The following is a 225,802-nucleotide window of genomic DNA, read 5'->3' as shown; positions in this document are numbered from 1 at the left end:
CGCCCTGCCCTTCGCCGTCGTCGCGGAGGGCGACGAGAAGGACACCGACCTCGCCGTCGCCGCGGCCCGTCAGGCCTTCGACGAGGGCGAGTGGCCGCGCACGCCCGCCGCCGAGCGGGCCGCGCTGCTGCGCCGCGTGGCCGACCTGCTCGTGCGGGACCGGGAGAAGCTCGGGCGCCTGGAGGCCCGGGACGCCGGCAAGACCGTCGAGGAGGGCCGCGTCGACATCGACTGCGTCGCCGACGCCTTCCGCTACTTCGCCGACCTGGTCGCAGCCGAGGCACCCGGCCGGGTCGTGGACGCGGGCTCGCCCGACATCCACAGCGTCGTCGTGCACGAGCCCGTCGGCGTCTGCGCGATGATCACGCCTTGGAACTACCCGCTGCTGCAGGCCAGCTGGAAGATCGCCCCCGCCCTCGCCGCCGGCAACACCTTCGTGGTCAAGCCCAGCGAGATCACGCCGATGACGACCGTCGCGCTGATCGACCTGCTGGTCGAGGCCGGACTGCCCGCCGGGGTCGCCAACATCGTCACCGGGCCCGGCCACACGGTCGGCGCGCGCCTGTCCGAGCACCCCGACGTCGACCTGATCTCCTTCACCGGCGGTCTGGTCAGCGGCACCAAGGTGGCCCAGGCCGCCGCCCCCACCGTCAAGAAGGTCGCCCTCGAACTCGGCGGCAAGAACCCCAACGTCGTCTTCGCCGACGCCTGCGCCACCGAGGAGGGCTTCGACACCGCCGTCGACCAGGCCCTCAACGCGGCCTTCATCCACAGCGGCCAGGTCTGCTCGGCCGGGGCCCGCCTCATCGTCGAGGAGTCGGTGCGGGATCGTTTCGTCGCCGAACTCGCCCGCCGGGCCGGGAGGATCCGCCTCGGCCGCGGCACCGAGGACGGCGTCGAGTGCGGCCCGCTCGTCTCCGAACAGCAGCGCGCCAAGGTCGAGATGTACGTCGAGTCGGCCCTGAAGGAGGGCGCGGTGCTGCGCTGCGGCGGCAAGCGCCCCGAGCCGTCCCCGCAGCGCCCGGAGAACGGCTACTTCTACGAGCCGACCGTCCTCGACCACTGCCACCGCGAGATGCGCGTCGTGCGCGAGGAGGTCTTCGGGCCGGTCCTCACGGTCGAGACCTTCCGCACCGAGGACGAGGCCGTCGCCCTGGCCAACGACACCGAGTACGGCCTCGCGGGCGGAGTCTGGACCGCCGACCCGGGCCGCGCCCGCCGCGTCGCCGGCCGGCTGCGCCACGGCACGATCTGGATCAACGACTTCCACCCCTACCTGCCGCAGGCGGAGTGGGGTGGCTTCGGCAAGAGCGGAGTGGGCCGCGAGCTCGGCCCGGCCGGACTCGCCGAGTACCGGGAGACCAAGCACGTCTACCAGAACCTCGCACCCAAGCCGGTGCGCTGGTTCGCGGGCTGACCACCCGCCCGGATCGCCCCCGGCCCGGATCCCCGGGACCCGGCCCGGGCCGGATCCTCGGCCCGGATCCCCCCGTCCGGGCCGGTCCCCCGGCTCGGACCACCCCCGGGTCGGTGCCGGTCCCCAGGCCCGGACACCCCCGGTCCGGGTCGTCCGCCCCCGGGTCCGGACCCCGATCCGGGCCACCCCTCGGTCCGGATCACCTCCGGGTCCGGGCCACCCCCCTCGCCCGGAGCCCCGTCCGGGCCGACCCGGTCGGTCCGGGGCGGCTCCCCCCTCGCCCCGGACCGGCCTCCTCCCTCCACCTCCGAGCCCGTCCCCTTCATCCCCCTCTGGAGCAAGCACGCCATGTCCCACACCCGTCATGAGTACGACTATGTCGTGATAGGCGGCGGAACAGCCGGTTCCGTCATCGCCTCCCGCCTCACCGAGAACCCGGATGTCACCGTCGCCGTCATCGAGGGCGGCCCCAGCGACGTCGGCCGCGACGACGTGCTGACCCTGCGCCGCTGGATGGGCCTGCTCGGCGGCGAGCTCGACTACGACTACCCCACCACCGAACAGCCCCGCGGGAACTCGCACATCCGGCACAGCCGGGCCCGGGTCCTCGGCGGCTGCTCCTCGCACAACACCCTGATCGCCTTCAAGCCGCTGCCCGCCGACTGGGACGAGTGGGAGGCCGCCGGCGCCGAGGGCTGGGGCGCGGTGCAGATGGAGGCGTACTACGCCCGGCTGCTCAACAACATCGTCCCGGTAGACGAGAAGGACCGGAACGCCATCGCCCGCGACTTCGTCGACGCGGCCCAGGAGGCGCTCGGCGTGCCGCGCGTCGAGGGCTTCAACAAGAAGCCGTTCACCGAGGGCGTCGGCTTCTTCGACCTCGCCTACCACCCCGAGAACAACAAGCGGTCCTCGGCGTCGGTGGCCTACCTGCACCCGGTGATGGACGAGCGGCCCAACCTGACGATCCTGCTGGAGACCTGGGCGTACAAGCTGCAGCTCGACGGCAACCGCGCCGAGGGCGTGCACGTACGCACCAAGGACGGCGAGGAGATCCTCGTCAAGGCACGCAACGAGGTCCTGCTGTGCGCCGGTGCCGTCGACTCGCCGCGGCTGCTGATGCACTCCGGCATCGGCCCGAAGGCCGACCTGGAGAAGCTCGGCATCCCCGTCACGCACGATCTGCCGGGCGTCGGCGAGAACCTGCTCGACCACCCCGAGTCGGTCATCGTCTGGGAGACGAACGGCCCCATCCCGGAGAACTCAGCGATGGACTCCGACGCGGGCCTGTTCGTGCGCCGCGACCCCGAACTGGCGCACCCCGACCTGATGTTCCACTTCTACCAGATCCCGTTCACGGACAACCCGGAGCGACTGGGCTACCGGCGGCCGGAGTTCGGCGTCTCCATGACCCCGAACATCCCCAAGCCGAAGAGCCGCGGCCGGCTCTATCTGACCAGCGCCGACCCCGAGGTCAAGCCCGCCCTGGACTTCCGCTACTTCACCGACGAGGACGACTACGACGGCCGCACCCTCGTCGACGGCATCCGCATCGCCCGCGAGATCGCGAAGACCGAGCCGCTGGCCGGCTGGCTCAAGCGTGAGGTCTGCCCCGGCCCGGACGTCACCGGCGACGAGGAACTGAGCGAGTACGCCCGCAAGGTCGCGCACACCGTCTACCACCCGGCCGGCACCTGCAAGATGGGCGCCGACGACGACCGGCTGGCCGTCGTCGACCCCGAGCTGCGCATCCGCGGCCTGGAGGGCGTCCGCGTCGCCGACGCCTCCGTGTTCCCCACCATGACCACCGTGAACCCGATGATCGGCGTGCTCATGGTCGGGGAGAAGGCCGCCGAGCTGATCGGTGGTGGTGCCAAGTGACCGCGACCCTCGAACCCCCGACGGAGCAGACCATGGACACCACCGCCCCCGTCTTCTCGGTCCAGGGCCTGTGGAAGGTGTTCGGCCCCAAGGCCGACCGCGTCCCGGGCGATCCCGAGCTCACCGCCCTCGACCCCGCCGAGCTGCGCGCACGCACCGGCTGCACCGCCGCCGTCCGGGACGTCACCTTCGACGTGCGCAAGGGCGAGGTCTTCGTCGTCATGGGGCTGTCCGGCTCCGGCAAGTCCACGCTGGTGCGCTGTCTGACCCGGCTGATCGAGCCCACGGCCGGCACCATCGCCATCGACGGCGAGGACGTGCGCGCCATGGACCGCTCCCGGCTGCGCGAACTGCGCCGCCACCGGGCCGCGATGGTCTTCCAGCACTTCGGCCTGCTGCCGCACCGCACGGTCCTCGACAACGTCGCCTACGGCCTGGAGATCCAGGGCGTCGGCAAGGCCGAGCGCCGCGAGCGGGCCGCCGAGGTCGTCGCCAAGGTCGGCCTGGCAGGCATGGAGCACCGCCGCCCCGGCCAGCTCTCCGGCGGCCAGCGGCAGCGCGTGGGCCTCGCCCGCGCCCTCGCCGTCGACCCCGAGGTCCTGCTGTTCGACGAGCCGTTCAGCGCGCTCGACCCGCTGATCCGGCGTGAGATGCAGGAGGAGGTCGTCCGGCTGCACCACGAGGAGGGCCGCACCATGGTCTTCATCACCCACGACCTCCAGGAGGCCCTCAAGCTCGGCGACCGCATCGCCCTGATGCGCGACGGCAGGGTCGTGCAGCTCGGCACGCCCGAGGAGATCGTGGGCGCGCCCGCCGACGACTACGTCCGTGAGTTCGTCCGGGACGTGCCGCGCGAGCAGGTCATGACGGTCCGCACGGCCATGCGCCTGCCCTCGGCGGGCCTGGACGGCAGCGGCCCGGCGGTCCGGCCCGACGCCACGGTCTCCGAGGCGATCGAGGCGGTCGCCCGCGCCGGCGCCCCGGCCCGGGTCATGGACCGGGGCCGGTGCGTGGGCATGGTCGACTCCGACACCCTCCTCGGGGTCGTCGCCGGCACGGAGCAGCCCGCCCCGCCGGGGACGGAGCAGCCCAAGGAGGCGGTGTGATGGCGACCGTCACCGCGAACCCGCCCCGCCTCGGCCTGCCCGGGCTGCTGAAGAACCCGACCGTGCGCAAGCTGCTGCTGCTGGCCGTCGCCGCCGCGGTGCTCGTGCCGCTGGCCGACGCCCGCTGGGCGAGCGGCAGCTGGCTGGCCGCGCTGACCGTCGACCTGTCCGGCCCGCTGGCCAGGACCAGCGACTGGATCATCGACAACCGCGACAGCCACCCGCTGTTCCTGTACTTCTTCGGCCACGTCAGCAACGTCGTCGTCATCGCCGTACGGGCCGTCTACCTCACCCTGCTGGCCGTCGGCTGGGCGGGCGTCACCGCCCTGGGCGCGCTGGTCGCCTGGCGCGTCGCGGGCGTGAAGCCGGCCCTCGGCACGGCCGTGGCGTTCCTCGCCTGCGGCCTGCTCGGCATGTGGGTGCCGACCATGCAGACCCTCGCCCTGATGGTCGTCGCGGTCCTCGCGTCGATCGTGGTGGGCGCGCTGCTCGGGCTCGCCGCCGGGCTGTCCGACCGGATGGACCGCGCCCTGCGCCCGGTGCTGGACACCATGCAGGTGCTGCCCGCCTTCGCCTACCTGCTGCCGGTCGTCCTCGTCTTCGGCATCGGCGTCCCCGCGGCCGTCCTGGCCACCGTCGTCTACGCCGCCCCGCCCATGGCCCGGCTGACCTCGCTCGGCCTGCGCGGCGCCGACAAGGAGGTGCTGGAGGCCGTCGAGTCGCTCGGCGCCACCGCCCGCCAGCGTCTGCTGACCGCACGCATCCCGCTGGCCCGCAAGGAACTCCTCCTCGGCGTCAACCAGACGATCATGATGGCGCTCTCCATGGCCGTCATCGCCGCCGTCATCGGCGCGGGCGGTCTCGGTGACCGCGTCTACCAGGCCCTGGCCTCCGTCGACGTCGGTGCCGCGCTCGCCGCCGGCATCCCGATCGTGCTGCTGGCCGTCGTCCTGGACCGCGTCACCGGCGCGGCGGGGGAGAAGCTGGGCGCCGAACCCGAGCCCCACAGCGGGCGCGGCTGGCTCTACGCCCTCGCCGGTGTCGTCGCCGTGGCCGTCGCCGGGCGGCTCGCGGGCCGCCTCGACTGGCCCGACGCCTGGGTCGTCGGCATCGCCGAGCCCGTCAACCGCGCGGTCGACTGGATGACCGCGCACCTGTACTCGGGCGTGCCCGTCGTCGGCGGCACCGCCGACTGGGCGGGCCACTTCACCACCTGGGTCCTCGACCCGATGCGCGACGGCCTCCAGGCGCTGCCCTGGTGGGCTGTCCTGCTGATCGTCGCCGCCCTGGCCTGGGTGATCGGCACCTGGCGCACCGCGCTCACCGCCGTGCTCGCCATGGCCGCGATCGGCGTCCTCGGCGTCTGGAAGCCGTCCCTGGACACCCTCTCCCAGGTCCTCGCGGCCGTCGCCGTCACCCTCGTCGCCGGCTTCGCCGTCGGCATCGCCGCGGCCCGCAGCGACCGGCTTGAGCGGGCACTGCGCCCGGTCCTCGACGTCTTCCAGACGATGCCGCAGTTCGTGTACCTCATCCCGGTCGTCGCCCTGTTCGGCGTCGGCCGCGCCCCGGCCGTCGCCGCCGCGATCGTGTACGCCCTGCCGGCCGTCGTCCGCATCACCACCCAGGGCCTGCGCCAGGTCGACCCGGCCGCGCTGGAGGCGTCCGGCTCCCTCGGCGCGACCAGCTGGCAGCAACTGCGGCAGGTCCAACTGCCGCTGGCCCGCCCCGCGCTGCTGCTCGCCGTCAACCAGGGCCTCGTCCTGGTCCTCGCCGTCGTCGTCATCGGCGGCCTGGTCGGCGGCGGCGCGCTCGGCTACGACGTGGTCTTCGGCCTCGCCCAGGGCGACCTGGCGACCGGTCTGGTGGCCGGAGCGGCGATCGTCTGCCTCGGCCTGATGCTCGACCGGGTGACGCAGCCCACCGAACGCCGCGCGGGGAAGGGAGCCTGACATGCGCGTCCGTACCACTGCCGCGATCGCCGCGGTGAGCTCCCTGGCGCTGCTCACCGGCTGCGGCGCCGCCGACATGACCGAGCAGGCCTCGCCCTTCGCCAACGCGCAGGGCGCCAGGACCGTGACCCTGTCCGTGCAGTCCTGGGTGGGCGCCCAGGCCAACGTGGCCGTCGCCCAGTACCTCCTGGAGCACGAACTGGGCTACCGCGTCGACACCGTCCAGGTCGACGAGGTGCCCGCCTGGGACGCCCTCAGCCAGGGCCGCGTCGACGCGCTCCTGGAGGACTGGGGCCACCCCGAGCAGGAGAAGCGGTACGTCGACGACAAGAAGACGATCGCGCGGGGCGGCGGACTCGGCGTCACCGGCCACATCGGCTGGTACGTCCCGACGTACCTCGCCAAGAAGCACCCCGACATCACGAACTGGAAGAACCTGAACAAGTACGCCGACCTCTTCCGCACCCCGGAGAGCGGCGACAAGGGCCAGCTGATGGACGGTTCGCCGTCCTACGTCACCAACGACAAGGCGCTGGTGAAGAACCTGAAGCTGGACTACCAGGTGGTGTTCGCGGGCTCCGAGGCGGCGCAGATCACCCAGATCAGGCAGTTCGCCAAGGAGAAGAAGCCCTTCCTGACCTACTGGTACTCCCCGCAGTGGCTCTTCGAGAAGGTCCCCATGACCGAGGTGAAGCTGCCGCCGTACAAGGAGGGCTGCGACGCCGACCCGGAGAAGGTCGCCTGCGCCTATCCGCACACGCCGCTGCAGAAATACCTCAACGCGGACTTCGCGAAGAAGGGCGGCAAGGCGGCGGCCTTCCTGAAGAAGTTCAAGTGGACGACCGAGGACCAGAACGAGGTCTCCCTGATGATCGCCGAGCAGAAGATGTCCCCCGAGGACGCGGCGAAGAAGTGGGTGGACAGCCACGAGTCCACGTGGCGGAAGTGGCTGTCCTGACGCTCACCGCACCAGCCGGTCGGCGATCTCCCGCAGGGCCCGGGCGGCCCGCCGCTGGAGTCCCGGCCCGAACGTGACCCGGGTGGCCCCTCGCGCGCCGAGTTCGGCGGGTGAGGGGCCGTCCTCGGTGAAGACCCCCGCGTTGACCGGCCCCTCGATCCCGGCCCGCAGCAGGGGCAGCACCTCCAGGGGCGCCTTGATCGGATAGACGCAGTCGGCGCCCGCCGCCACGTACAACGCGGCCCGCTCGACGGCCCGTCCGGGATCGGCGACCCCGCAGGCGAAGGTGTCCACCCGGGCGTTGACGAAGAGCCGGTCACCGGCCGCCGCCCGCACCTCGGCGAGCCACTCGGCGTGCCGGTGCGGGTCCTTCAGCACCCCGTGCGCGGAGTCCTCCAGGTTGCAGCCCACCGCCCCGGTCTCCAGCAGCCGCTCCACCAGCTCCTTCGGGGCGAGCCCGTAGCCTGCCTCCACGTCCGCCGACACCGGCACCTCGACGGCCCGGACGATCCGGGTGACCGCCGCGAACATCTCGTCGGCCGGGACCTGCCCGTCCGCGTACCCCAGGGAGGCGGCGATACCGGCGCTGGGCGTGGCGAGCGCCGGGAAACCGGCGTCGGCGAACACCCGGGCGCTCGCCGCGTCCCACGGGCCGGGCAGCACCAGGGGATCGCCCGGGGGCCGGTGGCGGTGCAGGGCGCGGAACACCTCGGTCTTGCTCACGGCGTGTGACCCCCCGGCGGAATCCGGCGGGCGACCATCATCCGGTTCCAGTTGTTGATGGCGACGACCAGACCGAGCAGATGGGCCAGCCGTGCGTCGTCGAAGTGCTCGGCGGCCCGCGCGTACACCTCGTCCGGCACGAAGCCCTCGGTCAGCACGGTCACCGCCTCGGTCAGCGCCAGCGCCGCCCGCTCCCGCTCGTCGAAGACGTCCCCCGCCTCCTCCCACGCGGCCAGCAGGTCGAGCTGACGCTCGCTCACCCCGTACTGCCGGGCGATGGCGAGGTGCATGTCGAGACAGAACCCGCACCGGTTGAGCTGCGAGGCGCGGATCACGACGAGCTCGGCCAGGGCCGGGTCGCCGAGACCCTCCTTCGCCGCGGCGCTCAGGGCCGACAGGGCCCGGGCCACCGCGGGGTCCAACGCCCGCGTGCGGACCGTCACTTGTACTGGCCCGGCCGGTAGTGCCCGGGTGCCATCCGGCAGGTCACCCCGAAGCGGTTCCAGGCGTTGATCGTCGTGATCGCCGCGATCAGCTGCGCCAGCTCGGCCTCCTCGAAGTGCCGGGCGGCCCGCTGGTACACCTCGTCCGGCACGAAACCGTCCGTCAGGACCGTCACGGCCTCCGTCAGCTCCAGCGCCGCGATCTCCTGCTCGGTGTAGAAGTGCCGCGACTCGTCCCAGGCGCTCAGCTGGACGATCCGCTCGACGCTCTCGCCCGACGCGAGGGCGTCCTTGGTGTGCATGTCGATGCAGAAGGCGCAGTGGTTGATCTGGGAGGCGCGGATCTTCACCAGCTCGTACAGCGTGTGGTCGAGGCCCTGCCGGGCGGCGATCTCCAGCCGGACCATCGCCTTGTAGACCTCGGGAGCGTGCTTGGCCCAGTCCAGGCGGGCCGGCCGCTCGGCGGCGCGGGTGCCGGCCGTCTCGTTCAGGTGCGTCGTCATGCCCTCGACCCTAGGGAGGAAGCAGCCCAGGAGTATGGTCCATTTCCATGGCGGATCAGTGGGCCACTTTGGGCGTCGACCTGCACCTGGAACCGGCCGGCCCGGGCCTGCGCAGGGGGCTGACCGACGCCCTGCGCGAGGCGGTGCGCTCCGGCCGGCTCGCCCCGGGCACCCGGCTGCCCTCCTCCCGCTCGCTCGCCGCCGACCTGGGAATCGCCCGCAACACGGTCGCCGACGCCTACGCCGACCTGGTCGCCGAGGGCTGGCTCACGGCCCGGCAGGGCTCCGGCACCCGGGTCGCACAGCGCACGGTCGTCCCGCCGGCCGGATCGGCGCCCCACCCGCGCGCAGCGGCCCGCCCCGCCTACGACCTGCGCCCCGGCAGTCCCGACCTCGCGTCCTTCCCGCGCGCCGAGTGGCTCAAGGCCGCACGCCGCGCCCTCGACGCCGCCCCGTACCACGCCCTCGACTACGGCGACCCGCGCGGCAGGCCCGAGCTGCGGGCCGCGCTCGCCGGGTACCTCGCCCGGGCCCGGGGCGTGCGCGCCGACCCCGAACGGATCGTGGTGTGCGGTGGGTTCGCCCACGGCCTGAGATTGCTCGGCACGGCCCTGGGGGCGCGCGGCGCACGGACGGTCGCGGTGGAGTCGTACGGCCTGGACGTGCACTGGAGCGTCCTGGCCGGCTGCGGTCTGCGCACCGTCCCGCTGCCCTTCGACCGCCGGGGCACGGACCCCGGCGCGCTGTCCGGCACCGACGCGGTCCTGCTCACCCCCGCCCACCAGTTCCCCATGGGCGTCCCCCTGCACCGCGACCGCCGGACCGCCGTCGTCGACTGGGCGCGCCGCACCGGCGGGCTGGTGCTGGAGGACGACTACGACGGCGAGTTCCGCTACGACCGGCAGCCCGTCGGCGCGCTCCAGGGCCTCGACCCCGACCGGGTGGTCTACCTGGGCACCGCGAGCAAGTCCCTCGCGCCCGGCCTGCGGCTGGCCTGGATGGTGCTGCCGCCGGACCTCGCCGAGGAGGCCGCCGCGGCCAAGGGCGGCGTCGACACCTGCGGGGTGCTCGACCAGCTGACCCTGGCCGAGTTCCTCACCTCCGGCGCCTACGACCGGCACGTCCGGGCGACCCGCCTGCGCTACCGGCGCCGCCGGGACGCCCTGGTCGCCGCCGTGGCGGCCCGGGCCCCCGAGGCCCGGGTCACCGGCATCGCGGCTGGCCTGCACGTCCTGCTGCGGCTGCCGCCCGGCACCGAGCGGTCCGTCGTCCAGGCCGCCCACTGGCGGGGCCTGGCCGTCCACGGGCTGGCCCGCTACCGGCACGCCGACGCGGTCGCCGAGCCGGCCGACGCCCTGGTGGTCGGCTACGGGACTCCGCCGGACCACGCCTGGTCGGGAGCACTGGACGCGCTGTGCGCGGTGCTGCCCGGGTGAGGAACGGCCCTTCCCCGGCCGGCACGGACGCCCTGAGCGCGGGTCGCCGAGCAGCACCACGGCGGTGCCCAGCCGCGTTCCGCCCGGGCGAGGAACGGTCCTTCCTGGACCGGCACGTCGGTTCACGTCGGCCCCTCGGCCCGTCGGTGGCTTGTCGGCTCACGGTGGCTTGTCGGCCCACGACGATCCGTCCGCTCACGGCAACCCGTCCGCTCACGGCGGCCCGGCCGTCCCGGCCCGCTCCTCCACCGGCGCCTCCCCGAACCGCGACAACGCCAGCGCCCCCGCCACCGCCACCGCGAAACCGGCGATCGCCAGCCAGCCGAGCCCCGGCCGTGTGCGGTCCCCGAGCCACACCACGCCGATCAGCGCGGGCGCGACCGTCTCCCCGAGGACGAGCCCGGCGGTGGCCGTCGTCACCGACCCGCGCTGCAGGGCCGAGGTCAGCAGCAGGAACGCGGCCCCACCGCCGAGCAGCAGCGCGTACACCGCCGGGTCGGTGAGCAGCGCCACGGGCGTCAGGCCGTCGATCAGCCGGACCGCCACCTCCACCACCCCGAACCCCAGCCCGGACCCCAGACCCAGCGCGAGCGCCCGCCCCCGCTCCGGAAGCCGCCCGGCGGCCGCCCCGAGCAGCAGCACCCCGGCCACCGCCCCGAGCAGCGCCCACCGGAGCCAGCCCGGCCCGGACTCGTCGCCCTCGGCGCCGGAGGCCAGCCCCAGCAACGCGAGCCCGGCGCACACCACCCCCACCGCGGCCCACTCCACACGGCTCAGCCGCACCTTCAGCAGCCGGGCCGCGACGACGGCCGTGACGGCGAGGCTCGCCGCCAGTGCCGCCCCCACGGCGTAGATCGGCACCGACCGCAGCGCGAGGACCTGGAAGACGAAACCGAGCCCGTCCAGCGCGAGCCCGGCCAGATACCGCCACTGCCGCAGCGCCCGCCACAGCAGCACCACGTCCCCGCCCGGCCCGGTCGCCGCGGCGGCCCGCGCGGCGATCGCCTGCAACACCGTCGCCGTACCGAAGCAGACCGCCGCGGCCAGGGCGCACACCATGCCAAAGATCACAAATCGACCCTAGGGCAGGAGCAGGCGCAGGGGGGCCGTGCACGGCCGCTCACACCGCTCTCTAGGCTGACCGTCCGGCAGTACATGACAGAAGGCAGACGGGGGAGAAGCACCGGTATGGCGGAGACACGGCGGCGGCTGCGTTCCAGCACAGTGGTCCTCGGCGGCATGGGCGTCCTCGCGGCGGCCCTGTCCGCCTGCGGCTCCGACCCGGACCGCCGCTGCGTGGACCGGGACAGCTACGACTACATCAACGGCTACAAGATCGTCGCCGACAAGAACTGCGGCTCCTCCACCGGCAAGAGCCGCAAGAAGACCGGCAAGGCCACGAACGCCGACTGGTACTACGACGCCGACGTCAGCGGCGGCTACGCGGACGACGGCACCTTCAGCCGCAGCGAGGCCGTCGACCGGGGCGGCTTCGGCTGCTCGGGCGGCAGCGGCGGCGGCTGAGCGGAACGCCACGCATGGAACGCCGTACCACCACACCCCGCCCCGGCTGGCAGCAGACCGTCGAGGAACAGGGCCTGATCTACCCCCTGACCCGCTACCCCGACGGCTCCCTGCGCCCCTACTGGGACGAGAGCGCCTACTACGTCTTCGGCCTGCCCGAGATCGAGGCCCTGGAGGAGGTGGTCGAGGAGCTCCACCGCATGTGCCTGGCGGCGGCCGAGCACATCGTCACCGAGGACCGCTTCGCCGACCTGGGCATCACCGACCCCCGCGTGGCCCGGGCGGTCGCCGAGGCCTGGCACCGGCGTGCCGAACTCCCCTCCCTCTACGGCCGCTTCGACCTCCACTACGACGGCACCGGCCCGGCCAGGCTCCTGGAGTACAACGCCGACACCCCCACGTCCCTGGTGGAGGCCGCGTCCCCGCAGTGGTTCTGGATGGAGGAGCGCTTCCCCGGCGCCGACCAGTGGAACTCCCTGCACGAGCGGCTCATCGACGCGTGGAAGAACCAGGCGGCCCTCCTCCCGCCCGGCAGCCCCCTGTACTTCGCCTACTCCTCGGCGGACGAACTGGGCGAGGACCTCATGACGGTCGCCTACCTCAAGGAGACCGCCGAACAGGCCGGCCTGGCCACCGACTGGATCTCCATGGAGGAGATCGGCTGGGACCGCCTCTCCGGCCGCTTCGTCGACCAGCGCCTGCGCTTCATCCGCAGCATCTTCAAGCTGTACCCGTGGGAGTGGCTCACCACCGACCGCTTCTCCGGGCACGTCCTGGACACCCTCGACAACGGCGGCGGCACGGGCTCCACCCTGTGGATCGAACCGGCCTGGAAGATGCTCCTCAGCAACAAGGCCCTGCTCGCGATCCTCTGGGACCTCTACCCGGACCACCCCAACCTGCTGCCCGCGTACCTGGACGGCCCTCGGGAACTGGCCGCCGCCGGCTGGGTCGCCAAGCCGCTGCTGGGCCGGGAGGGAGCGGGCGTCACGATCCACGAGCCCGGCACGGACCCCGTCCCCCGCGACGAGCCCTGCTGCTACCAGCAACTGGCCCCCCTGCCCGACTTCGACGGCAACCGCGTGGTCCTGGGCGCCTGGGTGGTGGAGAACGAGTCGGCGGGCCTGGGCATCCGCGAGTCCTCGGGCCTGATCACGGACGAGTACGCGAGATTCCTGCCCCACGTGATCCTTTAGCCGGGGCCGCGGGGACCGCCCCGGAAGGGGCGCGGGGCTGTATCGATGTGCGGCTGCCGCCGCGTGGGCGCGATCGACCACGGCGCACCCGTACCCGGCACCGAAGAGCGACCCGGCGGACGCTCCCCGCTCACCCCACCCGGTAGGCTGGCCACGGGCCGTGACTGGCGCGCTGGGATGGACGAACCATCGGGGAGCGGCCCGAGCAGACAGAGCCGTGCGCCTGGGCCGTACCGTGAACGCTGAACGCAACGTCCGGAGGTCCTCATGTCCGCAGAGCTCAGCCCCGCTTCCACCGCCTACCGCGCCGCCCTCGACGTCATCCGCGCCGTGGAGCCGCGCGTGGCGGACGCCATCGGCCAGGAGGTCGCCGACCAGCGCGAGATGCTCAAGCTGATCGCCTCCGAGAACTACGCCTCCCCGGCGACGCTGCTGGCGATGGGCAACTGGTTCAGCGACAAGTACGCCGAGGGCACCATCGGCCGCCGCTTCTACGCCGGCTGCCGCAACGTCGACACCGTCGAGTCCCTCGCCGCCGAGCACGCCAAGGAGCTCTTCGGCGCCCGCCACGCCTACGTCCAGCCGCACTCCGGTATCGACGCCAACCTCGTCGCCTTCTGGTCGGTCCTCGCCCAGCGCGTCGAGGTCCCGGCCCTGGAGAAGGCCGGCGCCCGCCAGGTCAACGAGCTCTCCGAACAGGACTGGGCGGAGCTGCGCCGCGCCTTCGGCAACCAGCGCATGCTCGGCATGTCCCTGGACGCCGGCGGCCACCTCACCCACGGCTTCCGCCCGAACATCTCCGGCAAGATGTTCGACCAGCGCTCCTACGGCACCGACCCGGCCACCGGCCTGCTGGACTACGAGGCCCTGCGCGCCACGGCCCGCGAGTTCAAGCCGCTGATCATCGTCGCGGGCTACTCGGCCTACCCCCGTCTGGTGAACTTCCGGATCATGCGCGAGATCGCCGACGAGGTCGGCGCCACGCTCATGGTCGACATGGCGCACTTCGCCGGCCTGGTCGCGGGCAAGGTCCTCACCGGCGACTTCGACCCGGTCCCGCACGCCCAGATCGTGACGACGACCACCCACAAGTCGCTGCGCGGCCCGCGCGGCGGCATGGTCCTGTGCGACGACTCCCTGAAGGACCAGGTCGACCGCGGCTGCCCGATGGTCCTCGGCGGCCCGCTCCCGCACGTCATGGCCGCCAAGGCCGTGGCCCTCGCCGAGGCCCGCCAGGAGTCCTTCCGCGACTACGCCCAGCGCATCGTCGACAACTCCCGGGCCCTCGCCGAGGGGCTGATGCGCCGCGGCGCGACCCTGGTCACCGGCGGCACGGACAACCACCTGAACCTGATCGACGTCGCCTCCTCCTACGGCCTCACCGGCCGCCAGGCCGAGGCCGCCCTGCTGGAGTCGGGCATCGTCACCAACCGCAACGCGATCCCCGCCGACCCGAACGGCGCCTGGTACACCTCCGGCATCCGCATCGGCACCCCCGCCCTGACCACCCGTGGTCTCGGCACGGCCGAGATGGACGAGGTCGCCGGCCTGATCGACCGCGTCCTCACCACCACCGAGCCGGGCACCACCAAGTCGGGCGCCCCTTCCAAGGCCGCCCACGTCCTCGACGCGAAGGTCGCGGACGAGATCTCCCGGCGCGCCACGGACCTGGTCGCGGGCTTCCCGCTGTACCCGGAGATCGACCTCGGCTGAATCGCCCCGCAAGGGGCGCGGGGAACTGCGCGACCGGCCTCCACGGTCCGCAGTTCCCCACGCACGAACCCTCCGAGCCCTCTGCGACAATAAGCAGCATGGCCTCTGATCGTCCCCGCGTGCTCTCCGGCATCCAGCCCACCGCCGGCTCGTTCCACCTCGGCAACTACCTCGGCGCCGTCCGCCAGTGGGTGGCCCTGCAGGAGACACACGACGCGTTCTACATGGTCGTCGACCTGCACGCGATCACGGTCCCGCAGGACCCGAAGGACCTGCGCGCGAACACGCGCCTGGCCGCCGCCCAGCTCCTCGCGGCCGGTCTCGACCCGGACCGCTGCACGCTCTTCGTGCAGAGCCACGTCCCGGAGCACGCCCAGCTCGCCTGGGTCATGAACTGCCTCACCGGCTTCGGCGAGGCGTCCCGGATGACGCAGTTCAAGGACAAGGCCGCCAAGCAGGGCACCGACCGCGCCTCCGTCGGCCTGTTCACGTACCCGATCCTCCAGGTCGCGGACATCCTGCTCTACCAGGCGAACGAGGTCCCCGTCGGCGAGGACCAGCGCCAGCACGTCGAGCTCACCCGCGACCTCGCGGAGCGCTTCAACGGCCGCTTCGGCCCCACCTTCACCGTCCCGAAGCCGTACATCCTCAAGGAGACGGCGAAGATCTACGACCTCCAGGACCCGTCGATCAAGATGAGCAAGTCGGCGTCCACGCCGAAGGGCCTCATCAACCTCCTCGACGAGCCGAAGGCCACGGCCAAGAAGGTCAAGAGCGCCGTCACGGACACGGACACGGTGATCCGCTACGACGCCGAGAACAAGCCGGGCGTCAGCAACCTCCTCACGATCTACTCGACCCTCACCGGCGAGACCGTCGGCGAGCTGGAGGAGAAGTACACCGGCAAGATGTACGGCGCGCTGAAGACGGACCTCGCCGAGATCATGGTCGAGTTCGTCACGCCGTTCCGGGAGCGCACCCAGCAGTACCTGGACGACCCCGAGACGCTCGACGCGGTCCTGGCCAAGGGCGCCGAGAAGGCCCGTGCCGTCGCCGCCGAGACCCTCGCGCAGGCGTACGACAAGGTCGGCTTCCTGCCCGCCAAGCACTGAACGCCACCTCCGCGCACAGCCGTACCACCGAACAGCGCTGTACATCACTCCGGTTGCGCCTGCCCGTAACCCGGTCGTGGCCGTACAGTCGATAACCGGGTGGTCGTATCAGCGGCCCGCCAACTGAAACGACAGGAGACGACGTGGGGACCGTAACGATCGGTGTCTCGATCGCGGTCCCGGAGCCTCACGGCAGCGAGCTCCAGCAGCTGCGCGCGGGCTTCGGCGACGCCGCGGCTCACGGCATCCCCACGCACGTCACCCTGCTGCCGCCGACGGAGATCGACGAGGCCGCCCTGCCGGCCGTCGAGGCGCATCTGACCGAGGTCGCCGCGGCCGGCCGGCCGTTCCCGATGCGGCTGTCCGGCACCGGCACCTTCCGGCCGCTGTCGCCGGTGGTGTTCGTGCGGGTCGTCGCCGGAGCGGAGGCCTGCACGCGGCTCCAGCAGCAGGTCCGCGACCCCGCCGGGCCGATCGCACGCGAACTGCAGTTCCCGTACCACCCGCACGTCACCGTGGCGCACGGCATCGACGAGGCCGCCATGGACCGTGCCTTCGGGGAGCTCGCCGGCTACGAGGCCGAGTGGCCCTGCACCGGCTTCGCCCTCTACGAACAGGGCGCCGACGGCGTCTGGCGCAAGCTCCGCGAGTTCCCCTTCGGCGGCCCGGTGGTCCCCTCGCAGTCCGGCCACGTGGACCACGGCTCGGTCCCCACGCGCTGACCCCCCGCGGGTCAGATCGGCAGGCGGCGGAACACCCCGCGCGGCAGGTGCCGCAGGGCCGCCATCACCACGCGGAGCGCGCCCGGTACCCACACCGTCTCCGAGCGGCGGCGCAGCCCCAGTTCGACCGCCGTGGCGACCGCCTCGGGCGTGGTCGCCAGCGGCGACTCGGGCAGCCCCGCGGTCATCCGCGTGCGCACGAAGCCGGGGCGGACGACCATGACGTGCACGCCCGTGCCGTGCAGCGCGTCCCCCAGGCCCTGCGCGAAGGCGTCGAGGCCGGCCTTGCTGGAGCCGTAGATGAAGTTGGCGCGGCGGGCCCGCTCGCCCGCGACGGAGGACATCACGACCAGCGAGCCGTGCCCCTGCGACTGCAGCGAGCGGGCGCACACCAGGCCCGCCGAGACCGCGCCGGTGTAGTTGGTCTGCGCGACCCGCACCGCCGCCTCCGGCTCCCGCTCGTCACGGGCCTGGTCGCCGAGCAGCCCGAAGGCGAGCAGCACCAGGTCGATGTCGCCCTCGGCGAAGACCTTGCCGAGCACGGCCTCGTGGGAGGCGGGGTCGAGCGCGTCGAAGGCGACGGTGTGCACGTCGGCACCGAGCCCGCGCAGCTGCCCTGCGGCCTCTTCCAGCGCGGGTGAGGGACGGCCCGCCAGCCAGACGGTGCGGGTGCGGCGGGCGATCAGTCGGCGGGCGGTGGCCAGCGCGATCTCGGACGTACCGCCGAGGACGAGCAGGGACTGGGGGAGGCCGAAGGCGTCCTTCATGACAGCTCCTAGGGATCGCTCAGAGATGGAGGCGGCGGGCCAGGTCGGACACGAACACCCCGTGCGGGTCCAGCTCGGCGCGCAGGGCGCGGAAGTCGTCCAGGCGCGGGTACATCGCCGGGAGCAGCTCCGGGCGCAGCCGGGCGTCCTTGGCGAGGTAGACGCGGCCGCCCGCGGCGGCGACCTCCTCGTCGAGTTCGTCGAGGAACGCGCCGAGACCGGGCAGGCCGGCCGGGATGTCCAGCGCCAGCGTCCAGCCGGGCACGGGGAAGGACAGCCAGCCCGGGTCGGACTCGCCGAAGCGCTTGAGGACGGCCAGGAAGGACGGGCAGCGGCGTTCGGAGATCCGGCGCACGATGCGGCGCAGGGCGTCCTCCTGGCCGTAGCCGACCACGAACTGGTACTGCACGAAGCCGCCCCGGCCGTAGACGCGGTTCCAGTGGGGGACGCCGTCCAGGGGATGGAAGAAGGCGGAGATCCGCTGGAGTCGGCCCGTCCGCGACCGGGGGGCCTTGCGGTACCAGAGCTCGTTGAACAGGCCCACGGTGGTCCGGCTGAGCAGGCCCTCGGGGAGGACGGCGGGAGCGGACGGCAGCCGCGAGGTGCGGAAGGAGAGCGCGTCGCGGCGCAGGCGGGCGGGGAGCGCGTCCAGGGGCGCGTGGTCGCCGCGGGTCAGGACCGCGCGGCCGGTGGCGGCGCCGCGGGCCAGCAGGTCGATCCAGGCGACGGAGTAGCGGTAGCGGTGGTCGGTGGCGGCGAGCCGGGCCATCAGGTCGTCGAGGTCGGTGGCCCGTTCGGTGTCGACGGACATCAGTGAGGTCTCGACGGGCTGGAGCCGGATCGTGGCGGTGAGGATCACCCCGGTCAGGCCCATGCCGCCGGCCGTCGCGTCGAAGAGCGGCGTGCCGGGGATCACCGTGTGGATCTCGCCGTCCGCGGTGAGCAGTTCGAGGGCGAGCACATGGCGGGCGAAGGAGCCCGAGACATGGTGGTTCTTGCCGTGGATGTCGGCGCCGATCGCCCCGCCGACGGTGACGTAGCGGGTGCCGGGCGTGACCGGCACGAACCAGCCGAGGGGCAGCAGCACTTCCATCAGGCGGTGCAGCGACACGCCCGCGTCGCACAGCACGGTGCCGCCGTCGGCGTCGATCGCGTGCACCCGGTCCAGGCCCGTCATGTCGAGCACGGCCCCGCCCGCGTTCTGCGCCGCGTCCCCGTACGCCCGGCCCAGGCCCCGGGGGATCCCGCCGCGTTCCCCGCAGTCGCGGACGGCCGCCGCCGCCTCCTCGTACGACCGTGGGCGGATCAGCCGGGCGGCGGTGGGGGCGGTGCGGCCCCAGCCGGTGACGGTGGTGTGGTCCAGGCCCATGACGTCCGGGGCGTACTCGGGGGCGGAGTCGGTGTCGGCAGACATGTCCGTGACCGTATCGCCCCAGTCTGGGCGATGAGTTCGGGAACATGGCATCCCTCCCCGAAATGGGTGATTAATGGGATGTCGCTCAATAGTGACGGAGTTCAGGCGAGTCGGGCGTGAACAGTGAGTCCACATGGACGACCTCGACGACCTGTACGACATGGATCACCGGATCGTTGCGGCGCTCAGGGCCTGCGGCACCGACCCGCGCGTGGCCGGCGCCGCACGCGCCCTGTCCTGGGCGGGGGAGCACGCGGCGCTCTGGCTCGCGGCGGGGCTCGCCGGAGCCGCCGTCGACCGCGGCAGACGCGGCGCCTGGCTGCGCGGCACGGCCCTCACCGCCGGGGCGCACCTGGTCAGCATGGGGGTGAAGCGGGTCGTGCGCCGCCCGCGCCCCGCGCACGTCGACCCGCTGGTGCGCACCGCCGGCCGGCACTCCTTCCCCAGCTCGCACGCCACCTCCTCCGCGGCCGCCGCCGTCGCCTTCGGCGCCCTGGGCGTCCGCGCGGTCCCGCCGCTCGCCGCCGCCGTGTGCGTCTCCCGCCTGGTCGTCGGCGTCCACTACCCCTCGGACGTCGCCGCCGGCGCAGCCCTCGGCGCCCTCACGGCCCGGCTCGGCGCCCGCTGGATGACGGGAGGCACCCCCCGTGACTGAGACGGCCGTCCTCCGCCGGCGCGCCCCCGAGCAGCCGCCCGCACCACCCCGCAGAGGCGGTGTCCCGGCCGGTCTGCTCCGGACCGCACGCCCCCGGCAGTGGGTCAAGAACGTCCTCGTGGTCGCCGCCCCGGCCGCCGCCGGAGAGCTCTTCTCCCGGCACGCCCTGACGCAACTCGCCCTGGTCTTCGTCCTGTTCACGGCGTGTGCCGCCGCCGTCTACCTGGTCAACGACGCCCGCGACGCCGACGCCGACCGCGCCCACCCCGTCAAACGGCACCGGCCGGTCGCCGCCGGACAGGTCCCGGTCCCCGTCGCCTACGCCGTGGGCGGTCTGCTCGGCGTCCTCGCGCCCACCGCCGCGGCCTGGCTGTGCGGCCCGGCCGTCGCCGCCCTGCTGACCGCCTACCTCGCGATGCAACTGGCGTACTGCATCAGCCTCAAGCACGTCCTGGTCGTCGACCTCGCCGTCGTCACCACCGGCTTCCTGATGCGGGCCATGGTCGGCGGACTCGCCCTCGGCATCCCGCTGTCGCGCTGGTTCCTGATCACGACCGGGTTCGGCGCGCTGTTCATGGTGTCGGCCAAGCGCTACTCGGAGGCCGTGCAGATGGCCGGGAAGGCGGGCGCCACACGCGCGTTGCTCACCGAGTACACCACCGGCTACCTCCGCTTCGTCTGGCAGCTCGCGGCCGGTGTCGCCGTCCTCGGCTACTGCCTGTGGGCCATGGAGGAGGGCGGTGTCCCGCACACCAGCGTGCTGCCCTGGCGGCAGCTGTCCATGGTCGCCTTCATCCTCGCGATTCTGCGCTACGCCGTCTTCGCCGACCGCGGCACGGCCGGCGAACCCGAGGACGTCGTGCTGCGCGACCGGGCGCTCGCCCTGATCGGCGTGGCGTGGGTGGCGATGTACGGCCTGGCGGTGGCCAATTGGTGACCACACGTGCCTGGTCCGGCCCCGCGCCCCCGCTGCGCCGGGAGCTGCTGGGCTTCGCCGGCGTCGGCCTGCTCGCCTACGCCGTCGACCTCGCCCTGTTCACCTGCCTGCGCGGCCCCGCCGGGCTCGGCCCGCTCCCCGCCAAGGCGCTGTCCTTCCTGGCCGCCTGCGCGGTCGCCTACGCGGGCAACGCCCTCGGCACCTACCGGGCCGCGCGGCCCCGGGGCCTGCGCCCCTGCGCGGTGTTCTTCGCGGTGAACCTCGCCGGGGCCGCCGTCCAGCTGCTCTGCCTCACCGTCAGCCACTACGGCCTCGGTCTCACCTCGCAGCGCGCCGACACCGTCTCCGGCGCGGTCGTCGGCATGGCCCTGGCCACGGTCCTGCGCTTCTGGGGTACCCGTACATGGGTGTTCCGGGCGGAGGGCAGAGTCGGATCATGGACTGGCTGAAAAAGCTCCCTGTGGTGGGGCCGTGGGCGGAACGGCTGATGATCACCCACGCGTGGCGGTCGTACGAGCGGCTGGATCGCGTGAAGTGGACGCGGCTGGCCGCCGCGATGACCTTCACGAGCTTCGTCGCGCTGTTCCCGCTGCTCACGGTGTCGGCCACCATCGCCGCCGCCACCCTCAGCACCGAGCAGCAGGACCAGCTGCAGGACAAGATCGCCGAGCAGGTGCCCGGCATCTCCGACCAGCTGGACATCGCCGGACTGGTGGAGAACGCCGGCACCATCGGCCTCATCGCCGGCGCGCTGCTGTTCTTCACCGGCGTCAGCTGGGCCGGCTCGATGCGCGAGTGCCTGCGGGCGGTGTGGGAGCTGCCCGAGGAGGAGGAGAACCCCCTCGTGCGCTACGGCAAGGACGCCGGTGTCCTGATGGGCCTGGGCGGCGCGCTCCTGGTCACCATCGCCGCCTCCGCCGTCGCCTCCGCGATGATCGGCTGGATCATCAGGGAACTCGGCATCGACGAGGGCGGCTGGGGCGGGGCCCTGCTGCACGTCGTCGCGTTCCTGATCGCCGTCCTCGCGAACTTCCTGCTGCTGCTCTACGTCCTGACGCTGCTGCCCGGCGTCGAGCCGACGCGCCACCGCCTGGTCGTGGCGGCACTGACCGGCGCGGTCGGCTTCGAACTGCTGAAGCTGCTGCTCAGCGGCTACCTCCAGGGCGTGGCCGCGAAGAGCATGTACGGCGCGTTCGGCGTGCCCGTCGCGCTGTTGCTGTGGATCAACTTCACCTCGAAGCTGGTGCTGTTCTGCGCCTCCTGGACGGCGACGCAGAGCAAGCAGGACGAGGTCCCGGGCTTCACGGGCGCGACCGGCGGCGCACCAGATCCGGCAGCGGCCACCGGCGGTTGACCAGGAACGCACCGCCCGCGAGCAGCACCAGCGCGCCTCCGGTGACACCGAGCGCGACGCCGATGCCGCTGGAGCCCTCCGCCGCCGGGGCGCCGGCCACCGGCTTGGAGCCCGTCGCCGCCGGGCCCTTCCCGCCGTCCCCGGAGCCGCCCGCCTCCCCGGAGGGGTTCGCGTCCGGCGAGGCACCGGCCCGCGCGGCGCTCCTCGGCGGCACCAGCTCGCCGACCGGCTGCACCTTCCCGGCGGCCTTGAAGCCCCAGTCGAACAGCCGGGCGGTCTCCTTGTAGACCTCGTTGTGCTCGTCCTTCTCCGGATTCATCACCGTCACCAGCAGCACCTTGCCGCCCCGCTCGGCGACCCCGGTGAAGGTGGCGCCGGCGTTGGTGGTGTTGCCGTTCTTGACACCGGCGATGCCCTCGTAGACGGGCACGTCCGCGTCGCCGGCCAGCAGCCGGTTGGTGTTCTGGATCTCGAAGGACTTGCGGACCTTCTTGCCCTTCTTGTTCTTCTTCGTCTCGCCGGGGAACTTCGCCGTCACCGTCGAGGCGTACTCGCGGAAGTCCTGCTTCTGCATCCCGGAGCGGGCGATCAGCGTCAGGTCGTAGGCCGAGGAGACCTGCCCCTCGGCGTCGTAGCCGTCCGGGCTGACGACGTGCGTGTCGAGGGCCTGCAACTCCTCGGCGTGCTGGTTCATCTCCGCGACGGTGTTCTCGACGCCCTTGTTCATCGCGGACAGCACGTGCACGGCGTCGTTGCCGGAGCGCAGGAAGACGCCGAGCCACAGGTCGTGGACCGTGTACGTCTCCTCCTCCTTTATCCCGACCATGCTGGAGCCGGGGCCGATGCCGGCCAGGTCGGAGGGCACGACCTTGTGCTTGGTGTCCCTCGGGAACTTCGGCAGCAGCGTGTCCGCGAACAGCATCTTCAGCGTGCTCGCCGGGGCCAGGCGCCAGTGCGCGTTGTGCGCGGCCAGCACGTCACCGGTCTCGGCGTCGGCGACGATCCAGGAGCGGGCGCTGACGTCCTTCGGCAGCACCGGCACGCCGCTCGCCAGGTTCACCTGCGTGCCCGGCCTCCCGAGCCGGGCACCGCCGACGGTCGACATCGACGCCGGGGGAGTCGCCGAGGGGCTCGCCGACGGGCTGCCCGAGGGCTTGGGGGCCGCGACGGCGACGGGCGCGGCCAGGGCGAGGGACGACAGGACGGCGGAGGTGACCAGCAGGGATCGCCTGGCGGTCTTCTTCGGTGCGGGCACGGTCGGAAACGTACATGCCGTGCGTGGGGAAGTCCCGCTTCCGGCCCCACCCCGGAGAAGGAACCGGACAGGCCCTGGCGATACTGGTCTCATGAAGCTCAGCCGCCCCGTGTCCTGGTTCCTGCTCGCCTTCGGGGTGTGGAGCTGGGTCATCTGGATCACTTTCGTCAAGAACCTTGTCGCGGACGGCAGCGGACTCGCGTTCGACGACGGTCGGCCCACGGCCTACTTCTGGGTGCACCTGGTGCTCGCCGTCGTGTCCTTCGTATTGGGGACGGTTGTCGGGGCCATCGGGTTGCGTGGTCTGCGCGCACTGCGCCGGACGTCATAACGGCAATCGGGAGACACGACACCGTGGCCATCGTCTTCGTACTCGTCGCCCTGCTGGTCCTGGCCGTCATCGTGACGGCCAACTGGTACGTGTGGCGCCGCCTGTTCCGCGACACGACCCGCGGCCCGGGCCCGGCCCGCCGCGCGGGCGCGGTGCTGATCGCCGGCGGCTGGGTCCTCGCGATCACGGCTCTGGTGGCGGAGCGCTCCGGCGCGCCCTTCTGGCTCCAGCAGGTCCTCGCCTGGCCGGGCTTCCTGTGGCTGGCGCTGTCGATGTACCTGCTGCTGGCGGTGCTCGCGGGCGAGGTCGTACGCCCGTTCCTGCGGCGCTTCCTGGAGCGGCGGGACCGGGCCGGTGAGCGGGCTGCCGAGGCCGGAGCGGCGACGCCGGCCGCCTCACCGACGGAGAAGGTCACCGTGCCCGGGGGAGCGCCCTCCGCCGTGCCGGCCGAGCCGGAGCCAGCCCTCGCGTCCGGCCCGCCCGGCGACGCCGCCCGCCCTCCGGCCCCTTCCCGCCGTCTGTTCGTCTCCCGGGTCGTCGGCGGTGCGGCCGCCGCCGCTGCCGTCGGCACCGTCGGGTACGGGACGTACGGCGTGCTGCGCGGCCCGCGGGTGAAGCGGGTCACCGTGCCGCTGGCCAAGCTGCCGCGCGGCGCGCACGGCTACCGGATCGCCGTGGTCAGCGACGTCCACCTCGGCCCGGTCCTGGGCCGCGGCTTCGCGCAGAAGGTCGTCGACACGATCAACGCGACCCAGCCCGACCTGATCGCGGTCGTCGGCGACCTGGTCGACGGCAGCGTGAAGGACCTGGGCCCCGCCGCGGCCCCGCTGGCGCAGCTCAGAGCCCGGCACGGCTCGTACTTCGTCACCGGCAACCACGAGTACTTCTCCGGCGCCGAACAGTGGGTCGAGGAGGTCCGGCGGCTCGGCCTGAACCCGCTGGAGAACGCCCGCCGGGAGCTGCCGTTCTTCGACCTGGCCGGGGTCAACGACCTCGCCGGCGAGGAGGAGGGCCAGGGCCCCGACTTCGCGCGGGCGCTCGGCGACCGGGACCGGGCCCGCGCGTGCGTGCTCCTCGCCCACCAGCCGGTGCAGATCCACGACGCCGTCGAACACGGCGTCGACCTTCAGCTCTCCGGCCACACCCACGGCGGCCAGCTCTGGCCCGGCAACCTCCTCGCCTCGACCGCCAACCCCACCCTCGCGGGCCTGGAGCGCTACGGCGACACCCAGCTCTACGTGTCCCGGGGCGCCGGCGCCTGGGGCCCGCCCACCCGGGTCGGGGCACCGTCCGACATCACCGTGATCGAGCTGGCGTCGCGGCAGGCCTGACCCGCGCCGGCCGGAACGCATCGGACCCGGACACGACCTACGACCCGGACACGGCCTAGGACCCGGCGGGGCGCCTGGCCGGGTCCGGGATCGCGCGGGTCATGCCCGGCAGGAAGTCCGTGAACAGCTCGTGCACCTCGCGTACGAGCGGGCGCAGGACCCGGAAGCGGGCCAGGGCGACCCCGCGCGCGGTGAGCCGGGCGCCCCGCTCCGCCAGCCGGTAGCTGCGCTCCCGCCCCTCGGTGCGGTCGAAGATCCAGTACAGGACGAGTCCCATCTGGGACAGCCACATCAACTCGGGCAGGATGTCCCGCAGTTCCTCGGGCACTTTCGTCTTCGTCCCGGCCAGCACCTGCCGGTGGACGCTGATGGCCTCCACGCGCGCGTGCTCCGACTCGGGAGAGAAGGGGCTCAGGGGGCTGTCCGGGTCGGCGGCGTTCTTGAAGAACTGCACCGCGAACTCGTGGTACGGCGTCGCGATGTCCAGCCAGGCCCGCAGCACCCCCGCGAGCCGGGCCTCCAGGTCGGTCTCCCGCTCCAGGATCTCCCGGACGGCCAGTTGGTGCTCGGCGGCGATCCGGTCGTAGAAGCCCTGGATCAGGTGCTCCTTGCCCTCGAAGTAGTAGTACGCGTTCCCGACGGAGACCCCGGCCTCCTTGGCGATGGCCCGCATCGTCGTCTTGTCGTAGCCGCGTTCCTGGAACAGCCGCATGGCGGTCTCCAGGATCAGCGCGCGGGTCTGCTCGGACTTGCTCGGGGTGGCGCCGTCGTCGGGGCCGTCGTTCTTCTCGGGCACGGGAACAGAGCCTAATGCCAGGGCCGGTGCCGCTACCGAGGGGCGCAGGAGCCGTCGGCGCAGGAGGGCGCGTCATAGGTCCAGCCGGTGCCGGGGTCGTACGCCCACCCGTCGGCCCGCCGGTACACCCGGCCGCCCCACGGGCCCGTGCCGCCCCCTCCCCGGTGCCACTGCGCCCCGCGCCATTTGGCGGCGGCGAGCACGGCGCCCTTGGCGAGCCGGGCACCGGCGGGGGTGCTCAGCCGGTGGGCGAGCCGCCGGTACTCGCGCAGCGCCCAGAGGGTGACGACCCAGGCGGCCGGGCCACGGTAGACCTGCCCGGCGTCCCCGACGACGGTGATCTCGTCGAGGGTGGCGCCGTGGTCGAGGCCGGGAAAGCGCCGGCGGGCCTCTGCGGAGCCGGCCGGGACCGGCTCCAGCGGCACCAGCTGCGGCTGCCGCAGGAGCCAGTCGCGCAGGAACGCGCACAGGGAGCACTCGGTGTCGTAGAGGACGGTGAGCCGGCGGACCGGGGCGGGTGCGGTGGCGTTCATGTGCCGGGCTCCGTTCAGGCCTGGGCCTGCGGGGCGACCCAGCCCTGCGGCGGCATCGGCGGCACCTGCTCCCGCTCCATGGCGCCCCGGCGCCGGATCCGGTTGAGCACGTAGACGTTGGCCAGGTGCATCACGCCCAGCACCAGCAGCACCACACCGAGCTTGGCCGACAGGGCCTCGAAGATCCCGCGTGTGTCGGTGATGGTCTCGTCGTCGCTCAGGTACAGCGCGACGAACCCGAGGTTGACGAGGTAGAAGCCCACCACCAGGAGGTGGTTGACGGCGTCGGCGAGCTTCTCGTTGCCGTGCAGCACGTCGGCGAGGAAGATCCTGCCGTTCCGGCTGAGCGTGCGGGCCACCCAGATGGTCAGACCGATGCTGACCAGCAGGTAGATGACGTAGGCGACGACCGTGCGGTCCATTGCCCCCACCCTTCTTGAACACGTTCAAAACGCTGTCGTGGATGATTGTAGACCTCTTTTTGAACATGTTCAACACACGGGGTGGGGTGATTGTCAGTGGCGGCTCGTACTGTCGTCGGCATGGCAATCGTGACGTTCGTCGACGAGACGACAACGGGGGAGCGGCGGGCGGCCTGGGGGCTGGAGATCGCCGAGGAGAAGCTGAGCGTGCGGGAGTTGATCCGCCGCCGGGTCTTCCAGGAGGTGGCCGAGTTCAACGCCCGGACGCCGCAGGTCTTCCAGGGGCTCGTGCAGCCCGAGGACACCGAGCGCGTGCTCAACGGGTACGCGCTGCGCACGCCCCGCCGCATCGACCCGGAGACCCAGACGGCCCTGGCCCTGCGGGCGTTCGCGGGGAACGGCTTCCTGGTGCTGGTCGGAGACCGGCAGGTCACCGACGCCGACGAGGAGATCGACCTCCCGCTCGGCACGGAGGTCACGTTCCTGAAGCTCGTCCCCCTGGTCGGTGGCTGATGAGCACCTTCCGTACCCCCCGGTCGCACATGGACCGGCTGCGCGACAGGATCGCCGACGGCGACATGGGCCGGGTCGCCGACGAGGCGCTGAGCGTGCTGGACTCCAGCCACGGCAGCTGGGGCCGCAATTGGGACGAGGTGCTGGACCGGCTCCGCGAGCTGCCGACCGGCCGCCGCCGCGAGCTGCTGCACGCCCTGGCCGACCGCTTCGCCCGGGCGGGCGACGACACCGAGGACCGCTGCCGCCATCTCGCCCTGTGCGCCCTGGTCTCCGAGGGCCTCGCCGACGATCCGCTCGCCGCCGAGCGCCGGCGCGCCCTGGACGACCTGGCCCGGCGGCAGACCTTCTGGTACGCGGCCCGCTTCGACACCCTGGTGCGGGCCGAACTGGCCGCGGGCCGCCCCCTCCCCGCTTCCGTCGTGGCCGTGGTCCGCCGCGCCGCCCTTGACGCCTACCGTGCGGACGACCTCATGACCCTGTCCCGGCAGCTCACCGACCCCGTCCTCAACGTCGGCGAGGCCTGGTCCGACCAGGCCCTGAGCGAGGCCACCACACCCGACTGGCAGGCCCTCCTGCGGCACGCGCTGACGGCCACCGCCTCCAAGCCCACAGCCAAGTGGGACAAGGGCGCGCGGGCCCTGCTGGACACCCTGGGCCCGGACGCCGTCCGCGAGCGGGTCCTGCCCTGGCTCGCCCTGGTCGGCCGCCCCCGCACCCTCCCGCTGGAGCGCCGCGAGTGGGAGCCGGACGTCAACAACGCCTACGACCCCTACAACGCCACCGCCCTGCGTGGCCTGGCCTGGCTCCTGTCCCTGCTGCCCCCGGACCCCGGCACGGCCCGGGCCCTCGGCGCCCTGGTCGAGACCTCGCTGAAGAAGGTCGCGGGCCTCGGCCCCCGCAACCCGAAGGTCGCCAACGCGGGCGTGATCGCCCTCGCCCGCGTCGACTCCGAGGCGGCCCTCGCCGAACTGGCCCGGCTGGCCACACGGGTGACGTACAAGAACACCGCCAAGCTCCTCGACACGGCCCTGGAGGCCCGCGCCACCGCGCTGGGCCTGAGCCGCGAGGAGATCGAGGAACTGGCCGTCCCGGCCTACGGGCTGACGGAGGTCGGCCGGACCACCCACCGCCTCGGCGAGGCGACGGCCCTGCTGGAGATCGAGGGCACCCGGGCCGTCCTCACCTGGCGCAACGCCGCGGGCAAGCCCGTCAAGAGCGTGCCGGCGGCGGTGAAGCGCGACCACGCCGACGAACTGAAGGACCTCAAGGCCGCGGTCAAGGACATCGACAAGATGCTCTCGGCGCAGAGCGAGCGCCTGGACCGCCAGTTCCTGGCCCGCCGCAGCTGGCCCTACGCCGTCTGGCGCGAACGCTACCTGGACCACCCGCTCGTGGGCACGCTCGCCCGCCGCCTGCTGTGGACGATCGACGGCACGACCGCCGGCTACGCGGACGGCGAGCTGCGGACCCTCTCCGACGAACCCGTGCGGGAGGGCACGCGAGTGGAGCTGTGGCACCCGGTGGGGCACGAGCCGGCCGAGATCGTGGCCTGGCGGGACTGGCTGGAGCGGCACGGCATCACCCAGCCGTTCAAGCAGGCCCACCGCGAGGTCTACCTGCTCACCGACGCCGAGCGCGCCACCGGCACCTACTCCAACCGCTTCGCGGCACACGTCCTGCGCCAGCACCAGTTCCACTCCCTGGCGGCCGTCCGAGGCTGGCGCAACAAACTCCGCCTGTGCGTCGACGACTCGGCCCCACCCGCCACGCGGGAGCTGCCCCAGTGGGGCCTGCGCGCCGAGTACTGGATCGAGGGCGACGGCGAGGAGTACGGCGTCGACACCACCGACTCCGGCAGCTACCTGCGCCTGCGCACCGACCAGGTCCGCTTCTACCCGATCGACGCCCCGGAGAACTGGGCCTCCACCTACGGCGGCGAGTACACCATGTGGCTCGAACCGGGCCGGCGAAGCGTCGACCCCCTCCCGCTGGAGGACATCCCGCCCCTGGTCCTCTCCGAAGTCCTGCGCGACGTCGACCTGTTCGTCGGGGTCGCCAGCATCGGCAACGACCCGACCTGGCAGGACGGCGGCCCCGGCGGCCGCTTCCGGGAGTACTGGACGTCGTACGGCTTCGGTGAGCTCAACCAGAGCGCCGAGACCCGCAGGCTCCTGCTGGAACGCCTCGTCCCGCGCCTGGCGATAGCCGACCGCTGCACGCTGGAGGGCCGCTTCCTGCACGTCAAGGGCGACCGCCACACGTACAAGATCCACCTCGGCTCGGGCAACATCCTCAGAACCCCGAACGACCAGTACCTCTGCATCGTCCCGAAGTCCGACCCGAAGGCCCAGGGGACGGGCTACCTGCCCTTCGAGGGCGACCGGATGCTGTCGGTGATCCTGAGCAAGGCGATGCTGCTGGCGGACGACACGAGGATCACGGACCCGACGATCCTGAGCCAGCTGTGAGCCTCAGTCGCTCGTCCTCGCCTGGCCGGCCTTGAGGATCTCGCCCACGTCGAGGGTCACCTTCGCGCCGATGGAGTCGGGGAGGGTGACGAGCTCGCCGGGGGCGTGCGGGCGGTGGTTCTCGTAGCCGCTTCCCACCGGGTCGGTCAGGACGCGGAGGCGTTGGTGCTTGCGGTCGACCACCACGTAGACGGGCACCTTCGCCTCGGCATAGGCGGCGGCCTTGGTCCTGAGGTCGTCCTTCCAGTTCCCGGAGGTGACGACGAGATGGTCGTCGATGTCGGCGTTCACCACCACGAGGTCCGGGATGGCATAGTCCTCACTCCCCGTGGGGAGCCACAGCCCGACGTCCAGCGACATCAGGTGCCTCCTGGGGGCTGGTGTCGAGAGCATCATCGTGGGCCGGATGACGTCCCCGCAGCCTGCTCCGGCGCCTTCACCCGATGGTGTGGCATATGCCAGAAGGCCCCGTCACCAGCGGTGACGGGGCCTTCTCGGTCAAGCGGCCGGGCTCAGTAGCGGCGCGTGATCAGCGCCCGCTTCACCTCGGCGATCGCCTTCGTGACCTCGATGCCGCGCGGGCAGGCGTCCGTGCAGTTGAAGGTCGTGCGGCAGCGCCACACGCCGTCCTTGTCGTTGAGGATCTCCAGGCGCTGCTCGCCCGCCTCGTCACGCGAGTCGAAGATGAAGCGGTGCGCGTTGACGATGGCGGCCGGGCCGAAGTACTGGCCGTCGTTCCAGAAGACCGGGCACGACGTGGTGCAGGCCGCGCACAGGATGCACTTCGTGGTGTCGTCGAAGCGCTCGCGGTCCTCGGCGGACTGCAGCCGCTCACGCGTGGGCTCGTTCGTGTCCTTCGTGATGAGGAAGGGCATGACGTCCCGGTACGCCTGGAAGAACGGCTCCATGTCGACCACGAGGTCCTTCAGGACCGTCAGGCCCTTGATGGGCTCGACCGTGATCGGCTTCTCGGGGTTGATGTCCTTGATCAGCGTCTTGCAGGCCAGACGGTTCTTGCCGTTGATCCGCATGGCGTCCGAGCCGCAGATGCCGTGCGCGCAGGAGCGGCGGAACGTCAGCGATCCGTCCAGGTCCCACTTGATCTTGTGGAGGGCGTCCAGGACGCGCTCCTTCGGGTCGATCTCGACCTGGAAGTCCTCCCAGGTCGCGTCCGCCGCGACCTCCGGGTTGAAGCGGCGGACCCGGAAGGTGACCGTGATGTAGGGGGAGTCGGCGAAACCGGGCTCGGGCTTGCCGGCCGCGTCTTCCTTGTCCAGAACAGGGGTAGCCATCAGTACTTACGCTCCATCGGCTGGTAGCGGGTCTGGACGACCGGCTTGTAGTCGAGACGGACGGTTTCGGAGCCGTCGGCGCCGACCTCGCGGTACGCCATGGTGTGCCGCATGAAGTTGACGTCGTCGCGGTTCGGGTAGTCCTCGCGGTAGTGACCGCCGCGGGACTCCTTGCGGGCCAGCGCGGAGACCGCCATGACCTCGGCGAGGTCGAGCAGGTTGCCCAGCTCGATGGCCTCCAGCAGGTCCGTGTTGAACCGCTTGCCCTTGTCCTGGATCGAGACGTTCTTGTAGCGCTCGCGCAGCTCCGCGATCTTCTCGACCGCCGTCTTGATGGTCTGCTCGGTGCGGAACACCATGACGTTGGCGTCCATGGTCTCCTGCAGCTCGCGCCGCAGCTCCGCCACGCGCTCGGCGCCGGTGGAGTTGCGCAGCCGCTCCACCTGCTCCAGCACGAGCTCGGCCGGGTTCTCGGGCAGCTCGACGAAGTCCGCCTTCTGCGAGTACTCCGCCGCCGCGATGCCGGCCCGCTTGCCGAAGACGTTGATGTCCAGCAGCGAGTTGGTGCCCAGGCGGTTGGCGCCGTGCACGGACACGCAGGCGACCTCGCCGGCCGCGTACAGGCCCGGGACGACCGTGGTGTTGTCCGCCAGGACCTCACCCTCGACGTTGGTCGGGATGCCGCCCATGGCGTAGTGCGCGGTGGGCTGGATCGGGATCGGGTCCGTGTAGGGCTCGATGCCGAGGTACGTCCGGGCGAACTCGGTGATGTCCGGGAGCTTGGCGTCCAGCTGCTCCGGCGGCAGGTGCGTGAGGTCGAGGTAGACGTGGTCGCCCTCGGGACCGCAGCCGCGGCCCTCACGGATCTCCGTGTAGATGGAGCGGGAGACGACGTCACGGGACGCGAGGTCCTTCATGACCGGCGCGTACTTCTCCATGAAGCGCTCGCCGTCCTTGTTGCGGAGGATGCCGCCCTCACCGCGGGCGCCCTCCGTCAGCAGGATGCCCATGCGCCAGATGCCGGTCGGGTGGAACTGGAAGAACTCCATGTCCTCCAGCGGGATGCCCCGCCGGTACACGGCCGCCTGGCCGTCACCGGTCAGCGTGTGCGCGTTGGACGTCACCTTGAAGAACTTGCCGCAGCCGCCGGAGGCGTAGATCACGGCCTTGGCGTGGAAGACGTGGATCTCGCCGGTGGCCAGCTCGTAGGCGACCACACCGGCCGACTTCTTGACGCCGTCGACCTCGGTGATCAGCTGGTCCAGGACGTAGAACTCGTTGTAGAACTCCACGCCCTCCTTGACGCAGTTCTGGTACAGCGTCTGGAGGATCATGTGGCCGGTGCGGTCGGCCGCGTAGCAGGACCGGCGGACCGGGGCCTCGCCGTGGTTGCGGCTGTGACCGCCGAAGCGGCGCTGGTCGATGGTGCCGTTCGGGGTGCGGTTGAACGGCAGGCCCATCTTCTCCAGGTCGAGGACGGAGTCGATGGCCTCCTTCGCGAGGATCTCGGCGGCGTCCTGGTCGACCAGGTAGTCACCGCCCTTGACCGTGTCGAAGGTGTGCCACTCCCAGTTGTCCTCCTCCACGTTGGCCAGCGCGGCGGCCATGCCGCCCTGCGCGGCGCCCGTGTGGGAGCGGGTGGGGTAGAGCTTCGTCAGGACGGCCGTGCGGCTGCGCTTGGTGGACTCGATGGCCGCGCGCATGCCCGCGCCGCCGGCGCCGACGATGACGGTGTCGTACTTGTGGATCTTCATGATTCTCGCAGCCCCGTGCCTAGCGGATGTTCGGGTCGAAGGTGAAGATCACCAGCGTGCCCAGCAGGATGGTGAACACCGTGGCGGTGTAGAGCAGAGCCTTCAGCCACAGCCGGGTCTGCGCGCGCTCGGCGTAGTCGTTGATGACCACGCGCAGGCCGTTCGCGCCGTGCAGCATCGCCAGCCACAGCATCAGCAGGTCCCAGACCTGCCAGAACGGGGACGCCCAGCGGCCCGCCACGAAGGCGAAGCCGATCTTGGAGACGCCGCCGTCCAGCACGAGCTGGATCAGCAGGTGGCCGAGGACCAGAACGACCAGCACGATGCCCGACAGGCGCATGAAGAGCCATGCGGCGAGCTCGAAGTTGCCCCGGGTGGACTTGGGGGACTTCTTGGTGCGCTTGCGCGGGGCCTCGATGAGGGGCGCCGGGTTGTCGACGGTGTAGACGGCGCCGCCCTCGACGGGGCCGACGCCGGCTGCGGTCTTATCGGTCGTGGACATTGGCGTCAGCTCCCGAACAGTTCACGAGCGGCGTGGCCGAGGACGGGGTAGATCGCCCCGAGCATCAGCACGACCCACAGGGCGACGACCGTCCAGAGCATCTGCTTCTGGTAGCGGGCGCCCTTGATCCAGAAGTCGACGGCGATGACACGCAGGCCGTTGAGCGCGTGGAAGAGGATGGCGGCGACGAGGCCGTACTCCAGCAGCGCGACGATCGGCGTCTTGTACGTGGCCACGACCTTGTCGTAGGCCTCGGGGGACACCCGCACGAGGGCGGTGTCCAGCACGTGGACGAACAGGAAGAAGAAAATGAGGACGCCGGTGACTCGGTGAGCCACCCAGGACCACATTCCTTCCCGGCCGCGGTACAGCGTTCCAGCCGGCACGGAAGTTTCCTCCGGGAGCGGTGATTGGGGCCGCGCCGGCTTTCCTTGTCGGTCGGGCCCGGCCGGGTACGGTCCACCGGCCCCCAGCATCGTAGCGAGGCGTTGCCGCTGGGCTGAGCGGGGGTCTGGCTGTGTGATCAAACTGGCATGCGTACGGCCTAGCCTCGCGGCTTCTGGGGTGGGGTGTCCGGTTATCGGCCGGGCGCGGCGCCGCCGCGGCTCGTCGCGCAGTTCCCCGCGCCCCTGAGGGCGTGGACCAGCCGTTCTCTCGCCAGGCGGCGGAGTTCTTCCGCCGCCACGACCCGCTCCTCCTCCGGATCGTTCGTCAATCGTGACCGGATGGCCTCCAGCAGGTGGTCCAGCACCTCGGAGGGGGACAGGCCGTCCAGGCAGATGACGAACACGTGTCCGAAGCGGGCCTCGTAGGCGGCGTGGGCCGCGTTGAGGGCCGTGTGGGCCGCGGAGTAGGTGTCCGGGGGGAGCGTGGGCAGGGGCTCGGCGGCCAGGGCCTCGGTGAGGTCGGCCCAGGTCAGGTCGTAGGCCGCCTCGTCCGCGGCGGCCAGCAGGGAGTCCAGGTCGGGGTAGGGGCGGTGGTCCGCGACGCGGCGGGCCCAGCGGGGGCTGCGCAGGCAGGCGAGGAGGGTGCGCTCCAAATCCTCCGCCGAGGCTGCGTTGAAGTGCTCCACCGGTATGGCCAGGCGGCCGGGGAGGTCTGGGAGACGGTGCGCGGGCAGCGTGGGTCCTCGTGGGCGTCACGTGTGTCGGCAGGGCAATGTTGTGAGAGTTGTGACGTCACGCTATCGAGTACGACCGTGGCGTGTCCGACGGATGCCCGAATTTCACCCGGGGGAGAGAGTTTCGGAACGCGTGGTGGACGCGCGCCCGGGCGCGCCGCGTCTTAGGTTGGCCGTGTGAGTCAGCACAGGCGCCGGGCTCCGGCGAAGCAGGGAAAGCAGCGGCAGGTGCTGGTCGTGGCCATGGCGGTAGCCCTGGTCGTGGTCGCGGCCGGGGTGAGTCTCGGGCTCTGGGCGGCCTCGGGCGGCGAGGGCGGGTCCACCGGGCCGGAGGCGAGATCGTCCCGGGGCGGGGCCGCGGCGGCTCCCACCACCACCGAACCGGCGACCAGCCCCAGTCCCAGCCCCAGCCGCTCGTACCCCCTGTCCACCACGCCCCGCACCATCCCGGCCGTGCGCGACCACACCCCCGCCCGCGGCCCGGGCTGGAAGCCCGAGGACGGCGACCGCGTCGTCGTGAACGACCCGGCGCTCGCCGACGAGGGGCGGCTGATCGCCGGCGAGCTGGGGCTGACGTACGCCGGGGAGAAGGACGACGACCGGGACGGGGACCTGCGGCTGTCGCTGGCGGCGAAGAAGGGCGCGAACCCGGAGTCGTACGTGATGACCGTGCGCGACGGGCGCGTGGAGATCAGCGGGCCCGCCGAGGCCGGTGTCTTCTACGGCACCCGCACGCTCAAGCAGGAGACCCACGACGGCGGCACGGCCCCCGAGGGCGTGGTGCGCGACGAGCCGGCCAAGGAGCGGCGCGGGTTCATGCTGGACATCGCGCGCAAGAACTTCACGGCCGGCTGGATCGAGGACCGCGTCCGTGAGCTGGGCGATCTGAAGTTCAACGAGCTGGGGCTGCACTTCTCCGACGACCAGGGATTCCGGATCGAGTCCGACACGCAACCGGAGATCGTGTCCCAGCCGCATCTGACCAAGGCGCAGGTGCGGAAGATCATCGACCTCGCGGAGAGCCGGCACATCACCGTCGTGCCCGAGATCGACTCGCCCGGGCACCTGGGCGCGGTCCTGCGCGCCCATCCCGACCTGCAACTGCGCACCGCGCAGGGCTCGGCGGTGCAGGGCGCCATCGACATCTCCAAGCCCGAGAGCGCCGAGATCGTCGACGAGCTGCTGAACGAGTACGCGGAGCTCTTCCCCGGCAGGCCCTGGCACCTGGGGGCCGACGAGTACCAGGCGCTGGTCCGCTCCGACCCGGAGGCGTCCTTCCCGCAGCTGGCCGCGGCCGCGCAGGAGAAGTACGGCTCCGGCGCGACGGTCGCCGACCTCACCACCGGCTGGCTGAACGACCGGGCCGCCACCGTCCGGGGGCACCAGCGCGTCCCGCGCGCCTGGAACGACGGCTTCTTCCGCGGCGGATCCGTCCAGGCCGACAAGGACATCCAGGTCGCCTACTGGACCGGCAAGGAGATCGGCGCCCGGCCGCCGCTGGAGTACCTGGAGGCCGGCCGCAAGGTGCTCAACTACAACGACGAGTTCCTGTACTACGTGCTCGGCGAGCCGCAGACCTTCGTCTACCCGACCGGGCAGCGGATCTACGAGCAGTGGACACCCCGCGTGCTGCGCGGCACCGCGGCCGTCCCGGAGCGCTACGACGGGCAGATCCTCGGCGGCTCCTTCGCGGTCTGGTGCGACCTGGCGAACTCCCAGACGCAGGACCAGGTCGCGGCCGGCATCCGGATGCCGTTGCGGGCGACCGTGCAGAAGCTGTGGGACCCGGACAGGCCCGAACTGTCCTGGGCCGAGTTCCGGGCGCTCGCGGACAGGCTCGGCTGACTCCGCTCGAATTGGCCCATACGGCTGCGAACGCCCGTACGGCTGTGGTGGTCTTCTGAGGCGAGTCGAATCGAATATGCCGGGGGGAACCGGGACATGGGCTACTGGGGATACTTCGTCGTCGGCCGGGGGGAGCGGCCGCTCGCCGAACTGGACGCGCTCGCGGGCGCGGCGGACGGGATGACGCGGCACACCTCCGCACCGGACGGATGGCAGGTCTGGGAGTACCCGGGTGGCGAGGGCGACGTGGGGAACATGAACGACCTCGCGGGCGAGACCGGCGCGCCCGCGCTGTTCGGGTACGTCATGAACAGCGAGTGCGTGGTGCTGGAGGCGGCCGCGCCGGAGAGCGGGGCGTGGACGACCTGCCTCGCCCGCGGGGCCATGGCCGGGTACCTCGGCGGCGGGCAGGAGGGCCTCACGCTGGAGGACTACTTCCTCGAACCCGGCGACGCCGCCGAGCGCGCGGTGCGCTGGGCCGCCGAGGCCGGGCACGAGGTGAACGCCGCGACCCTGCTGGACGTACTCACGTCAGACCCCGATCCCCTGGCCGAAAACCTGTTGTTCCGCTTCCTCGACAGGCTGGGCGTGGTGCCCCTGTGACACTCCGGGGCCGTCGCACGCAGTAAGGGGAAGTGCGGGTTCCGTGAGGGGTGAGGCTGGAAGCGGCCTGGCAGGGCCCCGTGAGAAGGCCCGCGGAGGGAGGCGTGGATGAGCCTGGTGGAGTTGATCGCACAGGCCGACGAGCGCGGGCTGGCCGCGAGCGGGCTGGCTTGTTTGGATCGGTGCGTGCCCCTGCTGGGCGGCGACGACGAGAGCCTGCGGCCGCTGTGGGCGAGCCTCACCGACGGCGCCGGTGCCGCCGAGTGGGGCGAACGGCTGGAGCAGGTCCGGGCGAAGCTGGACGCCGCCGGCGACGGGGACGAGGCGGTCTCGCTCGCCCGGCGGATGCTCCAGGCCGCTCCCGCCGAGCGGTCCGCCGCCGCGGTGCGCGTGTGGGCCGACGCCTGCTCCGTCGCCTCCCTGCAGATCCACCGGCTCCTCGACCCCTCCGAGGACGACGCCTCCTCGGTCTCGGTCCGCCGCGAGGGCCGTACGGAGGGCATGTCGCCCCTCGTCGCCGCCGAACTGCGCCGGCAGGTCGTCGTCCTGGAGGTCCTCGCCGGACACGGGCAGAACGGGCTGCGCCGGGCGCTGGAGGTGTCGACGGAGGGGCGTCGGGTGCTGCGGGCGGTGGTGTCGCGCCGCAGCCGGCACCAGGGCTGAGCCGCGGGCCGGGCCTCAAACCCCCTGCCGTGAAAGAGTCCTGTGACTGTCCCCCGGACGAGGTGGGGCGGTCCTGCGCCGCTTCGGGGCAGCCGCCGGATTCCGGGTGACGAAACGCTTCTCCTGAGCGCTCTTGGGGATGTGACGACTCAAGCGGAGACCAGGCCGTCGGCGGCGACGAAGCCCATGCGGTGGGCGGCGGACACAGTGGCGACGATGCGCGAGGGAGCACGGCTGCGCCTCGACTACTCGGCGCAGAGTCTGTGGAGCGTCGACCGGATGATCGAGGAGATACGGCGCGAGGGAGCGCCCTGGGCCGCCGTCGAGACGGTGCTGCGCGGCTTCGGCGCGTACGCGGGCGAGGTGATGGCGCGTCAGGCGGGCGCCGAGTGGTGGGCGAGCGGGGGCGACCACTGGGTCCGCACCCCCGACGGGCGCCTGTGGGACCCGATCGACGAGGCCCGCCGCGCCTACGCCGGGCACGGCTCGCTGCGGCTGCTGTGCCGGGACGCGGCCGGCGGCACGCCCCGGTCGTAGGCTGCCTGCCGCGGCGGCTCGCCCGCCCGGGCCGTGCTCCCGCCCGCCTCAGCGGCCGGAGACGCCGGGCGGGAACAGGTGGGGTGCGAACGGGTCCGTCTCGTCGGGGGCGGGCTCGGTGGGCTTGCCGGCGTTCCCGGCGAGGGTGCGGATCTGCGGCAGGTCGTCGTAGAGGTGCTGCCCGGGGCACTCGGTCGGGTAGCCGTCGCGGTGGCCGGAGATGCGGTGCATGGTGACCTTCTCGCCCAGCTTGTACTTGCCGTTGTTCGCCCCGGCGGTCAGCACCACCGTGCCCGTCGGGTCGATGCCGTACAGGCCGAGTTTCCAGGCCGCGACCTTGGCGACCGACTCCCGGACCGCGGCGTTCGCGGTCGTCGCGGAGTAGTCACCGAGCACCGAGACGCTGCTGGTGTCGGTGTTGAAGCCGTAGGCGTGCGCGCCGAGCACGGGCTTGTCGATGCCGCCGGCGCGGCCCTCGAAGACCGTGCCGCACTTGTCGACGAGGAAGTGGTAGCCGATGTCGTTCCAGCCGTTGCTCTTCACGTGGTACAGGAACACGCCGCGCACGATCGACGCCGACTCGGAGCAGGCGTAGTCGTTGGTGCCCGCCGTGTGGTGGACGAACATCGCCTTGGTGTCGCCGGTGTAGGTGGGCGGGTCCTTCACCAGGGACTCGTCGGCGCCCCAGGCGGAACGCGACGTGACGGCGGGACGGTCCGGGGCGAGCGGTCCGGCGGCCGGCGGCACGACACCGGGCTCCGGCGCGCCCGGTTCGGCCACGTCCGGCTCCACCACGTGCACCGCGTTCTCCGCTCCGCCGTCGGGGTCGACCAGTTCGACGCGCAGCCCCTCCGGCAGCCGCTCGCCCGAGACGCGCACCTGGACACCGTCCGACGGCCCGCTCCACAGCGGCTGGGTGCCGCCGCGCACCCCGGCCCGGGCGCGGTCGGGGCCCGTCTCGGGCATCCGCACATCGGTCTCCAGGGGCCGCCACGCGCTCCACGCGCCGCTGTCCCGCGCACGGGTGCGCACGTAGGCGGTGCCGTCCAGGACCTCGCGGGGGTCGTCCCAGGTGATGCCGAGCAGGCTGAACGGCTCCGTGGTGCGCGGGGCGAGGGAGCGCTCGCGCGGATCGCCGTCCGGCACGCGCACGGTGTGCACGCCGTCGGAGGAGGCGGCGAGGGCGGGGCGGGCCGGGCCGAGGGCGCCCAGGGCCAGGGCCGTGGCGACGGCGGTGCGCAGCAGAAGGCGTGTCATGGGGGCTCGTCTCCGGTCCACTTGCGGGGCGGCGGGATGTCCTGGACGTCATTCCCCCCTGCCGGGCCGTCCGTTCGCTCGCCGGGAGAAATCCGGCGAACGGAGGACGACCGGGGGCCACGTGCGCGGGCCCCTGTCCTCAGCCGGGTGTGCGGGGTGTCACGGCGTCAGGTCCCGCTCCGGCCGGGCGTCCGTCGGCGGGCCCGGCGTCGTCCTGCCGAAGACGACGGAAGCGGCGTACCCGGACCGGTGTCGGTGTCGGTGCTCGGTGCAGGTGCAGCCGGAGGTGCCGAGGGCGTCCCCGGAAGGCATCTGCCGTCGCCGGGGCGCCACTCACCCAGCGGCCGGTCATGGCCGGACATCACCCTCGGTCGTCGGGTCGTCGGGTCGTCGGGTCGTCGGGTCGTCGGGTGGTCGGTGGCGCGTGCGGCCCGTTCCGCTGTGACACTTCTCGGCGGCCCGGCGCTGATCAGCGTGGAGGACGTGGCACGGACGCGCCGCGCTCGGTACGGACGAGGACGGTTCTTGGGCCAGGGAGGGGAACCCCGGCGCGGGCAGGCGCACGACGGGGAACTGGGCGCGGCCGTCGCGCGGGCCCAGGAGGGGGACGAGGCGGCCTTCGCGGTCGCCTACCGGATCGTGCAGCCGGGCCTGCTCGGCTATCTGCGCGGTCTGGTCGGGGAGGACGCGGAGGACGTGGCGTCCGACGCCTGGCTGGAGATCGCCCGGGACCTCGGGCGGTTCAAGGGCGACGGGGCCGGTTTCCGGGGCTGGACGGCGACCATCGCCCGGCACCGGGCGCTGGACCACCTGCGCCGCCAGCGCGTACGGCCCCGGCCCTCCACGCTGGAACAGGACGTACTCGACCTGCCCGGGCCGCACAGCACCCACGACCAGGCGCTGGAGTCGCTGTCCACCGCGCACGCCCTGCGGCTGGTCGGCGGTCTGCCGCAGGACCAGGCCGAGGCCGTGCTGCTGCGGGTCGTGGTGGGCCTCGACGGTCCCGCCGCCGCCCGGGTCCTCGGCAAGCGGCCGGGGGCGGTGCGCACCGCGGCGTACCGGGGGCTGAAACGTCTCGCCGCCCAGCTGGGCGGCGAGGGTGTGACGGATGAGGCGCGCCGGACGCTGGGGGAGTCGACATGAACGACGTCGGCGGGCCGGGCGCAGCGGCCGGGGCGTCCGCCCTGAACAGGGCGGACGGACGAGACGTATGGAGGAGGCCCGGGACACCGGGCCGGTCGGCCGGGTCACGCGCACCCGGCGGACCGTGCGGTACGCGTGGATCGAGCAGGGACGGAACCGGACATGGGTGAACATCGAAGCGACGGCGGGCTGCCCGGCCGTCGACAGGTGCACCCCGCGCACCCCCACCCGGCCGTACCGAACGGCGGCGACCGACCCACCGGCCACGACGGGCTCACCGGCCACGACCGGGTGACCGGCCAAGACCGGTCCACCGGCCAAGACCGGGCGACCGGCTCCGACCGGTCCGTCGGCCATGACCGGCCGACCGGGCCCGACTGCCCCGCCGGCCACGACCGGTCCACCGGCCAAGGCGGGGCGACTGGTTCCGACCGGTCCGTCGGCCAAGGCGGGGCGACTGGCTCCGACCGGTCCGTCGGCCATGACCGGCCGACCGGGCCCGACTGCCCCGCCGGCCACGACCGGTCCACCGGCCAAGACCGGGCGACCGGCTCCGACCGGTCCGTCGGCCAAGGCTGGGCGACCGGCTCCGACCGGCCTGTCGGCTCCGACCGGTCCGTCGGCCATGACCGGTCCACCGGCCGAGGCCGGTTCGCCGGTGTCGATCGGACCGTCGGACTCGGGGGCCCCGGTCGGTCCGGTTCCGCAGTGCTGCGGGAGGCCGAGCTGGAGGTTCTGCTTGCCGCCGTCCTCATCCATGACGGCATCGACGCCGAGGCCGAGCAGCGGGCCGTCGCCGCGTTCCGGGCCGCCCGCCGGGCCGGCGCCCGGGCACGCACCCGCCGCCGGGACGACTGGCGGCTCCGGGAGCGCCGGCTTCCGGGCCGTTCGCTGAAGGCCACGCTCTCCGTGCTGCTCGCCAGTCTCACGCTGGGCGGTGTCGCCGTGGCGGCGATCGGCTCGGTGGCGTCCACGGACGAACCCGGGGAACGGGGCCGGCCGCCGGTCTCCACCCGCGCCCCCGGGCCCTCCGCCGGAGGCGTCACCGAGGACCCGGCCGGGTCCGGCTCCGCGCGCCCGGACCACCCCGGCACCGCCGGGGACGTCGAGGCGCACTGCCGTGCCTACGAGCAGGTCGGCGGCCGGGGCAAGGCCCTGGGTGCGACGGCCTGGCAGCGTCTCGTCGAGGCCGCGGGCGGTGAGAGGAAGGTCACGGCCTACTGCGCCGAGCAGGAGGCCCGGGCCGAGAAGCAGACCGACGGCACCACCGCACCCGGCAAGGACGAAGGCACCCCCGGCGCAGGCAACGCCGGTGCCGGCCGCGGCGGCTCCGCGAACGCGGGCGACGGCCCGGGCGGCGACGGCCGTGGCACGGGCTCCCAGGAGGGTGACCCGGGCGCCGCGAACAGCGGCTCGGATGGGAACGGCTCGGGCGCCCGCGACGGCGCGGAGGACACCACGGGCCACGGTTCCTCCGGAGGCCAGGGCAAGCCCGCCCAGCCCAACGACCGTCGCCCGTAGGTGAGTTCATCCGCGCGATCCACAGCGTCCTGTCCAAGGGCCTGGTCACGCCGCGTGGGTGGCCGTCCGTACGCCGGGGTGCCCGTACGTGGCCCTGGAGTGTCCGTCCGCCGCTTCGCGGAGACCTGTCGCGCACGCTCGGCCCGCCGGTCCGGCCCCGCCATGGCAACGGCCGGGGCCGCCACCCCCCACAGGAGAGGCCCCGGCCGTCGCGCGGCACGGGCCGCGCGGCGGCCCGTACTTCCTACAGCGCCCGGTGTGCGTTTTCTGTCACACCCCTGCGTGTCACGGCTTAGTTGCATCTCGGGGGGACATGGACGGGGAGTGGTTTCAGGTCGTAACGTGCCTTTCGCGCCACACCGGAGGCAGCAAGACCACCGCAACCACCTGCGGGCTTGTGAACCGCAATGATCAACGAGGAACGACGACGGCGAGAACCCGGGCCGCGAGAGCGGCGCCGGATCAGGCGCAGAAGGGCACGCGGTGCTGGGGGACGACGCGGAGCTGACCGCCGCGGTGCGTGCGGCACAGGACGGGGATGAAACCGCGTTCCGTACTGTGTACCGCGCCGTGCACCCGCGGTTGCTCGGATACGTACGGACGCTCGTCGGCGACCCCGACGCCGAGGACGTGACGTCCGAGGCGTGGCTGCAGATAGCCCGGGACCTGGAGCGGTTCACCGGCGACGCGGACCGGTTCCGCGGCTGGGCCGCCCGGATCGCCCGCAACCGCGCCCTGGACCACATACGCATGCGCGGGCGGCGGCCCGCCATCGGCGGCGACGAGACGGAGCTGACCGGCCGCGCCGCCGAGTGCGACACCGCCGGCGAGGCCATCGAGGCGCTCGCCACCGACGGCACGTTCTCCCTGATCTCCCGGCTGCCGCAGGACCAGGCCGAAGCGGTCGTGCTGCGCGTGGTCGTGGGGCTCGACGCCAAGACCGCCGCCGAGACGCTCGGCAAGCGCCCGGGCGCGGTCCGCACGGCGGCGCACCGGGGCCTGAAGCGGCTCGCCGAGCTGCTGGGCGACAATCCTCAGGCCGATCCGGAATCGGCCGGGGTGCTCGACGCCCTGCCGCCCCAGCGAGAACCGCGTGGCGGTGCGGTGACGTCCGCAGGTGTGACGCACAGCGTTGCGCGGACGCAGAAGGATGTGTGATGGCCGACGAGCAGTACAGGTGGCTGGACCGCGAAACGGCGGAGCGTTTGCTGAGCGGAGAGCCACCGGAGGCTGTCGACGGCGCCCACCGCGGCGAGGCCGAACGGCTCGCCAGGACACTCGGCGCGCTGTCCGCGCCACCCCCTCCGACCAGCGAGGAACTCCCCGGTGAGGCCGCCGCGGTGGCCGCTTTCCGCAAGGCCCGCGAGGAACGCGCCGACGCCGCGGACACCTTCACCACCCCCCACGGACCTGCCGCCGGGCAGACCGCCGACGCCGGGCTGGTCCGGATCGGCACCGCGCGCGGCAGCGGCCGGAGTGTGCTCCGGCGCTCCCGCCGGCTCCGTCCCGCCGGTCTGGCGCTGGCCGCCTCGCTGACCGTCGGCATGGTCGGCGGAGTGGCCGCCGTGGCCGGAACCGGAGTCCTCGGGACGCCGTTCGGCGGCGACGGGTCCGGCCCCGGCGCCTCCGTGTCGGCCTCCGTCACCCCGCCCGAGCGCCCCCTCGTCTCGCCCTCGCCGACCGACGCCGGGCCGGGCGGGGCGGCTCCCGGCGACGACGCCCCGAACAGCGCCGCGACGGGCGGTACCGGTGACGCCGGAGGGGAGGGGACCCACGAGGACACCGCCGGGAAGCCCGGCACCGGCGCGGACCGCCCCGAGGGCCACGAGGAGATCACCGAGGCCTGCCGCGACCTGCGCGCCGGCAAGCGGCTGGACGACGACCGCAGGCGCGCCCTGCGGGACGCGGCGGACGGCATGCGCGTGTGGAAGTACTGCAAGGGCGTCCTGGCCCTGGGCGGCTCCGGCGGGCGGGACGACGAGGGCAAGGGCAAGGACAAGAACGAGGGCAAGTCCAAGGGCCACGGCCAGGGCGGGCACAAGTACCGGGACCGCGACACTGACCCCGACCCCGACCGGGGTCACGGGTCCGGCCGCGAGCAGGACGCGGCGGAGCGCAAGGCGGAGCGGAAGGCCGAGCGCGAGGCGGAACGGAAGGCCGGGCGGAAGGCCGGGAAGCGCGCCGGGGCGAAGCAGGCCGACACCGAGGTCCACGCGGACAGCGACCGCGCCGGGCCCTCCGCACCTCTGCGACCTGCGGTTTCGTACTCCGTCAAAATCGTCTGGCCGAGGGTGTGACGTTTTCGGCCGCCCCGGCGCAGTAATGAGTGAGCCGACTGGTCATCGGCCGTCGCACGGAGCCGGGGTTCCCCCCGTACCTACGGCTCGTGCACCTGAGCGCGGGCGGGACACGTTCCCCCGGTCCCGCCCGCGCCCCACTCCTCTCCTCGCGTCTCACCAGGACACGACGACCTTGTCGCCGTTGCGCACCTGCGCGTACAGGTTCGCGATCGCCGCCTCGTCCCGGACGTTGACGCAGCCGTGCGAGGCGCCCGCGTAGCCCCGGGCCGCGAAGTCCGCCGAGAAGTGCACGGCCTGGCCGCCGCTGAAGAACATGGCGTACGGCATGGGGGAGTCGTAGAGCGTCGAGACGTGGTCGCGGGACTTCCAGTAGACGGAGAAGACGCCCTCCCGTGTCGGCGTGTACTCCGAGCCGAAGCGGACGGCCATCGTCGACAGGGTGCGTCCGTCGACCATCCAGCGCAGCGTCCTGCTGGTCTTGTCGATGCACAGCACCCGGCCGCCGAGACAGCGCGGGTCCGGCGGATCGGCCGGCTGGCCACCCATCAGGTACAGCTCCCAGCGGCCCGGCTCGCGGGTCATCCCCACCAGCCGCTCCCAGGTGACGGTGTCGGTCCGCCCGGTGCGCGGCAGCCCGCGCTTGCCCTGGAAGCCGCTCACCGCCCGCTCCGTCGCCCCGTCGTAGGTCCCCGTCGGCCCGTCGAACAGCCAGGCGACCTGCCGCAGCCGCGCCTGGAGCTCGCGGACGTCCCGGCCCGTGGAGCCACGCGACCACAGCACGCGCGGCGCGGCCCGGGGCGTGTCACCGGAGGGCGGGGCGGTGCCCGGCCGGTCCTGGCCGTCGCCGGCGGGACTGCGCGCGGGTGACGGCGTGCCGTCGGGCAGCTCGATGCGCACCGGTGAGCGGCCCTTCCCGTCGCCGTCGGGGGTCTGCACGGTGCAGCCGGTCAGCGCGACCAGCACGGCGACCGCCGCCGCTGTCGCTCTCCCCATGCCCGTAGTACGCACACGGCCCCCCGTCGTCTCACCGGCCCGCCCGGATGTCACCTGAGATGTTCCCCGGGCGTGACCCGCCGCGAACCAGAGGGCATGGTGGTGAGCGAGGTCACTGCTTCCGGGAGGCATCGCACCATGGCGCGTGAGTCGGAGTCGGGACTGCCGATCGAGCCGGTGTACGGGCCGCGGGCCCTGGACGGCTGGGATCCGGCGGAGAAGCTGGGGGAGCCCGGGGCGTACCCGTACACGCGGGGGGTGTACCCGACGATGTACACGGGCCGCCCGTGGACGATGCGTCAGTACGCCGGTTTCGGCACGGCGAGCGAGTCCAACGCCCGGTACCGGCAGCTGATCGCGCACGGCACGACGGGGCTGTCGGTCGCTTTCGACCTGCCCACGCAGATGGGCCACGACTCCGACGCCCCGCTCGCGCACGGCGAGGTCGGCAAGGTGGGGGTGGCGATCGACTCGGTCGAGGACATGCGGGTGCTGTTCGACCGGATCCCGCTGGAGCAGGTGTCCACGTCGATGACGATCAACGCCCCGGCGGCGGTGCTGCTCCTGCTGTACCAGCTGGTCGCGGAGGAACAGGGCGCCAGGCCCGAGCAGCTGACGGGCACCATCCAGAACGACGTGCTGAAGGAGTACATCGCCCGCGGCACCTACATCTTCCCGCCCAAGCCGTCCCTGCGGCTGACCGCGGACATCTTCCAGTACTGCAAGGCGCGGCTGCCGCGGTGGAACACGATCTCCATCTCGGGCTACCACATGGCCGAAGCGGGTGCCTCGCCCGCGCAGGAGATCGCCTTCACGCTGGCCAACGGCATCGAGTACGTGCGCACGGCGGTGGCGGCGGGGATGGACGTGGACGACTTCGCGCCGCGTCTGTCGTTCTTCTTCGTCGCGCGCACCACGCTGCTGGAGGAGGTCGCCAAGTTCCGCGCCGCGCGCCGGATCTGGGCGCGGGTGATGCGCGAGGAGTTCGGCGCACGCGACCCCAAGTCGCTGATGCTGCGCTTCCACACCCAGACCGCCGGGGTGCAGCTGACGGCCCAGCAGCCGGAGGTGAACCTGGTCCGGGTCTCCGTCCAGGCGCTGGCGGCGGTGCTGGGCGGCACGCAGTCGCTGCACACCAACTCCTTCGACGAGGCCATCGCCCTGCCCACCGACACCTCCGCCCGGCTGGCCCTGCGCACGCAGCAGGTCCTGGCGCACGAAACGGACGTCACGGCCACCGTCGATCCCTTCGCGGGTTCGTACGCGGTGGAACGGATGACCGACGACGTGGAGGAGGCGGCCGTCGGTCTCATGGCCCGGGTGGAGGACCTGGGCGGGGCGGTCGAGGCCATCGAACGCGGTTTCCAGAAGGGCGAGATCGAGCGCAACGCCTATCGCATCGCCCAGGAGACCGATTCCGGTGAGCGGGTCGTGGTCGGGGTCAACCGCTTCCGGCTCGACGAGGAGGAGCCCTACGAGCCGCTGCGGGTCGACCCGGCCATCGAGGCCCGGCAGGTCGAACGCCTGGCCGCCCTGCGCGCCCGGCGCGACCAGACGGCCGTCGGCACCGCCCTCACCGCCCTGAAGAAGGCCGCCGAGGGAGACGACAACGTCCTGTACCCGATGCGGGAGGCGCTGAGGGCCCGGGCGACGGTGGGCGAGGTCTGCAACGCCCTGCGCGAGGTGTGGGGGGTGTACGTCCCGTCGGACGCCTTCTGACGGATGGGCAGCGGAGGAGAGCCCGGTCCGGACTCCGGGCCTCCGTGCGACACTCCCTTCCATGTTCGGTGTCATCGATCTGCCCACCTACCTGGCGGGCCTCGTGCTGATCATCCTGCTGCCCGGTCCCAACTCGCTGTACGTGCTGTCCGTGGCCGCCCGTCGTGGCGTACGCGCCGGGTACACCGCCGCCGCGGGCGTGTGGTGCGGGGACACGGTGCTCATGACGCTGTCCGCGGCCGGGGTCGCCTCGCTGCTGCAGGCGAACGCCGTGCTGTTCGCCCTCGTCAAGTACGCGGGGGCCGGCTATCTCACCTGGCTGGCGATCGGCATGCTGCGGGCCGCCTGGGGCATGTGGCGCACGCGCGGGGAGCGCGGCGCCTCCCATGAGCCCGCCGCGCCCGCCGAGGAGCGGCCCTTCCGGCGTGCCTTCGTCGTCAGCCTGTTCAACCCGAAGGCGATCCTGTTCTTCGTCGCCTTCTTCGTGCAGTTCGTGGACCCGGCGTACGCCTACCCGGCCCTGTCCTTCGTCGTCCTGGGCGTCCTCGCCCAGCTCGCCAGCGTGCTGTACCTCAGCGCGCTGATCTTCGGCGGCACCCGGCTGGCCGCGGCCTTCCGCCGCCGCCGGCGCCTGTCGGCCGGGGCGACGTCGGCGGCCGGCGCGCTGTTCCTGGGCTTCGCGGTGAAGCTGTCGCTGGCGAGTTCCTGAACCCGAGCCGGCCTCGTCAGCCGAGGCCGGGGAGGCCGGCGAGGCCGAAGCGGGCCAGGTGGCCGGGGAGCCCGGCCGCCGTGTCGCCCGCCCAGGCGAGGTAGCCGTCGGGGCGGACGAGGTACACGCCCGGCGCGTACGGGCCGGGCGCGGGCCCCCGCACGACACGGATCCGCGCGCCGGGGTCCGGGACGGCCGGTGCCGTGTCGCCCAGGGCCAGCAGCGTCCAGTGCGGGCCGCGGAAGGCGTCGAAGAGCCGGACGCCCGCCACCCGCCCGTCGGGTGCGCGGTCGCCCGCGCGCAGCGGGCCCGGGTCGGTCCGGGTCTCGCGGGTCAGCGAGGACTCCCGGTAGCCGAGGCCGAGCTGACGGGTCGCGTCGCCGCGCCGGACCTCGCCGCGGTGCACGCGCGTGGACAGCCCGAGCATCTCCGCGGCGACGGGCCGCCGCTCCTCCTCGTAGGAGTCGAGCAGGTCCGCCGCCGCGCCGTCCCGCAGGACCGCGCCCAGTTTCCAGCCCAGGTTGTAGGCGTCCTGGACGCTGGTGTTGAGGCCCTGGCCGCCGGCCGGGGAGTGCACGTGGGCCGCGTCGCCGGTGAGGAAGACCCGGCCGGAGCGGAAGCGGTCCGCGAGGGCCGCCCGGGGGCGGAAGTCCGAGGCCCAGCACAGTTCCGTCACGGCCTCCGGCGCGAGATGGGTGCGGGCGGCGACGACCTTGCGGATCCCCTCCAGGGAGAGGTCCGGGACCGTCCCGTCCGTGAACTGCGCCGTGAGCTGGAAGTCCTGCGTGCCGGCCAGCGGGCAGAGCGCGAGGAAGCCGTCCCGGCCGGGCGGGAAGAGGTGCCAGTGCTCGCGGTCCAGGCCGCTGACGCGGACGTCCGCCACCAGCGTCGGGTTCGGGTCGACGGTCTCGCCCGTCATGCCGATGCCCAGCAGCCGGCGCACGGTCGAGCGGCCGCCGTCCGCGGCGACGACGTACCGGGCGGTGACGGCCCCGCCGGAGGCGAACTCCGCACGGACCCCCTCCTCGTCCTGCGCCAGCCCGACGACCTCCCGGCCGAAGGCGACCCGCCCGCCCAGCTCCTCCAGCCGGTCCCGCAGGATCTCCTGCGTGCGCCACTGCGGCACCATCCACGGCTCGTCGTACGGGGCGCCCTCGCTCGGCTCGGCCGGGTCGAACATCCGGTGCTCGCCCGCGCGCCTGCCGTCCTGCCAGATCATCCCCACCGGGTAGGTGCCGCCCGCGGCGCGGACGGCGCCGAGCACGCCCAGATCGTCGAAGACCTCCATGGTGCGCGGCTGCAGCCCCTTGCCCCGGGAGCCGGGGAACAGCGCCTCGGCCCGCTCCACGACCAGCGCGGCCACGCCCCGCCGGGCGAGATCGATGCCGAGCGCCAGCCCGGCCGGGCCCGCGCCCACCACCAGTACGTCCGTGTCCATACGCCCACCACTCCTTAACGCTGTTAAGTGCCGCCGTGTCCACGAGCGTGGCCTTAACGGTGTTAAGTTGTCAAGCGTGACGACGGAACGACGCGCGCCCCTGGACCGCCGCCGGGTCGCGGACACCGCGCTGCGGCTGCTGAACGAGGTGGGCCTGGACGGACTGACCCTGCGCGCCATCGCCCGGGAACTGGACGTGAAGGCGCCCGCCCTCTACTGGCACTTCAAGGACAAGCAGGCGCTGCTCGACGAGATGGCGACGGAGATGTACCGCCGGATGGTCGCCGGGACCGCGCTCGACCCCGCCGACGGCTGGCGGGAGCGGCTGCTGAAGGCGAACCGCGGACTGCGCACGGCGCTGCTCGGCTACCGCGACGGCGCGAAGGTCTTCAGCGGCTCACGCTTCACCGGCGTCGAGCACGCCGCGCAGATGGAGGACAACCTGCGCCTGCTCACGGCCGCCGGTCTCACGCTCCCGCAGGCCGCCCGGGCGCTCAACACGACCTACCTGTACACGCTCGGCTTCGTCACCGAGGAGCAGGGCGTCCACCCCCTGCCGGGGGAGCGCCGCGAGGGCTACGACATGGACGAACGCGCCCGCCTCATGGCCGACTTCCCGCTGTCGGCCCGGGCGGGCGCGGAGATCTTCGAGGACTACGGCCGGCACTACGAGGAAGGGCTGGCCCTCGTGATCGACGGGATCGCGGCGCGCTACGGCGTCTCATGACACCACGGCGCCCCGGGACACCCCGGTGCCTCAGGCCCTGCTCGCGCGCACCCGCCGTACGGCCCGGGTGAGGACGGGCGGCAGCAGGTCCTTGGCGAGCCGGCGGGCCCGGGACGGGGCGGGCCGGGCCGGGCGCGCGGCACGGGGCTCGGCGGTCTCGGCGCGGGCCGGCGCCGGGACCGGGGCCACATAGTGCCGGGAGGTCGGGAAGGGCGGCGGCTTCATGCCCCGGGAGCGGGTGCGGATCAGCCGGTGCCCGGCCGCCTCCTGCACGCTCAGCCCCACGTCCGTGCGCTGCCGCAGCATCTCCAGCAGGTCCTCCTGGACCGGCTCGGGGTCGCCCCAGGTGCCGTACAGCTTCTGCGTGCTGAGGCAGACCGGCCGCAGCCCGCGGTTGAGGACGGCCTCCCAGGCGGCGACCGAGACGCCCGGCGTGTGCTCGGAGCGGAAGTCGTCGAGGACCACGATGCCGTCGGGGAGCAGGATGTCGTGGGCCGCGCCGATGTCGCCGTGCACGTGCTCGTACAGGTGCGAGGCGTCGATGTGGACGAAGCGGCAGGTGTCCGGGGCCACCTTCTCGGAGACCACCGAGCTGGGGGCGGCGATCACCGTCGGCAGGGTGTCGTGGAAGGAGAGGTAGTTCCGCTCGAAGGCCTGGCGGGTCAGCGAGGAGTACGACTTCGCCGCCTCCGCCTGGTTGGCGCCGTCCGGCGCCTCGCCCTCGAACAGGTCGCAGACCGTGAACGTCTCGCCGGGCCGCAGGTGATGGCCGAGCAGGATCGCGCTCTTGCCCAGGTAGACGCCCAGTTCCAGCAGGTCGCCGTGGGTCCCCTGCTTCTGCTGCCGCTCCAGGAACCAGGTGAAGAGCATCTGGTCCAGTGGCGGGAACCAGCCCGGGACGTCCGCAAGTTCGCCGGGGTGTTTGTCGGTCACTTGTGCGTTGGTCATGAGACGCGCCTTCTCTGTGAGCGTTGCCCGAACCGACGGGGGGTCGAACGGCCCGTGAACAGCTCAGCCGGCCCTGGCCAGCAGCTCCCGCAGCCGTGGTGTCAGCGGCTTCTCCACATACTTGTGCAGCAACCACGCCAGCAGCAGCATTGACGCCACCGTCAGCGGGAAAGTCACCGCCGACGTCAGCCCCAGACCGCGGTGCAGGGCGTGGATCACCACCCAGCCCAGATGCTCGTGGACCAGGTAGAACGGATACGTCAGCGCGCCCGCCACCGTCAGCCAGCGCCAGTTCGCCCGGTGCAGCCGGCCCAGCGCGATCGCCGCGACCGCCACGAAGCCGAAGGTGACGACGAGCACGATGCCGAGCGAGGAGCGGTACGAGAAGCCGCCCGCGTCGGGCGCGTGCCACAGGTCCTGCACCGCGTAGTGCTGCCCGAGCAGCCAGCTGACGGCGACGATGCCCCAGCCGTGGACGTCCCGCCGGTCGAGGTGGACGAGGTAGAGGCCGACACCGCCGATGAAGAAGGGGGCGTACTCCGGCATCAGGACGATGTCGAGCAGCGGCATGTGCGCGTTGTCGGCGATGACCGCGGCCAGCGTCCAGCCCGCGCAGAACAGGACGACCCGGCGCCGGGTGGCCCCGGGCAGCACGACACACAGCGCGAACAACGCGTAGAAGCGGACCTCCGCCCACAGCGTCCAGCACACCCCGAGCACCCGGTCCGCGCCGAGCGGCATCTGCAGCATCGTGAGGTTGACCAGCGCGTCGCTCGGCGAGACCGCCCGGTAGGCGACGACCGGCAGCGCGAAGACGGCCGTGACGAGCAGGACCGCCACCCAGTAGGCGGGCAGCAGCCGGGAGGCCCGGGAGGCGAAGAACGACTTCAGCGGCCGGCCCCAGCCGCTCATGCAGATCACGAATCCGCTGATCACGAAGAACACCTGGACGCCGAGGCAGCCGTAGGCGAACCACTCGTGCAGCGTGGGGAACTGCAGCTTCGGTGAGGAGCCCCACGCCTCGGCGACCTCACCGTCGCGCCCGCCGTAGTGGTACGCCGCGACCATCAGCGCGGCCAGCAGCCGCAGGCCGTCGAGGGCGCGCAGCCGCCCCGCGGACTTCTTCTCCCGGCGCCGTGGGACGGTCGTGGCGCCCGGGGATTCGACCGGCACGACGAGGCCGGGCCGGGGCTTACGGGTGCTGACGACCGTCTCGGTCACGCTCACAACCTCTGTGTGGCTCGTATGTCCTTTACCTGAGCCGCCTGTGGGCGGGCAGGGCGCCTGTCACCCTAGGACGAGAGTTGACGGAATTACGTTCGATGGCGACAGGCTTCGCCTGCCGGTTTCCATGGGTTCATCTGGATGTCGCCGTAACCGGCCTGCGGACACACCTTCTTCAGCGGCGCACCGCCTTGTTGCGCAGCGCCCGCGCCCGCCGCACCACGCGGCGCGCCGTGGAATTGCGGGGCAGGAACGCGAGCCGCTGGGGAATTCCCCCGGGCAGTCCGAGCGAGGTGAGGCGGCGCTTCTTGAAGTAGCGGCGGGTGCGCGGACCGAGATGCCGGGCGAGGAACTGCTCGGCCTGTTCGCGCAGCTCCGGATAGATCTGCGGCTGCATGGTGAACCCGACGGCGGTGAGCAGGCCGGGCAGGCGCTCGGCCGGCAGGACGTCGCCCTCCGTGCCGCTGTCCAGGCCGGGCAGCAGCGCGTCCGCCAGCGTGGTCGGGACGCGGTTGCTGTTCTGGTAGGGCGTCAGCCGCTCCAGCAGCAGTTCGGTGCCGATCCGGGCGACGGGCAGGTCGTAGAAGGCCGACGCCGTGAACAGGGCGGTGGAGAAGCAGCCGACGACCAGGGCCGGCCGGGCGCGGTCGAAGAGGACCTCGGCGAGGACGGGCGTGTCCAGCACGGTGAGGTCGACGCCGAGCTTCTCGGCCTCGGTCTCCAGGGCGCGGCTGTAGCGGGCCGGGGCGGTCGGGTGGGGCTTGAAGACGACCGTGCGGTGGCCGCGGGCGACGGCGCCCCGCATCATCCGCACGTGCAGGTCCTCCTCCTCCTCGGGGGAGAGGATGTTCAGCGCCGACAGGTACTGGCCGAGCAGCAGCGCCGAGTCACCGGGCAGGGCGGGCAGTTCGGGCACGGTCTCGGTGACCTCGCCCAGCACCTTCAGGAACGCGGGCGTCGGCACCAGGTGGGCCGGCACGCCGAACTCGGTCAGCAGCATGGGCGTGAGCCCCGGCACCAGGTCCAGGTGGAGCAGCCGGCGCACGCGGGTGCCGACCAGCGGGTCGAGCTTGTTGCGCGTGGGGCCGTAGCTCATCAGGCCGTCGGCGTAGACGTCGACGGGGGCGTCGGTGAACAGCTGGGCCACCGTGAGCGCGGGCGCCACCTGGATCGACTCCAGGACCAGGCTGACGTGGTCGTCGCCGAGGTTCCACAGCATCCGCAGATAGCGCTCGAAGAGCGGGATGTCGTCGGCGCGCGGCGTCCAGGCTCCCGGGTGGAAGGGGCGGATGGCCTCGTTCCAGGACAGCACGTCGTCGAAGTGCTCGCGCAGTGGGGCGAAGCCCGGCATCTCGTCGAGCGCCGGGGTGGTCTCCGGCGTCGCGGAGTTGTTGAACACCAGCAGCACCCGGCGGTCCGGCTCCTCGAAGAGGTCGGAGTCGATCGCGGCGGCCAGGGTGGCGACGCCGTACAGCGTCGAGGCGCAGAAGATCTGAGTGGTTCCGGGCATCAGGCTGCCGCTCCCGTCGTGGTCACCCGGCGGCGCAGCCGCCGCAGCTTGGACGCGCGGTCCATGTCCATGGCCTCCAGGGCGTCGGCGAGCGCGTCCTGCGGCATCCGCTTGATGGCCGCCGCGCTCATCGACCGCAGTTGCCTGGCCACGGCCGGTTCGAACCTGTCCTCGTTGGAGAGGTGGTGGGCGATGATCGCGCAGTAGGTGCGCACCGCCTTGGGCAGCAGCCGGTCCGCCTCCCGGTCCGCGGCCGTCTCCTCGATCACCTGGTCGAAGGCGCGGATGAAGTCGAGCTGGCGGACGTCGCCGATCTGGGTCAGGGACGAGGCCACCCCGCGCCGGTAGAACACGCCCAGCAGGCTGACCACCGCGAACGACTCCGCCTCCCGGTGCAGCTTCCAGATCCACGGCCGGTCCTCGGCCGTGCGCAGCCCGTCCGTGAAGTGGAGCACGCCCTTGTCGACCAGGCGGCGGTGGTAGGCGCCGGCCCAGGCGTAGGCGTAGTCCACCGACGTGGAGCGGTGCGCCGGGAGGATCGCCTCGCGCGGGTCGAACGCCTCCCAGCGGCGGCCGACCGGGACCCGGTGCACCGAGCGGGCCCGGGCGGTGGCCTGCACATGGTCGGTGCGCACGAAGTCGCACCCCAACCGGTCCATGGCGGACACCAGTTCGGTGAGATAGCCGGGGGCCAGCCAGTCGTCACCGTCCAGGAACGTCAGGTACTCGCCCTGCGCCGCGTCCAGGCCGGTGTTGCGGGCGGTGGCGAGGCCGCCGTTCTTCTCGTGTCGGATGCAACGCACCTGCGCGACATCCGAGAGCTCCTCGGCCGCCCGTTCGAGAATGGCCGGGGTTTCATCCTTCGAATGGTCGTCGACCAGGATGAACTCGAAATCGCGGTCGGCGTTCAGCCGAAGGCTTCTGAGGGTGTCCGGGGCATATTGCTGCACGTTGTAGAACGGCACGATCACGGAAAGCTTAGGCACCCGCAGAACGTTAGGAGCCCGGCCGGCAGCTGAACTTTCCGGTGAACGTACACCGGGTGAACTCCATGTGTCAGAACGGTGCACCGCGTGTACTTCCCGCTTTCCGGCGGGCCAGTTCGGCTCGCGGTGGGGTGTTGTTAACTTTTCGTTGAGTCGCGGTTCCGCCATACCTAGGATTCGCTTCCTAGCGTCATCGACGTGCCAGCAAGTACACCGAAGCGCCCGCGCATCGCGGTCCTCGCGGACTCCGACACCCGATGGAAATGGGGTGCGCTGACCGCGCACCGCATCGCCCCGGGACCGTCCATGGAAGCCGGAGCGCGCGAGGGCGCGCAAGTCGGCCCCGCCCTCGACGGATTCCTGCTGCGCGGCCGGGCCACGCCCACCCCGCGCCAGCTCCAGGAAGTGGGCGTGCGCGCCGACTCGCTCCGCGAGGTCACCGCGGTCGAGTTCCTGCGCGTCATGACCGAGGAGTCCTACGACGTCCTCGTGCTGTCCCTGGTGGGCGGCGGTGTACAGGCCATGCTGCACGGCCTCAAGCGGGCCTGGGAAGGCCGCACTTCACGCCCCGTCGTCGTCACCGGCTACGTCGGCGTCGTCTACGAGAAGCTCGCCGACGGCCTGCTCCTGCGGCACGGCGCCGACCTCGTCCTCGCCAACTCCCGCCAGGACGCGGACCGTTTCCGGGCCGTGTACGAAGGGGTCGGCGCCGACGCCTCCGCGGTGACGGAGGTGGCCCTGCCGTTTCTCGGAGGCGCCTCGTACGACGGTGAACACGACCCGTACACGGTCGTCTTCGCCGCCCAGCCCTCGGTCCCCGAGAGCCGCAAGGACCGCACGTACCTGCTGAACCGGCTGGTGCAGCACGCCCGCCGGCACCCCGAGCGCGAGGTGCTGCTGAAGCTGCGCTCCAAGCCGGGCGAGCACACCACCCACATCGAGGAACTGCCGTACCAGAAGCTGGTGCAGCGCCTCGACCCGCCGGCCAACTTCCGCCTGGTCTACGGCAACATGGGCGAGGTCCTCGACCGGACCGACCTGCTGGTCACGGTCAGTTCCACGGCCGCCCTGGAGTCGCTGCACCGCCGCATCCCCACGGTCGTCCTCACCGACCTGGGCGTGCGCGAGTCGCTCGGCAACCACCACTTCGTGGGCTCCGGCTGCCTCGCCTCCTGGGACCAGCTCGACGCCGGGCACCGGCCGGCACCCGACGAGGAGTGGGTCTCCCGGCAGGGCGTCGCCGCCGACGGCACCTACGACTCGGCCTTCGACGCGGCCCGCGAACGGATCGCCGAACTGCTCGACCGGCCCGGCGGCCTGCCCCCGCTGACCCCGTACTACACCCCCGCCACCGCGCCCGGCTATCTGCCCGGGATCCTCGCCCGCCACCACCTCGGCCCCGACGGCACGCCGCTGCCCGGCGCGCCCGCCGCCGACAAGGAGCCCGGACCGGTCCGGCAGATCGTGCGCCGGGCGGCGCGCGGCGCCTACCGGCACGGCGTGCAGCGCGTGGCGCCCGTCATCCGGCGGATGGGGGAGCTGTGAGCCGCCCCGAGACCCCTGCCCAAGGAGTAGAGCCCATGTCCCGACCGGAAGCCGGCCGAGGCGCCTCCGTGCGCCGCGTGCTGGCGGTGATCCCCGCACGCGGCGGCTCCAAGGGCGTGCCCGCGAAGAACCTCCTGCCCGTCGGCGGCGTGCCGCTGGTGGCGCGCGCGGTCCGCGAGTGCCGCGCCGCCCGGCTCGTGACCGACGTCGTGGTCTCCACCGACGACCAGGCCATCGCGGCCGCCGCCCGCCAGGCCGGCGCCGAGGTCGTGCTGCGCCCGGCCGCCATCGCCGGCGACACCGCCACCTCCGAGGCCGCCGTCCTGCACGCCATGGACGCCCACGAGGCCCTGCACGGGGCGCCGGTGGACGTGGTCCTGCTCGTGCAGTGCACCAGCCCGTTCCTCGTCCGCGAGGACATCGACGGGGTCGTCGCCGCGATCGCCGAGAACGGCGCCGACACCGCCGTCACCGTCGCGCCCTTCCACGGGTTCATCTGGCGCGACGCCGATGCCGTCGAGGACATCGCCGTCGCCGGTTCCGTCGCGGAGTCCGCCGCCGCGGTGGGCGGCGGCTACGGCGTCAACCACGACAAGTCCTTCCGGCCCCGCCGCCAGGACCGCCCCCAGGACCTGCTGGAGACCGGCGCCGCCTACGCCATGGAGGCGACCGGCTTCCGCGAGCACCGGCACCGCTTCTTCGGCCGCACCGAACTGGTCCGCACGGACCCGGCGCGCGTGCTGGAGATCGACGACCCGCACGACCTCGCCCGCGCCCGGGCCCTCGCGCCGCTGTTCGACGCGGACCGGCCCGGCGCCCTCCCGACCGCCGACGACATCGACGCGGTCGTCCTCGACTTCGACGGCACCCAGACCGACGACCGGGTGCTCGTCGACTCCGACGGACGGGAGTTCGTCTCCGTGCACCGCGGGGACGGACTCGGCATCGCGGCCCTCCGCAGGAGCGGCCTGAGGATGCTGATCCTGTCCACGGAACAGAACCCTGTGGTCGCCGCCCGGGCTCGGAAGCTCAAGCTTCCGGTGCTGCACGGCATCGACCGCAAGGACCTCGCGCTGAAGCAGTGGTGCGAGGAGCAGGGCATCGCGCCGGAGCGCGTGCTCTACGTCGGCAACGACGTCAATGACCTCCCGTGCTTCGCCCTCGTCGGCTGGCCCGTGGCGGTCGCGAGCGCCCACGACGTCGTGCGCGGCGCCGCACGCGCGGTCACCACCGTCCCCGGTGGCGACGGCGCGATCCGAGAGATCGCCAGCTGGATCCTCGGCCCCTCTCTCGATTCCCTCACCAAGTAAGGACATCTCCTGCCATGAGCACCAACTCCCGTATCCGCCAGTTCGGTTCGCGCGAGGTCGGCCCGGGCCGTCCGGTCTACGTCTGCGGTGAGATCGGCATCAACCACAACGGCGAGCTGGAGAACGCCTTCAAGCTGATCGACGCCGCCGCCGAGGCCGGCTGCGACGCCGTCAAGTTCCAGAAGCGCACGCCGGAGATCTGCACCCCGCGCGACCAGTGGGACATCGAGCGCGACACCCCGTGGGGCCGGATGACCTACATCGACTACCGCCACCGCGTGGAGTTCGGTGAGGACGAGTACCGCGCCATCGACGACTACTGCAAGTCGAAGAACATCGACTGGTTCGCCTCCCCGTGGGACACCGAGGCCGTCGCCTTCCTGGAGAAGTTCGACGTCCCCGCCCACAAGGTCGCCTCCGCCTCCCTCACCGACGACGAGCTGCTGCGCGCCCTGCGCGCCACCGGCCGCGCGGTGATCCTGTCCACCGGCATGTCGACGCCGAAGCAGATCCGCCACGCGGTGGAGGTCCTCGGCTCGGACAACATCCTGATGTGCCACGCCACGTCGACCTACCCGGCCAAGGCCGAGGAGCTCAACCTGCGCGTGATCAACACCCTGCAGCAGGAGTACCCGAACGTCCCGATCGGCTACTCCGGCCACGAGACCGGCCTGCAGACCACCCTCGCCGCGGTCGCCCTCGGCGCCACCTTCGTCGAGCGTCACATCACCCTCGACCGCGCCATGTGGGGCTCGGACCAGGCCGCCTCCGTCGAGCCGCAGGGCCTGACCCGCCTCGTCCGCGACATCCGCACCATCGAGGCCTCCCTCGGCGACGGCGTCAAGAAGGTCTACGAGTCCGAGCTGGGCCCGATGAAGAAGCTGCGCCGCGTCGCCGGCGTGGTCGCCGAGGCGGAGATCGCCGACGCTGCGGGCGAGCCGGTCGGCGTCTGAGCGCACCACCCCCACCACCCCCCTGACGACGGGACGGTCGTACGTCGATGAGCCCCCGCGCCGGGAACGCCGGCACCCACACTCTCGCCTTCGTCGAGAGCCCGGTACAGCTGCTGAACGTGCTGGAGTGGGCGCACGCGCACGCCCCCGGCGTGGGGCTCACCCTCGTGGTGCTGTCACCCGTCGACCCCATGACGCGCGGCCAGCTGCGGCGGATGTCCGACCTGGCCCGCGACGAGGGGCACGAGGTCCGCTGGGAGGAGGCGCGCGGCGGACCGCTGGCGCCCTTCCAGACCATCGGCGGCCTCGCGGGCGTGCTCCGCAGGGCACGCCGCGTGGTGCTGGGGGACCCCTTCTCCCGCTACGTCCAGCTGCTGCTGACCATCACCCGCGCCCGTGACCTGGTCGTCGTCGACGACGGAACGGCCACGATGGAGTTCGTCGGGCAGCTGGCCCGGGGGGAGCGCCTGGTGCGCTGGCACCGCAAGGGCGGCCGGCCCGGCCCGCGGGACGTGCTCTTCGCGCCGGTTTCGGCCTCGGCCCGCCGCCGCCTGACCCCCGGCGACAGCCGGCGCATCGAGATCTTCTCCTCCATGCCGATGGAGCAGACCCCGCCGGGCGTGACGGTCCGCGCCAACGCCTTCGCCTGGACCCGGGCCCGCTTCGGCCCGCCACGCCTGACCAAGGGCGCGGACCTGGTGGGCACGTCCCTGGTGGAGACGGGCGTGGTGGACGACGGCCGCTACCTGGAGGCCGTCCGCGCACTGGCCAAGGCCCACGGCGCCACGCGCTACTTCGCCCACCGCCGCGAGAGCACCGACAAGCTGCACCGCCTGGCGGTCGAGACGGGCCTGGAGATCGTCCGCCCCGAGCTGCCGCTGGAACTGATCGCCCGCCGCGGCCCCATCGGCCGCACGATCCTCAGCTTCCCGTCCACGGTCGTCCACACCCTCCCGCTCGCCCTGTCCGGCACGGAGGTCCGCGTCGCCGTCTGCGACATCGACCCGGCCTGGCTGACCGCGCACGCCTCGCCCCGCGCCCAGGGCTTCCTCTCCGGCGTCACGGGCACGGCCCGTGAGGCCCACGGCCTGGCGACGGCGGCCCCGACGGGCCCCGAGCCCTCCACGGCCCCGGCCCCTCCGGCCGACCCGCCGGGCACGGCGCCCTTCGCGGCCGTGCCGAACCTCACGACGGGAACGACGCCCGCACCGGGCGCGGCGGCCGCGGGGTAGAACGCCGACGCCCTGCCCCGCCCCGGTGTTGCGGGCCCGCCGACCGGCCACGTGCCGGCGGCACGGGCGGCCGCCGGGCGTCCCGGCCAAACCCGCCGGAACTCCGGCCCGGCCGGGCCGGGTGGCCGCCGGCCGTCAGTCCCCGGCGGTTCAGGCTCCTGGGCGTGCGGCCCGGGCGGTTCAGGGCGCTGGGAGTGCGGCCCCGTCGGCCGCTGCCGGCCTTCTTGCCAGCAGGAAGGCGCGCGGCAGCGTCTCGCCGTCCTCCGGCTCCCGTACGACCCGGGCGTAAAGGTCCAGACCCGCCTGCCGGAGCACGGCGGTCACCGACTCCGGGGTGCGCCAGTAGTAGTCCAGTGAGATCCGCTGCCCGTAGCGCTCCGTCAGGCGCCGGTGCCCGTCCGTCGCGCCGGACTGGAAGGCGAGCAGCACGGGCGCGCCGGGCACGAGCACCCGGCGGAACTCCGCGAAGACCGACGCCAGGTGATCGTCCGGCACGTGGATGACCGAGTAGAGCGCGACGACGCCCCCGAGCGACTCGTCCGGCAGGTCGAGCGCGGTCATCGAGCCCACGTGGAACCGCAGGTCCGGGTGGGCCCGGCGGGCCAGGGCCACCATGCGGGGCGAGAGGTCCACCCCGAACACCGGCAGCCCGAGGTCACGCAGCCGGGCCGTCACGTACCCGGGGCCGCTGCCGAGGTCGGCCACCGGGGGCCGCGCGGACCCCCCGACCGCACCGGCCAGCGCCGCGAACGCCGTGAGCAGTGCGCTCTCCAGCGGTCTGCCGGCCAGGCTGTCGGGATGCTCGGCGGCATAGGCCTCGGCGACGGCGTCGTAGGACGCCCGCGTCGGGTCGAGGAACTCGGGGCTGTCGGCGCGCACGGGGCGCACCCTATCGGCGTATGCGTCCGCCAGATGAACGCGCCCGTGTTCGGCGCGCAGGGCGTGGTATCCGTGAAGGAGGATGGAGGGATACCGGAACGCCGAGCCGGATGTGGCCGAAGTCACAGACGAGGGCCGCGAGCGCCGACTCGGCCTGAAAGGCGGGCGAGTTTACCCATCTCAGTTGATAGCCATGCGTCCGGCAGTCATATTTTCTTCCCCTAACGGGTTGAAGTTTTGTTGATCCAGGGTCGGGTGCCCACCCCGGCGCCCTACCCTTCAGAGGGTGAAGCCACTGATGTCACTGGAGTCCGAGGTCGACCTTCCCGCGGGAGCCGTGCTTCCCGGCGCGCTTCCCGACGCCCTGCGCGCCGAGCTGATCGCGTTCCGGCGCGACCTGCACATGCACCCGGAGCTCGGCAACCAGGAGTTCCGCACGACCGCGGCGATCAAGGAGCGGCTGGAGAAGGCCGGTCTCAAGCCGCGCGTCCTCCCGGTCGGGACCGGGCTCGTCTGTGACATCGGCGTGGTGGGCGAACAGTGGGACGGGGGCCCCAGCATGCTCGCCCTGCGGGCGGACATCGACGGCCTGCCCATCCCGGACACCAAGACGGACTGCGCGTACCGCTCGACCGTGCCCGACCGCGCGCACGCCTGTGGCCACGACGTGCACACGACCGTCGCCCTCGGCGCCGGCCTCGTCCTCGCCGAACTGCACAAGCGCGGCCAACTGCCCCGGCCCGTCCGGCTGGTCTTCCAGCCGGCCGAGGAGGTGCTGCCCGGCGGCGCCGCTGACGCGATCAAGGGCGGGGCGCTGGAGGGCGTCGGCGCGATCATCGCCGTGCACTGCGACCCCCGGGTCGACGCGGGGAAGATCGGGCTGAGGGAGGGCCCCATCACCTCCGCCTGCGACCGGCTGGAGATCGGCCTGGACGGCCCGGGCGGCCACACCGCGCGCCCGCACCTGACGACCGACCTGGTCACCGCGGCGGCCCGGGTGGTCACCGACGTGCCCGCCCTGGTCGGCCGGCGCTTCGACAGCCGCAGCGGGCTCGCCATCACCTGGGGCCGCATCGAGTCGGGGCACGCGCCGAACGTCATCCCGCAGCACGCCGAGCTCTCCGGCACCGTGCGCTGCCTCGACATCGAGGCGTGGCGGCAGGCGCCCGACGTGGTGGTCGCGGCGATCGACGAGATCGCCAATCTGTACCGCGCCAAGTCGGAGATCAACTACGTGCGCGGCGTCCCGCCCGTCGTCAACGAGCCCGGTGTGACCGAGCTGCTGCGCGACGCCATGATCGCCCGGCGCGGGGTCGACTCCGTCGTGGGCACCGAACAGAGCCTCGGCGGCGAGGACTTCTCCTGGTACCTGGAGCACGTGCCCGGCGCGATGGCCCGCCTGGGCGTCCGCACCCCCGGCGAACGCCAGATCCGCGACCTGCACCAGGGCGACTTCGACGTCGACGAGTCGGCCATCACGGTAGGCGTCGAACTCTTCACGGCAGCGGCCCTGGTCAACGGCCTGCGCTAGCACCCCACCCAGGGGCGCGGGGCACGGCGCGACAAGCCACGACGGCGCCGCAGGGACGACGCCCGCGAACCCTCACGGCCGCCCCCGGTTGCGCCCCGCGCACCCCGGGGGCAGCCTGGTGCGCGTGACGAGCAGGCACGCGCCGTGTCCCCGAGTACACCTTTCGACCCCGTTCGATCCCGTGGTTCACAAGGGCGTAACCGGCCATCGGCACGAATGGATAACGGCCCCGCGGCGACCCGTTCCCAGGAGTGTCTACGCGCGTTAATGTGCGCCGAACTGAGCACCCGCTGCGGAGCTTCGGAGAATGGGGAACTTCAGATGCGTCGGATTTCGAAACTGACCCGCGTCGCGGTGGGGGTCGCGTCGCTGGGGCTCGTCGCCACGGCCTGTGGCGGCACCAGCAGTGACAGCGGCGACAGCGACAGCAGCGACCGCGGCGTCGCCATCGCCTACGACGTCGGCGGCAAGGGTGACCAGTCCTTCAACGACGCCGCCTACGCCGGCCTGACGAAGGCCAAGGACGAGTTCGGCTACAAGACGGCCGACATCGAGCCCACCGAGGGCGAGACGGACGCCGACAAGGAGCAGCGCCTCGCCTCCCTGGCCAAGCAGGGCTACAACCCGGTCATCGGCGTCGGCTTCGCCTACGGCCCGGCCATGAAGGCGGTGGCCTCCAAGTACCCGAAGACCACCTTCGGCATCGTGGACTCGGTCGTCGAGGGCAAGAACGTCGCCTCCCTCGTCTTCGCCGAGGAGCAGGCCTCCTACCTCGCCGGAGTCGCCGCCGCCAAGGCCACCAAGAGCGACGTCGTCGGCTTCGTGGGCGGTGTGGACATCCCGCTGATCCACAAGTTCGAGGCCGGCTACAAGCAGGGCGTCGAAGACACCAAGCCCGGGGTGCAGGTGCTGTCGCAGTACCTGACCCAGACGGCGGAGGAGGGCGGCTTCTCCAGCCCCGACAAGGGCAAGGCCGCCGCCGAGGGCCAGATCGAGAAGAAGGCCGACGTGCTCTACGCGGCCGCCGGCCTGTCCGGCCAGGGCGTCATCGAGGCCGCCGCCAAGGCGAAGGTCTGGGCGATCGGCGTCGACTCCGACCAGTACAAGCAGGCCGCTCTCGCGCCGTACAAGAACTACATCCTCACGTCCGCGCTCAAGGACGTCGGCGGAGCGGTGTACGCGCTGGCCAAGTCGGTCCAGGACGACAAGCCGCTGACCGGCACGCAGACCTTCGACCTGAAGGTCGACGGCGTCGGCCTGTCCGAGTCGAACCCCGAGTTCGCCAAGGTCGCCGGCCTCAAGGAGGCCGTGGACAAGGCGAAGCAGGGCATCGATGACGGCTCCATCAAGGTGAAGACCGAGTAGCACACCCCGCACGGGGCATCGGGACGGGCGGGCACCTCACGGGGTGTCCGCCCGTTTCGTGCTTCCCGGGCCGGCCGGCCCGGAGCGGGCCGAGGCGGATCACCCAGTGCCACCCCCCGTTTGCGGTCGGCAACACCCGGGCCAAGGCCCGGTGAGGGCTTGGCCACGGGCGGATAACAAGGTGGACAGAAGGGGTTTTCAGGCAGGTCTACGCGCGTTAATCTGCGGCGAAGCCAGCGCTGAAGCTGAACCGTCCCGGCGCTGTGCGACCTCGGTTGTACGACAGGAGCACCCACACATGCGCCGGATTTCCCGGATCACGGTCGCAGGCGCAGCGACCGCCTCCCTGGCCCTCGCGCTCTCCGCCTGCGGCGGCACCTCGACCTCCGCCGGGTCGTCGGACTCGAAGGGCGACAAGGGCCTCGCCATCGCGTACGACGTCGGCGGCAAGGGCGACCAGTCCTTCAACGACGCGGCCTACGCGGGCCTGGAGCAGGCGAAGAAGGAGTTCGGGTACCAGACGGCCGACGTGGAGCCCACCGAGGGCGAGACGGACGCCGACAAGGAGCAGCGCCTCGCCTCGCTGGCGAAGCAGGGCTACAACCCGGTCATCGGCGTCGGCTACGCGTACGCCGCGGCCATCAAGGGTGCCTCCGAGAAGTTCCCGGACACCACCTTCGGCATCGTCGACGACGCCACGATCAACTCCAAGAACGTGGCCGACCTGGTCTTCAGCGAGGAGCAGGCCTCCTACCTGGCCGGCGTCGCGGCGGCCAAGAGCACCAAGTCGAACGTCGTCGGCTTCGTGGGCGGTGTGGACATCCCGCTGATCCACAAGTTCCAGGCGGGCTTCGAGCAGGGCGTCAAGGACACGAACCCGAAGGTCAAGGTCCTCTCCCAGTACCTCACCCAGACGGCGGAGGAGGGCGGCTTCTCCAGCCCGGACAAGGGCAAGACGGCCGCCGAGGGCCAGATCGAGAAGAAGGCCGACGTGGTCTACGCGGCCGCCGGCCTGTCCGGCCAGGGCGTCATCGAGGCCGCCGCCGCCAACAAGGTGTGGGCCATCGGTGTCGACTCGGACCAGTACCAGCAGGAAGCGCTCGCCAAGTACAAGGACTCGATCCTGACCTCGGCGATGAAGGACGTCGCCAAGGCGGTGTACAACCTGGCGAAGTCGGTCGAGGACGGCAAGCCCGAGACCGGTATCGTTCGTGGCGATCTGAAGACCGGCGAGGTGAGCCTGTCGAACTCCAACCCGAAGTTCGCGGACGACGCCGAGCTCCAGGCAGCCATCAAGACGGCCAAGGAGAAGATCATCAGCGGCGAGATCAAGGTCAAGAGCAGCTGACGAGCGACTGCCTCGAAGCAGGCGGTAACCCCCGGGGTTGCGTCCGCTCGACGGGGTACGGGGAGCCGCTCCTCGTGCCCCGTCGCCGCGGGGTGTCGGCCCCTTTGTATGCCGTAGGGGCGCTACGCGCGTAGACGGCCCCCGTCCCCAGGAGAGTGCGCCATCAACGCGTCCAGCAGCCCTCCGGCCGGAGCGGCGGTCAACGAATCGGTGACCGCCGTCGAGCTCGCCGGGATCACCAAGCGTTTCCCCGGTGTCGTGGCCAACCACGACATCCACCTCAGCGTCCGCAAGGGCACCGTGCACGCCCTCGTCGGCGAGAACGGCGCCGGCAAGTCGACCCTGATGAAGATCCTCTACGGCATGCAGAAGCCGGACGAGGGCACCATCGCCGTCGACGGGCAGCAGGTGGCCTTCTCGTCCCCGGCCGACGCCATCGCCCGCGGCATCGGCATGGTCCACCAGCACTTCATGCTCGCCGACAACCTCACGGTCCTGGAGAACGTGGTCCTCGGCAGCGAGAAGCTCTACGGCATCGGCGCCAAGGCCCGCCGCAAGATCAAGGAGCTCTCCGAGCGCTACGGCCTCGACGTCCAGCCCGACCTCCTGGTCGAGGAGCTCGGCGTCGCCGCCCGCCAGCGCGTGGAGATCCTCAAGGTCCTCTACCGCGGCGCCACCACCCTCATCCTGGACGAGCCGACCGCCGTGCTCGTGCCGCAGGAGGTCGACGCGCTCTTCGCCAACCTGCGCGAACTGAAGTCCGAGGGCCTGTCGGTCATCTTCATCTCGCACAAGCTCGGCGAGGTGCTCTCCGTCGCCGACGAGATCACCGTCATCCGCCGCGGCACCACCGTCGGCACGGCCGTCCCCGCCGAGACCACCCCGCGCCAGCTCGCCGAGATGATGGTCGGCAGCGAGCTGCCCACGCCCGAGACGGCCGAGTCCACGGTCACCGACCGCCCGGTCATCAGCGTCGACCGGCTGCACCTGACGGCCCCCGGCGGCAAGGCGCTCCTGGACGACATCACCTTCACCATCCACGCGGGCGAGGTCCTGGGCATCGCCGGTGTCGAGGGCAACGGCCAGACCGAGCTCGTCGACGCGCTGATCGGCCTGCGGTCCGCCGACTCCGGCACCATCCGGCTCGCCGACGAGGAGATCACCTCCTGGCCGACGCGCAAGCGCCGTGAGCAGGGCATCGGCTACATCCCCGAGGACCGGCACCGCCACGGCCTGCTTCTGGAGGCGCCCCTCTGGGAGAACCGCATCCTCGGCCACGTCACCGAGAAGCCCCTCGCCAAGGGCGTCTGGCTGGACCCGAAGGCGGCCCAGGAGGACACCCGCCGCATCGTCGAGGCGTACGACGTGCGCACCCCCGGCATCGACGTCACGGCGGCCTCCCTGTCCGGCGGCAACCAGCAGAAGCTGATCGTCGGCCGCGAGATGAGCCACCAGCCCCGCTTCCTCATCGCCGCCCACCCCACCCGCGGCGTGGACGTCGGCGCCCAGGCGGCCATCTGGGACCACATCCGCGAGGCCCGCCGCGAGGGCCTGGCCGTGCTGCTGATCTCCGCCGACCTGGACGAGCTGATCGGCCTGTCCGACACGCTGCGCGTGATCTACAACGGCAAGCTGGTCGCGGACGCCGACCCGGCCACCATCACCCCCGAGGAGCTCGGCTCGGCCATGACCGGTGCCGCCACCGGGCACCTCGAGCACGACGAGACCCCCGAGATCTCGAAGGCAGACGCCCCCGAGTCTCCGGAAGACGAGGCCCGCTGATGAAGAAGTTCGACAAGGAGCGGCTGCTCCTCGCGGTGGCCGGACCGGTCATCGCGCTCGCCGTGGCCTTCGTCCTGAGCGCGATCGTGCTGATCGCGTCGGGCAAGAACCCGGTCGAGCCATTCGCCCTGATGTTCGAGCAGATCGGCTTCTCGGACATCCAGGTGCTGGTCATCAACCAGGCGTCGATGTACTACATCGCGGCCCTGGCGGTGGCCATCGGCTTCCGGATGAACCTGTTCAACATCGGCGTCGACGGCCAGTACCAGCTCGGCGCCATGATGGCCGCCATCGTCGGCGCCCACATGAACCTGCCCGCCGCCCTGCAGATCCCGCTGCTGCTCCTGACGGCCGTCCTCACCGGCGCCTTCTGGTCCGGCATCGCCGGCGTCCTCAAGGTCACCCGCGGCGTCAGCGAGGTCGTCGCCACGATCATGCTCAACGCGATCGCCACCTCCGTGATCGCCTACCTGTGGCTGCCGGACGTCTTCGGCGTGAAGGTCGGCAACAACAACACCACCGGCGAGATGCACGAGTCCGGCTGGATCCCCGGCATCCCGATGGGCGACGCCGGCGAGATCTACGGCCTGGTCCTGCTCGCCGTGCTGCTCGGCATCGGCTACTGGGTCGTCCTCAACCGCACCCGCTTCGGCTTCGACCTGCGCGCCTCCGGCGCCTCGCAGACCGCCGCCGCGGCCAGCGGTGTGGACCCCAGGCGCATGGTCCTCAGCGCCATGCTGATTTCCGGCGGCATCGCGGGCCTGGCCGGCCTGCCGATCCTGCTCGGCGACACCCACACCTACAGCCTCAACTTCCCCACCGGCATCGGCTTCCTCGGCATCGGCATCGCCCTGCTCGGCCGCAACAGCCCCGTCGGCATCGCCTTCGCGGCCCTGCTGTGGGCCTGGCTCGACAAGGCCTCGCCCGAGCTGGACTTCCACGGCTACGACAAGGAGATCGCGGTCATCATGCAGGGCCTGATCGTGCTCTCCGTCGTCGTCTCCTACGAGGCCGTCCGCGAATGGGGCCTGCGCCGCCAGCAGCGCCGCGTCGGCGCCGAACTCGCCGCGGGCCACGTCCTCGGCGCCCAGAACACGAAGGAGGTGGCTGGCCGATGACCGCTCCTACCTCGGCGACCGACGTCAACCAGCCCACGCTGCAGCCCCCGGCGCCGACCGGCCGCCGCCTGTCGTGGCCCGTCCTGCTGCTGATCATCGCCGGTGGACTGGCGCTCACCTCGATCGTCCGCCTCATCACCGGCGCCGACGGCATCACCAACGTCAGCCAGATGTCCACCGCGCTCCAGCTCGCCGTGCCGATCGGCCTCGCCGGTCTGGGCGGCCTGTGGGCCGAGCGCGCGGGCGTGGTCAACATCGGCCTCGAAGGCATGATGATCCTCGGCACCTGGTTCGGTGCCTGGGCCGGCTTCCAGTGGGGCCCGTGGACCGGTGTCCTGGTCGGCATCCTCGGCGGCGCGATCGGCGGCCTGCTGCACGCCTTCGTCACCGTCACCTTCAACGTCAACCACATCGTCTCCGGTGTGGCGATCAACATCCTCGCCCTCGGCGCCACCCGCTACCTCGCGCCCCTCGCCTTCGAGGGCCACACCGGCGGCTCCGCCAAGCAGTCCCCGGCGGTGGACTCCCTCGGCCACTTCACGGTGCCCGGCCTGTCCGACGCCCTGCGCGACCTCAACAACCAGGGCTGGTTCTTCGTCTCGGACATCGCCGGCCTGCTCGGCGGCCTGGTCACCAACGTGTCCTGGCTGACCCTGCTCGCCGTCGCGCTGATCCCCGCCACCTGGTGGATCCTGTGGCGCACGGCGTTCGGCCTGCGGCTGCGCTCCTGCGGCGAGAACCCGGTGGCCGCCGAGTCTCTCGGCGTCAACGTCTACAAGTACAAGTACATCGCCGTCGTCATCTCCGGCGGCCTGGCCGGCCTCGGCGGTGTCTTCCTGTCCATCGTGGCCAACCCCTTCTACCTGGAGGGCCAGGTCAGCGGCCGCGGCTTCATCGGCCTCGCGGCGATGATCTTCGGCAACTGGATGCCGGGCGGCCTCGCCCTGGGCGCCGGCCTGTTCGGCTACACCGACAGCCTCAACCTGCGCGGCGGCTCCGCCAACGTGCACGCCCTGCTGCTGCTCGGCGCGCTGCTGCTGATCATCGGCGCGATCTGGCTGGTGATCCGCAAGAAGTACGCCCCGTCGATCATCACCGCGGTGGTCGCCGCCCTGGTGTTCGCCTGGTACGCCTCCACCGACGAGGTCCCGAACCAGGTCGTCTCCGCCACGCCGTACGTCATCACCCTGGTCGTCCTCGCGCTCTCCGCCCAGCGGCTGCGCATGCCGAAGGCCAACGGGCTGCCGTACCGGAAGGGGCAGGGCAAGTGACCGACGCCGGCCCGGCCGTCGACTGGGAGCGGCTGCGCGTGGTGGCCCGGGACGCCATGTCCCGGGCGTACGCCCCGTACTCCGGCTACCCGGTCGGCGTGGCGGCCCGGGTCGACGACGGCCGGATCATCTCCGGCTGCAACGTCGAGAACGCCTCGTACGGGCTGGGCCTGTGCGCCGAGTGCGGCCTGGTCTCCGAGCTGCACAACACCGGCGGCGGGCGGCTGACGCACTTCACCTGCGTCGACCGCGACGGGGAGGTGCTCGTCCCGTGCGGCCGCTGCCGCCAGCTGCTGTACGAGTTCGGCGGCCCGGACCTCCTGCTGGAGACCCCGGCGGGCATCCTGCCGCTGTCGGAGATGCTGCCGCAGGCCTTCGGGCCCGGCCACCTCAGCAAGTAACTCCCGTGCGGCCCTCCTGAGTCGATCAGGGGGGCCGTACGGCTTGTGGAACCCTCGGAAGGAAGCCAAGCCATGGCCATGGACGCCATCTCCGTCATCCGCGCCAAGCGGGACCGCGGCGAACTCGGCGACGAGCAGATCGACTGGGTCATCGACGCGTACACCCGCGGGGAGGTCGCCGACGAGCAGATGTCCGCGCTCGCCATGGCGATCCTGCTCAACGGCATGAACCGCCGCGAGATCGCCCGCTGGACGGCCGCGATGATCGCCTCCGGCGAGCGCATGGACTTCTCGTCCCTGTCCCGCCCGACGGCCGACAAGCACTCCACCGGCGGAGTCGGCGACAAGATCACCCTCCCGCTGGCCCCGCTGGTCGCCGCCTGCGGCGCGGCCGTCCCGCAGCTGTCGGGCCGCGGCCTCGGCCACACCGGCGGCACGCTCGACAAGCTGGAGTCGATCCCCGGCTGGCGGGCGCTGCTGTCCAACGAGGAGATGCTGCACGTCCTCGACACCACGGGCGCGGTGATCTGCGCGGCGGGCGACGGCCTGGCCCCCGCCGACAAGAAGCTGTACGCGCTGCGCGACGTCACCGGCACGGTCGAGGCGATCCCGCTGATCGCCTCCTCGATCATGTCGAAGAAGATCGCCGAGGGCACGGGCTCGCTGGTGCTGGACGTGAAGGTCGGCACGGGCGCCTTCATGAAGACCATCGAGGACGCCCGTGAGCTGGCCTCCACCATGGTCGGCCTCGGCACCGACCACGGCGTGCGGACGGTCGCGCTGCTCACCGACATGGCGACGCCGCTCGGCCTCACGGCCGGCAACGCCCTGGAGGTCCGCGAGTCGGTCGAGGTGCTGGCCGGCGGCGGCCCCGCCGACGTGGTCGAGCTGACGATCGCCCTGGCCCGCGAGATGCTCGACGCGGCCGGGATCAAGGACGCCGACCCGGCGAAGGCGCTGGCCGACGGCTCGGCCATGGACGTCTGGCGGCGGATGATCCGGGCCCAGGGCGGCGACCCGGACGCGGAGCTGCCGGTGGCCCGGGAACAGCACGTGATCAAGGCTCCCTCCTCCGGCGTCCTCACCCGGCTCGACGCCTACGACATCGGCGTCGCCGCCTGGCGGCTCGGCGCGGGCCGGGCCCGCAAGGAGGACCCGGTGCAGGCGGGCGCCGGCGTCGAGATGCACGCCAAGCCGGGCGACACGGTGACCGAGGGCCGGCCGCTGCTCACCCTGCACACCGACACCCCGGACCGCTTCGCGTACGCCCTGCAGGCCATCGAGGGCTCCTTCGACATCGCCGCCGCCGGTACGGACTTCACGCCGTCGCCGGTGGTGCTGGAGCGCATCGCCTGACCCGCCTCCGTCCGCGGGAACACGAAAGGGGCGGCGCACTCCGACGGTTGTCGGGTGCGCCGCCCCTGGGCGTGGGCCGCGGTGCGCCAGGCGGCCCGCGTCGCCCCGGCGGTTACTTCGGGTCGGCGTCGAACCGGGCCGTCGACCAGAAGTAGCCGAGGACCGCGAGGCCCAGGCACCAGGCCACCGCGAGCCAGCCGTGATGGCCGATGCCGGTGCCCAGCAGCAGTCCGCGCAGGGTCTCGATGGCGGGGGTGAACGGCTGGTACTCGGCGATCGGCCGGAACCAGCCCGGCATCGCGTCCAGCGGGACGAAGGCGCTGGACAGCAGCGGCAGCAGGATCAGCGGCATCGCGTTGTTGCTCGCCGCCTCGGCGTTCGGGCTGACCAGGCCCATGCCGACCGCGATCCAGGTGAGCGCCGTGGCGAAGAGCACCAGCAGTCCGAACGCCGCGAGCCATTCCAGGACGGTGGCGTCGGTGGAGCGGAAGCCGATGGCCACCGCGACGGCGCCGACGAGGACCACGCTGACGATCGACTGGAGCACACTGCCGACGACGTGCCCGATGATCACCGAGCCGCGGTGGATCGCCATGGTGCGGAAGCGGGCGATGATCCCTTCGGTCATGTCGTTGGAGACGGAGACCGCGGTGCCGATCGTGGTGCTGCCGATGGTCATCAGGAGCAGACCCGGGACGATGTACGCGATGTACACGGACCGGTCCGGGGGGCCGCCGCCGATGCCCGCGCTCATGGTGTCGCCGAAGATGTAGACGAAGAGCAGCAGCAGCATGATCGGCGTGAGCAGCAGGTTCAGCGTCAGCGACGGGTAGCGCCGGGCGTGCAGGAGGTTGCGGCGCAGCATCGTGGACGAGTCGCGCAGGGCCAGGGAGAGCCGGGCCGGGCGGGCGGGGGCCAGGGGGGAGCTCATCGGGCAGCCTCCTCGGGCTGAACGGGCTGAACGGACCGGCGGGTGCCGCCGGTGAGGGCGAAGAAGACGTCGTCGAGGTCGGGGGTGTGCACGGTCAGCTCGTCGGCCTCGATGCCGGAGGCGTCCAGCCGGTCGAGCAGCAGGCGCAGTTCGCGCTGGCTGCCGTCGCTGGGGACGTGCAGGACGAGGGCGGTGTCGTCCCGGGTGACCTCGTGGTGCAGGGCGGAGGCGGCGCGGCGGTAGGCGGCCGGGTCGGTGAAGCGGAGCCGGACGTGTCCGCCGGGCACGAGCCGCTTGAGCTGCTCGGCGGTGCCCTCGGCGGCGATCCTCCCGTCGTCGAGGACGGCTATCCGGTCGGCGAGTTCGTCGGCCTCCTCCAGGTACTGGGTGGTGAGGAAGACGGTGACGCCCCCGGTGACCAGTTCGCGGATGATCTGCCACATGGTGTGGCGGGAGCGCGGGTCGAGGCCGGTGGTGGGCTCGTCGAGGAAGATGATGCGGGGGTCGCCGACCAGGGTCATGGCGATGTCGAGGCGGCGCTTCATGCCGCCCGAGTAGGTGGAGGCGGGCTTCTTCGCCGCGTCGGCGAGGTCGAAGCGTTCCAGCAGCTCGGCGGCGACGCGGCGCCCCTCGGCCTTCGGCAGGTGGTGCAGGTCGGCCATGAGGAGCATGTTCTCCTCGCCGGTGATCAGCCCGTCGACCGCGGAGAACTGTCCCGTGACGCCGATCCCGGCCCGCACGGCCTGCGGATGGGCGGCGAGGTCGTGCCCGCCGACGCGGATCTCGCCCGCGTCGGCGCCGATCAGGGTGGACAGGATCTTGACGACGGTGGTCTTGCCGGCGCCGTTCGGGCCGAGGAGGGAGAAGATCGTCCCCTCCGGGACGGCCAGGTCGACGCCGTCGAGGACGGTCTTGTCGCCGTAGGACTTGCGCAGCCCGGTCGCCGCGATGGCCAGGTCCGTCATGGGGAGGTGCTCCTTCAGGGGTCTCGGGTGGCTACAGGCTGCGGGCGGTGATGTCGCCGTGGGCGGTGGTGGCGTGGATGGTCAGGGCGGCGGCGCCGTCGGTGTTGCGGAGCGCGTTGTGGATCCGGCCGTAGGAGGTGCCGGCGTCCAGGGAGGCCGAGACGCCGCGGGCGGCGCCGACCGTGATCCCGCCGTGTTCGGTGCGCAGCGTGAGCGCGCCGGACACGGCCTCGGTGACGGTGATGTCGCCCTTCCGGGTGCTGACCTCGGCGGGGCCGTTCAGGCGCCCGACGCAGACGTCGCCGGCCGACAGGTCCAGCCGGGCGGATCCGGCCTCGTCGAGCTTGACCGTGGCCTGCGCGCCCTCGAAGACGACGTCCCCGAGCCGGCCGACGCCGCGGAGTTCGCCGGCGGCGGCCTTCGCCTCCACGCGGGAGCCGGCCGGCAGCTGGACGGTGATCTCGACGGCACCGGAGTGCCCGAGCACGCGGTTCTTCGCCTCGGGGGCGACGATCCGCAGGACCCCGTCGGCGCAGGCGACCTCGATCCGCTCCGCGGCCTGCACGTCGCGGCTCCTGGAGCCGTCGGCGGGCCGGACCTCGACCGTGGTGTCGGGCCGGTCGGCGGCGATCAACCGGATGGCTCCGGCGGGGATGTCGAGAACGGCGGAAACCGGGGCGGTGGTGGGGAACGTCTGCATCGTGCACTCCTTCAGATCCGTGTTTCTGACATCGCAAACGCTACGTTGCGTTCGCGGATTCGGCAACAAGCTTGTTGCGTAAGAGCGCCATCAGTGCAGGTGACTGTAGATATTTCATTGCAATGGATCGAGATTCAATGCAACAAGCCCCAAGGGTAGGCGTTGCAACCATGCCAGGTGAACGCTACTGTGGGGCGTCCACGCACGACGGAGGAGATCGCGATGCCGGGAGGCAGGCTCACCCAGCAGGAACGCCAGCAGATCGCGCTGGGACTGGCCGACGGACTCGCCTACGCGGAGATCGCCCGGCGCCTGGACCGCCCGACCTCGACCGTCACGCGCGAGGTGATGCGCAACGGCGGCCCCACCGCCTACCGCGCCGACCTGGCCCACCGGGCCACCGAGCAGCGCGCCCACCGCCGCAGGCGGGCCGTGCCCCGGGACGCCGGCGCGCCCCCGCTGCCCCACGGCCGGGACCCCGAGGCCGTGCGCGCGTACGAGGAGGTGTTCACCACCCTCTTCATGCAGCAGGGCCTGCCCAAGATGATGTCCCGGGTGCTGACCTGCCTCTACACCACCGACGAGGGCAGCCTCACCGCCGCCGAGCTCGTCCGCCGCCTCCAGGTCAGCCCGGCGTCCGTCTCCAAGGCCGTGGCGTTCCTCGAGAGCCAGGGCCTCATCCGCCGCGAGCGCGACGAACGCCGCCGCGAGCACTACATCGTCGACGACGACGTCTGGTACCAGTCGATGATCGCCGCCGCCCGGGGCAGTGCCCGGATCGCGGAGGCCGCACGGCAGGGCGTGGGCGTTCTCGGCCCCGGGACTCCGGCCGCCGTCCGCCTGGAGGGCATCGCCCGCTTCGTCGACTTCGTCACCGAGAGCATGGCCCGCGCGGCGGAACAGGCCCGCGACGTCCTCTACACGAAGTCCCCCACGACGGCGGACGACGCCCCCGAGCCGGCCGGGAACGCCACCGGGCGAAGCACAGCCGCCGGCTGAGGGCCCGTCACCCCAGCAGGGTCGCCACCACCACCAGGACCGGCACCGCCAGGACCGTCGACAGCAGGATCGCCTCCCGGGCCAGCACCTCGCCCACCCGGTAACTGCCGGCGTACGTGAACAGGTTCTGCGCCGCCGGCAGGGCGGACGTGACCACCACGTCGAGCAGGGGCGCCCCGCGCAGACCGAACACGCCCGCCGCCAGGGCCCAGGCGACCAGGGGCTGGACGACCGACTTGAGGGTCACGGCGAGGAGCACGGGGGCCCGCTCCGCCCCGCGCAGGGGAAGAGTGCTGCCGCGCAGGGAGATGCCGAAGGCCAGCAGCACCGCCGGGACGGACATGTTGCCGATCAGGGTGAGCGGATCCAGCAGCGGCCCCGGCACGGTCAGGCCCGACGCCGACGCCGCCACCCCGGCCAGCGAGCCGAGCGCTATCGGGTTGCGCAGCGGGGTGAGCAGGCGCTGCCACAGGGGCCGTTTCGCCCCGCCGCTCGCCAGGTCCAGGACGGTCAGCGCCACCGGTGTGACACCGACCAGCTGGAACAGCAGCACCGGCGCGACCAGGGACGCGTCGCCCAGCACGTACACCGCGATCGGGATGCCCAGGTTCCCGGAGTTGACGTAGCTGGAGCACAGGGCGCCGATCGTCGTCCGGCCCACCCCCCAGCCGCGGACGGCGCCCACCGCCACGAAGACACCCGCCGCCGCTGCCGTGCTCAGCGCCGTCACCAGCAGCCGGTCGGAGAAGATCACCGACAGGTCGGCCCCGGCGAGCGTCGTGAAGAGCAGGGCGGGGGAGGCCACGTGGAAGGCGAGTTTCGTGAGCACCTCCCGCCCGCCGTCGCCCAGATACCCCCGGCGACCGATCAGATAGCCGACCGCGATGACGACGGCGATGACGGCGAAACCGCTCAGCACCCCCCGCACGGCACCCCCCGACCGGTGCGGAAGGAGTCACACGGCGCGGGAGGGGCAGATGTATGGGGCATACAGCCAACCCTCGGGGGGACGCGGCAGCCGGGTCAATGTGATCCTCGCGGCGCCTCCCGGACGGACCGCCCGATGAGTTACCGCCGCCCGCCCGGTCTACCGATCGTGGACGCCATGACACCGCCCGTGCTCGTACTGCCCGGACCCGTCACCCGGGACGAGGTGAGCGGGCTGAGCGACGACGTGCGGGCACTGCTGCAGGCCGGCGGTGCCCGGGTGGTCGTCTGTGACGTCGCAGGGCTGGGCCCGCCGGGGCTGGCCGCCGTGGACCTGCTGGCGCGGCTCCAGCTGGCCGCCCGCCGGGCCGGGGGCCGGATCAGGCTGCGCGACCCCGACCCGGCCCTATGCGCCCTGCTCGACCTGGTCGGTCTCCGCTTCGAGATGGAGGGGCAGGTCGAAGAGCGGGAACCAGCGCTGGGTGTCGAGGAAGCAGTGGAACCCGGTGATCCGGCCGTCTGAGATCTCCAGCACCTGGACCGCCCACGGCGTGAAGCCGCCCTTCTCCGGGTCCGGCTTGTACTGCGCGAAGCCCGGCAGGCCGTTGACCTGCACCGGCACCAGCCGGGAGCCCGCGCAGGGCGCGCCGAGCGTGGTCATGAAGCCGGTGATGTCCCGCACGCCGGTCAGCCACAGGTCGAACGGCGGCATCGTCATGACGGCGTCCTCGTGCAGCAGGGCCGTCAGCGCCGTCATGTCGTAGCCCTCGAAAGCCGCCACATAGCGGTCCAGCAGCTTCTGCTGGTCCTCGTCGAGCGGGTCGGAGACGGCCGCCTCCGCGCCCGGCTCCTGCCGCTCGGCGAGGGTGGCCCGGGCCCGCTGGAGCGCGCTGTTGACCGACGCCACCGACGTGTCGAGCAGCTCGGCGACCTCGCTCGCCTTCCAGGCCAGCACCTCGCGCAGGATCAGCACGGCCCGCTGCTTCGCCGGGAGTTGCTGCAGGGCGGCCATGAACGCGAGCCGCACGGACTCCTTGGCGACGGCCGCTTCCGCCGGGTCGTGGGTCGTGGGCAGCACGCGGGCGTCCGGCATGGGCTCCAGCCAGGTGTTGTCCGGTCGGGGGGAGAGGGCCGCCTGGGCGAGCGGGGTGGAGTCCGTCAGGTCCATGGGCCGGGCGCGCTTGTTGCCCGCGGTCAGCATGTCCAGGCACACGTTCGTCGCGATGCGGTAGAGCCAGGAGCGGAGGCTGGAGCGGCCCTCGAACTTGTCGTAGCTGCGCCAGGCGCGGACCATCGTGTCCTGCACCGCGTCCTCCGCCTCGAAGGAGGAGCCGAGCATCCGGTAGCAGTAGCCCGTCAGCTCCGTGCGGTGTGCCTCCAGCCTGCTGTCCAGATCCGTCGGTGTCGCCGTGCTGTTCGCCATCTCCACCCACCCCTGTGGACGTTCTGTTCACGCGCCATTGCGCCCCAGCACTTCGGAAGCTACCGCAGCCCACTGACAACGGCCCCCCGAGCGCATGAAGGCGCAGGTCAACGGCGGTGATCCACAACGGTTGCCGACGGTCCCGGCCCCCGGGCCCGACCGGGGGAGCGGCCCGCTCGGGGGCTCAGGCGGCAGGGGTGAGGCGTCGTTGCAGGCGGGCCGCCCGAGTGCCGAACACCGTGATCGTCACGACGCCCGCCACCGCCAGCAGCCCGACCCCGACCGTCCCGGCCCAGCCGCCCGCGTGGAAGGCGAGGGCGCCGGCCGTACTGCCCGCGCTGGAGCCGATGTAGTACGCGGACTGGTACAGCGCAGAGGCCTGGGCGCGGCCGTGCGCGGCGGTCTTGCTGACCGCCGAGGAGGCCACCGCGTGGCCCGCGAAGAAGCCCGCCGTGATGAGGACCAGGCCCAGCAGGACCAGCGGCAGCGAGCCCGCCAGGGACAGCAGCAGGCCCGCCGCCGTCGTGCCGCCGCCCGCGTACAGCGCGCCCCGGCGGCCCAGCCGGCCCACCAGGCGTCCGGCCGTCGACGCCGACACCGTGCCGACCAGGTACACCAGGAAGATCGAGCCGATGACGCCCTGCGGCAGCGAGAACGGCGCCTCGGTCAGCCGGTAGCCGATGACCGTGTACACCCCGCCGAACACCGTCATGAACAGCGCGCCGATGGCGTAGAGCCGGCACAGCAGCGGGTCGGACAGGTGGTCGCGGACCGTGCGGGCGAGGACGCGGGGGCGCAGTGAGCCGGCCGCGAAGTGCCGCGGGGCGGGCAGCAGCGCCCGGAAGGCCACCGCGCAGGCCACGGCGAGCACGCCGATGACCCCGACGGCGACCCGCCAGCCCCACTCCTGCGCGACCCAGCCGGTGATGACCCGGCCGCTCATCCCGCCGACGCTGTTGCCCGCGACGAACAGCCCGATCGCGGTGACCAGCGCCTTGGGGCTGACCTCCTCCGCGAGATACGCCGTCGCCGACGCCGGCAGACCGGCCAGCGCGGCGCCCTGGAGCGCCCGCAGCACCACCAGGACGCCCAGCGAGGGGGCGAAGGGCACCAGCAGTCCGACGGTCACCGCCACGGCCAGCGAGGCCGTCATGACCGTACGCCGTCCGAAGCGCTCGGACAGCGCGCTCATCGGCAGCACGAACAGCGCCAGTCCGCCCGTCGCGGCGGCCACGGTCCAGCTCGCGTCGCTCGCCGCCACCCCGAACTCGCCGGAGATCAGCGGGAGCAGCGCCTGGGTGGAGTACAGCAGCGCGAAGGTCGCGACACCCGCGAGGAAGAGGGCGAGGCTCATCCGGCGGTAGCCGGGCCCGCCCGGGGTCATGCGTGAGTCGGGAGCAGGGGCGGAGGCAGCGGCGCCCACGACGGTGGACGCCCCGGTACTGGCGGGAGACATGCCTCGAACGTACGGACGCGCCCACTGATCCGTCCAATGCATGGAACGGCCATAATCGTTCCCATGGTGCATCAACGCAGTTCAGCGGAGTGGTTGTCACCGTCCAGTGACACAGAAGACATGGTGCTGTCGCTGGCGCCGCGCCTGGCGTACTTCGCCGGCGTGGCCCGCACCGAGCACGTCACCCGCGCGGCGCAGGAGATGAACGTCCCGCAGTCGACGCTGTCGCGGTCCATGGCCCGGCTGGAGCAGGACCTGGGCGTCGACCTGTTCGCCCGGCACGGCCGCACGGTCTCTCTCACCCCGGCCGGCCGCACGTTCCTGACCTCGGTCGAGCGTGCCCTGGCGGAGGTCGGGCGCGCGGTCGAGGAGGTCCGGGCCGACGCCGACCCCACCACCGGCAAGGTCGCCTTCGGCTTCCTGCACACCATGGGCGCCGAGACCGTACCCGGCCTCCTCCAGGCCTTCCGCGCCGACCACCCCCGCGTCCGCTTCAGCCTCGTCCAGAACTACGGCGAGGCCATGCTCGAACGCCTGCGCGCCGGCGACCTCGACCTGTGTCTGACCTCCCCGGTCCCGGACGCCCCGGACCTGGTCGCCCGCCGCCTGGACGAACAGAAGCTGCGCCTGGTCGTCCCCGACGGCCATCGCCTGGCCGGCCGTCGCCGCATCCGCCTGGCCGAGGCGGCGGACGAAACCTTCGTCACCCTGGAGCCGGGCTACGGCCTGCGCCGCATCACCGACGACCTGTGCAAGGAGGCCGGCTTCAAACCCCGCATCGCCTTCGAGGGCGAGGAGGCCGAGACCCTGCGGGGTCTGGTGGCGGCGGGCCTGGGCGTCGCCCTCCTGCCCCCGCCGGCGGTCCCGCGCCCGGGAGTGGCCGAACTGACGGTGACCGCACCCAGGGCGGTCCGGGAAATCGGCGTGGCCTGGCTGGAAGGCCATCCGGACACGCCGCCGGTAGCCGCCTTCAAGAAGTTCCTTCTCTCCAGAAGGGGCAGCCTGTTGCCCTGATCCCGGGGTGCGGGGACCTGCGCGAGCAACCACACGCGACCCGCGGGCCGAAGAACACAGCAACCCGGACGGCGCTACCGCCGCGCAGGACTGAACCCCGCGGCCAGCGGCATCCGCAACCCCAGCGGCGGCGGCGCGGCCAGCGCATCCCGCACCGGCCGCGACACGGCCCGCCCGAACACCGCCCCCATCACGAAGTCCTCGGCCAGCGCCAGCACTTCGTCCCGGTACTGATGCAACCCGTGTCCGTCCGCGTGCACTTCGAACCGGCACACGTCACGGTTGGCCTTCTTCGCCCGCGCCGCCAGCCGGAACGACAGCTCCGGATCCGTCCGCTCGTCGTTCGTGCCGTGCACGATCAGCACCTGCCGGCCCACCAGTTGCCTCACCGGTTCGGGTGGCGCCGCCACGTCCTCCTCCGGCAGCCAGGGAGCCAGCGCCACCACGGAGTTGACGGCCTCGTGCCCGGCCGCGTGCAGCGCCGCCCGGCCGCCCATCCCCACCCCGGCGAGACAGACCGGGACGTCCCCGTACCGCCGCACGGCCTCGTCCGCCGCCCAGGCCGCGTCGCGGGAGAGATTCGCCTCGCTGCCGTTCCAGCCGCGGCAGCGGTAGTGCACCACGTGCGCGGCGAGACCCTCCTCCCGGCCCGCGCGGGCCAGCCGGCGCCCCAGGCCCCGGACGGAGGCGGTCGCCAGCAACGGCGACGGTCTGCGGCCGGAGACCTCGTCACCACCGGGGAGCAGCAGCACCACGCCGCTCACCGCCGTCGGCTCCGGTCCGAGTGCCCTTCCCAGCCGGGCCCTGCGAGCCGGCGTCGCTTGGTGTGCCATGACAGAACAGTGTCAGAAGGGTGGGTGTACTCGACCCGTCCTCGGGGTCACCGTTACGTATCGACGGAAACGTAAAGCAGCCGAGGACGCGCCGTCTACGCGCGTAGGAGTTAGAGTGCGGAAATGACGAGCCAGACCATCGCGAACACCCCGACTCCGGATCAGATCCGCCGGGCGCCCAAGGTTCTGCTGCACGATCATCTCGACGGCGGCCTGCGCCCCGCCACGATCGTCGAACTCGCCCGCGACAACGGCTACACCCAGCTCCCCGAGACCGACCCGGAGAAGCTCGGCGTCTGGTTCCGCGAGGCCGCCGACTCCGGCTCCCTGGAGCGGTACCTGGAGACGTTCTCCCACACCGTCGCCGTCATGCAGACCCGTGACGCCCTGGCCCGGGTCGCCGCCGAGTGCGCCGAGGACCTCGCCGCGGACGGTGTCGTCTACGCCGAGGTGCGCTACGCGCCCGAGCAGCACCTCCAGGGCGGCCTGAGCCTCGAAGAGGTCGTCGAGGCCGTCAACGAGGGCTTCCGGGAAGGGGAGCGGCGTGCCCGGGAGAACGGACAGCGCATCCGGGTCGGCGCCCTGCTCACCGCCATGCGGCACGCCGCCCGGGCCCTGGAGATCGCCGAACTCGCCAACCGCTACCGGGACCTGGGCGTCGTCGGCTTCGACATCGCGGGCGCCGAGGCCGGCTACCCGCCCACCCGGCACCTCGACGCCTTCGAGTACCTCAAGCGCGAGAACAACCACTTCACCATCCACGCCGGCGAGGCCTTCGGACTGCCCTCCATCTGGCAGGCCCTGCAGTGGTGCGGCGCCGACCGGCTCGGGCACGGGGTGCGGATCATCGACGACATCCAGGTGCACGAGGACGGCCGCGTCGAACTCGGGCGGCTCGCCTCGTACGTCCGGGACAAGCGCATCCCGCTGGAGCTGTGCCCGAGCTCCAACCTCCAGACCGGGGCCGCGTCCTCCTACGCCGAGCACCCCATCGGGCTGCTGCGCCGGCTGCACTTCCGGGCCACGGTCAACACGGACAACCGCCTGATGTCCCACACCAGCATGAGCCGGGAATTCGAGCACCTTGTCGAGGCATTCGGTTACACGCTCGACGACATGCAGTGGTTCTCCGTCAATGCGATGAAATCAGCGTTCATTCCTTTCGATGAACGACTGGCCATGATCAATGACGTGATCAAGCCGGGATATGCCGAGCTGAAATCCGAATGGCTGTTCCGCCAGACCGCCTCCACCAGCGGTTCTTCACCTTCCGACGGCTGACCGGGCAGAAATCCACGCACGGCGGATGCGGACGGTGTTCACAATCCGTCCGCATTTCGATGTTTGCGGCGGGCGGTGCGGGGTGTCTACGGTCGCTGGACCGCTCACACACCCCGTCATCCCATTACGAGGACGCCTTTCATGAAGCAGTCTGCTGCCAAGTCCCTCGGTGTCGCCGCTCTCGGTGCCGCCTTCGCCGCCGCCGGCGCCGGTGCCGCCAACGCCGCCGCCCCGGCCCTCCCGGACACCGCCCAGACGCTCGAGACCGTCACCACGGCGCTCCCGGCGGAGCAGCTCTCCCAGACGCTGCCGGGCTCGGGCGAGGCGCTGGGCCAGGGGCAGACGGCGGCCGGTGCCGGTCTCGCCGCCGCCCAGCCCGTCGCCGAGCAGCTGCTGGCCGAGGGCCCGACCGGTCCCGCCGCCAAGCTGCTGGGCGGCCTCCCGGTGCAGGGCCTGCCCACGCACGGCCTGCCGGTGAACGGCGTTCCGGTCGGCTGACCGTACGCCCAGGCGGACACACACCGCTGGGGCGCACCCCGGACACGGGGTGCGCCCCAGCGGCGTTTTCGCGCGCGTGCGTCACCAGGCGGTCTGCGCCTTGCTCTGCGTGCCGCTCTCCGAGGGCAGCAGGATCCACAGGGCGATGTACAGCAGGAACTGCGGGCCGGGCAGCAGGCACGAGACCAGGAAGATCACCCGCATCGTCGTCGCGGAGGTGCCGAAGCGCCGTGCCAGTGCGGCGCACACTCCGCCGATCATGCGGCCGTGGGTGGGGCGGGCGAGGCGGGACATGTGCGACTCCTTCAACGTCGGTGTGCGTGAGGCCTCTTCTCCGAGTACCCCATCTGCGCTCCACGCTACGGAGACGAAGGCGGCAAAACGTCGCTCCACGGGGCGATCCCGACCCTGGGAATCGTCGGGGTCCGACCCTGAGCCGGCTCCTCCACGAGCAGGGGCGCACGGGGCGGGCAGGCGGTGGTGCGACGGCGCAGCCAGGAGCGGCCGGCGGGCACCAGCGCGAGATGCGCGAGGGCGACGCCCGCGGTGTTCAGGAACAGCGAGTCCACGTCCACGACCTGGCCGGGAACGCCGGTCTGCAGCAGTTCGATGCCGAGCGAGAGCAGGGCGCCGGCCGCGGCGGTGCGCAGCAGCGACACCAGGGGTGAGACGGTCAGCCGGCCGCCCACCATCGGCAGCAGCACGCCGAGCGGGGCGAGCAGGGCCAGCTTCTCCCCGATGGGGCGGACCGCCTCGGGCCAGCCCAGGGCCAGGTCGGCCCGGATGCCGGCGAAGGGCCGCAGATTGGCGGGCATCACCCAGGGCACGTCCAGCGGCCGCAGCGTCAACCAGGCGACGAACGCGAGATGCGCGACGAGGAGGACACCTCCTGCCACCCGGACACGGAACGCGGCGCTGCCGCCGATGGAGCCTTGACGCTGCACGCCCCCCTAGACGCCGTCCGCGGCAGGAACGGTTCCGGGAGGGGCCCCGGGACGCCGGTGAGGCATGCGCCACAGCCGGGCCGCGTCACTCCGCGGCGACCTCCTTGGAGGGCGGTTCCGTACTCCCCGGGCGGGACCGCACCTCGTCGGTGCACTCGTAGCGGCGCGGCGGTTCGGCGCCCGGGCCCGCCAGGACCACGGAGCCGTCGCCCTCGGCGGCCGCCGAGTCGGAGAACGTGCAGACGATCTGCGCGAGGGCGTAGGAGGTGAGGCTGTCCGGCGCCGTGCCGAGCCGCAGCGTGTCGTCCGGGTCGCCGGGCCGGGGCCCGCCCACGGCGATGCCGCCGCGGACGTCCGTGCTGTACCCGGCCTCCTTCTCGGCGGGCGACGGCGGCTGGGCGAGCTGGTCCAGCAGGCCCTGCGCGATCAGCACGCGCCGCTCGGAGTCGGCCGCGCCGTCCGGGACCCGTACGGTCCGGTCGACGGTGACGAGCTGGGAGCCGCACAGCAGGAACACCTGCACCGGCAGCCCGCGGGCGGCCTGTGTCGAGCCGTCCGGCTCGGTGAGCGAGCACTGCACCCGCGAGGGCGCGGGCCCGAAGTTCGTCGGCACCTCGGTGGCCCGGATCCCGCACCCGGCCAGCAGCACGGCGAGCACCGGGAGGCCGGCCAGCCGGGACACGCGCGCCGGGCGCCGCCACCCCCCGTCCCGGGTCCTCCTCGCCACCGGGGCCGTGAGGGCCCGCCCGGGCGCCACCGGGCCCGCACCGCGGGCCGCCGCCGCCGCCCGTGGACGTCGTACGGTCATCGGGCGTCCCCCTTCGCGTCCTGACCTGTGCCGTGGTCCGCTTCGTCCCCCGGCTCGTCGCCGTCCCCGGAGGGCCGCTCCCCGGGCTCGGCGGAGTCCCGGGGCAGGCGCAGGGTGAACACCGCGCCCGAGTCGGGGGAGTTGGCCGCGGTGATCTCGCCGCCGTGGATGTGGGCGTTCTCCAGGGCGATGGACAGGCCGAGCCCGCTGCCCTCGGAGCGCGGCCGGGAGGCGCTGGCCTTGTAGAAGCGGTCGAAGACGTGCGGCAGGACATCCTCGGGGATGCCGGGCCCGTGGTCCTGCACCTCGATGACGAGCGAGTCGTCCTCCTCACGCACGGACACCCGCACCGGGGAGCCGCCGTGCTTGAGCGCGTTGCCGATGAGGTTGGCCAGGATGACGTCCAGCCGGCGGGGGTCAAGCCGGGCGTGGATGCCGCGCTCGGCGTCCAGCTCGACCGCGTCCAGCCAGGCGCGGGCGTCGATGCAGGCGGTGATCTGGTCGGCGATGTCGACGTCGTCCAGGACGAGCCGCGCGGTGCCCGCGTCGAAGCGGGTGACCTCCATCAGGTTCTCGACCAGGTCGTTCAGCCGCCGGGTCTCGCTGACGACGAGCCGTACGGCCGGCTCGATCATCGGGTCCATGCTCCCGGTCTCCGCCTCCAGCTCCTCCTCCAGCACCTCCGTGACGGCGGTGATGGCGGTGAGCGGCGTGCGCAGCTCGTGGCTCATGTCCGCCACGAAGCGCCGGGACGCCTCGTCCCGCGCGGCCATGTCGGCGACCCGTTTCTCCAGCGCCTCGGCCGCGTTGTTGAACGTCCGCGACAGATCGGCCAGTTCGTCGGTCCCGGACACCCGCAGCCGGGTGTCCAGCTTGCCCTCGCCGAGCCGTCGGGCGGCCGCCCCGAGCCGCTGGACCGGCTTCAGCACGGTCGTCGCCGCGGCCTGCGCGAGCAGCGCCGAGCCGATCAGGGCCAGGCCCGTGGCGATCCCCAGCGACCAGGCCAGCGAGTTGAGGTCCTTGGCCTCCGGCTCCAGCGACTTGAGCATGTAGCCGGTCGGGCCGCCGCCGATCACCCGCGTGCCCGCCACGAGGTAGGGGGTGTCGTGGTCGACTATCCGCTGCCAGTACAGGTGGTGCGGGTGCTTGTTGGTCCCGTCGACCTTCTGCGTCTTGTTCACCGCGGTGCGCAGCGACACCGGCACGTCCCGCAGCGAGAAGCCGCTCAGCCCGCCGGAGCTGCCGTAGACGGTCTTCCCGTCGGCGTTGCGGGCCACCAGCAGCACGCTGAAGCGCTGGTCGCTGCCGGCCATCTGGCCCGCGGTGTGCTGCAATTCGTCCTGGGTCGGCTGCTCGGGCAGCGCGCTCGCCCGGTTCTGCATCTCCTGCTCGAAGTCCCGCAGGACCGCGTCCTGGGTGCGGGTGAGCACGGCCTCGCGGTTGAGCCAGTACGCGATGCCGGACGCCGACACGGCCGCCGTCAGGGCCACCAGGCCGAAGACGAGGACCAGCCTCAGCCGCAGGCTGGTGAAGCGCAGCCGCGACAGAACTCCCTTGCGTGCCGCGGTCCAGCCGCGGTTACCCCCCGGGTCCTGCTGGGTCACTGAGGCGGATCCAGCCGGTAGCCGACACCCCGCACGGTACGGATCAGCGTCGGGGACGACGGCACGTCCTCGACCTTGGCGCGCAGCCGCTGGACGCAGGCGTCCACCAGTCGCGAGTCGCCCAGGTAGTCGTGCTCCCACACCAGCCGCAGCAGCTGCTGCCGGGACAGCGCCTGCCCCGGCCGCCGGCTCAGCTCCAGCAGCAGCCGCAGCTCGGTCGGCGTGAGCTGGAGGTCCTCGCCGTTCTTCGTCACGGTCATCGCCGAGCGGTCGATGACCAGGCTGCCGAACGTCGCCGCGTCGTTGGACTCCCGCTCGCCGCGCCGCAGCACGGCCCGGATCCGGGCGTCCAGCACCCGCCCCTGCACCGGTTTCACCACGTAGTCGTCGGCGCCGGACTCCAGCCCGACCACCACGTCGATGTCGTCGCTGCGCGCGGTCAGCAGAATGATCGGCAACTGGTCCGTGCGCCGGATGCGCCGGCACACCTCGAACCCGTCGATGCCGGGCAGCATCACGTCCAGCACGATCAGATCCGGCCGCTGCTCGCGCAGCAGCTTCAGACCGTCCTCACCACTGGCAGCGGTCGCCACGCGGTGGCCCTGGCGCGTCAGAGAGAGCTCCAGGGCCGTCCGGATGGCGTCGTCGTCCTCGATCAGCAACAGGGAAGGCACGGGCTCATTCTGGCCCATGGAGGGCTCGGGGTTCGACCGGTGGGCCCGACAGGATGCCGCGGGCACCGGCGAACCCTGTGGACGAGGTGTGTTCGTCCTGTGGCCGACCCCTGTGACAGGTCTGTGACAGTCGGCGGACACGGCGATGAAAGTGCCGCGGCAAGCTTTTCGGCACAGGCAAGGAAGCCCGCCCGACCGGCGGGCCGCACACCGGAAGTCCACGACGGGGGGCGCGAGATGAACACGCTGCACGGCACCAGCACCAGCGCAGTGATCACGCGTCTGCACGACGTGCACCGGGGTCCGGAGAAGTCCGGTGCCGTGAGCGGGCGGGGGTGCGCTCGCGGCGCCGGGCGTCAGCACACCGCGTTCATGACGGTGGTCGACGCACGCACGGGGGAGAGCAAGGGGACGGGGGCGGTTCACGGGGGAGCCGCGTACGGGGAGGACTCGGGGGAGCGTCGTTCGCTGACCGAGGCGGAGTTCACCGCCTACGTCCAGGAGCGCCGCGCCTCCCTGTACGCCACCGCCTACCACCTCACCGGCGACCGCTTCGAGGCCGAGGACCTGCTGCAGAGCGCGCTGTTCTCGACCTACCGGGCGTGGGACCGGATCAGCGACAAGGCCGCGGTCGGCGGATACCTCCGCCGCACCATGACCAACCTGCACATCAGCGCCTGGCGGCGCCGCAAGCTCAACGAGTACCCGACCGAGGAACTGCCGGAGACGCCCGGTGACACGGACGCGATGCGCGGCACCGAGCTGCGCGCGGTCCTGTGGCAGGCGCTGGCCCGGCTGCCCGAGCTCCAGCGCACCATGCTGGTCCTGCGCTACTACGAGGGCCGTACGGACCCGGAGATCGCGGAGATCCTCGACATCAGTGTCGGCACGGTGAAGTCCAGCATCTGGCGGTCGCTCCGCCGGCTGCGCGAGGACGAGGTCCTCAGCTTCGGCCGTGACGAGGAGGACGCCTTCGGCGAGCTCGTCGCCTGAAGGCTGGGGGGGAGCACCACAAGAGGGGGCCCACGGGGGATCTGTGGAGACGCTGGGGGGCGTCTCCCCAGGAGAGTGGGGACACGGGGGGACACGGGGGAAACGGGGAGCGGGACTGGAGGGCCGGGGGGTCCGTCCAGTCCCGCTTTTTCGTGTGCCCGCCGTCCGCTCAGGCCGCCGTGCGCAGCCCCGCGCAGCGGCCCGCCGCAGCGTCCGCCAGCCGGCCCATCGCCTCGTCGCGGTCACAGGCGTACGCGCCCAGCGCGGTCTGGCGGGCGACGATCGAGCGCTCCTGCCGCATCAGGCGCCAGCCGCGGCGCAGCAGGAACGGCACCGACTTGCGGCCCTCGCGCAGATCCCGCAGGAAGCGGCGGCGGAAGGTCTTCACCGGGCCGCGACTCAGACACAGCGCGTCGGCGAGGACGCCCAGCTCCCGGCAGCGCGTGACGATCTCGGCGGCGAAGATGCCCTCGGCGATGAACAGCGGGGTCCGGCCGATGTCGACCGTCTCGGCGCCGGTCCGGGCGCTCAACGAGAGGTCGTAGAGGGGAACGTCCGTACGGCCCGTGCCGCACAGCTCGACGATGGCGGCCACGGCCGCCTCCGCGTCCCAGGACTTCGGGTGGTCCCAGTCGATGTCGGAGCTCCCCGCCACCAGGGGCAGTGTCGGGTCGTCGCCCTCCTTGTAGAAGTCGTCGAGCCGCAGCACCGGGAGGCCGGAGCGGGCCGCGAGGAGGGACTTGCCGGAGCCGGAGGGGCCGCAGAGCAGCACGACTCGCGTGGGTATGGGCAGAGGGGAACTCACGGGACACCAGTGTGAGGCATCCATCGGGGGCCGTACGACCCCGCGGGTCGGCTTTGATGCGCGCGTCACACCTCAACTACCCTTCGCGTTGATTCGGTTACCGAGTGCATCAGAAGGTGGCAGCGATGGCCCGACACGACTCCCCCAAGAAGCCGACCGCCCGGCGCGCTCTGGCCCTCCTCGCCACCGCGGGGGCGGCGCTGGGCGCGGGCACGACGACGGCCGCGGCGGACACCACGTCCCTCCTCGGCGTGGTCAACACGCGGCCCACCGACCTCGGCAGGATCGACCCCCAGTCCGGCCTCCAGGCCGCGACAGGCACGCTCGGCTACGTCACCGGCCCGGTCGCCGGTCTCAAGCCCAACCCGCTCGCCGGCACGGGAGTCGACCCGCTCGACAACGGCGTCGGCACCCAGCTCGCCGACTTCAAGCCGATGACCTCGCAGGCGCTGACGGGACCGGTGGCGCAGGCGCAGTCGATCGCGGGCATCCCGGTGGTGGGGCAGGTCGCGGGGCTGCTGTCCCGGCAGCAGTAGGCGCGCCCATGGAAGAAGCCCCGGCCCTCCCGGACGGAGGAGGGCCGGGGCTCCGGCTGCGGGGACTCCTAGTAGGAGGAACCCGAGGCGCCCAGCGAACCCGTCGGATGCCAGACCGTCTTGGTCTCCAGGAACGCCGTCATGCGGTCGGTGCCGGGTGTCCGCGCGTAATCCACAGGCTGTGGACGCAGCACGCGCTTGAGGTTGTCGGCCGCGGCGATCTCCAGCTCCTTCGCCAGCACCTCGTCGGCGCCCGCGAGGTCGATCGCGTTGACGTCCTGGTGGGCGGCGAGCGGGGTGGCGATCTCCGCCGTGCGGCCCGAGAGGACGTTGACCACGCCGCCGGGCACGTCCGAGGTGGCCAGCACCTCGGCCAGGGACAGCGCAGGCAGCGGGGCCTTCTCGCTGGCCACCACGACCGCCGTGTTGCCGGTGGCGATCACCGGGGCGAGCACCGACACCAGGCCCAGGAACGACGACTCCTGCGGCGCCAGCACGGCGACGACGCCCGTCGGCTCGGGGGAGGAGAGGTTGAAGAACGGGCCCGCGACCGGGTTGCCGCCGCCGACCACCTGGGCGATCTTGTCGGTCCAGCCCGCGTACCAGACCCAGCGGTCGATCGTCGCGTCGACGATCACCGCGGCCTTGGACTTGCCCAGGCCCTCCGCGTCGGCCACCTCACGCACGAACTGGTCCCGGCGGCCCTCCAGCATCTCGGCGACGCGGTAGAGCACCTGGCCCCGGTTGTACGCCGTCGCCGCGGACCAGCCGCCGAACGCCTTGCGGGCCGCGACGACCGCGTCCCGGGCGTCCTTGCGGGACGACAGCGGAGCGTTGGCCAGCCAGTTGCCCTTCGAATCCGTCACCTCGTACACCCGGCCGCTCTCGGAACGCGGGAACTTCCCGCCGACGTACAGCTTGTAGGTCTTGAAGACACTCAGCCGCTGCTGCTCGGACTTCTCAGACATCGAGGTACGCCTCCAGGCCGTGACGGCCGCCCTCGCGGCCGAAGCCCGACTCCTTGTAACCGCCGAACGGCGACGTCGGGTCGAACTTGTTGAACGTGTTGGACCAGACGACGCCCGCGCGGAGCTTGTTCGCGACCGCCAGGATGCGCGAGCCCTTCTCCGTCCAGATGCCGGCGGACAGGCCGTACGGCGTGTTGTTGGCCTTGGCGACCGCCTCGTCCGGCGTGCGGAACGTCAGCACCGACAGCACCGGGCCGAAGATCTCGTCCCGGGCGACCGTGTGCGCCTGGGTGACGTTCGTGAACAGCGTCGGGGCGAACCAGTAACCGCTCTCGGGCAGTTCGCAGGCCGGGGACCAGCGCTCGGCGCCCTCCGCCTCGCCCTGCTCGACGAGCGAGGTGATGCGGGTGAGCTGCTCCTCGGAGTTGATCGCGCCGATGTCGGTGTTCTTGTCCAGCGGGTCGCCGAGGCGCAGCGTGGACAGGCGGCGCTTGAGGGAGTCGAGCAGCTCCTCCTGGATCGACTCCTGGACCAGCAGACGGCTGCCCGCGCAGCAGACCTGGCCCTGGTTGAAGAAGATGCCGTTGACGATGCCCTCGACGGCCTGGTCGATCGGGGCGTCGTCGAAGACGATGTTGGCGCCCTTGCCGCCGAGCTCCAGCGTGACCTTCTTGCGGGTGCCGGCGACCGTGCGGGCGATCTCCTTGCCGACGGCCGTGGAACCGGTGAAGGCCACCTTGTCCACGTCCGGGTGGGCGACCAGCGCCGCGCCCGCGTCGCCGTAGCCCGGGAGGATGTTGACGACGCCCCTGGGCAGGCCCGCCTGGCGGCAGATGTCCGCGAAGAACAGGGCGGACAGCGGGGTCGTCTCGGCGGGCTTCAGCACCACCGTGTTGCCCGTCGCCAGTGCCGGGGCGATCTTCCACGCCAGCATCAGCAGCGGGAAGTTCCAGGGGATGACCTGGCCCGCGACACCGAGCGGCCGGGGGTTCGCGCCGAAGCCGGCGTGGTCGAGCTTGTCGGCCCAGCCCGCGTAGTAGAAGAAGTGCGCGGCGACCAGCGGGAGGTCCGCGTCGCGGGTCTCCTTGATCGGCTTGCCGTTGTCCAGGGTCTCCAGGACGGCGAGCTCACGTGACCGCTCCTGGATGATCCGCGCGATGCGGAACAGGTACTTGGCGCGCTCCGAGCCGGGCAGCGCCGACCACGTCGCGAACGCCCGGCGCGCGGCCTTCACCGCCCGGTCGACGTCCTCGGAACCGGCCTGCGCGATCTCGGACAGGACCTCCTCGGAGGACGGCGAGACGGTCTTGAAGACCTTGCCGTCGGCCGCCTCGACGAACTCGCCGTCGATGAACAGGCCGTAGGAGGGCGCGATGTCGACGATCGAGCGCGACTCGGGGGCCGGGGCGTATGCGAATACCGATGACACGTTGTCCATGCTCATGGGGCTCAGTCCACCGTCACGTAGTCGGGACCGGAGTAGCGGCCGGTGGCCAGCTTCTGGCGCTGCATCAGCAGGTCGTTGAGCAGCGAGGAGGCGCCGAAGCGGAACCAGTGGTTGTCCAGCCAGTCCTCGCCCGCCGTCTCGTTGACCAGCACGAGGAACTTGATGGCGTCCTTGGACGTGCGGATGCCGCCGGCCGGCTTCACGCCGACCTGGATGCCGGTCTGGGCGCGGAAGTCGCGCACCGCCTCCAGCATCAGCAGCGTGTTCGCCGGGGTCGCGTTGACCGCGACCTTTCCGGTGGAGGTCTTGATGAAGTCCGCCCCCGCCAGCATGCCGAGCCAGCTCGCGCGCCGGATGTTGTCGTACGTCGAGAGCTCGCCCGTCTCGAAGATGACCTTCAGGCGCGCGGACGTGCCGCAGGCCTCCTTCACGGCGGTGATCTCGTCGTACACCTTCAAGTATCGCCCCGCGAGGAACGCCCCGCGGTCGATGACCATGTCGATCTCGTCGGCGCCGGCGGCGACGGCCTCGCGCACGTCGGTCAGCTTCACGTCGAGCGAGGCACGGCCGGCCGGGAACGCCGTGGCCACCGAGGCGACCTTCACGCCGGAACCGGCGACGGCCTCCTTGGCCACGGCCGCCATGTCGGGGTAGACGCAGACGGCGGCCGTCGCGGGCGTCGTACGGTCGGTCGGGTCGGGCCTGACCGCCTTCGCGCCGAGCGCCCGGACCTTGCCCGGGGTGTCCGCGCCTTCCAGCGTCGTCAGGTCGACCATCGAGATGGCCAGGTCGATCGCGTACGCCTTGGCGGTCGTCTTGATCGAACGCGTGCCGAGGGAGGCCGCACGCCCCTCGAGTCCGACCGCGTCGACGCCCGGGAGCCCGTGGAGGAAGCGGCGCAGCGCGCTGTCGGACGAGGCGACGTCCTTGAGGGGGTGAGCTGCGGTGAGTGCAGAACTGGGCATGGTCACCAGACGAGCATATCTACGCGCGTAGCGGCTGTACAGCCCTCCGGTTCTTCCCGGGACCCTCCTCGGGAGAGCCTCGGGCGGATGACGGAGCGCCGGACGGGTCCGGCAGAATCGAGACATGACGAGCCCCGAACCCCAGTCACCAGCGCCGCAGCCGTCGGAGCCCGAGTCCCGGGACCGGGTGTTCCGGTCGGTTCCGGCCATCGCCGGTGGCGTGATGCTGCTCGGCATCGCCGCGTGGATCGGCATCGACGCGGTGATCAACGGCGGGGGCCGCACGCCCTGGCTGGCGCTCGCCGTGCTGCTCCTCGTGGTGCCGCTGGTCGTCGCCTTCACGCTGCGGCCCGCCGTGTACGCAGGGAACGACCGGCTGCGGATCCGCAACCCCTGGCGCGTCATCGTGGTGCCCTGGGGGCAGGTCGCCTCCCTGCGGTCCGCCTACTCGAACGAGGTCCTCACCGCGTCCGGCGCGAAGTACCAGCTGTGGGCCGTCCCCGTCTCGCTGCGCGCCCGCAAGCGGGCCGCGCGACGCGAGATGCGGGCGACGGCGCAGGCACGGCGGCAGATGGGGCAGGACGGGGGCCGAGGCGGTGCGTCCGGAACGCGGTCCGGGCTCGGCGGCGGCTTCGAGGCGGGGCCCGTGTCCGACGGGCCGGTACGGGCCGAGACCGACCGGATCATGGACGATCTCCGTGCGCTGCACGAGGACCGGCGCGAGGCGGCGTCGGCGCAGGGCGAGGTGACCGTGCGGTGGGCCTACGAGGTCATGGGCCCCGCTCTCGCCGGCGCGGTGCTGGTACTGATCCTGGTGGCGGTGGGCTGACGGCCCGGACGGTCCGTGGGACCGGGCGGCCGCACGAGCGGTGGAGCGGGCGGCAGCAAAACCGGTGGAGCGGCGCGGGGCGGCGAGCCTAGGTTCCAGGGATGAGCACTCGTACCTTCCGCGTCACCGTGCGCGGTGTCTTCGACGGACTGAGCGAAGAACAGCGGGCCGCGCTGCTGGAGCGTGCCGCCGAGCACGACATGCTGCGCGCGGCCTTCACACCCGAGGGGCACCTGTCCTACGACGTGGCCGCCCGCCCCGCCTTCACGTTCCGGTTCCTGGACTCCGGGGAGGCCGAGGAGGACATCCTGGAGGCGACGGAGCGGGCCGAGAACGCCGCGCGGGCGTGGCTGGAGCAGCGCGGATACGGCTACAAGAACCTCAGGTCGTCGGCCGAGGACCTCTCTCTGGCGCCCCTGGGCAAGCGGCAGCGGCGGGAGGCCGCGAAGAAGGGTTTCTGAAGGGGACCGGGGCGGGCCCGGCCCCCCGGGGCCCGTGCCGCCCGCCTGCACGGCCTCCCCCGGGGCGGCGTCCGGTGGTGGCGCGTCCGGTGGCCGACGGGGGAGCTCCGGCGGCCGGGCGCTCGGTGGCCGGCCGGGCGCCCGGCGGTGGTGGGCGCTCGGTGAGCCGGACGCCCTTCGGGTCAGATGCCCGCGGCCATGGACAGGTCGCGCTTGATCGACTCCAGGACGTCCGTCGCCTTCGCGCGGGCCGCGGGGAGGCCGGCGTGCGAGGCGACCGGGACGACGACCTCCAGGTAGCACTTCAGCTTCGGCTCCGTGCCGCTCGGGCGGACGATGACCCGGGCGCCGTCCAGCGTGTAGCGCAGGCCGTCCGTGGGCGGGAGGGTGTCCGTGCCCCGGGTGAGGTCGTCGGTGCGCGTGACGGGCAGGCCCGCGAGCTCGGTCGGGGGCTGCTCGCGCAGGCGGGTCATCGCCGCCGCGATGAGGGAGAGGTCCTCCACGCGGACCGACAGCTGGTCCGTCGCGTGCAGGCCGTGCTCCACCGCCAGGTCGTCCAGCAGGTCCAGGAGGGTGCGGCCCTCCTCCTTGAGCTGCGAGGCCAGTTCCGTGACCAGGAGCGCCGCCGTGATGCCGTCCTTGTCGCGGACGCCGTCGGGGTCCACGCAGTAGCCGAGGGCCTCCTCGTAGCCGTAGCGCAGGCCCTCCGCGCGGGCGATCCACTTGAAGCCGGTCAGCGTCTCGACGTGGCGCAGGCCCGCCTTCTCGGCGATCCGGCCGAGCAGGGACGACGAGACGATCGACTCCGCGAAGGTGCCGGTCGCGCCGCGGCGGACCAGGTGGGCGGCGAGGAGCGCGCCGACCTCGTCGCCGCGGAGCATGCGCCAGTCGGTGCCGTCCTGGACGGCGACGGCGCAGCGGTCCGCGTCCGGGTCGTTGGCGATGATCAGGTCAGGGGCGGTCTTCCGGGCCTCGGCGAACGCCAGGTCCATCGCGCCGGGCTCCTCCGGGTTGGGGAACGCGACGGTCGGGAAGTCCGGGTCGGGGTCGGCCTGCTCGGCGACGAGGACCGGTTCCGGGAAGCCGGCGCGGGCGAAGGCGGCCAGGAGGACGTCCTTGCCGACGCCGTGCATCGCCGTGTACACCGTGCGGGCGGTGCGCGGCGAGCCCTCGGCGAGGACGGCGTCCGTGCGGGCGAGGTAGGCGTCGAGGACGCTGTCGTCGAGGGTGTCCCAGCCCTCGGTGGGGCGGCGGACCGTGGTGAGGGAGGGGACGGCGGCGATCTCGGCGGCGATCTCGGCGTCCGCCGGGGGGACGATCTGGGAGCCGTCGCCGAGGTAGACCTTGTAGCCGTTGTCGCGCGGCGGGTTGTGGCTGGCGGTGACCTCCACGCCCGCGACCGCGCCGAGGTGCCTTATCGCGAAGGCGAGCACGGGGGTGGGCAGGGGGCGGGGGAGGACGGCCGCGCGCAGACCGGCACCGGTCATGACGGCGGCGGTGTCCAGGGCGAAGTCGCGCGACTTGTACCGGGCGTCGTAGCCGATGACGACGAGGCCGCTGTCGTTTCCCTGCTTCCTGAGGTACGCGGCGAGGCCCGCGGCGGCGCGGATGACGACCGTGCGGTTCATGCGCATCGGGCCGGCGCCGAGTTCGCCGCGGAGGCCGGCGGTACCGAACTGGAGCGTGCCGCTGAAGCGGGCGGCGAGTTCGGCGTGGTCCCGGGCCTCGATGAGGCCGGCCAGCTCGGCGCGGGTGTCCGGGTCGGGGTCCTCGGTGAGCCACGCCTGGGCCTGGGCGATGAGTTCCTCGTGCACGGTGTGGTGTCAGCCTTTCCGGTGTGGTGGCGTGCGGTGTGGTCTGCCTGCGGCGTGGTGGGGGTGCGCGTCTTCGCCTGCCGCCGGGTGGTGGGTCGGGGCCGCGCCGGGGGGTGTCCGTCCTCGGAACGGCGCGATGGGGTTGCGTACCGACCAACCGTCCGTCGACGCGCCAACCGCTGCGGGCGGACACCCCCCGACACGTCCCCTTCTCGCCGTACGCGGGTGCGGGAGCGCACCACGGCGGCTGCGGCCCCCCAGGGGGCGCGGGGAACTGCGCGACCAGCCACTACGGGCCCGCAGCCGCCGGACGACCTGCAGAAGCGTCCCTTAGAGGCGGCCCAGGACCTGGGCCAGCAGGGAGCCCATCCGGGTGGCGCTGTCGCGGCCCGCCTGGAGGACCTCCTCGTGGTTCAGGGGCTCGCCCGTCATGCCCGCCGCCAGGTTGGTGACGAGGGAGATGCCCAGGACCTCCGCGCCCGCCTCGCGTGCGGCGATCGCCTCCAGGACCGTCGACATGCCCACCAGGTCCGCGCCGATGACACGGGCCATGCGGATCTCGGCCGGCGTCTCGTAGTGCGGGCCGGGGAACTGGGCGTAGACGCCCTCCTCCAGGGTGGGGTCGACCTCCTTGCACAGGGCCCGCAGGCGCGGGGAGTACAGGTCGGTGAGGTCGACGAAGTTGGCGCCGACGATGGGGGAGGTGGCGGTGAGGTTGATGTGGTCGCTGATCAGGACCGGCTGGCCGGGGCGCATGCCCTCGCGCAGGCCGCCGCAGCCGTTGGTGAGGACGATCGTCTTGCAGCCGGCCGACACGGCGGTGCGCACGCCGTGGGCGACGGCGGCGACCCCGCGGCCCTCGTAGTAGTGCGTGCGGCCCAGGAAGACCAGGGCGCGCTTGTTGCCGATCCGGTAGGAGCGGATCTTGCCGCCGTGCCCCTCGACCGCCGGGGGCGGGAAGCCGGGCAGTTCGGTGACCTGGAGCTCGGCCTCGGGGGCGCCCAGGGCGTCCACGGCCGGGGCCCAGCCGGAGCCCATCACGAGAGCGACGTCGTGGGTCTCGGCGCCCGTGAGTTCGCGCAGGCGGGCCGCGGCGGCGTCGGCGGCCGCGTGCGGGTCGCCCTGGATGTCGTCCGGAAGAAGAGATGCGTTCACGCCGACGAGGGTAGCCGGTGAATGCCTACGCGCGTAGATGGTGGAGCTGACGGGGTGGCGATCGTTGTCTTGTCGTTTCCGACGAGGCGGTCGCTCAGCAGGGGCGCTTGCGCAGTTCCATGACGTAGTCGTGCGGGGCGCCGGCCGACTCCGCCGCGTCGGCGATCTCGCCGAGGTAGCGGGCGGAGGGCAGGCCCCCCTCGTACGCGTTGAGGGTGAAGGCCCAGGCGGGCTCCTCACCGTCCAGGGTGTGCACCCGCACGCGCGTGCGGCGGTAGATGTCGAGGCCCACGCCCTCCCAGCGGTCCAGCGACTCCTCGTCCATGGGGGCGATGTCGTAGAGGGAGACGAAGACCTGGCAGAGGGGGTCCTCCACGATCGTCGGCAGGGCGCCCTCCCAGCCCATGTGCTCGCCGCCGAAGGTCAGCCGCCATCCGTTCAGCCAGCCGGTGGCGCGCAGCGGCGAGTGCGGGGCGCGGCGGGACATCAGCCGCGCGTCGAGGTTGCCGGCGTACGCGGCGTAGAGCGACATGGGGAGAGGGTACGGCAGGCCGTACGGCGTCACTCGCGTAACAGAGCCGCCCCGGGGCGGTGCCGTGCCGGGGGGTGCGGGACAATGGAGTACGTGACTCGGATCGTGATCATCGGTGGCGGACCCGGCGGATACGAAGCGGCGCTGGTGGCCGCTCAACTCGGCGCGGAGGTGACCGTCGTCGACCGCGACGGTCTGGGCGGGGCGTCGGTGCTGACCGACTGCGTGCCGTCGAAGACTCTGATCGCCACGGCCGAGGTGATGACCACCTTCGACTCCTCCTACGAGGAGCTGGGCATCATCGTCGCGGACGACACGCCGCACATCGAGCAGGCAGCCCGGGTCGTGGGCGTCGACCTGGGCAAGGTCAACCGGCGTGTGAAGCGGCTCGCGCTCGCCCAGTCGCACGACATCACCGCCTCCGTGACGCGGGCCGGGGCGCGTGTCCTGCGCGGGCGCGGGCGGCTGGAGGGCATGCAGGCGCTCGACGGGTCGCGCAAGGTCGTGGTGAGCGCCGCCGACGGGACCGAGGAGACCCTGACGGCCGACGCGGTGCTCATCGCCACCGGCGGGCACCCGCGGGAGCTGCCCGACGCCCGGCCGGACGGCGAGCGGATCCTGAACTGGACCCAGGTGTACGACCTCGACGAGCTCCCCGAGGAGCTGATCGTGGTCGGGTCGGGTGTGACCGGTGCCGAGTTCGCCGGTGCCTACCAGGCGCTGGGTTCCAGGGTGACGCTCGTGTCGTCGCGTGACCGGGTGCTGCCCGGCGAGGACCCGGACGCGGCCGCGGTGCTGGAGGACGTCTTCCGGCGGCGCGGCATGAACGTCATGGGCCGTTCCCGCGCCCAGTCCGCCAAGCGGGTCGGCGACCGGGTCGAGGTCACGCTGGCCGACGGGCGGGTCATCACCGGCTCGCACTGCCTCATGGCGGTCGGCGCCGTGCCCAACAGCGAGGGCATGGGCCTGGAGGAGGCCGGTGTCCGGCTGCGCGAGTCCGGCCACATCTGGACCGACAAGGTCTCGCGCACGACCGCTCCCGGCGTGTACGCGGCCGGTGACGTGACCGGGGTCTTCGCCCTCGCGTCCGTGGCCGCCATGCAGGGGCGTATCGCCATGTACCACTTCCTGGGCGACGCCGTGACCCCGCTGAACCTGAAGACCGTCTCGTCGAACGTCTTCACCGACCCGGAGATCGCCACCGTCGGCTACACGCAGGCCGACGTCGACGCCGGGAAGATCGACGCCCGGGTGGTGAAGCTGCCGCTGCTGCGCAACCCGCGCGCCAAGATGCAGGGCATCCGCGACGGCTTCGTCAAGATCTTCTGCCGGCCGGGCACGGGCATCGTGGTGGGCGGCGTGGTCGTGGCGCCCCGCGCCTCGGAACTGATCCACCCCATCTCGATCGCGGTCGACAACAATCTGACGGTCGAGCAGATCGCGAACGCGTTCACCGTCTACCCCTCGCTGTCGGGCTCGATCGCCGAGGTGGCACGCCAGTTGCACACACGGAAGATGAACGGCGACGGCTGAGGCCGAAACCGGCTCCTCGCTGGTCACGGGGAGTGTTCGACCATGCGTACGGCATAAGCGGGGCGACTAGGCCCTATACCACTTCGCGCTGCCGCGTGCGAACATCTTCTGCTATTCAGCGCAAACTGCTGAAAGCAGACGGTCGCTGGCGTTACTGTCAGTTTCGTGTTCGCTGCAGAACGTCGCCAATTGATCCTCGAAATGGTGCGAGCGAACGGGGCCGTGTCGCTCCGTGAGCTCGCCCGCGTCGTCCAGACCTCCGAAGTGACCGTACGGCGGGACGTGCGCGCGCTGGAGGCAGAAGGACTCCTCGACCGCCGGCACGGCGGTGCGGTACTGCCGGGCGGTTTCACGCGGGAGTCCGGCTTTCCGCAGAAGTCCCATCTCGCGACCGCCGAGAAGACCGCCATCGCCGACCTCGCCGCGAATCTCGTGGAAGAGGGGGAGGCGATCGTGGTCGGGGCGGGTACGACGACCCAGGAGCTGGCCCGCCGGCTCGCCCGGGTGCCCGGTCTGACCGTCGTCACCAACTCGCTGCTCGTGGCGCAGGCACTGGCCCACGCCAACCGGGTCGAGGTCGTGATGACCGGCGGTACGCTCCGCGGTTCGAACTACGCCCTGGTGGGCAGCGGGGCCGAGCAGTCCCTGCACGGGCTGCGCGTGTCCCGGGCCTTCCTGTCCGGGAGCGGGCTGACCGCCGAGCGAGGGCTGTCCACGTCCAACATGCTGTCGGCGTCCGTCGACCGGGCGCTGGTGCAGGCGGCCGCGGAGGTCGTGGTCCTAGCGGACCACACCAAGCTCGGGACGGACACGATGTTCCAGACCGTGCCGACGGACCTCATCACCCGCCTCGTGACGGACGAGCCGCCCGCCCACGACGACCGTGCGGCCACGGAGCTCCAGGCACTGGCCGACCAGGGCGTGCAGATCGCCGTGGCCGGCGGGCAGGGGGGTTCCACGGGGTCGGCAGGCCCCGGGGGTGATGCCGTCCCGGCGCGTCAGCAGCGCCGGGACGTGCCGTTGCCCGGGCCTCGGCGGCAGGTGCCGGGGGGTGGGGGCGGTGGATTGCGGTCCACCTCGATGCTCGGGGAGCAGGGGCCGGGGGCCGAGCGGGCCCGGGTGGCGGATCTGCGGCGGCGTTGAGCGGCGCGGTGGGTTGAGTCGCTGCGGGTTGCGAGGTGCTCGGCGCTGCCGCTGAGGTCGGGGTGCTGCGCAGCCCGGCGGTGCGGGGTGCTGCTGCGCCCACCCGTGCCGCCCCAGCGGCACGACTGCCCGCAGCTAGGCGGATCGCCTGAGCGGTACGCGGGCCCGCGGGCGCGGGCAGCAGAGCGGCGCGGCCCCCCGAGGGGCCGCGCCGTATGCGTTGGGCTGGGGTGCGTCAGTCCTTGATCTCGCAGATCGCCGCGCCCGACGTGACCGACGCGCCGATCTCCGCCGACAGGCCCTTGATCGTGCCGGAGCGGTGCGCGTTGAGGGGCTGTTCCATCTTCATGGCCTCCAGGACGACGATCAGGTCGCCCTCCTTGACCTCCTGGCCCTCCTCGACCGCGACCTTGACGATCGTGCCCTGCATCGGGGAGGCGAGCGTGTCGCCCGAGGCGACCGGGCCCGACTTCTTCGCCGCGCGGCGCTTCGGCTTGGCGCCCGCCGCGAGACCCGTGCGGGCCAGGGACATGCCCAGCGAGGACGGGAGGGAGACCTCCAGGCGCTTGCCGCCGACCTCGACGACCACCGTCTCGCGGCCCGGCTCCTCGTCCGCCTCGGCGTCGGCCGGTGCGGTGAAGGGCTTGATCTCGTTGACGAACTCCGTCTCGATCCAGCGGGTGTGGACCGTGAACGGGTCCGACGAGCCGGTGAGCTCGGGTGCGAACGCCGGGTCCTTCACCACCGCGCGGTGGAACGGGATGGCCGTGGCCATGCCCTCGACCTGGAACTCCTCCAGCGCACGCGCGGCCCGCTCCAGGGCCTCCTTGCGGGTGCGGCCCGTGACGATCAGCTTCGCCAGCAGGGAGTCCCACGCCGGGCCGATGACCGAGCCGGACTCCACGCCCGCGTCCAGGCGCACGCCCGGGCCGGACGGCGGGGCGAACGTGGTGACGGTGCCCGGCGCGGGCAGGAAGTTGCGGCCCGGGTCCTCGCCGTTGATACGGAACTCGAACGAGTGACCCCGCAGCTCCGGGTCGCCGTACCCGAGCTCCTCGCCGTCGGCGATGCGGAACATCTCGCGCACCAGGTCGATGCCGGCGACCTCCTCGGTGACCGGGTGCTCCACCTGGAGGCGGGTGTTGACCTCCAGGAAGGAGATCGTGCCGTCCATGCCGACGAGGAACTCGACCGTGCCGGCGCCGACGTAGCCGGCCTCCTTCAGGATCGCCTTCGACGCGCGGTACAGCTCCGCGAGCTGCTCCTCGGAGAGGAACGGCGCGGGGGCCTCCTCGACCAGCTTCTGGTGGCGGCGCTGCAGGGAGCAGTCACGGGTGGAGACGACCACCACGTTGCCGTGCTGGTCGGCCAGGCACTGGGTCTCCACGTGCCGGGGCTTGTCGAGGTAGCGCTCGACGAAGCACTCGCCGCGGCCGAAGGCCGCCACGGCCTCGCGGACCGCCGAGTCGTACAGCTCCGGGACCTCTTCCAGCGTGCGCGCGACCTTCAGGCCGCGGCCGCCGCCGCCGAACGCCGCCTTGATGGCGATGGGCAGGCCGTGCTCCTCGGCGAAGGCGACGACCTCGTCGGCACCGGACACCGGGTCGGGCGTGCCCGCCACCAGCGGGGCGCCCGCGCGCTGCGCGATGTGCCGGGCGGCGACCTTGTCGCCGAGGTCGCGGATGGCCTGCGGCGGCGGGCCGATCCAGATCAGGCCCGCGTCCAGGACCGCCTGGGCGAACTCGGCGTTCTCGGAGAGGAAGCCGTAGCCGGGGTGGATCGCGTCCGCGCCGGACTCCCGGGCGGCCTTCAGCACCTTCTCGATGTCGAGGTAGCTGGTTCCCGGGGTGTCACCGCCCAGGGCGAACGCCTCATCCGCGGCGCGGACATGCAGAGCGTCCCGGTCCGGGTCGGCGTAGACGGCCACGCTCGCGATCCCGGCGTCCCGGCAGGCCCGGGCCACGCGGACAGCGATTTCGCCACGGTTGGCGATGAGCACCTTGCGCACGATTGAGGCTCCCTCCTTGAAACAAGCCGAGTTTAGGGACTGCCGACACGGCACTTCGACCCGTCCCCAGTGGTGAGCTTGCCCACACGGAGCGTGATGCGAGGCTCGCTCGACCCGCGAAATCCCTTGTCGCACCGCAGAACGCAGTGCTCCTCCGGGAAACCCTAGCCGTCCCCTGTGGTCAAGGTCTCTGTCATCACGTGCTGCGGGCCACTCCGTTTCTTTGTGGAGTCCCTACGAATGGCCCAATGATTCTTTGCCCGCCGCCGGACCCTTGTCCCCCGGTTTACCGGTGAGTAGCGTTCGCGCTGTCCCGAACGGAAGAAGGTGGGCGCGGTGGTGCGCAGGCCGGTGGCGTGGGTCGTGGCGGTGGTGCTGTTCGCCGAGGCGTTCGGCATCGCGGCGCTCAACTGGTTCCTGGGGGTCGTCGTCGACCGCCAGGACATGTCGCTGGCCGGGCTCGACCCGCACATGATGTCGGTGTCGTCGAAGATCGGCGGGATCGCCTTCGGCCTCTACTTCGCCCTGTGCGGCCTGGTCGCGCTGCTCGTGGCGGTGCGCGACCGGCCCCCGGCGGGCTTCGGGCGGGTGCTGCTGATCAGCGCGGCGGTCGTGCACGCGCTGCTGGGCGCCTTCACCTGGGGACTCGTCGGCTGGCCGGCGTTCCTGTTCATGGTGCTGGTGCTCGCCCTGATCGTGCTGCTGCTGATGACCTACGACCGTCCGGCCGAGCCCGCCGGCGCGGCACCCCGGGACGGGGCGGGCGACGGCGGCTCCCCGGTCACTTCTCCGCAGGCGCCCACAACTCCGTGATGCCGACGCCCAGTTCGGCCAGGAGTCGCCGGACCAGGGGCAGGCTGATGCCGATGACGTTGCCGTGGTCGCCGTCGATGCCGTCGATGAACGGGGCCGAACGGCCGTCCAGGGTGAACGCCCCGGCGACGTAGAGGGGTTCGCCGGAGGCCACGTAGGCGGCGATCTCCTCGTCTGTCGGCTCGCCGAAGTGGACGACGGTGGACGCGGTCGCGGAGACGTACTGGCCGGTGAGCGTGTCGTAGACGCAGTGGCCGGTCTGCAGGGTGCCGGCGCGGCCGCGCATCGCCTTCCAGCGGGCGGTGGCCTCCTCGGCGTCGGCGGGTTTGCCGAGGGCCTGGCCGTCCAGGTCGAGCACGGAGTCGCAGCCGATCACCAGGGCGCCCTTGACGTCCGGCCGGGCCGCGACCACGGAGGCCTTCGCCTCGGCGAGGGCGAGCGCCAGCTCGGCGGGGGTGGGGGCGGTGACGGCGTCCTCGTCGACCCCGCTCACGATCACCTCGGGGGCGAGACCGGCCTGGCGCAGCAGGCCGAGCCGGGCGGGGGACTGGGAGGCGAGGACGAGTCGGCGGCGCGGCTGATCTGTCATGCGTTCAGCGTATCGGCGGTGCCGGGCTCCCTCACCTCACACCGATCACGAGCATCACCAGCACCATGGCCAGGGCCAGGAGAACGCTCAGCCGCCGCAGCATGCCCTGCATGTCCCGCAGTTCTTCGGGCGGTTCGTTCTCGGGGTCGGACCACAGCATGAGTCCAGCGTGCGGCCTGGCGGGGCGGGGCGCCTGAGTAGGGGTACTCAAATCGGCGCCCCGCGTTGTCTCCGCCGTGCGCGGTTCCCCGCGCTCCTGGGGGCGAGCGCTCTAGCCCGGCCAGTACGTACGGCCCCACGACGACGGCCCCGGCTGGGGCAGGCGCCGGGCGGCGATGCGGGACGGGTCGGACCAGGAGTCGCGGGGCGCCGGCGCGCCGGGCGGCGTGGCGGCCGCCGCCGCGGCGCGGGCCCTGACCACCGCCAGGGCGGCGGCCAGCTCCTCCGGGGTCGGGTTGCCCCGTACGACCTTGATCGTCATATGGGCTCCTGGTGGCTAGAGGGGGATGTTGCCGTGCTTCTTCGGAGGCAGGGATTCCCGCTTCGTGCGCAGTTGACGCAGGCCCCGTACGACGTGCCGGCGGGTCTCGGACGGCAGGATCACCGCGTCGACGTAGCCGCGCTCGGCCGCGACGTAGGGGTTGAGCAGCGTGTCCTCGTACTCCTGGATCAGCCGGGCGCGCACGGCCTCCAGGTCCTCGCCGTTCGCCTCGGCCTCCGCGAGGGTGCGGCGGTGCAGGATGTTGACCGCGCCCTGGGCGCCCATGACGGCGATCTGGGCGGTGGGCCAGGCCAGGTTGAGGTCCGCGCCGAGGTGCTTGGAGCCCATGACGTCGTAGGCGCCGCCGAAGGCCTTGCGGGTGATGACCGTGATGAGCGGGACGGTCGCCTCGGCGTAGGCGTAGATCAGCTTGGCGCCGCGGCGGATGATGCCGTCGTGCTCCTGGTCGACGCCGGGCAGGAAGCCGGGGACGTCGACGAAGGTGAGCACCGGGACGTTGAAGGCGTCGCAGGTCCGCACGAAGCGGGCCGCCTTCTCGCTGGCCTTGATGTCCAGGCAGCCGGCGAACTGCATCGGCTGGTTGGCGACGATGCCGACCGGCCGGCCCTCGACCCGGCCGAAGCCGGTGAGGATGTTCGGCGCGTACAGCGGCTGCGTCTCGAAGAACTCGGCGTCGTCCAGGACGTGCTCGATCACCGCGTGCATGTCGTACGGCTGGTTCGCGCTGTCCGGGACGATCGTGTCCAGCTCGCGGTCCTCGTCCGTGACCTCCAGGTCGGCCTCCTCGGGGAAGGCCGGCGGCTCGGAGAGGTTGTTGGACGGCAGGTACGACAGCAGTTGCTTGATGTACTCGATCGCGTCCTTCTCGTCGCCCGCCATGTGGTGGGCCACGCCGGAGGTCGCGTTGTGGGTGCGGGCGCCGCCCAGCTCCTCGAAGCCGACGTCCTCACCGGTGACCGTCTTGATGACGTCGGGGCCGGTGATGAACATGTGCGAGGTCTGGTCGACCATGACCGTGAAGTCGGTGATGGCCGGGGAGTAGACCGCGCCGCCCGCGCACGGCCCGACGACCAGGCTGATCTGCGGGATGACGCCGGAGGCGTGGGTGTTGCGGCGGAAGATCTCGCCGTAGGCGCCGAGGGAGGCCACGCCCTCCTGGATGCGGGCGCCGCCGGAGTCGTTGATGCCGATGACCGGGCAGCCGGTCTTCAGCGCGAAGTCCATGACCTTGACGATCTTCTGCCCGTAGACCTCGCCCAGCGCGCCGCCGAAGACGGTGAAGTCCTGCGAGAACACGGCGACCGGGCGGCCGTCGACGGTGCCGTACCCGGTGACGACGCCGTCGCCGTAGGGGCGGTTCTTGTCGAGGCCGAAGTTTGTGGAGCGGTGCCGGGCGAACTCGTCGAGCTCGACGAACGAGCCCTCGTCGAGCAGGAGCTCGATCCGCTCACGGGCCGTCAGCTTGCCCTTGGCGTGCTGCTTCTCGACGGCGCGTGCGGAGCCGGCGTGCGTCGCCTCATCGATGCGGCGCTTCAGATCCGCGAGTTTGCCCGCGGTCGTGTGAATGTCAGGCTGCTGCTGCTCTTCCGGCTCGGACATCGGGATGCGGCTCCCTGCCTGCTCAAAAGGGGGGACGGTTACTCATCCGTAGAGTAGTGGGGGCCCTCCACATCGGCAGTGCGGCGTTTACCACACCTAGGGTGGCTTGCATGACGCCGCGAGATGCATCAGAGCCCGACGGAAGCCGCTGGTCCGACCTGGACCGGCCGCCCCTCAACATCACCGCCCTGCGCCGGGGGCTGGTGCGGGAGGGAGGGCTGTGGTCGGGGGTGGAGGTCGTCCAGCGCACCGGCTCGACCAACTCCGACCTGGTCGCCCGGGCGGCCGGGGGCGAGGCCGTGGAGGGCGCCGTACTGGTCGCCGAGGAGCAGACCGCCGGGCGGGGGCGCCTGGACCGGCAGTGGACCGCACCGCCGCGCTCCGGCCTCTTCTTCTCCGTCCTGCTCACGCCGGGCGAGGTGCCGGTGGCGCGCTGGGGGTGGCTGCCGCTGCTCACGGGGGTGGCCGTGGCGGCGGGGCTGGCGCGGGCGGCGGGCGTCGACACGGCGCTGAAATGGCCGAACGACCTGCTGGTCACCGTGGGGGGAGAGGAACGCAAGGCCGGCGGGATCCTCGCCGAGCGGGCCGGTGACGACGGGATCGTGATCGGGGTCGGTATCAACGTCACCCTGAAGGCGGACGAGCTGCCGGTGCCGACGGCGGGGTCGCTGGCGCTGGCCGGGGCCGTGAGCACGGACCGGGACCCGTTGCTGCGCGGGGTGCTTCGTTCTCTGGAGGAGTGGTACGGGAAGTGGCGCGCGGCCGGTGGCGACCCGAGCGTGAGCGGGTTGCACGAGGCATATGCCGCCGGGTGCGCGACGCTCGGGCGGGTGGTGCGTGCGGAGTTGCCGGGGGATCGGGCCGTGGTGGGGGAGGCGGTGGCCGTGGACGGGGACGGACGGCTGGTGCTGGCGACGGAGGAAGGGGTGCAGGAGCCGGTGGGCGCCGGGGACATCGTGCACCTCAGGCCCGCCTGAGCCGGGACCGGGCGGGAGCGCAGCCGGGCGGAGCCGGGTGCCTCCCCCGAGTCGCCGCGAGCAGGGAGTGCTCCCGGCGCCCCCACGTGCCGCCCCCGGCGGCACGGCTGCCCGCAGCTCGGCGCCCGGTCGGACCTTACGGAGTGAGCTGGCGCACACCTGCCGTAGAGTTGAGGCCGGTCGATACATGACCGTGACAGATCGGAAGGGCAGCACGCGTGACCGTCGACGACTCGGGCTCCGGCACGGACGCGCAGGGCGCCGACCCCGGCGAGGATCCGCTCGCCCTGCGGCTGGAACAGCTCATCCTGGGCGCCGAGCGCCGCTACACCCCGTTCCAGGCGGCCCGCAGCGCCGGTGTCTCCATGGAACTGGCCTCCCGCTTCTGGCGGGCCATGGGCTTCGCCGACATCGGCCAGGCCAAGGCCCTGACGGAGGCGGACGTCCTCGCCCTGCGGCGCCTGGCCGGTCTCGTCGAGGCCGGGCTGCTGAGCGAGGCGATGGCCGTCCAGGTGGCCCGCTCCACCGGGCAGACCACCGCCCGGCTCGCCGAGTGGCAGATCGACTCCTTCCTGGAGGGTCTGACCGAGCCGCCCGAGCCGGGCATGACGCGCACCGAGGTGACGTACCCGATCGTCGAGCTGCTCCTGCCCGAACTGGAGGAGTTCCTGGTCTACGTCTGGCGCCGCCAGCTCGCGGCCTCGGCCGGACGGGTCGTGCAGGCCGCCGACGACGAGGAGATGGTCGACCGGCGGCTGGCCGTCGGCTTCGCCGACCTGGTCGGCTTCACGCGGCTGACCCGCCGGATGGAGGAGGAGGAGCTCGGCGAGCTGGTCGAGGCCTTCGAGACCACGGCCGCCGACCTGGTGGCCGCCAACGGCGGACGGCTGATCAAGACCCTCGGCGACGAGGTGCTGTACGCCGCGGACGACGCCGGCACGGCCGCCGAGATCGCGCTGCGGCTGATCGAGACCATGGCGCACGACGAGACCATGCCGGAGCTGCGCGTCGGCATGGCGTTCGGCACCGTGACCACCCGAATGGGTGATGTCTTCGGAACAACCGTGAACCTGGCCTCCCGGCTCACCTCGATAGCTCCCAAGGACGCCGTGCTCGTCGACACCGCGTTCGCCGAGGAGCTGATCCGCACGCAGGACGCCCCGGCCTCCGAGGCGGAGGCGGCGGAGGAGGCCGCGGCCGCGGAGAAGGAGGGTGAGGAGCCGCCGGTGTACCGGTTCGCGCTGCAGCCGATGTGGCAGCGGCCGGTGCGCGGTCTGGGCGTCGTGGAGCCGTGGCTGCTCACCCGGCGGGACGGGGCGCCGTAACCGCTCCCCGGTGTGCCGTCGGCGCGGTGTCAGCGGTGGCCGGCGGGTGAGTCCACGCAGAGGCCGATGATCGGCACGCACAATCCGGGGTCCTGCGGCTTCCTCGGTTCGTCCGGCGTGCCGGGCTGCTCGGGTGCCGGGGCGGGTGCCGTCCGGCTCGGGGGCGTGCTCGGGGCCGGGCGGGGTGTGTCGCCCCGGGGCGGCGCGGCCGGGGGGTTCGGCGTGTCGGGAACGGTCGTGGTGCCGGGCCCGGGCGCCTGGGGCGTGTCCGGGGTCCGGCCGGGTCCGGTGGCTCGGCCGGAGGTCCCCGGGGCCTGGGCGGACGAGGCCGTCGGTGCGCCACCGGTGGCCGGTGACGGGGTGAGGCCGCCGAGGGCGGTGGGCGAGGAGGGGCTCGCCTCGGGCGTGGCCGGGAGGGCCGCCGCCGCGCTCCGGGTCTCGTCCGTGCCGGAGAGGACCGGGTCCGGGCGGGGCTCGGCCCCGGCGGTGCCGACGCCGTCCGCGCCGGTTCCCGAGGTCAGGCGGACGAGGCTCAGCGCGCCCGCGGCCAGGGCGAGGCCGCCGGCCGCGAGCAGGACCTTGCGGGGGCGGGGCTTGCGGTGCCGGCCCCGCGGCCTAGGGGGAAAGGGTGCCGTCTCCGCCGCCGACGGCTCGTGGGGCGCGGCGGGCACCGGTCGGCGCGGGCGGGCGGCCCCGGTGTCCTGCTGCGGCTTCGCCGGCGTGTTCGTCGTCCTCATGGTTCCTCCCCGATGCGCCACGCGCCCCCGTTACGCGTGGCGGACGCACGTTATGCGCTCCCTTGGGCGTTCGGGGCGGTGTTGCGGGGATGTCACTCGAACGGGTGGGCGGGCAGGGGCGGGGAACCGGTCGCGTCCGCTCTTTCGTGGGCCGGGTGCGGCTGCGATGATCTGAGGCGTCGGTTCTTGTTAACCCGCGTTAACCGGAGGGTGTCATGAGTGAGGAACGGTTCGGGGAGTTTGTGCTGGTGCGGCGGCACGAGCAGGGGCATGTCGCGGAGCTCGTCCTCGACCGCCCCAAGGCCATGAACGCGGTGTCGACCGACATGGCGCGATCGATCTCCGGGGCGTGCGCGGCGCTGGGGGAGGACCGGGACGTGCGGGCGGTCGTCCTGACCTCGACGCACGAGCGGGCGTTCTGCGTGGGCGCCGACCTGAAGGAGCGGAACTCGTTCAGCGACGCGGATCTGCTGCGGCAGCGGCCCGTGACCCGCGGGGCGTACACCGGGGTGCTGGAGCTGCCGGTGCCGACGGTGGCGGCGGTGCACGGGTTCGCGCTGGGCGGCGGGTTCGAGCTGGCGCTGGCGTGCGATGTGATCGTGGCGGACCGGACAGCCGTGGTGGGACTGCCCGAGGTGTCGGTCGGCGTGATCCCCGGCGGCGGCGGGACGCAGTTGCTGCCGCGCCGGGTCGGGGCGGCCCGGGCCGCCGAGCTGATCTTCTCCGCGCGGCGGGTGGAGGCCGTCGAGGCCGGGGAGTTGGGGCTCGTGGACCAGGTGGTGGAGGAGGGCCGGGACCGGGAGGAGGCGCTGGCGCTGGCCGCCCGGATCGCCGGGAACTCGCCGGTGGGGCTGCGGGCCGCGAAGCGCGCGCTGCGGCTGGGCCAGGGACTGGATCTGCGGGCCGGGCTGGAGGTCGAGGACGCGGCATGGCGGGCCACGGCGTTCTCGGGCGACCGGGCGGAGGGCGTCGCCGCGTTCAACGAACGCCGCAAGCCCGAGTGGCCCGGGGAGTAGCGGGGCGGGAGCCGACGGGGCGTGACGGGGACGGCCTGCGGAGTCGTGGCCGGGATGGGCCATGGGGTGTGATGGGGATGGCTGCGGAGTCGTACCGGGATCGGCCGACGGGGCGTGATGGGAAGCGCGGCCGTGTCCGAGGTGGGCCGGGGGCCGTCGCCGGGCGGGCCGACGGGTGACCGCGGGCGGCGTGGCCTGCGGAGTCGTGGTGGGGTGGGCCGAGGGCAAGCGCAATGCGCCCTGCCCTCGCGCTCCCGCTGCATCGTTCGCCTTCCGCGTGCCCTGCGGGGCCGCCACGCGCCGCTGCTCGTGGTGGTGGCCGGGGTGGCTTGCGGAGTCGCGAGCGGGGCGTGCCGCAGGCGCGTGGCCGAGGGTGGGCCGACGGGCGTGGCCGGGGCGGGGCGGTGGTTGTGAACGGTGCTCGTTCCTTGTGAACCGCTCGGCCTCCCCGTTCGCCCCGTCAACAGAACGGAATGGCTGAAAACTCCCTAGCCTGGGGTGATGGGTGAGGACAGACGGCTGGCGGCCGTCGTCGCGTTGGCTCAGGGGATGGCGGCCGCGCACGGGCTGCGTGAGGCGTGGCGTGCGGCGGCCTCGGGGGCGTGCCGGGCGCTGGGCGGCAGCTTCGCCGCACTGTCGGTGTGGGAGCGGGAGCTCGGGCGGCTGAAGGTCCTCGTGAACGTCGGGGAGCTGGCCGAGGGCGAGGAGGAGTTCCCGGAGGACGAGGCCTACCCGGTGCACCAGTTCGCCGAGATCACGGAGTTCCTGCACGAGCAGTGGGCCGGCGGCGGTGAGCCCGACGCGTGGGTGGAGACGGCCGAGGGACCCGCCGCCGGGCAGCCCGGGTACTGCCACCAGCGGGTCGCAGCCCTGCGGCGGCGCGGCCGCGGCTGCTGCGTCGTCGCGCCCATCGTGCTGCACGGCAGGGCCTGGGGCGAGCTCTACGTCGCCCGGCCGGTCGGCGTGCCCGTCTTCGGGCGGGCCGACGCCGACTTCGCCACCGTCCTGGCCTCCGTCGTGGCCGCCGGCATCGCCCAGACCGAGCGTCTGGAGGAGGCCCGGCGGCTCGCCTTCACCGACTCCCTCACCGGGCTCGCCAACCGCCGGGCCGTCGACGTACGCCTGGAACAGGCCATCGAGCGGCACCGCAGGGACGGGGCCGTCGTCAGCCTGGTCGTCTGCGACCTGAACGGACTCAAGGGGGTCAACGACACCCACGGGCACGCGGCCGGCGACCGGCTTCTGGAGCGGTTCGGCTCGGTGCTGTCTCTGTGCGGGGCCATGCTGCCGGGGGCGCTCGCGGCGCGGCTCGGCGGGGACGAGTTCTGCCTGCTGGCGGTCGGCCCGCCGGCGGACCAGGTCGTGAAGGCGGCCGGTGAACTGTGCCGCAGGGCGGCGGAGTTGGAACTCGGGGACGGTGTGGCCTGCGGCGTCGCCTCCACCGAGGACCCGATCGGGACCGTACGGTCCGCGCGCCGGCTCTTCCGGCTCGCCGACGCCGCGCAGTACCGGGCCAAGGCCGAGCGGGCCGGCCGCCCGGTCGTCGCCGGACGGGCCGGGCCCGACGACCCCGTCGTGCGGCTCGCGGACGAGCCGTCCCGGGAGGCGGGCGGCGAACGGCGCCGCTTCCGCGGCCGGCACGCACCCTGACGCCCACCCGGCAGGCCCGGCGGCCCCGGACGGTGTGACGTATTCGGTAAGGGGCGAACCCCGTCCCCAGTGGTGACAGCATTGAATTCACTGCGTACGCTCCTGAATATGGATATGCACACTGTGGTGGTGGGGACGTCCGGGGTGACCGCGTCCGACGTGCTCGCCGTGGCGCGCGGCGGCGCCCGCGTCGAGCTCTCCGAGGAGGCCGTGGCCGCCCTCGCCGCGGCCCGCGAGATCGTGGACGCGCTGGCGGCCAAGCCGGACCCCGTGTACGGCGTGAGTACCGGCTTCGGCGCCCTGGCGACCCGGCACATCAGCCCCGAGCTGCGCGCACAGCTCCAGCGCAACATCGTCCGCTCGCACGCCGCCGGCATGGGCCCCCGGGTCGAGCGCGAGGTCGTGCGCGCCCTGATGTTCCTGCGGCTGAAGACCGTCTGCTCCGGGCACACCGGCGTGCGCCCCGAGGTCGCGCAGATCATGGCCGACCTGCTCAACGCCGGGATCACCCCGGTCGTGCACGAGTACGGCTCCCTCGGCTGCTCCGGCGACCTCGCCCCGCTGTCCCACTGCGCGCTCGCGCTCATGGGCGAAGGCGACGCCGAGGGCCCCGACGGCACCGTGCGCCCGGCCGCCGAACTGCTCGCCGCGCACGGCATCCAGCCGGTCGAACTGCGCGAGAAGGAGGGGCTCGCCCTCCTCAACGGCACCGACGGCATGCTCGGCATGCTGGTCATGGCCCTGGCCGACCTGGACACCCTCTACCGGTCCGCCGACGTCACGGCCGCCCTGTCCCTGGAGGCCCTGCTCGGCACCGACAAGGTCCTCGCTCCCGAGCTGCACGCCATCCGGCCGCACCCGGGGCAGGCCGCCAGCGCCGCCAACATGCTGGCCGTGCTGAAGGGCTCGGGTCTGACCGGCCATCACCAGGACGACGCCCCGCGCGTCCAGGACGCCTACTCGGTGCGCTGCGCCCCGCAGGTCGCCGGTGCCGGGCGGGACACCGTGGCGCACGCCCGGCTGGTCGCCGACCGCGAGCTGGCCGCCGCCGTGGACAACCCCGTGGTCCTGCCTGGGGGCACCTCCCAGGCTTTCGGCACTGGGGGAGGCCGCGTGGAGTCCAACGGCAACTTCCACGGGGCGCCCGTCGCCTACGTCCTGGACTTCCTGGCCATCGCCGCCGCCGACCTCGGCTCCATCGCCGAGCGGCGCACCGACCGGCTGCTCGACAAGAACCGCAGCCACGGCCTGCCGCCGTTCCTCGCCGACGACGCCGGTGTGGACTCGGGCCTGATGATCGCTCAGTACACGCAGGCCGCGCTGGTCAGCGAGCTGAAGCGGCTCGCCGTTCCGGCTTCGGCCGACTCGATCCCGTCCTCCGCCATGCAGGAGGACCACGTCTCCATGGGCTGGTCGGCGGCGCGCAAGCTGCGCACCGCCGTCGACAACCTCACCCGGGTCCTCGCCATCGAGCTGTACGCCGCCACGCGCGCGATCCAGCTGCGCGAAGGGCTCACCCCGGCGCCCGCGACGCGGGCCGTCATCGACGCCGCCCGGGCGGCCGGTGTCCAGGGCCCCGGCCCGGACCGCTACCTCGCGCCCGATCTGGCCGCGGCGGACGCGTTCGTGCGCGACGGACGGCTGCTCGCGGCGGTGGAGGCGGTCACCGGGCCGCTGCAGTAGGGCGGTTCGCGGAACGGGAGGGGCCCTGCCGCCCGGCGGGGCCCCTCAGCCGTCCCCGCGGGCCCTCAAGTGCGGTCAGAGACCGAGGCGTTCCCGGCGGACCGAGTACACGACGAAGCCGGCGCCCAGCGTGAGGCAGAAGGTCCCGCCGATCACGTACGGCGTGCTGTCGAAGCTTCCGGTGTCCGCGAGCCGGGGCCCCGCGGCGGAGGCGTCCGCGCCCGTGGCCGCGACCCGGGCCTGCTCCGTGACCTGCGGAGACGGGCTCGTCGAGACGGCGTCTCTCACCGGGGAGTCCGACGTCGCGTTGGCGGACGGGACGAACCACAGGGCGCCCAGCAGGGTCGCCGCTGCGGTGGCGGTCAGCAACGGACGGCGAGCGGATGACACGGAATATCGATCCCCTTGTGACGTCGGCGAATTGGCCGTGTGGGGCGATGTTAGTGAAAGGCGCGGGTCACGGGAAAGTCACAGGAGGCCTTGGCCGTACGCTCCCGCCATGAGCACTCCAGAGACATCACGATTTGTACGGCTTCGGGTGGAACTCGTTCTCGAGGTGGAGGACCCCGACGCGGTCACCAAGTCCGCGCTCGGCAGGATCGCCGGTGACGCCGGGATGCCGGAGGCGGAGCGGGCCCACGCCGAGGACGCTGTGACGGAAGACACCGCGGAGGCCCTCGCCTACCTCGTCGACCCGTTCGACCTGGTCAGCGAGGTGCCGGGGGTCGAGCTCCAGCAGGCCTCCTGGAGCAGCGAGCGGATCGACTACGACCCCGATTCGCCGGACTGGGACCTCGACGAGGATGATGGCGGCGACGACAGCGACGGCTGACCGCCCGGAACCTCCTGGCCCCGGGCGGCAACCGCCGCCCGGGGTCCTCGCGTCTCCAGCGGCGCACGACCACACCCGCACCGCCCGGCACCGTCCGTCACGGACGTGGTGATCCCCACACCTGCGCCACCTGGGGAACCGGACGAACCGGTCGTAGCGTTGAACGTCTCGACGGGGACTCACGAGTCCCGACGGGGGCACTTGGTGGGTGACGGGGACCCGGGGTTTGGGGAAATCGGCAACGATGGAGAAGCGTGTGATGACGGTCAGTAAGCGGCGCAAGGGCCTGACGGTCGCGTCCGCACTGCTCGGCGGAGTGCTGGTGCTCTCGGCCTGTTCCGGCGGCGACGACAGCGCCTCCGGCGGCGACGGCGGCGACAGCTCCCAGTCGAAGGTCGACGAGGCCGCGGCCCAGAAGACCTCCGAGGCCCAGATCAAGATCACGCCCAAGGACGGCTCGAACAACGCCTCGATCAACAACTCCGCGGCCGTCACGGTGAGCAAGGGCACGCTCACGACCGTGAAGATGACGACGGCCGACGGCACCGAGGTCAGCGGCCAGATATCCGCCGACAAGAAGAGCTGGAAGCCCAGCACGCAGCTGGAGCGGTCCACCACCTACAGGCTGGCGGCGGAGGCGAAGGACTCCGACGGGCGCGTCGCCCACGAGAACGCCTCCTTCACCACGGTCTCCCCGGCCAACAGCTTCATCGGCAACTTCACTCCGGACGACGGCACCACCGTCGGCGTCGGCATGCCGGTCTCGATCAACTTCGACAAGGCGATCACCAACAAGGCCGCGGTCCAGAAGGGCATCACGGTCAGCACGACCAGCGGCCAGGAGGTCGCCTGCCACTGGTTCAACGCCAACCGCATGGACTGCCGGCCCGAGGACTACTGGAAGGAAGGCTCCACCGTCACGCTGAAGCTCGCGCTCGACGGTGTCGAGGGCGCCGAGGGCGTCTACGGCGTCCAGCAGAAGACGGTCACCTTCAAGATCGGCCGCAACCAGATCTCCTACGTCGACGCGAAGACCAAGCAGATGAAGGTCACGCAGGACGGCAAGGTCGTCCGGACGATCCCGATCTCCGCGGGCTCGCCGGAGAACAAGACCTACGAGGGCGTCATGGTGATGTCCGAGAAGTTCAAGGAGACGCGCATGAACGGCGCGACCGTGGGCTTCACGGACGACGACGGCAAGGGCGAGTACGACATCAAGGACGTGCCGCACGCCATCCGCCTCTCCAGCTCCGGCACGTTCATCCACGGCAACTACTGGGGCGCGAAGTCCATCTTCGGCAACGCGAACACGAGCCACGGCTGCGTCGGTCTCCAGGACGCCAAGGGCGCGGACGACCCGAACACGCCGGGCGCCTGGTTCTTCGACAACTCCATCCTCGGTGACGTGGTCGTCGTCGAGAACACCGGCGACAAGACCATCGCGCCGGACAACGGCCTCAACGGCTGGAACATGAACTGGGCCGACTGGAAGGCCGGCTCGGCCGTCTGACGGTCCCTCGGCAGCACACGCACGGAAGCCGCCGCCCGCCCCCGCCCGGGGCGGACGGCGGCTTCCGGCATTTACCGGCCGCTTCCGGCTTCTGCGGCGGCTTCCGGTTTCCCGGCCCCTTCTCATCCGGCTCTTATACGCGGCTCAAGCGCTCATCACGGACCGTCCCTAGCTTGCCGCCATGTTCTTCACCTATCTGAGGCGCGAGTTGCGCCGCCGCAGAAAGGCGGCCCTCGTCGTCGCCTCCGGACTCGCGCTGGGCATCGCGCTGGTCATCGTCGTCACGTCCGTCTCCGCCGGCATGGGCGCGGCGCAGGACAAGGTCCTCCAGTCGCTCTACGGGCTGGGCACGGACATGACCGTCACCAAGGCCGCGGCGCCCCCGGGCAGCGACGCCGAGCGGCCGCGCTTCCGCTTCGACGCGCAGAACGACGGCTCCGGCGGCGAGCAGAGCAGCGACCGCGTCATGGTGCAGGGCTTCCAGACGCTGGCGAGTTCGACCGTGAGCGAGGTGGGCGCGCAGAGCGGGGTCGCGGACGCCGTGGGCGGACTGAGCCTCCAGGTCGTCAAGGTCAGCGGCGAGTTCACCCGTGGCCGCTTCCAGCAGGACGGCGGCGGCGCCCCGGGCGGCGGCCAGGGTGGCGCACAGCCTTCTCCGCAGGGCCGCGTCGAGGGCGGCGGCGCCGACTTCGACGTCAACAGCTACTCCGTCTACGGCACCGACGTCACCGAACCCGCACTCGGCCCGCTCACCTCCTCCCGTATCACCAGCGGGCGCACCTTCGCGGCGAACGAGGCGAACGCCGCGGTCGCCGTGGCCGACGCGTCCTACGCCAAGGAGAAGAAGCTCAAGACCGGGTCCACGGTCACCGTCAAGGACACGAAGTTCGAGGTGGTCGGCATCGCCACGGCCGACAGCGGGGACGCCGCCGCCGACCTCTACATCCCGCTGAAGCGGGCGCAGACGCTGGCCGACGCGAAGGACAAGGTCACCACGATCTACGTCAGGGCGACCGACTCGCAGCGCATCGACAGCGTCAAGTCGGAGATCCGGAAGAACGTCGGCGGCACGACCGTCACCACCTCCGCCGACCTCGCCGACACCGTCTCCGGCTCCCTGTCCACGGCCTCCTCCCTCGCCACGAGCGTGGGCAAGTGGCTGTCGGTCGTGGTGCTCGTGGCCGCCTTCCTGGTGGCGGGCCTTCTGACGTCCTCGGCGGTCTCCCGCCGGGTCCGCGAGTTCGGCACGCTCAAGGCGCTGGGCTGGAGGTCCGGCCGGGTGACCGGGCAGGTGGTCGGCGAGGCGGTCGTCAACGGCCTGGTCGGCGGGGCGCTGGGCATCGCGCTGGGGCTGGTGGGCGCCTACGCCGTGACCGCCGCCAGCCCGACCCTGCAGGCCCAGCTCGGCGGGGGCGGGGGTGCCGGGGGCGGCTTCGGCGGCCCCGGGCGGCAGGCGCAGCGGACCCTCGACGTCGCCCTGACCGCACCCGTCAGCCCGGCGACCATCGCCCTCGCGGTGGCCCTGGCGGTCACGGGCGGCCTGGTCGCCGGCGCGTTCGGCGGCTGGCGGGCCTCACGGCTCCGCCCGGCGGACGCACTGCGCCGCGTCGAGTAGCGCCCGCCCGCCCGCACCCGAAGACGACATCAGGAGCCCTCCATGTACGAACTGACCGCGGTCACCAAGCACTACACGCGTTCCAGAGAAACCGTCCAGGCCCTCGACGGCATCGACCTCACCATTCCCGACGGCGACCGTCTGGTCATCCAGGGCCCCACCGGTGGTGGCAAATCCACCCTGCTGCACATGCTCGGCGGACTGGACCGCCCCACATCCGGCCGGATCGTCCTCGACGGCACCGACCTCGCCGCCCTGCCGGAGGCCAGGCTCACCCGCGTGCGAAGCGAAAGCATCGGTTTCGTCTTCCAGTCCTTCAACCTGATCCCGACGCTCACCGCACAGGAAAACGTCGAAACCGCGCTCGTCCCGCTCGGCGTCAAGCCGAAACAGCGCCGCGAACAGGCCGCCGAGGCACTGAAGTCGGTCGGTCTCGGAGAACGCCTCGCGCATCTGCCCGGCGAGATGTCCGGCGGTCAGCAGCAGCGTGTGGCCATCGCCCGGGCCCTGGTGAAACAGCCGAAGGTGCTGCTCGCCGACGAACCCACCGGCAACCTCGACGAGTCGATGCGCGACGAGATCATGGACGTGCTCGAACGCATGTGGAAGGAGCTCGGGCTCACCTTCATCATGGTGACCCACGACACTTCTCTCGCGAAGAAGGCCCCGCGCCTGGCGACGATCCGCAAGGGCCGCATCACCGTCAAGGAGAACACGCGTGCGTAAGTTCGCGGCCCTGTAACGGAGTTCCGGCAGTCGTGTAACAGTCGGCCGACGGATTTCTTACTGTCTTCTCATCTATTGAGTGCCTGATCACCCCTCGGCATACTGCGTGATCCGGGGGGTGCGCGCGCATGCGTACGAGACCACCCCCGGCCGGGTGAACGGGGAATTCGCCCGGTACTTCTGCAAGGGGGAAACTTGCGCAGACAAGTGAAAAGGGCGTGCGCGGCCACGGTCGCCACAGCGGCAGCCGTGGCCCTCGCGGCGGGCATGACCAGCCCCGCGTCGGCCGACGGCGAGCGCACGGCCGCCGCCGAGCGGGCCTCGCTCACCGCCAAGCACCACATCACGCTGATCACCGGCGACCGGGTCGCCCTGGACGCCAAGGGCCGCGTCGTCGGCCTGCAGCGGGCCGAGGGCCGAGAGGACGTACCCGTCCAGGTCCGCAAGATCGACGGCCACACCCTCGTGATCCCGGCCGACGCCGCCCGTCTCGTCGCCACGGGCAAGCTCGACCAGCGTCTCTTCGACGTCACCGAGCTCAACAAGTCCGCGACCCGCAAGGCCCAGAAGAAGGGCCTGAAGGTCATCGTCGGCTACCAGGGCGGCGCCGCGGCCACGAAGGCCGACGTGCGGGACGCGGGCACCCTGAGCCACACCCTGAAGACCCTCAACGCCGACGCGGTCCAGACGCCGCAGGAGGACGCGCCCGAGCTGTGGGACGCCGTCACCAACGGCGACAAGACCGCCGCCGGCATCGCGCACGTCTGGCTCGACGGCGTCCGCAAGGCCAGCCTCGACAAGTCCGTCGCGCAGATCGGCGCGCCCAAGGCGTGGTCGGCCGGCTACGACGGCAAGGGCGTCAAGATCGCCGTCCTGGACACCGGTGTCGACGGCACGCACGCCGACCTCAAGGGCCAGGTCGTCGACGCCAAGAACTTCTCCGCCGCGCCCGACACCAGCGACAAGGTCGGCCACGGCACGCACGTCGCCGCCATCGCGGCCGGCACCGGCGCGAAGTCCGGCGGCAAGTACAAGGGCGTCGCGCCCGGCGCGAAGATCCTCAACGGCAAGGTGCTCGACGACAGCGGATTCGGCAGTGACTCCGAGATCGTCGCCGGCATGGAGTGGGCCGCCGCGCAGGGTGCCGACGTCATCAACATGAGCCTGGGCGGCCTGGACACGCCGGCGATCGACCCGATGGAAGCGGTGGTGAACAAGCTCTCCGAGGAGAAGGGTGTCCTGTTCGCCATCGCCGCCGGCAACGAGGGCGACTTCGGCGAGCAGACCGTCGGCTCCCCGGGCAGCGCCGCCGCGGCCCTGACCGTCGGCGCGGTCGACGACAAGGACGTGCTGGCGGACTTCTCCAGCCGCGGCCCCGGCATGGACGGCGCCCTCAAGCCCGACGTGACCGCGCCCGGCGTGGACATCACCGCGGCCTCCGCCCCCGGCAACCTGATAGCCCAGGACGTCGGCGAGAAGCCGGCCGGATACATGACCATCTCCGGTACGTCGATGGCGACCCCGCACGTGGCGGGCGCGGCGGCGATCCTGAAGCAGCAGCACCCCGAGTGGAAGTACACCGAGCTCAAGGGCGCTCTCACCGGCTCCACCAAGGGCGGCAAGTACACGCCGTTCCAGCAGGGTTCGGGCCGGATCCAGGTCGACAAGGCCATCAAGCAGACCGTCGTCGCCGAGCCGGCGTCGGTGAGCTTCGGCATCCAGCAGTGGCCGCACACCGACGACAAGCCGGTCACCAAGCAGCTGACGTACCGCAACCTCGGCACCAAGGACGTCACGCTGAAGCTGGCGGCGACCGCCACCAACCCCAAGGGCAAGGCCGCCCCGGCCGGCTTCTTCAAGCTCGGCGCCACCACGGTGACGGTCCCGGCCGGCGGCAAGGCCTCCGTCCCCTTCACCGTCAACACCAAGCTGGGCGGCACGCTCGACGGCGCGTACTCCTCGTACGTGACGGCGACGGGTGGCGGCCAGACGGTCCGCACGGCGGCGGCGGTCCAGCGCGAGGTCGAGTCGTACGACGTCACGCTCAAGGTCCTGAACCGCGACGGGCAGCCGGCGAAGAACTACAGCGCCGACCTGACCGGCATCGCGGGCCTGGGCAAGGGCAAGGGGGCCATGCCGTACGACGCGGACGGCACGGTCACCGCGCGGCTTCCCAAGGGCACCTACGCCCTCAACGGCAACATCTACGTGGGCGACGACCCGGAGAAGTTCGCCGGTGTCGACTGGCTCGCCCAGCCCAAGCTGAACCTCACCAAGAACACCACGGTCACGCTGGACGCCCGCAAGGCCAAGAAGGTGGACATCACCGTCCCGGCCACGGGCACCAAGTCGGAGTTCGCCTCGGCGGACTACACGGTGTCTGCCGGTGACTCCAGCTACGGCTTCGGCTGGTGGCTGGACTCCTTCGCCGACATCCGCAGCGCCCACGTCGGCCCGCAGATCACCGACGGTTCGGTGACCCAGCAGTGGGACGGCCACTGGAGCAAGGGCGCCACGGAGGAGTACAACACCGTCGCCGGCGGCCCGGTCAAGCAGCTCGCCACCGGTTTCACCAAGCACTACAAGGCCGGTGAGCTGGCCACGGTGAAGGCCGGCCTCGGTGCTTCGACGCCCGGCAAGAAGGGCGCGATCAACGCGGTGGGCTGGATGCCGTGGAGCTCCAGCGCCTCCTCGATCGGCATCCAGCAGTCCCTGCCCGGCACGCGCACGCTGCACCTGTCCGCGCAGGGCGGCGTGGAGTGGCAGCTCGAGTTCTCCCAGTACGGCGGGGTGGACCCGGACGGCTTCCCGATCGACGAGGCCGCCTACACGCTGGGCCAGCAGAAGTACGCGGCCGGCAAGAGCTACTCCGAGACCGTCAACGCGGCCGTCTTCGGACCGCGGATCGACGCCGACTTCGGCATCTTCCGCGAGGGCAACGAGATCTTCGGCTCGCTGCCGCTGTTCGCCGACGGCAAGGGCAACGTGGGCTACTCGCAGTTCTCGTCGGCGGCCACGACCCTCTACCGCAACGGCAAGAAGGTCGGCTCCAACGACGACCCGCTGTTCGGCGAGAAGACGTTCAAGGTCCCGGCCGGTGACGCCGAGTACAAGCTGTCGACGTCGGTCAAGCGCAGCGTCAAGGTCGCGGCGGCCTCCACCCGCATCGACGCCAGCTGGACGTTCCGCTCGAAGAAGGTCACCGACCTCAAGCAGCTGCCCGCCTCCACCGCGCGCTTCCACGCGGCCACCGGCCTGGACAGCAAGGCCCCGGCCGGCAAGCAGGTCACCGTTCCGGTCACCGTCGAGGGCGCGGCCAAGGGCGGCAACCTGAAGTCGCTGTCGGTGTACGTGTCGTACGACTACGGCAAGACCTGGAAGAAGCTCGCCGTCAAGAAGGGCAAGGTCTCCTTCAAGAACCCGGCGAAGGGGAAGGCCGTCTCCTTCCACACCAAGATCGCCGACAAGAAGGGCAACAAGTCGACGATCTCGATCTACAACGCGTACTACGGCAAGTAGGCCGCAGGACCCGTCAGCGGACGGCCCGTCGGAAGCCCCGGCTTCCGGCGGGCCGCTCGCGCGTCTACGGGGCCGGGCTCTCGGCGCCCGCCCGGGTCGCGTCCGCACCCCAGCTCGCCAGCAGGCGCAGGGCCTCCGCCGAGGCGCTGCCCGGCTCCGCGTGGTACGTGATCAGGGACTGCTCGGCGTCGTCGACCAGGCGGAACGTCTCGAAGGACAGTGTCAGGTCACCGACCAGGGGATGGCGCATCCGCTTGACGCCGTAGCTCTTCTCCTTGACGTCATGGGCGGCCCACAGGCGGCGGAACTCCTCGCTCTTCACCGACAGCTCTCCCACCAGGGCGGACAGCTGCGGGTCGTCCGGGTGGCAGCCCGCGTCCATGCGCAGGTAGCCGACGATGTCGGCCGCCTTCTGCTCCCACTCGACGAACAGCTCGCGGTACTCGGGCCGCAGGAACACCATCCGCGCCCAGTTCCGCTCCTGGGCCGGCAGCTCCGCCCAGTCGCCGAACAGCGCCGCGGCCATCCGGTTCCAGGCCAGGACGTGCGAGCGGCGTCCGACGACGTACGCCGGGACGCTGTCGATCGAGTCCAGCAGGTGCCGCAGCGCCGGCCGAACCTGCTGGCTGCGCGCCACCGGCTTCTTCTTGTGCTGCTTCGGCTTGGCCAGGTGCGTCAGGTGGGCGTGCTCGGCGTCGCTGAGCCGCAGGGCGCGCGCGATCGCGTCCAGCACCTCCGCCGAGACGTTGTGGCCGTTGCCCTGCTCCAGCCGCGTGTAGTACGCCACGGACACCCCGGCCAGCTGGGCCAGCTCCTCCCGGCGCAGCCCGGGCACCCGCCGCCGCCCGAAGTCGGGCAGCCCGACGTCCTCCGGCTTCAGCCGGGCTCGCCGGGTGCGCAGGAACTCGCTGAGCTCGGCACGCCGGTCCAGGCCGCCTGCGGCCGTCTGTGCGGGTTCGGGCTGTTCGTCCACCATGCTGTCCAGTATCACCGGTCGTACGCACACGAGCCTGACCCCGCCAGTGGTACGCACGCCGTGCGTACGCAAAACCGTGGTCTGGGTGAGGATCCGGGATTCCGGCACGGTGGGGAGCGTGCCCGGCCGGAAGGTCCGGAAGGCAGCCGGGCGCACGACCCCGCTAGGAGATCCCCCGGCATGACCACTGTTGCTGCGTACGCCGCTCCCGCCCCCAAGGCGCCGCTGGAGCGCACCACCATCGAACGCCGCCAGGTCGGCGAGTACGACGTCCTGATCGACATCAAGTTCGCCGGTATCTGCCACTCGGACATCCACCAGGCCCAGGATGGCTGGGGCGAGGCGATCTTCCCGATGGTCCCCGGCCACGAGATCGCCGGTGTCGTCTCCGAGGTCGGTGCGGGCGTGACCAAGTTCGCCGTGGGCGACCGCGTGGGCGTCGGCTGCATGGTCGACTCCTGCCGCGAGTGCGAGAACTGCAAGGCCGGCCGCGAGCAGTACTGCGTCAAGGGCAACATCCCGACGTACAACGGCATCGGCAAGGACGGCGAGCCCACCTACGGCGGCTACTCCGAGAAGGTCGTCGTCGACGAGAACTTCGTCGTCCGCATCCCCGACGGTCTCTCCCTGGACGTCGCCGCGCCGCTGCTGTGCGCCGGCATCACCCTGTACTCGCCGCTCAAGCGGTTCGGCGCCGGCCCCGGCAAGAAGGTCGCGATCGTCGGCCTCGGCGGCCTCGGCCACATGGGCGTGAAGATCGCGCACGCGCTCGGCGCCGAGGTGACCGTGCTCTCGCAGTCCCTGCGCAAGCGCGAGGACGGTCTGAAGCTGGGCGCGGACCACTACTACGCCACCAGCGACCCGAAGACCTTCGAGGAGCTGGCCGGCACCTTCGACCTGATCGTCTCCACGGTCTCGGCCCCGCTGGACTTCGGCGCCTACCTGTCGCTGCTGAAGACCGAGGGCACGCTGGCCAACGTCGGCGCCCCCGAGGAGCCCATCTCCCTGAACCTCTTCTCGGTGATCGGCGGCGGCAAGTCCCTGGCCGGTTCCATGATCGGCGGCATCGCGGAGACCCAGGAGATGCTCGACTTCTGCGCCGAGCACGGCCTGGGCGCCGAGATCGAGCTGATCCGCGCCGACCAGGTCAACGAGGCGTACGAGCGGGTCGTCGCCAGCGACGTGCGGTACCGCTTCGTGATCGACACGGCCACGATCTGAGCCCCCGCGGCTTACCGGCCCGAGGGCCCCGGCGCATCCGTGCCGGGGCCCTCGGCGCGTTCTCGTGATGCGCGGGTCAGCGCACCCGGGGTACAAGGGGGAGTGACCAGAGGGGGATCACCGGTACGTCAGGGGAGGCCCGCCATGACCGTGCAGCTGAACCACACGATCGTCGCCGCGCGCGACAAGCGTGCCTCGGCCCGGTTTCTCGCCGACATCCTGGGGCTGGAGGTGAGCGCGCCCTACGGCCCGTTCCTCCCGGTCGAGATCTCCAACGGTGTCACGCTCGACTACATGGACAGCCCCGGCGCCATCACGCCGCAGCACTACGCCTTCCTGGTCTCGGAGGAGGAGTTCGACGAGATCTTCGCCCGGATCCAGCAGGCCGGCCTGACGTACTGGGCGGACCCGTTCCACAGCCGCCCCGGCGAGATCAACCACAACGACGGCGGCCGCGGGGCGTACTTCGACGACCCCGACGGCCACCGCCTGGAGATCATCACCAGGCCGTACGGCAGCGGCGGCTGAACCACCGGCGGCTCCGACCGGCCCGCCCGGCCGGAACCGGGGGCTAGTCGCCGGAGGCGGCGCCGAAGGTCCACACGGCGCGGGGGCCGGGACCCACGACCAGGTCCGAGTGGCCGAGCCGCTCCACGTGCCGGGTCGCCACCGGCCTGTTCAGCGACATCTCCACCTGCCGCAGACCCACCCGGTCGAGCGGCACGGCGTCGAAGCGGAGGGTGGTGCCGCCGCCCTTCGCGACGACGCCCCCGCCCGGCACGGACCGTACGGCGAACCCGCCGGCCCGCAGCAGCGGCACCGTGTTCGCGAGGTCCCGCGCGGTGACCGCGAGCCGCACGGCGGTCACGTCCCGCATCAGACGGTCCCGGTAGCCGTCGGACAGGTAGCGCTCCCGGCCCACGTCACCGGGGTACGCGGCGGGTTCGGTGTTGCCGCGCGGGTCGGCGAAGTACTCCGGCCGGTACTCCATCCCCCACGCCCCGAAGAGGTCGTACCGGTCGGTGGTGAACACCGCGTCGAACCACGGCACGGGCACGCCGTCGCCGAAGTCACGCGTCTGCAGGAACTCCACCGGTTCGCCGATCCCCTGCTCGCGCAGCCGGGCGGTGACCGTCGCGAGATCGCCCGCGCGCTCCGTCGAGACACCCATGCCGCCGGCGCCGAGGGTGCCGTCCTTGCCGGGCAGGTCGCCGACGCCGAACAGTTCGAGGTAGGTCTCGCGGCCCATGAGGTAGCGGCCGGTCCAGGTCTGTCCGCCGGAGCCGGTGGTGGTGCGGACCTGGAAGTTCGCGAAGTCGCGGAGATACGCCGAGTGCTCGATCGCGTCGGCGGTCTCCCGGTCGAGCACGCCGTAGGCGTGGTTGTAGTACAGCCACGGCCGTCCGCCCCCGCCGCCGTCCTCGGCGTGCGCGGCGCCCTGGACCGCCCCCGCGAGGGCCAGGGTCATGACCATGATCACCTGTAACGCTCGTCTGAGAACCATGCGGGGAGCGTAGGCCGGGAGGAATCGGTTCCGCTGCGGATTACGGCGCCGCTGCGGATCACGGCGCTCAGGCCGCCACCCGGACCGGCCTCCGCAGCAGATACACGGCCGCGGCCGAGACCAGGGCACCCATGCACGCGATGAAGACGAGCCCCGCGCCCTCCAGGCCCAGCGGCCCCGTCAGCAGCCCCACCCCGATCACCGGCACCGAGATCCCCGCGTACGCCACCACGAACAGCGTCGAGATCACCGCCGCGCGCCGGTCCCCGGGCGAGGCCCCGGCCACCGCCGACAGCGCCCCGCGGAACGCCAGCCCCTGCCCGGTCCCGCCGACGAGCGCGCTCAGCACCACCAGGGCGAGCAGGTCCGCGTGCAGGGCGCCCGCCAGCAGCAGCAGCCCGGTGAACAGCCCGGCACAGCCCAGCGGCAGCGACCGCGCCACCCCCACCCGGCCGGCCGCCAGCTGCCCGGCGGTCGAGGAGAAGAAGGCGAGTGCGACGACCAGCCCGCTCACGGCGTGGTCGCGCAGGTCCAGCTCCTCGGCCAGGAACGCCGGGCTGACGGCCGTGAACACCCCGAACAGCGCGAACCCCACGAAGGACGCGGTCGCCGCGGGACCGAACACCGGGCGGACCCGGGCGGGCAGAGCCGGGCGCTGCGGCCGTACCGAGCGCAGCGGCCGCAGCTCCCGCACGGTCTCCGGAAGCCGCAGCAGGGCGAGGGCCGCGGCGGCCACCAGGCCGAGATGGGCGGCGAACGGCAGGTACAGCGGCCAGGGGGCGTACTGCGCGAGCAGCCCGGCGAGCAGCGGACCGCAGCCCAGACCGCCCATGTTGGCGGCCGTCGCCACGAAGGTGGCCCGGGCGTCGCCGCCCTCCGGGGCCAGCTCCATCACGTACGCCGTGGCGGCCCCCGTGAACAGGCCGGCGGACAGGCCCGACAGCAGCCGCCCGGCGAAGAGCCAGCCCAGGCCCGTCGCGCACAGGAAGCAGACGGCGCTCGCCGCCGCGAACCCCAGGCCCCACAGCAGCACCGGCCGGCGGCCCACGGCGTCCGAGGCGTTGCCCGCCAGCAGCAGCACGCCGATGACGGCGAAGGCGTACACGGCGTAGACGACGGTGACGGTCAGCTCGGAGAAGCCGAGCTTCTCCTGGTAGAGGGGGTAGAGCGGGGTGGGCAGCGTGGTGCCTGCCATGGCCACGGCGAACAGCGCGCCGCCCAGCAGGCACCGGTGCCACCCGGGGCGATCACCGGTCATGGAGCCGACCGTAACCCGGGCGACCGCCTCCGCCCGGCGCGGCGTGCCCGACCGTCCGCGCCCGGCTACGCGGGGGCCGGCCCCGCGAGGTCCGGGTCGTCCTCGCCCGGTCCCGGTGACGGGTCGGTGAGCTGCTCGCGGACGTAGTTCCACACCACCGCGATCAGCGCGGCGACGGGCACGGCCAGCAGGCTGCCCACGATGCCGGCGAGGCTGCCGCCCAGCGTCACCGCCAGCAGCACGACCGCCGCGTGCAGACCGAGGCCGCGGCTCTGGATCATGGGCTGGAAGACGTTGCCCTCCAGCTGCTGCACCACGACGATGATGGCCAGCACGATCAGCGCGTCCGTCAGGCCGTTGGAGACCAGCGCGATGAGGACCGCGACGAACCCGGCGAACAGGGCGCCGATGATCGGCACGAACGCGGAGACGAAGGTCAGCACCGCCAGGGGAAGGACCAGCGGCACGTCCAGGATCCACAGGCCCAGGCCGATCAGCACGGCGTCGAGCAGGCCGACGGCCGCCTGGGACCGTACGAACGAGCCCAGCGTGTCCCAGCCGCGCGCGAAGACGACCGGGACATCGGTGGCGAGGCGCCCGGGCAGCTGACGGGCGAGCCAGGGCAGGAACCGCGGGCCGTCCTTGAGGAAGAAGAACATCAGGAACAGCGCGAGCACGGCGGTGACGACACCGTTGACCACGGTGCTCACCCCGGTGACGACGGCGCCGACCATGCTCCCGAGGCCCTCCTGGGCCCGGGCGACCGCGGAGTCGAAGGCCTTGTCGATCTGGGCGTCCCCGATGTTCAGCGGCGGCCCGGCGGCCCACTCGCGCAGCCGCTGGATGCCCTCGACCACGCCGTCGGACAGCTCCCCGGACTGGGAGGCCACCGGCACCGCGATCAGCGCCACCACGCCCGCCGCGACCAGCAGGAACAGTACGGTCACCACCGAGGCGGCGAGCGCGGGCGGCCAGCCGCGCCGCCGCAGGACCCGCACCGCGGGCCAGGTCAGCGTGGTCAGCAGCAGCCCGATCACCAGCGGCCACACCACCGACCACATCCGGCCCAGCAGCCACAGAGCCACGGCCAGCCCGGCCAACACCAGCAGCAACTCACCCGACACCCGCGCGGATATCCGCAGCGCGGCACGGGATCTGGAGGAACTCAGGGGCGCAGTCACGAGGGCACCCTATGGGGTGCGCGCAACCCCTGGGACACACGGTCCGCCGCGTCACACCACCCTGTAGGAGCTGAAGATGTGCAGCACCGTCTCGATCCGCGCCCGCGTGAGGTCGTCCGGGGCCCCGGTGAGGCGGACGAAGACGACGAACGAATCGGGGTCGTCCGCCACGAACAGGGTCAGCGGTACGCGGCCCGCCAGCGGGTAGTCGTACCAGCCGCCGGGCTCCTCCACGTCCGTGCCGGGCAGGGCGTTCCCGACGGCCTGCCAGTCCGCGTCGTCGAAGGCGTAGCCGCAGACCTCCGCGACCGACTCGCAGAACGGCCGCAGGTTCCCCTCGTGGATCCAGCCCCCGCCAAAGCTCTCCACGGCCCCCGCGGGCTCAGCCATCGGCCCGGGCCACGCCGACCGGACAGGACACGCCCGTGCCGCCGATGCCGCAGTATCCGGCCGGGTTCTTGTCGAGGTACTGCTGGTGGTAGGCCTCGGCGGGGTAGAAGGGGCGGCCCTCGGCCGGGACGATCTCCGTGGTGACGGTCCCGTGGCCGGAGGACGTCAGGACCCGCTGGTAGGCGGCGCGGGAGGCCTTGGCGGCGGCCTCCTGCTCGGGGCCGTGCGTGTAGACCGCCGAGCGGTACTGCGTGCCGACGTCGTTGCCCTGGCGGAAGCCCTGCGTGGGGTCGTGGGACTCCCAGAACGTCTTCAGCAGGCGCTCGTACGAGATCACCGCCGGGTCGTACACCACCCGCACGACCTCGGCATGGCCGGTCAGGCCCGAGCAGACCTCCTCGTACGTGGGGTGCTCGGTGTGGCCGCCCTGGTAGCCCACCAGGGTCGTCCGGACACCGGCCGGGAGCCGCCAGAACACGCGCTCGGCGCCCCAGAAGCAGCCCATGCCGAAGTCGGCGGTCTCCAGGCCCTCCGGGTACGGGCCGAGCAGCGGGTTGCCGAGGACGGTGTGGCGGTCGGGGACCGTGAACAGCGGCTCGGGGCGGCCGGTCAGGGCCTGCTCGCGGGTCGGCAGCCGGGGGGTGCGGCTGTACGGGAACATGCGGTCTCCAGCGGTCTCCGGTGGCCCTCCGGCCGTATCCGGCGAGAGGCGCGTCGCCCGCGTGTGGGCGACGTCCCCTGCAACCCGCCCCGATCTCCCGGAATTCCGGGGCGGGCCCCGCCCGAGCGGGACTCGGTGCGGCGGGCTCGGACCCGCCCCGAGCCAGGGTTCGGTACGGAAGGCTCGGACCCGCCCCGAGCCAGGGTTCGGTACGGAAGGCTCGGACCCGCCGGGAGGGGGGCGGTGCGGCAGGCCCGGGGCCGCCCGGGGCTCCGCTCAGTGCGGCAGGTTCGCCGGGCTGCCGCCGTTCGCCTCATAGCCCGCCACGGCCAGCGCCCGGTACACCGCGAACTCCGCGGCCGGGTCGGCGGACAGGGTCCAGGGCAGGGCGCCCACGTGCCCGTCGATGTGGACCAGCTGGCTCATCGCCTCCGACCAGCGCTCGCCGCGGACCAGGAAGAACACCAGCATGTGCCGCACATGCGCGAGCATCGGGTCGTCCGGGCGGGCCGAGTGCACCGCGTGCAGCGCGCCGTGCACCGCCTTCGTGACGACCTCCGTCTGCCAGAAGCCGCTGACCAGCGTCACCTCGGGCAGGTGCTCGAACACCGCGAACAGGGGCATCGCCGCCAGCAGGGAGCCCTGCGGGGCCCGGGCCGCCGCGGCTTCCGCGAACGAGTACGCCAGGTCACGCGAGCCGTGCCACTTCTCGCACCAGTAGTGCAGCGCGGCCAGGTGCGCCCCCATGTGGTTCGGCGCGCGGTCCAGGATCTTCAGCCAGAGCTGCTCGAAGTCCTTCTGGGAGTAGCCGAGACCGCGGGCCACCGACAGCTCCACGATGTACGGGATCGGATCACCCGGGGCCAGCAGCGCCGCGTCGCCGCACGCCGCCTTCGCCTCCTCCATGATGATCCGGAACTCGTCCGTGCCGGGCGACGCCGTCCGCCACGCCTGCTGCACCAGGAACTCGGCGTGCACCGCCGCGCCACCCGCGTCCTTGGGCGCCTCGGCCCGCCACACCCGCAGCCACTGCCCGCCCGGCGACTCGCCCACGCCGCCGGGCCGCTGCGCGAGCTCCAGCGAGGCCGCGCCCGCGAAGGCCTGCACGCGCTGCCAGCGGCGCTCGCCCTCCGTCTCCGTGCCCGCGAGGAGCTGCTGGGCCGCGCGGTAGTCCTGCGTGCGCTGCACCACGTCCAGGACGTCCAGCAGGTCCTGGTCCGGGCCGGGCATGCGGATGTCGAGCTCCTCCTCGCGGACGAAGCCGTAGTTCGCCGGGTCCGCGGCGTCCGGGTGGTCAGGCGAGACCAGCCCGACCGCACCGCGCCCGCGCCGCAGGAAGGGAAGCAGCACGAAGCCCAGCATGACCGCTGCGATCAGGACCCAGAGAATCTCCATGCAACAAGCGAACCAGACCGCGCCGACAATTGGCCAACCTGGTCCGCGAACCTGTGGAAAACCCGGCCCGACGGCCTCCGCCGCCCTGTGGAAAAGCCCGGTCCGCACGCGGCCGGCCGCTTGCTCCGGCACGTCTCGCTCCGGCGCACTACCCTCGGTGCCCATGAGCGACAGGCACATCAGTCAGCACTTCGAGACGCTCGCGATCCACGCGGGCAACACCGCCGACCCCCTGACGGGCGCGGTCGTCCCGCCGATCTATCAGGTGTCCACGTACAAGCAGGACGGTGTCGGCGGCCTGCGCGGCGGCTACGAGTACAGCCGCAGCGCCAATCCGACCAGGACCGCGCTGGAGGAGAACCTCGCCGCCCTGGAGGGCGGCCGCCGCGGTCTCGCGTTCGCGTCGGGGCTGGCGGCCGAGGACTGCCTGCTGCGCACGCTGCTCGCCCCCGGCGACCACGTGGTCATCCCCAACGACGCCTACGGCGGCACGTTCCGCCTGTTCGCCAAGGTCGTCGCCCGCTGGGGCGTGGAGTGGTCCGTGGCCGACACCAGCGACCCGGCCGCCGTGCGCGCCGCCCTCACCCCCAAGACCAAGGTCGTGTGGGTCGAGACCCCCTCCAACCCGCTCCTCGGCATCACCGACATCGCCGCCGTCGCCCAGGTCGCCCGGGACGCGGGCGCGCGCCTCGTCGTCGACAACACCTTCGCCACGCCGTACCTGCAGCAGCCGCTGTCCCTCGGCGCGGACGTCGTGGTGCACTCCCTGACCAAGTACATGGGCGGCCATTCCGACGTCGTCGGCGGCGCGCTGATCACCGCCGACGCCGGGCTCGGCGAGGAGCTGGCCTTCCACCAGAACGCGATGGGCGCCGTCGCCGGCCCCTTCGACTCCTGGCTGGTGCTGCGCGGCACCAAGACCCTCGCGGTACGGATGGACCGGCACAGCGAGAACGCCGCCAAGGTCGCCGACATGCTCACCCGCCACGCGCGCGTGACGAGCGTGCTCTACCCGGGCCTGCCGGAGCATCCCGGCCATGAGGTCGCCGCCAAGCAGATGAAGTCCTTCGGCGGCATGATCTCCTTCCGCGTCGAGGGCGGCGAGCAGGCGGCCGTCGAGGTCTGCAACCGGGCCAAGGTCTTCACGCTGGGCGAGTCCCTGGGCGGCGTCGAGTCGCTGATCGAGCACCCGGGGCGGATGACCCACGCGTCCGTGGCCGGCTCGCTGCTGGAGGTCCCCGGCGACCTGGTGCGGCTGTCCGTCGGCATCGAGAACGCCGACGACCTGCTGGAGGACCTGCAGCAGGCGCTCGGCTAGCCGGACGCCGGCCGGGTCACCAGCCGGTCAGGGGTGGGGTCGTGTGCGACGGCGGCTCCACCCACGGCCGGGCGGTCAGCGCCCACACCGCGAAGGCCACGGCCGCCGCGCACAGCAGCAGCCACAGCGCCCGGCGGGCGAGCGCCCGGCGCCGCAGCATGCGGGTGCCCCGCCGCACCGCCTCCGGGTGGATCTCGGGCGGCACGGGCCGCTGCGCCTGCTCCAGCAACCGCCGCACGGTCGCCTCGCGGTCGTTCCCCCTCATGGCAGCCTCCGCTCACCGGCACGGCCGCCGCCCCGGGCAGGTCGTCCGGACGATCCTCCGGCCGGCCGTCCGGCGGAGCGCCTCATGACGGCACCGCCTTCGCGGCCCGTACGGCCGGGGCCGGGCCCCGCGGGCGGCGCAGCAGCGTGGTCGTCGCCCGGTGGCAGATGGCCCGTACCCGTTCGGGGGACAGGCCCAGCAGCGCCGCCGCCTGCTCCTCGGCGACCCCCTCGTACAGCCTGAGGACGACGATCAGTCGTTCCTGCGGGGTCAGCGCGGCCAGAGGGCTCGCCGGGTGCGGGCGGGAGCGGGCCAGCCCGCCGTGCCGGTGCCAGGCGCCGCGCGCGAAGCGGGTGGCGAGTTCCTGGCGGGTGCGGTCGTAGGGGTCCTCGCCGCGCAGCCCGTCCCAGCGGGCGTACGTGTGGGCCAGCGACCGCGTCAGCAGGCGCCGCGCCCGCGGGTTGTCGTCCGGGGCCTCGGCGGTGAGCAGCGTGGCGGCGTGCAGCAGCCGCCCGGCCGCGCCCGCGACGAACGCCTCGAACTCCCGGGCGCGACGGGCTGCCCGGTACGCGTGCCGCTCCCGCACCTCGCCTCCCGCCCCACGGCGACCCTGAGGATGCGGCCCCGGCCGCGCGCGGCGGGGCCCGGTCTCATATCAGGCCAGAGGCGCCCCCGCGGTCAAGAGCCGCGCATGGTCCGGCACGCGCGCGTGCCCGGCGGGACAGTGAGGCGCGGCGGCACACGCGCGTGCCCCACCGGACGGTGAGCGGCGCGGCGCGGCGCGGGGCCGGGCGAGGGTGAGGTGCTGCCGGGTGGCGGTGTCGGCGTCCGCCCCCGTGCGGCGTGTACGGGTGTGCCCACCCCCGCGTGACCACGCGGGATCTCTCGGCCGGGCGAGCGGGGTGATCAGGAGTCGGACTGCGCCTCGGGCCCGGGCACCCCCTGCGCCGACATCCGCGACGACAGCGCGGTGTTGAAGCGCGTCAGGAGGGAGCAGAACGCCTCGCGCTCCTCCGGCTTCCAGTCCTGGGTGAGCTCGGCCATCAACTGCCGCCGGGAGGAGCGCACTTCCTCCAGCCGGGACTGCCCGCGGGGGGACAGCTGAAGGACCACCGCCCGTCCGTCCTCGGGGTGGGAGGTCCGCTTGACGAGGCCGGTGTCGACGAGCGGCGCCACCTGCCGGGTGACGGTCGACGAGTCGATCCCCATGCTCGCCGCGAGCGCCTTGACGCCCATCGGCCCTTCCTTGTCGAGCCGGTTGAGCAGCAGGTACGCGGCGCGGTCCATCGAGTTGCGCACCTGCCCCACTCCGCCGAGCCGGGTCTGTTCCGCACGACGGGCGAACAACGCCACCTCGTGCTGCAGCGTGTCGAGGAGACCGGTGTCACCGACGGTCGTCATGTCCATCGACATTTCAGGTGTTGTGGGCATGGCCGGGGGCTCACTTCGTGGAGGGCTGGCAGATTGGGGGACAGGGTACGCGGCCGGACGGCGGGTCGTACCGGCGCTGCGCAAAGCGGGTCTCGGAGGTTGGTCACAACGGCCGTTCCCGCCCGTGAACTGCGATGCTGGAGTCATGAGCTACAGCACGGCTGACTCCTTTCGGACCGTCACCCTCGACGACGTGCGCGGCGCCCAGAAGATGCTCTCGGGTGTGGCGCGGGTGACCGCGATGGAGACCAGCAGGCACCTGTCCCGCGCGGTGGGCTCGCCCGTCCACCTCAAGTGCGAGAACCTCCAGCGGACGGGCTCGTTCAAGCTGCGCGGCGCGTACGTGCGGATCGCCGGTCTGCTGCCCGAGGAGCGCGCCGCCGGTGTCGTCGCCGCGAGCGCCGGCAACCACGCGCAGGGCGTCGCCCTCGCCTCCTCCCTGCTCGGTGTGCGCTCCACGGTGTTCATGCCGAAGGGCGCCCCGCTGCCCAAGGTCAGCGCCACCCGCGAGTACGGGGCCGAGGTGCGGCTGCACGGCCAGGTGGTCGACGAGACGCTGGCCGCGGCGCAGGAGTACGCGGCCGAGACGGGCGCGGTGTTCATCCACCCCTTCGACCACCCCGACATCATCGCGGGCCAGGGCACGGTGGGTCTTGAGATCCTGGAGCAGTGCCCCGAGGCGAGCACGATCGTGGTCGGCATCGGCGGCGGCGGTCTCGCCGCCGGGATCGCGGTGGCGGTGAAGGCCCTGCGGCCGGACGTGCGGATCGTCGGCGTCCAGGCGGCGGGCGCCGCCGCCTATCCGCCCTCGCTCGCGGCGGGGCGGCCGGTCACGGTCGACAACCCCACGACGATGGCCGACGGCATCAAGGTCGGCCGCCCGGGCGACGTGCCGTTCGACCTCATCGGCAAGCTGGTCGACGAGGTGCGCACGGTCAGCGAGGACGAGCTGTCCGCCGCGCTGCTGCTGTGCCTGGAGCGGGCCAAGCTGGTCGTGGAGCCGGCCGGGGCGAGCCCCGTCGCCGCGCTGCTGAGCGAGCCCGGCGCCTTCGAGGGCCCGGTCGTCGCGGTGCTGTCCGGCGGCAACGTCGACCCGGTGCTGATGGAGCGCGTGCTGCGGCACGGCATGGCCGCGCAGGGCCGCTACCTGGCCGTCCGGCTGCGGCTGACGGACCGGCCCGGTGCTCTCGCCACACTTCTGAGCGTGTTGTCGGTGGTCGACGCTAACGTCCTCGACGTGAGCCATGTGCGAACCGACCCGCGGCTCGGGCTCACGGAGGCGGAGGTCGAGCTCCACCTGGAGACGAAGGGCCCGGCGCACTGCGCCGAGCTGGGCCAGGCGCTGCGCGAGGCGGGCTACACGGTCATCGACTGACCGCGCGTCCCGGCTCCCCGGAGACCCGGTCAAGATCACCTCCGTTTCCCGTACCGCACGCGGGAAAACTCGTTGAGAGACGCGATACATCGCGTTATGGTGTGTCCGTGAGAAGTCTCACCGGGCATCTGTCCGGCCATCCCCGAAGACGTGGAGATTTGTATGCCAGGCGCCATTTACGCCGAGGGTCTGGTCAAGACCTTCGGTGACGTCAGGGCCTTGGACGGCGTCGACCTCGACGTGCCCGAGGGCACCGTCCTCGGCCTGCTCGGGCCGAACGGCGCGGGCAAGACGACCACCGTCCGCTGCCTGACCACCCTGCTGCGGCCCGACAGCGGACGGGCCGTCGTCGCGGGCATCGACGTGCTGAAGCAGCCCGACGCGGTCCGCCGCTCCATCGGCCTGTCCGGCCAGTTCGCGGCGGTCGACGAATACCTGACCGGCCGGGAGAACCTGCAGATGGTCGGCCAGCTCTACCAGATGAAGTCCAAGGCGGCCAAGGAGCGCGCGGCCGAGCTGCTGGAGCAGTTCCACCTCACGGATGCCGCCGACCGCCCCACCAAGACCTACTCGGGCGGCATGCGCCGCCGCCTCGACCTCGCCGCGGCCCTCGTCGTCTCGCCGCCCGTGATGTTCATGGACGAGCCGACCACCGGCCTCGACCCGCGCAACCGCCAGCAGCTGTGGGAGGTCATCAAGCAGCTCGTCTCCGGCGGCACGACACTGCTGCTGACCACGCAGTACCTGGAGGAGGCCGACCACCTGGCGCACGACATCGCGGTGGTCGACCAGGGCAGGGTCATCGCCCAGGGCACCTCCGACCAGCTCAAGGCCCGCACCGGCGGCGAGCGCGTCGAGGTCGTCGTCCACGAGCGCGAGCACATCCCGACCGCCGCCGAGGTCCTCGCCGGCTTCAGCAAGGGCGAGGTCGCGGTCGAGGACCACATGCGCAAGCTCACCGCGCCGGTGACCGGCGGCGCCAAGCTCCTGGCCGAGGTCATCCGCGAGCTGGACACCCGCGGCATCGAGATCGACGACATCGGCCTGCGCCGGCCGACCCTCGACGACGTCTTCCTCTCCCTGACGGGACACGTCGCCGAGGCCAAGGACGACGAGAACGACAAGGAGGCCGGCCAGTGAGCGCCCTCAGCGATTCCGCGGTCATCGCCCGCAGAAACCTCATCCGCATGGGCCGGATCCCCGAGATGATCATCTTCGGGCTGTTCCAGCCCATCATGTTCGTGGTGCTGTTCACCTACGTGTTCGGCGGCTCGATCCAGGTCGGCTCGTCCAACTCGACGCAGGCCTATCGCGAGTTCCTGATGGCCGGCATCTTCGCCCAGACCGTCACGTTCGCCACCGCGGGCGCGGGTGCGGGCATCGCCGACGACATGCACAAGGGCCTCATCGACCGGTTCCGCTCGCTGCCGATGGCGCGTGGCGCGGTGCTGACCGGCCGCACCATCGCCGACCTGGTGCAGACGGCGCTCACCCTCGTGGTCCTGGCCGTCGTCGCGGTGATCGTCGGCTGGCGCACGCACGAGAACTTCGGCAAGGTGCTCGCCGGCTTCGGCCTGCTGCTGCTCTTCGGCTACGCGTTCTCGTGGATCGGCGCGCTCATCGGCCTGTCCGTGCGCACCCCCGAAGCGGCGACCTCGGGCGGTCTGATCTGGCTCTTCCCGCTGACCTTCATCTCGAACGCGTTCGTGGACGCGAACCTGATGCCCTCGTTCCTGCGGCACATCGCCGAGTGGAACCCCTTCAGCGCGGTGGTGCAGGCGTGCCGTGAGCTGTTCGGCAACCTCCCGCCGGGCTTCAAGACCCCCGACGCCTGGCCCATGCAGCACCCCGTGTGGGCCTCGCTGATCTGGTCGGTCGTGATCATCGCGGTCTTCCGGACGCTCGCGGTCCGCAAGTACCGCCGGGCCACCGGCTGACGGCCCCGCCGGCCCTCCGAGCGGGCGGGTGCCGCCCGGCATGACGAAGCCCCCGGCGCCGCAGCGGTGCCGGGGGCACGTCCAGGTCCGGATGGGGGCGGCTCAGCCCTCGTACGGCTCGGCCTTGAGGATCTTCACCGAGGCCTTCTTGCCGTTCGGCAGCTCGTACTGCGCGTCCTCGCCGACCTTGTGGCCGATCACGCCGGTGCCGAGCGGGGACTGCGGCGAGTACGTCTCGATGTCGGAGCTCGCGTACTCGCGCGAGGCGAGCAGGAACGTCAGCGTGTCGTCCTCGTCGCCGTCGAACGCGATCGTGACGACCATGCCGGGCGCCACGGCACCGTCCGCCGCGGGCGCCTCTCCGACCTTGGCGCTTTCGAGGAGCTGGGTGAGCTGGCGCACGCGCAGTTCCTGCTTGCCCTGCTCCTCCTTGGCCGCGTGGTACCCGCCGTTCTCCCGCAGGTCGCCCTCCTCGCGCGCGGCGGCGATCTTCGCGGAGATCTCCGCCCGCGCGGGACCAGTAAGGTACTCAAGCTCAGCCTTGAGCTTGTTGTACGCCTCCTGGGTCAGCCAGGTGACGTTCTCGCTGGTCTGGGTCACAGGTGCTCCTCGTAGGTACTGGGAATACAAAGCATCGCCCTACCCAGAAGAATGTTCCTTCACGGATGGGCGAAACCACGAGCCTAACAATTCAGGGGCCGCAGGGGGAGGACATAAGCCGCCAGAATCACGTCAACGCAGCTCAGGGGCTACGTATTGCGGGTGACGCGCGGCCGTCTCAGCCGGCGTGGCAGCCCAGCAGCTCGGCGGTCGTCCCCGGGGCGGTCGTACGGAGCGTGACGACCTGGTCGATGCGCGTGTCGTCCCCGTCGAAGCGGAAGTCGGCCCGGCCCACCTCGGCGCCGTCCTCGGCCTGTGAGCGCACGGTGCAGTAGCCCTCGGTGCCGGCGTCCTTGCGGACCTCCAGATGCACCCGCACGGACTCCTTGCCCGGCTCGAAGCTGATCACCTCGGCACTGATCTTGCTCTGCGCCACGTAGTGGTAGCCGAACCAGCCGACGAGCCCCAGCAGCGCCACGGCGAGGACGGCACCGACGACCTTGAGCTTGCGGTCGGCGCGCTCGTCCGAGGAGCGGCCGTAGCGGCCCTCGGGCGGTCGCGTGCTCGCCGTGGTCATGATCGTCCTCCAGACAGGGCCGGGACGAACGTCCCGAAAGGGGCCCGGGACCCGGTCCCGGAATTATTCGCCCCCCGATTCGGTCACTATAGAAGCCGCTGATTGCGCCGACGCACACAGGGCGCCGACTTACTGAGGATTGAGTCTTGACTGACCAGTTGCGACTGATGGCCGTTCACGCACACCCCGACGACGAGTCGAGCAAGGGCGCGGCGACCATGGCGAAGTACGTGTCCGAGGGGGTGGACGTGCTGGTCGTGACCTGCACGGGCGGGGAGCGCGGCTCCATCCTCAACCCCAAGCTGCAGGGCGACACGTACATCGAGGAGCACATCCACGAGGTGCGCAAGAAGGAGATGGACGAGGCCCGGGAGATCCTCGGCGTCAAGCAGGAGTGGCTCGGCTTCGTCGACTCGGGCCTGCCCGAGGGCGACCCGCTGCCGCCGCTGCCGGAGGGCTGTTTCGCCCTGGAGGACGTGGACCACGCGGCCGGTGAGCTGGTGCGCAAGATCCGCTCCTTCCGCCCGCAGGTGATCACCACCTATGACGAGAACGGCGGCTATCCGCACCCCGACCACATCATGACCCACAAGATCACGATGGTGGCGTTCGAGGGGGCGGCGGACACCGAGAAGTACCCGGAGGCCGAGTACGGCCCCGCCTACCAGCCGCAGAAGCTCTACTACAACCAGGGCTTCAACCGCCCGCGCACCGAGGCCCTGCACCAGGCGATGCTCGACCGCGGCCTGGAGTCCCCCTACGGGGACTGGCTCAAGCGCTGGGAGGAGTTCGGCATGAAGCAGCGCACGCTGACCACGCACATCCCGTGCGCCGAGTTCTTCGAGATCCGCGACAAGGCCCTCATCGCGCACGCCACCCAGATCGACCCCGACGGCGGCTGGTTCAAGGTCCCGATGGAGATCCAGAAGGAGGTCTGGCCGACGGAGGAGTACGAGCTGGCGAAGTCCCTCGTCGATACCTCCCTCCCCGAGGACGACCTCTTTGCGGGCATCCGCGACAATGCCTGACATGAGCGCAAGCGCAAGCCTGGCAATGACGCACCTCGTCTCCTTCGCCAAGGAGGTCGACGAGGACAAGGTCACCCCCGGCGTCCTCGGCTTCATCGTCTTCGCGGTGATGGCGGCGGCGGTGTGGGCCCTGATGAAGTCGATGAACAAGCACATGAGCAGGGTCGACTTCACGCAGGTCCCGGACCCGCGGGCCGAGGACGGCGAACAGGCCGGGACGGACGCGGCCCCCGCGGACACCGAGGCCTCCGCCCCGTCCGGCCGGGCGGCCTCCGCCCCCTCCGGCCAGGCGAAGAAGCAGGACTGACCTCCCGCCCCGAGGGGGGCGGCACGAACCCGTCGGCGAAGGACACACCGCCGGCGGGTGTCGTGGCGTCCCCGGACCGGGCCCCAGCCGGCCCCGGGCCCGGGCCTACGCCCTGGTCTCCACCGCCACCCCCATCACCTCCCGCGCGTGCCGGCTGGGGGTCATGCCCAGGCGCCAGGCCTGCCAGCCCGCCTCCAGGCTCACGCCGCGTTCCAGCAGCAGCGCCCAGGCCTCGGCGAGGTCGTCGAGTTTCTCGTCGCGCAGGGGGTGGGTGGCGCGGGAGAGCTCGGCCAGTTCCTGCTGGGCCACCGCCGTGCCGACCTCGACGCCGCCGGGGGCCGCGTAGGGCAGGAGGGTGCAGCGCAGGAAGCGGGCCCAGTCCTCGCCGCGGCGGTCGCCGTAGGACGTGAAGAGGGCCGCCGCCTCGTCGCACAGGGCCAGGGCCTGCGAGGTGCGGGCGTTGCCCGCGTCCACCACCGCCAGTTCCAGGCACGTCCACGCCTCGCCGTGGGCGACGCCGATGCGCTGGAAGTCGGCGCGGGCGTCGACCAGGAGCTGGCGGGCGAAGCCGGAGTTGCGCAGCGAGCCGGTCTGCGCCGCGCGCTGGTCGCGGGTGACGCGGGCCGAGTGGTGGCGGGCGCAGGCCAGGCCGTAGACGTCCCGCATGCGGGAGAACATCGTGCGGGCCCGTTCCAGTTCGCGGACCGCCTGGTCGAGGCTGCCCGTCTCCTCCAGGGCCTGGCCGAGGTAGTAGAGCGTCCAGGCCTCACCGCGCGCGTCCTCGTTGTCCCGGTGCCGGGCGGCCGCGCCGCGCAGCTCCTCCACGGCCGGGGAGGCGTCGCCGGCCACCAGCAGGGCCCGGGCCAGCTGGGTCAGCGCCCAGGCCTCACCACGCGCGTCCCGGGTGCGGCCGTACAGGTCGAGGGCCGCGCGCAGCTCGGACTCGGCGCGCGGCACGTCGCCCAGGCGCAGCGCGAGCTGACCGAGCTGGAAGTGCGCCCAGGCCTGGCCGTGCACGGACTCGCCCGCGCGGTGCAGGACCAGGGACTCGGTCAGCAGCTCCAGCGCCTCGCCCAGCCGGGCCCGGTCCCGCTCCACCGCCGCGAGGGCGTGCATCGTCCACGCCCGGTCCGTCGCCAGCTCGGGCGAGGACTGCAGGGCCAGGGCCTCGCGGAGCTTGGCCGAGGCCTCCGTGAGGTTGCCCTGGTGGTGCAGGGTGATGCCGAGGGAGCACAGGGCGCGGGCGGCCCCGGCGTCGTGGTGGGCCTCCCGATAGAGGTCGACGACCGAGGTGAGGGTCGTGCGGGCCTTGTCCAGCTCGCCCAGCTGCCGGGCCGCGATGCCGGTGCGCCACTGCACCGAGCGGACCAGCAGGCCCTCGTCCACGGCCTGGGCGAGTTCGCTGATCTCACCCAGGCGGTAGAGGTCGCCGCGCAGCAGGCAGTAGTCGCACAGGGCGCCCAGCAGGTTCAGCACCGCCGCCTGGTTCACGCCCTCGGCGTGCCGCAGGGCCGCCGTGATGAAGCTTGACTCGTCGTCCAGCCAGCGCAGCGCCTCGTCGAGCGAGGTGAAGCCGTAGGGGCTGAAGCGGTTGGTGCGGGTCGACATGTTGCCGTCGACCATGCGCAGCACCGAGTCGGCCAGCTCGGCGTAGTTCACGATCAGCCGTTCCTGCGCCGCCGTGCGCTCGGCCGGGTCCTCCTCGTCCAGCAGGCGGGCCTGGGCGAAGGCGCGGACCAGGTCGTGCAGGCGGTAGCGGTCGCCGCGCACGTGGTCGATCAGGCCGGCGCGGGTCAGGGCCCGCAGATGGCGCTCGGCCTCCGCCTCGTCGGTGGCCAGCAGCGCGGCGGCCGCCGCGGCACCGAGCGAGGCCCGGCCGGCCAGGGCCAGCCGGCGCAGCAGCCGCCGTACGGGCTCCGTCTGGTCGGTGTAGCGCAGCCACAGGGCGCGCTCCACCGGTTCGACCGGGCCGTAGGCGTCGAGGTCGGTGGCCAGGGCGCGCGGGGAGCGCGGGCCGAGGCAGGAACCGGCGATGCGCAGCGCCAGCGGCAGCCCGCCGCACAGCCGCCGGATGCGGTCGGCGGACTCGGCGTCGTACGGCCCGGAGCGGTCCTGCGCCGTCGCGCCCAGCAGTTCCTCGGCCCCGGCCGCGTCCAGCGGCTCCACGGCCAGCCGGTGCACCCGCGCGGGCAGGCCGTCCAGGTCCAGCGTGCCGCGGGCGGTCACCAGCACCAGGCTGTCGGACCGCTCCGGTATCAGGGCGCGGATCTGCCCGGCGTCCGCGGCGTCGTCGAGGACGACCGTGACCGGCAGGCCGGTCAGATGCTGGTGGTAGAGCTCGCTCAGCCGCTTGACCTGCTGGTCGGGGGAGGAGCGCTCGCGGAACAGCAGCTGCTCGCGGGGCGCCCCGAGCCGGTTGAGCAGGTGCAGCAGGGCGTCGCGGGTGGACAGCGGGGACTCGCCGGGGCTGTCGGCGCGCAGGTCGACGACGCAGGCGCCGCGGAAGTGGTCCCGCAGATCGTGCGTGGCGTGCACCGCCAGGGCCGTGCGGCCGCTGCCGGGCGGACCGTGCAGGACGACGACGGTGGGCTGCGTGTCCGTGCTCGCGCGGGCGGCCTGGACCCACTGCCGGATCTGCGCCAGCTCCTGCCGCCGCCCGGCGAACGGCCGGGCCGGTTCCGGCAGCTGCGCGAAGGACTGCTCCAGCACGCTGCGTCCGCGCGCCGCCGCGCTCTTGTCGGCGCCCCGCAGCCGCGGCCCGGTCTTCTTGGGCCCCGTCGAGGCGGCCAGGACGCGCTGCTGGTCCAGGAACGGGCGGATGCCCCGCACCTCCAGTGCCGTCAGCCACTGCAGGCGCAGCTGTTCGGGGCCGCCGGGCTGGCCGGCGGCCCCGGCGCGGTGGTGCGCGGCCGGCAGATGCGAGCCGGCCACCTTCACGACGGTCGCGGCGGCGCCCGCCACCCCCACGGTCACCCCGGCGCCCAGGGCCGTACCGGTGCCGGTGCCGAGGGCCATGTCGGCGACGACGGCCGCCACCGCGGCGACCCCGGCCACCAGCAGCGGTGTCCCGGCTCCCTCCCGGGCGTAGCGCTGCCCGAAGGTCAGCTGCCCGGCCGCCACCTCGTCCAGGGCGCGCGTGTAGGCCTCGTACTCCTCGGCCGCGCTCTGTGCCATCGCGTCCAGCGCCCCGCGGGCCCGGGCCAGCAGCGCCTTCCCGTCGCTGCGCCCGCCCGAGCGGCGCACCTCCTCCTCCACGGCCCGCGCCAACAGCCGTTCGGCCTCCGCCCGATGACCGTCCCGCATGTCACGTCCCCCTCCGGCGGCAGCGGCGGTCCCGGCCGTGCCCGGCCGTTCCCCGCGCGCTGTCTCGGTCGCTTCCTTGGTCAAGTGTGCGGTGGACGGCGCATCGGGGCGAGGGGGCGTGCCCGGCCCGATGATGTGAAGAAAGAGGGCCGTTGGCGTGGGGCGTGCCCGGCGGCCGTGCGGCGGGAACGGCGGCCGTGCGACGCCTGACGCGTGCGGGAAGGGGTACTGCGGCAGGATGGGAACCATGCCGAACCGACTGGCGCACGAGACGTCCCCCTACCTCCTTCAGCACGCCGACAACCCCGTCGACTGGTGGCCCTGGTCGGCCGAGGCCTTCGAGGAGGCCCGCAAGCGGAACGTGCCCGTGCTGCTCAGCATCGGCTACAGCAGCTGTCACTGGTGTCACGTCATGGCACACGAGTCCTTCGAGGACCAGGAGACCGCCGAGTACCTCAACGCCCACTACGTCAGCGTGAAGGTCGACCGCGAGGAGCGGCCGGACGTCGACGCCGTGTACATGGAGGCGGTGCAGGCGGCGACCGGGCACGGCGGCTGGCCCATGACCGTGTTCCTCACCGCGGACGCCGAGCCGTTCTACTTCGGCACCTACTTCCCGCCCGCGCCCCGCCAGGGCATGCCCTCCTTCCGCCAGGTGCTCCAGGGCGTCCGGCAGGCCTGGGAGGAGCGGCGCGACGAGGTCACCGAGGTCGCCGGGAAGATCGTCCGCGACCTGGCCGGCCGGGAGATCTCCTACGGCGACGCGCAGACCCCCGGCGAGCAGGAGCTCGCGCAGGCCCTGCTCGCGCTCACCCGCGAGTACGACCCGCAGCGCGGCGGATTCGGCGGGGCGCCGAAGTTCCCGCCGTCGATGGTGCTGGAGTTCCTGCTGCGCCACCACGCCCGCACGGGCGCCGAGGGCGCCCTGCAGATGGCGGCCGACACCTGCGAACGCATGGCCCGCGGCGGCATCTACGACCAGCTCGGCGGCGGCTTCGCCCGCTACTCGGTCGACCGTGACTGGGTCGTGCCGCACTTCGAGAAGATGCTGTACGACAACGCCCTGCTGTGCCGGGTCTACGCTCACCTCTGGCGGGTCACCGGTTCGGAACTCGCCCGCCGGGTGGCCCTGGAGACGGCCGACTTCATGGTGCGCGAACTGCGCACGGGCGAGGGCGGTTTCGCCTCCGCGCTGGACGCCGACAGCGACGACGGCACCGGGAAGCACGTCGAGGGCGCGTACTACGTGTGGACGCCCGCGCAGCTGCGGGAGGTGCTGGGGGAGCAGGACGCCGAACTCGCCGCCCGGTACTTCGGCGTCACCGAGGAGGGCACGTTCGAGCACGGCCGGTCCGTCCTCCAGCTTCCCCTCCAGGACGGCCTGTTCGACGCGGAGAAGATCACGTCGATCCGCGAGCGCCTGCTGGCGGCCCGCTCGGAGCGCCCGGCACCCGGCCGGGACGACAAGGTCGTCGCCGCCTGGAACGGCCTCGCGATCGCCGCGCTGGCCGAGACGGGCGCCTACTTCGACCGGCCCGACCTCGTGGAGGCCGCCCAGGCCACCGCGGATCTCCTCGTCCGGCTGCACCTGGACGAGCAGGCCCGTCTGACCCGCACCAGCAAGGACGGCCACGCGGGTGCCAACGCCGGTGTCCTGGAGGACTACGCGGACGTGGCGGAGGGCTTCCTCGCGCTCGCCTCGGTCACCGGGGAAGGGGTGTGGCTGGAGTTCGCCGGGTTCCTGCTCGATCACGTCCTGGCGCGCTTCACCGACCCCGAGACCGGCGCGATGTTCGACACCGCGGCCGACGCCGAGCGGCTGATCCGCCGTCCGCAGGACCCGACCGACAACGCCGCCCCCTCCGGCTGGACCGCCGCGGCCGGTGCGCTGCTGAGCTACGCCGCGCACACCGGCTCCGCGCCGCACCGCACGGCCGCGGAGCGGGCCCTGGGCGTCGTCAAGGCGCTCGGGCCGCGCGTGCCCCGCTTCATCGGCTGGGGCCTGGCCGTCGCGGAGGCCGTACTGGACGGGCCGCGCGAGGTCGCGATCGTCGGGCCGTCGTTGGACGACAAGTCCACGAGGACCCTGCACCGCACGGCGCTCCTGGGCACCGCGCCGGGCGCCGTCGTCGCCGTCGGCGCCCCGGACGGGGACGAGTTCCCGCTGCTCAGCGACCGTCCGCTGGTCGGCGGTGAACCGGCGGCCTATGTCTGCCGTAACTTCACATGTGACGCGCCGACAACGGAGGTTGAACGGTTGCGTGCGGTGCTGAGCGACTGAAGTCGGGAATCAACGGAAACAAGCTCTTTATCTGAACAGCCCCCAGGCTTCACAGTTCCCCCCTAATCTCTGCACAGTGACGTGACGGGAGGGGCCGCACCGGCACACCGTCACGACACGGGGGCTCTGGGATCTGGGGGGATCTGTTTGCTGACGTCTGTCTTCATCGCTGCCGTCTCACTGGCGCTGTTCTGGATGGCGGCGTTCACGCTGTGGTGGCAGATGCACGCCTGGCGCACGCCGGAAGTGCTCGCCTCGACGCGGTTCAGCAGTCCGGACGGGGACGAGCACGTCTCCTTCTCGCTGCTGCTGCCCGCCCGGCACGAACAGGCGGTGCTGGATCACACGATCCAGCGCCTGCTGGAGTCGTGCCACACCGACTTCGAGATCATCGTGATCGTCGGGCACGACGACCCGGAGACCACCGCCGTGGCCGAGCAGGCCGCCGCGCGTGACCACCGGGTCCGCGTCGTGGTCGACACCCACGAGAAGAAGAACAAGCCGAAGGCCATGAACACGGCCCTGCCGCACTGCCGCGGTGACGTCGTGGGCGTCTTCGACGCGGAGGACCAGGTCCACCCCGAGCTCCTCGCGCACGTCGACCACGCCTTCCGCACCACCGGCGCCGACGTCGTCCAGGGCGGGGTGCAGCTGATCAACTTCCACTCCAGCTGGTACAGCCTGCGCAACTGCCTGGAGTACTTCTTCTGGTTCCGCTCGCGGCTCCACCTGCACGCGCAGAAAGGTTTCATTCCGCTTGGCGGCAACACGGTCTTCGTCCGCACCGGCGTCCTGCGGGAAGCCGGCGGCTGGGACCCGAACTGCCTCGCCGAGGACTGCGACCTCGGTGTGCGCCTGTCCAGCGTCGGCAAGAAGGTCGTCGTCGCCTACGACTCCGACATGGTGACCCGCGAGGAGACCCCGGGCTCGCTGATGTCCCTGCTGAAACAGCGCACCCGCTGGAACCAGGGCTTCCTCCAGGTGTACCGGAAGAAGGACTGGAAGCAGCTGCCCACCCTCGGGCAGCGGCTGCTCGCCCGCTACACCCTGATGACGCCGTTCATGCAGGCCTTCACCGGCCTGATCATCCCGCTCAACGTGGCGATCGCGCTCTTCCTGGACGTGCCCGTCGGCATCGCCTTCATCACCTTCCTGCCGGCCGTCACCGCCCTGGTCACCTTCGTCTTCGAGATCGTCGGACTGCACGACTTCGGCAAGCAGTACGGGCTGCGCGTCCGGTTCGTGCACTACCTGAAGCTGATCGTGGGCGGCCCCTTCTACCAGGTGCTGCTCGCCGGGGCGGCCGTGCGTGCCGTCTGGCGCGAGCAGCGCGGCCGCAACGACTGGGAGCTGACGACCCACGTCGGCGCGCACCTCGACGACAGCGCCGTGTCCCGGCAGGACGTGACCCGAGAGGACGTTCCCGCGTGACCTCCACCCTTCCCGCGGTGACCACTCCGAAGGTCCCCGCGCAGCGCAGACCTGTGTCCGGCACCGGCAGCCACCGGCGCGCCGAACCGCCGAGCCGGCTGCGCTCCTCGCGCCCCGACCTGCTCCTGTGCGGTGTCCTGCTCCTGGCGATCCTCGTCGTGCAGGGCTGGAACATCGCCGACTACCCCGCCCTCAGCGACGACGAGGGCACCTACCTCGCCCAGGCCTGGTCGGTCCAGCAGGGCAACGGCCTGGCCCACTACACCTACTGGTACGACCACCCGCCGCTGGGCTGGATCCAGATCGCCGTCCTGACCTGGATCCCCGCGCTGATCAGCCCCGAGTCGATGACGGTGGGCACCATGCGCGCCGCCATGCTGGTGATCAGCGGCATCAGCGCGGTCCTCGTCTACGTGCTGGGCCGCCGGCTCGCCCTGCCCCGCTGGGCCGCGGCCCTCGGCATGGCCTTCTTCGGCCTGTCGCCGCTGTCGGTCGTCCTCCAGCGGGAGATCTTCCTCGACAACCTCGCGGTGATGTGGACGCTGCTGGCCTTCACGCTGGCCGCCTCCCCGAGCCGCCACCTGTGGCACCACTTCGGCGCGGGGATCGCGGCCGCCACGGCCGTCCTCACCAAGGAGACGATGCTCGTCGTCCTGCCCGCCCTCTTCCTCACCATGTGGCGCCACAGCCACCGCGACACCCGCAAGTTCGCCCTCACCGGCGCCGTCACGGCCTGCGCCCTGATCGGCTTCTCCTACCCGCTGTTCGCCCTGCTCAAGGGCGAGCTGCTGCCGGGCGCCGGGCACGTCTCCCTCTGGGACGGCGTCAAGTACCAGATGACCCGGCCCGGTTCGGGCTTCATCCTGGACCAGGGCTCCGGCTCCTGGGGCGTGCTCCAGTCGTGGCTGTACTACGACAGGATCCTGCCCCTCGGCGGCCTCGCGGGCGCCCTGCTGCTGCTCGTCACCTGGCGCTGGTCGGTCACCGCCCGCGCCCTGGCCGGACCGGCCCTGGCCGTGGCGATCCTCGCCGCGCTGGCCCTGCGCCCGAACGGCTACCTGCCCGCGATGTACGTCATCCAGGCCCTGCCGTTCCTGGCGCTGGTCCTCGCCGGAGGAACCGCCTCCGTCGCCCACGCGGTGCTCAGCCGCTGGCGCTCCGAGGCGGAGAAACGCTACGTCAGCGTGGGCCGGTACGCGCTCGCCACGGTCCTCGCCCTGGCCGCCGGCGCCTACGTCCTGCCGCACTGGTACGACGGCGCCCGCACCGCCGTCACCACCGACGCCAACGCCCCCTACAAGGCCGCCTCGAAGTGGCTCGCCACGGAGGTCGAACACCCGGAACGCACCCGGGTGCTGGTCGACGACGCGCTCTGGCTCGACCTGGTGCACCAGGGCTACCGGCCCGGGCTCGGCGTCATCTGGTTCTACAAGGCCGACCTGGACCCGGCGGTGACGAAGACGATGCCGCGCGGCTGGAAGGACCTGGACTACGTCGTCGCCTCGCCGACCGTACGGCGGGACGCGGCCGACCTGCCCAACGTCAAGGCCGCCATGGAGCACTCCGAACCGGTCGCCACCTTCGGCACCGGCGAGGACCGCATCGAGATCCGCCAGATCCAGACCACCGCCGGAGGCGCGCGATGAGCCAGGAGTACACCGTCCCCGGCGAGGTGGTCGAGACCGCCGAGATCCCCGAGCCGGGCGCCGTCACCATCGTCGTCCCGACGTTCAACGAGTCTGCCAACGTACGGCAGTTGCTGCGCCAGATCACCGAGGCCGTGCCGGCCCGGCTGCCCTGCGAGGTCCTCTTCGTCGACGACTCCACCGACGACACGCCCCAGGTCATCGAGAAGGCGGCGCAGGACTGCCCGTTCCCGGTGACCGTGCTGCACCGCGAGGAGGCGGTGGGCGGCCTCGGGGGAGCGGTCGTCGAGGGGCTGAAGGCGGCCACCTCCGACTGGATCGTCGTCATGGACGGCGACTGCCAGCACCCGCCGTCCCTCGTGCCCGACCTGGTCGCCACCGGCGAACGCGCGGGCGCGGGGCTGGTCGTCGCCTCCCGGTACATCAAGGGCGGCAGCCGGGCCGGGCTCGCGGGCAGCTACCGGGTGGCCGTCTCCCGCGGGGCGACCTGGCTGACCAAGGCGCTCTTCCCGCGCCGGCTGCACGGCATCAGCGACCCGATGAGCGGCTTCTTCGCGATCCGCCGCAGCGCGGTCACCGCCGAGGTCCTCCAGCCGCTCGGCTACAAGATCCTCCTCGAACTCGCCGTCCGCAGCCGCCCGCGCACGGTCACCGAGGTGCCGTTCGTCTTCCAGGACCGGTTCGCGGGGGAGTCGAAGTCGACCGCGCAGGAGGGGATGCGCTTCCTGCGCCACCTGGCCGGGCTGCGCGCCGCCTCACCCGTCGCGCGGATGGTGGGCTTCGGCCTGATCGGGCTGACCGGGTTCGTGCCGAACCTGCTCGGCCTGTGGGCGCTGACCGCGCTCGGCATGCACTACGTACCGGCGGAGGTCCTCGCCAACCAGCTCGGTGTCGCCTGGAACTTCGTGCTCATCGAGCACCTGCTGTTCCGCGAGCGGCGCCGGCACCGGCGCTGGTGGGACCGGGCCGGGCGGTTCGCGCTGCTCGCCAACGCCGATCTGGTGCTGCGCATCCCGCTGATCGCCCTGTTCGTGCACCAGCTGCACCTGGGCGTGCTGTCCGCCACCGCGCTCGCGCTGGTGACGACGTTCGTCCTGCGCTTCGTGGCGACCGAAGCGCTGGTCTACCTGCCGCGCCGGGCCCGTGAGGAGTCCGCGCGCGGCGGCCGCACCGCAAGGAGAGCCGTGTGAACCTTCGTCGCAGAACGACCGCACTGCTGTCCGTGGCGGGCCTCACCTCGGGCCTGCTGCTGACCGCACCCCAGCCCGCCTCCGCCGCCAACCTCATCAAGAACCCCGGCTTCGAGACCGCCGGCGCCGGCGACATGCCCTACTGCTGGGAGAAGTCCGGCTGGGGCGACAACGACTTCACCTTCACCACCACCGCCGACGCGCACACCGGTTCCAAGGCGATGAAGGTCGAGCTGACCCGTCGCGTCGACGGCGACCGCAAGGCGCTGATCACCGAGTCCGCCGCGTGCGCGCCCGTGGTGACGCCGGGCAAGCAGTACGACCTCGGCCTCTGGTACAAGACGACCACGCCCGACGCGGCGATCACGTTGTTCCGGCACGACACCACGGCCGGCTGGCAGTACTGGACCGACCTCAAGACCCTGGACCTGGCGGGCAGCTGGACCGAGGCGACGGTCCGCACCCCCGAGGTCCCGGCCGGCACCGACCGCATCTCCTGGGGCGTCTCGGTCTACGGCACCGGCTCGGCCACCACCGACGACTACACCATGGACCAGGTTCCCGATCCGGTGCTGCCGCCGGAGTGCACCGGCACGGCCGAGCAGTGCGCGAACGGCAAGTGGGACGTGCTGCCCACGCAGAACCCGGTCCGCTCCATGCACTCCGTCGTCCTGCACAACGGCAAGGTGCTGCTGATCGCGGGCTCCGGCAACGACGAGTCGATGTTCGAGGCGGGCACCTTCACCTCGGCGGTCTACGACCCGGCGAACGGCTCCTACAAGATCATCCCCACGCCGAAGGACATGTTCTGCGCCGGGCACGTCCAGCTCCAGGACGGCCGCGTGCTGGTGATGTCCGGCAACAAGGGCTACCCGACGGCGGACGGCCGGGTCGGCTACCAGGGCTACAAGGACTCGTACGTCTTCGACCCGGAGACCGAGACCTACACCAGGACCAACGACATGAACGACGGCCACTGGTACCCGTCGGCCACGATCCTCGGCAACGGTGACGTCATCTCCTTCGGCGGTCTGCGCGAGGACTCCACCGGCTCGGTCGCCGCCGAGCTGTTCTCCGAGGCCGAGCAGCAGTGGCAGCCGCTGTGGAAGGTCAACCAGACCTGGTCGTACTGGGGCCTGTACCCGTCGATGATCCTCATGCAGGACGGCCGCCTCTTCTACTCGGGCAGCCACGTCTTCGGCAACAACATCCCCGGCACCGGCTCGGCCATCTACGACTACGGCGCCAACACCATCACCCAGGTCCCGGGCCTGCAGAGCAAGGACGAGCGGGACCAGTCGGCCAGCGTGCTGCTGCCCCCGGCGCAGGACCAGAAGGTCCTCACCCTCGGCGGCGGCAACATCGACTCCAACCCGGAGGCCAACCGCCTGACCGACATCATCGACCTCAAGCAGCCCAACCCGTCGTACGTGGCCGGGCCGCCGATCCCGCAGGGCACGGTCGACCTGGGCAACGGGCCCGTCCCGCAGACCGGGAACCAGGGCAAGATGTACGTCTCCGCCGTGCTCCTGCCCGACGGCAAGGTGCTGGAGACGGGCGGCGCCCTGCACAACCGCGCCAACCCGGTCTACGAGACGTCGGTCTTCGACCCGGCGACGGAGACGTTCGACCCGGTCGCCGTCGACCCCGAGGCGCGCGGCTACCACTCCTCGGCGTTCCTGCTGCCCGACGGCCGCGTGATGACCACCGGCGACAACCCGGGCAACGGCTCCTGGAACCACGACGTGTCGGTCTACAGCCCGCCCTACCTGTTCAAGGGCCCGCGTCCGCAGATCACGTCGGTCATCGACACCGAGTGGACCTACGGCGACACCCAGCGCATCACCGTCGACCGGCCCATCGCCAAGGCCGAGCTGATCCGCCCGGCCGCCGTCACGCACTCCTCCGACCCGAACCAGCGGTTCGTGGACCTGCCGCTGTCGGTCGACGGCAACAACATCGACCTCAACGTGACGAGCAACCCCAACCTGGCCCCGCCCGGCTGGTACATGCTCTTCGCGGTCGACGCCAACGGCGTGCCGTCCGTGGCGAAGTGGGTGCACCTCCAGGGCCCGCAGACCCTGAAGGCGACGGACGCCTCGGCCCACGTCCACGACTTCGCGGACGCGCCCGCGGGCAAGGTCGCCAGGCCCGGCAAGAAGCGCACGTCGCAGAAGGTCAGCCCGACGATCTCCGGCTGCGACCGGCACTACGGCTCGATCAACGTCTGCGTGCCGACGGACTTCCCGGCGGAGGTGAAGAAGACGACGGCGGCCCGCTGCGAGTGGCTCAAGACCAACGACTACGGCCGCCTGAAGGTCAACGGGAAGGACGACCCCCTGGGCCTGGACAGGAACAGGGACGGGATCGCCTGCGGCAGGGGAGACACGGCCAGGCGCTAGGAAGGCGCCCCTTCAGGGGCGCGGGGAACTGCGCGACCGGCCACGACGGTCCCGCAGTTCCCCACCGCGCACACCCTCAACGGCCCTCGGAGCACAGCGTGACGGCCTCCCGCACGATGGCCTCCAACTGCTCGTGATGCGCACCCCGCCAGTACGCCCGGCCGCACGCAGTGCACTGCGCGAACACGTCGTACGTCGCGTGCGTGCCGTGCTTCAGCTGATCGGCGACCTCGTCCTTGGTCGCCTCGCGGAGCAGCCCGTTGCAGGCGGTGCAGCGCGTCCAGGGCAGCAGCTCGGGCCGGAACCGCTCCAGCACCTCCCGCAGCTGCTCCTCGGGGCGCGTGCTGTAGACGAACGCCCCGGCCCACAGCTCCCGGCGCCGCAGCAGCCCCCGGTCGCGGCTCAGCATGACCCGCCGCTCGGCCGCCGAACGCGCCGCGAGGGCGGGGTCGCCGATGTCGGTCGACTCGTACGCCGTGTCCACGCCCAGCAGGCGCAGCCGGCGGGCCAGCGTCCCGAGGTGGACGTCGAGGAGGAACCGCAGGGGAGCGCCCGGGACCCGCTGGGGGCGTGCGACGGTCCGTACCGTCACCGACTCCCCGGCCGCGGGGACGTGCGAGACCGGCACGTCCCGGCCGTCCACCAGCAGCGCGCCGACCTCGGTCAGCGGCACCCCCAGCGACTCGATGACATGGCCGAGGCTGGAGACGCCGTCGGTGGCGGCCCGCACGGTGCCGTCCCGCCGGGCCCGGGGGACGAAGATGTGCAGCTCGGGGGCGAACTCGACGTGGATCTCGGGACCGTTCACCCGGTCAGGATGCCACGGTGCGGGCCACGGACCTCAGGGTTTTCCGGTCGGCAGGCCGTGCTCCAGGACGTCCAGGGCGCGGTCGACGAGGACCCGGATGTCGTCGCGGTGGCCGGTCTCGGCCCAGTAGTGGGAGGCCTCCATCAGGCCTCCGATGACGGACATGGCGAAGACCCGGAGCTCCAGGCCGTCCGGGTCGAGGCCGGAGCGCTCGGCGAGGGCCTCGCGCAGCAGCCGGCCGGTCGCCGCCATGCTCTCCGTCATCCGGGCGCGCACGGCCGGGACCTCGACCCCGAGCCGGGTCCGCAGCCGCAGCACCTCGGGCTCCTCGGCGAGGCTCAGGTCGAGGGCCGTGCGGATCACGTGCCGCAGGACGGCGGCCCACGACTCGTCCTCGGGCCGGGCCCGCAGCTCCGCCAGCATCACCGGGTCCCACTCGTCGGTGATGACGATGTCTTCCTTGGTGGGGAAGTAACGGAAGACCGTAGACGGCGACACCTCGGCACGCTCGGCGATCTGCTCGACCGTCGTGGCGTCGTAGCCCCGCTCCTCGACCAGCGCGTAGGTCGCGGTGCGGATCGCCTGGCGGGTCTTGATCTTCTTCCGCTCCCGGAGCCCCGGCTGGGGGCGGTCGGCGGGAGCGGTACGTGCGGCCGTCATGAAGGTCATTGTCCGGCATCGGCTCGGGGCGGGGCGGCGGCAGGACGCCGACAGGCGGGATTACTGCGAGTAACTGTCAAAAGGCAGAGCTGATCGATAGGGAGGAGCTGTCAACCAGAAGGGCCACGGCTCGGAAGCCGTGGCCCGGAGGGGAGGGGGGAGGGGCGGGTCACCCGTGCTGGTACGCCACCAGCGAGATGCCCACGTAGTGCGCGATGAAGGCCGCCAGCGTGAAGGAGTGGAACACCTCGTGGAAGCCGAACCAGCGCGGTGACGGGTTCGGGCGCTTGAGGCCGTAGATGATGCCGCCCGCGCTGTAGAGCAGGCCGCCGACGATGACCAGGACGAGGACCGCGATCCCGCCGGTGCGCATGAAGTCCGGCAGGTAGAAGACGGCCGCCCAGCCCATCGCGATGTAACAGGGCGTGTACAGCCAGCGCGGGGCGCCGACCCAGAAGACGCGGAAGAGGATGCCGGCCGCCGCGGCGGCCCAGATGCCCCACAGCAGCCACTCGCCCTGGGCGCCGGGCAGGAGCAGCATGGCCAGCGGCGTGTAGGTGCCGGCGATGATCAGGAAGATGTTGGCGTGGTCCAGACGGCGCAGCACACCGTCCATGCGGGGGCTCCAGTTGCCCCGGTGGTACAGCGCGCTCACGCCGAACAGCAGGCAGGCTGTCAGGGCGTAGATGCCACAGGCGATGCGTCCTCTGGTCGAGTCGGCCAGGGCGGTCAGGACCAGGCCCGCGACGAGGGCGGCCGGGAACATGCCGAGGTGCAGCCACCCGCGGAGCTTGGGCTTCACAGGGTGCGGCAGGGAGAGCGCCTGCGGACCGCTGCCGCCGGCCGGCGAATCCGAGGGCGCGTCGGGGACGAACGCAGTCATGGCCGAATGGTAGCTACGGAACCGTAAGTGACGTATCAGTCGCGCTCATTGGGCGACGAAGAGTGGCCATCCTCTCACCCTGGCCGAACGATGGTCACGCAAACGGACGGTCAGGTGAACGCAACGTGCACGCAAAGCGCCGCCGAGAAACCGTGGCGATCCTCACGTTGCTCACCTGTGCGCTCCTCTGGACAGATGGGCGCTTCCATCGGATGATCAAATGAGTGCGGTCGGCACCGGATGAGCGCCCAAGTCACACCGTGAAGCATCCGGGTCGCAGCCCCCACGGGGCCTCCACATCAAAAAAATCCCTCATTTAGGAGCAATCGTGGCGCGCGACATCGCGGCTCCCACCGTCCCCACCACACATCAGGGGCTGATCTCGTGGGTCAACGAGATCGCAGAACTGACGCAGCCGGACAACGTGGTCTGGTGTGACGGATCCGAGGCCGAGTACGAGCGACTGTGCGAGGAGCTCGTCCGGAAGGGCACCTTCCGGAAGCTCGACCCGATCAAGCGCCCCCACTCCTACTACGCGGCCTCCGACCCGACCGACGTCGCGCGCGTCGAGGACCGGACGTTCATCTGCTCCGAGAAGGAGGAGGACGCGGGCCCGACCAACCACTGGAAGGCCCCCGCCGAGATGCGGGAGATCTTCCAGGGCGCCGGGGGCCAGGGCGGTCTGTTCCGCGGCTCGATGCGCGGCCGGACCATGTACGTCGTGCCCTTCTGCATGGGCCCGCTCGGCTCGCCGCTGTCCGCGCTCGGCGTCGAGATCACCGACTCGGCCTACGTCGCCGTCTCCATGCGCACCATGACGCGCATGGGCCAGGCCGTCCTCGACGAACTCGGCTCCGACGGGTTCTTCGTCAAGGCCGTGCACACCCTGGGCGCCCCGCTGGAGCCCGGCCAGGAGGACGTCCCCTGGCCCTGCAACCAGACCAAGTACATCTCCCACTTCCCCGAGGACCGCGAAATCTGGTCCTACGGCTCCGGCTACGGCGGCAACGCCCTGCTCGGCAAGAAGTGCTACGCCCTGCGCATCGCCTCCGTCATGGCCCGGGACGAGGGCTGGCTGGCCGAGCACATGCTCGTCCTCAAGCTGACCCCGCCGCGCGGCGAGGCCAAGTACGTCGCGGCCGCCTTCCCGAGCGCCTGCGGCAAGACCAACCTCGCCATGCTGGAGCCGACCATCCCCGGCTGGACGGTCGAGACCATCGGCGACGACATCGCCTGGATGCGCTTCGGCGAGGACGGCCGTCTCTACGCCATCAACCCCGAGGCCGGCTTCTTCGGCGTCGCGCCCGGCACCGGCGAGCACACCAACGCCAACGCGATGAAGACGCTGTGGGGCAACTCCGTCTTCACCAACGTCGCCCTCACCGACGACAACGACGTGTGGTGGGAGGGCATGACGGAGGAGACCCCGGCCCACCTGACGGACTGGAAGGGCAACGACTGGACGCCCGAGTCCGGCACCCCGGCCGCCCACCCCAACGCCCGCTTCACCGTCCCGGCCTCGCAGTGCCCGATCATCGCGCCGGAGTGGGAGGACCCCAAGGGCGTGCCGATCTCCGCGATCCTCTTCGGCGGCCGCCGCGCCACCGCCGTGCCGCTGGTGACGGAGTCCTTCGACTGGAACCACGGTGTCTTCCTCGGCGCCAACGTGGCCTCCGAGAAGACCGCCGCCGCCGAGGGCAAGGTCGGCGAGCTGCGCCGCGACCCCTTCGCGATGCTGCCCTTCTGCGGCTACAACATGGGCGACTACATGGCCCACTGGATCGACGTGGCCAAGGACAAGGACCAGTCCAAGCTGCCGAAGATCTACTACGTCAACTGGTTCCGCAAGGACGACGAGGGCAAGTTCGTCTGGCCCGGCTTCGGCGAGAACTCCCGCGTCCTGAAGTGGATCGTGGAGCGTCTGGAGGGCAAGGCCGAGGGCGTCGAGACCCCCATCGGCGTGCTGCCGACCAAGGAGGCCCTCGACACGGACGGCCTGGAGCTCGCCGAGTCCGACCTCGACTTCCTGCTCACGGTCGACAAGGAGGTCTGGCGCGAGGAGGCCGCCCTGGTCCCCGAGCACCTCAACACCTTCGGCGACCACACCCCGAAGGAACTGTGGGACGAGTACCGCGCCCTGGTGGAGCGCCTGGGCTGAACCCACCCCTGAACTCCGCGGCCGGCTGGAACCGACAGTGCCCTGACCAGCAACATCGTCACGGCCGGCCGCGGAACCGACTGGCGGGGCCCGCACAACGGCGTGCGGGGTTCGGGGCCGGTCACCGCGTCCTCCGTCCGCCCCGACGGAAACCCAGCGGCGACCGGCCCTCTCCCGCCCGCTTCGGCGCGGCCCGCTCCGCGGGCTCACGAACGTGCCGATGAAGGACCGAGCGCCCCGGCCGACGCCCCGCGTCGGCCGGGGCGCTCGGGCGTTTCCGCAACGGGGACGAGCAGCTCGCACCACACCGTCTTGCGGCCGGCCTCCTGCTCCACGCCCCACCGCAGGGCCAGCGCGTCGAGCAGCGCCAGCCCGCGGCCGGACTCCGCCTCGGCCCCGGCCGCCGCGACCAGGACGGGCAGGGCCCGGGGATCGGGATCGGTCACCCCGACCCGGACGCGTCCGCCCTCCTCCTCCCACACCCGTACCGTCACGGGCGCACCCTCCCCGACATGCCGGATGACGTTCGTGACCAGCTCGCTCGCGCAGAGCTGCACGTCGATGCCGAGCGGTCGCAGGGCCCGCCGCACGGCGGACACCTCGGCGGGGGTCGCGAGCAGTTCGAGCGTCACCACCGGCCGCATCACACCGCACCCTTGCGCAGGGCGGCGGCCAGGGCCTTGGCGGTGAGGAGATTGCAGTGGCCGAGCGCGATCAGCGGCCGGGTGGGGCAGCGGGAGGCGAAGGACGGAAGGTCGACTCCGAGGGACGGCAGGGTGATGCCGTGCGCGGCGAGCGCGACACGCAGGTCCTCGACGCAGGCATCGGCTTCCGCTTCGGCAGGGCTGTGCATGGGGGTTCACACCTTCCAGTGCGCTGAGTGACGAACTTTTCACACTGTGACGCCGACCGCCGTACCGTGACAGCCCCTCGGCATCCCGCTCCTGACCTGCGCTTGGGTGGCCAAGGGGCTGGTAGCGCGCGGTAACGGCACACCAAGGACGGTGAACGATGGGTCAGCGCAAGGACATCGACGGTTCGACGGGCGTCCCGACCTTCTACGGCAGTGAGTTGCGCTGGAAGCGGGAGGAGGCGGGCCTGACCCTCCAGCAACTCGTCGAGGGCAGCTTCTACGGCCCGAGCCACCTCAGCGAGATCGAGCGCGGCACCCGCCGGATGCCGGCGGAACTCGCCGAACACGTGGACCGGGTGCTCGGCACGGACGGCTTCTTCCGACGGCGGTGCGAGGACGTGCGGCGGGCGAAGCGGCGGGGGCATGCGAGCTACTTCGAGCGGGTGCTGGAGGCGGAGCAGCACGCGGAGACCATCGAGGAGTGGTGCCCGACGCTGGTGCCGGGGTTGTTGCAGACGGAGGCGTATGCGCGGGCGGTCACTCGCTCTGCCCACCCTCTGGCTCCGGACGAGGAGGTGGAGGAGAAGGTGACCGCCAGGCTGGCGCGGGCGCGGCAGTTCGAAGACGACCGCAAGAACCCGGAGTACTGGGTCATCCTGCCCGAGTCGCTGCTGCGGCAGCCGATCCTGCCGCCGGAGCGGAGCGCCGAACAGTGGGAGCGCATCGCGGAACTCGCGCGACGCCGCCGGATCGTTCCCCAGATCCTTCCGTGGAACTGCGGGGCGTATCCGCTGATGCTGGGCTCGGCCATGGTCATGACCTTTCCGGACGCCCCGCCCTTGGTTTACACGGAGGCGCAGTACAGCGGGGACACCATCGACGATCCGGCCCTCGTGAAGCAGTACCGCAAGGCATACGATCGGCTGAGGGCCGCCGCACTGCCCCCGGAGGCGTCCCTCGCCCTGATCGAGCAAGCGGCTGAGGATGACCGAAATGGCGAACAACGCACGTGACTTGAGCACAGCGGTCTGGCGCAAGAGCACGTACAGCAACGGCGACGGCGGCAACTGCCTCGAAGTGTGCGACGCTCACACCGCCGTCGTCCCCGTCCGTGACTCCAAGGTCCCCCACGGCCCGGTCCTCACCATCACGGCCCCGGCCTGGACGTCCTTCGTCACGTCCCTCAAGTCGGCACGTGCCGTTTGACCGCCAGGTGGCACAGAGGCGCTCGGCTGAGATGCCCCAGCCGAGCGCCCGCTGTCCCTACGGATTCACCGGGTCGCCGTTCCCGATGGCCAGCCACCACACTCCGTCGTCGCGGGTGAGGTCGAGTGTCTGGCGGATTTCGCTTCCGTAGCGGAGTTCGACACTGGCCAGACCCGGCGTGACGGGGTCCGCGACCACGGCCTTCACCGGCTGACCGGCCTGGGCGCCGAACTTGGAGATCAGGTCCCGCGCGGCCGCCTCCCTGCCCGTGTACCACGGCGCACCGATGTCCGCCAGATCCTTGGCGTCACCGTCCTGAAGGCGCTGGATGTAGACCTGGAGCAGCAGTTCGGCCTCGCCCGCGACCTCCTCGGCCTCGGGGTAGGTCGACGTGGCGGCCCGGACCGTCAGGTGCACCTCGGGGGTGTCCCGCAAGGCGTAGGGTTCCGCATCGCGTTTCGACCACCAGACCAGGGCGGCCACGACCACACAGAGAGCCACGACTACGGCGATGAGCCACTGCGCTTTCGCGGTCCGGGGCATCAGTACCACTCCGGAATGACTCGGTGGATGTTCGCCCACGTTCCCCTCTGGCTGTTGACGTAGGTGTCGAGGCGCTGGTTCAGACGGTTGTTGTTGTGGGCGCTCACGTAGGCCTTGCCGTTCTTCATCTTGGTGACGACGCCCGCGTGGTCCCAGCCGCCCTTGCCGCCCCAGTTGAAGAAGACCACGTCACCGACCTTGGCCTCTTTCTGCTTCGACTCGGTGTTCACGATGCCGGCGCTGTGCTTGGAGAGGAAAGTCTCCATCTTGTCGGCGACGGTCCACGTGTGGGACCACAGATAGTAGAACCCCCCGCCGGAGTGCGGTGGCGACGAGTGCTTGGTACGCCACCAGTAGTTGGTGCTCTTCTTGTCCTTGCCCACGCCCTTCATCCGCATGCCGCCGCCGTGATACAGCGCCTTGGACACGAAGTTGGTGCAGTCCTGGCTGTACTCGTGCCGGGAGTTCCAGTGCTTCTTCGCCCACTCGGACGTGCCGCTGCGGCTGATGCTGCCGAAGGCTTCGAACTGTGCCGTTGCCATGCCGAGCGCGGCAGGGCTGTCGGGGACCTGTCGCGTGAGCGCGGTGGGCGAGACATCGCTCTCCACGCTGCCGTACGTCACGGTTCCCAAGGCGTCGTCCCCCTTGGACAGTCGCTGCTCGTACTGCTGCGCGTTGAGCTTGGCGCGCAGTACGGGCGTCTCCTGTCCGGAGAACGTGTAGAGGAGGGACGTTTCGTTGGTCTCCGGTTCCTCGGGGCTGTCGGCGAGCGTCCGCTGCTCGTTCACGGTGGCCCGGACGGCCACCGATCCGTCGGCGGAGGGGAGGACCAGGACATCCGACAGCGTCGACGTCATGGCCGTGTAGACGAGTCCGTCGGCCTCCAGGGACTTACGGGTGTCGAGCAGCCAGAACTCCTCGGCCTTCAGCAACCAGGAGTACTTCGCGGCATGCGGTTTGCCCTGCGTCGCGGCCTCGGCCGTGCTGTGCGCACCGGTGGTCAGAGCGGCGACGGCCTTGAGGTACTCGTCGAGCGCCGCAGTGTAGGTGGCGGTGCTCAGCGGGGCCTTCACCGGCGTGGCGGCATCGCTGGTCACCGCGGTGCTGGTGCCGTACGGGCTCGATGCCTTGACCCGGAAGGTGTAGGGAGTGTCGTTGCCGAGACCGGTGATCACGACGTCCGTGCCGCTCGTGCTGCGCGTGGCCGCCACGGCACCGGAGGAGTCGATCGCGGACACCTCGTAGGTGAGTTCCGTGTCGTCGTAACCGCTGTCCCGGCTCGGATTCCAGGTCACCACTGCGCCCTGGTCGCCGGGCTGGACGCGCAGGTCCCTGGGTGGTGAGGGTGCCGTGGCCGGACCGTACTCGATGGTGAGCGCGGCCGAGGTGAAGCTGATGCCCGCCGTGCCGGCCGCGCCTTCAGCCTTGCGCAGGACGAGACCGTGGTTGGCGTTCGCACCGTCGGTCCACCCGGTGACCAGGCCGGTGACGTCGATCTTCCAAGGCGCGGTGGCCTCCAGGTTGACGCCAGGAGCGGTGGCACTGTCCAGCTCTGCCCCGGTCCCACTGGTGGCCCAGGCGGCGTTGAGCGCGTGCACCGCGAGGTCCGGTGTGGTCGCGGTGGACTGCAGTTGCAGCGTGGCGTTGGTGATGCGGGCCCCGGCCGGAACCTTCGACAGATCGGCCTTCAGATGGCTTCGCCAGTTCTTGCCCGAGACGCTGCCGACCTTCAGGGCCGTTGCCGTTTGACCGACACAGTCAGCCGTGTCGGTGCAGACGGTGGCCTTGGTGAGCGGAACACTCACCGACGTGGACGCGGCCGTCTCGGCGGGCGGCGTGCCGGACCCCGCGGAAATCGCAGACTTCTCCGTCCACGCGGAGCACTTGCCCTCGAAGCAGGCCCTCATCGACCAGTCGAACGGGCCGGTCCCGGTGAGCTTGTCGGCGGGGATCTGGAAACCGGCCCGTGCGCCGTTGGGCACGAGCTGAGTGCCCAGGAGCTGGGTTCCGCTCGCGGTGCCGAGCCGGAACTGCGCTTCGACCATGCCGCCGTTGGGTGAACCGACGACACCGGTCACCACAGGGGAGGCGGTGTCGGTCGCCCCGGCCTGCAGCCGAACGGGCAGGTCGGCGGGGTGTACGGCGCTCGCATCGACGAGGAACGTCGTCCAGCCGGACCACGCCGACGTGTCGGTACCGTCACTGGTGCGTGCCCGCACTCTCAGATGGCTGCCGTCCGGCACGGCGGAGGCGGTCGGAATCTGCGTCGTGGCGACGGTGCCCGGTGTGAACTCCACCGTCTTCCCGGCCCACGTGTACGTGGTGTCGGCGTAGGCCGGGTCAGGCTGCAGTTCGAACTCGGTGATCAGCGCAGACCCCGCGTCGCTGTCGTCGACCTTCGCCTGCAGGGTCGGGGTGAGCGAACCGATCGTCAGCGAGGACTCCGACTTGCGCGGGGTCACACCCAGCTGCGCGGGCACGGCCGGGGCCGCGTTGTAGGTGACGATCAGCGAGGGCTCGGTCGCGGAGTCGTGCGAGCCGTCCACGTAGTTGGCGGACCGGTAGCGCCGCCAGGTGAGCGGATCCGTCTCGTCGACGGCAGCCAGACGGACCCCGTAGTCGGGCTGACCGTCCGCCCACGCCTGAACGATGCCTGCGACGTCCCACGACACATGGCCGGCCGGGCAGCTCGCGCTGTAGCCCTTCGCCGCCCTCGACACGGGGGCCGCCGTGGCCGTCGTGCTGGGCTGGGCCGACCAGGAGATCGCCGAAGGATCCCAGTCGGAGGTCACCCGCCGGACCTGGACCCCGGCGTTGTCCGTGGAACAGGAGGACGACCAGTGGGAGAACAGCCGCAGATCGGCGTCGAGGATCCGCTTGCCAAGGAACCGGTCCGTGTTGAACTTGAGGTAGGAGCGCGCCTTCTCCTTCCCGTCGTACGTGCCGGCCTTAAGCTCGGTGGAGCCGCGCTGGGACGACGGGTACGCCGCGTCCTGCACCCAGGTGTCCGTGAGCGGACCGAGCAGCGTGTTGGTCGGGTCCACTGTCACCGGATACTGCAGGTCCGGATCCTGGAGGAACGACTCGGCGGGCTTGAGCACCAGAGTCTGCCGGTCCCCGCTGCCTTCGACCGCCACGGCGACATCGGAGACGTCCTCCGGTTCCCGCGAACCGGCGTGCTCCTCCGCTCCCCACATGACAGGAACGGGTGCGGTGGCCACGTCCCCGCCGTCCTTGCCCTCCCAGAGCAGGCGCTCGTCACTGGTCTGACGGAGCTTCACGCCCTCCGCCGCCACGGGTATGCGCAGCTCCACCTGCTCCGTGGGCCGCTCCTTGAGCACCAGGAGGTGCGAGAAGCCCTCAGGCAGCGCGGACACCACCAGGTCGGCGCCCGGCTGTACGTTCTCGTAGGTCGCGGTGTTGCCCTGGAGGACGGGCTCGGGAAGCTCTCCTTGCCAGCCGATGCCCAGGCTCTTGCCGCCCTCACTCACCCGGGCGAGAGGGCCGGAGCCGCCGGCGGAGATCGTGATGTCCGCCGCGGCGTGCTTGGGCTGGATCACGCCGTCACGCAGCACGAGCGTGGTGTCCACGTTCCGCCAGGCGCCTTTTTCGTCCTTGACCCTGATCGGGCCGGTGGACGATTCCTCGGTCACCGAACCGTCGGGGTTGACGTAGACGGTCGAACTCTCCGTGCGCAGGGCGGGCACTTCCACCCTCTTGCCGAGCGCCGCGGCCCGGACGCGAGCCGCGCCGACCGCCGCATCGTCGCTGCCGTCCCCCGACGCCGTCAGCGATGTGTCAGCCGATCCCGTGGCACCGGCGGGATGTGCCGGGGCACCCAGCCCCGCGGCCAGCATGCCTGCGATCAGGCATGCGCTGACCCCGAGAGTTCTCGAACTCCCGGGTCTGGTAGGTCTCTTCACTTATCCCCCATCAATCTCACAGAAAGTCAGCGAATCTTCACCGGGGGGTCTGGAGAATGTCCAGCAAGTGAGAGGAACCGCACAGTGCTGCCCGCGCCTCACAGGACAGGGCGGCCGGCGGCCCTCACGCCATGTGAGCTGTCGCCCGAGCCCTTCCGGATCGGTAAAGTCGATGGGGCCGTCGGCGGCGTTCCTGCGGGTGAGGCGCGAACGGGAGCACGAGCACTGTGGATGGCCCCTGGGCTCCACCGACGTCGAGGGGGTGCTCACCTGTCACCGGCGTGTGCGAAGGCCCCGCTCGAGGTGACCGGCGCGCTGGGCCGCAAGCGGTCGACGAAGTTCGACGCCAACAACAACATCGACTCCACCACGGACGCGATGGGCTCGGGCACCACCCCGGGCAACGTCACCGACTACGGCTTCGACACCCGCAACAACATTGAGACCGCCACCGTGCCCACCGGTGGCAGGACGGTCAACACCCGCAGACCATCGCCGACGGCGACGTGCCCAATAAGTCCGTCGCAGGGAGGTAAAGGGGTAACCCCCTCCAGCCTACTTCGGGAGGAGCGAGTAGATTGAATGGCCCATCGACGCGTCCCTCGCTTGCATCCCAACGCCCCCTTCGCATTCGCGGGCAACTGGTGGGTCGGGAATCAACTCCCGCCCCACCACCAGGAATGTTCGATGCCGGAGCATCGCCGGGTGACAGCTCGGTGCTGAGGCCACCGCCCGACGCTGCTGTCGCCGCTCACACTTGCTGGTGTCAGCTGGTCGGTCCCCGCCGGTTGGCGGTGAGCCGATGCCACAGTGCCGCGGCGGGACAGGCGAGCACCCCGACCGCTGCTCCCCAAATGACGGGCCAGAGCGTGCCTACCGTGCCCCAGTCCGCCCGAGATAGTACGAAGGGGCCTGAAAGGATCAGGAGAATGAGGCCGGATACCAGCCTGCTCTGGGCCTTACTGTCCAGCACTACGTCACTCCTCACTGCTGCGCCCGCGACACAACCGGTGGCCGCGCCGTGCGGCAGCGCCCCGGCACTGTGGCCTCGACAAATGGTTCCGCCGAGGCCACGTCGCAGTCGTCTGCGTTCGGCGTCGCCCCACCAGCCAGACCAAGCTGCTGACGATCAAAAGGGCTACACCCTCGGTGATCAGCACGCGGGCAACGCTGTAGCTTGTCCACGCTGACACCGCGAAGGCCGGACCCACCGGAAGCGCGATGGCGAGAACCGCGGCCGTCTTCTTGCTTTCTGCATTCACTCAAATGCCTTCTGCTCCGCCTGGATTGCTCCTCCGACGCCGGTCCAGATGAGTGTGACGAGGAGGGAGCGATGGTCCATCCGATCGGGAGCGAGTCTCTTCGGGTCCTTGCCTCTCATTGACTTGACCTGCCACCACGCTTCATGGCATACGCAAGCATTCCGATGCCGATGATCCCGAGCATGCCCAGCGTGATGAGGATTATCTTCCCGGATCCTTCAGTCAGAGATCCTTGGATCAGAGCGGCGACTGATATCACGCAACTGGCAGTGGCGAAGATCTTCAGTTTTCGCTTTTCATTCACTTCTAGAACCTCGCTTTCCGGACTGCCCAGCGGTGGAGGGTGCTGCATGCCCATCCATCGAGGCCGAGGACGTCAGGCAGACGAGGGACGACGGGACGGGCGGCGAGTTGGGCAGCGGACGCCATGCGCGCCTCCTTGGTCCGCAACTACCTGGCGTCTCTCGGCCTCGCCGCCGCCCTCTGCCGCTACAAACGACTCATCCACCTCACCACATAGGACACTGTCTAAGGGCGGGTCTTCCGGCGAGCCAGTACGGAAAGGGTCGCCAGAATGACTCCGCATACTGCGCCGACTGCTCCGAACACGATCGATGGCGAGTCCCCTTTGACAGCTCCAGCGACACACCCACACAGTCCTCCTGCAATCAAAACCACAGAGAAGATCAGCGTCTTCTTTATTGCCTCATTCACCTATTTCCCTCTCGGTTGCATTCATCGCGGTGCCACCTTGCCTGAGCTGAATCAGGATTGTTGGGTCAGGGACCTATTCCCTGACCCAACAAAACCTCTAGCTCAACGACACTGTGTTACCCGTAATGGAGGATGTCCGTGTTGTTGTACCCGGCGACTGCTCCAACCGCGCAGCTGCCTACAACAGCGGCAGTAGCGCCTACAGCCGCCCCGACTCCTGCTCCGGCCGCACCGCCGACGGCGCTGGCGTAGGCGATGACTCCGGTGTCCGCTGCAATTCCGACGGCGCCGATGCACCCTACGGCCGCCCCCACCCAGTCGTTCGCGCTGTCAAGAGCACCCGACACGCTGTCCAGGAACCCCAGTCCCGTGGGGTCCGTCCGGTTGAGGGGGTCGCCACCGGCATAGAGGTAGAGGTTGGTCTCCTGCCCCGACGGGTCGGGTTGGGTGAAGCGGCCGAGGGACGGGTCGTAGTAGCGATGGCCCATCTTGTACAGGCCCGTGGGGTCCAGATACGTGCCCGCGTAGCGGTGGGGCTGGGGGACTGCCTCTGTGGTGGTGCCGCGGGGCAGGCCCGTGGGGCCGTAGGCGTAGGTGTGCGTGCGCTTGCCCGTGTCGTCGACGAGGCCGAGGACGTTGCCCGTGGCGTCGGTGAGGTAGTAGTAGGACTTCCCCCCAGTCGTCATGGAGTTCAAGGTGCCCGCCGGTTCGCGGATGAATCCGGTGTCCACGCCGTTCGTGGTCGTGGAGGCCAGGCCCAGTGCGGTGTGGTGGAACCAGGTCGAACCCAGCTTGGTGCGCTCGGAGTTGTCCGTGCCCGCGTGGACCAGGTCGTAGCTCTTGCCGCCCGCGGTGATGGCGGAGAGCTGGCTGTAGTCCGTCCAGGTCTCGTTCGTGCGGGGGGTCGTGCTCGCGCCTGCCGTCTCGTTGCCGAGCTTGTCGTAGGACCAGCCGGTGGTGGAGCCGTTCCTGCCGGTCAGTTCGCTGGCGTCGTCGTAGGTGTAGGTGGTGCCGCCGGGGCAGGCGTTCTTGGTGCCGTCCTGGCTGGTGAGGTTGCCGGCCTTGTCCCAGCAGTACAGCCACGACGCCTTGCGCACACCGGCGGAGTCGGCTTCCAGGGCGTAGCGCAGGCGGTCCTGGGAGTCGTAGTCGTAGGTGGTCCTGTACTTGGTGAGGTTGTCGGTGCGGGTGCGGATCTTGGTGGTGTCCTTGCCCGCGGTGTTCTTGTAGTCGTAGGTCAGGTCGATCAGGGTGGTCGTGCCCGAGGTCGTCTTGACGGCCTGGGGGCGGCCGTTGTCGTCGATCGTCACCGACTGCGTCGTGCCGCCGGGGTAGACGGTCTTGGTGCGCTTGTCGTTGTCGTCGTAGTCGAAGTCGGTCTTCTTGCCGTCCGGGGCGGTCAGGTAGTCCAGACGGCCTGCCTTGTCCCAGGTGTAATCGGTCTTGCCGGTCGGGTCGGTGTAGTGGTCGACCTCGCCGCCCGGAGTGTAGGCCAGCGCCGTCTGCGCGCCGTTCTGCAGGGTGCGGACGCTTTCTCGGTTGAGCTGGTCGTAGGTCCAGCCCGTGGTGCCGGAGGCGTCCGTGCGGGTCCTGACGTTGCCGTCGCCGTCGTAGGAGTACGTGACCGTGGCGTTGGTGGAGGACACCTTCGTCACGCGGTCGCGGTTGTCGTAGACGTAGACGGTCTTGATGCCGCGTCCGTCGGTGACGGTCTCCACCCGGCCGAGCGCGTCGTAGGTGTAGGTCGTCGTGCCCAGGGGGGCGGGCGGGGTGACCTTCTTGAGGTTGCCCTTGGTGTCGTACTCGAAGGAGGTGACCTTGCCGTTCGCGTCCTTGGCGGTGCAGCGCTGGCCCTCGAAGCCGCCGCAGGTCGGGGTGTCCTGGTTGTAGGTGTACTCGCGGGTGCCGCCGGCCGTGCCGGACGTGGTGACCGACATCGTGTTGCCGTTGGTGTCGTACTTGAAGGTGTCCTTGCGGCCGTCCGCCGTGGTGAAGTCGTTGGGCAGGTCGGTGCCGGCGACGGTCTGGTACGCCGTCACCGACGCCGTGGCGCCGAGCGGGAGCTTCTGGGAGAGGGCGTTGTTGCGGCCGTCCCAGCCGTAGGTGGTGGTGTTGCCGCCGGTGCCGTCAGCGCCCGTGCCCATCGCGTCGATCGCGGTCTGCAGCAGGTGGTTGGTGTACTTGGCGTGGCGGGAGTGGTCCAGGGGGTCGGTGACCTTGGTGACCTCGCCGTCCGCGTTGTGCAGGTACTTGGTGGCGTCGCCGTCGGGGTCGGTGACCGTGGTGGTGCCCGCGTCCGAGGGCGTGGCGGCCGTGTAGTCGTAGCGCCAGGTCGGACCGGTGTGGCCGGTGCTCGTCACCTCGGTGGCCCGCTGCATCGACCTGACGCGGTTGTGGGCGTCGTAGGTGAACAGCGTGACGGTGCCCTCTGGGGTGGTCACCTTGGTCAGGCGGCGGGAGGAGTCGTACGCGTAGGCCGTGGCCTTGCCGTCGGTGTCGGTGACCTTGGCCAGGTTGCCCGCCGGGTCCAGGTCGAGCACGGTCGTGCGGCCGGTGTGGTCCTTGGCCTGCCACTGGCTCGGATTCGTCTTCACCAGGTCGATCCAGCGGCCCGAGCGGGTCTCGGTCAGCTTGAAGCCCCTGTGCTCGCCGCCCTCGTCGTGCTGGTCGACGGTGATCGTGCCGTCGTTCCTGTCCGTGACCTCGGTCAGCGTGCCGTGCTCGTCGTAGGTGTCCTTCGTACCCGACTTGCGGTCGGTCAGGGTGTAGGTGCCGTCCGCGTTCTTCTTCAGGTCCTTGGAGTAGCCCGTCGGCGTGGTGTAGCCGCCGGTGGACGTCTGCTTGAACCGCACGGCGTCGCCGGTGGCGTCGTAGACGATCACTTCTCCGTCGCCGAACTGGAGGTAGCGCTCGTACGCCTGCCACCAGCGCTGCGACACCTTCCCCCAGGGCGCCTCAAGGGAGTTGTACGTCCGCGTCAGTTGGAGCTTCTGGCCCACGCCGGCGATGTCGAAGTCCGTCGCGGCGAGCATCAGGTTGCCGTTGGAGAGGTTCACCCGTGCCACGAGGGCGTCGCTCAGGCGCGTGTCGGTGATCCGGTGCCAGGGCACCTCGCCCTGGCCCTCCGGAACGAACGGGGTGGCATCGGCCGTGGCCCCCGCCCGCTCGGCACCGGCCTTGCCGCCCGCGGTACGGGCCCGCTGCGCCGCCCGCCACGCGGCGACCTCCGCCGACGGCTCGGCCTCCGCCTGGGACTCCGGTGCCTTCACCGACCCGGCCGGAGTCGCGGGAGCCTCGACCTTCGTCGGCCTCGTCCAAGGGCTCTCCGGCTCCGGTAACTCCGGTTTCGGCGCCGCGGCCAGGCCCGGTGCCGCCGAGAGCACCACGGCGGCGGTCGTGAGCGCGGACAGGAGAGCGGTTCTGTGTGTTCTTCGGGCACGCCACAGGGACGTGCTCTGCGCACGTGAATGCATCGGCTTCCCCCACGGAAGTCAGACAGACAGTCAGAACCGGTGACGCATGCGGTCACCTGGGCCACACAAGTTGTCACAAGAAGCGCACAAATCGACGCGGCGTGCCCCTGAACGTCCGATGCATGCGGGCTGGAATGAGCCCCGCCGCTTCTCTCGTCCGGGCAGGCCCATACCGCCACAACTGCCGTGGGGCAGGGGCGGAATGCTTGGTTCTGTTCCTAGTTGCGGCAAGCACGTTGACCGAAACCCGGCGAGCTCTCCCGGGGTGTGATCCGCGGGTGGTTATGAGCCACATCCGTACGTGTGTCCGAGCTGTCTCGCATGCATCTGTGGCCCGCGGTAACTCCCGTGTGTTTCCCCGCGTTTGAGGCGGAGCGTGCGCGAGGAAGCGCTTCGCCCCATGCCTCCCGGCTTGGCAAGATCGTTTCCTTGATGCCGTTAAGCACTTGGCTCGCTGATCTTGAAGGGTCAGAGTGACTGCTGCCGGCGGGCGCCGTCGACCTGAAACACGGCGCTCGTCTTCGGCATCACCATGCTTCTGACCACACAGGGGGAACTTGTGGCCATGACCATGCGCCCAGCGCTGCGCATCACCACGTCCATAGCCGTCGCCGCGCTCACCGCGTCGGTCGCCTTCACCGCGGGCGGCCCGGCCGTCGCCGCCGACGGGATCCCGGCGGAGGCCGTGGGGACGGACACGACCGAGGTCGTCGAGATCACCGAGCCGGACCAGCAGGTGCCCACGGGTGACGCCGTGCTCGGCGAGGCGGAGCTGGGGGCGGACGACCCCGCCGAGGCCTCGGGAGGCGCGGGCTTCCGGGCCGCCGCCAAGCGGCTGCCGTACCTGTGCAAGGCGTCCGTGGACTACCCGCACAACTCGCATACCACCAAGGGCACCATCAACGTGCACTTCGACACCAAGTGCGGCCAGGTCGCCCCGAACCTCAACACCGAGGGCTCGCTGTCCCGCTCCCGCTGGTACGGCTGGGAGCACCTGACCACCGGCAAGGGCGGCAAGAAGAACACCAAGAGCCTGCGCGTGGTGGCGCCCAAGGGGTGCAAGAAGGACACCTGGTACCGCTACAAGGGCCAGGCCCGCTTCTACGTGTCCGGTCCGCAGGGCAGGGGCTCGGCGCACGTCTACAACCAGAACGACAAAGAGATCAAGTGCACCGGCTGACACGCCGGGTGCTGGGCGGGACGGCGGCGGGGAGTACCGCCGTCCTGCTCCTCGTGTCGTGCACGGGGGCGCCGTCCGCTCCCGCCACCCCCGCCGCCCCACCGGCTCCGGCCGCCCGGCAGCAGGACGGCACCGGCCTGCCGTTGGTGGCAGGTCAGTGGGGGGACGGCCGCCGCAAGACACCACCGCGACGCCTCGCCTGGGAGCGTCCCGCCGACGGTGCTGAAAGGGCCTCGGCCTCGCCCCTCAAGGTCTCGGTCACCGCCGCCTCGGCCCCGTCATACGTCTCGTTCATGCTGCACAGCCGCATCGACGAGGCCGGTATCCCGGACGAGGACACGCGGCGGCAGAAGATCCTGGCCTGCGGGGTGGGGATCACCGAACCGGGCTGCCGGATCAAGGAGAACGGGGACCGGTCGTACACGATCGAGACCGTGGGCGCGCCGCCTGTCGGCCACCCGTACCGCGTACTGTACGTGCAGTGGGCACCGGATCGTCCCGGCGCCGAGGAGACCTGGGCATCATGGCAACTACCCACTGGCTGGGCGACCCGCCCGCGGAGCACGACCCGCTGACCGCCTGGGCGTTGTCCCGGCTCGCCGCGACGGTCGCCGAGGACGCGCGGCTGGACGCGGTGGTCGAGATCGCCTGCGAGGAGCGGGAGTTCGAGCCGGAGCTCGGGGGGCGGTTCGGCTCCGAGGCTATGGGCGGATCTGCCTCCCGGCGGCTCGGGGGAACACGGACCTTCCGGCTGGACGGGGTCTCGCCCGCCCTGCTCCGGGAGGAGGACTCCGACGAGCCGTGGGCCGTGCTGTTCGACCCTGCCCGGTTGATCCGGGGGATCGGGGCGGTGACGCGGGCCGAGCGTGGTGAGGGGTACATCGAACTCTCCCTGGTTCCGCACCCGTTGTTCGCCGACCCGGCCGACGCCTGGTTGCCGCCCGGTGCCCGGGGCCTGGTCGTGCGGCTCGATCCGGGCACCGGTTTGCTGTCGTCCGCCACGCTGCACGACGACCGTGGCCCCCTGGCCACGGCCCGGGTCCATGAGCTGAGCGTCCACGACGTGCGGTCGTCGGCCGAGGCGGGGTGGGTGGTGGCGCGGATGGCCCGGACGCTGGTCGAGCCCGTCCGGCTGACGGCCGACGTCGCCGTCGAGGTCGACCCGCACGAGGATCTGGCCTTCACGGGCGGGCCCTCGGCCCGGTCCTGGACGGTTTCGGCCGGCGGGCGGGAGCTGACGGTGACCGGGGACTACGCGCCGGACGCGACGAGCCCGTCGGCGGCCCGGCTGGCCGAACTGCTCGCGCCGGCCAGGATCGTGTCCCATCTGGCGCGCGTCACGGCCGTGTCGGCGACCTCCGTCCGGGCCGGTGTGCGTCCGCTGCGCACTTTCCCGTTCAGTGCCTGGGCTCCGGACGAGAGCCTGACGTGCGCTTTCACCGTCGACCAGGAGACGGGCGTCCTGGTGCGGGCGGAGGCGACGGCGGCGGCAGAGGAGGGCGGCCGCGTGGTCTTCCGTCACGTCGTCACCGCCCTCGGCGCGCGGCGCTCCGGCTGACCCAGCCGGTCCTGTCGTCCTCGCGCGCGTGGTCCCGGCTGTACGCGGCCCCGGTGGGTCGGCGGCTGAAGGCGGCACCCCGGCGGCCGACAGTCGTGGGCGGCCGCCGCCCGGGCGATCGTAGGGTGCCTCGGAACAGGCGTGAGGGCCACCAGGTACGGGTACCCGATGGCCCTCACGGAGGGGTCAGTGGCGCCCGGTCCGCGCGTCGCTGCGGGTGCGCGCGGACCGGGGCCGTCATGGGGAGCCCCCTCGGGGGCTCAGCGGGACGCCAGTTCGCGCGGCTCCAGGGCCGCGGTGTGCGCGTCCATGCGCTCGGCGGCGAGGATCGCGGCCGCCGTGTCGGCGCGGGAGGCGGCGACGACCAGCGCCCGGCCCGCCAGGGCATGCGCCCGCCGGTGCAGGGCGGCGGCGCTCCGCTCGCGCCGCGTGCCGGTCACCCGGGCCGGGGCGGGTCCGCCCCTCAGCCGGCCCACCTGCTCCGCCAGCCGCTCCGCCGCCGTGTCCAGGTCGGCCGAGCCCTCCAGCGCGCGCAGCTCGTCCGTGACGGCGAGCAGGGCGGCGAGATGGCCCGCGAGCTGGATGTCCAGCTCCTCCTCGCGGGAACGGTGGGGGAAGTCCGGGTTGGGGCCGTCCGGCGTGCTGTGGACCGACTTGGTGCGGATCGGTTCGTACATGGAGGGCCTCCTGAGTGCTAACAGGAAACCATCCTAGCTTAGATTTCGTCTAAAGTTGAGTTGTTCACAAAATCGGACTGGCCGCACACATACGGTGAGCGTGGGTGTCCGGTTCAGTGCTGGCCGTAGCCGTCCAGGAAGTGCCCGATCCGTCCCACCGCGTCGCGCAGGTCGCCGACCGTCGGCAGGGTCACCACGCGGAAGTGGTCCGGCTCCGGCCAGTTGAAGCCGGTGCCCTGGACGACCATGATCTTCTCCCGCCGGAGCAGGTCCAGGACCATCCGCCGGTCGTCCTTGATCTTGAAGACCTTGGGATCCAGGCGCGGGAAGAGGTACAGCGCCCCCTTCGGCTTCACGCACGTCACGCCCGGGATCTGGGTGAGCAGCTCGTACGCGACGTCCCGCTGCTCGCGCAGTCGCCCGCCCGGCAGTACCAGGTCGTTGATCGTCTGGCGACCGCTGAGCGCGGCGACCACCCCGTGCTGTCCCGGCATGTTGGCGCACAGGCGCATGTTCGCCAGGATCGTCAGGCCCTCGATGTAGGAGTCGGCGTGCGCGCGCGGCCCGGAGATCGACATCCAGCCCACGCGGTAGCCGGCCACCCGGTACGCCTTCGACATGCCGTTGAAGGTGAGGGTGAGCAGGTCGGGGGCGACCTTGGCGGTCGGGGTGTGCACGGCCTCGTCGTAGAGGATCTTGTCGTAGATCTCGTCGGAGCAGACGAGGAGGTTGTGGCGGCGGGCGATGTCGGTCAGGCCCTTGATCATCGCCTCGTCGTAGACGGCGCCCGTGGGGTTGTTCGGGTTGATGATGACGATCGCTTTGGTGCGGTCGGTGACCTTGCGCTCGACGTCGGCGAGGTCCGGCATCCAGTCGGACTGCTCGTCGCAGCGGTAGTGCACCGCCGTGCCGCCGGAGAGGGAGACGGCCGCCGTCCACAGCGGGTAGTCGGGGGCCGGGACCAGGACTTCGTCGCCGTCGTCGAGCAGGCCCTGCATCGCCATCACGATCAGCTCGGAGACGCCGTTGCCGATGAAGACGTGCTCGACGTCCGTCTCGATGCCGAGGGTCTGGTTGTGCATCACGACCGCGCGGCGGGCGGCCAGCAGGCCCTTGGCGTCCCCGTAGCCGTGTGCCGAGGAGACGTTGCGGAGGATGTCCTCCAGGATCTCGGGCGGGCACTCGAAGCCGAACGCCGCCGGATTGCCGGTGTTCAGCTTGAGGATCCGGTGACCGGCCGCTTCCAGCCGCATCGCCTCCTCGAGCACCGGGCCCCGGATCTCGTAACAGACGTTGGCGAGCTTGGTCGACTGGATCACCTGCATGTCTGGGAGCTTACGGCCCGGTAACGCCTCTCGGGCCGTGTTTTCCGCCACGTGAGACGCGGCGGTTTGGGTGGATATCGCCGTCGGCTGTCCCACCAGCACCTCTGGTCCCTAGAATGCGCCGCCATGTCCAAGCCATTCGAGTACTCCGACGGAGCGACGGGCGGCGGTCCCCCGGGGGCGCCGAACGTCTACGTGCCGCAGGGTGCCCCGCCCCCGGAGTACGACGCCTACGCCGACCCGGCCGCGGCCCATGGCTGGCAGGACGTCTACGGCGGCACGGCCGCCGCGGGCGGCGAGGGCCGTCCGGGCGCAGGGGAGCGCTGGGACGGGGAGGGCCGCCCGAACGGCGCGGACAGTGACGGTCGCGCGGACAGTGAGGGCCGCGTGGACGCTGGGGGTCCCGTGGGCGGTCAGGGTCGCGTGGGCGGCGTGGGCGACACGCGCGAGCTGGTGGCGGTGCCGGCGAGGGCCCGGTCCGGTGGGGGACACCGCTCCCCGCGCAAGCCCTCGGCGTGGCGCACGCGACGGGTGGCCGTGGCGGCCGGGGCCGCGGGGGTCGTCTCCGCCGCCGCGCTGATCGCCGGTTTCTCCTTCTCCGGCACCTCCTCCGACGGGACGGGAGACGGCAAGGGCGGCCCCACGGCCCCGACGGTGGCGGGGGAGACGCCGACGGCGTCGGCCTCGGCCCGTGGCGCGTCGACCCCCGGCGCGCCGCTCGAAGGCGGGCCGACGGACCAGGGCCCGGCCTCCGGCACCGGGTCGTCCGCTCCGTCCGCCCCCTCCGCACCGGCGAGCCCCACCCCCTCGGCCGGTGGCGGTACGGGCGCGCCGGAGTCCCCGGCAGGCAGCCCCACGGCCGGTACGGCGACGCCCTCCGCCTCCGTCACCGCGACACCCCCGGGCCGCGCCGACGGCAAGCCGGGACACGGCCCCGGGGGTACGAAGGGGCCCAAGTAGCCCACGCAGCCCGCATGGCCCCAGTGGTCCGAGTGGCCCAAGTGGGGGTCCGTTCCGACCGGTTCGGCGGGGCCGGATCGGACGCCGTGGTTCCGTTTGTGGAACGGGTTCTTGTGCGGGGCGCCTTGCGGCGATCACAATGCACATGACAATCGTGCGGGCGGCCGGAGATCTTCCGGCCGCCTCCGTCGCAAGAGGGGACCCCCCATGAGAAAACCTCTCGCCGCCGCGTTCCTCGCCCTGGCGATAGCCGGGGCCGGCGCGGCTCCCGCGACCGCTGCCGAGGCCGCCCCCACGGGCGTCGGCAAGGCCGCGGACACGGGCGCGGCCACGTCCGCCGTCCCGGGCGTGGTCGCGTCCGTGGAGCAGGCGCTGGCCGGGCTCAACCCGTCGGCCAAGGCGGTGAACTTCGCCGGCACGGTCGCGCTCAGCAACTGCTCCGGCTCGGTCGTGCGGATGCCGGACTCCGAGAGCGACGACCCGGCGCTGGTGATGACCAACGGTCACTGTCTGGAGTCCGGTTTCCCCGGGCCCGGCGAGGTGCTCGTCGACAAGGCGTCCAGCCGCACCTTCAGCCTGCTGAACGCCTCCGGCTCCCGCGTGGCCACCCTGCGCGCCGCCAAGCTCGCCTACGGCACGATGACCGACACGGACGTCGCGCTGTACCAGCTCACCACCACGTACGCGCAGATCAAGAGCTCGTACAACATCAACCCGCTGACGCTGAGCGACAGCCACCCGGTCGCCGGCACCGCCATCGGCATCCCCTCGGGGTACTGGAAGCGGATCTACAGCTGCTCCATCGACGGGTTCGTGCCCACCCTCAAGGAGGGCGACTGGACCTGGAAGGACTCGGTCCGCTACACCTCCGCGTGCAACACCATCGGCGGCACCTCCGGCTCGCCCGTCGTCGACCAGGCCACCAACAAGGTCGTCGCCGTCAACAACACCGGCAACGAGTCCGGTGAGCGCTGCACGGTGAACAACCCGTGCGAGGTCGACGCGAACGGCACCGTGACCGTCCGCAAGGGCATCAACTACGCCCAGCAGACCTACGGGATCCCCGCCTGCTTCGGGATCGACAACAAGCTCGACCTGAGCGCGAGCGGCTGCACCCTGCCCAAGCCCTAGGGCAGGGTGCCGGCCGGGCGGTCACGCGGGGGGCGTCCCGCGGACCGCCCGGCCCGCCAGCGCGTCCGTGCGCCGGCCGTCCTCGATCACGAACCGGCCGTCGACCAGGACGTACGGGATGCCCGTCGGGAGCGTGCGCGGTTCCGCGAAGGTGGAGCCCGCCGCCACCGTCGCCGGGTCGAAGAGCACCAGGTCGGCCACGTAGCCCTCGCGGACCAGGCCCCGGTCGGGCAGGCGCAGCCGCGCGGCCGGGCGGGAGGTGAGGTGAGCGACGCACTCCTCCAGCGACAGCACCCCCAACTCCCGTACGTAGTGCCCGAGGTAGTGCGGGAAGGTGCCGTAGGCGCGCGGGTGCGGCTTGGCGCCCTGGAGGATGCCGTCCGAGCCGCCGGTGTGCACCCGGTGGCGCATGATCTCCCGGACGTTCTCCTCGTGGCCCACGTGCTGCAGGATCGTCGGGGCCAGCCGGTCGGCCAGGAGCAGGCCGCGCGCGGTCACCCACGGGTCCTCCCGCCGCAGGGCCGCCGACTCCGCGATCGTGCGGCCGACGTGGTCCGCGAGGGCCGGATCGTTCACGCCGGAGATCTCGATGGTGTCCCACTCGACCGGCACGCCGTGGCAGCCGTCGGAGCCGGTGACCTCCAGGTGGTGGCGGATGCGCTCCGCGGTGGCGTCGTCGGCCAGCCGCCTGAGCGTCTCCTCCGGGCCGCCCTCGCTCGCCCAGCTCGGCAGCACCGCCGCCAGGGTCGTGCAGCCCGGCGTGTACGGGTAGGTGTCGAGGCTGATGTCCGCCCCGGCCGCCAGGGCCTCGTCCAGCAGGGCCAGCAGCTCCGGCGCCCGGCCCTTGTTCACACCGAAGTTCATCGTGGCGTGGGCGAGATGGAGGGAGCAGCCCGCCTCCCTCGTCAGCGCGATCATCTCCCGGTACGCCTCCAGGGCGCCGGCGCCGTAGGAGCGGTGGTGCGGGCAGTAGTAGCCGCCGTAGGAGGCCACCACCTTGCACAGTTCGGTCAGTTCGGCGTCCCGCGCGTACATGCCGGGCGTGTACGTCAGCCCCGACGACATGCCGACCGCGCCCTGCTCCATGCCCTCGGCGACCAACTGCCGCATCCGGTCCAGCTCCTGCTCGGTGGCCGGGCGGTCCTCCCAGCCGACGGCGAGCGCCCGTACCGTGCCCTGCGGGATCAGGTAGGCCGCGTTGACGGCGATCCCCCGGTCCAGCCGGTCCAGGTACTCGCCGACCGTGCGCCAGTCGAAGTCGATGTCGTCCCCGGGCCCGTTCCAGCCGGCGATCGCCCGGCGCACCTCGGCGAGCGTGCGATCGTCGACCGGCGCGTACGACAGCCCGTCCTGGCCGATGACCTCCAGCGTCACGCCCTGCGCGGCCTTGGCGCTGTGGTCGGGGTCCCGCAGCAGCGCCAGGTCGCTGTGGGCGTGCATGTCGACGAAGCCGGGGGACAGGACCAGCCCTTCGGCGTCCAGCTCCCGGCGGGCCCTCGGCCGCTGGCAGCCGGCCGCCGCGGCCTCCTTGACGATCGACGTGATCCGGCCGCCGCCGACGACGACGTCGGCCCGGTAGGAGTCGGCGCCGGAGCCGTCGACGACCTCGGCGTCCCGGATGACGAGTTCCTCCATCGCTTCGCGCCTCCTAGAAGAACGTGCGGACGTAGTCGACGACCGTGCCGTCCGCCTCGGCGACCGGGATCAGCTGCCACTTGTCGAACGAGGTGCACGGATGGGACAGTCCCAGGCCGACCCAGTCGCCCACCTCCAGGTCCGCCTCCGGCGTGGTGCTCAGCCAGGCGTGCTGGTCGGACAGGGCCGTCACCGACACGCCGGTGGCCGGGCGCTCGGCACCGTCCCGGCGGATCGCCTGCGCGAACGGCAGGTCGAGGTCGTAGGCGGCGTCCCGCTTGCCCGCGTTGACGAAGGCCTGCTCCGCGGAGGGGCGGGACACCACCTGGGCCCACAGCCGGAACGCGGGCTCCAGGGCGCCCTCCTCGGGTACCCGGTTGAACGGGGTCAGCTTGCGGTAGTGGCCGTCGTCGTGCGAGACGTAGGCGCCCGAGCGCAGCAACTTCAGCACCGGGCGGGACAGTTCGGAAATCTCCGCGAAGACCTCGGCGACCGCGTCGAACCAGGCGCTGCCGCCCGCGCTGACGACGATCTCGTCCAGGCCCGCGAAGCGCCCCGCCTTGTCGAAGTCCGCGGCGAGCGCGACCAGCCGCCGCAGCCACGCCGTCACCCGCTCCGGGTCGGCCTCCGGCACCTCGCCCTCGTAACCGGCGACACCGACCAGCCGCAGCGTCCGCGTCGCGGCCACGGCGTCCGCGACCGCCGCGCACTGCGCCTCCGTGCGGACACCGGTCCGGGCGCCCTCACCGGCGGCGAGCTCGACCACGACGTCCACCGGCCGGGCGGCGCCGCGCAGGGCCGCGTCCATCAGCTCGACGCCGCGCACCGAGTCGACGTAGCAGATGAACCGGAAGTCCGGGTCGGCGTCCAGCTCGGCGGAGATCCAGCGCAGGGCCGCCGCGTCGACCAGTTCGTTCGCGAGGAACACGCGCCGGGTGCCGAAGGCACGCGCCACCCGCACCTGGTGCGGCACCGCGAGCGTGATGCCCCACGCCCCGTGCTCGATCTGCCGCTGGAACAGCTGCGGCGCCATCGAGGTCTTGCCGTGCGGCGCGAAGGCCAGGCCGTGCCGGGCCGCGTACGTCTCCATGAGCCTCAGGTTGTGCTCCAGGCGCTCGGCGGACAGCGCGAGCACGGGGGTGGCGAAGCCGCCGGTGAAGAGGTTGCGGCGCTGGGCGGCCAGCTCGCCGACCGTCAGCCCGTCGGCGTCCGGCGGGAGGCCCTTGAAGCGATGGTCGACGCGCTCTGCGGCGAGCCGGGCGAGGGACTCGGCTGCGGTGTCGGCTGGCATGGAGCCTCCTGATCAGCTGTGTTGCATAGTGTGCAATCTTCATTGCGTATATCGCTCAACGCTGTCTAACATCTCGGCCACCGCCGGTCAATGAGACCGCCACCCACCGAAGCCGCCGAGGAGCTACGAGCATCGTGACCCCCACCGGACCCAGCGATACCCCCGACGTCGTGGACGTCGTCGCGCTCGGCGAGTCCATGGTCACGTTCCTGCCCACCCGGCCGGGCCGCCTCGCCGACGTGCCGTCGTTCGAGCGGGGGATCGGCGGGGCGGAGTCCAACGTGGCGTGCGTCCTGGCCGCGGCGGGGCACTCCGTCCGGTGGATCAGCAGGGTCGGGGACGACCCCTTCGGCGACCATCTGGTCGAGGCGATCGGCGGGTACGGGGTCGACGTGGCGCACGTGCGCCGCGACCCCGGCCGCCCGACCGGCATCTACTTCCGCACCGCCGGGGACCGGGCCGGCGACGAGCACGAGGTGGCGTACTACCGGGCCGGCTCCGCCGCGTCCGCGATGAGCGTGACGGACCCCGACCCGGCGGCGGTGCGCGCCGGACGCGTGCTGCACCTGTCCGGGATCACGGCCGCGCTGTCCGGCAGCTGCCAGGACCTGATGCGCGAGCTGACCGCACGCCGCCCCGGCCGCCCCCTGGTCTCCTTCGACGTCAACCACCGGCCCGGCCTGTGGCGCGACCAGGACGCACCCCGGGTGCTGCGCGACCTCGCCCGGGGCGCGGACCTCGTGTTCGTGGGCCAGGACGAGGCCTGGGGGCTGCCCAGCGCCGAGGCCGTCCGCGCCGCCCTGCCCGAACCCGAGGTACTGGTCGTCAAGCAGGGCGCCGCCGGAGCGACCGTCTTCGAGGAGCGGGACGTCACCTTCGTCCCCGCGCCGCGGGTCGACGTCGTCGCCGCCGTCGGCGCGGGCGACGCCTTCGCCGCCGGGTTCCTCTCCGCCACCCTGCGCGGCCTGCCCGTCCGGGACCGGCTGCGCCACGGGCACCTCATGGCCGCCGCCGCGCTCACCGTGCCCGGCGACCTCGCCGTCCCGCCCGCCCAGGAGCACGCCGACCGGCTCGTCGCCCTGGACGACGCGGCATGGGGGAGACTGCGACTCGGCCCCGGCTGGACCGAGGACGTCCGGCGGGCCGACGAGGAGGTACGTACGCCATGAGCCAGACCGTCGACCGCGCGCTCAGCATCCTGCCGCTGCTCGCCGAGGGGCCCGCCGACCTGGGGCAGGTCGCCGACCGCCTCGGCGTCCACAAGTCCACGGCCCTGCGCCTGCTGCGCACCCTGCACGAGCACGGCCTGGTCTACCGCCAGTCCGACCAGCGCTACCGCCTCGGCGCCCGCCTCTTCGCGCTCGCCCAGGAGGCCATGGAGAACCTCGACGTCCGCGAGATCGCCCACCCGCACCTGGTCCGCCTCAACGAGAGCTGCGGGCACACCGTGCACCTGGCCGTGTACGAGGAGAACGAGGTCCTCTACATCGACAAGGTCGAGAGCCGCTACCCGGTGCGGATGTACTCCCGCATCGGCAAGCCCGTGGCCATCACCGTCGCCGCGGTCGCGAAGCTGCTCCTGGCCGACCTGCCCGAGCACGAGCGGCGGGCGGTCGCCGAGAAGCTCGACTACCCCAGTTACACGGCCCGTTCGACACCCAACGCGAGCGCGTTCCTGCGCGAGCTGGACAAGGTGCGCGAACAGGGCTGGGCCACCGACCTCGGCGGCCACGAGGAGTCCATCAACTGCGTCGCGGCGCCCATCCGCGGCGCCGACGGCCGGGTCGTCGCCGCGATGTCGGTCTCCGCGCCGAACGTCGTCGTCACCGCCGACGAGCTCCTCACCCTCCTGCCGCTGGTGCGCCGCACGGCGGACGCCATCAGCGGGGAGTACTCCGGCAGAACACCAGTGAAGGGCACCGCATGACCGACAAGATCGCACTCACCCCCAAGACCCACACCACCCCGCCGGCGAAGTTCTCCCACGGCGTGAGGAAGGGCAACATCCTCCAGGTCGCCGGCCAGGTCGGCTTCCTCCCCGCCGAGGAGGGCAAGCCGCCCACGCCCGCCGGGCCGACCCTGCGCGAGCAGACCCTGCAGACCCTGGCCAACGTCAAGGCCATCCTGGAGGAGGGCGGCGCCTCCTGGGACGACGTGATGATGATCCGCGTCTACCTGACGGACGTCGCCCACTTCGCCGAGATGAACGAGATCTACAACGCGTACTTCGAGGAGCAGGGGCTGACCCAGCCGCCCGCCGCGCGCACGACCGTCTACGTCGGTCTCCCCGCGGGCCTCCTCGTCGAGATCGACGCGCTCGCCGTCCTCGGCTGACCGCCCCCCCAACTCCCGCACGCCCGTGAGGCGCGGCGCCCCGATGCGCCGCGTCGCGCTCCCCCCTACCCAGAAGCTGCATGCACTTACGCAGAGGACCCCCGAATGTCCCATCCGCTCGCCGCGTCCGCCCCCGCCGAGACACCGCCCCACACGGGAGGACTGCTCCTCCTCGTCGACGGCACCGCCGGACTCCTGCTCACGGCCGCGCTCGGCATCGCGCTGCTGCTCTTCCTCATCATCAGGGTCAGACTCCAGCCGTTCGTCGCCCTGCTGGCGGTCTCCATAGCCGTCGGCCTCGCGGCCGGACTGTCCGTCACCGAACTCTTCGGCACGGTCCAGAAGTCGGACGCCGTCTCCACCATCGAGTCCGGCATGGGCGGCATCCTCGGCCATGTCGCGATCATCATCGGCCTGGGCACCATGCTCGGCGCGATCCTCGAAGTGAGCGGCGGCGCGGAGGTACTGGCCCGTCGCCTGCTCGGCCTGTTCGGCGAGCAGCGCGCGCCGCTGGCCATGGGCCTGACCGGCCTGATCTTCGGCATCCCGGTCTTCTTCGACGTCGGCATCTTCGTCCTGGCGCCCATCGTCTACGCCGCCGCCAAGCGCTCCGGCAAGTCGATCCTGCTGTACTGCCTGCCGCTGCTCGCGGGCCTGTCGGTCACGCACGCGTTCCTGCCGCCGCACCCCGGCCCGGTGGCCGCCGCCGGTCTGCTCCACGTCGACCTCGGCTGGGTCATCCTCATGGGCGTCGTCTGCGGTCTGCCCGCCGTGGTGGCCGCGTGGGCGTACTCGGCGTGGATCGGCCGCCGCATCTTCGTCGCCGTGCCGCAGGACATGGTCGAGGCGGCGGAGGAGGCCAAGCAGGCCGTCGTCGACGAGCAGCGGGCCGCCGGGGTGGCGCCCAGCGAGCAGCCGGTCTCCCTCGGGACGGTCCTCGGCATCATCGGCACGCCGCTGGTCCTCATCCTCGCCGCGACCTTCTCGTCGATCGCCCTGGACCCCTCCACGCTGCGCTCGGTGATCGAGTTCTTCGGCAACCCGTTCGTGGCGCTCACGATCGCGCTGTTCCTCGCGTACTACCTGCTGGGCATCCGCCGCGGCTGGTCCCGCAAGTCGCTGGAGACGGTGTCGACGGCGTCCCTCAAGCCGGTCGGCAACATCCTGCTGGTGGTCGGCGCGGGCGGCATCTTCGGCGCGGTCCTCAAGGCGAGCGGCGTCGCCCAGGCCCTCTCGGACACGTTCAACGACGTGGGCCTGCCGGTGATCGTCCTGTCCTACCTGATCTCCGTGGTCCTGCGCGTCGCCCAGGGCTCGGCGACGGTCGCCATCGTCACGACGGCCGGCATCGTGGCGCCCCTGCTGTCGGAGGGCGACCACTCCCAGGCCTTCGTCGCCCTGGTCATCATGGCCATCTCCGCGGGCTCCATCTTCGCCTCCCACGTCAACGACGGCGGTTTCTGGATGGTGGCCAAGTACTTCGGCATCAGCGAGCGGGACACGCTCAAGACGTGGACGGTGCTGGAGAGCGTGCTGTCGGTGGCCGGGTTCGTGGTCGCGGCCGTGCTGAGCCTGTTCGTGTAGGAGTCTGATAACGAAGTCGGGCCCGGCTGTGTGCGGCACAGGTTTGTCGACCATACTGCTGCGCTGTGGAGCAGCGCATAGGTTCGAGCAGCCAGCCCCTGGAAGGCGCCGGGTTCGACCCGGCCTTCATCCCCGGGCTCACGTCACCCGCGTCCGCACGGACGAAGGACGGCGAGCCCGCGGAGGAGCCCGAGGCCGCCGAGGCCGAGGAGGCCGCCCCCGAGGCGGAGGAGACGGACACGGCGTCCCCCGCCGAGCCGGTGGAGCCGGAGGAGGACGCCGCGGGCGACGGTCCCGTCTTCGAGGCGTCCGACCGCCGCGCCCGGATCGTCGCCGACCGCAGAGGCGTCCGGCTCTGCCTGGACGACCAGGAGTGCGAGTTCCGCTGGGACGAGATCGGCGCGGTGGAGACGGAGACGGCCCGCTTCGGCAAGCGGTACACCGTCACCGTCCACACCCCTGACCGGCGCTGGTACCCGATCGAGATCGAGGCGCCGGCCAGGAGCCGCTTCGCCGAGTGGGACGAGCAGTTGGACGCGGTCCTGGACGCCTACTTCGACGACGGCGTCCAGGACGGCGCAGCGGAAAGCGCGGAGCAGGACATGGAGAAGGACGCGGAGAAGGACGCGGAGAAGGACGCGGAGAAGGACGCGGACTAGCCGCAGTACTGCGCTTCCTTGCCGATCGACCGGTACATGCAGTCGGCGTTCTCCAGCAACTGCAGCACCGCGTCCCGGTTGCGGGAGGTCTCCCGCTCGATCACCTCGTCGGGCGGGTAGAACCCACCCCCACCGGACCGGGGATACATCTCGAACGTGTAGCCGAAGATCTTGTGCACACCCCAGAGGTAGTCGTCGATCGACCCGTCCGTGATGTACAGGTCACTCGACTGCTCGGCGGTGTACCCGTTGCTCGCGGCCATCTTCTGCCCGACCGCCTTGAAGGCCGCGTTGTCGTCCGCGGTCATCCCGGTCGTGGTGTCGGAGTACGTGTAGCCGAACGGCCACAGCACCAGCTCGCTGTACGTGTGGAAGTCGACCCCGGCCCTGATCTGCTGCTTGCCGCCGACGACCCGGCTGCGCACGAAGTCCGCGACGACCTTCACCTCGGGCGCCGACTCCGCCGCCGTGCCCCGGTAGGTCTCGGAGGACGTCGACCCCGAGGAGCCGCCGCAGCAGCCCCAGCGGTAGTTCCAGTTGCGGTTCAGGTCCGTACCGACGTACGAGGAACCGGAGTTGGGCTGCCGGTTCTTGCGCCACGAGCGGTACGAGCCGGTGGCGATGTCGTACTCGCCGCCGTCCGGGTTGATGTCCGGCACGATCCAGATCTCGCGGTTGTTCACCATGTTGGTGACCCGGCTGTCGGATCCGTAGTCGGAGGTCAGCTCGCGCAGCAGGTAGAGCGCCATCTCGACGGTGAGGTGCTCGCGCGCGTGCTGGTGGTGGGTGAACAGGACCTCGGGCTCGGACTCGTCCGTCGCCACGTTGTCGCTGATCTTGATCGCGACGATGTTCCGGCCCTGGTACGACTTGCCGATCACGCGCTGGCTGGCGATCGACGGGTTGGCCGAGACGATCGTGTTGATCGCGCTCGTCATCTCCGCGTAGTTGTGGTACTTCGAGTCGCCCGACGGGAAGTCGAAGAGCCGGACGTCGTCCTCGCCGGCGGACCGGTCGGGCACCGCGCCGAGCGGGGTGACCTCGTAGCCCCGGGCGCGCAGCTGCTTGATCTGGTCCGCGCGGCCGGAGACGACGACCCCGTGGCCGTGGACCTCGTCGACGGTCACGCCCGTGCGCTGAAGTGCCGTGCGGTCCTCGGCCGTCGAGTGCAGATGGATCTCGTACTGCCGGATGGCGTCGGCCGTCGGCGCGGCCTTCGCCGCGCTGTCGGCGGTGGCGTCCGGCGCCGTGGCCGACAGGGGAGCGGCGAGGGCGAGGGCCAGGACGGCGGCGAGGGCCGCGGTGCGTCTGCCGGTGCGGGCACCGGAGCCTCGGATGCGAAGTCGCATGAAATCTCCTTGTGGGAGGTGGGGTTGTTCCGTGCGACGTACGTGGTGCGGGTGGCGCACATCGTTCTGCCAATGGCATGAGCAGGTCAAGACTGAAAGCGGCCGCGCAGTGTACGCGTGCGGCGCACCGGTCGAGAGGGAGCGGCCGAAGTCCACCCGGGGGTGTGACCCGCACGTGCATATATGTACGGAACCGGGAGAGGGTGAGGGCTCGCGCAAGGGGAGCCGGGCTGTCCGGATCCTCGGACCACACCCCAGAGGACTGGCTGATCATGGGCGGATCAGCGCCACGACGGGACCACCGGCTGCCGGTCGAGACGACCAGCTTCGTCGACCGGCGTGGCGAACTGACCGAAGGACGCGAGCTGCTGGCCCGCGCCCGGCTGGTGACGCTGACCGGGCCGGGCGGCGTCGGCAAGACCCGGCTCGCCGCGCGCATCGCGGCCCGCGTCCAGCGCGCCTTCCCGGACGGCGTGCGCTTCGTGCACCTGTCCGGGCTGCACGACCCGGCGCTGGTCCCGCTGGCCGCCGCCGACGCGCTCGGTCTGCACGACCACTCCGCCCAGCCGCCCCTCGACGCGCTCGTCGAGCAGGTCCGCGACCGGCGGCTGCTGCTCGTCGTCGACAACTGCGAGCACCTCGCGGACGCCTGTGCCCGGCTCGCCGCCGCCCTGCTGCACGGCACCGAGGGCGTCCGGATCCTCGCCACCAGCCGGCACCGGCTCGGCCTCACGGAGGAGCACCTGCTGGAGGTGCGCCCGCTGCCCGTGCCCGACCCGGACGGCGACCTGTCCGCCGCCGAGGGCTATCCCGCCCTCACCCTCTTCGCCGACCGCGCGGCCGCCGTGGCCCCCGGCTTCCGCCTCACCCGCGCCAACCTGGCGTCCGTCGCCCGCCTGTGCCGACGCCTGGACGGCCTGCCCCTCGCCATCGAACTGGCCGCCGTCCGCATGCGCGTCCTCGACGTCGACCAGCTCCTGGACCGGCTCGACGACCGCTACCGCTTCCTCACCACCGGCAGCCCCGCGGCCCTACCCCGCCACCAGACCCTGCGGGCGGCGGTCGCCTGGAGCCACGACCTGTGCACCGCACCCGAGCAACTGGTGTGGGCCCGGCTGTCGGTGCTGGCGGGTGCCTTCGACCTGGAGACGGCGGAGGCGGTGTGCGCCGACGACACCCCGCGGGAAGCCGCCACGTGGCCGCCCGACGACAGCCGGCTCCCCGCCCCCGCGGTCCGCCACCAACTCCCCGCCCCCGCGGTCCGTCACCAGGCCTCCGGCACGCCACCCGCGCGCCTCACGGACGGCCCCACCACCCGCCCCGGACCTGCCGAGACCGGCCCCGGGCCCGTCGACGCCCTCATCGGCCCTTCGGCCACCGACACCGGCCCCGCCGTCACCCGTCCCGGGCCCGTCGACGCTCTCACCGGCCCCGTCGAAAGCCTCACCGGGGCCGTGACGTTGCCCGCGGTCCCGCCCGTGGTTCTGCGTGCCGACGACGTTCTGGAAGCCGTCGCCGGGCTCGTGGACAAGTCCGTGCTCTGCCGGGAGCCGGGCCCTGACGGCGTGCGCTACCGGCTGCTCGACACCCTGCGCCAGTACGGGCTGGAGCAGCTGCGACGGACCCCGGGCGAGGAGACCGCCGCCCGGCGGCGGCAGCGGGACTGGATGCTCCGACGGACCGAGGCGTGCGAGCGCGCCTGGTTCGGGCCCGGACAGCCGGAGATCGTGGCCCGCCTGCGCGCCGACCAGGACAACCTGCGCGCCGCCCTCGACTTCAGCCTGACCACGCCCGGCGAGGCCCGCGCCGGACTGCGCCTCGCCGGCGCCCTCTGGTTCCACTGGCACGCGTGCGGCGCCCCCCGGGAGGGCCTGTACTGGCTCGACCGGGCCCTGGCGGCCCATCCCGAGCCGACCAGGGAGCGGGCCCGCGGCCTGTGGGTCGCCGGGCTGCTGGTCGCCGCCACCCAGGACTTCCCCCGGGGCCAGCGGCACGCCACGGACGCCCTCGCTCTCGCCCGCGCCCTGGGCGACACGGCCGAGGCCGCCCACGCCGAGTACGTCATCGGCGTCATCCGGCTGTTCGGCGACGACCTGCCCGGCGCCCTGCGGCACTTCGAGACCACCGTCGCCCGCGGTCCCGTACCCGGCCAGCACCTCAGCCTCGTCGGCCTCGACCAGGTCGAACTCGCCTGCGCGCTGGGCTTCCTGGGCGAGGCCGACCGGGCCGTCGAGGTGTGCGAGCGGGCCCTGCGGCTGTGCGAGCGGCACGGCGAGCAGTGGGTGCGGTCGTACGTGCTGCGCATGCTCGCCCTCGCGCACACCGTGCGCGGGGACCGGGTCCGGGCGGAGCGGCACGCCCGCGAGGCGCTGCGGCTGAAATTCGCCGTCCACGACGTCATCGGCATCGCCCTCACTCTCGATCTGCTCGCCTCCGTCGCGGTCGGACACGGCGACCACGAGCACGCGGCCGTGCTGCTGGGCGGCGCCGACCGTGTCTGGGCCGACATCGACGCGGGCCGCTGGGGCGCCCGCACCCTCACCTCCGCCCGCCGGGACAACGAGGAGCGGGCGGGCCGCGCCCTGGGCCGCGAGGCCTTCGAACGGGCCCACCGGCGCGGCGGCGCCCTGACCCTTGCGGAGCTGGTCGGCCACGCCCTGCAGGAGCCGGCCGCGGACGAGCCCGCCGCCCCGCCGCCGCACGAGGACACCGCGGTCCGTCTCACCCGCCGCGAGACCGAGGTCGCCCGGCTCGTCGCCGAAGGGCTCGCCAACCAGCAGATCGCCGACCGCCTGGTCATCGCCCGCCGCACCGCCGAAGGCCATGTGGAGCGCATCCTCAGCAAGCTCGGCTTCAGCAACCGCAGCCAGATCGCCGCCTGGGTGACGGCACAGCGCTGACCGCCGTACCCCACCCACACCCACCCGAGGGGATCACGTGACCACCGGACAACCCGCCTCGTTCGACCACCGCATGGCCGTCTTCGACTCCGACGAGGCCTTCATGGCCGCCGCCCTGCCCTTCCTCGGCGAAGGCCTCGCCGCCCCCGGCGAACCCCCGCCGGTGGCCATCGCCGCCCCGCACCACCTCGACCTGCTGCGCGACGCCCTCGGCGGTGACGCCAAGGAGATCACCTGCGTCCCGCACACCGAGTGGTACACCGGCTCCGCCGCCAACGCCGTGGCCCGGGCCGCCGCCCACCTCACCGCGCACGCCGGCCCCGGCGGCCGGATCCACCTGCTGATGGAACCCGTGTGGGGCGGCCGCGCCGGGCGCTCGACCCGCGAGACGGCCGAGTGGATCCGCTACGAGGCCCTCGCCAACCCCCTCTTCGGCCCCCTGGCCACGACCGCCCTGTGCGCCTACGACACCCGCACCGCCGGGCCCGCCGTCGTCGCCGCTGCCCGCCGCGCCCACCCCGGCACGGAGGTGTACGAGGACCCGTTCCGGCTCGTGGCCGAACTCGACGCCGTACCGCTGCCGCTGCCCCCGGAGGGCGTCGAACCCCTCGCCGAGCCGCACGCGGCGGCCGTGCGCGGGTGGGCGGAGCACCGGGGACTGCCCGCCGCGGACGCCGAGTTGTTCGCGACGGCCGTCGCCGGGGCCGCGGCCGCCCTGGCCCCCCTCGACGGCACCGTCCTGCTGTGGGGCGAGGCGCCCGCCTGCGTCTGCGAACTGCGCTCGGCCCGCCCCGTCGCCGACCCGCTCGCCGGCTTCGTCCCGCCGCCGCCCGACGGCCCGGAGCCCGGCCCGGGGCTGTGGTACGCGCGGCAGGTCTGCGCGTACGTCGACATCCGCGACGACAGCGCCGGCGCGACGGTCCGGTTGCAGTACGCGTAGGCCCCCACCTGCACAAGCAGGTAGGGGAACGGGTAGTCCTCCCCCTGCGCCGGACCCTCCCCGGGGATCACCCTGGAGGCATGCTGCAACTCTCCGGGCGCCACCTCCCGGACCCCGACGCCCACTACGGCCCGTTCCCGCAACCACCTCTGGGAGCGGGCCACCTGAGTGTCGAGTACGCGCCCCGGCCCTTCGTCGTGCGGGAGGCACGCGCGGAGGTGCGCAGGCAGCTGGACGACTGGGGGATCGCGGAGCGCGGTGACGTGGCGGACGTGGCGGAGCTGCTCGTCGGCGAGCTGGTCACCAACGCGCTGGTGCACGCCGAAGGCGGCTTCCGGCTCACGCTCTTCGCGGCGCACGGCGTGCTGCGCTGCGAGGTCGCCGACGGGGAGCGGCGGGTGCCCCGGGTGCTGGAGGCGGACACCGGGGAGAACGGCAGAGGGATGTTCCTGGTGGACGCGCTCGCCCAGCGCTGGGGCTGCCACCGGGACGGGTCGGGCAAGACCGTGTGGTTCGAGCTCGGCACGTGCGGGGCGGACGGCTGCGGTCGGCGACAGCCGTGACGCCACCGCCGGGTTCGGCCGTCCCCGGGGTTCGCCCGAACCGCCGGGGGGCCGTTCCCCTCCGCGGGGGCGCGGGGCCGGGCGCGCGGTTTCCCGCGCCCCTGGGGTCGTTGCTCCCGCGCCCTCTTGTCGGGTGCGGTCCTTTACGGTTTCTTGATCTGCATGGCGGACACCACGGGAAACACCACGGACCAGGCTCCTCAGCACCCTCCTATGCGTAAGGCGAGTTGGAAGTACATCGGGCCGGGGATCGTCGTCGCGGCCACCGGTGTGGGGGCCGGGGACCTCGTCGCCACGCTCATCGCGGGCAGCAACTTCGGGTACACGCTGCTGTGGGCCGCGATCATCGGCTGTCTGGTGAAGATCTCCCTGGCCGAGGCGGCGGGGCGCTGGCATCTGTCCACCGGGCGCACCCTGTTCGACGGCTGGGCGAGTCTCGGCCGCTGGACGACCTGGTTCTTCGCGGTCTACGTCGTGGTGTGGGGCTTCGTCTACGGCGCCGCGGCGATGTCGTCGAGCGCGCTGCCGCTGCAGGCGCTCTTCCCGGACGTGATGGACCTGAAGTGGTGGGGCATCGCCTGCGGTCTGGTCGGGCTGGTCTTCGTCTGGTTCAACAAGTACGCGGTCTTCGAGAAGGTCATGACGGTCCTGGTGGGCGTCATGTTCGTGGTGACGGTGTACCTGGCGATCCGGGTGACGCCGAACCTGGCGGACGCCTTCGCGGGGCTCCTGCCCGTGCTGCCGGACGAGAAGGACTCGATCCTCAACACGCTGGGCCTGATCGGTGGCGTGGGCGGCACGATCACACTGGCGGCGTACGGCTACTGGGTCAACGCCAAGGGCTGGACCGACACCGGCTGGATGAAGGTCATGCGGCTGGACAACCGCGTCGCCTACGCCACCACCGGCATCTTCGTGATCGCCATGCTCTTCGTCGGCGCGGAGCTGCTGCACTCCGCGAACGTCGCCATCGCCAGCGGTGACAAGGGCCTGATCCAGCTGGGCGACATCCTGGAGGAGGAGTACGGCGCGGCGACGGCCAAGTTCTTCCTCATCGGCTTCTTCGCCACGTCCTTCACCTCGCTGATCGGGGTGTGGCACGGCGTGAGCCTGATGTTCGCCGACTTCGTGGCCCGGCTGTCGGGCCGGGGCCGGGCCAAGGGCGAGGAGGTCGCCTCGGGGGAGCGGGAACGCTCCTGGCCGTTCCGCGCGTACCTGCTCTGGCTGACCTTCCCGCCCATGATCCTGCTCTTCGAGGGCCAGCCCTTCCGCCTGATCATCATCTACGGCGTGCTCGGCGCGGCCTTCCTGCCCTTCCTCGCCGGCACCCTGATCTGGCTCCTGAACTCCCCCCGCACACCCCGCGAGTGGCGCAACGGCCCGGTGAGCAACGTGATGCTCGCCGTCGCGGGGCTGCTGTTCCTGATCCTGTGCGTCAAGCAGATCTGGGACCAGCCGTGGGGGGAGTTCTTCTAGGCGCCGGGAGGCCGGGCGGCTACGGCAGTGCGTCCACGTGCGGTCCGACGACGTTGGACCACGCGTTGCCGGAGGTGGCGTCCCAGTTGGTCGACCAGGTCATCGCACCCCGCAGGGCCGGGTACGTCCGCGGCGGCTTGAAGCTGCCGCAGTTGGTGGCCTTGGTGAGGCAGTCCAGGGCGTTGTTGACCACCGTCGGCGACACGTAGCCGCCGCCCGCCGCCCGGGTGGAGGCGGGCAGGCCGAGTCCGACCTGGGACGGGGCGAGGCCGTTCTCCAGCTGGATGCAGGCCAGGGCCGTCAGGAAGTCGACCGTGCCCTGGCTGTAGACCTTGCCGTCGCAGCCGAGCATGGAACCGCTGTTGTAGTACTGCATGTTGACGACGGTGAGGATGTCCTTGATGTTCAGCGCCGTCTGGAAGTAGGAGTTGGACGTCGACTGCATGTCGATGGTCTGCGGCGCCATCGCGATGATCAGCGACGGGCCCGCCTTGGCGGACAGGGCGCGCAGGGCCTGCGTCATGTAGGTCGCGTTGAGGCCGTTCTCCAGGTCGATGTCGACGCCGTCGAAGCCGTACTCCTGCATCACGGACCAGACGCTGTTGGCGAAGTTCGTCGCCGAGGCGGCGTCGTTCACGCTGACCGTGCCGCGCTCGCCGCCGACCGAGATGATGACCTTCTTGCCGGCCGCCTGCTTGGCCTTCACGTCGGCCTTGAACTGGTCGACGGTGTAGCCGTTGAGCCCGGCCGAGTCGAGGGTGAAGGACACCGCGCCCGGTGTGCCCGTGGCGTCGGCGAAGGCCACCGCGATGATGTCGTAGTGGGCCGGCACGTCCGAGATCCGCTGGACCGCGGCGCCGTTGTTGAAGTTCTGCCAGTAGCCGGTCACCGCGTGCTTGGGCAGGGCGGGGCCGGGTCCCGTGGTGTTGTTCGTGGTTCCCGTGACCGCCGCCGACCTCGGTGACTCACCGGCCGCGTTCGTCGCCGTGACCTGGAAGGAGTACGAGGTGGAGGCGGCCAGCCCGGTCACCGTGGCCGAGGTGCCGGAGACCGCCGTGACCTTGGTGCCGTCGCGGTAGACGGTGTAGCCCGTGGCGCCGGAGACGGTGTTCCAGGCGAGCGACACCGAGGAGGACGTCGTGCCGGAGACACGCAGTCCGCTCGGCGCGGCCGGGACGGTGGGGCCCGGGTCGGTGCCGCCGCCCCCGTCGGGGCCGAACACCGACACGTCGTCGGCGTAGTAGGCGGCCTGCCCGTACCAGCCGTGCGTGTACACCGTCACCGAGGTCGTCGACGCGCCCGTGGTGAAGGTCGTCGACAGCTGCTTCCAGGAGGCGGAGTCGGGGGTCCAGGTGGACACGTCCGTCGTGCCGGTGCCGGTCACGCCCAGGTAGGCGTATCCGCCGCGCACCCAGGCGCCCAGGTTGTAGGTCGAGTTGGGCTTCACTCGCACGGTCTGGGTGCAGCGCGCGTTGTCCTGGCCGGCGGGGGTCGCCCGCAGCGCGGACGTGCCGCTGCGCACCGGGGAGGAGACCGTCGTGCCGCTGCCCGCCGAGCAGGTCCAGTCGCTCAGGCCCGACTCGAAGCCCGCGTTCCGGACGTTGTTGACGTCGGCGGCGGAGGCCTGGCCGACGGTCGTGACAGAGAGGGCCAGGGCAGCCGTGAGGGCGCCCGACCACAGCCGCAGGGATCGTCTGTGTCTGGACATGACAAGAAGGTGGTCCAGACCAAAGCCGCTGTCAAGAGGTCCAGACCAACCGGTCCAGCAGCAGTCCCGCCGCGCATCCCGCCAGCAGCACGCCGGTCGACATCCAGAACGCCACACCCGCCAGGTCCAGCACGTCCGGCCGCAGCGCCAGCAGCAGCACCTGCGCCGCCACAGGAACCGCGCAGGCCGCCGCGAGGTGACGTACCGGCATCTCCCGCCACGGCTCGGGATGCACCCGCGCCGCCGCCCACGTCGCGAGCACCACGCACACCAGGTTCGGCAGGTGCACCAGCGCCAGCGCGGCGCCGAACGAGCCGACGCCCTCGGGGCCGACCAGCGGTCCGTACACCAGCGTCATCTGGACGTACTCGGCGACGACGAGCACCACGATGCCGACGGCCCAGCAGCGGACGAGTGCCATCACTTCCCCCCGGAGATCTCGACGTACAGCAGAACGGCGAAGCCCAGCGCGGCCATGCCGCAGCCCGCCACCAGCGCCAGCGACTGGAGCAGCGGCGACCAGCTGCCCCGGCCCGCCACCGTCGCCGTGCCCTGCGGGTCGCGCGGGTCGTAGGTGACGGTGACCGGCGTGCCCCTGACCGTCGACGCGCCGGCCAGGTCCTCGAACTCGACCTGCGTGCCGTCGGCCGTACGGAAGGCGAAGAAGTGCCGCCGGGCGTCGGAGCGGCCGTAGGGCTCGGTCTCCACCCGGACGCACTCGCCCCCGGCCCGGACCCCGCGCCGCAGCACCCGCGCGACGGTCACCAGCCGCCCGGCGTACCGCCCTGCCAGCGTCCCGAACAGCGCCACCAGCAGGGCGAGCACGACGTAGCCGGCGCCCGGCACCTCCACGGCTAGTGCACCTCGACCGAGTCGACGATCCGGTCCAGGTCCCCGTCCGGCAGGGCGCCTCGGGCGGCGTCGATGCGGATCGCGAACGTCGTGTCCGAGGAGTCGAGGCCCGTGAGGATCACTCCCTCCACCGGGGTGCCCTTGGCCGGGCCGCCGTCCTCGCCGGTCGCCTCGAAGGAGAAGTCGATCCGCTTCGCCTCGTCGGTGCCGGCCAGCTCCACGTCCTTCTGGCCCTCGACCTTCGCGCCCAGCTGGATGCCGGCCTCGGCCGCGATCGCCGCCTGCTCGGCCGAGTTCGCCTCGGTGAAGCCGAGCTGCACGGTGATGACCGAGACCTTCCGGCCGTCCTCGGTGCGCACCGCGGCCGCGGCGTTGTGCTTCCCCCGCTCGGCGGCGCTCTGCTCCGCGTACCCCTTCGGGTACGCCACGTCGACGCCCTTCGTCGTCAGCGTCCCCCACCCTTCGGGCACCGAGGCGGCGCCGGAGTCGGAGCCCCCGCAGCCGGTCAGGGCCACGGCGGTCGTGAGCAGGGCGGCGGCCAGGCGGGCACGGCGGGTCTTCATCGGTTCGGGCTCCCGTTCGTCAGTTCGCACAGTAGCTGTAGGGAAGATAGGAGCGACCGTCCCCGCGGGGCGCGCCCAGGAACTGGGCACCGGTCAGGGTCTCCGACTTCTTCTCCGTGCTGATCGTCATGCCCAGACTGAGCCCGAGATTCAACTCGAAGCCGTACTCGGCCGCGTTCACGTCGCCCGTGTACGTCATCCGGCTCGACTTCCCCTGGTCGAACATCAGCTGCCCGAAGGGGTCGTCGGCGCCCGGGCGGGACGTCGGCGCGTGGTCGGAGAACATGTACTGGAACGGCGTGGCGAGCTGCTCGTTGCTGCTGTCCAGCCACTGCTCGGCGACCGCGCGGTCCCGGTCCCCGGCCGGACCGGGGTCGAAGGTGAGGGTGTTGGTGACGATCTCGATGCCGGTCTGCGAGTCGGTGCCCTTCACGCCGGCGTTCCCGCCCCGCTTGTCACCGTCCTGCTTGCCGTTGTCGCCGCCCGCCTTGGCGCCGTCCTTCTGGCCGCCCTTCTCCACCGTGCGGGTCATGTCGACGCGGACGAGCTTGCCGGTCTTCTTGTCGTAGGTGACCGTGATCGTGCCGGTCTGCACGGTGTTCGCCGCGTACTCGCCGCTGAGCGGGCCCGCCTCGTAGCCCACCTTGGATCCGTACTCGATGGACGAGGAGTACGTGTACGACTTGGTGTTCTTGTAGGCGTTGTCCGTCCAGGTGACCTCGGGGGAGTACTTGAAGGTGCCGCCGAGCGCGGCGCTCAGCTTCTTCTCGTCACCCGCGGAGATCTTCAGACCCGCCGACGCCGAGGCCTCCAGGCCGACCTTGCCGTAGGTGATCTTCCGGTTGTCGCCGAGGTGCTCCTTGATCCGGTTCTGGGTGTCCTCCTCGTCCTTGAGGGGGCCCGTGCCGAAGAGGTAGAGGACGCTGTCGCCGAGGCTGGCCTCCGCGCCGCCCGGCATGGTGCGGCGCATCTCGTACATCTGGAGTTTCTCCACGTCGTCCCGGAAGCGCTGGGCCTCCTCGGGACTCTGGAAGACCCAGGTGTCGCCGTTGGTGACCTTGATGCCGAGCCCCAGCTCCACCTTGTCCGCGCCGAACCGGCCCACCTTCATGCCCGGCTTGAAGTCCTTCTTCGCCGCGACCGAGGCGGCGTCCGTGAAGGTCAGATAGACCAGCTGGTCGCTGTCGTCGACCTTGCCGTCGCCGTTGACGTCCGTCTTCGCCTTCAGGTGCTGCTCCTGGAAGCCGTACTCCTTGCCGATCTCCCAGAAGAAGATCTTCGCCTTGGAACCGGCCTTGTCGGTGACGGAGGAGACCTGGCACAGGGCCGGCTCGAAGTCGGCGTCGGTCAGCGGCTTGCCCGGGCCGGGCGTCCCCGCCGCGCAGTCGCCGCCGCCCGCGACCCGGCAGACCTGCGCGGCCAGCTTGTCGTAGATCAGCTGCCCGACGCCGGTCGCCGAGAGGGCGAGAACGATCGCGGCGCTGACGACGACCATGCCGAGGTACTCGGTGCCGGTCGCGCCGCGGTCGTCGAAGACCGGTCTGTGCCCGTGCGTCCGTATGCCGCCCCCGCCAGCCATACGGCACCCCTCCTTGCCCGAACCGCCTCTGCGTGGACGGCGAGCGTAGATACGCGCCGCCGCCCGGGGCGTGGGCCTCAGGGCCCAAACGAAGGCCCACCGTCAACTCTGGGCCCGCCGGGCCCACCGCCCGGGCCCGCCCGAGCCGCTCCGGTGACCGGCAAGATGCTCAACGTGCCCCGTTTTGACGCATCTTGTGCAACGGCAGTTGCTCACCAGCTACACAAACGCTGTTCTCCGGTCACAGAGCCGTGGATACAGTGCTGAGGTAGTCACGCAGTGAAGTCGACACGGTGCGCCGGAGTGACACCCGGCGTTCCGACGGGCATGGGGAAAACGGGGAGCTGCGCGTGCCAACTGCCATTGCCGTGACCAGTGCCGACATGGCGCTGCCGCCACAGGACGAACGCACCCTGCCCGCCGTCGTGCTCCGGGACCTCGCCGAACGCCCCCTGGAACAGGCGCTCGCCGACCTCCAGGCCCTGGTCGAGCACCACGGGCACGTGATCGTGGTCTGCTCACCGGCCGCGCCCACCGCCCTGCAGCGCCGCCTGCACACCCTGCGCTCCCTCATGGAGACCGACCGCGTCGCCCTCTTCAGGCCGGAGCTGCCACCCCTCGGACTGGCCGTCCTGGCACGCCAGTTGCGTCAGCTGGCCTCCTGCGACATCAGCCCCGGCGTGCTCGCCTCGGCCGGCCGGCTGCTCGTCCACTACATCCACGCCGGAGCGCTGCTCAACTCCGTCGCCCGGCTCGACCACGTGCCCGTCGGCCTGAAGTCGCACGCCAAGTCCTGGGTGCCCGGCAGCCAGTTCGGCGTCCTCGCCCATCCCGAGCCGAAACTCGTGAAGATCACGCCCGAAGCGCTGCTGCCCGGCCCCGAGTTCGGCACGTGGATGCTCGTCGCCAAGGGGCAGCTCCAGTCCGACTGGGTCAGCGCCACCCTCGCCCCCGCCTGGAACGTGCAGGGCCTGCGCGAGACGCAGTTGCCGGCCGAGTCACCGGCCTGGTGGGGCACCGGCAAGCTGATCGAGTTCTGCAGCTACCTGCCCGACCTGTCCGTCCTCTACCAGCTGGTCACCTCCGTACGGCGCAGCCGCTGCCACTGGTGCGGCATCGACGTCATCGGCGACCGCTGCGTCTTCTGCTCCGCCACGCCGCCCGTCCACGACACCCCGCCCCCGAAGCAGCTCGAGAACCGGACGGCCGCCGGGTGAGCCCGCGCACCGCCCTCCGGCACCGCTCCCGTCCCGCTCGACCGATATCCCCAACGAGGTTGTACGGTTCATGAATTCCCGTCAGCGCCGCGGCGTGATTCTCCTGCTCCTGTCGGTCGTCTGCGCCCTCGGCGCCTTCGCCGGCGTGCTGTCCGTCATCAGCGACGTGGAGTCCAAGGTCGGCCCCGAGGTCACCGCCTACCGGCTCAAGTCCGACGTACCGCCCTACACCACCCTCAGCACGGGCCAGTTCGAGAAGATCGAGATGCCCGAACGGTGGCTGTCGGACAACGCGGTCACCGACCTGCGCGAGATCCAGGGCAAGATCGCCGTGACGACCCTGAAGGCGGGCTCCCTGCTCCAGTCGGACATGATCGTCCGCCAGCCGGCCCTCCAGCCGGGCCAGCAGGAGGTCGCCATCATGATCGACGCGGCCACCGGCGTGGCCGGCAAGATCACCCCGGGCGCCGCGGTCAACGTCTACGCCACCTTCGAGGGCGCGCGCGAGGGCGACCCCGACCAGTCGAAGATCATCGTGACCAACGCCAAGGTCCTCGACGTCGGTGAACTGACCGCGCTCAACCCCGACGAGAGCAACCGCACCCAGCAGCCCACCGACGCCGTCCCCATCACCTTCGCGCTGTCCGCCCTGGACGCCCAGCGCATCACCTACGCCGAGTCGTTCGCCAAGCGCGTCCGGCTCGCCCTGGTCGCGCCCGGCAGCGACACCACCGTCCCCGAGCGGGAGCGGACGTACGAACTCGCGAAGGACAAGTGAGAGCGCATGCCCACGAGGATCCTCCCGGCCGTAGGTGACACGGACGCCGTCCGGTCCGTCACGACGCTGCTCAGCCAGCTCCCGGACGCCGAACCGGTCTCCCCGGTGGTCGACTCCACCCAGCTCATCGACACCCTCGCCCGCCTGGCCGCCGAATCGGTCGACGAGCTGCCCGAGGTCGTGATCGTCCACGAGCGGATCGGCCCGGTCCCCGCGCTGGAACTGATCCGCGAAGTGGCCCTGCGCTTCCCGGCCGTCGGCGTCATCCTCGTCACCTCCGACGCGAGCCCCGGCCTCTTCCAGGCCGCCATGGACTACGGCGCCCGCGGCCTGGTCGCCCTCCCGCTCAGCTACGAGGAACTCGCCAGCCGCGTCCAGGCGGTCGCCCAGTGGTCCGTCGGCGTACGCCGCCACCTGGGCGCCGGCGGCGACGTCTTCACCGGCGTGGGCGGCACCGTCGTCACGGTCAGCGGCGCCAAGGGCGGTGTCGGCGTCACCCTCACCGCGATCCAGCTGGCCCTGGCCGCCCAGGCCTCCGGCCGCAGCACCGCCCTGGTCGACCTGGACCTCCAGACCGGCGACGTCGCCTCCTACCTGGATGTCCAGTTCCGCCGCTCCGTCGTCGACCTGGCCGCCATCGCCGACATCTCCCCGCGCGTCCTGGCCGACGCCGTCTTCCGCCACGACACCGGCCTCGCCCTGCTGCTGGCCCCCGCCGAGGGGGAACGCGGCGAGGACGTCACCGACCGCGCCGCCCGCCAGATCGTCAGCGCCCTGCGCTCCCGCTACGAGGTCGTCGTCATCGACTGCGGCGCCCAGATCGGCGGCGCGGGAGCGGCGGCCGTGGAGATGGCGGACCGGGCCCTGCTGGTCACCACCCCGGACGTGGTCGCCGTACGGGGGGCCAAGCGCGCGGTGCGGATGTGGGACCGGCTGCAGATCCGCAAGGCCGAGGAGACGACGATCGTCGTCAACCGGCACTCCCGCGGTACGGAGATCCAGCCGCCCCTGATCCAGAAGATCACCGGCACGGCCGTCGCGGCCACCGCGGTCCCCGCCAACTTCAAGGAACTGCAGAGCGTCGTGGACGCGGGCCGCGTCCACGAACTGGAGAACAAGAGCGCGGTGAAGCAGGCCCTGTGGGGCCTGGCGGCGGAGCTGGGCCTGGTCAAGGTCCCCGAAGGTGCCCAGAAGGCGGGCCGGTTCCGGGGCGGTGACCGGGGGTCGGTGAGCCTGCGGCGGAGGAGGGAGGGGTGACCATGGTGCGGGAACGCCGGAACCGTGATCAGGGCCAGGTGACCATCGAGTTCCTGGGCATGACGCCGACGATCCTCGTGACGCTGATCGCCCTGTGGCAGGTCGTCCTCGTCGGCTACACCTTCGTCCTCGCGGGCAACGCCGCGGACGAGGCGGTGCGGGCGGGCACGGCGGTGGGGCCGGGCGCCCGGCAGGGCGCCTGCCAGGAGGCCGGCCTGAAGCACCTGTCGGACGCGTGGCGCTCCGGCGCGACGGTCACCTGCGGCGGCTCGGGCTATGTGACGGCCGACGTGCGCCTGGAGGTCCCGATCCTCTTCCCGGGCACGCTGTCCTTCCCCTACGCCGTCAAGGGGCACGCGGGAGCGGTCGAGGAGGAGACGGACTGACATGGCTGGTATCCGCAAGGGCTACGACGGCCGGGTGGCCGGGGCGACGGCGGCGCGGCCGGCCGACCGGACGGGTCCGGCGGGGACCGGTCCCGCACGGATCGGCATGGCGCGGACCGGCACGTCACGGACCGGCATGGTGCGGACCGGCACGGCAGGCGTCGCTACGGCGCGGACCGGCCCGGCAGGGATCGGCATGGCGCGCACCGGCGTGTCATGGACCGGCACGGCGCGCACCGGCCCGGCGGGAATCGGCAAGGGCCGGGACCGGGGGCAGGTCGCCATCGAGTACATCGGCTTCCTGCCGATCCTGCTGCTCGTCGCCCTGGCGGCCGTGCAGCTCGGCCTGATCGCCTACACCGCCCAGCAGGCCGGCACGGCGGCCCGGGCCGGCGCGCGCAGCGCGTCGCTGGCCGGGCCGCACGAGGCGGACTGCCGGGCGGCGGTGAGCAGCTGGCTGGCGGACGGCACCAGTTGCCCGGCGTCGATCGGCGGGGACGAGGTGACGGTCACGGCCACCGTGCAGATCCCGTCCGTCGTGCCGGGCTGGGACTTCGGTCCCGCCGTCAAGACCGCCACGATGCCGCGCGACCACTGAGCAACGAGCGAGGAGCACCGGACTCATGAGCCTGCGAGCACGCATCAACACCCCCGAGGAGAACGGCAACCGGGGTGAGGACGGCCACATGGTCGCCTCCTACCGGGCCAAGCTCCTGGAGGAGATCGACCTCGCGGAGATGAGTTCGCTGGCCGCCGCCGAGCGCAGGGCCCGGCTGGAACGCGTGCTCGGGCACATCATCAGCCGCGAGGGCCCGGTCCTGTCGACCGTGGAGCGCTCGCAGCTGATCCGCCGGGTCGTCGACGAGGCCCTCGGCCTGGGCATCCTCGAACCGCTCCTGGAGGACGCCTCCATCACCGAGATCATGGTCAACGGCCCGGACGCGATCTTCGTCGAGCGCGGCGGCCGGGTCGAGCAACTGCCCCTGCGCTTCGCCTCCAACGACCAGCTCATGCAGACGATCGAGCGGATCGTCTCCACGGTCAACCGCCGCGTCGACGAGTCGAACCCCATGGTCGACGCCCGGCTGCCCTCCGGCGAGCGCGTCAACGTCATCATCCCGCCGCTGTCCCTCACCGGCGCGACCCTCACCATCCGCCGCTTCCCGCGCTCCTTCACGCTCCAGGAGCTGATCGGCCTGGGTTCGCTGGACGAATCGATGCTGTACCTGCTGGCGGGCCTGGTGCAGGCGAAGTTCAACATCATCGTCTCGGGCGCGACGGGCACCGGCAAGACGACGCTGCTCAACGCGCTCTCCGGTCTCATCCCCGAGGGCGAACGCATCATCACCATCGAGGACTCCGCCGAACTCCAGCTCCAGCAGCCGCACGTCATCCGCCTGGAGTCGCGCCCGCCGAACGTCGAGGGCAAGGGCCAGGTCACCATCCGCGACCTGGTCCGCAACTCCCTGCGCATGCGCCCCGACCGGATCGTCGTCGGTGAGGTCCGCGGCGGCGAGTCCCTCGACATGCTCCAGGCGATGTCGACGGGCCACGACGGCTCGCTGGCGACCGTCCACGCCAACAGCGCGGAGGACGCGCTGATGCGTCTGCAGACCCTCGCCTCCATGTCGGACGTGGAGATCCCCTTCGTCGCCCTGCACGACCAGATCAACAGCGCGGTGGACGTCATCGTGCAGCTGACCCGGTTCGCGGACGGCGCCCGCCGCATCACCGAGATCGCGCTGATGGACAGCCACGGCAGCGACCCGTACCGGCTGGTCACGGTCGCCCGCTTCCACGCGCAGCCGATGGCCGCCGACGGCCGCATCTACGGAAACTTCGAGTACTACCCCCTCCCGCGCCGCACCGCCGACCGCCTCTACATGGCGAGCCAGCCCATCCCGCAGGCCTTCGGCATCGCCCGGAGCGCGGACCAGCTAGCCACCCGAGAAGCCAGGTAGGACCGACCGATGGAACTGCACCAGCTCATCACGCTCACCACCGGCATCACCCTGCTGACCTGCGTCCTCGCGGTCATCGGCCTGCACTCCTACGCCATGGGCAAGGCGCAGCGCCAAGCGCTCGTCGACAGGCTGTCCGCGACCGGCCAGATCCCGGTCGCCGGCCGCCGCCGCCACTTCCGCGGCATCGACCGCCGCCTGCGCCGCACCAGGCTCGGCAGGAAACTGGAACTCCGCCTGGCGGCGACGGGCCTGGACATCACCCCGGGTGAGTTCTTCGTCTACATGCTGGCGACGGTGGCGGGCCTGTGGCTCATCGGGCAGGCGGCCCTGGCCCCGTTCTTCGGGCCGCTGGCGGGATTGCTGGGCGTGTGGGTGGCGATCCAGTTCCTCAACTGGCAACGCCAGAAGCGCATCGAGAAGTTCATCAACCAGCTCCCGGAGATGTCCCGGATCCTCGCCAACGCGACCCAGGCGGGACTCGCCTTGCGGACGGCGATCGGCATGGCCGCCGAGGAGATGGAGGCCCCCGCCGGCGAGGAACTCGGCAAGGTCTCCGCCCAGCTGGCCGTCGGTGCGTCGATGGACGAGGCACTGGGCGAACTGGCGGACCGCCTCCCCTCGCGTGAACTCGTCGTCCTCGTCACGACTCTGGTGCTGTCGAACCGGGCGGGCGGCCAGGTGGTCAGCGCCCTGCGCAACCTGACCGAGACCCTGGAGGAGCGCAAGGAGACCCGGCGCGAGGTCCGCACCCAGCTCTCGCAGGTCAACATGACGTCGTACGCGGTCCCCGTCCTGGGCGTCGGTTCGCTCTTCCTCATGGACGGCGTGAAGGACGGCGCCCTGGAGCGCATGACCGGCTCCCCCTTCGGCCAGGCGGCGGTCATCATCGCCTTCTCGCTCTACGCCGTCGGCTTCGTCCTCATCCGCCGCCTGTCCCGCATCGACATCTGAGAAGCCCGGAGGCACACCATGGGACTGCTTCTCGCCCTGCTGATGGGCATCGGCGTCTGGGGCGTCTTCGCCGGCATCCGCATGTACCGCGCCGAGGCGAAACTCCCCGGCGACCTGGCCCTCGCCCTGGAGGTCGGCTCCACGCGCACCGGCGCGGTCGACTCGCTCGTGGACCGCATGGGCATGCGCTACGCGCCCGCCGTGCTGCGCCTGATGGGCCCCAAGCAGGTGGCCAAGTACCGCCGAAAGATCGACCTCGCGGGCAACCCGGGAGGTCTGACGATCGACCGCTACGCCGCGCGACGCGCGGTCTACGGCGCTCTGGGCGGGGTCGGCTTCCTGGTCTTCCTCATGCGTGGACAGCTGTTCGTCGCCCTGCTCCTGCTGGCCTTCGGGGCGTTCTGGACGGAGGTCGGCATCTGGTCGGCCATCCGCATCCGCAAGGACGTCATCGAACGGACCCTGCCGGACTTCCTGGACGTCCTCGCGGTCGTGGTCAGCGCCGGCCTCGGCTTCCGCCAGGCACTGGACCGGGTGGCGTCCAAGTACGAGGGCCCCTGGGCCGACGAACTGCGCATCACCCTGCGCCAGATGGACCTCGGCATGAGCCGCCGCGACGCCTTCGCGGAACTGCGCCGCCGCAACGACTCCGAGCAGGTCGCCATGTTCGTGACCGCGTTGCAGCAGGGTGAGGAGCTGGGTGCTCCGATCGTCGACACGCTGGTGTCCCTCGCCAAGGACATGCGGCGCACGGACGCCCAGAACGCGCGGCGGAAGGCGGCCCGGGCGGTCCCCAAGGCCACGATGATGATCACGACCTTCATGGTCCCGGCCACGATGCTGCTCCTCGGCGCCGGTCTGATCCTCGGCTCGGGCACGGACTTCGGCTCGGTGACGGGGAAGTAGGGGGACGCCACGATGCCGATGACAGGGGAACGCAGCGGACTGCTGGGCCGTCGCCGCCGCGCCGACCGGACACCGGAGATCACGACGCCCCCGGCGGGTACGGTGCTGCCCGCCCATGTCCGCACGGGTGCGCCCGACGTCCCGGTCACGTCGGTGACACCGGCGCTGCCCCCGGGGTGGGAGCCGGACGGCGGCGGAGTCGGCGGCGAGCCCACACTGCGGATCAAGGGGGACGGGCACCGAGCACCCCGGGTCACTCCGGTGGCTGGTTCCACGCAGGGGCGGGAGGGAGCCGCGGGCGCATCTGCGCCGAGTCCGTCGGCAAGGACCGACGGCCGACCGGCCGCCGACGGCACCGCGCCCCCGCAGGGGCCACCGCTGACGCTCGACGGCGCAAGCCGTACGCAAGATGCGGCGGCTCACCCCCGCCCGGGCGAAGGCACCGACGGCACCACACCCACCCATCCCGCCCTGGACATCCAGGTCAACGCCCTCCAGGCCATGTGCCGCCAGGTGTTCGGGTTCCGCCTGGCCATGATCGCCCTGGCGACCCCCACCGCGCTCGTCAACGCCAACGAGGGCCTTCCCACCCGCCTGGTCGGCGCCGCCGTGGTCGTCACCTTCATGACCTCCTACGTCCTCTTCCGGGACTGGGAACGCTTCGGTCGCCTCCTCCTGCGCCACCCCGTCCTCCTCGCCGCCGACACCCTCTTCGGCGCCCTGCTCCTCATCGCCGCGGGCCCCGACAGCACCCTCGCCTACGTCAGCGTGTGCACCCCCCTCCTCGCCGGGCTCGTCTACGGCTGGCGGGGCGCCGCAGTCTTCGCCTCCCTCCAGGCCCTCCTGCTCCTCCTCATCCACGCGGCCCAGGAGGACCCGGCCCCCGGCATCGCCGAGTCGACCCTCCTGCCCGGCCTCTGCGTCATCGCCGGCGCCGTCGGCTCCAGCCTGCGCAACCTGATGCTCCGCTTCGGCGCGGCCACCCAGGCCCTCACCACCGTCCAGGCCCGCCTCGCCGTCACGGAGGCGGTCAGCGCCGAACGCGCCCGGCTGGCCCGGGAGATGCACGACTCGGTCGCCAAGACCCTGCACGGCGTCGCCCTGGCCGCCGACGGCCTGACCGGGACGGCGGGCGCCGAGCGCATGGACCCGGACCTGGTCCGCCGGCAGGCCGCCCTGGTCGCCCGTTCGGCCCGGCGCGCCGCGGCCGAATCCCGCGAACTCCTGGCCGACCTGCGCCGCGAGTCGGACCCCGACCAGGGGACCGACGTCCTGGTCGAACTGGCCGCCCGCACCCGCGACTTCAGTGCCCGCACGGGCCTGCCCGCCGTCTACCGCCCCACCGGCGACCACGCCGTACCCCCCGTCCCACCCGCGGTGGCCCGGCAACTCCTCACCATCGCCTCGGAAGCCATGGAGAACGCCCACCGCCACGCCGATCCGACCCGCGTGGACGTCCGCGCAGGCGTCCACGGCGGCCTGCTCCGCATCAGCGTCCACGACGACGGCCGCGGCCTGCCCCCGGGCACCACCCTCGAACAACTGCGCCGAGCGGGTCACTTCGGCCTCGTCGGCATGGTCGAACGCGCCGCCTCGGTGGGTGCCCGCATCCGCATCGGCCGCGGCGGCCACACCAAAGGCACGGAGGTCCGCCTGGAACTCCCCCTGGCAGCCCTGACGGCACCCACCGCCTGACCCCCACGACCCGAGAGGAGGCACCGATGCCGGACCCCACCACCCCACACCCCGGCGCGACCCAGCCGCCGCCCCCGCCGAACCCCTTCGCCGCACCACCGACCCACCGTCTCCGGGTCGTCGTGGCCGACGACAATCCCGTGGTGCGCGCGGGCCTCACCGCCCTGCTCTCGGGCCGTGCGGACATCGAGGTCGTGGCCGAGGCGGCCGACGGCCGTCAGGCCTACGAGGCCGCCCACCAGCACCGCCCCGACGTCGTCCTGCTCGACGTCCGCATGCCCGGCGTGGACGGCCTCTCGGCCCTTCCCTACCTGGTGCGGATCGCGCCGGTGGTGATGCTGACGTACAGCAGGGAGTCGGAGATCGTGCAGGAGGCCCTGCGCCGGGGAGCGGGCGGCTACCTGGTCCACGGTGAGTTCACGGCCGACCAACTGGTCGACGCCGTACGGGACATCAAAGAGGGCCGGGCCCACTTCACCCCGACGGCGGCGGGCGCGCTCCTGACCCAGCTCCGCCAGAGCCAAGCACCGGCGGAGGTGTCCCTTCCGGAAGGGCTCGGGCAGTCGACGAGTGCGACTGCATACGGAGTTTCGGACTCCGTGAATTCGCATACTCATCCGCAAGAACGCGCATGGCCAGCTCACTTGCAATCCCGTCCGGCGCCGCATCCTGCTACTTCGTCAGAAAACCTTTCGCGAATGCAACCGGGTGTGGCACAGTCTTCGTCTGAGTGGGCGAGTGGCCGTCCGGCCGCTCCCGACAGGTCGCGGTTCCAGCTGAGTACGAGGGAGGCGGAGATCATGGACCTCATCGCGTCCGGCATGAACAACCAGCAGATCGCCGCCACGTGCTTCATCAGCGAGAAGACCGTCAAGAACCACATCAACCGCATCTTCGCCAAGCTCCACAGCACCAGCCGCTCCGAGGCCGCCGCGAAGTGGATCGGCACGGCCCCGGACTCACACCGAGGGTTGGGGTGACGTCCGGTGACGGTATGGGGGAAGAACCGGCTGGGCCCGTGTGATTGGGCCCGGGATTGGGCCCAGGGGCCCTCTGGCGGACAGCCCGTCGCGCCGTACGTTCCTCGTGTCGAAAGCGACACAGCCGAACCCGGAGGGGAACACCATGAGCGACCTGATGCTGAAGACCGCCGTCGCGACCAAGGTCCGCGTGAACGGCTGGAAGAACACGACGGCGCAGGCGATGCAGCGCCGCGCCGGCGACAAGGGCCAGACGGCGGTCGAGTACCTGGGCATCATCGCGGTCGTGGTGGCGATCGTGCTGGCGATCACCGGCACGAACATCGGTCAGACCATTCTCGGCAAGATTCAGGCTCAGATCGCCAAGGTCGCTCCTTGATCCGACCCCGCCCTTACGGTGACGCAGGGCAGGCCTTCCCCATTTACATCACGGTGGTGGGGGGCCTGCTCTTTCTCGCGTTCGCCTACTTCGCGGTCGGCCAGGCCGCAGCGAACAGGAACGGCGCGCAGACAGCCGCGGACGCGGCGGCTCTCGCGGCGGCGCAGGACAGGCGGGACCAACTCGCGGGCGCGTGGGTCGACAGCGTGCTCGATCCGGCCAAGTGGCGTCAGATCTTCGAAGGGAACGCGGACGGACTTGCTCCCTCGTGCTGGCGTGCGCAGGAACTGGCCGGCCGGAACGATGCCCATTTGGCGGGTATCGAATGCCTGCCGGATGGTCTGCTGGGGTTCAAGGTCGAGGTCGAGACCAACAAGCCCGTAGGGGAGTCGATCGTTCCCGGCACGGAGGAGCGGAACGCCAACGCGACCGCCGCAGCCGTGATCGAGCCTCGCTGCGATTTCGACCCTCTCGGTGACGATGCCGGCCCCGACGTGCTGCCGAAGCTCGTCTGCGATGACGGGGTCGAATGGGAGCTGAAGCCGGACGACCTCGATGTGCTGCCGGAACCCGAAGACCTTTTCGATGTCCACCTGGTCGACTCACAAGCGAACGACGAGTGATGAAGGAAGCAGAGAGATGAGCATTCGGTTCACAGCGAAGGCCCGCAGGGGGATGGTCGCGTTGACCATTGCGGCCGGACTGGCCCTCGGTGTGGCCGGCTGCGGCGGTGGGGGTGACAACGATGACAAGTCGAGCCCGCCGGCCTCCGCCTCCAAGGACAGTGGACCGAAACCGAGTGCTCAGGAGGGGGAGCCGGAGACGCCGCTGGCCGAACTCAGGGGCACGGACGGGCTGCTCCTGCAGATCACGTCTGCCACCCGCGACGCGGGCGGCTTCCTCACCGTGAACGGCACCGTGAAGAACGATGGCGACAAGTCCGTGGTGGTGCCACCGCAGACCAGCGGGGACGAGACCGAAGTGATCAAACACGGCCCGTCCCTCGGCGGAGCCACCCTCGTGGATGCCAAGGGCAAGAAGCGCTACTACACACTCCGCGACACTGAAGGCCGACCGCTGACGACCACTGGTCTCGGGAACCTCGAAGCGGGACAGACCCTCCCCGTCTTCATGCAGTTCCCGGCGCCGCCCGCGAGCACGACCGAGGTCGGCATCCAGGTTCCCACGTTCTCCAGCGGCACCATCAAGATCTCCGGGTGAGGCCGGCCATGACCCGCACGCACCATCGAACGGCGACTCCACGCCTCGCCCTGGTCCTCACCGCCGCAGGCCTCATGGTCGCGACGAACATCTACGGCGCCGTGTCGGCCCACGCCGACGAAAGCCCCGGTGTTCCCCCCGGCACCGAGGCCTCCGCCTCCGCCCCCGTCGAGGTCGACGCCAACGACCCCGACCTCAAACTGCCCGAAGGCGCCACCCTCGCCGAGCCCAAGGTCCTCGACATCAAGCAGGTCGTCGAAGACCAGAGCGGCGACGAGCGCCGTGAAGACACCAACGCCGACGTCAAGTTCGCCCTCCAGGCCGAGGTCCTCTTCGGCAAGGACAGCGCGAAGCTCAGCGCCCAGGCGAAGGCCCGCATCTCCGCGATCGCCGAGGAGATCAAGACCCAGAACGCGACGAAGATCCGCGTCTTCGGCTTCACGGACAACCTCGGTTCCTCCGCCCACGGCGACGTCCTGTCCCGCAAACGCGCCAACGCCGTGCAGAACGTCCTGGACCAGGAACTGACCGACTCCAACGTCACGTACGAGGTCCGCGGCTACGGCGAGCAGTACCCGATCGCCGACAACTCCACGGAATCCGGCCGCAAGAAGAACCGCAGGGTCGAGGTCTCCTTCCCCCGCTCGGAGAGCTGACGGACGAAGGACCGGACCGACGGGAACGGGGAAGCCCCGTGGGCGAATGGCGTCTCCACCGCACGCTGCCGAGCCTGGCCACCGAGGCCGGGCTCGGCAGCGTGCGGCGCGTGCACCACGAACGTCGTTCCTGGCCCGTCCTGCTGACCGGCAAGCTCGTACTCGACGCCGCGGCGATCCCGCTCCTCATCCGGACCCTCACCGCACTGGACGTCACCCCGAGCGCCAGGCCCTTCGCGGTGTACGGCTGGCTGCTGGCCTCCTGGGCCGCCCTGGCCCACTGGGTCCTGGCCCGCGACGGCAGACGCGGCTACGCGGTGTGCGACGGCGGCCTGCTGATCCACACGGACGGCGCGGACCGGGCCGGGACGATCGCCATCCCCTGGGACGCGATCGACACCGTCGACGACACCGGCCCACGACCGCCGCGCGTGTACTGGCTCGACGGAGGCAAACAGCGGCACGTCACCCTGCGCACCGTCACCGCGCGCCACGCCCTGATCGAGTCCGTGAGGTCCCGTCGGCCCCTGCCGCCGGCCCCCACCCGGCGCCTGCTCCCCGGTACGGCACTCGTGGCCGTCGCCGTGATCCAGCTCGGCGCGCTCACCCTGTCACCCTTCGCCGACATCGTCCTGGCCCACCGCGCCCAGGACCTCCGGGACTTCGCGAGCCTCTGCACGCACCCCGGCGCCTCGTTCCCCGAGTCCGCACCCCGCACCACCACCGGCCCCCACCCCGTCGCGCTCTTCGCCGAGGGCCACGGCACCGGCCCGGTCGCCACGTCCACGGGCCGCGAGGGCAGCGCGACCACGGCCGCACCGGACCCCGACGACATCCAGCTGGTGGCATGCAGCCGGCTGGTCCGACGCCACGTCGACATGGTCTGCACCTACGACGGGGGTGAATCCAAGCTGACGTCCTACCGGGCCCGCTACCGCGTGGACGTCTACGAGGCACGCACCGGCCGCAGAATCGCCGGCCACACCCTGGACGCCGACGACAACGACCCGTGCCCGTACTGGCTGGCGGTGAACCGGGAGCGCGGCCGTGAGGAAGTGGTCGCCGCGCCTGCCGAGGAGGAGTACCGGAACCTCATCGAGAGCATCGCCGCAGGCCGGCACCTCTAGCCCGCGGCCGGGCACCGGTACCCCCGGCAGCACGGGCAAGTTGGGCCCCGTTTTGGGGCCACGGACCCATCCCGCCCCGGGCGTCCCTCCCTACTGTCGGGCCGTGTCGTGGACCGAGGGCGGAGGTGGGGGCATGGCCTCGATCGGGGGAGTGCCGGGGGCGGCTGGGCCCGGCCGGCCGACGGCGTACGGAGAGCGCCGGCCCCTGCCCGGTTCGCTCGCCACCGCACTGGTCCTGATCCACACCCTCTTCGCGATCACCGTCCTCGGCGGACTCGGCGTCCTGCTCACCGCGTCCTCGTACGACGCCGTCGACGGCGGCGTCCTCGCCCTCACCGCCTACGCCGCCGCCCCGGGCGTCCTCGGCTGGTGGCTGGCCCGGCGCACCTGGCAGGGCGGCACCGGAGTCCTGGCCGGCCTCATCGCCGTACAGGCATGGCTGATCACCGGCTCGATATCCAATATCGCCGACGGATCACCCCGCGGTTTCAGCCAGCTCTTCCTCCCCCTCCTCGTCCTCTACTTCCTCACCCGTGAGGACAGCCGCGCCTGGTACCGCCTCCCGGCGCCGGACCGCGCCGAACGCCGCCCCTTCTCCCTGCCCCGGATGATCCGCTGGCGGCGCGACGAGGGCCAGACGGCGGTGGAGTACGCGGGGCTGATCGCGATCGTCGTGGCGATCGTCGCCGCCCTGCTGGTCAGCGGCCTGGGCACGCAGATCCAGAGTGGTCTCCAGGCGGCGGTCTGCAAGGTCACCGGCACGGCCTGCCCGTCCCCGGCCGCCGACGGCGGCACGGACGTCACCGCCACCCGCCCGGACCCGGCGGACGACCCGGGAACCAGGCCCGAGGGCGGTGAGGGCGGACGGCCCGCGGACAACGGCGGCCAGGCCGAGGGGAACGAGGGGGACGAGGGCGCCGAGGCCGGGGAGCACGCCGGCGGCCAGGACGACACCGGCGACAAGCCAGAGGGCCAGGACGACAAGGGCGAAGACGACAAGGGCGAAGACGAAAAGGGCGGGGACGACGACGGCTGCTTCTCCGGTGTGGGCGCCTTCTTCGGCTGTGCCGGCGACCAGCTGAAGCAGGTCGGCGAGGGCCTCGTCGTCGACGGCATCGGCGGCGACCTCAAGGGCATCTGGGACACCGTCACCAACCCCCTCGACACCCTGGACGGCCTGAAGGACTACGGCGGCGTCATCGCCGACCAGTGGTCTCAGGACGCCAAGGACGCGGGCGACAAGTGGGCCAAGGGCGACTACTGGGACGCGCTCACCGACTGGGGCGGCGCGACGGTGAACTCCGGCGGCAAGGTCCTCGACGACGTGTTCATCGGCCAGGACGTCCGCGACCAGTGGAACCAGGGCAACGAGACCCGCGCCGTCACCACGGTCGTCTGGAACGTCGGTTCCCTCTTCATCCCCGGCTACGGCGAGGCCAAGCTCGCCGGAAAGCTCGGCAAGCTGGGCAGACTCGGGAAGCTGGGCGACCTGGGCAAGCTCACCGAGAAGGCGGCCGACGCGGCGCAGGACGCGGGGAAGGCCGCCAGGGCGGGCGACGTCAAGGGCGCCGAGAAGGCCGCGAAAGAGGCCGACGAGGCCGCGGACGAGGCCGAGAGGAAAGCCCGTGAATCCGGCTGCACCATCGCCGCCCCGCCCCGCAGGACGCCCTACGGCGGAGCCGGGCACCCACCGGCCCCCCTCACCGGCTCCTCCGGCACCGGCACCACCGTCCTGGCGGCCGGCCGCTCCGCCGCACAGGTCGTGGCACGAGCCGAGGAAGGCTGTGACGAGGAGGCCAAGCAGCAGGCCCAGGAAGCCCGCAAGAAGGCCGACGAGGCGGAACGGCAGACGCTCGAAGCCCGGGCCGAGGCCGCGAAGGCCGCGCTGCGGGAGCAGGGTTCCTCCGTCCCCGACGACCAGATCGACGGGCTCGTCGACCGGGCCAAGGACGACCCGGATCCGGCCAAGGCCGAGATCAGCACGCAGGACGCGGCCGCCGCGCTCGACGAGATCACCGACCTGGCCCGTCGCGGCAACGTCAACCCCGACGCTGCCGCGGCCCTGCAGGGCAAGGTCGTGAACGCCTCGGACGCCAACAAGCTGGCGGAAGCACGGGCGGAGGTGAACGCGGTGCGCCGCGCCGCCGACGACGCGGCCCCGGGCACCCGGGTGGACGCCGGCGTCGGCGGCAAGATGAACCGGCAGGAGGCCGACCTGGGCAACGGGGAGAAGGTGAACCTCGACGAGATCCCCGACGCCGACGTGGTCTACAAGGACCGGAACGGCACCGTCCACGTCAAGGAGGTCAAAAACGCCGGCTCGGCCACGCGCAAGGCCGACTTCGCCAACCAGGTCGAACGGCTGAAGAAGTGGGCGGCCAAGGAGCCCGGCCGCAAGGCCACCGTGGAGATCGAGACGACGGACCGCTGGACGTCGATCTTCAGCGAGTTCAAGCCCGCCCGGAACGGCAAACCGGCGAAGGACACCAGGACGGCGGCCGGGGAGATGGCCAAGAACGACGTCGACGTGCGGGTGGCCGGCCAGGACCTGTCCGCGGACCAGCTCGGCAGGATGCAACGCGCCATCGACGAGCGGACCGCCGACGGGACGATGGACTGGTCCAGGATGAAGGACCCGGACAGCGCCAAGGCGTACCTGGGGATCAGCTGAGCGGACGACGACGGAGGCACGACTGTGGCGGGACACCGGTGATGAGCGAGCCGGGAAGCGAGGAGACCTGGGACCCGCGTGTCGCGCGGTGGCACGACCCGGAGGGCGACTACGTCCTGCCCCGTACGCTGCGGACCCTGCCGCAGCCCTGGGACGCGGGCGACTGGAACAGGATCGCGGAACTGCCCCGCACCGGCGAGCGCCTGGCGGAGGCCCGGCGGGTGGTGGCCGTCCTCCTGGAGGACCCGGAGCTGTCACCGCACGTCCCCCGGCCGCCGTCGCCGGGCCTGCTGTGGCACGCCTGGGAGGAGTTCCACCGGGCCGTGGGCCAGAGCATGCCCCGCACGAGCGACGTGACCTGGTCCGGCGTGGACGAGCTGGTCCGCGCCTGGCAGGACCGGCCTCGGCTGTACCCGCTGCAACGGCACGTCGTACGGCACGTCGAAGCGGCGATGCTGGCCCTGATCCCGTCCCTGCGCGACGACATCGCCGACTCGGTGTTCCGCTGGCTGGCCCTCGACCCCGACCCGGGCCGTTTCGCGGAGTGGGCGGTGGAGCTCGCCGAGCGCTGCGTGACGGAGGACATCGGCGCCGACTCGGCCCTCGAACTCCTCGGTGCGATGCGCACTTCCAGGGCCAGGGCGGCCCTGCAGCGCCTCTCGGCGAAACCGGACGGCCCGGCGACCTGGCAGAACGCGGAAGCGGCCCGGAGCATCCTCTACGACTTGGGAAGCGAACCGACGGACCACTGATCCCGCGCCCGGAACTGCAAGGTGACACCGACTCCGCCGGCCGTCCCTCCCGAGGCCGGGGACGCGGCCGGCGTGCACGGTGACGAGGAAGGACCGCGTCGGCGCACCCTCGCGCCGTCGCGGTTGGGGAGGCCGGGCGCGCGGACCCGAGGGGCCGTGGCCGGAAGCCGGGACGCCTACCCGGTGGCAGTCGCCGCGACGACGACCTCCACCCGGGTGCCCTCCCGCACCCCCCACTCGCGCATCGCCCCGGCGGCGGCCTCCACCACGTGCCGCGCCCGCAGCCGGGGCATCCCCAGCCGCCCGGGCCGCATGGTGCGCACGGCGATGACCCGCAACCGCCGGTCGAGATAGGCCACATCGATCGGCATGCGCATCCGGAAGGTGTGCACGCTGTTGGCGGGGGAGAGCAGGATCGCCCCGTCGACGGAGTCCCGCCCCAACAGCCCCTTGGTCCGCGCACGGTAGGAAACGGCGATCTCCAACGGCACACGGACACCCGTGTCCGTCCCCCGCACCACCAACTCCCCGCGTCCGTCCCGCCAGTTCCGTCCCATCCGGGCTCCCTCCACCACCGCTGACATGCCGCCGTGGTCCATCCGACAGAACCGGCCCCGTGTGCTCCTGGAAACGGATTGCCGTGTTATGCAACCGTTACGGCCCCCACCGGTCCGCCCCTCACCGATTCCTCCCCAAACACCCCGCCCGTTCACAAGGTCCACACTGGTGTGGCCCCACACCGCTGGATAGCTTGGGTTCGCTCAAGAGAAGTCTCGCCTCTGACCGGGAGCCGACCGTGAACCGCCGCCCCACCCTCCTCGCAGCGCTCACGCTGACCGCCGCTGCGGCCCTGACGCTGTCCGCGTGCGGAAGCGATGACAGCTCCAAGCCCAAGGGCAACGACAAGATCGCGGGAGCGGACAGCGGCGACGAGGCGTCGCCCTCGGCAGCTCCCAGCGCCTCGGACGCCGGTGGTAGGCCTGCGATCGAACTGCCTTCGGACGTGACCTACAAGTTCGAGTGGAAGAAGACCGGCGACACCGACAAGGACGCCGTTCTCAGTGACGCCGAGCAGCGCATCAGGGCCGTCGACATGGCGATCGCTCGGCAGGATCCCCTGGACAAGGCCTACCGCTTCTATTCGGACGGCACGGCCGCTGCCGGAAGCCAGAAGTACATCCAGGAATTCGTCGACCACAAGGCTCGTACAACCGGTCTGACCCGCTTCTACAACGAGAGCGTGACCATCAAGGACGATGGCACGGCCGCTCTCGTGTATTGCGAGGACCAGAGCAAGGCGTTCAACAAGTTCCTGAAGACCGGTAAGACCGACGTCACGCCGGTGACCAAGGACAGCTATGTCGTCTACGCCGGAACCCTGCGCAAGAACGACAAGGGCGTCTGGGTCACCGAGCGACTGATCTCGCAGCGGGGGAGTGCCAAGTGCCGGCCTTGATCCGTTCCCGGTACCTCATCCTCACGACGGGCCTCCTCGCTGCGGTCCTGGCCACCGCCGGTCCCGCTCACGCCGAGAAGGGCTTCGGCAGCACGGACGGCGAGACACAGGAGGCCGACTCCGGCAAGGACGGCACCGTTTCCGTGACCGTCGGCGGGGTCGTCTTCGACCGTTCCAAGAACGGCAGCGGGAACTCCGCGGGCGCGCTCACGTCCGCCACGTCCTGGACGCCACCACCGTGCTGGTACGCCCCCAAGTACACGCCGGAGCAGCTCCAGAAGGAGATGGAGCCCATCTGGGACGCCGGTTCGACCGGCTACGAGTGGGACGCGAAACAGCGTGACCGGTACGTCAACGGCCACCCCTACAAGGACTTCAACAAGGACAAGGCCGGCAAGGGCTACTTCTGGGACTCGTTCGTCGACGAGGACTTCCCGCCCGGCTGGGACTCCTGCGACGAGCAGCCCTTCTGGGTCGACCAGGGCGACCCGCCGCCCGCCGACATCGAGAACGCCGTGACGCCCGAGATCCTCGCCGAACTCGCCTATGCCGAGATACGCGTCCCCAGCACGGAGGTGACGCTGGCCCCGGCCGCCGAGACCAAGGTCAATCTCCCGACCTGGGCCTGGCTGGACGCCGCCGACTTCAAGCCGGTCTCCGTCACCGCGTCCGTACCGGTGATCGGCATCAGCGCCACGGCGACGGCCGAGCCGGTTGCGCTCAGGATCCAGCCCGGCACCCAGGACGCCGTCACCTACCCGGCGTCCGGTGTCTGCGAGATCAACGACGGCCGTATCGGCGAGCCCTACGCCAGGGGCAAGGCGAACCGGACCCCGCCCTGCGGAGTGCGCTACCTGCGCTCCTCGGGCGACGGCACGTACCCCCTTCAGGCCACCGTCACCTGGAAGATCGAGTGGACCGGTACGGGCGGCGCGGGCGGCGACCTCCCCGACGGCACGTTCGGCGCCACCCAGGACGTCGTGGTGCAGGAGATCCAGGCCGTCAACCGCTGAGCCCGGCAGCCCACCCGGGGCATCCCGTTCCCCCGGGACCTCCCATCCTCCGCTCGGGCACCTCCCGAAATGAGGTTGTCCGGGGGCTCGGGCCCGGGTAGGAAACCCTCCATGACCACACTCGGCGCCGTCTTCCGTCCGCAACTCGCCCCGGAGCGACTCCGGTCCGTCTGTGAGGCCGCGGACGCCGCGGGGCTCGAAGAACTCTGGCTCTGGGAGGACTGCTTCGCGGAAGGCGGTGTCTCCACCGCCGCCGCCGCCCTCGCCTGGACCGAGCGGCTGCGGGTCGGGGTCGGGCTGCTGCCCGTGCCCCTGCGGAACGTGGCCCTCACCGCCATGGAGGTCGCCTCGCTGCACCGGATGTTCCCGGGGCGGGCCGTCGTCGGTGTCGGGCACGGCGTGCAGGACTGGATGGGCCAGGTCGGGGCCCGGGCCGAGTCGCCGGTCACGCTGCTGCGGGAGTACCTCCTGGCGCTGCGGGCCCTGCTCGCCGGGGAGCGGGTCACCACCGACGGGCGGTACGTCACGCTCGACGACGTCGCCCTCGACTGGCCTCCGCCGAACCCCGCGTCCGAGTCGGGGGTGTTCGCCGGGGTCACCGGGCCGCGGTCGCTGCGGCTCAGCGGCGAGGCCGCCGACGGCACCATCCTCACCGCCGCCACCAACGCCGACGGCGTGCGCACGGCGCGCCGGCTCGTGGAGGAGGGTCGCGAGGCCGCGGGCGGTCGCGGCGGCGCGTCGCATCACGTCGTGGTCTACCTGCTCACCGCCACCGGGCCCGACGCCGATGCCCGGCTGCGCGCCGAACGGGCCGCCGAAGGGTGGGAGTCGGTGCCGGACCTGGGAGTCGCCGGGGACGCCGGTGCCGTGGCCAAGGCCGTCGAGCGACTGGCCGAGGCCGGGGCCGACACGGTGGTGCTGCAGCCGACCGGGGACGAACCCGACCCGGAGGGGTTCGTGCGGTTCGCCGCCGAGGAGGTGCGTCCCCTGGTCGCGTGAGCGACGCCAGAGGACGGCCGCCCGGCGCCCGCGGGGGTGCGCGTCCCCCCGTCAGCCGCGTCCACAGGGCGCTCGGGCTCCGTCGACCGCCTCCCGTGCGCCGGCACCCGGCGGACCGGGACGGTTCAGTGGCAGTGGCCGTGTCGCCCCGAGGTCTCCACCGGAGTCGCTCCCGGCCGCGTCCACTGCGGTACCGGGCGGCTGGTCGGGCCCCACGTGGCGTTCCCGTCCCCGTCCGAGCGCCACGACCAGCAGGCCTCGCGTCCCTCCGGCCGGCCCTCCGGGTGGTCCTCCCACGCCTCGGCACGGCCGTGGGGCGTCAGGTCGAGCAGGCCGAGGGAGCCGTTGACCCGCTCGTTGCCCCGGCCCGTCGTGGAGTAGGTCAGGAACACTCGGTCGCCGTCGCGCAGGAAGCAGGTGAGGTACCCCATCTCGCCGCCGATCGGCGCCGGGACGCCGCGTACCGAGTACCAGGGCTGGGTGTAACCCATGAACGCGACGTAGGACGCCACCTCGTCCCAGGGACCCGTGGTCAGGATCGCGAACGAGACACCGCGGGCGTTGAGGTAGACGGCGTCCTTCAGGTGCCAGGCGGTGGTGGTGCAGCCCTCGCACTGCCCCTGGTGCGGCGCGCCGTCGTACCACATGTGCTGGTAGACCACGAGCTCCCCGCGGCCCTCGAACAGGTCCAGGAACGGGACGGGGCCGTCCGGCCCGACGACCTCGACCGTCCCGTCGACCTCCACCATCGGCAGCCGGCGTCGCGCCGCGGCGATGGCGTCGCCCTCGCGGGTGTGGGCCTTCTCCCGGACCAGCAGCTCGTCACGGGCGCTCCGCCAGGTGGCCAGGTCGACCACGGGTGGGAGCCCGGGCAGCACGGTGGTCGGGTCGTCCGGCGTGGGCGTCATGGGGTCCTCCGTGGGTTCGGGCGTCTACGGGGCAGACTCCCGTCCCGGCCGGAACTCATCGCGGTACCCCGTCGGGGAGCCGGGGCCCCTGCCGGGGCCTTCCTGCGGGCCCGGTTGTCAGTGGCTCCTGCCACACTCCCGGGCATGAGCGATGACGACCTGGACGTACGCCTGCGTGACGTCGTGGAAGCCGACCTGGAGTTCTTCCTCGCCTACGAGCACGACCCGGAGGCCGTCCGGCGTTCGAGATTCACGCCCAGGCCACGCGAGGCGTTCCTGCGGCACTGGAGGACGAACGTCCTCGATGGCGAGACCAACTTCGTGCAGACCGTGACCGTGGACGGCGGTGCCGTCGCCGGCAACATCGTCGCCTGGTGGGAGGACGACCGCCGCTTCCTCGGCTACTGGCTGGGCCGCCCGTACTGGGGGCGCGGCATCGGCGGCAGGGCCCTGCGCCTCTTCCTGGAGCGGGAGACCAACCGGCCGCTGCACGCCGACCCGCACGCGGACAACACCGGCTCCGTACGGCTGCTGGAGAAGGCCGGTTTCGAGCGGACCGGCACCGTCCGGTACGGGGAGGACGAGCACGTCCTGCTCGTCCTCCGGTGACGTCCGGGCAGCCGTTCTCGCCACCGCCGGGCGGAAAATGCCGCGCATCCCGCCACACGCCCTGCCACCATCCCCGCATGGCCGCCGACCACGACACCACGCCCGTCACCACGTCCTCCACTCCACTTCCCACCTACGAAGCCCTCGTCGCCGAAGGCGCCTCCGTGCCCACGGAAGGCTGGGACTTCTCCTGGTTCGAGGGGCGTGCCACCGAAGCGCGGCCCTCGTGGGGGTACGCCGTGTCGATGGCCGAGCGGCTGAGCCGGGCGAGTGCCGCGCTCGACGTGCAGACGGGAGGCGGGGAGGTGCTGGACTTCGCCCTGGCCAGGGCCGGACGGAGGCCGCCGCTCACCGTCGCCACCGAGGGCTGGCCGCCGAACGTCGCCAAGGCCACCGCCCTGCTGGCACCGCGCGGCGTCGCCGTGGTGGCCGCCGCCGACGACGACGACCCGCTGCCCTTCGCCGACGGGGCCTTCGACCTGGTCGTGAGCCGTCATCCCGTCCGCCCGCACTGGGACGGGATCGCCCGCGTGCTGCGGAGCGGCGGGACGTACTTCGCCCAGCACGTCGGCCCGGCCAGCGCCTTCGAACTCGTCGAGTACTTCCTGGGCCCCCAGCCGGAGGAGGCGCGCGGTGCCCGTGACCCCGGCCGCGAGCGGGCCGGCGCCGAGGCGGCCGGGCTGGAGGTCGTCGAGCTGCGGGCGGAGCGGCTGCGGATGGAGTTCCACGACATCGGCGCGGTCGTGCACTTCCTGCGCAAGGTGGTGTGGATGGTTCCGGGCTTCACCGTCGAGGCGTACGAGCCGCAGCTGCGGGCCCTGCACGAGCGGATCCGGAGCGACGGGCCCTTCGTCGCGCACAGCACCCGCCACCTCATCGACGCCCGCAAGCCGGCCCGGCCCACCGCCCGGTGAGTACCGCCCCGTGACCCGCCCGGCCACGACTGCGTTCACGCGTGCGGCCCCACCTCCACCTTCCCCAGCACCAGCTCCGCCGTCGCCTCCAGCACCTCGCCCACCCGCTCGGCCTGCTCGCCCAGTTCCCGTCGCTGCCGTGCCGTCAGCCGGACCAGCGGCTCCACCGTGACGGTCGTACGACGGCCCCGGCGCCGCTGGTGCCACACCCCGGCCACCACACCGTCGACGAGCAGCACGGGATGGTTGCCGGCCTGGCCGCCGGCGAGGGCGCGCCGGTACGCCTCCCCGGGGAACAGCCGCTCCCGGGGCTGCCCGGCGATGACGTACGCGTCGAAGTAGGGCAGCAGCCGCACACCCCGCGCGGGACCGTCGGGGAACTCCGTGTCACCCGCCGCCACCCACGCCGGTGTCCCCTCGAAGTCGACCTCCTCGACCGCGCCGGCCGCCGCCATGTCCCGGAACAGGCCCGTGGCCCAGCCGGCCGGCGCCGCCAGCCACCGTGCGAAGTGCGCCGGGGTCGCCGGTCCGTACGCGTGCAGGTAGCGGCTGACGAAGGTGAACAGCCCGTCCTGCGCCTCCCGGGCCCCCGCCCCCGAGCCTGCCCCTGCCCACGCCGGGCGCGTGTACGTCGCCTTGCGTCCCCGGTTCGGGCCGAAGCACAACGTCCCGGCCCAGCCCGCCCGGTGCATCACCTGCCGCCAGCGCGGCCACATGTCCTGGAACGCCGGCATCACCCGGTCACCCGCCCATGGGCCCGTGCGGGCGACGACCTCCTCGGTCAGCTCGTCGAGGGTCAGGTACCTGCCGTCGAGCGCGTCGCCGATCGCCGTCACCACTTGGCCGGCCTGCTCGTCGGTGAGCCGCACGTCCGGCGGGAAGGGACTGGGCCCGGCGGGAACGGCGGTCAGGGCCGCCGACCAGAGGGGGAGTTCACGTGCCGGAAGCAGATGGACCGTGCCGCGCGGGCCGTACGTCTTGACGAGGGACCGCTCCTCCCAGAGCGCGGCCCGCACGTGCGTCCGCGTCACCCCGCCCGCCGCCCGCACCCCGATCGACACCTCGGCGGCGGAGAGCACCTGCGCGTGCGCCCCCCTCATCGCCGCGACCACGTCGGCGACGCCGTCGGTGACCGGGCCGGCCGCGGTCCCGGCCGCCGCCGGTCCGGCCGGAAACTGCCGCTCGGCACGCCGCGCGCTCGCCGCGTCCCAGCTGATCCGCTCAGTGCTCGTCATGGACCGACGGTAGAGGGGAACTAGGACAGGAACTGTCCTCTTAGACGGGCGTGCCGTGGCACTCTCGCCCCTCACCCCTCACGCGCATCTTCCGCCGGGGGTTTTCACATCGTTATCGTCCCGGCTCGCTTCCGAGCCACCCCATCGCGTAAGTTCGGACCAAGGTAATTCGCGTGAGCAAAGCTGCGCGGGCGGCACCGCGCAGTGGAGGGGGCTGCGCGGTGCCCCGGCCTCACCGCGGGGGAGACGTGGCGGCGGCGTCGGCGGTCAAGCGGACGTTCGCTGCCCGGTTCACCCGTCAGGGGGACGGCCGGACAAGTCGCCGAGCGGACCGCAAGATGCGGCAAATCCTCCGGATCCTGCCCCAGGTCGCTCGATTCCCCTGCGTACGGGCCATGTTTCGGCCATGCGCGAGCCGTGAACGACGGGTTCCGCGGTCATCGCCGCGTCGCCGGGCGGCTCCGGAGAGTAGTTGTGGCACGCCGATGCACGCAGCATCACTTACAAAGGGTTATGGTGGAAACCCCCCCTCGGGCCGGTCCGTCTCCCCCCCACGGACCGGCCCGTTTTCTTTGCCTGGCGGACGCCTCGCGCCCACCGGGCCGGGCGGCTCGAACCAGCGGCCGGACCCTTGCCTTCCGCACCCATGGGCGGCCCACGGCGGCAGCGGGGGTAGGCTTCGCCTCCGGGGACTGCCACACGGGCGGGGACCGCCCGCGGCCACGACCAGGGCCGCACGCCGCGGCCTGTCCGATCCGTACGGAGGGGCTGACGATCACGTGAACCTGCGCGACAAGCTGCGTGGCCTGCTGGTCAGGCTGTACGCACGCCGGGTGGAAGGCCACCTGGACCACGCTCAGGTGCCCAAGCACATCGGCGTCATCATGGACGGCAACCGGCGCTGGGCGAAGGCCGCCGGATCCACCACCGTCCACGGACACCGGGCCGGTGCCGAGAAGATCGAGGAATTCCTCGGCTGGTGCACCGAGACCGACGTCGAGGTCGTCACCCTCTGGCTGCTGTCGACGGACAACTTCGACCGTCCGCAGGAAGAGCTCGTCCCGCTGCTCGGCATCATCGAGGACGTCGTGCGCACCCTCGCCGCCGACGGCCGCTGGCGCGTCCATCACGTGGGCACGCCGGACCTGCTGCCCGCCGGGATGCAGACGGTCCTGAAGGAGGCCGAGGAGGCCACCGCGCACGTCGACGGGATACTGGTCAACGTCGCCATCGGCTACGGCGGCCGCCAGGAGATCGCCGACGCCGTGCGCTCGATGCTGCTCGACGCCCAGGACAAGGGCACCTCGCTGGAGGAGCTCGCCGAGGCCGTCGACACCGACATGATCGGGCGTCACCTCTACACCAGCGACCAGCCCGACCCGGACCTGGTGATCCGCACCAGCGGCGAGCAGCGGCTGTCCGGATTCATGCTCTGGCAGACCGCGCACTCCGAGTACTACTTCTGCGACGTGTTCTGGCCGGCCTTCCGCAAGGTGGACTTCCTGCGCGCCATGCGCGACTACGCCGCCCGCCACCGCCGCTACGGCGGCTGAGCAGGCTGAACACACGTCACGCGGCAGCCCGGGGGCGCGCCCCGCGCACGCGCCGGGACGCCGGACGTCCCACGTCGTGACTCTCCCTGGTACCCCACCGAAGACGCACGTCACACGGAGTTCACCGGCCCGCCGTCATATGCCGTGGCATGGCGACGCTCGTTCGAGGGCATAACCCAGTCAGGTCGACGCCCGAACCACGGGTGTCGGATCTCAGCGGACGGCACGGGGCCGTCCGCCCGGGAGGCCCTTTGCACCAGCCCGATCGTGCGGTCACAGCACGGACGCAGGCGGAGGGCCGGTTTTCGGCCCATGCAGGGCGGCCGACAACCGGTCCAGCTCCACTCCGTCGCTCCCCGACCTCATCCGAGGGGGTACGTCCTTCCGTGGTGACCAGCACAAAGCGCCACAAGCCCGACCGGCGCACCTATGTCCTCGACACCAGCGTCCTGCTGGCCGACCCGAACGCCCTGAGCCGCTTCGACGAGCACGAGGTCGTGCTCCCCATCGTCGTGGTGACGGAGCTGGAGGCGAAGAGGCACCATCCCGAACTCGGCTACTTCGCCCGGCAGGCCCTGCGCCTGCTCGACGACCTGCGGGTGCGGTACGGCCGCCTCGACGCCCCCATCCCCACGGGGGACCTGGGCGGGACCGTCCGTGTCGAGCTCAACCACTCGGACCCCAGCGTGCTGCCCAGCGGCTACCGCCTGGGGGACAACGACTCCCGCATCCTCGCGGTCGCCCGCAACCTGCAGGCCGAAGGGTTCGACGTCACCGTCGTCTCCAAGGACCTCCCGCTCAGGATCAAGGCGTCCTCCGTCGGACTCCTCGCCGAGGAGTACCGCGCGGAGCTCGCCATCACGGACTCCTCCGGCTGGACCGGAATGTCCGAACTGACCCTGCCCGGCGAGCAGGTGGACATCCTCTTCGAGGAGGGACAGGTCTACGTTCCCGAAGCCGCCGGCCTGCCGGTGCACACGGGTCTGATGATCCAGTCGGAGCGCGGCAAGGCGCTCGGGCGGGTCACCCCCGAGGGCAACGTCCGGGTCGTGCGCGGGGATCGGGAGGCGTTCGGCATCAAGGGCCGCAGCGCCGAGCAGCGGATCGCGCTGGACCTGCTGCTCGATCCGGACGTCGGGATCGTGTCGATGGGCGGCCGGGCCGGCACCGGCAAGTCGGCGCTGGCGCTGTGCGCGGGCCTGGAGGCCGTGCTGGAGCGCCGTCAGCACCAGAAGGTGATGGTCTTCCGTCCGCTGTACGCGGTGGGCGGGCAGGAGCTCGGCTATCTGCCCGGTACCGAGGCGGAGAAGATGAGCCCCTGGGCGCAGGCGGTGTTCGACACGCTGTCCGCGGTCACCAGCCGGGAGGTCATCGAGGAGGTCACCGCGCGCGGGATGCTGGAGGTCCTGCCGCTCACGCACATCCGCGGACGCTCGCTGCACGACGCGTTCGTCATCGTGGACGAGGCGCAGTCCCTGGAGAAGAACGTCCTGCTCACCGTTCTCTCCCGGATCGGGGCCAATTCGCGGGTGGTGCTCACCCACGACGTGGCCCAGCGGGACAACCTGAGGGTCGGCCGCTACGACGGTGTCGTCGCCGTCGTGGAGAAGCTGAAGGGCCATCCGCTCTTCGCGCACGTGACCCTGACCCGGTCCGAGAGGTCGCAGATCGCCGCGCTTGTGACCGAAATGCTCGAAGACGGGCAGATGTGACCGTCACCATGCAATAAGGGGCGATTGCGCAGGAGTTGGCGCCGTCCGGAAAGGCGAAGAGCCTAGCCGGACGGCGCCTTCGCGTGCGGACTTTCCTGTGAATTTCCCGCGCCAAACGGGATGTGAGCTTTCACACGCAACTCGGAATTGCCTTGCCCCGTCGGGTTACGGCAGAGTCTCACTCCTGTCAGGCCCCGCATACGACACAGCTGTACCCCCAGCGGTACGGCACCACAGAGAGCACACGCCAACTCCATAGCGATGTCGTATGCCGCCCGAGCACCACGCGGCACTCCCCTCGCGGGAGTTGCCCACCGGGCCCGCGCCTCCCGTGACCCCGCAGTTGGGGAGGCCAGTGCCAGGGGCACGATTGCGTCCGCGAGGGTCACCGAAGCGGGCGATGCTGGAAGGAAACCGTGTGAGCCGGATCTCGGTCCGGGGATTCGCAGTGGCCTCGGCCACGGCGGTCACCGCTGTCGGAAGCGTCGTCGGCGTTGCCTCGGGCAGCACCGCGCAGAACAACGACGCGGAAGCGACGGCAAGCGGCGCCACGCTGCTCGCGGACATCCCCGCGGGCCAGCAGGCCCAGGTACAGACCGCGTCCCTGACGCAGCAGGCCGACGCGCAGGCCATCGCCGCGGACGCGAGCGCGAAGAAGGACGCCGAGGAGGCCGCCCGCAAGGCAGCCGCCGAGACGGCCATCGCCAAGAAGGAGGCCGCCGAGAAGGCGGCCAAGGAGGCCAAGGAGCGCGCGGAGGCCAAGGAAGCCGCCGCCAGCCGCTCCAAGGACATCTCCGACTTCCCCGTCGCGACCTCCTACACCATCGCCCAGATCCAGGCGATGGCGCGGCAGATGGTGCCGGCGGGCCAGTTCCAGTGCTTCAGCAACATCGTGGACCACGAGTCCGACTGGAACTACAAGGCCGTCAACCCTTCCTCCGGCGCCTACGGCATGTTCCAGGCGCTGCCCGGTTCCAAGATGTCGTCCGTCGGCGCCGACTGGCGGACCAACCCGGCCACCCAGATCAAGTGGGGCCTGAACTACATGAACGAGCGCTACGGCAGCCCGTGTGACGCCTGGTCGTTCTGGCAGGCCAACCACTGGTACTGAGCCGACCGGCCCCCGGCCGATCCTCTCCTTCGCGCGAGCCCCGCACCGTCGTACGGTGCGGGGCTCGCGCCATGTACGGTCGGACGCGGACGGCTCCCGGGTGGAGTGGTGCGCACGGACGGGGGAAGAGGACGGATCATGTCGCGAGTGCCAGGGTGGCTCGGTCGGCTCGGTGCCGGACTGACCGAGATGAGCGAGCGGTACAACGAACGCCGCGCCGCGGTCGAGCGGGAGCGGGACGACCACGAGTCCGTCCCGCCGCCCGACGAACTCGTGCCGCCGCCCCCGGACTACGCACCCGACGTCCCGGCCCGGCCCGACCCGGCGCTCGCCGTGCCGTGGGGCGTGCGGGTCGCGGCGGAGGCCGGCTGGCGGCTGCTCGTCCTCGCGGGCACGTTGTGGGTGCTGATGCGGGTCATCAGCGCGGTCCAGCTCGTGGTGCTCTCGTTCGTCATCGCGCTGCTCATCACGGCCATGCTGCAGCCGACGGTGGCACGGCTGCGGCGCCACGGGGTGCCGCGCGGGCCCGCCACCGCCCTGACGGCGATCCTCGGTTTCGTCGTCATGGGCCTCATCGGCTGGTTCGTGACCTGGCAGGTCATGGAGAACATCGACGACCTGTCGAGCCAGATCCAGGACGGCATCGACGAGTTGCGGAACTGGCTGCTGAACAGCCCCTTCCACGTCACCGACAAGCAGATCAACGAGATCGCCAAGAACCTGCGCGAGGCGGTCGGGGCGAACACCGACCAGATCACCTCCGCCGGCCTGGAGGGCGTCACGGTCGTCGTCGAGGCGCTGACCGGCATCCTGCTCGCCGTCTTCTGCACGCTGTTCCTGCTCTACGACGGCAAGCGGATCTGGGAGTGGACGCTGAAGCTGGTGCCGGCGGCGGCGCGCCCGGGCGTGGCCGGGGCCGGTCCGGCGGCGTGGCGGACGCTGACGGCGTACGTGCGGGGGACCGTGATCGTCGCCCTGATCGACGCCATCTTCATCGGGCTCGGGATCTACTTCCTCGACGTGCCGATGGCCGTGCCGCTGGCGGTGTTCATCTTCCTGTTCGCCTTCATCCCACTGGTCGGTGCGGTGGTGTCCGGGGCGCTCGCCGTGGTCGTCGCGCTCGTGACGCAGGGCGTGTTCACGGCCGTGATGACGCTGGTGGTGGTGCTCGCGGTGCAGCAGATCGAAGGGCACATCCTGCAGCCGTTCATCCTGGGCCGGGCCGTGCGGGTGCATCCCCTGGCGGTGGTGCTGGCGGTGGCCTGCGGCGGGATGGTGGCCGGGATCGGCGGCGCGGTGGTCGCCGTGCCGCTGGTGGCCGTGACGAACACCGTCGCCGGATATCTGCGGTCGTACTCGCGCAAGGCCGCGGTGCGGCACGCCGTGCCGCCGCGGGGGGCCACGGCGGTGAGCGCGGAGCCCGCGCCGCCCCAGGCGCCGCCGGAGTAGCGCGGACAACGCGAACAGGGCCCCGTCCACCGGTGGGTGGACGGGGCCCTGTCATGACAGGCCCGGGGCCGAGGGTTACTCGGACAGGACCGCCTCGGCGTCCAGCGTCACGCCGACCGCCTGGATCACGGACGCGATCTTGAACGCCTCCTGGACGACCTCGCGGTCGATGCCGGCCTTGCGCAGGACCTGCTCGTGGGAGTCCAGGCACATGCCGCAGCCGTTGATGGCGGAGACCGCGAAGGACCACAGCTCGAAGTCGACCTTGTCGACGCCCGGGTTGCCGATGACGTTCATCCGCAGACCCGCGCGCAGGGTGCCGTACTCGTGGTCCGACAGCAGGTGCCGGGTGCGGTAGAAGACGTTGTTCATCGCCATCACCGCGGCCGCGGCCTTGGCCGCCGTGTAGGCCTCCGGCGACAGGGTGGCCTTCGCCTCGGGCTCCAGCTCACGCAGCACGATCGGGGAGCGCGAGGCGATGGCGGTCGCCAGCACCGTGCCCCACAGCTGCTGGGCCGGCAGGTCCGAGTTGCCGATGACCGAGCCCAGGTTGAGCTTCAGGTCCTTGGCGTAGTCCGGTATGCGGGACTTCAGGGAGTCGAGGGACATGCCTCACTCACCGGCCAGCAGCTTGACCGGGTCCAGGGTCTCGTCGCCCTTGGACCAGTTGCAGGGGCACAGCTCGTCCGTCTGGAGCGCGTCGAGGACCCGCAGGACCTCCTTCGGGTTCCGGCCGACGGATCCGGCGGTCACCATGGAGAACTGGATCTCGTTGTTCTGGTCCACGATGAAGACCGCGCGCTTGGCGAAGCCGTCCTCGCCCTCGATGCCGAGGTCGCGCATCAGCTCGTGCTTGGAGTCGGCCATCATCGGGAAGGGCAGGTCACGCAGGTCGTCGTGGTCCTTGCGCCAGGCGTGGTGGACGAACTCGGAGTCGCCGGAGAAGCCGAGGACCTGGGCGTCGCGGTCGGCGAACTCGTCGTTCAGCTTGCCGAAGGCGGCGATCTCGGTCGGGCACACGAAGGTGAAGTCCTTGGGCCACGCGAAGATGACCTTCCACTGACCCTCGTAGGTCTTGTGGTTGATCTGCTGGAACTCCTTGCCCTTCTCCAGCGAGACGCAGGCGGTCAGGTCGAACTCGGGGAACTTGTCACCGACAGTGAGCACACGCTCTCCTTGCAGCGAAGAAACTCCCGGATTGCGGGCGTTTCCCATGGGTTGGACGGTGTTGATGTTGGCACAGCGTCGATTGATTACGGAAATAGCTACACTCGGTCGGGTTGATCGGAGGTAGTTATCAGTGACGGTGGGTAGTAAGCGCAGGCAGCCGAGCCTGGCCCAGCTGCGGGCGTTCGCGGCGGTCGCCGAGCATCTGCACTTCCGGGACGCGGCGGGGGCGATCGGCATGAGCCAGCCCGCCCTGTCGGGCGCCGTCTCGGCGCTGGAGGAGACACTCGGAGTGACGCTCCTCGAGCGTACGACGCGCAAGGTGCTGCTCTCGCCCGAGGGCGAGCGGATCGCCGTACGGGCCAAGGCGGTGCTGGCCGAGGTGGGCGCGCTGATGGAGGAGGCCGAGGCGGTGCGGGCGCCGTTCACCGGCGTGCTGCGGCTCGGGGTGATCCCGACCGTGGCGCCGTATCTGCTGCCGACCGTGCTGCGGCTCGTGCACGAGCGCTATCCGCACCTGGATCTGCAGGTGCACGAGGAGCAGACCGCCAACCTGCTCGACGGTCTGGCCGCCGGGCGTCTCGACCTGCTGCTGCTCGCCGTGCCGCTGGGCGTCCCGGGAGTGGTGGAACTGCCCCTGTTCGACGAGGACTTCGTGCTCGTCACCCCGCTCGACCACTGGCTCGGCGGCCGCGAGGGCATCCCGCGTGAGGCGCTGCGCGAACTGAACCTGCTGCTGCTCGACGAGGGGCACTGCCTGCGTGACCAGGCCCTCGACATCTGCCGGGAGGCCGGCCGCGACGACGTGCCGGTCACCACGACCGCCGCCGGACTGTCCACGCTGGTGCAGCTGGTGGCGGGCGGGCTCGGGGTGACGCTGCTGCCGCGCACGGCCGTCAAGGTCGAGACCTCGCGCAGCAACCAGCTCCTCACCGGCTACTTCGCCGACCCGGCACCCAGCCGCCGGGTCGCCCTGGCGATGCGGGCGGGGGCCGCGCGCGCCGCGGAGTACGAGGAACTGGCGGCCGCCCTGCGCGAGGCGCTGCGGCCGCTGCCCGTACGGGTCCTGGGCCGGGACGCCTGACGCCGTCCCGGCCCGGACGTGGGGCCTACTCGGTGCGCAGCCCGTCCGGCCGCATCAGTTTCAGCAGCGGCGGCAGGCTCAGCAGCGTCACCGCCAGGACGACGCCCGCGCCGATCCCGGTCATCGACAGCACACTCGGCCAGTCGATCCGGACGGACAGGTTCACCATCCGCAGCAGGACCGCCCCCAGGGCCATGCCCACCGTCGCGGCCAGCAGCAGGCCCAGCCCGATCGGGATCGCCGTCTGCCACAGCACCGACAGGCCGAGGGTGCGGCGCCGGGTGCCGAAGGCGACCAGGGACGACAGCAGCTTGCGGCGTTCGCGCAACTGCTCCAGCTGCGAGACCAGCAGGCTCGCCCCGATCAGCGCCAGCACGGCCGCGGCGCCGACGAGCAGGCCGGTACGGATCGTGGCGTAGCGCTCGTTGCGCTCCACGGCGTGCCAGACGATCGGGTCGACCGTGGGGTCGATCCGGGCCGCGGTGTTGCGCACGTACTCGTAGGCGTTCGGCTCGCCGGGGGAGAGGCTCAGGTAGAGCTCCTGCTGCGCGAGCGAGGCCAGCTCCGAGGAGTCCGCGCCCGGCGTGATGAGGATGCCGCCGCGTTCGGTGCCGGTCGGGTCCTCGCGGGACTCGGCCCGCCGGATGTCCCGCGGCACGGTCCAGGAGACGTCCTTGCCGGGCCGGTCCCCGGCGTCCAGCCACAGCGTCTTGCCCGGCTTGCCCAGCTTGATCGTGTCGGTGTCGTACTCCGCGCCGCGGACGGCGAAGACGTCACCGTCGCGGCAGGAGGGCAGGGTGGCCACCTCGCGCAGCGAGGCGCAGTCGCCGAGGGTGATCTGGACGATGGACTCCGCGTCGGCGCCCCGGCCGGAGACGTAGGCCTCCGACAGAGCGGTGACCTTGCGGACACCCTCGGTGTCGCGGAACTTCCCGGCGACGGAGGCGCCGTCGAGACGGTCGGGCACGCGCACCTGCATCTGGGCGCGGGACACGTCGTAGCGCGACGCGGCGGTGTAGCTGCCCTCCACGCCGGCGAACAGCATCTGCAGCGCGATCGCGCCGGCCACCGCCACCGCGATGCCGTTGACCATGCGGGCCGCCGCGCCGCTGCTCAACTGGAGCCTGCGCACGGCCAGCTGCCAGGCGACCCCGCCCGAGCCGAGCCGGGCCACGACCGTCTCGACGACCCAGGGCAGCAGGGCCGTGACGCCGACGAGCAGCAGCATCACGCCGCCGACCACGAGGTACTGGTTGAAGGTGCCCCCGTCGTCGCCCTGCCCGATCATCGGGGCGAGCATCGCCAGCCCGCCCAGCGGCAGCAGCAGCCGCCACCACAGCCGGCGCCGTGCGGGCCTGGCCGTGCGCACCACGCCGAGCGGCTCGATGACCACTCCGCGCAGCGCGAACAGGGTCACCAGCACCGCGGCCGTCGGCACGGCCAGCGCGACGAGCGCGGCCAGCAGGGGGGAGGGGTTCAGATAGCTCGGGAAGACGCTGACGTGGAACACGTCCACCGAGGCGGCGAGTTCACGTCCGAGCAGGA

The 225,802-nt window shown here is 71.9% G+C and carries 210 protein-coding genes and 1 riboswitch (2 of these 211 only partly in view); of the genes, 122 read left to right on the top strand and 88 right to left on the bottom strand.

Annotated elements, in window-relative coordinates; translation table 11 throughout:
- The 5 genes from ACIGAQ_RS18270 to ACIGAQ_RS18250 all read left to right on the top strand — a co-directional run.
- Positions 1–1,417, top strand: partial view of an aldehyde dehydrogenase family protein gene (locus tag ACIGAQ_RS18270; protein ID WP_399783923.1) — the 3' portion only. Its footprint begins 104 nt before the window's first position; the window shows 1,417 of its 1,521 coding nt (coding positions 105–1,521); the start codon falls outside the window, past its left edge; its stop codon occupies positions 1,415–1,417.
- A 348-nt stretch (positions 1,418–1,765) separates the two neighbouring features.
- A complete protein-coding gene (locus ACIGAQ_RS18265) occupies positions 1,766–3,298 on the top strand; it encodes a GMC oxidoreductase (RefSeq protein ID WP_311680148.1) in 1,533 nt (510 codons plus the stop codon).
- Positions 3,295–4,404, top strand: a complete 1,110-nt coding sequence (locus tag ACIGAQ_RS18260; RefSeq protein WP_399783921.1) for a glycine betaine/L-proline ABC transporter ATP-binding protein — start codon at positions 3,295–3,297, stop codon at positions 4,402–4,404. The genes ACIGAQ_RS18265 and ACIGAQ_RS18260 overlap by 4 nt, the downstream gene beginning before the upstream one ends.
- Positions 4,404–6,353 carry an ABC transporter permease gene (locus tag ACIGAQ_RS18255; RefSeq protein ID WP_399783919.1) on the top strand — a complete coding sequence of 650 codons (1,950 nt, stop codon included), beginning with the start codon at positions 4,404–4,406 and terminating at the stop codon, positions 6,351–6,353. The genes ACIGAQ_RS18260 and ACIGAQ_RS18255 overlap by 1 nt, the downstream gene beginning before the upstream one ends.
- A 1-nt stretch (position 6,354) precedes the next feature.
- The gene (locus ACIGAQ_RS18250; RefSeq protein ID WP_399783917.1) at positions 6,355–7,311 is read left to right on the top strand and encodes an ABC transporter substrate-binding protein; all 957 of its coding nucleotides are present in this window, start codon (positions 6,355–6,357) and stop codon (positions 7,309–7,311) included.
- A 3-nt stretch (positions 7,312–7,314) separates the two neighbouring features.
- On the opposite strand, the gene ACIGAQ_RS18245 is transcribed toward ACIGAQ_RS18250, so the two are convergent.
- The 3 genes from ACIGAQ_RS18245 to ACIGAQ_RS18235 are packed head-to-tail and all read right to left on the bottom strand — an operon-like array spanning position 7,315 to position 8,980.
- A complete protein-coding gene (locus tag ACIGAQ_RS18245; protein ID WP_399783915.1) occupies positions 7,315–8,034 on the bottom strand; it encodes an isocitrate lyase/phosphoenolpyruvate mutase family protein in 720 nt (239 codons plus the stop codon).
- Positions 8,031–8,477 (bottom strand): carboxymuconolactone decarboxylase family protein, encoded by a 447-nt coding sequence (locus ACIGAQ_RS18240; RefSeq protein WP_399783912.1) that lies wholly within the window; start codon positions 8,475–8,477, stop codon positions 8,031–8,033. Before ACIGAQ_RS18240 ends, ACIGAQ_RS18245 begins: the two co-directional genes overlap by 4 nt.
- Entirely contained in the window at positions 8,474–8,980 is a 507-nt protein-coding gene (locus ACIGAQ_RS18235; RefSeq protein ID WP_399783909.1) for a carboxymuconolactone decarboxylase family protein, read from the bottom strand. Before ACIGAQ_RS18235 ends, ACIGAQ_RS18240 begins: the two co-directional genes overlap by 4 nt.
- Positions 8,981–9,027: 47 nt before the next feature.
- On the opposite strand from ACIGAQ_RS18235, the gene ACIGAQ_RS18230 reads away from it, so the two are divergent.
- Complete coding sequence (locus ACIGAQ_RS18230; protein ID WP_399783906.1) at positions 9,028–10,416, top strand: PLP-dependent aminotransferase family protein; 1,389 nt, start codon at positions 9,028–9,030, stop codon at positions 10,414–10,416.
- Positions 10,417–10,629: 213 nt separating this feature from the next.
- Here ACIGAQ_RS18230 and ACIGAQ_RS18225 read toward each other — a convergent pair whose 3' ends face one another.
- Entirely contained in the window at positions 10,630–11,475 is an 846-nt protein-coding gene (locus ACIGAQ_RS18225) for a hypothetical protein (protein ID WP_399784627.1), read from the bottom strand.
- A gap of 129 nt (positions 11,476–11,604) precedes the next feature.
- On the opposite strand from ACIGAQ_RS18225, the gene ACIGAQ_RS18220 reads away from it, so the two are divergent.
- The 5 genes from ACIGAQ_RS18220 (at position 11,605) to ACIGAQ_RS18200 (ending at position 16,683) form a co-directional block, all read left to right on the top strand.
- Positions 11,605–11,940, top strand: coding sequence for a hypothetical protein (locus ACIGAQ_RS18220; RefSeq protein WP_311680135.1), 336 nt, complete (start codon positions 11,605–11,607; stop codon positions 11,938–11,940).
- 14 nt (positions 11,941–11,954) lie between these two features.
- Complete coding sequence (locus ACIGAQ_RS18215; RefSeq protein ID WP_399783902.1) at positions 11,955–13,136, top strand: glutathionylspermidine synthase family protein; 1,182 nt, start codon at positions 11,955–11,957, stop codon at positions 13,134–13,136.
- Positions 13,137–13,286: 150 nt separating this feature from the next.
- A riboswitch (ZMP/ZTP riboswitch) is annotated at positions 13,287–13,372 on the top strand.
- A gap of 31 nt (positions 13,373–13,403) precedes the next feature.
- Positions 13,404–14,849 (top strand): glycine hydroxymethyltransferase, encoded by a 1,446-nt coding sequence (locus tag ACIGAQ_RS18210; protein WP_311680131.1) that lies wholly within the window; start codon positions 13,404–13,406, stop codon positions 14,847–14,849.
- A 98-nt stretch (positions 14,850–14,947) separates the two neighbouring features.
- Positions 14,948–15,961, top strand: coding sequence for a tryptophan--tRNA ligase (gene trpS / locus ACIGAQ_RS18205; RefSeq protein WP_311680129.1), 1,014 nt, complete (start codon positions 14,948–14,950; stop codon positions 15,959–15,961).
- A gap of 143 nt (positions 15,962–16,104) precedes the next feature.
- A complete protein-coding gene (locus ACIGAQ_RS18200; protein ID WP_311680127.1) occupies positions 16,105–16,683 on the top strand; it encodes a 2'-5' RNA ligase family protein in 579 nt (192 codons plus the stop codon).
- A gap of 11 nt (positions 16,684–16,694) precedes the next feature.
- On the opposite strand, the gene ACIGAQ_RS18195 is transcribed toward ACIGAQ_RS18200, so the two are convergent.
- Both ACIGAQ_RS18195 and ACIGAQ_RS18190 read right to left on the bottom strand, forming a co-directional pair.
- Positions 16,695–17,450, bottom strand: coding sequence for a decaprenylphospho-beta-D-erythro-pentofuranosid-2-ulose 2-reductase (locus ACIGAQ_RS18195; RefSeq protein ID WP_311680125.1), 756 nt, complete (start codon positions 17,448–17,450; stop codon positions 16,695–16,697).
- A gap of 19 nt (positions 17,451–17,469) precedes the next feature.
- Positions 17,470–18,864: an FAD-binding protein gene (locus ACIGAQ_RS18190; protein WP_399783896.1), complete on the bottom strand. Its 1,395-nt coding sequence runs from the start codon at positions 18,862–18,864 to the stop codon at positions 17,470–17,472.
- A gap of 133 nt (positions 18,865–18,997) precedes the next feature.
- On the opposite strand from ACIGAQ_RS18190, the gene ACIGAQ_RS18185 reads away from it, so the two are divergent.
- Genes ACIGAQ_RS18185 through ACIGAQ_RS18170 form a run of 4 tightly spaced genes read left to right on the top strand, consistent with a single transcriptional unit; the run spans position 18,998 to position 21,810 of the window.
- Complete coding sequence (locus ACIGAQ_RS18185; RefSeq protein WP_362277236.1) at positions 18,998–19,519, top strand: phosphatase PAP2 family protein; 522 nt, start codon at positions 18,998–19,000, stop codon at positions 19,517–19,519.
- Positions 19,512–20,456, top strand: a complete 945-nt coding sequence (locus ACIGAQ_RS18180) for a decaprenyl-phosphate phosphoribosyltransferase (RefSeq protein WP_362277239.1) — start codon at positions 19,512–19,514, stop codon at positions 20,454–20,456. The genes ACIGAQ_RS18185 and ACIGAQ_RS18180 overlap by 8 nt, the downstream gene beginning before the upstream one ends.
- Positions 20,453–20,905, top strand: coding sequence for a GtrA family protein (locus ACIGAQ_RS18175; protein ID WP_399783893.1), 453 nt, complete (start codon positions 20,453–20,455; stop codon positions 20,903–20,905). The genes ACIGAQ_RS18180 and ACIGAQ_RS18175 overlap by 4 nt, the downstream gene beginning before the upstream one ends.
- Positions 20,893–21,810 (top strand): YihY/virulence factor BrkB family protein, encoded by a 918-nt coding sequence (locus ACIGAQ_RS18170; protein ID WP_399783890.1) that lies wholly within the window; start codon positions 20,893–20,895, stop codon positions 21,808–21,810. The genes ACIGAQ_RS18175 and ACIGAQ_RS18170 overlap by 13 nt, the downstream gene beginning before the upstream one ends.
- Here ACIGAQ_RS18170 and ACIGAQ_RS18165 read toward each other — a convergent pair.
- The gene (locus ACIGAQ_RS18165) at positions 21,758–23,065 is read right to left on the bottom strand and encodes a D-alanyl-D-alanine carboxypeptidase family protein (RefSeq protein ID WP_399783887.1); all 1,308 of its coding nucleotides are present in this window, start codon (positions 23,063–23,065) and stop codon (positions 21,758–21,760) included. The two genes, ACIGAQ_RS18170 and ACIGAQ_RS18165, sit on opposite strands and share 53 nt — an antisense overlap.
- A gap of 91 nt (positions 23,066–23,156) precedes the next feature.
- Here ACIGAQ_RS18165 and ACIGAQ_RS18160 point away from each other — a divergent pair, with 91 nt between their 5' ends.
- Together ACIGAQ_RS18160 and ACIGAQ_RS18155 are read left to right on the top strand one after the other, a co-directional pair.
- Positions 23,157–23,396 carry an SCO4848 family membrane protein gene (locus ACIGAQ_RS18160; protein WP_311680113.1) on the top strand — a complete coding sequence of 80 codons (240 nt, stop codon included), beginning with the start codon at positions 23,157–23,159 and terminating at the stop codon, positions 23,394–23,396.
- Positions 23,397–23,419: 23 nt separating this feature from the next.
- Positions 23,420–24,727 (top strand): metallophosphoesterase, encoded by a 1,308-nt coding sequence (locus tag ACIGAQ_RS18155; protein ID WP_399783883.1) that lies wholly within the window; start codon positions 23,420–23,422, stop codon positions 24,725–24,727.
- 55 nt (positions 24,728–24,782) lie between these two features.
- Here the strand turns inward: ACIGAQ_RS18155 and ACIGAQ_RS18150 are convergent, their stop codons facing one another.
- The 3 genes from ACIGAQ_RS18150 to ACIGAQ_RS18140 are packed head-to-tail and all read right to left on the bottom strand — an operon-like array spanning position 24,783 to position 26,478.
- A complete protein-coding gene (locus ACIGAQ_RS18150; RefSeq protein WP_399783880.1) occupies positions 24,783–25,523 on the bottom strand; it encodes a TetR/AcrR family transcriptional regulator in 741 nt (246 codons plus the stop codon).
- 32 nt (positions 25,524–25,555) lie between these two features.
- Positions 25,556–26,056: a thiol-disulfide oxidoreductase DCC family protein gene (locus ACIGAQ_RS18145; RefSeq protein ID WP_399783877.1), complete on the bottom strand. Its 501-nt coding sequence runs from the start codon at positions 26,054–26,056 to the stop codon at positions 25,556–25,558.
- 14 nt (positions 26,057–26,070) lie between these two features.
- Positions 26,071–26,478 carry a hypothetical protein gene (locus ACIGAQ_RS18140; RefSeq protein WP_399783874.1) on the bottom strand — a complete coding sequence of 136 codons (408 nt, stop codon included), beginning with the start codon at positions 26,476–26,478 and terminating at the stop codon, positions 26,071–26,073.
- Positions 26,479–26,598: 120 nt separating this feature from the next.
- On the opposite strand from ACIGAQ_RS18140, the gene ACIGAQ_RS18135 reads away from it, so the two are divergent.
- Both ACIGAQ_RS18135 and ACIGAQ_RS18130 read left to right on the top strand, forming a co-directional pair.
- A complete protein-coding gene (locus tag ACIGAQ_RS18135; RefSeq protein ID WP_362277253.1) occupies positions 26,599–26,991 on the top strand; it encodes a hypothetical protein in 393 nt (130 codons plus the stop codon).
- On the top strand, positions 26,991–29,462 hold the full coding sequence (locus ACIGAQ_RS18130; protein ID WP_399783871.1) for a DUF4132 domain-containing protein: 2,472 nt from the start codon (positions 26,991–26,993) through the stop codon (positions 29,460–29,462). Before ACIGAQ_RS18135 ends, ACIGAQ_RS18130 begins: the two co-directional genes overlap by 1 nt.
- Positions 29,463–29,465: 3 nt before the next feature.
- Here ACIGAQ_RS18130 and ACIGAQ_RS18125 read toward each other — a convergent pair whose 3' ends face one another.
- The 6 genes from ACIGAQ_RS18125 to ACIGAQ_RS18100 all read right to left on the bottom strand — a co-directional run bounded on the left by ACIGAQ_RS18125 (position 29,466) and on the right by ACIGAQ_RS18100 (position 34,082).
- Positions 29,466–29,924: a Uma2 family endonuclease gene (locus ACIGAQ_RS18125; RefSeq protein WP_399784625.1), complete on the bottom strand. Its 459-nt coding sequence runs from the start codon at positions 29,922–29,924 to the stop codon at positions 29,466–29,468.
- Positions 29,925–29,974: 50 nt separating this feature from the next.
- Positions 29,975–30,754, bottom strand: coding sequence for a succinate dehydrogenase iron-sulfur subunit (locus tag ACIGAQ_RS18120; protein WP_094057668.1), 780 nt, complete (start codon positions 30,752–30,754; stop codon positions 29,975–29,977).
- Positions 30,754–32,508 (bottom strand): succinate dehydrogenase flavoprotein subunit, encoded by a 1,755-nt coding sequence (gene sdhA / locus ACIGAQ_RS18115; RefSeq protein ID WP_311680099.1) that lies wholly within the window; start codon positions 32,506–32,508, stop codon positions 30,754–30,756. The genes ACIGAQ_RS18120 and sdhA overlap by 1 nt, the downstream gene beginning before the upstream one ends.
- 19 nt (positions 32,509–32,527) lie before the next feature.
- Positions 32,528–33,010: a succinate dehydrogenase hydrophobic membrane anchor subunit gene (locus tag ACIGAQ_RS18110; RefSeq protein WP_311680097.1), complete on the bottom strand. Its 483-nt coding sequence runs from the start codon at positions 33,008–33,010 to the stop codon at positions 32,528–32,530.
- A gap of 5 nt (positions 33,011–33,015) precedes the next feature.
- Positions 33,016–33,396 (bottom strand): succinate dehydrogenase, cytochrome b556 subunit, encoded by a 381-nt coding sequence (gene sdhC / locus ACIGAQ_RS18105; protein ID WP_037670267.1) that lies wholly within the window; start codon positions 33,394–33,396, stop codon positions 33,016–33,018.
- A 191-nt stretch (positions 33,397–33,587) separates the two neighbouring features.
- Complete coding sequence (locus ACIGAQ_RS18100) at positions 33,588–34,082, bottom strand: 2-oxo-4-hydroxy-4-carboxy-5-ureidoimidazoline decarboxylase (RefSeq protein ID WP_311680093.1); 495 nt, start codon at positions 34,080–34,082, stop codon at positions 33,588–33,590.
- A gap of 291 nt (positions 34,083–34,373) precedes the next feature.
- Here ACIGAQ_RS18100 and ACIGAQ_RS18095 point away from each other — a divergent pair, with 291 nt between their 5' ends.
- From ACIGAQ_RS18095 to ACIGAQ_RS18080, 4 genes are all read left to right on the top strand, one after another.
- Positions 34,374–35,975 (top strand): glycoside hydrolase family 20 protein, encoded by a 1,602-nt coding sequence (locus tag ACIGAQ_RS18095; RefSeq protein WP_399784623.1) that lies wholly within the window; start codon positions 34,374–34,376, stop codon positions 35,973–35,975.
- A gap of 96 nt (positions 35,976–36,071) precedes the next feature.
- Positions 36,072–36,578 carry a hypothetical protein gene (locus tag ACIGAQ_RS18090; protein ID WP_311680091.1) on the top strand — a complete coding sequence of 169 codons (507 nt, stop codon included), beginning with the start codon at positions 36,072–36,074 and terminating at the stop codon, positions 36,576–36,578.
- A gap of 108 nt (positions 36,579–36,686) precedes the next feature.
- Entirely contained in the window at positions 36,687–37,241 is a 555-nt protein-coding gene (locus ACIGAQ_RS18085) for a hypothetical protein (RefSeq protein WP_311680089.1), read from the top strand.
- A 186-nt stretch (positions 37,242–37,427) separates the two neighbouring features.
- Positions 37,428–37,778 (top strand): hypothetical protein, encoded by a 351-nt coding sequence (locus ACIGAQ_RS18080; RefSeq protein WP_394814209.1) that lies wholly within the window; start codon positions 37,428–37,430, stop codon positions 37,776–37,778.
- Between the two features lie 48 nt (positions 37,779–37,826).
- On the opposite strand, the gene ACIGAQ_RS18075 is transcribed toward ACIGAQ_RS18080, so the two are convergent.
- Positions 37,827–39,035: an N-acetylmuramoyl-L-alanine amidase gene (locus tag ACIGAQ_RS18075; protein WP_362277276.1), complete on the bottom strand. Its 1,209-nt coding sequence runs from the start codon at positions 39,033–39,035 to the stop codon at positions 37,827–37,829.
- 525 nt (positions 39,036–39,560) lie between these two features.
- Between ACIGAQ_RS18075 and ACIGAQ_RS18070 the strand changes: the two genes are divergently transcribed.
- The 4 genes from ACIGAQ_RS18070 (at position 39,561) to ACIGAQ_RS18055 (ending at position 43,996) form a co-directional block, all read left to right on the top strand.
- Positions 39,561–40,178, top strand: a complete 618-nt coding sequence (locus ACIGAQ_RS18070; RefSeq protein WP_311680083.1) for an RNA polymerase sigma factor — start codon at positions 39,561–39,563, stop codon at positions 40,176–40,178.
- A 708-nt stretch (positions 40,179–40,886) separates the two neighbouring features.
- Positions 40,887–41,699, top strand: a complete 813-nt coding sequence (locus tag ACIGAQ_RS18065; protein WP_399783862.1) for a hypothetical protein — start codon at positions 40,887–40,889, stop codon at positions 41,697–41,699.
- A gap of 483 nt (positions 41,700–42,182) precedes the next feature.
- Entirely contained in the window at positions 42,183–42,857 is a 675-nt protein-coding gene (locus ACIGAQ_RS18060) for an RNA polymerase sigma factor (RefSeq protein WP_311680079.1), read from the top strand.
- Positions 42,857–43,996, top strand: a complete 1,140-nt coding sequence (locus tag ACIGAQ_RS18055) for a hypothetical protein (RefSeq protein WP_399783859.1) — start codon at positions 42,857–42,859, stop codon at positions 43,994–43,996. The genes ACIGAQ_RS18060 and ACIGAQ_RS18055 overlap by 1 nt, the downstream gene beginning before the upstream one ends.
- Before the next feature lie 156 nt (positions 43,997–44,152).
- Here the strand turns inward: ACIGAQ_RS18055 and ACIGAQ_RS18050 are convergent, their stop codons facing one another.
- On the bottom strand, positions 44,153–44,992 hold the full coding sequence (locus ACIGAQ_RS18050) for a L,D-transpeptidase family protein (protein WP_399783856.1): 840 nt from the start codon (positions 44,990–44,992) through the stop codon (positions 44,153–44,155).
- A gap of 138 nt (positions 44,993–45,130) precedes the next feature.
- On the opposite strand from ACIGAQ_RS18050, the gene ACIGAQ_RS18045 reads away from it, so the two are divergent.
- Positions 45,131–46,711 carry a methylmalonyl-CoA mutase family protein gene (locus ACIGAQ_RS18045; RefSeq protein ID WP_362277291.1) on the top strand — a complete coding sequence of 527 codons (1,581 nt, stop codon included), beginning with the start codon at positions 45,131–45,133 and terminating at the stop codon, positions 46,709–46,711.
- Positions 46,712–46,772: 61 nt separating this feature from the next.
- Positions 46,773–47,420: a leucine efflux protein LeuE gene (gene leuE, locus ACIGAQ_RS18040; protein ID WP_362277294.1), complete on the top strand. Its 648-nt coding sequence runs from the start codon at positions 46,773–46,775 to the stop codon at positions 47,418–47,420.
- Between the two features lie 16 nt (positions 47,421–47,436).
- Here the strand turns inward: leuE and ACIGAQ_RS18035 are convergent, their stop codons facing one another.
- Entirely contained in the window at positions 47,437–48,858 is a 1,422-nt protein-coding gene (locus tag ACIGAQ_RS18035) for an FAD-dependent oxidoreductase (RefSeq protein WP_399783851.1), read from the bottom strand.
- 76 nt (positions 48,859–48,934) lie between these two features.
- Here ACIGAQ_RS18035 and ACIGAQ_RS18030 point away from each other — a divergent pair, with 76 nt between their 5' ends.
- Complete coding sequence (locus ACIGAQ_RS18030; RefSeq protein WP_311680067.1) at positions 48,935–49,585, top strand: TetR/AcrR family transcriptional regulator; 651 nt, start codon at positions 48,935–48,937, stop codon at positions 49,583–49,585.
- 30 nt (positions 49,586–49,615) lie between these two features.
- Here the strand turns inward: ACIGAQ_RS18030 and ACIGAQ_RS18025 are convergent, their stop codons facing one another.
- The 4 genes from ACIGAQ_RS18025 to ACIGAQ_RS18010 form a co-directional block, all read right to left on the bottom strand.
- Positions 49,616–50,533 carry a class I SAM-dependent methyltransferase gene (locus ACIGAQ_RS18025; RefSeq protein ID WP_399783848.1) on the bottom strand — a complete coding sequence of 306 codons (918 nt, stop codon included), beginning with the start codon at positions 50,531–50,533 and terminating at the stop codon, positions 49,616–49,618.
- 63 nt (positions 50,534–50,596) lie between these two features.
- Positions 50,597–51,754, bottom strand: a complete 1,158-nt coding sequence (locus tag ACIGAQ_RS18020) for an acyltransferase (RefSeq protein WP_311680063.1) — start codon at positions 51,752–51,754, stop codon at positions 50,597–50,599.
- A gap of 178 nt (positions 51,755–51,932) precedes the next feature.
- Entirely contained in the window at positions 51,933–53,267 is a 1,335-nt protein-coding gene (locus ACIGAQ_RS18015) for an alpha-2,8-polysialyltransferase family protein (RefSeq protein WP_362277304.1), read from the bottom strand.
- On the bottom strand, positions 53,267–54,253 hold the full coding sequence (locus ACIGAQ_RS18010; RefSeq protein WP_399783845.1) for a glycosyltransferase family 2 protein: 987 nt from the start codon (positions 54,251–54,253) through the stop codon (positions 53,267–53,269). Before ACIGAQ_RS18010 ends, ACIGAQ_RS18015 begins: the two co-directional genes overlap by 1 nt.
- Positions 54,254–54,451: 198 nt before the next feature.
- On the opposite strand from ACIGAQ_RS18010, the gene ACIGAQ_RS18005 reads away from it, so the two are divergent.
- The 4 genes from ACIGAQ_RS18005 to ACIGAQ_RS17990 are packed head-to-tail and all read left to right on the top strand — an operon-like array spanning position 54,452 to position 59,293.
- The gene (locus ACIGAQ_RS18005; protein ID WP_399783842.1) at positions 54,452–55,798 is read left to right on the top strand and encodes a DUF6716 putative glycosyltransferase; all 1,347 of its coding nucleotides are present in this window, start codon (positions 54,452–54,454) and stop codon (positions 55,796–55,798) included.
- A gap of 35 nt (positions 55,799–55,833) precedes the next feature.
- Entirely contained in the window at positions 55,834–57,108 is a 1,275-nt protein-coding gene (locus tag ACIGAQ_RS18000; protein WP_362277308.1) for an N-acylneuraminate cytidylyltransferase, read from the top strand.
- 14 nt (positions 57,109–57,122) lie between these two features.
- Positions 57,123–58,061 (top strand): N-acetylneuraminate synthase family protein, encoded by a 939-nt coding sequence (locus ACIGAQ_RS17995; RefSeq protein ID WP_311680053.1) that lies wholly within the window; start codon positions 57,123–57,125, stop codon positions 58,059–58,061.
- Positions 58,062–58,108: 47 nt separating this feature from the next.
- Positions 58,109–59,293: a hypothetical protein gene (locus ACIGAQ_RS17990; protein WP_311680051.1), complete on the top strand. Its 1,185-nt coding sequence runs from the start codon at positions 58,109–58,111 to the stop codon at positions 59,291–59,293.
- 180 nt (positions 59,294–59,473) lie between these two features.
- Here ACIGAQ_RS17990 and ACIGAQ_RS17985 read toward each other — a convergent pair whose 3' ends face one another.
- Positions 59,474–60,172 carry a class I SAM-dependent DNA methyltransferase gene (locus ACIGAQ_RS17985; RefSeq protein WP_399783837.1) on the bottom strand — a complete coding sequence of 233 codons (699 nt, stop codon included), beginning with the start codon at positions 60,170–60,172 and terminating at the stop codon, positions 59,474–59,476.
- A 298-nt stretch (positions 60,173–60,470) separates the two neighbouring features.
- Between ACIGAQ_RS17985 and ACIGAQ_RS17980 the strand changes: the two genes are divergently transcribed.
- From ACIGAQ_RS17980 to ACIGAQ_RS17945, 8 genes are all read left to right on the top strand, one after another.
- The gene (locus tag ACIGAQ_RS17980; protein WP_399784620.1) at positions 60,471–61,703 is read left to right on the top strand and encodes a M20 family metallopeptidase; all 1,233 of its coding nucleotides are present in this window, start codon (positions 60,471–60,473) and stop codon (positions 61,701–61,703) included.
- A 321-nt stretch (positions 61,704–62,024) separates the two neighbouring features.
- A complete protein-coding gene (locus ACIGAQ_RS17975; protein WP_311680047.1) occupies positions 62,025–63,068 on the top strand; it encodes a BMP family ABC transporter substrate-binding protein in 1,044 nt (347 codons plus the stop codon).
- Positions 63,069–63,366: 298 nt separating this feature from the next.
- The gene (locus ACIGAQ_RS17970) at positions 63,367–64,416 is read left to right on the top strand and encodes a BMP family ABC transporter substrate-binding protein (RefSeq protein ID WP_362277315.1); all 1,050 of its coding nucleotides are present in this window, start codon (positions 63,367–63,369) and stop codon (positions 64,414–64,416) included.
- Positions 64,417–64,626: 210 nt separating this feature from the next.
- Positions 64,627–66,198: an ABC transporter ATP-binding protein gene (locus ACIGAQ_RS17965; RefSeq protein ID WP_399783832.1), complete on the top strand. Its 1,572-nt coding sequence runs from the start codon at positions 64,627–64,629 to the stop codon at positions 66,196–66,198.
- On the top strand, positions 66,198–67,316 hold the full coding sequence (locus ACIGAQ_RS17960; protein ID WP_362277320.1) for an ABC transporter permease: 1,119 nt from the start codon (positions 66,198–66,200) through the stop codon (positions 67,314–67,316). The genes ACIGAQ_RS17965 and ACIGAQ_RS17960 overlap by 1 nt, the downstream gene beginning before the upstream one ends.
- Positions 67,313–68,587, top strand: a complete 1,275-nt coding sequence (locus tag ACIGAQ_RS17955) for an ABC transporter permease (protein ID WP_399783829.1) — start codon at positions 67,313–67,315, stop codon at positions 68,585–68,587. The genes ACIGAQ_RS17960 and ACIGAQ_RS17955 overlap by 4 nt, the downstream gene beginning before the upstream one ends.
- Positions 68,584–68,988, top strand: coding sequence for a cytidine deaminase (locus tag ACIGAQ_RS17950; RefSeq protein ID WP_311680037.1), 405 nt, complete (start codon positions 68,584–68,586; stop codon positions 68,986–68,988). Before ACIGAQ_RS17955 ends, ACIGAQ_RS17950 begins: the two co-directional genes overlap by 4 nt.
- A gap of 72 nt (positions 68,989–69,060) precedes the next feature.
- Positions 69,061–70,344, top strand: a complete 1,284-nt coding sequence (locus tag ACIGAQ_RS17945; RefSeq protein ID WP_399783826.1) for a thymidine phosphorylase — start codon at positions 69,061–69,063, stop codon at positions 70,342–70,344.
- Between the two features lie 112 nt (positions 70,345–70,456).
- On the opposite strand, the gene ACIGAQ_RS17940 is transcribed toward ACIGAQ_RS17945, so the two are convergent.
- Genes ACIGAQ_RS17940 through ACIGAQ_RS17930 form a run of 3 tightly spaced genes read right to left on the bottom strand, consistent with a single transcriptional unit; the run spans position 70,457 to position 72,940 of the window.
- Positions 70,457–71,275, bottom strand: coding sequence for an ABC transporter permease (locus tag ACIGAQ_RS17940; protein WP_311680033.1), 819 nt, complete (start codon positions 71,273–71,275; stop codon positions 70,457–70,459).
- On the bottom strand, positions 71,272–72,240 hold the full coding sequence (locus tag ACIGAQ_RS17935) for an ATP-binding cassette domain-containing protein (protein ID WP_399783822.1): 969 nt from the start codon (positions 72,238–72,240) through the stop codon (positions 71,272–71,274). The genes ACIGAQ_RS17940 and ACIGAQ_RS17935 overlap by 4 nt, the downstream gene beginning before the upstream one ends.
- Before the next feature lie 31 nt (positions 72,241–72,271).
- Positions 72,272–72,940, bottom strand: coding sequence for a DUF4097 family beta strand repeat-containing protein (locus ACIGAQ_RS17930; RefSeq protein WP_399783819.1), 669 nt, complete (start codon positions 72,938–72,940; stop codon positions 72,272–72,274).
- Positions 72,941–73,162: 222 nt separating this feature from the next.
- Between ACIGAQ_RS17930 and ACIGAQ_RS17925 the strand changes: the two genes are divergently transcribed.
- On the top strand, positions 73,163–73,939 hold the full coding sequence (locus tag ACIGAQ_RS17925; RefSeq protein WP_399783816.1) for a helix-turn-helix domain-containing protein: 777 nt from the start codon (positions 73,163–73,165) through the stop codon (positions 73,937–73,939).
- A gap of 7 nt (positions 73,940–73,946) precedes the next feature.
- Here ACIGAQ_RS17925 and ACIGAQ_RS17920 read toward each other — a convergent pair whose 3' ends face one another.
- A complete protein-coding gene (locus tag ACIGAQ_RS17920) occupies positions 73,947–74,867 on the bottom strand; it encodes an AEC family transporter (RefSeq protein ID WP_311680025.1) in 921 nt (306 codons plus the stop codon).
- A 135-nt stretch (positions 74,868–75,002) separates the two neighbouring features.
- On the opposite strand from ACIGAQ_RS17920, the gene ACIGAQ_RS17915 reads away from it, so the two are divergent.
- Positions 75,003–75,389 (top strand): STAS domain-containing protein, encoded by a 387-nt coding sequence (locus ACIGAQ_RS17915; RefSeq protein ID WP_399783812.1) that lies wholly within the window; start codon positions 75,003–75,005, stop codon positions 75,387–75,389.
- Here ACIGAQ_RS17915 and ACIGAQ_RS17910 read toward each other — a convergent pair.
- The gene (locus ACIGAQ_RS17910; protein WP_311680021.1) at positions 75,273–76,289 is read right to left on the bottom strand and encodes a sigma-70 family RNA polymerase sigma factor; all 1,017 of its coding nucleotides are present in this window, start codon (positions 76,287–76,289) and stop codon (positions 75,273–75,275) included. The two genes, ACIGAQ_RS17915 and ACIGAQ_RS17910, sit on opposite strands and share 117 nt — an antisense overlap.
- 184 nt (positions 76,290–76,473) lie before the next feature.
- Positions 76,474–77,745, bottom strand: a complete 1,272-nt coding sequence (locus ACIGAQ_RS17905; RefSeq protein WP_399783809.1) for an MFS transporter — start codon at positions 77,743–77,745, stop codon at positions 76,474–76,476.
- A 63-nt stretch (positions 77,746–77,808) separates the two neighbouring features.
- Between ACIGAQ_RS17905 and ACIGAQ_RS17900 the strand changes: the two genes are divergently transcribed.
- Positions 77,809–78,759, top strand: coding sequence for a LysR family transcriptional regulator (locus ACIGAQ_RS17900; RefSeq protein ID WP_311680017.1), 951 nt, complete (start codon positions 77,809–77,811; stop codon positions 78,757–78,759).
- A 74-nt stretch (positions 78,760–78,833) separates the two neighbouring features.
- On the opposite strand, the gene ACIGAQ_RS17895 is transcribed toward ACIGAQ_RS17900, so the two are convergent.
- Positions 78,834–79,592, bottom strand: coding sequence for an alpha/beta hydrolase (locus ACIGAQ_RS17895; RefSeq protein WP_362277344.1), 759 nt, complete (start codon positions 79,590–79,592; stop codon positions 78,834–78,836).
- A gap of 123 nt (positions 79,593–79,715) precedes the next feature.
- On the opposite strand from ACIGAQ_RS17895, the gene ACIGAQ_RS17890 reads away from it, so the two are divergent.
- On the top strand, positions 79,716–80,873 hold the full coding sequence (locus ACIGAQ_RS17890) for an adenosine deaminase (RefSeq protein ID WP_362277347.1): 1,158 nt from the start codon (positions 79,716–79,718) through the stop codon (positions 80,871–80,873).
- 141 nt (positions 80,874–81,014) lie between these two features.
- Positions 81,015–81,371, top strand: a complete 357-nt coding sequence (locus ACIGAQ_RS17885) for an ATP-binding protein (protein WP_311680011.1) — start codon at positions 81,015–81,017, stop codon at positions 81,369–81,371.
- Between the two features lie 81 nt (positions 81,372–81,452).
- Here ACIGAQ_RS17885 and ACIGAQ_RS17880 read toward each other — a convergent pair whose 3' ends face one another.
- The 5 genes from ACIGAQ_RS17880 to afsQ1 form a co-directional block, all read right to left on the bottom strand.
- A complete protein-coding gene (locus tag ACIGAQ_RS17880) occupies positions 81,453–81,665 on the bottom strand; it encodes a PspC domain-containing protein (RefSeq protein ID WP_094054970.1) in 213 nt (70 codons plus the stop codon).
- A 65-nt stretch (positions 81,666–81,730) separates the two neighbouring features.
- Positions 81,731–82,315: a VanZ family protein gene (locus ACIGAQ_RS17875; protein ID WP_311680009.1), complete on the bottom strand. Its 585-nt coding sequence runs from the start codon at positions 82,313–82,315 to the stop codon at positions 81,731–81,733.
- 85 nt (positions 82,316–82,400) lie between these two features.
- Positions 82,401–83,123, bottom strand: a complete 723-nt coding sequence (locus tag ACIGAQ_RS17870; RefSeq protein WP_399783802.1) for a hypothetical protein — start codon at positions 83,121–83,123, stop codon at positions 82,401–82,403.
- Positions 83,120–84,727, bottom strand: coding sequence for an ATP-binding protein (locus ACIGAQ_RS17865; protein WP_399783799.1), 1,608 nt, complete (start codon positions 84,725–84,727; stop codon positions 83,120–83,122). The genes ACIGAQ_RS17870 and ACIGAQ_RS17865 overlap by 4 nt, the downstream gene beginning before the upstream one ends.
- A complete protein-coding gene (afsQ1, locus tag ACIGAQ_RS17860) occupies positions 84,724–85,401 on the bottom strand; it encodes a two-component system response regulator AfsQ1 (protein WP_010048893.1) in 678 nt (225 codons plus the stop codon). Before afsQ1 ends, ACIGAQ_RS17865 begins: the two co-directional genes overlap by 4 nt.
- A 237-nt stretch (positions 85,402–85,638) precedes the next feature.
- Between afsQ1 and ACIGAQ_RS17855 the strand changes: the two genes are divergently transcribed.
- A complete protein-coding gene (locus tag ACIGAQ_RS17855) occupies positions 85,639–86,394 on the top strand; it encodes a SigE family RNA polymerase sigma factor (RefSeq protein WP_311680001.1) in 756 nt (251 codons plus the stop codon).
- Positions 86,395–86,563: 169 nt separating this feature from the next.
- Here ACIGAQ_RS17855 and ACIGAQ_RS17850 read toward each other — a convergent pair whose 3' ends face one another.
- A complete protein-coding gene (locus ACIGAQ_RS17850) occupies positions 86,564–87,268 on the bottom strand; it encodes a uridine kinase (protein WP_399783795.1) in 705 nt (234 codons plus the stop codon).
- A 56-nt stretch (positions 87,269–87,324) separates the two neighbouring features.
- On the opposite strand from ACIGAQ_RS17850, the gene ACIGAQ_RS17845 reads away from it, so the two are divergent.
- Positions 87,325–87,735 carry a hypothetical protein gene (locus tag ACIGAQ_RS17845; RefSeq protein WP_399783792.1) on the top strand — a complete coding sequence of 137 codons (411 nt, stop codon included), beginning with the start codon at positions 87,325–87,327 and terminating at the stop codon, positions 87,733–87,735.
- 68 nt (positions 87,736–87,803) lie between these two features.
- Here the strand turns inward: ACIGAQ_RS17845 and ACIGAQ_RS17840 are convergent, their stop codons facing one another.
- Genes ACIGAQ_RS17840 through deoC form a run of 3 tightly spaced genes read right to left on the bottom strand, consistent with a single transcriptional unit; the run spans position 87,804 to position 91,115 of the window.
- Positions 87,804–88,703, bottom strand: a complete 900-nt coding sequence (locus ACIGAQ_RS17840; protein WP_399783789.1) for an aldehyde dehydrogenase family protein — start codon at positions 88,701–88,703, stop codon at positions 87,804–87,806.
- Positions 88,696–90,132: an aldehyde dehydrogenase family protein gene (locus ACIGAQ_RS17835; RefSeq protein WP_399783786.1), complete on the bottom strand. Its 1,437-nt coding sequence runs from the start codon at positions 90,130–90,132 to the stop codon at positions 88,696–88,698. The genes ACIGAQ_RS17840 and ACIGAQ_RS17835 overlap by 8 nt, the downstream gene beginning before the upstream one ends.
- A gap of 20 nt (positions 90,133–90,152) precedes the next feature.
- Positions 90,153–91,115, bottom strand: coding sequence for a deoxyribose-phosphate aldolase (deoC, locus tag ACIGAQ_RS17830; protein WP_399783783.1), 963 nt, complete (start codon positions 91,113–91,115; stop codon positions 90,153–90,155).
- Between the two features lie 124 nt (positions 91,116–91,239).
- Here deoC and ACIGAQ_RS17825 point away from each other — a divergent pair, with 124 nt between their 5' ends.
- Positions 91,240–91,944: a PH domain-containing protein gene (locus tag ACIGAQ_RS17825; RefSeq protein WP_399783780.1), complete on the top strand. Its 705-nt coding sequence runs from the start codon at positions 91,240–91,242 to the stop codon at positions 91,942–91,944.
- A 101-nt stretch (positions 91,945–92,045) separates the two neighbouring features.
- On the top strand, positions 92,046–92,405 hold the full coding sequence (locus tag ACIGAQ_RS17820) for a DUF6204 family protein (RefSeq protein ID WP_311679987.1): 360 nt from the start codon (positions 92,046–92,048) through the stop codon (positions 92,403–92,405).
- Positions 92,406–92,587: 182 nt separating this feature from the next.
- Here ACIGAQ_RS17820 and ACIGAQ_RS17815 read toward each other — a convergent pair whose 3' ends face one another.
- The 3 genes from ACIGAQ_RS17815 to ACIGAQ_RS17805 all read right to left on the bottom strand — a co-directional run bounded on the left by ACIGAQ_RS17815 (position 92,588) and on the right by ACIGAQ_RS17805 (position 95,906).
- Positions 92,588–94,219 carry a phospho-sugar mutase gene (locus ACIGAQ_RS17815; RefSeq protein ID WP_399783777.1) on the bottom strand — a complete coding sequence of 544 codons (1,632 nt, stop codon included), beginning with the start codon at positions 94,217–94,219 and terminating at the stop codon, positions 92,588–92,590.
- A 330-nt stretch (positions 94,220–94,549) separates the two neighbouring features.
- A complete protein-coding gene (locus ACIGAQ_RS17810; RefSeq protein WP_311679983.1) occupies positions 94,550–95,374 on the bottom strand; it encodes a purine-nucleoside phosphorylase in 825 nt (274 codons plus the stop codon).
- A gap of 94 nt (positions 95,375–95,468) precedes the next feature.
- Complete coding sequence (locus tag ACIGAQ_RS17805) at positions 95,469–95,906, bottom strand: gamma-glutamylcyclotransferase (RefSeq protein ID WP_311679981.1); 438 nt, start codon at positions 95,904–95,906, stop codon at positions 95,469–95,471.
- A gap of 84 nt (positions 95,907–95,990) precedes the next feature.
- On the opposite strand from ACIGAQ_RS17805, the gene ACIGAQ_RS17800 reads away from it, so the two are divergent.
- Together ACIGAQ_RS17800 and ACIGAQ_RS17795 are read left to right on the top strand one after the other, a co-directional pair.
- Positions 95,991–97,439, top strand: coding sequence for an NAD(P)H-quinone dehydrogenase (locus ACIGAQ_RS17800; RefSeq protein ID WP_311679979.1), 1,449 nt, complete (start codon positions 95,991–95,993; stop codon positions 97,437–97,439).
- 165 nt (positions 97,440–97,604) lie between these two features.
- Positions 97,605–98,582 (top strand): DeoR/GlpR family DNA-binding transcription regulator, encoded by a 978-nt coding sequence (locus tag ACIGAQ_RS17795; RefSeq protein ID WP_399783772.1) that lies wholly within the window; start codon positions 97,605–97,607, stop codon positions 98,580–98,582.
- 235 nt (positions 98,583–98,817) lie between these two features.
- On the opposite strand, the gene ACIGAQ_RS17790 is transcribed toward ACIGAQ_RS17795, so the two are convergent.
- The gene (locus tag ACIGAQ_RS17790; protein ID WP_311679975.1) at positions 98,818–100,590 is read right to left on the bottom strand and encodes a biotin carboxylase N-terminal domain-containing protein; all 1,773 of its coding nucleotides are present in this window, start codon (positions 100,588–100,590) and stop codon (positions 98,818–98,820) included.
- 336 nt (positions 100,591–100,926) lie between these two features.
- On the opposite strand from ACIGAQ_RS17790, the gene ACIGAQ_RS17785 reads away from it, so the two are divergent.
- The gene (locus tag ACIGAQ_RS17785; protein WP_399783769.1) at positions 100,927–101,403 is read left to right on the top strand and encodes a hypothetical protein; all 477 of its coding nucleotides are present in this window, start codon (positions 100,927–100,929) and stop codon (positions 101,401–101,403) included.
- Here the strand turns inward: ACIGAQ_RS17785 and ACIGAQ_RS17780 are convergent.
- The 4 genes from ACIGAQ_RS17780 to ACIGAQ_RS17765 all read right to left on the bottom strand — a co-directional run bounded on the left by ACIGAQ_RS17780 (position 101,372) and on the right by ACIGAQ_RS17765 (position 104,093).
- Positions 101,372–101,992 carry a Maf family protein gene (locus ACIGAQ_RS17780; RefSeq protein WP_399783766.1) on the bottom strand — a complete coding sequence of 207 codons (621 nt, stop codon included), beginning with the start codon at positions 101,990–101,992 and terminating at the stop codon, positions 101,372–101,374. The genes ACIGAQ_RS17785 and ACIGAQ_RS17780 overlap by 32 nt on opposite strands.
- Before the next feature lie 31 nt (positions 101,993–102,023).
- Positions 102,024–102,152 (bottom strand): morphogenic membrane protein MmpB, encoded by a 129-nt coding sequence (gene mmpB / locus ACIGAQ_RS17775; RefSeq protein ID WP_094054986.1) that lies wholly within the window; start codon positions 102,150–102,152, stop codon positions 102,024–102,026.
- 111 nt (positions 102,153–102,263) lie between these two features.
- The gene (locus ACIGAQ_RS17770; protein WP_311679970.1) at positions 102,264–102,473 is read right to left on the bottom strand and encodes an acyl-CoA carboxylase epsilon subunit; all 210 of its coding nucleotides are present in this window, start codon (positions 102,471–102,473) and stop codon (positions 102,264–102,266) included.
- A gap of 15 nt (positions 102,474–102,488) precedes the next feature.
- A complete protein-coding gene (locus tag ACIGAQ_RS17765) occupies positions 102,489–104,093 on the bottom strand; it encodes an acyl-CoA carboxylase subunit beta (protein WP_399783763.1) in 1,605 nt (534 codons plus the stop codon).
- A gap of 110 nt (positions 104,094–104,203) precedes the next feature.
- Between ACIGAQ_RS17765 and ACIGAQ_RS17760 the strand changes: the two genes are divergently transcribed.
- Together ACIGAQ_RS17760 and ACIGAQ_RS17755 are read left to right on the top strand one after the other, a co-directional pair.
- Positions 104,204–105,070, top strand: a complete 867-nt coding sequence (locus ACIGAQ_RS17760) for a biotin--[acetyl-CoA-carboxylase] ligase (RefSeq protein WP_311679966.1) — start codon at positions 104,204–104,206, stop codon at positions 105,068–105,070.
- 218 nt (positions 105,071–105,288) lie between these two features.
- A complete protein-coding gene (locus ACIGAQ_RS17755; RefSeq protein ID WP_094054990.1) occupies positions 105,289–106,395 on the top strand; it encodes an adenylate/guanylate cyclase domain-containing protein in 1,107 nt (368 codons plus the stop codon).
- 29 nt (positions 106,396–106,424) lie between these two features.
- On the opposite strand, the gene ACIGAQ_RS17750 is transcribed toward ACIGAQ_RS17755, so the two are convergent.
- Positions 106,425–107,132, bottom strand: a complete 708-nt coding sequence (locus tag ACIGAQ_RS17750; RefSeq protein WP_399783758.1) for a hypothetical protein — start codon at positions 107,130–107,132, stop codon at positions 106,425–106,427.
- A 215-nt stretch (positions 107,133–107,347) separates the two neighbouring features.
- Between ACIGAQ_RS17750 and ACIGAQ_RS17745 the strand changes: the two genes are divergently transcribed.
- The 3 genes from ACIGAQ_RS17745 (at position 107,348) to hutH (ending at position 111,481) form a co-directional block, all read left to right on the top strand.
- Complete coding sequence (locus tag ACIGAQ_RS17745; RefSeq protein ID WP_399783755.1) at positions 107,348–108,148, top strand: enoyl-CoA hydratase/isomerase family protein; 801 nt, start codon at positions 107,348–107,350, stop codon at positions 108,146–108,148.
- Positions 108,149–108,649: 501 nt separating this feature from the next.
- Entirely contained in the window at positions 108,650–109,798 is a 1,149-nt protein-coding gene (locus ACIGAQ_RS17740; protein ID WP_399783752.1) for a diguanylate cyclase domain-containing protein, read from the top strand.
- Positions 109,799–109,912: 114 nt separating this feature from the next.
- On the top strand, positions 109,913–111,481 hold the full coding sequence (gene hutH / locus ACIGAQ_RS17735) for a histidine ammonia-lyase (RefSeq protein WP_399784617.1): 1,569 nt from the start codon (positions 109,913–109,915) through the stop codon (positions 111,479–111,481).
- Between the two features lie 75 nt (positions 111,482–111,556).
- Here hutH and ACIGAQ_RS17730 read toward each other — a convergent pair whose 3' ends face one another.
- Complete coding sequence (locus tag ACIGAQ_RS17730; protein ID WP_311680494.1) at positions 111,557–111,850, bottom strand: hypothetical protein; 294 nt, start codon at positions 111,848–111,850, stop codon at positions 111,557–111,559.
- A gap of 130 nt (positions 111,851–111,980) precedes the next feature.
- Between ACIGAQ_RS17730 and ACIGAQ_RS17725 the strand changes: the two genes are divergently transcribed.
- From ACIGAQ_RS17725 to ACIGAQ_RS17705, 5 genes are all read left to right on the top strand, one after another.
- The gene (locus ACIGAQ_RS17725; protein WP_399783749.1) at positions 111,981–112,313 is read left to right on the top strand and encodes a hypothetical protein; all 333 of its coding nucleotides are present in this window, start codon (positions 111,981–111,983) and stop codon (positions 112,311–112,313) included.
- Between the two features lie 244 nt (positions 112,314–112,557).
- Positions 112,558–113,823 (top strand): Ig-like domain-containing protein, encoded by a 1,266-nt coding sequence (locus ACIGAQ_RS17720; protein WP_362277407.1) that lies wholly within the window; start codon positions 112,558–112,560, stop codon positions 113,821–113,823.
- Between the two features lie 181 nt (positions 113,824–114,004).
- Positions 114,005–115,438 carry an ABC transporter permease gene (locus ACIGAQ_RS17715; protein ID WP_399783746.1) on the top strand — a complete coding sequence of 478 codons (1,434 nt, stop codon included), beginning with the start codon at positions 114,005–114,007 and terminating at the stop codon, positions 115,436–115,438.
- Between the two features lie 42 nt (positions 115,439–115,480).
- Positions 115,481–116,164, top strand: a complete 684-nt coding sequence (locus ACIGAQ_RS17710; RefSeq protein ID WP_362277413.1) for an ABC transporter ATP-binding protein — start codon at positions 115,481–115,483, stop codon at positions 116,162–116,164.
- A gap of 207 nt (positions 116,165–116,371) precedes the next feature.
- Entirely contained in the window at positions 116,372–119,683 is a 3,312-nt protein-coding gene (locus tag ACIGAQ_RS17705; protein ID WP_399784614.1) for a S8 family peptidase, read from the top strand.
- Positions 119,684–119,747: 64 nt separating this feature from the next.
- Here the strand turns inward: ACIGAQ_RS17705 and ACIGAQ_RS17700 are convergent, their stop codons facing one another.
- Complete coding sequence (locus ACIGAQ_RS17700; RefSeq protein WP_399784612.1) at positions 119,748–120,656, bottom strand: helix-turn-helix transcriptional regulator; 909 nt, start codon at positions 120,654–120,656, stop codon at positions 119,748–119,750.
- Positions 120,657–120,839: 183 nt separating this feature from the next.
- On the opposite strand from ACIGAQ_RS17700, the gene ACIGAQ_RS17695 reads away from it, so the two are divergent.
- Positions 120,840–121,880: an NAD(P)-dependent alcohol dehydrogenase gene (locus ACIGAQ_RS17695; RefSeq protein ID WP_399783743.1), complete on the top strand. Its 1,041-nt coding sequence runs from the start codon at positions 120,840–120,842 to the stop codon at positions 121,878–121,880.
- 144 nt (positions 121,881–122,024) lie between these two features.
- Positions 122,025–122,408, top strand: coding sequence for a VOC family protein (locus ACIGAQ_RS17690; RefSeq protein ID WP_311679942.1), 384 nt, complete (start codon positions 122,025–122,027; stop codon positions 122,406–122,408).
- Between the two features lie 43 nt (positions 122,409–122,451).
- On the opposite strand, the gene ACIGAQ_RS17685 is transcribed toward ACIGAQ_RS17690, so the two are convergent.
- The 6 genes from ACIGAQ_RS17685 to ACIGAQ_RS17660 form a co-directional block, all read right to left on the bottom strand.
- Positions 122,452–123,360, bottom strand: coding sequence for a DUF5829 family protein (locus tag ACIGAQ_RS17685; RefSeq protein ID WP_399784609.1), 909 nt, complete (start codon positions 123,358–123,360; stop codon positions 122,452–122,454).
- Positions 123,361–123,451: 91 nt separating this feature from the next.
- Positions 123,452–124,642: an MFS transporter gene (locus ACIGAQ_RS17680; protein ID WP_399783739.1), complete on the bottom strand. Its 1,191-nt coding sequence runs from the start codon at positions 124,640–124,642 to the stop codon at positions 123,452–123,454.
- Between the two features lie 65 nt (positions 124,643–124,707).
- Positions 124,708–125,823 carry an AI-2E family transporter gene (locus tag ACIGAQ_RS17675; protein ID WP_311679938.1) on the bottom strand — a complete coding sequence of 372 codons (1,116 nt, stop codon included), beginning with the start codon at positions 125,821–125,823 and terminating at the stop codon, positions 124,708–124,710.
- A gap of 51 nt (positions 125,824–125,874) precedes the next feature.
- On the bottom strand, positions 125,875–126,213 hold the full coding sequence (locus ACIGAQ_RS17670) for a hypothetical protein (protein ID WP_399783735.1): 339 nt from the start codon (positions 126,211–126,213) through the stop codon (positions 125,875–125,877).
- Positions 126,206–126,874, bottom strand: a complete 669-nt coding sequence (gene msrA, locus ACIGAQ_RS17665; protein ID WP_399783732.1) for a peptide-methionine (S)-S-oxide reductase MsrA — start codon at positions 126,872–126,874, stop codon at positions 126,206–126,208. Before msrA ends, ACIGAQ_RS17670 begins: the two co-directional genes overlap by 8 nt.
- A gap of 276 nt (positions 126,875–127,150) precedes the next feature.
- Positions 127,151–128,269, bottom strand: a complete 1,119-nt coding sequence (locus ACIGAQ_RS17660) for a hypothetical protein (protein WP_311679932.1) — start codon at positions 128,267–128,269, stop codon at positions 127,151–127,153.
- A 163-nt stretch (positions 128,270–128,432) separates the two neighbouring features.
- On the opposite strand from ACIGAQ_RS17660, the gene ACIGAQ_RS17655 reads away from it, so the two are divergent.
- Positions 128,433–129,587, top strand: coding sequence for a cystathionine gamma-synthase (locus ACIGAQ_RS17655; RefSeq protein ID WP_399783729.1), 1,155 nt, complete (start codon positions 128,433–128,435; stop codon positions 129,585–129,587).
- Positions 129,588–129,603: 16 nt separating this feature from the next.
- On the opposite strand, the gene ACIGAQ_RS17650 is transcribed toward ACIGAQ_RS17655, so the two are convergent.
- From ACIGAQ_RS17650 to ACIGAQ_RS17640, 3 genes are all read right to left on the bottom strand, one after another.
- Positions 129,604–129,852 (bottom strand): hypothetical protein, encoded by a 249-nt coding sequence (locus tag ACIGAQ_RS17650; RefSeq protein WP_311679928.1) that lies wholly within the window; start codon positions 129,850–129,852, stop codon positions 129,604–129,606.
- A gap of 82 nt (positions 129,853–129,934) precedes the next feature.
- The gene (locus ACIGAQ_RS17645; RefSeq protein WP_362277435.1) at positions 129,935–130,438 is read right to left on the bottom strand and encodes a sigma factor-like helix-turn-helix DNA-binding protein; all 504 of its coding nucleotides are present in this window, start codon (positions 130,436–130,438) and stop codon (positions 129,935–129,937) included.
- A gap of 320 nt (positions 130,439–130,758) precedes the next feature.
- Entirely contained in the window at positions 130,759–131,265 is a 507-nt protein-coding gene (locus ACIGAQ_RS17640) for a MarR family transcriptional regulator (RefSeq protein ID WP_311679924.1), read from the bottom strand.
- Positions 131,266–131,428: 163 nt separating this feature from the next.
- Here ACIGAQ_RS17640 and ilvA point away from each other — a divergent pair, with 163 nt between their 5' ends.
- From ilvA to ACIGAQ_RS17625, 3 genes are all read left to right on the top strand, one after another.
- A complete protein-coding gene (ilvA, locus tag ACIGAQ_RS17635; RefSeq protein WP_362277438.1) occupies positions 131,429–132,658 on the top strand; it encodes a threonine ammonia-lyase in 1,230 nt (409 codons plus the stop codon).
- Between the two features lie 162 nt (positions 132,659–132,820).
- Entirely contained in the window at positions 132,821–133,798 is a 978-nt protein-coding gene (locus ACIGAQ_RS17630; RefSeq protein ID WP_399783724.1) for an ATP-binding cassette domain-containing protein, read from the top strand.
- Positions 133,795–134,595 (top strand): ABC transporter permease, encoded by an 801-nt coding sequence (locus ACIGAQ_RS17625; protein ID WP_399783721.1) that lies wholly within the window; start codon positions 133,795–133,797, stop codon positions 134,593–134,595. Before ACIGAQ_RS17630 ends, ACIGAQ_RS17625 begins: the two co-directional genes overlap by 4 nt.
- Before the next feature lie 102 nt (positions 134,596–134,697).
- On the opposite strand, the gene greA is transcribed toward ACIGAQ_RS17625, so the two are convergent.
- On the bottom strand, positions 134,698–135,195 hold the full coding sequence (greA, locus tag ACIGAQ_RS17620) for a transcription elongation factor GreA (protein ID WP_311679916.1): 498 nt from the start codon (positions 135,193–135,195) through the stop codon (positions 134,698–134,700).
- Positions 135,196–135,373: 178 nt separating this feature from the next.
- Entirely contained in the window at positions 135,374–135,772 is a 399-nt protein-coding gene (locus ACIGAQ_RS17615) for a DUF4307 domain-containing protein (protein ID WP_311679913.1), read from the bottom strand.
- A 146-nt stretch (positions 135,773–135,918) separates the two neighbouring features.
- On the opposite strand from ACIGAQ_RS17615, the gene mca reads away from it, so the two are divergent.
- Both mca and ACIGAQ_RS17605 read left to right on the top strand, forming a co-directional pair.
- A complete protein-coding gene (gene mca / locus ACIGAQ_RS17610) occupies positions 135,919–136,800 on the top strand; it encodes a mycothiol conjugate amidase Mca (protein WP_311679911.1) in 882 nt (293 codons plus the stop codon).
- Complete coding sequence (locus tag ACIGAQ_RS17605) at positions 136,793–137,107, top strand: hypothetical protein (protein WP_362277448.1); 315 nt, start codon at positions 136,793–136,795, stop codon at positions 137,105–137,107. Before mca ends, ACIGAQ_RS17605 begins: the two co-directional genes overlap by 8 nt.
- A 105-nt stretch (positions 137,108–137,212) precedes the next feature.
- Here the strand turns inward: ACIGAQ_RS17605 and ACIGAQ_RS17600 are convergent, their stop codons facing one another.
- The gene (locus ACIGAQ_RS17600) at positions 137,213–140,410 is read right to left on the bottom strand and encodes a tetratricopeptide repeat protein (protein ID WP_399783716.1); all 3,198 of its coding nucleotides are present in this window, start codon (positions 140,408–140,410) and stop codon (positions 137,213–137,215) included.
- A gap of 247 nt (positions 140,411–140,657) precedes the next feature.
- Here ACIGAQ_RS17600 and ACIGAQ_RS17595 point away from each other — a divergent pair, with 247 nt between their 5' ends.
- The 5 genes from ACIGAQ_RS17595 (at position 140,658) to ACIGAQ_RS17575 (ending at position 149,360) form a co-directional block, all read left to right on the top strand.
- Complete coding sequence (locus ACIGAQ_RS17595) at positions 140,658–142,691, top strand: thioredoxin domain-containing protein (RefSeq protein WP_399783713.1); 2,034 nt, start codon at positions 140,658–140,660, stop codon at positions 142,689–142,691.
- A 147-nt stretch (positions 142,692–142,838) separates the two neighbouring features.
- Positions 142,839–144,122, top strand: a complete 1,284-nt coding sequence (locus ACIGAQ_RS17590) for a glycosyltransferase (protein ID WP_399783710.1) — start codon at positions 142,839–142,841, stop codon at positions 144,120–144,122.
- Positions 144,119–145,768: an ArnT family glycosyltransferase gene (locus tag ACIGAQ_RS17585; protein ID WP_399783707.1), complete on the top strand. Its 1,650-nt coding sequence runs from the start codon at positions 144,119–144,121 to the stop codon at positions 145,766–145,768. Before ACIGAQ_RS17590 ends, ACIGAQ_RS17585 begins: the two co-directional genes overlap by 4 nt.
- The gene (locus ACIGAQ_RS17580; RefSeq protein ID WP_399783704.1) at positions 145,765–146,958 is read left to right on the top strand and encodes a glycosyltransferase; all 1,194 of its coding nucleotides are present in this window, start codon (positions 145,765–145,767) and stop codon (positions 146,956–146,958) included. Before ACIGAQ_RS17585 ends, ACIGAQ_RS17580 begins: the two co-directional genes overlap by 4 nt.
- Positions 146,955–149,360 (top strand): galactose oxidase-like domain-containing protein, encoded by a 2,406-nt coding sequence (locus ACIGAQ_RS17575; RefSeq protein ID WP_399783701.1) that lies wholly within the window; start codon positions 146,955–146,957, stop codon positions 149,358–149,360. The genes ACIGAQ_RS17580 and ACIGAQ_RS17575 overlap by 4 nt, the downstream gene beginning before the upstream one ends.
- Positions 149,361–149,436: 76 nt before the next feature.
- Here ACIGAQ_RS17575 and ACIGAQ_RS17570 read toward each other — a convergent pair whose 3' ends face one another.
- From ACIGAQ_RS17570 to ACIGAQ_RS17560, 3 genes are all read right to left on the bottom strand, one after another.
- Positions 149,437–150,168: a Mut7-C RNAse domain-containing protein gene (locus tag ACIGAQ_RS17570; RefSeq protein ID WP_399783698.1), complete on the bottom strand. Its 732-nt coding sequence runs from the start codon at positions 150,166–150,168 to the stop codon at positions 149,437–149,439.
- Positions 150,169–150,201: 33 nt separating this feature from the next.
- A complete protein-coding gene (locus ACIGAQ_RS17565; protein WP_362277464.1) occupies positions 150,202–150,828 on the bottom strand; it encodes a TetR family transcriptional regulator in 627 nt (208 codons plus the stop codon).
- A gap of 169 nt (positions 150,829–150,997) precedes the next feature.
- The gene (locus tag ACIGAQ_RS17560; RefSeq protein ID WP_399783695.1) at positions 150,998–151,711 is read right to left on the bottom strand and encodes a hemolysin III family protein; all 714 of its coding nucleotides are present in this window, start codon (positions 151,709–151,711) and stop codon (positions 150,998–151,000) included.
- A gap of 328 nt (positions 151,712–152,039) precedes the next feature.
- Here ACIGAQ_RS17560 and ACIGAQ_RS17555 point away from each other — a divergent pair, with 328 nt between their 5' ends.
- Positions 152,040–153,869, top strand: coding sequence for a phosphoenolpyruvate carboxykinase (GTP) (locus tag ACIGAQ_RS17555; RefSeq protein WP_362277466.1), 1,830 nt, complete (start codon positions 152,040–152,042; stop codon positions 153,867–153,869).
- A 206-nt stretch (positions 153,870–154,075) separates the two neighbouring features.
- On the opposite strand, the gene ACIGAQ_RS17550 is transcribed toward ACIGAQ_RS17555, so the two are convergent.
- Positions 154,076–154,513 (bottom strand): ATP-binding protein, encoded by a 438-nt coding sequence (locus ACIGAQ_RS17550; RefSeq protein ID WP_399783692.1) that lies wholly within the window; start codon positions 154,511–154,513, stop codon positions 154,076–154,078.
- On the bottom strand, positions 154,513–154,722 hold the full coding sequence (locus tag ACIGAQ_RS17545) for a hypothetical protein (RefSeq protein ID WP_365740141.1): 210 nt from the start codon (positions 154,720–154,722) through the stop codon (positions 154,513–154,515). The genes ACIGAQ_RS17550 and ACIGAQ_RS17545 overlap by 1 nt, the downstream gene beginning before the upstream one ends.
- Before the next feature lie 158 nt (positions 154,723–154,880).
- Here ACIGAQ_RS17545 and ACIGAQ_RS17540 point away from each other — a divergent pair, with 158 nt between their 5' ends.
- A complete protein-coding gene (locus ACIGAQ_RS17540) occupies positions 154,881–155,735 on the top strand; it encodes a helix-turn-helix transcriptional regulator (RefSeq protein ID WP_365740142.1) in 855 nt (284 codons plus the stop codon).
- Entirely contained in the window at positions 155,716–155,928 is a 213-nt protein-coding gene (locus tag ACIGAQ_RS17535; protein ID WP_365740143.1) for a DUF397 domain-containing protein, read from the top strand. Before ACIGAQ_RS17540 ends, ACIGAQ_RS17535 begins: the two co-directional genes overlap by 20 nt.
- Positions 155,929–155,985: 57 nt before the next feature.
- Here the strand turns inward: ACIGAQ_RS17535 and ACIGAQ_RS17530 are convergent, their stop codons facing one another.
- Together ACIGAQ_RS17530 and ACIGAQ_RS17525 are read right to left on the bottom strand one after the other, a co-directional pair.
- Positions 155,986–156,471, bottom strand: a complete 486-nt coding sequence (locus ACIGAQ_RS17530; protein ID WP_399783688.1) for a hypothetical protein — start codon at positions 156,469–156,471, stop codon at positions 155,986–155,988.
- On the bottom strand, positions 156,471–160,178 hold the full coding sequence (locus ACIGAQ_RS17525; RefSeq protein WP_399783685.1) for a DNRLRE domain-containing protein: 3,708 nt from the start codon (positions 160,176–160,178) through the stop codon (positions 156,471–156,473). The genes ACIGAQ_RS17530 and ACIGAQ_RS17525 overlap by 1 nt, the downstream gene beginning before the upstream one ends.
- Positions 160,179–160,697: 519 nt before the next feature.
- Between ACIGAQ_RS17525 and ACIGAQ_RS17520 the strand changes: the two genes are divergently transcribed.
- Positions 160,698–160,976: a hypothetical protein gene (locus tag ACIGAQ_RS17520; protein ID WP_365740146.1), complete on the top strand. Its 279-nt coding sequence runs from the start codon at positions 160,698–160,700 to the stop codon at positions 160,974–160,976.
- Between the two features lie 795 nt (positions 160,977–161,771).
- Here the strand turns inward: ACIGAQ_RS17520 and ACIGAQ_RS17515 are convergent.
- Positions 161,772–162,014, bottom strand: a complete 243-nt coding sequence (locus ACIGAQ_RS17515; RefSeq protein ID WP_365740147.1) for a hypothetical protein — start codon at positions 162,012–162,014, stop codon at positions 161,772–161,774.
- A 472-nt stretch (positions 162,015–162,486) separates the two neighbouring features.
- Complete coding sequence (locus ACIGAQ_RS17510; protein WP_399783681.1) at positions 162,487–165,843, bottom strand: RHS repeat-associated core domain-containing protein; 3,357 nt, start codon at positions 165,841–165,843, stop codon at positions 162,487–162,489.
- Positions 165,844–166,408: 565 nt separating this feature from the next.
- Between ACIGAQ_RS17510 and ACIGAQ_RS17505 the strand changes: the two genes are divergently transcribed.
- From ACIGAQ_RS17505 to ACIGAQ_RS17495, 3 genes are read left to right on the top strand one after another with little or no spacing between them, the layout of a single operon-like run.
- On the top strand, positions 166,409–167,023 hold the full coding sequence (locus ACIGAQ_RS17505; protein WP_362277476.1) for a hypothetical protein: 615 nt from the start codon (positions 166,409–166,411) through the stop codon (positions 167,021–167,023).
- The gene (locus ACIGAQ_RS17500; RefSeq protein ID WP_365740150.1) at positions 167,011–167,598 is read left to right on the top strand and encodes a hypothetical protein; all 588 of its coding nucleotides are present in this window, start codon (positions 167,011–167,013) and stop codon (positions 167,596–167,598) included. The genes ACIGAQ_RS17505 and ACIGAQ_RS17500 overlap by 13 nt, the downstream gene beginning before the upstream one ends.
- Complete coding sequence (locus ACIGAQ_RS17495) at positions 167,547–168,581, top strand: hypothetical protein (protein WP_365740151.1); 1,035 nt, start codon at positions 167,547–167,549, stop codon at positions 168,579–168,581. The genes ACIGAQ_RS17500 and ACIGAQ_RS17495 overlap by 52 nt, the downstream gene beginning before the upstream one ends.
- Positions 168,582–168,841: 260 nt before the next feature.
- Here the strand turns inward: ACIGAQ_RS17495 and ACIGAQ_RS17490 are convergent, their stop codons facing one another.
- Together ACIGAQ_RS17490 and ACIGAQ_RS17485 are read right to left on the bottom strand one after the other, a co-directional pair.
- On the bottom strand, positions 168,842–169,258 hold the full coding sequence (locus ACIGAQ_RS17490) for a hypothetical protein (RefSeq protein ID WP_094055038.1): 417 nt from the start codon (positions 169,256–169,258) through the stop codon (positions 168,842–168,844).
- Positions 169,259–169,371: 113 nt separating this feature from the next.
- The gene (locus tag ACIGAQ_RS17485) at positions 169,372–170,583 is read right to left on the bottom strand and encodes a pyridoxal phosphate-dependent aminotransferase (RefSeq protein ID WP_311679867.1); all 1,212 of its coding nucleotides are present in this window, start codon (positions 170,581–170,583) and stop codon (positions 169,372–169,374) included.
- 126 nt (positions 170,584–170,709) lie between these two features.
- Between ACIGAQ_RS17485 and ACIGAQ_RS17480 the strand changes: the two genes are divergently transcribed.
- The gene (locus ACIGAQ_RS17480; protein WP_399783676.1) at positions 170,710–171,543 is read left to right on the top strand and encodes a hypothetical protein; all 834 of its coding nucleotides are present in this window, start codon (positions 170,710–170,712) and stop codon (positions 171,541–171,543) included.
- Positions 171,544–171,750: 207 nt separating this feature from the next.
- Entirely contained in the window at positions 171,751–172,674 is a 924-nt protein-coding gene (locus ACIGAQ_RS17475; protein ID WP_399783673.1) for a serine protease, read from the top strand.
- 21 nt (positions 172,675–172,695) lie between these two features.
- Here the strand turns inward: ACIGAQ_RS17475 and ACIGAQ_RS17470 are convergent, their stop codons facing one another.
- Together ACIGAQ_RS17470 and ACIGAQ_RS17465 are read right to left on the bottom strand one after the other, a co-directional pair.
- Positions 172,696–174,309, bottom strand: a complete 1,614-nt coding sequence (locus tag ACIGAQ_RS17470) for an amidohydrolase family protein (protein ID WP_399783670.1) — start codon at positions 174,307–174,309, stop codon at positions 172,696–172,698.
- 13 nt (positions 174,310–174,322) lie between these two features.
- The gene (locus ACIGAQ_RS17465; protein ID WP_399783668.1) at positions 174,323–175,600 is read right to left on the bottom strand and encodes an amino acid deaminase; all 1,278 of its coding nucleotides are present in this window, start codon (positions 175,598–175,600) and stop codon (positions 174,323–174,325) included.
- Positions 175,601–175,734: 134 nt separating this feature from the next.
- On the opposite strand from ACIGAQ_RS17465, the gene ACIGAQ_RS17460 reads away from it, so the two are divergent.
- From ACIGAQ_RS17460 to ACIGAQ_RS17440, 5 genes are all read left to right on the top strand, one after another.
- On the top strand, positions 175,735–176,769 hold the full coding sequence (locus ACIGAQ_RS17460) for a sugar kinase (RefSeq protein ID WP_399783665.1): 1,035 nt from the start codon (positions 175,735–175,737) through the stop codon (positions 176,767–176,769).
- Positions 176,766–177,527: an IclR family transcriptional regulator gene (locus ACIGAQ_RS17455; RefSeq protein WP_311679855.1), complete on the top strand. Its 762-nt coding sequence runs from the start codon at positions 176,766–176,768 to the stop codon at positions 177,525–177,527. Before ACIGAQ_RS17460 ends, ACIGAQ_RS17455 begins: the two co-directional genes overlap by 4 nt.
- Positions 177,524–177,934 carry a RidA family protein gene (locus ACIGAQ_RS17450; RefSeq protein ID WP_399783661.1) on the top strand — a complete coding sequence of 137 codons (411 nt, stop codon included), beginning with the start codon at positions 177,524–177,526 and terminating at the stop codon, positions 177,932–177,934. Before ACIGAQ_RS17455 ends, ACIGAQ_RS17450 begins: the two co-directional genes overlap by 4 nt.
- A gap of 105 nt (positions 177,935–178,039) precedes the next feature.
- Positions 178,040–179,518, top strand: a complete 1,479-nt coding sequence (locus ACIGAQ_RS17445; protein WP_362278348.1) for a gluconate:H+ symporter — start codon at positions 178,040–178,042, stop codon at positions 179,516–179,518.
- Positions 179,519–179,583: 65 nt separating this feature from the next.
- The gene (locus tag ACIGAQ_RS17440) at positions 179,584–180,177 is read left to right on the top strand and encodes a hypothetical protein (RefSeq protein ID WP_399783658.1); all 594 of its coding nucleotides are present in this window, start codon (positions 179,584–179,586) and stop codon (positions 180,175–180,177) included.
- On the opposite strand, the gene ACIGAQ_RS17435 is transcribed toward ACIGAQ_RS17440, so the two are convergent.
- Positions 180,174–181,526, bottom strand: a complete 1,353-nt coding sequence (locus ACIGAQ_RS17435) for a M14 family metallopeptidase (protein WP_399783655.1) — start codon at positions 181,524–181,526, stop codon at positions 180,174–180,176. The genes ACIGAQ_RS17440 and ACIGAQ_RS17435 overlap by 4 nt on opposite strands.
- Positions 181,527–181,798: 272 nt before the next feature.
- On the opposite strand from ACIGAQ_RS17435, the gene ACIGAQ_RS17430 reads away from it, so the two are divergent.
- The 4 genes from ACIGAQ_RS17430 to ACIGAQ_RS17415 all read left to right on the top strand — a co-directional run bounded on the left by ACIGAQ_RS17430 (position 181,799) and on the right by ACIGAQ_RS17415 (position 187,405).
- On the top strand, positions 181,799–184,426 hold the full coding sequence (locus tag ACIGAQ_RS17430) for an ATP-binding protein (RefSeq protein WP_399783652.1): 2,628 nt from the start codon (positions 181,799–181,801) through the stop codon (positions 184,424–184,426).
- A gap of 37 nt (positions 184,427–184,463) precedes the next feature.
- Positions 184,464–185,366 (top strand): anti-sigma factor RsbA family regulatory protein, encoded by a 903-nt coding sequence (locus ACIGAQ_RS17425; protein WP_399783649.1) that lies wholly within the window; start codon positions 184,464–184,466, stop codon positions 185,364–185,366.
- Between the two features lie 80 nt (positions 185,367–185,446).
- Positions 185,447–185,929, top strand: a complete 483-nt coding sequence (locus ACIGAQ_RS17420) for an ATP-binding protein (RefSeq protein ID WP_399783646.1) — start codon at positions 185,447–185,449, stop codon at positions 185,927–185,929.
- A 162-nt stretch (positions 185,930–186,091) separates the two neighbouring features.
- Entirely contained in the window at positions 186,092–187,405 is a 1,314-nt protein-coding gene (locus tag ACIGAQ_RS17415; RefSeq protein WP_311679840.1) for an Nramp family divalent metal transporter, read from the top strand.
- A gap of 19 nt (positions 187,406–187,424) precedes the next feature.
- On the opposite strand, the gene ACIGAQ_RS17410 is transcribed toward ACIGAQ_RS17415, so the two are convergent.
- Genes ACIGAQ_RS17410 through ACIGAQ_RS17390 form a run of 5 tightly spaced genes read right to left on the bottom strand, consistent with a single transcriptional unit; the run spans position 187,425 to position 192,107 of the window.
- Entirely contained in the window at positions 187,425–189,113 is a 1,689-nt protein-coding gene (locus tag ACIGAQ_RS17410) for a glycoside hydrolase family 18 protein (protein WP_311679838.1), read from the bottom strand.
- Between the two features lie 31 nt (positions 189,114–189,144).
- Positions 189,145–189,534, bottom strand: coding sequence for a hypothetical protein (locus tag ACIGAQ_RS17405; RefSeq protein WP_362278360.1), 390 nt, complete (start codon positions 189,532–189,534; stop codon positions 189,145–189,147).
- On the bottom strand, positions 189,534–189,965 hold the full coding sequence (locus ACIGAQ_RS17400) for a DUF3592 domain-containing protein (protein ID WP_399783641.1): 432 nt from the start codon (positions 189,963–189,965) through the stop codon (positions 189,534–189,536). The genes ACIGAQ_RS17405 and ACIGAQ_RS17400 overlap by 1 nt, the downstream gene beginning before the upstream one ends.
- A 2-nt stretch (positions 189,966–189,967) precedes the next feature.
- Positions 189,968–190,528: a hypothetical protein gene (locus tag ACIGAQ_RS17395; RefSeq protein ID WP_399783638.1), complete on the bottom strand. Its 561-nt coding sequence runs from the start codon at positions 190,526–190,528 to the stop codon at positions 189,968–189,970.
- A 19-nt stretch (positions 190,529–190,547) separates the two neighbouring features.
- On the bottom strand, positions 190,548–192,107 hold the full coding sequence (locus ACIGAQ_RS17390; RefSeq protein WP_399783635.1) for a hypothetical protein: 1,560 nt from the start codon (positions 192,105–192,107) through the stop codon (positions 190,548–190,550).
- 350 nt (positions 192,108–192,457) lie between these two features.
- Here ACIGAQ_RS17390 and ACIGAQ_RS17385 point away from each other — a divergent pair, with 350 nt between their 5' ends.
- From ACIGAQ_RS17385 to ACIGAQ_RS17305, 17 genes are all read left to right on the top strand, one after another.
- Entirely contained in the window at positions 192,458–193,324 is an 867-nt protein-coding gene (locus tag ACIGAQ_RS17385) for a hypothetical protein (RefSeq protein WP_394814194.1), read from the top strand.
- Positions 193,325–193,394: 70 nt separating this feature from the next.
- Positions 193,395–194,102 (top strand): Flp pilus assembly protein CpaB, encoded by a 708-nt coding sequence (gene cpaB / locus ACIGAQ_RS17380; protein WP_362278366.1) that lies wholly within the window; start codon positions 193,395–193,397, stop codon positions 194,100–194,102.
- A 6-nt stretch (positions 194,103–194,108) separates the two neighbouring features.
- On the top strand, positions 194,109–195,359 hold the full coding sequence (locus ACIGAQ_RS17375) for a CpaE family protein (RefSeq protein WP_399783632.1): 1,251 nt from the start codon (positions 194,109–194,111) through the stop codon (positions 195,357–195,359).
- Positions 195,360–195,361: 2 nt separating this feature from the next.
- A complete protein-coding gene (locus ACIGAQ_RS17370; protein WP_311680490.1) occupies positions 195,362–195,745 on the top strand; it encodes a pilus assembly protein in 384 nt (127 codons plus the stop codon).
- Between the two features lie 196 nt (positions 195,746–195,941).
- Positions 195,942–196,343 (top strand): TadE/TadG family type IV pilus assembly protein, encoded by a 402-nt coding sequence (locus ACIGAQ_RS17365; RefSeq protein ID WP_399784605.1) that lies wholly within the window; start codon positions 195,942–195,944, stop codon positions 196,341–196,343.
- 25 nt (positions 196,344–196,368) lie between these two features.
- Positions 196,369–197,706: a CpaF family protein gene (locus ACIGAQ_RS17360; protein WP_311679823.1), complete on the top strand. Its 1,338-nt coding sequence runs from the start codon at positions 196,369–196,371 to the stop codon at positions 197,704–197,706.
- A 9-nt stretch (positions 197,707–197,715) separates the two neighbouring features.
- Positions 197,716–198,660: a type II secretion system F family protein gene (locus ACIGAQ_RS17355; protein ID WP_094055063.1), complete on the top strand. Its 945-nt coding sequence runs from the start codon at positions 197,716–197,718 to the stop codon at positions 198,658–198,660.
- 18 nt (positions 198,661–198,678) lie between these two features.
- On the top strand, positions 198,679–199,566 hold the full coding sequence (locus tag ACIGAQ_RS17350; protein ID WP_094055064.1) for a DUF5936 domain-containing protein: 888 nt from the start codon (positions 198,679–198,681) through the stop codon (positions 199,564–199,566).
- A 12-nt stretch (positions 199,567–199,578) separates the two neighbouring features.
- Positions 199,579–201,261 carry a sensor histidine kinase gene (locus ACIGAQ_RS17345; RefSeq protein WP_399783627.1) on the top strand — a complete coding sequence of 561 codons (1,683 nt, stop codon included), beginning with the start codon at positions 199,579–199,581 and terminating at the stop codon, positions 201,259–201,261.
- A 26-nt stretch (positions 201,262–201,287) separates the two neighbouring features.
- A complete protein-coding gene (locus tag ACIGAQ_RS17340; RefSeq protein ID WP_399783624.1) occupies positions 201,288–202,241 on the top strand; it encodes a response regulator in 954 nt (317 codons plus the stop codon).
- A gap of 145 nt (positions 202,242–202,386) precedes the next feature.
- Positions 202,387–202,620, top strand: a complete 234-nt coding sequence (locus tag ACIGAQ_RS17335; RefSeq protein WP_399783621.1) for a hypothetical protein — start codon at positions 202,387–202,389, stop codon at positions 202,618–202,620.
- Positions 202,620–203,243 (top strand): pilus assembly protein TadG-related protein, encoded by a 624-nt coding sequence (locus ACIGAQ_RS17330; RefSeq protein ID WP_399784602.1) that lies wholly within the window; start codon positions 202,620–202,622, stop codon positions 203,241–203,243. The genes ACIGAQ_RS17335 and ACIGAQ_RS17330 overlap by 1 nt, the downstream gene beginning before the upstream one ends.
- Before the next feature lie 16 nt (positions 203,244–203,259).
- Entirely contained in the window at positions 203,260–203,841 is a 582-nt protein-coding gene (locus ACIGAQ_RS17325) for a hypothetical protein (protein WP_399784599.1), read from the top strand.
- Positions 203,842–203,849: 8 nt separating this feature from the next.
- The gene (locus ACIGAQ_RS17320) at positions 203,850–204,497 is read left to right on the top strand and encodes an OmpA family protein (RefSeq protein ID WP_311679813.1); all 648 of its coding nucleotides are present in this window, start codon (positions 203,850–203,852) and stop codon (positions 204,495–204,497) included.
- A 38-nt stretch (positions 204,498–204,535) separates the two neighbouring features.
- Entirely contained in the window at positions 204,536–205,624 is a 1,089-nt protein-coding gene (locus tag ACIGAQ_RS17315; RefSeq protein WP_399783618.1) for a hypothetical protein, read from the top strand.
- 133 nt (positions 205,625–205,757) lie between these two features.
- Positions 205,758–208,295, top strand: a complete 2,538-nt coding sequence (locus tag ACIGAQ_RS17310) for a hypothetical protein (protein ID WP_399783615.1) — start codon at positions 205,758–205,760, stop codon at positions 208,293–208,295.
- 41 nt (positions 208,296–208,336) lie between these two features.
- Complete coding sequence (locus ACIGAQ_RS17305; RefSeq protein WP_399783612.1) at positions 208,337–209,047, top strand: hypothetical protein; 711 nt, start codon at positions 208,337–208,339, stop codon at positions 209,045–209,047.
- A gap of 176 nt (positions 209,048–209,223) precedes the next feature.
- On the opposite strand, the gene ACIGAQ_RS17300 is transcribed toward ACIGAQ_RS17305, so the two are convergent.
- Positions 209,224–209,604, bottom strand: coding sequence for a DUF192 domain-containing protein (locus tag ACIGAQ_RS17300; RefSeq protein ID WP_399783609.1), 381 nt, complete (start codon positions 209,602–209,604; stop codon positions 209,224–209,226).
- 239 nt (positions 209,605–209,843) lie between these two features.
- Here ACIGAQ_RS17300 and ACIGAQ_RS17295 point away from each other — a divergent pair, with 239 nt between their 5' ends.
- The 3 genes from ACIGAQ_RS17295 (at position 209,844) to ACIGAQ_RS17285 (ending at position 212,515) form a co-directional block, all read left to right on the top strand.
- On the top strand, positions 209,844–210,503 hold the full coding sequence (locus ACIGAQ_RS17295; protein WP_399783606.1) for a hypothetical protein: 660 nt from the start codon (positions 209,844–209,846) through the stop codon (positions 210,501–210,503).
- 47 nt (positions 210,504–210,550) lie between these two features.
- On the top strand, positions 210,551–211,516 hold the full coding sequence (locus tag ACIGAQ_RS17290) for a hypothetical protein (protein WP_399784597.1): 966 nt from the start codon (positions 210,551–210,553) through the stop codon (positions 211,514–211,516).
- Positions 211,517–211,627: 111 nt separating this feature from the next.
- Complete coding sequence (locus tag ACIGAQ_RS17285; RefSeq protein WP_362278391.1) at positions 211,628–212,515, top strand: LLM class flavin-dependent oxidoreductase; 888 nt, start codon at positions 211,628–211,630, stop codon at positions 212,513–212,515.
- Between the two features lie 125 nt (positions 212,516–212,640).
- Here the strand turns inward: ACIGAQ_RS17285 and ACIGAQ_RS17280 are convergent, their stop codons facing one another.
- Positions 212,641–213,423: a DUF899 domain-containing protein gene (locus ACIGAQ_RS17280; RefSeq protein WP_399783603.1), complete on the bottom strand. Its 783-nt coding sequence runs from the start codon at positions 213,421–213,423 to the stop codon at positions 212,641–212,643.
- Between the two features lie 144 nt (positions 213,424–213,567).
- Between ACIGAQ_RS17280 and ACIGAQ_RS17275 the strand changes: the two genes are divergently transcribed.
- Positions 213,568–214,032: a GNAT family N-acetyltransferase gene (locus ACIGAQ_RS17275; protein ID WP_399783600.1), complete on the top strand. Its 465-nt coding sequence runs from the start codon at positions 213,568–213,570 to the stop codon at positions 214,030–214,032.
- A 77-nt stretch (positions 214,033–214,109) separates the two neighbouring features.
- The gene (locus ACIGAQ_RS17270) at positions 214,110–214,946 is read left to right on the top strand and encodes a class I SAM-dependent methyltransferase (RefSeq protein WP_399783597.1); all 837 of its coding nucleotides are present in this window, start codon (positions 214,110–214,112) and stop codon (positions 214,944–214,946) included.
- 35 nt (positions 214,947–214,981) lie between these two features.
- Here ACIGAQ_RS17270 and ACIGAQ_RS17265 read toward each other — a convergent pair whose 3' ends face one another.
- Positions 214,982–216,181: a winged helix DNA-binding domain-containing protein gene (locus ACIGAQ_RS17265; protein WP_399783594.1), complete on the bottom strand. Its 1,200-nt coding sequence runs from the start codon at positions 216,179–216,181 to the stop codon at positions 214,982–214,984.
- A gap of 779 nt (positions 216,182–216,960) precedes the next feature.
- Between ACIGAQ_RS17265 and ACIGAQ_RS17260 the strand changes: the two genes are divergently transcribed.
- The 4 genes from ACIGAQ_RS17260 (at position 216,961) to ACIGAQ_RS17245 (ending at position 222,006) form a co-directional block, all read left to right on the top strand.
- Entirely contained in the window at positions 216,961–217,734 is a 774-nt protein-coding gene (locus tag ACIGAQ_RS17260; protein ID WP_094055077.1) for an isoprenyl transferase, read from the top strand.
- 386 nt (positions 217,735–218,120) lie between these two features.
- Positions 218,121–219,446, top strand: a complete 1,326-nt coding sequence (locus ACIGAQ_RS17255) for a PhoH family protein (RefSeq protein ID WP_311679790.1) — start codon at positions 218,121–218,123, stop codon at positions 219,444–219,446.
- A 400-nt stretch (positions 219,447–219,846) separates the two neighbouring features.
- On the top strand, positions 219,847–220,557 hold the full coding sequence (locus tag ACIGAQ_RS17250) for a transglycosylase SLT domain-containing protein (RefSeq protein ID WP_311679788.1): 711 nt from the start codon (positions 219,847–219,849) through the stop codon (positions 220,555–220,557).
- 138 nt (positions 220,558–220,695) lie between these two features.
- The gene (locus ACIGAQ_RS17245) at positions 220,696–222,006 is read left to right on the top strand and encodes an AI-2E family transporter (protein WP_362278400.1); all 1,311 of its coding nucleotides are present in this window, start codon (positions 220,696–220,698) and stop codon (positions 222,004–222,006) included.
- 75 nt (positions 222,007–222,081) lie between these two features.
- Here ACIGAQ_RS17245 and ACIGAQ_RS17240 read toward each other — a convergent pair whose 3' ends face one another.
- Positions 222,082–222,615, bottom strand: coding sequence for an alkyl hydroperoxide reductase (locus ACIGAQ_RS17240; RefSeq protein ID WP_399783589.1), 534 nt, complete (start codon positions 222,613–222,615; stop codon positions 222,082–222,084).
- A 3-nt stretch (positions 222,616–222,618) separates the two neighbouring features.
- Positions 222,619–223,173, bottom strand: coding sequence for a peroxiredoxin (locus ACIGAQ_RS17235; protein ID WP_311679782.1), 555 nt, complete (start codon positions 223,171–223,173; stop codon positions 222,619–222,621).
- Between the two features lie 139 nt (positions 223,174–223,312).
- Here ACIGAQ_RS17235 and ACIGAQ_RS17230 point away from each other — a divergent pair, with 139 nt between their 5' ends.
- Complete coding sequence (locus ACIGAQ_RS17230) at positions 223,313–224,257, top strand: LysR substrate-binding domain-containing protein (protein ID WP_399784594.1); 945 nt, start codon at positions 223,313–223,315, stop codon at positions 224,255–224,257.
- A gap of 25 nt (positions 224,258–224,282) precedes the next feature.
- On the opposite strand, the gene ACIGAQ_RS17225 is transcribed toward ACIGAQ_RS17230, so the two are convergent.
- Positions 224,283–225,802, bottom strand: partial view of an ABC transporter permease gene (locus ACIGAQ_RS17225; RefSeq protein WP_399783586.1) — the 3' portion only. It continues 811 nt past the right edge of the window; the window shows 1,520 of its 2,331 coding nt (coding positions 812–2,331); its start codon lies off the right edge, out of view; its stop codon occupies positions 224,283–224,285.

Source organism: Streptomyces sp. NPDC085932 (assembly GCF_044540525.1).
GTDB lineage: Bacteria > Actinomycetota > Actinomycetes > Streptomycetales > Streptomycetaceae > Streptomyces > Streptomyces levis.
Note: the sequence above shows the minus strand (reverse complement) of the source record. Positions and strands in the feature narration are given on the sequence as shown.

Coding starts and splice junctions, on each gene's coding strand:
- ACIGAQ_RS18265 (WP_311680148.1), top strand. CDS start 1,766: ATGTCCCACACCCGTCATGAGTACGACTATGTCGTGATAGGCGGCGGA.
- ACIGAQ_RS18255 (WP_399783919.1), top strand. CDS start 4,404: ATGGCGACCGTCACCGCGAACCCGCCCCGCCTCGGCCTGCCCGGGCTG.
- ACIGAQ_RS18250 (WP_399783917.1), top strand. CDS start 6,355: ATGCGCGTCCGTACCACTGCCGCGATCGCCGCGGTGAGCTCCCTGGCG.
- ACIGAQ_RS18235 (WP_399783909.1), bottom strand. CDS start 8,980: ATGACGACGCACCTGAACGAGACGGCCGGCACCCGCGCCGCCGAGCGG.
- ACIGAQ_RS18230 (WP_399783906.1), top strand. CDS start 9,028: ATGGCGGATCAGTGGGCCACTTTGGGCGTCGACCTGCACCTGGAACCG.
- ACIGAQ_RS18225 (WP_399784627.1), bottom strand. CDS start 11,475: ATGGTGTGCGCCCTGGCCGCGGCGGTCTGCTTCGGTACGGCGACGGTG.
- ACIGAQ_RS18220 (WP_311680135.1), top strand. CDS start 11,605: ATGGCGGAGACACGGCGGCGGCTGCGTTCCAGCACAGTGGTCCTCGGC.
- ACIGAQ_RS18215 (WP_399783902.1), top strand. CDS start 11,955: ATGGAACGCCGTACCACCACACCCCGCCCCGGCTGGCAGCAGACCGTC.
- ACIGAQ_RS18210 (WP_311680131.1), top strand. CDS start 13,404: ATGTCCGCAGAGCTCAGCCCCGCTTCCACCGCCTACCGCGCCGCCCTC.
- trpS (WP_311680129.1), top strand. CDS start 14,948: ATGGCCTCTGATCGTCCCCGCGTGCTCTCCGGCATCCAGCCCACCGCC.
- ACIGAQ_RS18195 (WP_311680125.1), bottom strand. CDS start 17,450: ATGAAGGACGCCTTCGGCCTCCCCCAGTCCCTGCTCGTCCTCGGCGGT.
- ACIGAQ_RS18190 (WP_399783896.1), bottom strand. CDS start 18,864: ATGTCTGCCGACACCGACTCCGCCCCCGAGTACGCCCCGGACGTCATG.
- ACIGAQ_RS18185 (WP_362277236.1), top strand. CDS start 18,998: ATGGACGACCTCGACGACCTGTACGACATGGATCACCGGATCGTTGCG.
- ACIGAQ_RS18170 (WP_399783890.1), top strand. CDS start 20,893: ATGGACTGGCTGAAAAAGCTCCCTGTGGTGGGGCCGTGGGCGGAACGG.
- ACIGAQ_RS18160 (WP_311680113.1), top strand. CDS start 23,157: ATGAAGCTCAGCCGCCCCGTGTCCTGGTTCCTGCTCGCCTTCGGGGTG.
- ACIGAQ_RS18145 (WP_399783877.1), bottom strand. CDS start 26,056: ATGAACGCCACCGCACCCGCCCCGGTCCGCCGGCTCACCGTCCTCTAC.
- ACIGAQ_RS18140 (WP_399783874.1), bottom strand. CDS start 26,478: ATGGACCGCACGGTCGTCGCCTACGTCATCTACCTGCTGGTCAGCATC.
- ACIGAQ_RS18135 (WP_362277253.1), top strand. CDS start 26,599: ATGGCAATCGTGACGTTCGTCGACGAGACGACAACGGGGGAGCGGCGG.
- ACIGAQ_RS18130 (WP_399783871.1), top strand. CDS start 26,991: ATGAGCACCTTCCGTACCCCCCGGTCGCACATGGACCGGCTGCGCGAC.
- ACIGAQ_RS18120 (WP_094057668.1), bottom strand. CDS start 30,754: ATGGCTACCCCTGTTCTGGACAAGGAAGACGCGGCCGGCAAGCCCGAG.
- sdhA (WP_311680099.1), bottom strand. CDS start 32,508: ATGAAGATCCACAAGTACGACACCGTCATCGTCGGCGCCGGCGGCGCG.
- ACIGAQ_RS18110 (WP_311680097.1), bottom strand. CDS start 33,010: ATGTCCACGACCGATAAGACCGCAGCCGGCGTCGGCCCCGTCGAGGGC.
- ACIGAQ_RS18095 (WP_399784623.1), top strand. CDS start 34,374: ATGGCGGTAGCCCTGGTCGTGGTCGCGGCCGGGGTGAGTCTCGGGCTC.
- ACIGAQ_RS18090 (WP_311680091.1), top strand. CDS start 36,072: ATGGGCTACTGGGGATACTTCGTCGTCGGCCGGGGGGAGCGGCCGCTC.
- ACIGAQ_RS18085 (WP_311680089.1), top strand. CDS start 36,687: ATGAGCCTGGTGGAGTTGATCGCACAGGCCGACGAGCGCGGGCTGGCC.
- ACIGAQ_RS18080 (WP_394814209.1), top strand. CDS start 37,428: ATGCGGTGGGCGGCGGACACAGTGGCGACGATGCGCGAGGGAGCACGG.
- ACIGAQ_RS18075 (WP_362277276.1), bottom strand. CDS start 39,035: ATGACACGCCTTCTGCTGCGCACCGCCGTCGCCACGGCCCTGGCCCTG.
- ACIGAQ_RS18055 (WP_399783859.1), top strand. CDS start 42,857: ATGGCCGACGAGCAGTACAGGTGGCTGGACCGCGAAACGGCGGAGCGT.
- ACIGAQ_RS18050 (WP_399783856.1), bottom strand. CDS start 44,992: ATGGGGAGAGCGACAGCGGCGGCGGTCGCCGTGCTGGTCGCGCTGACC.
- ACIGAQ_RS18045 (WP_362277291.1), top strand. CDS start 45,131: ATGGCGCGTGAGTCGGAGTCGGGACTGCCGATCGAGCCGGTGTACGGG.
- leuE (WP_362277294.1), top strand. CDS start 46,773: ATGTTCGGTGTCATCGATCTGCCCACCTACCTGGCGGGCCTCGTGCTG.
- ACIGAQ_RS18035 (WP_399783851.1), bottom strand. CDS start 48,858: ATGGACACGGACGTACTGGTGGTGGGCGCGGGCCCGGCCGGGCTGGCG.
- ACIGAQ_RS18025 (WP_399783848.1), bottom strand. CDS start 50,533: ATGACCAACGCACAAGTGACCGACAAACACCCCGGCGAACTTGCGGAC.
- ACIGAQ_RS18015 (WP_362277304.1), bottom strand. CDS start 53,267: ATGCCCGGAACCACTCAGATCTTCTGCGCCTCGACGCTGTACGGCGTC.
- ACIGAQ_RS18000 (WP_362277308.1), top strand. CDS start 55,834: ATGTCCCGACCGGAAGCCGGCCGAGGCGCCTCCGTGCGCCGCGTGCTG.
- ACIGAQ_RS17995 (WP_311680053.1), top strand. CDS start 57,123: ATGAGCACCAACTCCCGTATCCGCCAGTTCGGTTCGCGCGAGGTCGGC.
- ACIGAQ_RS17990 (WP_311680051.1), top strand. CDS start 58,109: ATGAGCCCCCGCGCCGGGAACGCCGGCACCCACACTCTCGCCTTCGTC.
- ACIGAQ_RS17980 (WP_399784620.1), top strand. CDS start 60,471: ATGTCACTGGAGTCCGAGGTCGACCTTCCCGCGGGAGCCGTGCTTCCC.
- ACIGAQ_RS17975 (WP_311680047.1), top strand. CDS start 62,025: ATGCGTCGGATTTCGAAACTGACCCGCGTCGCGGTGGGGGTCGCGTCG.
- ACIGAQ_RS17970 (WP_362277315.1), top strand. CDS start 63,367: ATGCGCCGGATTTCCCGGATCACGGTCGCAGGCGCAGCGACCGCCTCC.
- ACIGAQ_RS17960 (WP_362277320.1), top strand. CDS start 66,198: ATGAAGAAGTTCGACAAGGAGCGGCTGCTCCTCGCGGTGGCCGGACCG.
- ACIGAQ_RS17955 (WP_399783829.1), top strand. CDS start 67,313: ATGACCGCTCCTACCTCGGCGACCGACGTCAACCAGCCCACGCTGCAG.
- ACIGAQ_RS17945 (WP_399783826.1), top strand. CDS start 69,061: ATGGCCATGGACGCCATCTCCGTCATCCGCGCCAAGCGGGACCGCGGC.
- ACIGAQ_RS17940 (WP_311680033.1), bottom strand. CDS start 71,275: ATGAGCTCCCCCCTGGCCCCCGCCCGCCCGGCCCGGCTCTCCCTGGCC.
- ACIGAQ_RS17935 (WP_399783822.1), bottom strand. CDS start 72,240: ATGACGGACCTGGCCATCGCGGCGACCGGGCTGCGCAAGTCCTACGGC.
- ACIGAQ_RS17930 (WP_399783819.1), bottom strand. CDS start 72,940: ATGCAGACGTTCCCCACCACCGCCCCGGTTTCCGCCGTTCTCGACATC.
- ACIGAQ_RS17925 (WP_399783816.1), top strand. CDS start 73,163: ATGCCGGGAGGCAGGCTCACCCAGCAGGAACGCCAGCAGATCGCGCTG.
- ACIGAQ_RS17915 (WP_399783812.1), top strand. CDS start 75,003: ATGAGTTACCGCCGCCCGCCCGGTCTACCGATCGTGGACGCCATGACA.
- ACIGAQ_RS17910 (WP_311680021.1), bottom strand. CDS start 76,289: ATGGCGAACAGCACGGCGACACCGACGGATCTGGACAGCAGGCTGGAG.
- ACIGAQ_RS17905 (WP_399783809.1), bottom strand. CDS start 77,745: ATGTCTCCCGCCAGTACCGGGGCGTCCACCGTCGTGGGCGCCGCTGCC.
- ACIGAQ_RS17900 (WP_311680017.1), top strand. CDS start 77,809: ATGGTGCATCAACGCAGTTCAGCGGAGTGGTTGTCACCGTCCAGTGAC.
- ACIGAQ_RS17895 (WP_362277344.1), bottom strand. CDS start 79,592: ATGGCACACCAAGCGACGCCGGCTCGCAGGGCCCGGCTGGGAAGGGCA.
- ACIGAQ_RS17890 (WP_362277347.1), top strand. CDS start 79,716: ATGACGAGCCAGACCATCGCGAACACCCCGACTCCGGATCAGATCCGC.
- ACIGAQ_RS17885 (WP_311680011.1), top strand. CDS start 81,015: ATGAAGCAGTCTGCTGCCAAGTCCCTCGGTGTCGCCGCTCTCGGTGCC.
- ACIGAQ_RS17880 (WP_094054970.1), bottom strand. CDS start 81,665: ATGTCCCGCCTCGCCCGCCCCACCCACGGCCGCATGATCGGCGGAGTG.
- ACIGAQ_RS17870 (WP_399783802.1), bottom strand. CDS start 83,123: ATGACCGTACGACGTCCACGGGCGGCGGCGGCGGCCCGCGGTGCGGGC.
- ACIGAQ_RS17855 (WP_311680001.1), top strand. CDS start 85,639: ATGAACACGCTGCACGGCACCAGCACCAGCGCAGTGATCACGCGTCTG.
- ACIGAQ_RS17845 (WP_399783792.1), top strand. CDS start 87,325: ATGGCCCGACACGACTCCCCCAAGAAGCCGACCGCCCGGCGCGCTCTG.
- ACIGAQ_RS17840 (WP_399783789.1), bottom strand. CDS start 88,703: ATGTCTGAGAAGTCCGAGCAGCAGCGGCTGAGTGTCTTCAAGACCTAC.
- deoC (WP_399783783.1), bottom strand. CDS start 91,115: ATGCCCAGTTCTGCACTCACCGCAGCTCACCCCCTCAAGGACGTCGCC.
- ACIGAQ_RS17825 (WP_399783780.1), top strand. CDS start 91,240: ATGACGAGCCCCGAACCCCAGTCACCAGCGCCGCAGCCGTCGGAGCCC.
- ACIGAQ_RS17820 (WP_311679987.1), top strand. CDS start 92,046: ATGAGCACTCGTACCTTCCGCGTCACCGTGCGCGGTGTCTTCGACGGA.
- ACIGAQ_RS17805 (WP_311679981.1), bottom strand. CDS start 95,906: ATGTCGCTCTACGCCGCGTACGCCGGCAACCTCGACGCGCGGCTGATG.
- ACIGAQ_RS17800 (WP_311679979.1), top strand. CDS start 95,991: ATGGAGTACGTGACTCGGATCGTGATCATCGGTGGCGGACCCGGCGGA.
- ACIGAQ_RS17780 (WP_399783766.1), bottom strand. CDS start 101,992: ATGACAGATCAGCCGCGCCGCCGACTCGTCCTCGCCTCCCAGTCCCCC.
- mmpB (WP_094054986.1), bottom strand. CDS start 102,152: ATGCTGTGGTCCGACCCCGAGAACGAACCGCCCGAAGAACTGCGGGAC.
- ACIGAQ_RS17770 (WP_311679970.1), bottom strand. CDS start 102,473: ATGACGATCAAGGTCGTACGGGGCAACCCGACCCCGGAGGAGCTGGCC.
- ACIGAQ_RS17765 (WP_399783763.1), bottom strand. CDS start 104,093: ATGTCCGAGCCGGAAGAGCAGCAGCAGCCTGACATTCACACGACCGCG.
- ACIGAQ_RS17760 (WP_311679966.1), top strand. CDS start 104,204: ATGACGCCGCGAGATGCATCAGAGCCCGACGGAAGCCGCTGGTCCGAC.
- ACIGAQ_RS17750 (WP_399783758.1), bottom strand. CDS start 107,132: ATGAGGACGACGAACACGCCGGCGAAGCCGCAGCAGGACACCGGGGCC.
- ACIGAQ_RS17745 (WP_399783755.1), top strand. CDS start 107,348: ATGAGTGAGGAACGGTTCGGGGAGTTTGTGCTGGTGCGGCGGCACGAG.
- ACIGAQ_RS17740 (WP_399783752.1), top strand. CDS start 108,650: ATGGGTGAGGACAGACGGCTGGCGGCCGTCGTCGCGTTGGCTCAGGGG.
- hutH (WP_399784617.1), top strand. CDS start 109,913: ATGCACACTGTGGTGGTGGGGACGTCCGGGGTGACCGCGTCCGACGTG.
- ACIGAQ_RS17725 (WP_399783749.1), top strand. CDS start 111,981: ATGAGCACTCCAGAGACATCACGATTTGTACGGCTTCGGGTGGAACTC.
- ACIGAQ_RS17720 (WP_362277407.1), top strand. CDS start 112,558: ATGGAGAAGCGTGTGATGACGGTCAGTAAGCGGCGCAAGGGCCTGACG.
- ACIGAQ_RS17715 (WP_399783746.1), top strand. CDS start 114,005: ATGTTCTTCACCTATCTGAGGCGCGAGTTGCGCCGCCGCAGAAAGGCG.
- ACIGAQ_RS17710 (WP_362277413.1), top strand. CDS start 115,481: ATGTACGAACTGACCGCGGTCACCAAGCACTACACGCGTTCCAGAGAA.
- ACIGAQ_RS17695 (WP_399783743.1), top strand. CDS start 120,840: ATGACCACTGTTGCTGCGTACGCCGCTCCCGCCCCCAAGGCGCCGCTG.
- ACIGAQ_RS17690 (WP_311679942.1), top strand. CDS start 122,025: ATGACCGTGCAGCTGAACCACACGATCGTCGCCGCGCGCGACAAGCGT.
- ACIGAQ_RS17680 (WP_399783739.1), bottom strand. CDS start 124,642: ATGACCGGTGATCGCCCCGGGTGGCACCGGTGCCTGCTGGGCGGCGCG.
- ACIGAQ_RS17670 (WP_399783735.1), bottom strand. CDS start 126,213: ATGGCTGAGCCCGCGGGGGCCGTGGAGAGCTTTGGCGGGGGCTGGATC.
- msrA (WP_399783732.1), bottom strand. CDS start 126,874: ATGTTCCCGTACAGCCGCACCCCCCGGCTGCCGACCCGCGAGCAGGCC.
- ACIGAQ_RS17660 (WP_311679932.1), bottom strand. CDS start 128,269: ATGGAGATTCTCTGGGTCCTGATCGCAGCGGTCATGCTGGGCTTCGTG.
- ACIGAQ_RS17655 (WP_399783729.1), top strand. CDS start 128,433: ATGAGCGACAGGCACATCAGTCAGCACTTCGAGACGCTCGCGATCCAC.
- ACIGAQ_RS17650 (WP_311679928.1), bottom strand. CDS start 129,852: ATGAGGGGGAACGACCGCGAGGCGACCGTGCGGCGGTTGCTGGAGCAG.
- ACIGAQ_RS17640 (WP_311679924.1), bottom strand. CDS start 131,265: ATGTCGATGGACATGACGACCGTCGGTGACACCGGTCTCCTCGACACG.
- ilvA (WP_362277438.1), top strand. CDS start 131,429: ATGAGCTACAGCACGGCTGACTCCTTTCGGACCGTCACCCTCGACGAC.
- ACIGAQ_RS17630 (WP_399783724.1), top strand. CDS start 132,821: ATGCCAGGCGCCATTTACGCCGAGGGTCTGGTCAAGACCTTCGGTGAC.
- ACIGAQ_RS17615 (WP_311679913.1), bottom strand. CDS start 135,772: ATGACCACGGCGAGCACGCGACCGCCCGAGGGCCGCTACGGCCGCTCC.
- ACIGAQ_RS17605 (WP_362277448.1), top strand. CDS start 136,793: ATGCCTGACATGAGCGCAAGCGCAAGCCTGGCAATGACGCACCTCGTC.
- ACIGAQ_RS17600 (WP_399783716.1), bottom strand. CDS start 140,410: ATGCGGGACGGTCATCGGGCGGAGGCCGAACGGCTGTTGGCGCGGGCC.
- ACIGAQ_RS17595 (WP_399783713.1), top strand. CDS start 140,658: ATGCCGAACCGACTGGCGCACGAGACGTCCCCCTACCTCCTTCAGCAC.
- ACIGAQ_RS17580 (WP_399783704.1), top strand. CDS start 145,765: ATGAGCCAGGAGTACACCGTCCCCGGCGAGGTGGTCGAGACCGCCGAG.
- ACIGAQ_RS17565 (WP_362277464.1), bottom strand. CDS start 150,828: ATGACGGCCGCACGTACCGCTCCCGCCGACCGCCCCCAGCCGGGGCTC.
- ACIGAQ_RS17560 (WP_399783695.1), bottom strand. CDS start 151,711: ATGACTGCGTTCGTCCCCGACGCGCCCTCGGATTCGCCGGCCGGCGGC.
- ACIGAQ_RS17550 (WP_399783692.1), bottom strand. CDS start 154,513: ATGCGGCCGGTGGTGACGCTCGAACTGCTCGCGACCCCCGCCGAGGTG.
- ACIGAQ_RS17545 (WP_365740141.1), bottom strand. CDS start 154,722: ATGCACAGCCCTGCCGAAGCGGAAGCCGATGCCTGCGTCGAGGACCTG.
- ACIGAQ_RS17540 (WP_365740142.1), top strand. CDS start 154,881: ATGGGTCAGCGCAAGGACATCGACGGTTCGACGGGCGTCCCGACCTTC.
- ACIGAQ_RS17535 (WP_365740143.1), top strand. CDS start 155,716: ATGGCGAACAACGCACGTGACTTGAGCACAGCGGTCTGGCGCAAGAGC.
- ACIGAQ_RS17530 (WP_399783688.1), bottom strand. CDS start 156,471: ATGCCCCGGACCGCGAAAGCGCAGTGGCTCATCGCCGTAGTCGTGGCT.
- ACIGAQ_RS17515 (WP_365740147.1), bottom strand. CDS start 162,014: ATGGGCATGCAGCACCCTCCACCGCTGGGCAGTCCGGAAAGCGAGGTT.
- ACIGAQ_RS17510 (WP_399783681.1), bottom strand. CDS start 165,843: ATGCATTCACGTGCGCAGAGCACGTCCCTGTGGCGTGCCCGAAGAACA.
- ACIGAQ_RS17505 (WP_362277476.1), top strand. CDS start 166,409: ATGACCATGCGCCCAGCGCTGCGCATCACCACGTCCATAGCCGTCGCC.
- ACIGAQ_RS17495 (WP_365740151.1), top strand. CDS start 167,547: ATGGCAACTACCCACTGGCTGGGCGACCCGCCCGCGGAGCACGACCCG.
- ACIGAQ_RS17490 (WP_094055038.1), bottom strand. CDS start 169,258: ATGTACGAACCGATCCGCACCAAGTCGGTCCACAGCACGCCGGACGGC.
- ACIGAQ_RS17485 (WP_311679867.1), bottom strand. CDS start 170,583: ATGCAGGTGATCCAGTCGACCAAGCTCGCCAACGTCTGTTACGAGATC.
- ACIGAQ_RS17480 (WP_399783676.1), top strand. CDS start 170,710: ATGTCCAAGCCATTCGAGTACTCCGACGGAGCGACGGGCGGCGGTCCC.
- ACIGAQ_RS17475 (WP_399783673.1), top strand. CDS start 171,751: ATGAGAAAACCTCTCGCCGCCGCGTTCCTCGCCCTGGCGATAGCCGGG.
- ACIGAQ_RS17470 (WP_399783670.1), bottom strand. CDS start 174,309: ATGGAGGAACTCGTCATCCGGGACGCCGAGGTCGTCGACGGCTCCGGC.
- ACIGAQ_RS17465 (WP_399783668.1), bottom strand. CDS start 175,600: ATGCCAGCCGACACCGCAGCCGAGTCCCTCGCCCGGCTCGCCGCAGAG.
- ACIGAQ_RS17455 (WP_311679855.1), top strand. CDS start 176,766: ATGAGCCAGACCGTCGACCGCGCGCTCAGCATCCTGCCGCTGCTCGCC.
- ACIGAQ_RS17450 (WP_399783661.1), top strand. CDS start 177,524: ATGACCGACAAGATCGCACTCACCCCCAAGACCCACACCACCCCGCCG.
- ACIGAQ_RS17445 (WP_362278348.1), top strand. CDS start 178,040: ATGTCCCATCCGCTCGCCGCGTCCGCCCCCGCCGAGACACCGCCCCAC.
- ACIGAQ_RS17435 (WP_399783655.1), bottom strand. CDS start 181,526: ATGCGACTTCGCATCCGAGGCTCCGGTGCCCGCACCGGCAGACGCACC.
- ACIGAQ_RS17430 (WP_399783652.1), top strand. CDS start 181,799: ATGGGCGGATCAGCGCCACGACGGGACCACCGGCTGCCGGTCGAGACG.
- ACIGAQ_RS17420 (WP_399783646.1), top strand. CDS start 185,447: ATGCTGCAACTCTCCGGGCGCCACCTCCCGGACCCCGACGCCCACTAC.
- ACIGAQ_RS17415 (WP_311679840.1), top strand. CDS start 186,092: ATGGCGGACACCACGGGAAACACCACGGACCAGGCTCCTCAGCACCCT.
- ACIGAQ_RS17410 (WP_311679838.1), bottom strand. CDS start 189,113: ATGTCCAGACACAGACGATCCCTGCGGCTGTGGTCGGGCGCCCTCACG.
- ACIGAQ_RS17405 (WP_362278360.1), bottom strand. CDS start 189,534: ATGGCACTCGTCCGCTGCTGGGCCGTCGGCATCGTGGTGCTCGTCGTC.
- ACIGAQ_RS17395 (WP_399783638.1), bottom strand. CDS start 190,528: ATGAAGACCCGCCGTGCCCGCCTGGCCGCCGCCCTGCTCACGACCGCC.
- ACIGAQ_RS17390 (WP_399783635.1), bottom strand. CDS start 192,107: ATGGCTGGCGGGGGCGGCATACGGACGCACGGGCACAGACCGGTCTTC.
- cpaB (WP_362278366.1), top strand. CDS start 193,395: ATGAATTCCCGTCAGCGCCGCGGCGTGATTCTCCTGCTCCTGTCGGTC.
- ACIGAQ_RS17375 (WP_399783632.1), top strand. CDS start 194,109: ATGCCCACGAGGATCCTCCCGGCCGTAGGTGACACGGACGCCGTCCGG.
- ACIGAQ_RS17370 (WP_311680490.1), top strand. CDS start 195,362: ATGGTGCGGGAACGCCGGAACCGTGATCAGGGCCAGGTGACCATCGAG.
- ACIGAQ_RS17365 (WP_399784605.1), top strand. CDS start 195,942: ATGGCGCGCACCGGCGTGTCATGGACCGGCACGGCGCGCACCGGCCCG.
- ACIGAQ_RS17360 (WP_311679823.1), top strand. CDS start 196,369: ATGAGCCTGCGAGCACGCATCAACACCCCCGAGGAGAACGGCAACCGG.
- ACIGAQ_RS17355 (WP_094055063.1), top strand. CDS start 197,716: ATGGAACTGCACCAGCTCATCACGCTCACCACCGGCATCACCCTGCTG.
- ACIGAQ_RS17350 (WP_094055064.1), top strand. CDS start 198,679: ATGGGACTGCTTCTCGCCCTGCTGATGGGCATCGGCGTCTGGGGCGTC.
- ACIGAQ_RS17345 (WP_399783627.1), top strand. CDS start 199,579: ATGCCGATGACAGGGGAACGCAGCGGACTGCTGGGCCGTCGCCGCCGC.
- ACIGAQ_RS17340 (WP_399783624.1), top strand. CDS start 201,288: ATGCCGGACCCCACCACCCCACACCCCGGCGCGACCCAGCCGCCGCCC.
- ACIGAQ_RS17335 (WP_399783621.1), top strand. CDS start 202,387: ATGAGCGACCTGATGCTGAAGACCGCCGTCGCGACCAAGGTCCGCGTG.
- ACIGAQ_RS17325 (WP_399784599.1), top strand. CDS start 203,260: ATGAGCATTCGGTTCACAGCGAAGGCCCGCAGGGGGATGGTCGCGTTG.
- ACIGAQ_RS17320 (WP_311679813.1), top strand. CDS start 203,850: ATGACCCGCACGCACCATCGAACGGCGACTCCACGCCTCGCCCTGGTC.
- ACIGAQ_RS17310 (WP_399783615.1), top strand. CDS start 205,758: ATGGCCTCGATCGGGGGAGTGCCGGGGGCGGCTGGGCCCGGCCGGCCG.
- ACIGAQ_RS17305 (WP_399783612.1), top strand. CDS start 208,337: ATGAGCGAGCCGGGAAGCGAGGAGACCTGGGACCCGCGTGTCGCGCGG.
- ACIGAQ_RS17300 (WP_399783609.1), bottom strand. CDS start 209,604: ATGGGACGGAACTGGCGGGACGGACGCGGGGAGTTGGTGGTGCGGGGG.
- ACIGAQ_RS17285 (WP_362278391.1), top strand. CDS start 211,628: ATGACCACACTCGGCGCCGTCTTCCGTCCGCAACTCGCCCCGGAGCGA.
- ACIGAQ_RS17280 (WP_399783603.1), bottom strand. CDS start 213,423: ATGACGCCCACGCCGGACGACCCGACCACCGTGCTGCCCGGGCTCCCA.
- ACIGAQ_RS17275 (WP_399783600.1), top strand. CDS start 213,568: ATGAGCGATGACGACCTGGACGTACGCCTGCGTGACGTCGTGGAAGCC.
- ACIGAQ_RS17270 (WP_399783597.1), top strand. CDS start 214,110: ATGGCCGCCGACCACGACACCACGCCCGTCACCACGTCCTCCACTCCA.
- ACIGAQ_RS17265 (WP_399783594.1), bottom strand. CDS start 216,181: ATGACGAGCACTGAGCGGATCAGCTGGGACGCGGCGAGCGCGCGGCGT.
- ACIGAQ_RS17250 (WP_311679788.1), top strand. CDS start 219,847: ATGCTGGAAGGAAACCGTGTGAGCCGGATCTCGGTCCGGGGATTCGCA.
- ACIGAQ_RS17245 (WP_362278400.1), top strand. CDS start 220,696: ATGTCGCGAGTGCCAGGGTGGCTCGGTCGGCTCGGTGCCGGACTGACC.
- ACIGAQ_RS17240 (WP_399783589.1), bottom strand. CDS start 222,615: ATGTCCCTCGACTCCCTGAAGTCCCGCATACCGGACTACGCCAAGGAC.